The organism is Arthrobacter sp. SAFR-044 (genome assembly GCF_051965175.1).
In the GTDB taxonomy this organism is placed as follows: domain Bacteria; phylum Actinomycetota; class Actinomycetes; order Actinomycetales; family Micrococcaceae; genus Arthrobacter.
Genome location: NZ_JBQCMK010000006.1, coordinates 1 through 225,708, shown reverse-complemented (window position 1 = coordinate 225,708; position 225,708 = coordinate 1). Strand labels below are relative to the sequence as shown.

The following is a 225,708-nucleotide window of genomic DNA, read 5'->3' as shown; positions in this document are numbered from 1 at the left end:
CCACCCGCGCCTCGGCCTGGGCTTCGGTGAAGCGGCCCCGGACCTTGCTGATCCCGGCATGGCGGACGCTGAAGCCGATCTCGCTGTGGGACATGTCCAGGGTCCAGGTTCCCGGCGTGAGTTCCTTGGGAAGGGTCATGGTCATTCTCCTTACTCGTAGGGTCGCAGGCTCAGCCGCCCGCTACAGGCGCAAGGCTGCGGATGCCCCTAAATATTCCCCCTGGAACCCACCTGGAGAACAGGGCCGTATGAACCGGAAAGGAACTTCCGGCGTATACATAAGCGTGGCTCTACGACTATTGACCGCCCTGGCACTGTTCATCGACGCCGGCGTCCACCTGTTCCTGGCCCCGGGCTACCAGAACGCGCAGCCGGGCACTGTCAGCCAGGGCACCCTGTTCCTGCTCGAAGCCGCCGCCGCGCTGGTGGCCGGCATCTACGTCCTGGTCCGCGGCAGCAGGGCTGCCTATGCCGTGGCCCTGGTGGTGGCCCTCAGCGCCTTCGCCGCCGTCGTGCTTTACAGGTATGTGGACATCCCGGCCATTGGACCCATCCCTGCCATGTACGACCCCGTCTGGTTCTTCTCGAAAACCCTCAGCGCTGTGGCCGAGGGAGCCGGGGCCGTGCTGGCGCTCGCCGGCCTGGTGCGTGCCGGCCGCAGGAGAACGTACGACGACGGCGCCAGGCTTCCGGCCCGGCGTCACCTGCCGTGACCATCACCCCGGCCGTTGTTAGCATGCGAAGGGAGGTGGCACATGGGCGCAGCTGAACGGGCGGTGCCGGACGCGTACGGCGCCGTTTCCGCCTACGTGGTGTCGGCCCTCTGGCTGACGTCCCTGTCCCCCTCCGCGCCGGTTCTTCAACTGGCAGGCCTCTGCGCCGGCACCCTCGTGGCCATGGCCGCCGCCGGCTCCGTCCTGCGGCGGATCCCCCGGTTCTCAACACCTGCCGACCGGGTGACCCTGCTGCGCGCCATCCTCGTGGCCCTGTGTGCGGTGCTGGCGGTTCCGCAACTGTTCACGGGCCGCCGCACGGACCTGCTCCTGCCCGTCCTGGGCGGCGCGGCGTTCCTCCTGGACGGGCTGGACGGCGTGGTGGCGCGGCGCACCGGAAGCTCGTCGGCGGCCGGGGCACGGTTCGATTCGGCCACCGACGCCGCCCTGGTGCTGGTGCTGTCCGTCGCGGCCGCTCCCGTGGCGGGCCCCTGGACGCTGGGCATCGGATCCCTGTACTACGCCTTCGTGGCCGCAGGTATCTTCCGGCCGCACCTTCGCGTGGCGCTGCCGCCCAGGGTGTCACGCAAGGCCATCGGGGCGTTCCAGCCATTCGCGCTGCTGGCCGCGCTCCTCCCCGCCGTCCCGGCGGTTGCCGCCGCTTCCCTGCCGGCACTGGCCCTTGCCTTGCTCACGGTGTCCTTTACGCGGGATGTGGTCCAACTGGAGCACCTGCACCGCGCCCGGCACCAGGACGTGGCGGCCCAGGTGGCCTAGGAAATCCCTGGGCCGGCCGGGCCTACAGCAGGGATGCGAGGGCCAGGCCACCGGCGGCGGCACCCAGCGCGGCCACTGCGGTGCCGACGGCGTTGAGGACAGCCAGGCCCGTGCGGCGGGACTGGACCAGGCGGACCGTTTCGAAGCTTGCGGTGCTGAAGGTGGTGTAGCCGCCAAGGAACCCTGTGCCGGCGATGGCCTGCAGCTCGGGTGGTGCCGCATGCACGATGACGGCGCCGGCCACCAGGCCCAGCAGGAACGATCCCGTGACGTTGATGGCAATGGTGCCTACGGGCAGCGCTGTACGGATTTTGGCACGTACCAGGCCGTCGACGATGAAGCGCGTGGCGGCTCCGAGCCCGCCGGCGAGCCCCAGCAGGACGATGGTCAGGGGGCTCACGGTTTTCCCTCCTTCTGCGGGCCGGGCTGCGGGCCGGGCTTCCCCGGCCGGGAGCTGGTGCGGGCATGGTGGCCCGCCGCCAGCCGGATGCCTGCCACGGTTGCTGCAGCGCCGGCCACCACGGAGGCTGCCACATAGATGAAGGCGTCGGCGCTGCGGCCGGCATTGAACAGGGTGGTGGCTTCCACGGCCAGGGTGCTGTAGGTGGTGAAGGCGCCCAGGAAACCGGTGCCCACCAGCAGCCGGACCAGTCGCCTCCGTCCCGTGTCAGGACCCCGGCGGACCAGGGCTTCAAGCAGGGCGCCGAGCAGGAACGCCCCCGTCAGGTTGATCACCAGGGTGGGTACCGGCCAGCCGCCCGGTGCGGGCAGGATGCTGCCCAGCCCGTAGCGGGCCAGGGCGCCGAAGGTGCCGCCGGCGATGACCACCAGCACGAACCCGGGGTGCAGGTGGACCGGGCGGGGGACGCGCGCCTCCCCCAGCGTTCCCTGGTCCGTGTCATCGGGTGCTTCAGTCCCGGGGACCGGTTGCTCCATCAGTGTCCCGCCTTCGGCTGGTGCCGGGGGTGCGGGGCCAGCGGGACAACCAGGACGGGCCGGTGCTGGCGGTGGGTGAGGTGGACTGCTACAGATCCCACGAGCAGTTCCTCCAGCCTGGCCCCGAGTCCGCGTTCCCGTGTGCCCACCACAATGACGGACGCGTCAGTGGTTTCCGCCAGGCGTCCCAGCGCCCTGGCCGGGTCTCCGGCCAGGGTCACGAAGGACCAGTCGATGTTGGTCCCGTCCAACGCTTCACGGAGGTGTGCGGCCAGGGAGGCGTTGATCCCTTCGATGTCATCATCGATCCCGTCCGGATCGATGGGGCGGGCCTCCACCCGGCCGTCCGGCTCTTCGGCGAGGTAGGTGGTGACGTCCACGTACGCACAGACCAGCTTCACGCCCAGGCTGTAGGCAAGCTCCGCTGCACGGTGGGCGACGGCCAGCGGCTGGCCGGGCACCACTCCCATGAGCACCGGCCCGCTGATTTTCCGCGGGGCATACGGAACGCTGCCGGCGGAGGGGTTTGGTTTCTGGGGCTCAGTCATGTGCTCTCCTGTTGGGCGCGGGCAGGAAGACTGGGCCGGGTGCGGGCACGGGTCACCTGCCTTCTCATCAGCAAAGGCAGGAACCATCAGCCAGGCGGCGGTTCGAAGACCACGCACCTGCGCAGGCCTTCCGGCGGGATCCATCACCGTGAACAGAGACTACAGGTTTTCCCGCGGCGTCCGCCACCACGGCGGCGGGCAGGAGCTATTCCCCCGAGCCTTTGGAACCCGGCTTTAGTCGCTTCTTCCAGGCCGATCGCCGGCCAGGTGCTCCAGGATGGCCGTGGCGACGTCGTCCGGTGAATCTTCGGTGGGGATGTGCTTGCCGTCCACCTCCACCAGATCGGCATTCGGGATCTCTTCCACGTAGCGGCGGGCGAAGGCGATCTTCTGGAAATCGTCGTCCCGGCCCCACACCAGGCGGGTGGGGATGGCTGCTTCCTTGAGGGCCGGCACCAGGTCCAGGGTGTACCGGGGATCAGCAGCCGCTGCCATGGCCATCCATGAACGCGCCCGGGCCGGGGACTGCCACGGCGAGAGGTACTCCGCGAGTTCCTCCTCGCTCAAGGTCCGGATGGCACAGGCCTGCGTGGATTTGCGCCGGGCACCGAGGAGATCCTCCTCGCTGGTGTTGTCCCGCACCTTGGGGTCCCGGAAACGCTCGACGGCGGGCACCGGCCAGGAGTCGAACATGACGGCATTCATCAACACCATCTTCCGCACCCTCCCGCTGGTGGCGGCGAGCTGTTGGGCCACGCCGCCACCGATGTCATGCGCCGCCAGATCAAACTTGTCCACGCCCAGGGCATCCGCAGCCTTGAGCACAACCTGCGCCAGGGCAGGGACGGAGGCCTGCCCAACGTCCAGCTCTCCCCCGCTTCGGCCGAAGCCCGGAAAGTCCAGGGCATAGCAGCGGTGGTATTCGCCCAGTGCCGGCAGGATGGGCTGCCACACCCGGCTCCAGAACGTGCCGTGGAGCAGGATCAGCGGCGGGGCGGCTTCATCCCCCGCCACAAGGTAGGACAGCGGGACACCGTCCACCTCAAGAGTGCGGCGTTCGACGGACTGGGCCATCAGTGGTCTCCGTTTCATCTTCGGGGGGCGTTCCGGTAGCCCGTTTCGCTTATACGGCGAGGACCGCCGGCAGTCCGGTCAGGGCCGGGATGACGATGTCCGGCGCCTGGAAGTAGGAGGGGTAGCGGGCGCCGGTGCGGTTGATCCACGCGGTCCGCAGCCCGGCTTTGGCTGCCCCATGGATGTCCCATGGGTGCACGGCCACCAGCAGCATCCCGGAAGGATCTACTCCCGCCGACGCAGCCGCATACTCATACGCGGCCTTGGCCGGCTTCCAGGCAGGGGCGTCCTCCACGGACAGGAGCAGCTCGAATTTGTCCCGAATGCCGGCGGCAACCAGGAGCCTGTCCGTGTTGGCCGACGCGCCGTTGGTCAGGGTAACCAGCCGGTGCCCGGCTGCGGCCAGGGCGCTGACGCCACCAGGGACGTCGGGGTGAAGGGAAAGGTTCTGCATGGCCGTCATGATCCGTTCGACGGCGGCGTCCAGGTCCCCGGAGATCCCTTCGGCTGCCAGCAGGGTGCGGAGGGCTTCGGCGCCGATGGCCGCGAACGCTTTGTTGTCACCGCTGGCCGTAAGGGCGAACCCGTCCCGCAGCAGGGTGGCGAACCAGAGCTTTGCCAGCTCCCGCGGCGCCCCGGTCTGCGCGAATGCTTCGGCGAGCGGGGCCATGTCTGACAGGGTCTCGTTGACGTCGAAAACAATGACCAGCGGTTGGGTGGGCATGGGCTTCCTTCCTGTTCCGGAGGCGGACTTGGTGCGCTACTTCGCGGGGTATTGGCTGGAGCGCAGCAGCCGTGCCAGGTGCACGGCATTGCGGGCCAGCCCTGCGTTGGTGGAGGCCACCGGATCCGGCACCTGGTCAAGGTCCTTGAAGTCCACGGTCTGCATGGCCTCGCCCACCCAGTAGGTGCCGCCCTGCGCCGGAAGGCTGAAACCGACGTCGTTCAGGCCCTGCATCATGTCAGCGATCGTCTTGTGCGCCCCGTCCTCGTTGCCCACCACGGCCACCGTGGCCACTTTTCCATACATGACGGGCCGGCCGTCGTCGTCCGTTTCGGACAAATCGGCGTCCAGGCGCTCCATGACCTGCTGGGCAACGCTGCAGGGGTGGCCCATCCAGATGGGGGTGGACAGGATCAGGATGTCCGCCGCCAGGATCCGCTCGCGTATGGTTGGCCACTGGTCGCCGTTGCCCATGTCCACCTGCACGCCGCGCTTAACGTCATAGTCCACGATCCGTAGGGAATCCGTGGTGACGCCCTGGCCTTCCAACTCGTCCAGGATCTGCTGGGCCATCAGCTCGCTGCTGGAGGGCTCCGGGGAGGGGGTCAGGGTGCAAATGAGGGCAAGAGCGGACAGTTCGGACATCGGCGGAAGCTCCCTTGATTTTCTCGGCGAAAATAGTCAGTCTACTTAGTAGTAGATCACAGAGGGTGCTGGCTGCACTACGGAAACTGCGGTGCCGCGAACCGCGCGCTCGAGGAAGGAGACTGCGACGAGGCCTGGGACGATTGATGGAAATGTCGTTCGCGTGCCTGCAGCACCGCGGGCCGTTTTGACTTGGTTTCTCCTGGCCGTCCTGCTGGTGGCCGCAGCCTCCTACTCGCAGGGCAGCAGGTACACCCTGGTGGCAGGGCAGGACTCGGTCCAGGCCGCGGCCCACTCCTCAGCCCAGACCGCAGCAGCCGCCCACCCACAGGATGATTCGCAGCAGCATCATGCCTGCTGCCAGCGCTACCCGGCGTCGCGCAGCGAACCGGCGCCGCTGAAGACGGCAGTGCCGGACCCGCCGGCTGTGGCGCTCCCCGCGGGTACGCATCCCCTCCTTGCCAGCGGGCCTCCGGACACCCAACCCAGGCGCCAAGCCCTCAGACTGGACCAACTCTCCATCAGCCGGACGTAAAGGGATCTTTTTCCCAAGCAATGACCATTACGACCGGAAATGAGAGACAACAATGACCCACATCCAGTCCATGCTGGACACCTACCCCAAAGACCTCGGCAACCTGGACAAGGGCAAGCTCGCCGAATGCATCAAGGCCTGCTTCGAATGTGCCCAGACCTGCACAGCCTGCGCCGACGCCTGCCTCGGTGAGGACATGGTGGCGGAACTGACGAAGTGCATCCGCACAAACCTGGACTGTGCTGACATCTGCGCAGCCACCGGCAATATCCTCTCCCGCCACACCGGCTACGACGCCAACATCACCAGGGCCATGCTCGAAGCCTGCCGGGCCGCATGCAAGGCCTGCGGTGACGAATGCAGTGAGCACTCTTCCATGCATGAACACTGCCGCGTCTGCGCCGAGTCCTGCCGCCGGTGTGAGCAGGCCTGCTCCGACCTCCTCGCATCCCTGGGCTGAGGCGCTCCGGCAGCGACCCCGCAACGCTGGAACCAGCCCAGCGCGGAGCCCGCTGACAGCGCGGCTCCGCGCTGGGGTTTCCGCGCGTGCTGGAAAAGCGCGCTGATGGAACGGTTCTGCCAATCATTCATTAAGGACCGTTCCTAAGTCTTGAAAGGAAGTTCACGTGAGTTCAGAAAATTATCCAAACCGGAAGAATCACACGCATCAACACCAGCATGAAGCCCAGGACGGAACCGGCCATCAGCGGGACGGGGCCAACGGCGGCCACGGGTCATCCCGGATGTACTGGAAATTTGCCATCATCCTGCTGGTGAGCGTCGCCCTGATGTGGGTGCTGTCCATGTCGATGGTCCGCTCGATCGACCACTTCTATTTCAACCTGAGCAACTTTTGGATGGCATTGCTGATGGTGTCGGCCATGGCGATGGTCATGCTGGTGGGCATGTGGTCGATGTTCAAGAACCGGAAGGCGAACATCGCCATGCTTGCCGGCTTTGCGGTGCTGTTCGTGGCGGTGTTCGCCCTGGGAAGGACGGAGACGTTCGTGGGGAATGAGCAGTTCCTGAAATCCATGATCCCGCATCACTCCCGCGCGCTCCTTGTCTGCCAGGAGTCGAATATCACCGACCCGGAGATCGTCAAGCTGTGCGATTCGATTGTGAAGTCCCAACAGGAGGAGATTACCCAGATGAAGGCCATTCTCGACCGCTACTAGCCCGGCTGGCGGCACGCTTTTGCTGCTAAGTGAGCCAATCGGCGGCCGACGTCGATTGGCGCATTGGGGTAGCCGCGCAGGAAAGCAGTCAGGGTTCCGCTGTAGGCCAGGAGTACCTCGTCGGCCAGCTCTTGAGCCCGCGGGCCGGCGAGGGGGCGTGAGAAATGCAGGAGCCGGGTGGCGAGCAGGTCGGTATCCGCGGCGAGGACGGCGCTGATCTCTTCTGCGGCTGCGGGAAGCTCGGTGGCGGCAGCAAGGAAGGCGCACCAGCGTGAAGGGTGGCCCTTGTCGCGCCGGTAGGAGGCAAGGGCGTCAAACACTGCCAATAGCCGCGCCATATCGTTATCGGCCGCCACGATGTGCTGGTCCCAGACTCCCTGCCAGTCCGCCAGCCTGACTCTCAAGGCTTCAGCGATCAGTGCATCCTTGCTGCCGAAATGCGTGTACAGGGTGGCGGCAGAGACCTCCGCCTGCTGCAGCAGTGCATCGACGGGAGTAGCCCGGATGCCCTGGTCGAACAGAACTTGATCGGCCGCCTTGAGCAAGCGTGCGCGGGCTGGAAGTCGCGGGCCTGTGGTCACAACACCACTGTAACTGCCCCTATTTCAGAACGATAGTTCTACTGTACTGTAACGACCGTTCTGGTTTTGGCGTTTGAGGAGGATACCGTGCGGGCGATGGTGGTCAGCGGAATGGCATTGATAGCGGCGACCTATGGGCTGGCGCGCTTCGGTTACGGGCTTTTCCTGCCCCGGTTCAGCGAGACCTTTCAGATGGGCTCAGCCACAGCCGGGTTCATCCAGGCCGGGAGCTTCCTCTCTTTCTGCCTGGCGGCAGTTCTTGCTTTACACCTTGCTGCCCGTCCAAGGCTCGTCGTCATGTGCGCGGGGATTACCGCTGCCCTCGGATCGATGGGCGTTGCACTTGCGCCTAATGTCGACTTCCTCGGGATGAGTGTTGTCCTGGCCGGCGCCGGCGCCGGGTTCGCCACCCCGGGCCTGGTCACGTTCATCGAGCGCAACATCGCCCCGGCCCGCCAGGAAAGCGCGCAGACGATAGTTAATGCCGGCACCGGAGCGGGCATAGTCGTCGCGGGCATCCTCATGCTCCTCACGACTGGCCAATGGCGTCTGGGCTGGGTGGCAATCGCTGCCCTGGTCACTGTCGCAGCCATTGCGACCCTCCGTGCTGACCGGGGTACTGACCGGGCGGTCGGCCGCGACCGCCCGGTTGGCCCTCCATCTCAGGTGCGGGTCCGCGGCCTGATGCCACTGGCCTGGCCCATCGCCGCTGCAGTCCTGGCCGGCGCATCCAGTGCCGCGATCTGGACTTTCGGCCGCACCGTCATGGCCGTGTCCCGCCCGGCCGACGAGACATACTCCATCCTTGCGTGGATGGTCCTGGGCGCCTTCGGGGTACTGGGCATGGCTGCTGGAAAGATCGTGCAGGTCTGGAGCCCGCGGACGGGCTGGAACCTGACCTCGTTGGCCATGGCAGGGTCGACCGTCGCACTGGGCGTGGCACCGGGCAGTCCCTTCACCGCGTATACCTCCGTGGCGCTGTTCGCCGCCAGCTACACCGCCCTGTGCGGGGTTCTGATCATCTGGGCCATCCGATTGGTTCCCGACTGCGCTGCCGAAGGCACTGCCGCACTGTTCATTGCCCTCGCCATCGGTCAGGCGCTTGGCTCGGCAACACTTGGAGTCCTGTTTGACCACGCCTCACCGGCCCTGGCCTTCACCGTGGCCGGAATCCTCGGAATCCTGGCAGTACTGCCGGCAACGAAATGCCGGCCTGACACATCCTCCCGCGCGGCACTACGGCAGCGGACACCATGACGCGAACCCTTAGCGGCCTGCCAACAAGGTCACCGGCAGGCCGCCCCTTCTGGGATCACTCTCAACTCAAACCTGTAGCTGGAACCCTTGTTTACACGGACATCCCTACTTGGTCGTTCCGCCCAGCTCGGCCAGGGCCTTGCGAAGGCGCGTGCCGGCGTCGTCCGCAACTTCCTTAACGGAAGGGGCGCTGCTGAGCTGCACCATAGTCTGCGGGTCGATGGCTTCCACGGTAGTGGAGTCCGCGGAGCTGTTCCGGCGCACCACCACATTGCAGGGCAGCAAGGCACCCATTTCGGGTTCGGCAGCCAGGGCACGGCTGGCAAGGGCGGGGTTGCAGGCACCAAGGATGACGTAATCCCCGACGGCGTCCGCGGCCTCGGCGCCAAGCTTGGCTTCGAAGGTGGACCGGACATTGATTTCGGTCAGGATCCCGAACCCCTGCGCGGCAAGGGCTTCACGGGTTCGCTCCACCGCCTCCGCCCAGGGAAGGGAAACAGTGGTGGCCAGGGTGTAGGTCATGATGCTCCTTGAAGTTGCCGGGCGGTCCGTTGTGTTTGGGGGCAGCTGTGGCCGATCAGGCCAGGGAGAGGAAAAGCTTCTCCAGGTCCTTCCGGTCCATGGTTTCGTCCTTCTGGACGATGCACTGCTCAAGCCCGGTGGCGATGATGGCGAAGCCGGCCCGGTCAAGGGCCTTGGACACGGCCGCCAGCTGCGTGACGACATCCTTGCAGTCCCGGCCTTCCTCGAGCATCCGGGTCACGGCGGCGAGCTGGCCCTGAGCGCGCTTGAGGCGGTTGATCACGGGCGTCAGTTCGGTTGGGTTCAGTTCCATAAGGGGGTCTCCGTCGATGGGGGGCTTGGTCTCAACTATATACCCCCATGGGTGTTTTGACTACCCCCGGGGGTATCTGCAATACTCGGTGGGGTATCCACCCGCCCCCTTCCGAGAGGCCACCCATGACATCCCCTTCCAAAGCAACAGCCGTTACCGCACTCGCCCCTGAGGCCCTCCAGTCCTGGATCAAGGAACACCAGGACCTCGTGGTGATCGACGTGCGTTCTGCCGCTGAATTCGAAACCATGCACATCCGCGGCTCCTACAACGTGCCGCTCCCGCTCCTCTCCGAGCACACCGACGAGCTCGCCGCCCGGCTGGGCTCCCGCGTTGTCCTGGTCTGCCAGTCAGGCGTCCGCGCCGAGCAGGCCCGCCAGCGCATGGCCACCGTGGGCCTGGACACCGCCTACGTGCTCACCGGCGGGGTTCCCGGCTTTGCCGCCGCCGGCGGCGACGTGGTCAAGGGCAAGGACCGCTGGGACCTGGAGCGCCAGGTCCGCCTGGCCGCCGGCTCCCTGGTAGTGCTGGGCCTGGCCGGGGGCAAGTTCGTCTCCCCCAAGGTCCGCATGCTGGCGGGTGCCATCGGCACCGGGCTGACGTTCTCGGCCGCGACCAACACCTGCGCCATGGGCAAGGCCCTTTCCGCCATGCCGTGGAACAAGGCCGCCAAGGAGCCCACCCGCGAAAGCGCCATCCTGCAGCTTCCCGTGCAGTCGGCTGAAGAGGGCGCGGCCGCATGATCCCGGCCCTGGGTCTGGGGCTCGTCGTCGGCGTCGTACTGGGCGTGGTGGGCGGCGGCGGGTCCATCATCGCTGTTCCCGCCCTGGTGTACGGCGTGGGCATGAGCCCCGCCCAGGCCATCCCCACCTCACTGCTGGTGGTGGGAATCTCCTCGCTGGCAGCCCTGGTCCCCAGGATCCGCGGGGGCCTCAACTGGCCGGTGATCGCCCTGGTTGGGGGTGCCGGCATCCCGGCAGCCTGGGCGGGGGCGGCCGTGGGCAAGCTGCTGGACCCGAACATCCTGATGCTGGCTTTCGCCGTGATCATGGTGGCCGCGGGCATCCGGATGCTCAGCAAGCCCCGCGAAACCGAAGGCTCCTGCAGCACCGGGCCGAACCGGGCATTCCGGTCCTGCGCGCCGAAGGCCGTGGGAGTGGGCCTGCTGGTCGGGTTCCTCACCGGGTTGCTGGGCGTGGGCGGCGGCTTCCTCATCACCCCCGCGCTGACCATCTTCCTGGGCCTGCGCATGAAGCAGGCCGTGGGAACGTCCCTGGCCATCATCGTGGTCAACTCGGCCGCCGGGTTCAGCGCCCACGCCGCCGGCTACACCATCGACTGGGCCACCACCCTGGCGTTCGCCCTCCCGGCGATCGTGGGATCGGTGGTTGCCGCCCGGTTTGCCCGCCGGCTGCATGACAAGCACATCCGCATCTCATTCGCGGTACTCATCTTCGCCGTCGCGGCATGGGTCACCGCCGGCACGGTCACCGCCTGACCCACCCACAGAGGAGAACACCATGGGACTGATTGATTCCCTCAAGAAGGCCTTCAGCAAGCCCTACAAGACCATATCCGTGGCCCAGGCCAAGGAACTCTTGGGTTCCGGCGCCACGCTCGTCGACGTCAGGTCCGCCCAGGAGTGGCGGACAGGCCGGGCACCCCAAGCCAAGCACGTCCCCCTGGACCGGCTGCAGGCCAGCACGGCGGGCATCCAAAAGACCCGTCCGGTGATTGCCGTCTGCGCCTCCGGCGTACGCTCCGCCTCCGCAGCCCGGCTCCTCGCCGCCAAGGGGTACGACGCCTACTCGGTGCGCGGCGGCATGGCCGCCTGGCGCCAGGCCGGCGAACCCGTCCGCTAGAACCACCACCATCAGCTCCAGCCACAAACCACTTCGAAGGAGAACCACCATGGCTGAAATCACCATCACCGAAACCGAACAGCGCCGCTCCACCGCGCGCATCCTGGACGTCCGGGAGGAGTTCGAAGTCGCCGAGGGCATGATCCCGGGCGCCCTGCACATTCCCATGGGCCAGCTCCAGAGCCGCCTGGGCGAGCTTGACCCGGCCGTGCCCGTGATCGCCGTATGCCGCAGCGGCAACCGCAGCGCCGCCGTCGCCGATGCCCTCAACGGCGTCGGTTACAAGGCGGACACCATGGCCGGCGGCATGACCGCCTGGACCCGCGCCGGACTTCCCACCACCTAATACTGCCGCAGGGCAATCCCCCACAGCCCCACCCGCCCGAAAGGACACGACAGATCATGGCAACCATCGACATCACCCAGCAATCCTTCGCCCAGACCTTGGAGGACAACGACATCGTCTTCGTTGACTTCTGGGCAGCCTGGTGCGGTCCCTGCCGCATGTTCGCCCCTACCTACGGCGCCGCCGCCGAACGCCACCCGGACATCACCTTTGCCAAGGTGGACACCGAAGCCGAACAGGCCCTCGCCGCCGCAGCGAACATCACCTCCATCCCCACCCTGATGGCATTCAAGGACAAGACCCTGGTCTTCTCCCAGCCAGGCGCCCTCAACGCCACCGGCCTGGAGGAAGTCATCCAGGAGGTTAAGAACCTGGACATGGACAAGCTCCGCGCCGAGGCCGGCCACCAGCACGCCTGACTCCCTGCGTCCCAAGCACTCCCATATCGCTCATTGCGATATACCCCCCGGGGTATCTATAATAGATTCAAACAACCTCCCATCCCCTTTCAACTGAAGGAGCGCACCAGATGCTTATCGAGCGCATTTACGACGAAGACCTCGCCCAGGCCAGCTACCTGATCGGCTGCCAGGCCAAGGGTGAGGCAATCGTGGTGGACGGCCGCCGCGACATCGCCGTCTACCAGGACCTGGCTGCCAGGAACGGCATGAAGATCGTGGCGGTCACCGAGACCCACATCCACGCCGACTACCTCTCCGGCACACGGGAGCTGGCTGCCGCCACCGGCGCCAAGATCTACGTCTCCGGCGAAGGCGGACCCGACTGGCAGTACGGGTTCGACGGCGAACGGCTGTACGACGGCGACACCATCACCCTGGGCAACATCAGCATCAAGGCGGTGCACACGCCGGGCCACACACCCGAGCACCTGTCCTTCCTGGTGACGGACGGCGCGTTCAGCGACAAGCCCGGCTACCTGCTCTCCGGTGACTTTGTATTCTCCGGCGATCTGGGCCGCCCGGACCTGCTGGACGAAGCAGCCGGCGGCGTGGACACCCGCTTCGAGGGCGCCAAGCAGCTCTTCGCCAGCCTGCGCGACAAGTTCGTCACCCTCCCGGACTACGTCCAGGTCCACCCCGCCCACGGCGCGGGCAGCGCCTGCGGCAAGGCCCTGGGCGCCATCCCGTCCTCCACGGTGGGCTACGAACGCCTCTACGCCTGGTGGGGCCCCTACCTGGCCGCCAATGACGAGCAGGGCTTCATCGACGAACTCCTCGATGGCCAGCCCGACGCCCACGCCTACTTCGGCCGGATGAAGCGCGAAAACCGTGTGGGCCCCGACGTGATGGGCGAACGGACCCCACTGCCCGAGCTGTCCGCAGGGATCGTTGCCGCCGGCCTGGCCGAAGACACCCTGACGTTCATCGACACCCGCTCCAACGGTGAGGTCCACCAGGGCACCGTGGTCCGGTCCCTGAATGTTCCGGCCGGCAAGTCCGTGGCAAGCTACGGCGCCTGGGTGGTCAACCCGGAGACGGACAAGAACCCGCTGGTGCTCCTTGCCAAGGACCAGGAACAGGCCCAGGACATGTGGGACCACCTGGTCCGCGTGGGCATCGACAACGTGGCCGGCTACCTCACCAGCATCGAGGGCCTGCCCACCTTCACCCCCAAGCTGATCCAGCCTGAGGAACTCGACGGTTTCGACGCCGCCATGGTCCTGGACGTCCGCAACAAGACCGAATACAAGGCCGGGCACGTTCCCGGCTCGTACCAGCTCAGCGGCGGCCGCGTCATGTGGCACCTCGACGAGCTGCCCGCCGGCGGCACCATCGTGAGCTACTGCCAGTCAGGGGTCAGGAACTCAGTAGCCGCCAGCGCCCTGCGCCGTGCCGGGTACGACGTCGTCGAACTTGACGGCAGCTACGCAGCCTGGAACGCCTGGCAGAACAGCGTCCCCGCGGCCTAAACCACCCAAGACCGCCCGGGCAGGACCCCCCTCCCGCCCGGGCTTCCGGCCCGGGCGTGCCCCCACACGCCCGGGCCACCTTTATGTCCCCCCACCGATATCCAGCATCAGGAACGGAGCAGCACATGCCGGGCACAACGCTTCCCCACGCCGCCGGTTCAGCAGGTCCCAGGCTGGGCCTGCGGCAGAACCTGGCGCAGTTCATGCTGCTGGTTGCCATCAACGCCCTGGTGGGCGGCACCCTGGGCCAGGAACGCACCGTCCTGCCCCTGCTGGCCTCCCAGGAATTCCACCTGGACCAGTACACCAGCGCCCTGACGTACATCCTGGCCTTTGGCCTGTCCAAGGCCGCGATGAACTACTTCGCCGGCACGCTCTCCGACAGGTACGGGCGCAAGCCGGTCCTCATTGCCGGCTGGCTGGCAGCGGTTCCGGTGCCGCTCATGCTCATCTTCGGTCCGTCCTGGGCCTGGATCGTGGCGGCCAACGTGCTGCTGGGCATCAGCCAGGGGCTCACCTGGTCCACCGCCGTCATCATGAAAATGGACCTGGCGGGCCCCAGGCAGCTGGGCCTGGCCATGGGCTTCAACGAGGCTGCCGGGTACCTGGGGGTGGCCGCCACCGCCCTGGCCACCGGCTACCTGGCCACCTCATTCGGACTCCGTCCTGCCCCGTTCCTGCTCGGAGCCGCGTACATCGCCCTGGGCCTGGGCCTGACAGTCCTGGCCGTACGGGAAACCCACCACCACGCCAAGACAGAGGCCACCCAGCATGCCGGCACCCGCACCAGCGCCCATGCCGGCCTCACCACGGGCCAGGTCTTCACGCTCACCAGCTTCAAGGACCGCTCCCTCTCGGCAGCCAGCCAGGCCGGCCTGGTCAACAACCTCAACGACGGCCTTGCCTGGGGCCTCTTCCCCATCCTGTTCGCCGGTGCCGGGCTGAGCCTTGCCCAGATCGGGATCCTGGCCGCCGCCTACCCCGCAGCATGGGGCGCTGCGCAGCTGGTCACCGGCGCCGCCTCCGACCGGTGGGGCCGCAAATGGTTCATCACTGCCGGCATGCTGGTACAGGCCGTGGCCCTGGGCATCGTGGCATCCGCCCACAGCTTCGGGCCCTGGCTCGCCGCCGCCGTCGTCCTGGGCCTCGGCACCGCCTTGGTCTACCCCACCCTGCTGGCCGCCATCGGCGACGTGGCGCACCCGGCCTGGCGGGCCCGCTCCGTGGGGGTGTACCGGTTGTGGCGCGACGGCGGATTCGCCGTGGGTGCCCTTCTCTCCGGTGTCCTGGCCGACCTTTACGGCATCCCCGCCGCGGTTGCCGCCGTCGCGGTAATTACCGCCGCCTCCGGCGTGGTGGTTGCCGTCCGGATGCGCGGCAACGACCATGCGGTGGGATAGCGCCCGTCAGCCGGCCGGGGAAACGAACTGCCGGATTTCCGCTGCCATCCGTTTGGACTGCGTCCAGTGCAGGTAATGCCCGCCCTCAAGGGTCAGGACCTGGTGCCGGGTGACGTTCTTGAGGAGGTTCCCGGCAGCGGCGGCTTTGGTGGCTGCCCTCCCGTCCTTTTCATCCGCAATGAACGCCAGGACCGGCAGGTCGGCGGGATAAGTGACTCCCCGGAGGGCTGCCGCGTTGTTGCCGATCCGGGCGGTTTCATCGGCCACCGCGGAGTTGCCGACGTTCCACAGCATCATGGTGCGCATCCGCGTCAGCTCCTCGCCGGAATAGGCATTGCCGTCCGGATCAAAGAAGCCCGGTGCCACCGCGGCCACGTCGCGGATCAGTCCGGTGGCGGCCACCAGCTTCACCCAGTTGACGCCGGGCTGCGGCTCCTCCACCGGGTGGTCCCCCGGCTTCGGGATAGTCGCATCGATGCCCACCACCGCTGAAACTTCCGGGCGGTACCGGTTGGCGTAGTCCAGCAGGTAGAAGCCGGCGATGGAGTGGCCGGCCAGGACGTAGGGCTGCCGGACCTGGAGCTTTGACAGCACCTCGTGAAGCTCGTTGCTGATGTGCTCGTTGGTCCGGGCGCTGGCCTCCATGTCGCTGTAGCCATAGCCGAACCCCTCCACCACGATCACGTCGAAATCGCTGAGTTCGTGGATCAAGGGGGCGAAGTCCAGGCCGGGTGCGGCGGTTCCCAGGCCGCTGAGCAGGATAATCGGCGGGCCCTGGTGCGCGTTGCTGGTCCGCACCACGTTCACCGAGCCTCCGGACACCGGAACCCGCTCCCCGTAGGCCGGGGTGGTGGCCTTCTCCTGCGCCTCCAGGGCCGCGTTGGCCACCGCCGAGACCAGGACCAGCCCCAGGACGACCAGCGCCGCGAACCCCAGCCGGCGGAGCCAGCGCCGCGGCTTCTTCCGCGGTTTCATCCGTGCCCGGCGACATAGGTGACCAGCCCATCCACAGTGGCCACCGCCGGGTAATCCGCCTCCGGGATGTCCACCCCCGTGGATTCCGCGATGACCTCCACCAGGCGGAGGAAATCCAGCGAGTCCAGTTCCAGGTCCTGGCGCAGGCGGGCGCCGCCTTCCAGGTCGTCAGGCTCGACGTCGGGCGCTACCTTGCCGATGGCAGCCTCCACTGCCTGGCGCGCGTCCTGTTGGTTCACGGCTCCTCCTCGCTCATATGTTCTACGGCCGCGGGCTTCACAGTTCCCCGGGCTTCTGCAGCAGCTCGTCGATGCGGGCCAGGAACCGGCCGCCGCGCAGCCCGTCGCTCACCCGGTGGTCCGCGGACAGCGTGGCGATGGCCGCATGCCGGATACCGAGCATCCCGTTGTGCGCCCACGGCTGTTCCAGGACCTTGCCGAAGCCCACCATGGCCACCTGCGGCGGATAGATCACGCCGTACACGCTTTCGACGCCGAGATCACCCAGGTTGGTCACCGTGATGGTGGGGTCGGCCATCTCCGCGCGCTGCAGCCGGCCTGCCCGGGCCCGGCCCACCAGGTCGCGCAGCTGGTCCATGAGCTCATCGAGCGTCAGGGTGTCGGCGTCGTGCAGGGCCGGGGCCACCAGGCCGCCGTGCCGCAGGGCCACCGCCACGCCCAGGTGCACGGCCGCGCTGGCTTGAAAGGCGCCCTTGGTGAAGAAGCCGTTCATGTCCGGCACCTCCTTGGCCGCGAGCGCAGTGGCCTTCAGCAGCAGGGCTGACGGCACCAGCCGCGAGGAGACCGGCCGCTGCTGGTTCGCCGCCTGCATCCAGGCCATCGCGGCCGCCAAATCCAGGGTGGTGGAGAGGTAATAGTGCGGGATCTCCTTCTTGGACCGCGACATCAGCGCGCCGATGGCCTGCCGCAGGGTTTCGGCCTTGCCGGTGTCCTTCCTGCCCCGCGGCGGGGACACCTCCGGTTCCGGAGCTTGAACGGGCGACGGCGGCGCTTCCGCCGGCTTGTCCGCTTGGAGCTCCCGGGGTGCCCGTTCCCTGGGCGGCACCGCGGCGAGCACGTCCTCCTCGGTCACCGCACCGGCCGGCCCTGTTCCGGTGATGGCCTGCAGCTCGACGCCGAGCTCCGCTGCCAGCCGCCGGGCCAGCGGCGAGGACCGCACCCGGTGCGACGCGCGCTCCCCCGGTTCCGCCGGCACTTCCCCAACCGCTGCCGGAGCAGCCCCGGCCTCGGTGCCGGGCCCTGCCACGGCGCGTTCGACGTCGGCCCTGGTCACCTCCCCGCCGGGACCGCTCCCGCGGATGCGTCCGACGTCGACCCCCAAGGCGTGCGCGAGGTGCCGCACCGGCGGCGCGGCTTTTCCGGCCTCCTCCACGTCCCCTGCCGGGCTTCCCGGGTGAGCGGGCGTTGGTTCTTTTGGTGCCAAAGGCGAGCGGGCGTCGGGGGAAAACGTGTTGGAAGTGAGCGGGGGTGAGGGCTGGAGTTCTGCCGGGGTGGCCGTGATCCGGGCGATGGGGGTGCCCACGTCAACGGTGTCGCCGATGTCCACCAGGAACTCGGCCACCACGCCTTCCTGGAACGACTCGATGTCCATGACGGTCTTGTCCGTGTCCACAGCCGCCACCAGATCGCCCTTATGGACGTAGTCCCCGGGCTTGACCAGCCACTCCACCACCTTGCCGTGCTCCATGTCCGCGCCCAGGGACGGCATCCGGAGCTCAGCCACCGGCGCCCACGGCCCTTCGCGCGGCGGCCATCACCCGCTCCACCGACGGCAGCGCCGCCTGCTCCAGGTGCTTGGCGTACGGGACGGGCACCTCCAGGCTGCACACCCGCTCCACGGGGGCGTCCAGGTCGAAGAACGCCTGCTCACAGATCCGGGCCGCGATCTCGGCCGAGATGCTGCCGCTGCGCCAGCCCTCGTCCACCACCACGGCCCGGTGCGTTTTGGCCACGCTGTCCATGACGGTGTGCGCATCCAGCGGGCGGAGGGTTCGGAGGTCGATGACGTCTGCGTCGATGCCTTCCCCGCCCAGCTGCTCCGCGGCCTCCAGCACCAGGGGCAGGGTGCCGCCGTAGGTGATGAGCGTCAGGGCGCCCCCTTCGCGCAGGACCGCTGCCCTGTCGATGTCCACGGCGCCGGCATCGTCGTCGAGCTCCCCCGCCACGTTGTAAAGGGAGCCGTGCTCGAAGATCAACACCGGGTCCGGATCCTGCAGCGCGGTCCACAGCATGCCGCGGGCGTCGGCCAGGGTGGCCGGGGCCAGGATGCGCAGCCCCGGAATGTGCGCGTACCAGCCTTCCAGGCTGTGCGAGTGCTGGGCACCGAGCTGGCGGCCGGCGCCGGTGGTCATCCGGATGACGATGGGAACGTTGAACTGGCCGCCGGACATGTGCAGCAGGGTGGCGGCGTTGTTGATGATCTGGTCCAGGGCCAGCAGGCTGAAGTTGACGGTCATGATTTCCACCACGGGCCGCATCCCGCCCAGCGCCGCGCCGATCCCTGCACCCACAAAACCGGATTCGGAGAGCGGCGTATCCCGGATGCGGTCCGGCCCGAATTCCTCCAGCAGGCCCAGGCTCACGGCGAAGCTGCCGCCGTACCGGCCCACGTCCTCGCCCATGAGGAACACCCGTTCGTCGCGCTGCATGGCATCACGGAGGGCCGCGCGCATGGCCTCCCGGTAGGTGGTTTTCATCCTGCAGTCCCGCCTTTCCCTGCTGTGCCGTTCCACTCCGATGCACCGCCGTCGCCGGCGCTGCCGTCATCCGGCCGGTCGCTGTAGACAAACCGGCTGAGCTCGGACACCGGCTCCGGCGTCCCGTTCTCGGCGAATCCGACGGCGGTGCTGATCTCCGCGTCCACGTCCGCCCGCAGCGCGTCCCAGTCCTTCTCCGGCAGCTGGCCCGCCGCCTGCATGGCGGCCTGCAGCAGGCTGATGGGGTCCCGTTCCATCCACTGGGCCACCTCTGATTTCTCCCGGTACAGCTCCGGATCGAACATGGAGTGGGCCCGGAACCGGTACGTGCGCAGCTCCAGGAAATGCGGGCCGCCCCCGGACCGCACCGCGTCCACCGCGCGCCGGGCGGCTTCCTCCACAGCGAGCACGTCCATGCCGTCCACCGCCCAGGCGGAGATTTCGTAGCCGGCGGCCTTGAGGGCGATGTCCGTCTGGGATTCGGAGCGGCCCAGCGCCGTGCCCATGGCGTAGAGGTTGTTCTCGCAGCAGAACAGCACCGGCAGCTGCCACAGAGCAGCCAAATTCATGCTTTCGTGGAACTCGCCCTCGGCCACGGCGCCTTCGCCGAAGAAGCAGACGGTCACCCGCTGGCGGCCGGCCATCCGGTCCGCGAGCGCCAGCCCGACGGCGAGCGGCAGCCCGCCGGCCACGATCGCGTTTCCGCCATAGAAGCGGGTGACGGCGTCGAAAAGGTGCATGGAACCACCGCGGCCGCGGCAGCAGCCCTCGGCGTGGCCGTACATTTCGGCGAGGATGGCGCCGGCCGAGACGCCGCGCAGGAGGGCGTGCCCATGTTCACGGTAAGTGGCCACCACGGCGTCGTCCGGTGCCAGGGCTTCCATGACCCCTGCGGCCACGGCCTCCTCACCGATGTAGACGTGCAGGAAGCCTCGGATCTTGGCGGCACTGTAAAGCTCAATGCATTTTTCCTCGAGCCGGCGCACCCGCAGCATTTGCCGCAGCAGGTGCACGCCGTGCTCCGCGTCCGGGATCCCTTGGCTCCTGAGCGTGGTCATGGCTGGTCCTTGCGGGTACTGATGGCCGTTCCTGCCGGGGACTCCAGGGTAGAGGTGTCACCTTCGGGAAGCCCCAGCTCGCGCGATTTCAGGAGCCGGCGGAGGATCTTGCCGCTGCGGGTCTTGGGCAGCGTGGTGGTGAAGTCCAGCAGCCTCGGTGCCACGGCCGCGCCCAGCCGTTTCCGCGCAAAACCGATGATGTCCAGCTGCAGCTCCTCCGTTGGCTCGTAGCCGGCCTTGAGTTCCACGAAGGCCTTGACCACCTCTCCGGCCACGGGGTCCGGCACCCCGATCACGCCGGCCTCGGCCACGGCCGGATGCTCCATGAGGCAGCTTTCCACCTCGAACGGGCCGATCAGGTGGCCGGAGGACTTGATCACGTCGTCGCCGCGGCCCACGAACCAGAAGTAGCCGTCGCCGTCGCGCTTTGCCAGGTCGCCGGTGAGGTACCAGCCGCCGGCGAAGCAGCGCTGGTAGCGCTCCTCCTCGTTGAGGTAGCCGCGGAACATGGATGGCCAGCCGGGCCGCAGGGCAAGCTCGCCCATGGTGTCCGGTCCGGTGACCAGAACCGCCTCGCCGTCTTTGACGATGGGCTTGCCGTCGGCGTCGCGGGCCACCAGTGCCGCCTCAATGCCGGGAAGCGGCCGGCCCATGGAGCCGGGCCGGATGTCCATGGCGGGATAGTTGGCGATCATGATCCCGCCGGTCTCGGTCTGCCACCAGTTGTCATGCACCGGCAGGCCCAGCACGTCCTGGCCCCACACCACCGCCTCCGGGTTCAGCGGCTCGCCCACACTTGCGATGAAGCGCAGCGCGGAGAGGTCATGCCCGGCAGCCCGTTCGGCGCCTGCCTTCATGAGCATCCGCAATGCCGTGGGCGCCGTGTACCAGACCGTGACGTGCTGCTCCGCGAGGATCCGGTACCAGCGGTCGGCGTCCAGTTCCTCCTCATCCACGATGGCAGTGACCCCGTGGACCAGCGGGGCGATGATGCCGTAGGAGGTGCCGGTCACCCAGCCCGGATCGGCGGTGCACCAGTAAACGTCGTCCGGGTGCAGGTCCAGCGCGAAGCGGCCGGTGGCGTAATGGGCCGCGACAGCGTCGTGGACGTGGATGGCACCCTTGGGTATGCCCGTGGTGCCGCTGGTGAAATGCAGCAGGGCCATGTCCCCGGGCTGGGTGGCGGCGATCTCCTCGATTGGGTCGGCCTGGGCCAGGAGGGCGGCCAGGTCCAGGGTTCCCTGTTCAGGGCTTCCCTGTTCCCCGCTGCCGTCCGGGTCCACCAGCAGGACGTGGCGGAGGTCGGGAAGGGAGTCCCGCACGGGCGCCACCTTTTTGCGGTACAGCGCCTTGGTGGTTACCAGCACCCGGCCGGCGCCGAGGTGCAGCCGCTGCCGCACCGGTTCCGGGCCGAAGGCGGAAAAGAGCGGGCAAAAGACGCTGCCGTTCTTGAAGGTGCCCAGCACCGCGGTGTACAACTCAGGGCTGCGGCCCAGGAGCGAAAAGACGCGCTCGCCGCGCCCCACCCCAAGGCTCTTGAGCACTGCCGCGAATTTGCTGGACCCTTCCGCAAGGCCGCCGTAGCTGAGGGACCGGGTGCCGCCGTCGGCCTTTACGAAACGCAGGGCCTCCTTGCCGCCGCGGCCTTCCGCCACGTGCCGGTCCACGGCCTCGTACGCGATGTTCAGGCCCCGGCCGCCGGGCAGTCCGGCCAGCGCCTGCCGTGCCTGGTCCCAGCTGAAGTCCCGCCGGGCGGCGTCGTAATCGAGCAGGTTGGGCTGGACCCGGAAGGCGGTTACGTCCTTGGTGATGGCAGGCCAGCGTGTGGAACGCTCAACTGCGGCGGTCACGGTGCTCCTCTGGTCCATCATGTTCCTTTGGTTAGGGCTAGAACCCCGTTGGCTCGGTCTCGAGCTCCGGTTCGCCGGGCTGGTATTCGTGGTGCAGCGGCCGCAGCGCCTCGGTCCGCGGATGCCAGAACAGGGCGTCGTAGCGGTCCCCCATCCGCGTGGGCACGTAGTTGCCCCTCTCCCGGTGCGGGTTGTACACCACGCCGATGGCCCGGTGTCCGCGCCAGGACCCCAGCCACGGCCCGGACCGGTCAGCTCCGAACACCAGCACCGACGGCTCCCCCAGCGCCTCGTTGAGGAGGTCCTCGTGGCTCCCGTGCACTGCCGCCGGAACCTCCATCACCCATTCCGGGGAGCCCCATGATTCGGCGGCGGTCACGGACCCGGCGAAGGACGCGAACCCGGCCAGTACCACCTCATTGGGGTGGCGCTGGCGCACCAGCTGCCCGATGTTGACCATGCCGTCGTGGGACATGTCCGTGGCGCGCGCATCGCCCACGTGGGTGTTGTGCGCCCAGACCAGCCCCTTGGACCCGGGCCCGTGGTGGCGCGAGATGCGGTCGATGGTGTCGCTCATGTGATGGTCGCGGATGTTCCAGGACTGCTGGTCGCCGCGGACCATGGTCCGGTAGTAACGCTCGGCGTTCGTTGCCACAATGGCGTTCTGGATGGCGTCAAAAGCGGCCGGATCGTCCTGCATCCGGCCCAGGGCCTGCCGCCGGACCTCCGCCAGCAGGGTCACCACGTCCGCTTCGCAGGACTGCGGGACCAGGCGGTTGCTCAGGGCATACCGCTGCGGGTCCTCGCGGAACGGGATGAAGCAGTGCCAGGCCTGGAGTGCAGCCGGGAGTGCCTCACTGGCGTTGGCCTCCAGCCAGGCGAAGATTTCCCGCAGCGAGTCCCACAGCGAGTAGACGTCCAGGCCGTAGAAGCCCGTCCGTTGGTGCTCCGGGAGCCGCATGTTCCATTCACGGAGCCAGGTGAGGAATTCGGCCACTTCGTAGTTGGCCCACATCCACGTGGGCCAGCGTTCAAAGCCGGCCAGCAGCCGGCGCGCGTCCATGTCCTGGCCGGACTCGCCCCTGACCCAGCGGTTGATGCGCCAGCAGTCAGGCCAGTCACCCTCCACGCCGATCCAGGTGAAGCCGTATTCTTCGATCAGCCGGCGGCTGAGCAGTGCCCGCCAGTGGTAGTACTCCTGGGTGCCGTGGGATGCCTCGCCCAGGCACACGAAACGGGCCGGGGCAGCGAGGCGGACCAGCGGTTCGAGGTGGTCGGCGGTGGCCAGGGGGTGGGCCAGGCTGCGGATCTGGGCTGCTTCCGCCGCGCGTTCCGCCCCGCGTTCCTCCCAGCGGCCGGTGCCGGTGTTGCCTGCGGCGGTGTTCATTCCCTGGCCTCCGGCGCGTGCCGCCCTACCGGCGAGGGCAGGAGGTAGTGCCGGAACCAGTCCGCGGCCAGGGTGGCCGCCATGGCAAGGGTGCCGGGTTCTTCGAAGAGGTGGGTGGCACCGGGGACGACCTCCAGCCGGGTGGGGGCCTGCATGCGCGCCATGGCCTGCCGGTTGAGGGCCAGCACCTGGGTGTCGGCGCCGCCAACAATCAGGAGGGTGGGGGCTTTCACGGCGGCGAGCCGGGAGCCCGCCAGGTCCGGCCGGCCGCCACGGGAAACGACGGCGGCCACCTGGGCACCGGGCGCGGCGGCCGCCCACAGTGCAGCCCCCGCGCCGGTGCTGGCACCGAAGTAGCCGATCCTGCCGGCCGAACCGTCATGCCGTGCCTCCAGCCAATGCGTCGCGGAGGAAAGGCGGCGGCCCAACAGGCGGATGTCGAATACGTTGGCCCGGTTGACCTCCTCTTCGGGTGTCAGCAGGTCAAGGAGCAGCGTGCCCAGGCCGGCACCGTGCAGCACCGAGGCGACGAACCGGTTGCGGGGGCTGTGCCTGCTGCTGCCGCTGCCGTGGGCGAAAAGGACCGTGCCGTCGCAGCGGCCCGGCAGGTAGAGGCTGCCGCGCAGGACCACCTTTCCGTCCGGGATTTCGACGTCGTCCTCCAGGCTGCCGTCTCCCCCGTACCCGTCGCCTTGGTGCGGCAGGGCGGCAGCGGCGTCCAGCAGCTGCACCACTTCGCCATCCTCGGTGGGCGAGAAGTCGCGGTAGTAGTAGCCCACGGCCTGGAAGTCCTGGGGCGAAAGCAGGCAGACGACGTCGTCCGGTTCCTTAAGCTCCACAATGGCTCGGGAGGGGGCAACGGGGACGGCAAGGATGACTTTCGCTGCGCCGAGTTGCCGGGCCACCTGGCAGGCTACCCGGGCGGTGGAACCGGTGGCGATGCCGTCGTCAACAATGACCACGGTGCGCCCGGTAAGGTCGACGCGCCGGCGTCCCTGGCGGAACCGCGCCACCCTGCTTTCAAGCAGGGCGCGTTCCTGCCGCTCCACCCGCTGCAGGTCTTCCTGAGACACCCGGGCCATGGAGATGGTGCGCGGATCCAGGACGCGGACATTGCCCTCCCCGATGGCTCCCATGGCCACCTCGGGTTGGAACGGAACCCCCAGTTTGCGCACCACCACCACGTCCAGCGGCGCTTCAAGGGCCTTGGCCACCTCGAACGCAACAGGAACGCCGCCCCGGGGCAGGCCCAGCACCACGACGTCCCGGCCGCGCAGGCCGGCCAGCCGCTTGCCCAGCCGCCGCCCGGCGTCGGACCTGTCATGAAACGCAACCATCGCCGTCACCCGTTATGTGTGATTTCTTCCCCTGGCAGGGCTGCCGCCGCGGGGTTCCATGTCATCCGGAGGACGAAGTGGGCGTCGGAACTGCTCTTGGCAATCACCGCCCCTGCGTCCCCCGCGAGCTTTACGCCGAACTCAACCTGGATCTGTTCGGGGGTGAGTTCCGCCATGGCCTCCAGTGCTGCGCGGGCGGCGGGGCGGACGCTGGCAAGTGCATCTTCCAGGCGCCGGCCCGTGTCCAGGATGCCCTGTTCGTTGCGGGCGGGATGGTCCACGCCGTAGCTGTTGTCCGCAGCCTCAACGAGCACGGTTCCGGATCCCACTTCGTAGCGCAGCACTTCAGTCATGGCGGATTCCTCCTGCTAATGCGAGACGCGGTAGGTGTGATGGAGGTCGGTGCTGGGCTTAATGGCCACCGCTGTTACCACCAGTGCCACCGCCCCTGCGATCCACGACGTCCAGGCTGCGCCCGTAGCGCCCGTGTATGTCCCGAGCCATGGCGAGAGGACCAGTCCTGCGGCGAGGATGGCCTGCACGTATTCCATGGCCGGAGTTCCCGGCATTGCCAGGTTGATGATGCCGCTGACCACCAGGAGCCCGCCGAAGACGAGCATCAGGGTGGTGGACATGTTTTGCTGCCGCGTGAACAGGACCGCCACCGCGGTGAAGAGTCCGGCGGCGGCTGCTACATAATCCTGCCACCGATACCACTTTTTCACTGAACTTTCCTTTCTGTTCAGGGCCGGATGCGTTGTGCGTTTCCAGCCCGCGGGCCTCAGCTTCCCGCGATTTAAGTCAACGCCTGCCGGACACCCCCTTCTAGGGCAGAAAGACCTGTGGCGTGGGCGGCCGGCAGGTGAATGGCGCGGGCCGGACAGGGGCACGGATTCACTGCCAACTCACAGGCATTGCCCTTTCGAAACGCGGTTTCGGTGTGCAAGAGTGTCCGCAACGCTGGGGCGCCAAAACCTCCCGGCCGGACTGCCCGGCAGCCCGGCCGGCAGGCACCTACGATCAAGGAGACCGGGCGTGCAACCAGCATCAACTCCCCGAAAAAGGGCCCGGTGGTGGCGGGCCCCCGGCCTGCTCCTGGGACCGGTCCTTGTGGTATCCGTCGTGGCAGGATGCCAGGCCGCCAACCCCGCGCCCGCTCCTGTGGACACTCCCACGACGGCACCGGCGCAGGGCCCAACGCCCCCGGCAGGCATCAGGGCCACGGCGAGCCCCACCCCCGCCGCCCCGGGCGCAACACCGGAGGCAGCCCGGCCAAAGGGCAGCCCCGGGCATGTCTTTGTCATCAACCTCGAAAACAAAGGCTACGACTCGGTGTGGGGTGGCAACTCCCCCGCCCCGTACCTGTCCGGCACGCTCCGGAAGCAGGGGGTGCTGCTGAACAACTACTACGGAATAGCCCACAACTCGCTGCCCAACTACCTGGCCCAAATCTCCGGACAGCCGGCCAACGACAGTACAAGGCAGGACTGCCGCACCTACACTGCGTTCCACGCCACCGGCACCGGGCCGGACAACACATTGCAGGGCAACGGCTGTGTCTACCCGCAGGGCACCCAGACGTTGGCCGGGCAGCTGACCGCGCAGGGCAAAACGTGGAAGGGCTACATGGAGGACATGCAGCAGCCCTGTGAGCACCCGGCCATCGGCGAAGCGGACGACCACATCAGGGCCACCCGGGATGAGATGTACTCCACGCACCACAATCCGTTTGTCTACTTCCGCTCCATCATTTCGTCCCCGGGCTGCGCCAGGAACGTAGTCAACTACTCTGCCCTTGGGGATGACCTGAAGTCCGTGGACACCACCCCGAACCTTGCCTACATCACCCCGAACCTGTGCCACGACGGGCATGACGATTCCTGCGCGGACGGTACCGCTGGAGGCCTGGGAGCGGTGGACGACTGGCTCAAGGACCAAGTCCCGGCCATCCTCTCCTCCCCCGCCTACAAGCAGGACGGCATGCTGGTGATCACCTTCGATGAGGCCGAGGGAGATTCGGCCGGTCCCTCCAAGGGAGACTCGGGGAGCCCTGCCGGGGGCGCGGCCGGGGGGCGGGTGGGAGCGCTGGTCCTCTCCCCGTTCGCCACTGCGGGCGGCTCCTCGGAACGGCCCTACAACCACTACAGCCTGCTGGCCACCATCGAGGACATCTTCGGCCTTCCCCGGCTGGGACTGGCCGGGGACCGGGGCGTGAAGACCTTCGGCGACGACGTCATGCAGCAGGCATCCTAGGGTGAGGGTTCCAAGGATGGGGCGGCGGCCAACCGTCCTGGCCGTGAGCGTGGCGGTGGCTTTGGTGATTCTCGCCGTCGCAATTCCTGCCGCCCTGCGCCCCGGGACCTCGCCTGACCCGGGCGCCGGCATTTCCAAGATCAAGCACGTGGTGATCATCACCCAGGAGAACAGGTCCTTCGACAGTTACTTCGGCACCTATCCGGGGGCCGACGGGATTCCCATGAAGGACGGCAAACCCGCCGTGTGCGTTCCGGATCCTGCCAAGGGCGGCTGCGTGGCGCCTTTTTACAGCACCGCGGACGTTAACGCCGGCGGCCCGCACAGCCCTGATGACGCCGCCGCCGACATCAACGGCGGGGCGATGGACGGGTTCGTGGCGCAGGCGGAAAAAGGCATCGCCCACTGCGGGCCAACTGCCACTGACTGCACGTTCACGTCGAAGGCCACCGATGTGATGGGCTACCACGACCGGAAGCAGCTGCCGACCTACTGGGACTACGCTGACAACTTCGTGCTCCAGGACCACATGTTCTCGTCCGCCGCGGCCGGAAGCCTCCAGGCCCACCTCTACATGGTCTCGGAGTGGTCCGCCAAGTGCACCAAGGCCGGGGACCCGTCCTCCTGTGTCAACGCGCTGGAAAGCCTCGACCCGGAGCCGGAGAAGGCGGACTTCGACAAAAGCCTCATCGGCAAATGCCAGGCAAACGCGGATCTGCAACCTTGCCGGGACGCCCTCCAGGCCGCTGGCATCAGTTCCGACCTGGCCGTCCAGACTGAGCAGATTGCCTCCGCCGACTGCAAATCCACCGATTCCTTCACCGCCTGCAAGGCCGGCGCCAACGCGGCCGACATCCCGGACGCCCTGAAGGAGAAACTGGCCCAGGCTGCCAGGACCCTCAGGCGGCCGGACTATGCCTGGACCGACCTGACGTACCTGCTCCACAAACATTCCGTCCCGTGGGCGTACTACGTGTTCAGCGGCACCGAACCTGACTGCCGCAACGACGCCGCCACCTGCCAGCCCGTCAAGCAGGACGCCGAAACCCCGGGCCGCTGGAACCCGCTGCCGTACTTCGACACCGTCACCGAGGACGGCGAGCAAGGAAACATCAAACCGCTGGATGGCTTCTACGACGACGCCCGGCAGGGCAGGCTTCCGGCCGTCACCTGGGTGGCCCCCACCGATGAGGTCAGCGAACATCCCCCGGCCAGGGTCAGGACAGGCCAGCAGTATGTGGCCGGGCTGATCAACGCCATCATGAGCGGGCCCGACTGGAACAGCACGGCCATCTTCCTCAACTGGGACGACTGGGGCGGGTTCTACGACCACGTCCCCCCGCCGGTGGTGGACAAGAACGGATACGGCCTTCGTGTCCCGGCCCTGGTCATCAGCCCGTACGCCAGGAAGGGATTCATCGACCACCAGGTCCTCAGCCAGGATGCCTATCTGAAGTTCATCGAGGACGATTTCCTGGGCGGTGAGCGGATCGACCCCGCCACCGACGGCCGGCCGGACAACCGGCCCGGCGTCCGCGAGGACAACCCGCTCCTGGGCGACCTGGCCAGTGCCTTCGATTTCAGCCAGGCGCCGCGGCCGCCCCTCATCATGCGCAACGCGACCACCTACTGACAGTGCCTCCTCCGCCCGGCGTCCGGTCCGGAACCGCTGGCCCTGCTACGTCGTGGCCCCCTCTGCCGGATTGGAATCGGGCGGCGCAGCCTCCCGCCGACGCGCTTCCTCCGGCATGGCCTCGGCCTGCAGCACGGCCGGGCGCTCTGCCGGAACGGGTGCGGCCGCGGCGCCGGCGGCTGCCGGCGTGATGTTCTGGTTGACATGGAAGAAGTTGTCGGGGTCGTACTTAGCCTTGAGTTCGGCCAGCCGTGCATAGTTCGACCCGAGGGTGTCCTCAATCCTGGACTGGTCGTCTGCGTCCTGGAAGTTAAGGTAGCCGCCGGGCTCCGAGAATTCGTGGAGGGCGTTCCAGTATTCCCGGACCCAGGCGATGTTCCTGTCGTTCTCGGCCGGCTCGGGCCACTGGGCTGCGATAACCGGCGCAAAATTCACGTCACGGTAGGCGAAGGCGGTGGCCTCCGGGGCAACACGTTGCACGGCGCCGTCGATCGGATAGAAGTGGTTTGCGGAGTGAACGCTTGGTATGCCGGGTGCGTAGGCGACGGCGGTGCGGAGCGCATCATCGCTGAGCGTGCGGAGGAAGTCAGCCTTCCAATAGCCCTGCAGTCCGGGGACGCCGCTGAGCCCGTCGAACATGATGTTGAGTGCGGGGTAGGGCATCGGTGCAAAGAAACTGCCCAGCACCTGCCCGGCGTCCAGCATTGGCTGCCATTGCGCAGGTCCGGCGTCAAGATCGCCGGTCCACATGCCCGCGACTACAGCCACCGGTTTTCCATGCCATTCCTCGGGCAGGAACGGCACCGGAGGACCCAGGTGGAATCCCAGGAAGGCGCCCATTTCTTCGGGTTCGGCGGCAATCCATTCGCGGTAGGCGGCGCCAACCTGGACTCCGGTTGCGGCATCGAAGAACATGATCCCCACATGGACCATGTCCACGGGGTGCAGGCGGAATTCCATGGACGTGACCACGCCGAAGTTGCCGCTGCCGCCACGGAGCGCCCAGAAAAGGTCGACGTTTTCCGCTTCGCTGGCAGTGACAAAGGTTCCGTCGGCGAGGACGACATCGGCAGAAACGAGGTTGTCGCAGGACAACCCGTACTTACGGGAGAGGTATCCGATGCCACCGCCGAGGGTAAGGCCGGCGACGCCGGTTGAGCCAATGATGCCGCCTGTGCTGGCCAGCCCGAATGCGTGCGTGGCGTGGTTGTAGTCTGCCCACGTTGCACCGGGCTCCACCCGGGCCACCCTTGCCACCGGGTCCACCCGCACTCCCCGGCGGGCTGAGAAATCAAGGACCAGTCCGCCGTCGACCGTCCCGAAACCCGGCGCGCTGTGCCCGCCTCCGCGCACGGCAACCTCAATATCAAGGCCACGGGCGAAGCGTACGGCCGCCAGAACGTCCGCCACCTGGGACACCCGAAGGACTGCTGCGGGACGACGGTTGATCATCCCGTTGTACACGAGGCGCGCGGCCTCGTACTCGGCGTCGTCCTCTTCGATAACCTGCCCGCGGACCTGTTCGCGGAGCACGTCGAAACGATCGCTACCCATCACAACTCCAGTTATTTTGTTCGAAGACCAGGGGCAGCCGGCTCCATACAAGGCCCAGCGGGGACCAGCATGATGATTCTTTCGGTATACGCCGGGGGGTGAAGGGGGTCAAGGGCCAGCCCGTGTCACTTACGAGGCGGAGACGGTGCAGTTGGCCGCGTCCTCCACTACCCGCTCCAGGTCCCCGGTGCGGTGCAGCACCTCCATCTGCCGCACGGCGCCGGTGCCGCCGGCCAGCAGCCTGTCCATCAGTTCCTCCACCCGCTGCAGGTCACCCATATCCTCCAGCGCCCCCCGGACGTGGTGCAGCAGCGAATTCACGACGGCGAGCGCGGGCGCCGGGCGGTGCGTTTGGGGATCCAGCAGCTCACCGCGGAGGCCCCACCGGCTTGCTTTCCAGCCCGCCAGCCTGAGCAGGGCTGACGGGACGGACACTGGTTCGATCCCCTCCCGCCATTCCCTGGCGGCGGTTTCCACCAGGCCCCGGGCGATTCCCGCCAGCAGCACGGTGTTTTCCGGGCGCAGGCAGACGTCGGCCACACGGATTTCCACCGTGGGGTAGTGCCGGGAGAGGCGGGCGTCGAAGTAGATCATGCCCTCGTCCATGGCCACGCCCGTACTCACCATGTCATGCACCAACTGGTGGTAGGAGTCCGGGGTGCCCAGGAGTTCCAACGGCCCGGCGGACGGCCAGCGGTTCCACACTTGGGAGCGGTAGCTCGCGTAGCCGCTGTCCTCCCCGTGCCAGAAGGGGGAGTTGGCACTCAGCGCGACGAGCACCGGCAGCCAGTTCCGCATCCGGTCCAGCACGGCCACGGCTTCCTCCGGCGACTCCACCGAGACGTGGATGTGGCAGCCGCAGGTGAGCTGTTCCCTGGCAGTCAGCCCGTACTCCTGCATCATTGCCCGGAACCTCCGGAGCTGCACGGGATGGGGATCCGCAGGAAGGGGCGAGGTTCCCAGCGCGGCCACCCTGACGCCTACGTCCTCGGCTGCCTGGTGGGCGATGGCCCGTCCGGCCACGATGTCCTGCTGGAGTTTTGCCAGGGTGGCGTGCGGCGGGCTGACCACCTCGATCATTTCCTGCTGGAACTCTGCTGTCAGGACGGGCCCGGCTGCGGCCTCCAGCGGACGGACGTAAAGGTCCAGGAGGGCTCCTGCCAGCGGCACGGCTTCCCCGGTTCCTGGATCCACCAGGAGCAGCTCCTCCTCGATGCCGAACGTCCGCCTGCCCGGACCCGCGCCGCCGGTGCCGTCATTGCCGTAGGTGTCCATCGTCGTCGTCCCCTATCCCTTGCATCGTTGCAAGTTCCTTCCAGCCGCAGGCAAGTGCGATCCATCCTGTTGCCCTCTATTCGTCGGCGGAAGGAAACAATAATAAGCATCCTTATTAACGGGTGGGAAGAGTGCCCCCGGGCGGCGTCCGGGGCAAGCCCGTTGTACTTCAGCCCTACCCGCAGGTAGATTTGGACTGTGACGGGCGCCATACCCGTCCTCCCCGGCCCTTCTGCAAAGGCCAAGGGAGCAGCTGCTGTAGCCCAACGGCAGCGCATTATGCAAGAGCGAAAGAGCCAAGCATGTCGGCCTCGCATTTCCAACAGTTCCTTAATGAAGCAACCACGTCCGAGCCCTCCGGCGATTCTCCCCTGGGCCCTGATTGCCTTTACGGTCTTTATGTCAGTTGGGCGGCCCTGCACGGCCTGGCTCCCAAACCCGACCAGGCGTTCCGTGCCGGGATGCTGCGCTGCGGCGTGGATGTCCGGGACTCCAAGCTCCGGATGGCCGGTCCCGCCGCGGCCGACTACATCCTCAGCAGCTACCCCGCCGTCGCCTGATGGGCGGGCATTCCGGGAGCCGACGCCGGGACACGTGCGACGTATTGGTCCACGATGGCCACTACGTCCACTGCGGGCAGGTGATGACGGCGAGCGGAGCCGAAATGCGGAGCATCCACGGCACCTATGGCCAGGTGCCGGAGATCCTCGGCGTGTACCTGGCCACCAGGGTGCTGCGCTGCGCGTGCGGTTTCCAAATCGAGATACCAGACCAGGAGAGCCCTGCCCCCTGCTGAGCCCTGTCGCGGCCCTCCGCTGTTAGGGGATGCAAACCTTTGTGGCACAGGGGGCCGCGCAGTGCTTTACTGCCAGCATGTCTGAAACCCTTAAGCTCAACCGCAACGAGCCCCACGACAGCAGCGTGGCAGCCCGCCTGAACTGGCTGCGCGCCGGCGTACTGGGCGCGAACGACGGCATCGTCTCCGTCGCGGCAACCGTGGTGGGCGTGGCGGGCGTGACCAACGACCTCGCTCCCATCCTGGTGGCAGGCACCGCAGCGGTGGTGGGCGGGGCCGTGTCCATGGCACTGGGGGAATACGTCTCTGTCAGCAGCCAGAGTGACAGCCAGCGCGCGCTGATCGAAAAGGAACGCCAGGAGCTCCGGGACGATCCCGAGGGCGAACTTGACGAACTTGCCCACATCTACCAGGCGAAGGGGCTCAGCGAAACTACGGCCCGGACTGTTGCCGAAGAGTTGACGGCGAAGGATGCATTGAAGGCGCACCTGTCCGCCGAACTGAACATCGACGAAGAAGAAGTGGTCAGCCCCTGGCACGCCGCCTTTGCCTCCGCCATCGCCTTCACCGTGGGCGCCATCCTGCCCATGCTGGCCATCATCTTCCCGCCCGAGGAAGCCCGCATCCCGGTCACCTTCGTTGCCGTCATCCTGGCGCTCGCGTTGACCGGCACCATCAGTGCCAAAGTCGGCGGAAGCTCCAAGCGGAAGGCAACAATCCGGCTGGTGGTGGGCGGTGCCCTGGCCATGGCCTTCACCTTCGCGGTGGGAAGCCTGCTGGGCACCACCGGCATCGCCTAGCAGCCCTGTATTCGGCCCACCCTCTATTGTTCAGGAGCGTCCACTTGGTGCAAATCGGCGGCCTGCCGGCCCACATTCTGTTGATTCACGGCGTGGTGGTCCTGGCCCCGCTGTCCGGGGTTTTGGCGGCGGTTTTCGCGCTTATCCGCCGCAGCAGGCGCTACTTGGCCTGGCCCTTGGGAATCCTGGCACTGCTGCTGGTCCCGCTGACCGTGGTCACGGCGGAAGCAGGGGAACAACTGGAGAAGGCAAAGCCGGCATCACAACTCATTGAGGACCATGCACATCAGGGAAGCTTCCTCCGGTACGTTACGCTCCTGTTCCTGATCGTGGTGGCAGCACAGATCGGCGCCGCCTTCCCGTCAATCCTGACCCGCCGGCCCGCGTTCCGCGGCCTGGCCCCGCTTCTGGAATCCCGCTGGCTGCTGCCTGCCACCTCGGTGCTGGGCGTCCTCGCAGGACTGATCCTGCTCTACCAAAGCATCGCCACCGGCCACTCCGGAGCCGCATCGGTCTGGGCCGCCACCCGGTAGCCGCCGCCGCTGGTTCCTGCATCGGCCCGGACGCCGTAAAACCTCTTCCCATCGACATCCTCCGCGCGTAGGGTGGGGCACACAACCGCTGGTCCCCGGGCCAGTGGTGGGCTCATACAGTCGGGCTTCTGGAGCATGCCGGAGGGACCACAGGTGGGTAAAAGACCATTGCGAAACCACAGCTGGCGGCGCTTCGCAGCGCTGGCCGCAGGCGTTCTTACCCTGCCCGCGCTGACGTCCTGCTCCGACCTGGTGTCCCGCGGTTTCCTTCCCGGAGCCCGTGACACCACCAACAATACGGAGCTGATCACGGACCTGTGGGTCAACTCCTGGATCGCTGCGCTGGTGGTTGGCATCATCACCTGGGGGCTGATGATCTGGGTCATCGTGGCCTACCGGCGCAGGAAGAACACCGTGGGGTTCCCGCCGCAATTGAGCTACAACCTCCCCCTTGAAGTCTTCTACCTGGCCATCCCGCTGATCGTCATCGGCGTCCTGTTCGTCTTCACGGACCGGGAACAGCGGGCCATCGACGAGCGCTACCCCAACCCGGACGTGGTGATCGATGTCTTCGGCAAGCAGTGGTCCTGGGATTTCAACTACGTCAAGGAGCAGGTCCACGAGGACGCCGGACAGCAGGCCCACCTGACCGGTGACTGGGGCGCCCCGGACCGGCTGCCCACCCTCTACCTGCCCGTGGGAAAGAAGGTGGAACTGCATCTGCAGTCCCGCGATGTGCAGCATTCCTTCTGGGTGGTGGATTTCCTGCAGAAGCGCGACCTCTACCCGGGCCACGAACAGTACAACCCCTACATCAGCATCACCCCCAACCGCACCGGCGAGTACATGGGCAAGTGCGCCGAGCTCTGCGGCGAATACCACTCCGAAATGCTCTTCAAGGTCAGGGTGGTGACCCAGCAGGAGTATGACAGCCACATCGCCGACCTCAAGGCAAAGGGCAACACCGGCAACCTGGGTACCGACTTCGACAGGTCGCCGATATCAGCTCCTGCACCCCAGGTCCTGGAACCAGCACAGTAAAGGACGGCACGGTCATGACCACCACAGGCCAGAGAATGGGCGGAACCGCGGCCACCGCGGCACCGGCAGTGGTCCGGCGCCCCAAGGGAAGCATCGTCGTCAACTGGATCACCTCCACCGACCACAAGACCATCGGCTACATGTACCTGATCTCATCCTTCGTCTTCTTCTGCGCGGGCGGGGTCATGGCGCTGCTGATCCGTGCCGAACTCTTCGAGCCCGGAATGCAGATCCTGCAGACCAAGGAACAGTACAACCAGCTGTTCACCATGCACGGCACCATCATGCTGCTGATGTTCGCCACCCCATTGTTCGCCGGGTTCGCCAACGTGATCATGCCGCTGCAGATCGGCGCGCCGGACGTGGCGTTCCCCCGCCTGAACGCGCTCGCGTTCTGGTTCTTCCTCTTCGGCTCCACCATCGCGGTGTCAGGCTTCATCACCCCGCAGGGCGCCGCGTCCTTTGGCTGGTTCGCCTACGCACCTTTGTCCAACACCACGTTCACCCCGGGCATCGGCGGTGACCTGTGGGTCTTCGGCCTTGCGCTGTCCGGCTTCGGCACCATCCTGGGGTCGGTCAACTTCATCACCACCATCATCTGCATGCGGGCCCCGGGCCTCACCATGTGGCGGATGCCCATCTTTACCTGGAACACGCTGGTCACGGGCATCCTGGTCCTGATGGCGTTCCCGCCGCTGGCAGCCGCCCTGTTCGCACTGGGTGCGGACCGGAAGTTCGGTGCGCACATCTTCGATCCCTCCAACGGCGGTGCCATCCTGTGGCAGCACCTGTTCTGGTTCTTCGGGCACCCGGAGGTGTACATCATTGCGCTGCCGTTCTTCGGCATCGTTTCGGAGATCTTCCCGGTGTTCAGCCGCAAGCCGCTGTTCGGCTACAAGGGCATCGTGTACGCCACCATTGCCATCGCGGCCCTTTCGGTAACGGTGTGGGCCCACCACATGTACGTCACAGGCGCGGTGTTCCTGCCGTTCTTCGCGTTCATGACCATGCTGATCGCGGTGCCAACCGGCGTGAAGTTCTTCAACTGGATCGGCACCATGTGGGGCGGGTCGCTGACCTTCGAGACCCCCATGCTCTGGAGCATGGGGTTCCTGGCCACATTCCTCTTCGGCGGCCTCACCGGCATCATCCTGGCTTCGCCGCCCATGGACTTCCACGTTTCGGACACCTACTTCGTGGTGGCACACTTCCACTACGTGGTGTTCGGCACCGTGGTGTTTGCCATGTTCGCCGGGTTCTACTTCTGGTGGCCCAAGTTCACCGGCACCATGCTCAACGAGCGCCTCGGCAAGATCCACTTCTGGATGCTCTTCTTGGGCTTCCATGCCACGTTCCTGATCCAGCACTGGCTGGGTGTCCTGGGCATGCCCCGCCGGTACGCGGACTACATGCCGGAGGACAACTTCACCTTCATGAACCAGTTCTCCACCTTCGGCTCTTACCTGCTGGGCGCGTCCCTCATCCCGTTCTTCTGGAACGTGTACATCACCTGGCGGGCAGGGAAAAAGGTAACGGTGGATGATCCGTGGGGCTTCGGGGCTTCACTGGAGTGGGCCACGTCCTGCCCGCCGCCGCGGCACAACTTCACCTCGCTTCCCCGCATCCGGTCCGAACGCCCAGCCCTGGACCTGCACCATCCCGAGCTGAGCGTGCGGCTCCACCCCTCAGAGGATGCACCAGCGGAAAGCGTTCTGGGGGCTGCCGATATCGGCGAGCACGACCTCCACGACCCCAACCCGAATAAGTAGCGGGGCTGCTTTTCGAGCCGCACCGCACTTTTCGAGACGCAGAAACCCTGGCGCTACGTAAATTCGGGCAGCGCCAGCGTTTTGTGCAGCGCCAATATTTCTGCGCAGCAGACGAGGTCTTAGGGCAGCGCCCGCTTCGGGCTGGTTGCAGCACGCCGGTACAGCAGCCAGCCTGCAATGGCCAGCACTACGCTCAGGCCCAGGAACCCGAGGTCCCAGGCAAGCGGGCCGCCCAAGTCGTCGCGCACATGGTGGATCCCCAGGAGTTGGTGGTCCACCAGGCCTTCCACCACGTTGAAGGTGCCCCAACCAGCCAGGACCAGCCCCACCTGGAAGGCCAACTCGGGGACAGCGCGCCGTTCCGGCGCGCTCTGATCGTGAGAAGTGCGGAGGCCGCGACCAAGGCCCACATGGCGCCGTGAAATACGCCGTCGGCCAGCGTGTTCAGCTCCAGCCCCTGAACGGTCTTGGGATCGCCGGACGGAGTGTGGGTGAGTATGTGGTGCCACTGCAGGAGTTGATGCAGGACGATGCCGTCCACGAATCCGCCCAGCCCCATCCCCAGCAGGAACGCGGGCCCGACGGCGGCACGGGAGTTGGCAGCGCCGGTGACGGCAGTCCCGCTGCTTTCGCTGGACATCCTTTTCCCTTCGGCCGTTGTACCTTTCCCCATGCTCCTACCCGGCGTCGTCCGTCCCAAGCGCCCGAACCCACCCTTGACCTCATTCCCCGCGGATGGAAGCCTGTGAGGATCGCGGTGGGCCTCAAGCCACGGGGTTTTGTTCCTGCCAGGGGCACACCCACTGCCGGCCAACCACAGAGGCGGCACGAATGCGAGCCATGGTGTACCGCGGTCCTTACAAGATCCGGGTCGAAGAAAAAGACATTCCCAAGATCGAGCATCCCAACGACGCAATCATCCGGGTGACCACCGGGGCGATCTGCGGATCGGACCTGCATCTCTACCACGGCATGATGCCCGACACCCGGGTGGGCACCACGTTCGGCCACGAATTCGTGGGAGTGGTGCACCTGGTGGGCTCCTCGGTGCAGAACCTGATTCCCGGCGACCGCGTGATGGTTCCGTTCAACGTCTACTGCGGCTCCTGCTGGTTCTGTTCCCGCGGCCTCTACTCCAACTGCCACAACGTCAACCCGAACGCGACGGCGGTGGGCGGCATTTACGGCTACTCCCACACCTGCGGCGGGTACGACGGCGGCCAGGCGGAGTTCGTGCGGGTTCCGTTTGCGGACGTGGGGCCCAGCAGGATTCCGGACTGGATGGATGAAGAGGACGCCGTGCTGCTCACCGATGCCCTCCCCACCGGGTATTTTGGCGCGCAACTGGGCGACATCGTGGAAGGCGACACCGTGGTGGTGTTCGGCGCCGGGCCGGTGGGCCTGTTCGCTGCCAAGTCGGCGTGGCTGATGGGCGCGGGCCGCGTGATCGTCATCGACCACCTGGACTACCGGTTGGAGAAGGCCCGCAGCTTCGCCCACGCCGAGACGTTCAACTTCGCGGAGTACGACGACATCGTGGTGCACCTGAAGAAGGAAACCGACTACCTGGGCGCCGACGTCGTCATTGACGCCGTGGGGGCCGAGGCGGACGGAAACTTCCTGCAGCACGTCACGGCGTCGAAGCTGAAGCTCCAGGGCGGCTCGCCCGTGGCGCTGAACTGGGCCATCGACGCGGTCCGCAAGGGTGGAACGGTGTCCGTGGTGGGCGCCTACGGACCCGTCTTCAGCGCCGTCAAGTTTGGCGATGCCGTGAACAAGGGGCTCACGCTGCGAATGAACCAGTGCCCGGTGAAACGGCAGTGGCCGCGCCTGTTCGAGCACATCCGGAACGGGTACCTGAAGCCCAGCGACCTGGTGACGCACCGGATCCCGCTGGAGCACATTGCCGAGGGATACCACCTGTTCTCGGCCAAGCTGGACAACATCGTCAAGCCCCTCATCATCTCCACCACTGCCTGAAAGGGAGCGCAGCATGACTGAACCGGCAACCCCGTACACGGCAGGCAAGCCAGCCACCCCCGATGCGTCCGTGGCACTCCGCGCCCGGATCCCGGGCTGGGGCGTGGACCTTGACCCGAAGGACCGCCCGTCGTTTCCCAGGGAACAGCCCGGCATCGCTACCGGAGCACACTGGAAATTTCCGGACCGGCAGCCCGAGGAACAGCCCCGGGAACGGTCAATCGAGCACGCCATGCTGACACCCGTCTTTGGCACCTCGGTCCCCCTGAGGGGTGCCTCCGGTGTAATCCGGCGGTATGCCTACGGGCGGTTCAGCGAAGGCCGGGCCGCGCACTGGCTGCTGCTGATTGCCGCGGACCGGGTGGATGCCTGGGAGAACCACCTGAAGTCCCTGGCCTCGCTGCGTCCCGACAATCCCATTACCGAAACCGGGATCGGCAGCGAATTTTCCGGCAACGGATTCACGTCCCGGACCGGGAACCGGGTGGACGTCAACCACTCCTGGATGGACCCGGTCATCGTTGCCGGGCCGTGGGTTCTGGCGGGGCTGGCAGGTGCGGCAGTGTTCCGGGCCGTCCGCCGCCGCGTCTGAGGGTTCAGTAATTACGTCACGCCACAGTGCCGTAATTGATGTGAACCTCGTCACTTAAAGCGCTTTCCGGCTTGGAGCTTAGGTATGCCTACCCTACAGTTTCCTGACATAGGCAACATTTGTGTTGCCGAATAGGACTTAGGTTCAAGCAGACTTTTTTCCCCACCGAAAGCAGCCTCAATGAAGATCCGCAACAGCGCGCTGGCCGGCATCGCACTCGCCGCCACCGCAGCCCTTGGCCTGACCGCCTGCGGCGGCGGCACCCCTGCCGGCGGCACCTCCCCGTCCGCCTCCAACGGCGCCGCCTCCGGCGAGATCACGGTCTACAACGCCCAGCACGAAAGCCTCACCAAGGAATGGGTGGACGCCTTCACCGCGGAAACCGGCATCAAGGTGACGCTCCGCCAGGGCGACGACACGGAAATGTCCAACCAGATCATCCAGGAAGGCCAGGCCTCCCCGGCGGACGTGTTCCTGACCGAGAACTCCCCCGCGATGACGCAGGTTGAGAACGCCGGCCTGTTCGCGGACGTCGACAAGGACACCCTGGCCCAGGTCCCCGCCGAGTTCTCTCCGTCCACCGGGAAGTGGACAGGCATCGCAGCCCGCTCCACCGTGCTGGTGTACAACAAGACCAAGCTCACCGAAGACCAGCTCCCCAAGTCCATGCTGGACCTGGCCAGCCCGGAGTGGAAGGGCCGCTGGGCTGCCTCGCCCACCGGCGCCGACTTCCAGGCGATCGTCTCAGCCCTGCTGGAACTCAAGGGCGAGTCCGCCACCGAGGACTGGCTGAAGGCCATGAAGGACAACTCCAAGGCCTACAAGGGCAACAGCACGGCCATGAAGGCTGTCAACGCCGGTGAAGTGGATGCCGCCCTCATCTACCACTACTACTACTACGGCGACCAGGCCAAGACCGGCGAGAACTCCAACAACGTCACGCCGTACTACTTCAAGAACCAGGACCCGGGTGCGTTCCTGTCCGTCTCCGGCGGCGGCGTGCTCAAGTCCTCCAAGAATGCTGCCGCTGCGCAGGCGTTCCTGAAATTCATCACGGGCAAGAAGGGGCAGGAAGTCCTGAAGAACGGTACGTCCTTCGAGTACGCCATCGGCTCCGATGTGCCCGCCAACGACAAGCTGGTTCCCATCAAGGACCTGCAGGCTCCCAAGGTGGACGCCGCCAAGCTCAACTCCCAGAAGGTCAGCGATCTGATGACCCAGGCCGGACTACTCTAATTCCGTGACCTCCGATCTATCGGCTCCGCCAAAGGCGGGCACGACGACGGCGGGCCGGGGCAGCAGCCCCCGCCCGCCTTTCGGCGTTTCCGCGGTGTCCGTCCTGGCGGTGCTGATCGCCCTCTTCTCCCTCGTCCCCCTGGGGTACGTGGCCTACATGACGGTGGCAACCGGGTGGGATACCGCCGTCGGGCTCATCCTGCGGCCCCGCGTGGGCGAACTGCTGCTGAACACCCTGTTCCTGATGGCCGGCACCATCCCGCTGTGCCTGCTGCTTGGCGTGGCAGGAGCCTGGCTGGTGGAACGGACCAACCTGCGCGGCCACCGCGTCTGGGCCGTGCTGCTGGCCGCCCCGCTGGCCGTCCCCGCGTTCGTGAACAGCTACGCCTGGGTGTCCGCCATCCCGTCGCTGGGCGGCCTGGGCTCCGGGATCCTGATCTCCACCCTGTCCTACTTCCCGCTGGTGTACATCCCGGCGGCCGCCACCCTCAGCCGGCTGGACCCGGCCATCGAGCAGTCCGCAGCCGCGTTGGGGCTGGGCGCCTGGCGGGCCTTCTTCCGGGTGGTGCTTCCCCAGCTGCGGATCGCACTTACGGGCGGCGGGCTGCTGGTGGGGCTGCACCTGCTCGCCGAATACGGCGCGTTCGCCATGATCCGTTTCGATACCTTCACCACCGCGATCATGACCCAGTACCGGTCCACGTTCAACGGGGCCGCCGGGAACATGCTGGCCAGCGTGCTGGTGTTCTTCTGCCTGCTCCTGCTGCTGGCGGAGGTCCGCAGCCGCGGCACCGCCCGGTACGCCAGGATCGGATCGGGAGTCCAGGCCAAGGCGCTCCGTCTCCCGCTGCACGCCTACCAGGTCCCGGGCCAGGTCTTCCTGCTGTCCCTGACGGCGCTGGCGTTCGGCCTCCCCCTGTACTACGTGCTCAAGTGGATCGTGGCCGGCGGCGCCGGGGTGTGGACCGCCGCCGAGTTCCTTCCCGCGCTCCTGGCCACCTTCGGGTACGGGCTGGCCGGTGCCGCCGCAACCATCGTGGTCGCCTTCCCCATGGCATACCTGGCGGTCCGGAAGCCCGGCTGGTTCAGCAAGTCCCTGGAACTGTCCAACTACGTCACCAGCTCCATGCCCGGCATTGTGGTGGCCCTGGCGTTCGTCACCGTCAGCATCCGGCTTGTGCCCGGGGTCTACCAGACGGCCGGGGTGCTGGTGGCGGCCTACGTGCTCCTGTTCCTCCCGCGCGCGCTGGTAAACCTTCGGGCCGGGCTGGCGCAGGCCCCCAAGGAACTCGATGAGGCGGCCCAGGCGCTGGGCAAGCCCCCGTTGCTCGCCTTCATCAGCGTCACCCTGCGGCTCACTGCCCCCGCCGCCGCCGGCGGCGCGGCCCTGGTATTCCTGGCCATTGCCAACGAGCTGACCGCCACCTTGCTCCTGTCCCCCAACGGCACCAAGACGCTGGCCACCGAGTTCTGGAGCAAGAGCAGCGAGATCGATTACGCCGGCGCCGCGCCTTACGCCCTGCTGATGATCCTGCTTTCCGCCCCCATGACGTATCTCCTCTTCCAACAGTCCAAGAAAGTAGCCGGACAGTGACAGCACCATCAACCCGCAGGCTGCCCGAGCCCCGGGTGGCAGCTTCGGTGGCAGCAACCACCAACAGCCACCTGCAGATCACGGACGTCACCAAGAACTTCGGATCCCAGGCGGTCCTGAGGGGCGTCAACCTGTCAGTGGCCAAGGGCGGGACCACCGCGATCGTGGGGCCGTCCGGTTCCGGCAAGACCACCCTCCTGCGCTTGATCGCAGGCTTCGAGCACCCGGACACCGGGACCATCTCACTCAACGGCACCACCGTGGCCGGCGACGGCGCGTGGCTTCCGGCTCACAAGCGGCAGATCGGGTATGTGGCGCAGGACGGTGCCCTGTTCCCGCACCTGAATGTCGGCCAGAACATTGCCTTCGGCCTGAATCCGGCCAGGCTCGACGGCGGGCGCCGCGCCGTGAACGCCCGCGTCGCGGAGCTGCTGGAAATGGTGTCGCTTGATCCGTCCATGGCCAAGCGCCGGCCGCACCAGCTTTCGGGCGGCCAGCAGCAGCGGGTTGCCCTGGCCCGGGCGCTTGCCCGCGAACCGGAGCTGATGCTCCTGGACGAGCCGTTCTCCGCCCTGGATGCGGGCCTGCGCGTTGCCACCCGCCGCGCCGTGGCCAAGGTCCTGGCCGAGGCCGGCGTCACCACCATCCTGGTCACCCACGACCAGGCCGAGGCCCTCTCCTTCGCGGATCAGGTGGCGGTGATGCGCGGCGGCAAGCTGGCCCAGATCGGCAACCCCTTTGTGGTCTACACCCGGCCCGCGGACCGTGCCACCGCCGAGTTCCTGGGCGACGCCGTCATCCTGGACGCGTGGCTGGAAGGTACGCTGGCCACCTGCTCGCTGGGCGCGATCCCCGTGCGCCGGCCCCCGGCGCAGGGACGCGTGCAGCTGATGCTGCGGCCGGAGCAGATCCGCATCGCCGAGGATGGCCCCATCCGCGGCGTGGTGGTGGACACTGACTACTTCGGCCCTGAAACCACCGTGCGGCTGAAGCTGAACGTGCCGAAGGAAGTGGCGGAACACACGGACCACCGCTATCCGGGCGGCGGGGAAGTCATCACCATCCGGCACTGGAACGCCTCGATCGCACGGCCGGGAATGGAGCTGTGCCTGCGGGTGGTGGGCGAAGCCGTCGCGTTCCCCATGGACGAGTAAGCCTCTTCAGCCACAGGCGTCACAGAAAAAACATGGGGCCGAAACACTGCCGCAACCTCTCCACGGCAAGCTGTGCTTACGGGGATACAACAGCAGGAGGCAGCCCATCATGGAGGCACAAGGAATACGCACCGCCCAGCTCCGCATCGGCGACCAGATCGAGGCGTGGCACCGGGGCAGGCTCTTCCACAAAGGCCGGGTGACCGACGTCGTCCCGGCCCTTGAACTCTTCTGGATCCTGGACGCCCGGACCGGCGCGCGCAAGCTGCTGGACCCGGAGGCCCTGGAGATCCGCCATGTGGACCCGGCCCCGGCCAAACTAGAGGTTTCAGCCAAACCCCAGCCTCCGGCCCAGCCCCTCGCGAGCGCCTGAACCCCTCGCGAGCGCCTGAACCCCTCGCGGGCGCCTGAACCTTTGAGTGGGGTCAGGTGCGCTCCTGGTAGACGTCCGGGACGCCGTCGTGGTCCGAATCAACTTTCTCGAGCTCCTCGGCAAGCCGGTACTGCCGGTTCCGGGTGCGGAGCACGGCCGTTGCCAGCAGCGCGGCAAGCAGTGATGCGGCCAGGATACCCACCTTGGCGTGGTCGTCATGCAGGCTGCCGTGGCCGAAGCTGAGCTCCGCCACCAGCAGGGAGACTGTGAATCCGATGCCCGCCAGCAAGGCGACACCGAAGACGTCGATCCATTTGAAGGAGCTGTCCAGGCTTGCCCTGGTGGCTTTGGTCAGGATCCAGGTGGTGGCCAGGATGCCGATTGGCTTGCCCAGGACCAGGCCCAGGATGATGCCCAGCGCCACCGGGTCGGACAGCGCTGACCCCAGCCCGTCCCACCCGCCAACGGCCACACCGGCGGAGAAGAACGCGAAGATGGGCACCGCAACGCCGGCGGAAATCGGCCGGAACCGGTGCTCAAAAATCTCAGCCAGTCCGGGGCCCGCCTCGGGTCCGCCCGAGGCCTGCGAACGGATCACCGGAACGGCGAAGCCCAGCAGCACCCCGGCCACGGTGGCGTGGATGCCGGAGGCGTGCACCAGCGCCCAGGTCATGGCCCCCAGCGGCAGCAGCACCAGCCAGGCGGCGGCAGCATGGAGGCCGAAGAACCGGCGGAACCACTGTGCCAGGAAGGTGTAGACGGCCAGCGGGATGAGCGCCAGGAGCAGCGGTACCACCTGGATATCGCTGGAGTAGAAGAACGCGATGATGGTGATGGCGATCAGGTCATCCACCACGGCCAGCGTCAGCAGGAAGATCCGCAGGGCGCTGGGCAGGTGGGAGCCGATGATTGCCAGGACGGCAACAGCGAACGCGATGTCGGTTGCGGTGGGAATGGCCCAGCCCCGGAGTGTCTCCGGGCTGGCAAGGTTGACAACGGCGTAAATCACCGCCGGGACCGCCACGCCGCCCACGGCGGCCGCGACGGGAACGATGGACTTGCTGATCTGCCGGAGGTCTCCGGCCACGAATTCGCGCTTGAGTTCCAGGCCCACCAGGAAGAAGAAGATGGCCAGCAGCCCGTCGGCGGCCCAGGCTCCCAGGCTGAGCTCAAGATGCCACGGTTCGTAGCCCACCTTGAAGTCGCGGAGGGCAAAATAGCTGTCCGACGCCGGGGAGTTGGCCCAGATGATCGCGACCACCGCAGCGGCAACCAGGAGGGCACCGCCCACCGTCTCTTTGCGGAGGATCTCGCCGATCCGCAGCGCCTCGGAGTAACTGCCGCGCGAAAAAACGGTTGAGCCCAGGAACTTGTTCCGGCGTGGGGTGGGCGGCGTGGAGTTCATGCAGGCGTCCTTAAATCAGGGTTCGACAAAGCCATGCCGACCAGACTTCCCGGCGCACCTCCGTCCATCCTACGGGTAACAGGCGTCAGCCCGCGCGGCGGCCTCCGGCATGGTCGGGGCGCCCGCGCACCTGGATGGCCCGCACGGCCCGGTCAAGGTAGGTGCGTGCCTCCGGGGAATTGGCAAGCTGCACCAGCTCGGCCGCCACCACGACGAGTTTGACGTTTCTGTGGCTGCTGGTGCTCACCAACATCTGGAAGGCATCATCGGAGCCAAGCTTCAGCTGCCCCATGAGGATCCCCCGGGCCTGGTCAATCACCGTGCGGGTTGCCGTTGCGCCGGCCACAGCCTCGCGCGCTGTTCGTTCGGTTTCGAGCTGCAGGGTCCGGCTGAGGTCCACCATCACGCCTTCGAGCGCCACCACCGCTCCGTCCGGGCCCAGGACCGCCTCGCCGGAGGACAGCACCCGCCGGGTCTTGCCCTGTGCATCGACCAGCCGGTGGTACATGCAGAAGAACCCGCCCGTAGTGGAAACCTGCGCCACGATCTCCTCGCACCGTTCCCGGTCATCGGGATGCTTGTGGGCGAAGACCAGCTCCATGGTGGGGACGACTTCGCCGCGACGGTAACCGTGCAGCCGGTACATCCCGTCCGACCACTGGAAGGTTGGACCTGCCGATTCGATAGCCACCCTGAAGGTGCCGGCGTCGCTTTCGCTGTCCCCGAGGGCACTCGAATACGTGTACAGGTCGCTGAGCTCCGTCACAGGTCCACCTCCCGCGCATAGGCCAGCCCCCAGCGGGCGGGCTCTGTCCTCGCTCTTTCCAGTATGGTCGCCCCCCGCAGCAGAAGGTAGTGCGGGAGGCCCTATGGAAGTCCCGGGAGAAATACCCTATGGCGCTTGACTTTGTATACCCCCTGGGGGTATATTGACCATGTTGTCAGTGAAGTGGTATGTCCCGGCTGGTGCACAACACCGGCCTTCACAGCCGTTCAACCCCAGCGCCCCTTGAATACCTCAACGGATCGGAACTGACATGAACAACGCAAACCGTCCCCAGCTCCCCCTCGCCTCCCCAGGCTGCAGCTGCTGCGCACCTGCCAGTGCGGCCGAGCCTGCCCTCACCCTTCCCGCACCTGCCAAGCAGGACTCCCCGGCCGCCGTCGTCCGTTCCGGCGCCGGCGCCTCCGCCCGGCGGACCTTTGCCGTGGAGGGCATGACGTGCGGGCACTGCGTCCGGACCGTCGAAACGGCCGTATCCACCCTGGGCCGGCGTCACGTCGGCACGTGTCGACCTGGTGCCCGGCGGCCGCTCCCGGCTTGCGGTGACCGGCTCGGCCCCTGAGGCCCAGATCCGCCAGGCCCTGGCTGCCGCCGGCTACCCCCTGGCCTGAAATGGACCGCGCCTCTACCGCGCGGACTCCGATTTACCGCTTGGCCGCCCCGGCGGCGACTGCTTCCAAGGAGGAGCAATGCAGGACCATCACAACACGCACCACCAACACGGCACGCACGATCCAGGCACCCCCGGCCACCACCAGCCATCCAGCGGGACGCTGACCCAGCCGCCGGCGCACGGTGCAGGGCACGCACAGCACGGCACCCACGGCGACGACGACCACACCATCCACACCCATGGCCAGCACGCAGGGCACAGCACCGCCATGTTCAAGAACAGGTTCTGGCTGACCCTTGCCCTCGCTGTTCCCGTGGTCTATTTCAGCCCCATGATGGCCCACCTCCTGGGCTACATGCCGCCGGAGTTCCCCGGTTCCGCCTGGATTCCGCCGGTCCTCGGCACGGTCATCTTTCTCTACGGCGGGCAGCCGTTCCTCAAAGGCGGCCTGCAGGAGCTGAAGGACCGTACGCCGGGAATGATGCTGCTGATCGGTATGGCCATCACCGTGGCCTTTGCCGCGTCCTGGGTCACCAGCCTGGGGATCGGCGGTTTTGACCTTGACTTCTGGTGGGAACTGGCGCTGCTGGTGGCCATCATGCTGCTGGGCCACTGGATTGAGATGCGCGCCCTCGGGTCTGCGCAGGGTGCCCTTGACGCCCTCGCCGCGCTGCTGCCGGACGAGGCCGAACGCATCACGGACAACGGCACCGAAACCGTTCCTGTGTCCGAGCTCAACCCCGGGGACCTGGTCCTGGTCCGGCCCGGCGCCCGCATGCCGGCCGACGGCAGCGTGGTGGACGGGCAGGCCGAATTCGACGAATCCATGATCACCGGCGAATCCAAGACCGTGGCCCGCGGCGCCGGGGACGCAGTGGTGGCAGGAACGGTCGCCACGGACAGCAGTGTCCGGGTCCGGGTCACGGCCGTTGGGGACCAGACCGCCCTGGCCGGGATCCAGCGGCTGGTGGAGGAAGCGCAGGCCTCGTCCTCCCGCGCCCAGGCCCTGGCGGACCGTGCCGCGGCGTTCCTCTTCTACTTCGCCGCCGGCGCCGGCGTCCTGACCTTCATCGCCTGGACGCTGCTGGGTAGCGTTCCGGACGCCGTCACCCGGACCGTCACCGTGCTGGTCATTGCCTGCCCGCACGCCCTGGGCCTCGCGATCCCCTTGGTCATAGCCATTTCCACCGAACAGGCTGCCCGTGCCGGGGTGCTGATCAAGAACCGGATGGCCCTGGAACGGATGCGGACCATCGACGTGGTCCTGTTCGACAAGACCGGCACACTGACCACCGGCGAGCCGGAACTGAAGGACGTTGCCGTGGCTGACGGCGCGGATCCCGACGCGGTGCTGGCCCTTGCCGCCGCCGTCGAATCGGACAGTGAACATCCCGTCGCACGCGCCATCGTGCGGGCCGCCAAGGCACGCAACCTGGCACTGCCCGCTGCTACCGGCTTCACCTCGTTGACGGGCCGCGGTGTCCGGGCCGGCGTGGATGGCCGTACCGTGCACGTGGGCGGGCCGGCGCTCCTGCGCGAGCTCGGCGCCGTCGAACCTGCCTCTTTGGCCGCCGGCACCAAGGCGTGGATGGACCGCGGCGCCGCCGTGCTCCACGTGGTCGACGACGGCAGGGTCCTGGGTGCCGTGAGCATGGAGGATGCGGTGCGGCCGGAGTCGCGGCAGGCCGTGTCAGCCCTGCAGCGGCGCGGCGTCAAGGTGGCCATGGTTACCGGCGACGCCCACCAGGTGGCGCAGGCAGTGGCCGCGGACCTTGGCATCGATGAGGTATTCGCCGAGGTCCTGCCAGCAGACAAGGACAAGAAAGTCGCTGAGCTGCAGGGTCGCGGCATGAAGGTGGCCATGGTGGGCGACGGCGTCAACGACTCCCCTGCCCTGGCACGGGCCGAGGTTGGCATCGCCATCGGCGCCGGAACCGATGTCGCCGTGGAATCCGCCGGCGTGGTGCTGGCCGGAAACGATCCCCGGGCCGTGCTGTCCATGGTGGACCTGTCCCGCGCCAGCTACCGGAAAATGTGGCAGAACCTGGTGTGGGCCACCGGCTACAACATCCTGTCCGTGCCGTTGGCTGCCGGCGTCCTCGCGTTTGCCGGGGTGGTCCTGTCCCCCGCTGCCGGGGCGGTGCTGATGTCCGCCTCTACCGTGGTGGTGGCGCTGAACGCCCAGCTCCTCCGGCGCCTGAAACTGAACCCGTCAGAGGTACGTTGAGTGCTGGAGACCAAATGGAAGGAGGGACCGGCATGACCACCCGCGCCGTGGCGTCCCTCCTCCGCTGGGCGTGGCTGCTCGCCGCTGCCCTGGGTGTCATCACGGGGTTGCTGGGCATGCACGTACTGACCCCAGGGCACGCTTCCCACGGCGCGGTTTCGCCAGCCGGTCACGCGACTGCCGGTCACGCGGCTGCCCTTCACGCGACTGCCGGGCACACCGCCGTCGCGCAATCTCCCGTTGGTGGCCAGGCCGGTCACGTTGACCACGCGCCGGCCGCTTCCGCCCTGGACATCCCAGGCATTGCCGCCGCCTGCGGCGATTCCTGCCCGGGGGCACAGGAATCGGGGGCGCCCTGCATTCCGTCAGCCCCCAGCGGCCCGGTCACCATTTCCCCGCCCCACGCAACCCTGACCGTCCTGCCGCTGCAGCCGGCAGCCGCCAAGGCCCGCGCCGGCTACGGCTACCTGCCGCCCAGCCCCACACCCTGCGACCTGTCCATCAGCCGGACGTAAACCGGACTGCGCCACCCATAACGGCCCAGTTCCCTACGTCCCTGAAGGACAACCCATGAACACCACTTTCAAGAACCTTTCCATTGCTGCTGCCTTGGCCGCTTCGCTCGGACTCGCCGGCTGCGCCGCGGATACCGGCTCCGGCTCCGGCATGCCCATGGACCACGGCAGCTCCGGCGCCATGTCAAGCAACATGCCCAGCGCCAGCAACATGCCGAACATGAGGCCGGGGGCCAGCGCGGACCACAACCAGGCGGACGTCATGTTTGCGCAGATGATGGTCCCGCATCACGCCCAGGCGGTGGAGATGAGCGGAATCATCCTGGCCAAGACGGACATGCCTGCGGAGGTGACCGCACTTGCCACCAAGATCAAGGCGGCGCAGGCCCCGGAGATCGAGCAGATGACCGGCTGGCTCACGGGCTGGAACGTGCCCACCATGATGAGCGACGACTCCGGGCATGGCATGGCCGGCATGGTGGACGACCAGGGCATTGACAAGCTCAAGTCCGCCACCGGGACCGAGGCCGCCAAGCTGTTCCTGGAGCAGATGATCGGCCATCACGAGGGCGCCATCGACATGGCACAGCAGGAGATCAGCGCCGGAAAGTTCCCGGACGCTGTCAAGCTGGGCCATGACATCGTGGACGCCCAGCAGTCCGAGATCACCCAGATGAAGCAGCTGCTGGCCACGATGTAGCCGGCATGCGGCGGGACCAGCGATGACGCCCGGCGCGGCGGCGGCACCCAGGTTTGGGACGCCGCCGCGCCGCTGCGTGTTAAGTTGAAAGGCACGGGCCCGAGCGGGTCCGGCACCCGCTGGGAAAGAGAACATCTCCTTGGACACTTCCGCACCAGTACGAATCCTGACTGTCTGCACCGGGAACATCTGCCGGTCACCCGTGGCGGAGCGACTGCTGCAGGCAGGGCTGGACCAGGTGGTGCCGGGCGGTTTCCAGGTGTCCAGCGCCGGAACCCGCGCCTTGGTGGGAGAGCCGATGCAGCCCATTTCCGCGGACATCGTGCGGACCTTTGGCGGCGCCCCGGACGGGTTCGCGGCCCGGCAGCTCACGCCGAAGATCCTGCGCGGCGTGGACCTGGTGCTCACCATGACCTCCGGGCACCGCGGGGAAGTCCTCCAGCTTGATGCCTCCCTGCTCAAGCGGACATTCACCATCCGCGAGTTCGCGCGGATGCTCGACGTCCTCGACCAGCGGGCGCCTAGTGGAGACAGCCAACGGGCGCCTGCTGCGGGCAGCCAGCCTGCCGCCGTCGTACCTTCTGTAGGTGCCGGGACCGGCGCGTCCCACGTCGACGCCCTCCTCGCTGCCAACGCCGCCGTCTGGCGGTCCTTGCCGGCGCGGGCCGCCGGGGTGCGGCACCTCTCGCTGCCGTCGGACGCTTCGGACAACGACATCGTGGACCCGTACCGCCGTGCAGCCGAGGTGTACCGGGAGATGGAGGACCAGCTGGCCCCCGCGATCATCTCCATCCTGCGCCATGCCCGGCTCAACGCCCCCAAGGACTAGCCGCTGCACCGTTACCGCAGCTCCACGCCAGCGGCAGCCGACATTGCGGCGGACATTCCCGCGGACACCCCAGGTGACAGTTTGGATACTCCTGTAGCCAACTGGGGCCTGCGGGACGGACACTAATCCCACCAGTCACAATGAGGTGGAGGCGTCATGAGCATCCCAGGCGGTTCTGATCCAACCGGGCCCGCCGGCGCCGGAAACTCCGGTTCCCGGCAACCGGGCCCAACCAGTTCCCACCGGCCTGCCTGGATGCTTGCCTTGGGCCGCCGCCGCTGGATCGCCGCGCTGCTCGCGCTGGTGCTGGTGGTGGCTGCCGGCATCGCGGTCTTCAGCCTGAACCGGGCGGGCCGGCAAGCACAGCCTGCAGCCTCCCAGACCCAGTCGCCCAGCGCCACGCCAACGCCCACCCCTTCACCGTCAGAAACTCCCCCGCCGGCCCCTGCTGCACCGCCGCCGCCTGCTCCCATCCCGGACCTGCCCGCGGCCCCCATGAACATCCTGGTCATCGGCAGCGACATCCGTGACACCCCCGCCCGGGACGCCGCAGCCCACACGGCGGCCACCGGCGAAGCCGCTGACCAGCGGGCTGACACCCTCATGGTGGTACACGTTCCCGCCGATCGCAGGAACCTCTACTTAATCTCCATCAACCGCGACAACTGGGTGGACATCCCCGGCTACGGGGCTGCCAAGATCAACGCCGCCCTGCAGTATGGCGGGATCGACATGGAGACCGCCACGGTGCAGCAACTGCTGGGGATCACGATTGACCACACCCTGATGCTGGACTTCGGCGGGTTCAAGATCCTGGTGGACGGCCTGGGCGGCATCGACGTCAACGTGCCCATCCCCTTCCAGTCCACGATCGAAACCCAGCACGTCTTCAGCGCCGGCGTGAACCACCTGGATGGCCAGGCTGCCTTGGAGTTCTCGCGTGAGCGCTACGCCTTCTCGGACGGCGACTTCCAGCGCGTGCGCGACCAGCAAATCATGCTCCGCGCCATCCTGGCCCGGCTCACGGCCGGGGGTGCCCTGAATGACGTGAACGCAGTGCGCTCGCTGGTGGATTTCGCGTCCTGCTGCCTCACGGTGGACCGGGGCTTCGATCCCGTCCAGGCCGCGATGCTGGCCTACAGCCTGCGCAACCTCGATGTGAACGCGATCGGCACCATGACGCTCCCGACGGCGGGCTCCGGCTTCGTTGCGGGGCAGTCCGTGCTGTTTCCCGACTACGGAGGCATCGCCGCGGTGGGCGCGGCCTTGCGGGAGGGCCGGATCGCCGACTTCGCGAAGCCATAGGGCCGGGCCGCCAGGTCCGCCTGCTGTTCAGCCGCGCCTCACCCCGGGTTCACTCCGCCGCCAGAATCTGTGTGCCCGCCCGGGAAACCCTGAGGACATGACTGAGACTTCCCAGGCCGGGGTTGCCCGCCGCACCATCATCAAGAGTTCCGTCCTCGCCGCCGCGCTGGCCTCCGTCCCCGCCGCGAACGCCACGGCAGCCAGCCAGTCGCCCGCCGGCGTCGCACTGGTCCGCAACCGGCTCACCCTGCCCAGCGGCGTCGCCACCGGCGACGTCACCTCGGATTCCGCCGTCCTCTGGTCGCGTGCCTCGGGCGCCGGGCGGATGACGGCTGCGCTGCGCGCCGTGGACGACGCCGGCCAGGTGCTCAGCGGGCGCGGCGCCTTCGAGCGGGTCCTCCGCGGGCCCCGCGCCACCCCGGCCTCCGATTTCACCGCCAAGATCCACGCAGGGAACCTGCCGTCCAACACCCGGTTCGCGCTGGAAATCAGCTTCGAGGACGACGGCGGAGCGGTCAGCGAGACGGTCCGCGGCAGCTTTCGCACGGCGCCCGACATGGGGACGGCCAACGGCAAGGGCCGCACCGGTGGGACGGGCAACGGAGGCGACGTCCCGGCGTCGTCCGCGCAAAGCTTTGTGTGGACGGGCGACACGGCCGGCCAGGGGTGGGGCATCAATGAGGAGATCGGCGGCATGCGCGGCTACCGGGCCATGCACCAGACCCGTCCCGACTTCTTCATCCACTCCGGCGACACCATCTACGCCGACGGCCCCATTGCCGAAACTGTGGTGGAGAAGGACGGGCAGGTGTGGCGGAACCTGGTCACCGAAGAGGTGTCCAAGGTGGCCGAGACGCTCACCGAATTCCGCGGCCGGCACCGCTACAACTCCATGGACGTCAACATGCGGGCCCTGTTCGCGGACGTTCCGGTGATTGCGCAGTGGGACGACCACGAGACACACAACAACTGGTACCCCGGCCAGATCCTGGATGACTCCCGCTACACCGTGCGGGACGTCAACGCCCTCGCCGCCCGTGGCCGGCAGGCCTGGCAGGAGAACATGCCCATCGCGGACAGCTCGGCCATCTGGCGCCCGGGAACATTCGACGACGCCGGCACCTACCAGCCGGCCCGCATCTACCGGAAGATCTCCCGCGGCCCGCAGCTGGACATCTTCTGCCTGGACATGCGCACCTACAAGTCCCCCAACACCGACGGCAAGGAACCCTACGCCACCGCCATCCTGGGCCAGGAGCAGGTGGACTGGCTGATCCACGAAGTGTCCCGGTCCAGGGCCACGTGGAAGGTGATTGCCGCCGATCTTCCGCTGGGGATCATAGTGCCGGACGGCCCGGTGAACCAGGAGAGCGTGTCCAACCGCGACGCCGGTGCCCCCTTGGGCCGTGAGCTGGAGATCGCCGGGGTGCTCAGCGCGATCAAACGCAACGGCGTCAAGAACACCGTCTGGCTCACCGCCGACGTCCACTACTGCGCCGCCCACCACTACTCCCCCGAGCGGGCAGCCTTCACCGATTTCGATCCGTTCTGGGAGTTCGTGGCCGGACCCATCGCGGCGGGATCCTTCGGCCCGAACGCGATGGACGGCACCTTCGGTCCCGAGGTGGTGTTCTCCAAGGCCGGACGCTTCGCCGGCGAGTCCCCGCGCGACGGCGAAAACCAGTTCTTCGGGCACGTGCAGCTGGATCGGGACAACAGCTTCACCGCCAGCCTCCGCAACGCCAACGGCGCCACCGTGTTCTCGAAGGTCCTGACCCCCGCGCGGTAGGCCTTCGGTTATTTTCCGCCGCCCCGTGGGTACGCCTTGGGTAATGTTCCTGCATTTGGCGCGGCGAGCGGATGGGGTGGTGTTGTGAAGGATGAGCGGGCGAAGGGTGCTGCGGCGGACGACGACGGCCTGACGGAGGCGGTCCAGGAAGCCGGGGCGGTAGAGCTGGTGTTGATCCGGCACGGCGAGAGCGAAGGCAACGTTGCGGCCACCGAGGCGCGCGAAGCCGGGGTGGAGGTCATCCAGGTTCCCGCCCGGGACGCAGACGTGGACCTGTCCGGAACGGGCCGGGACCAGGCCAAAGCCCTGGGTACTGCCTTGGGCCGGATCACCGAGGAATTGCGCCCGGATGCGGTCGTCTCCTCCCCCTACGCGCGTGCCCGGCAAACGGCTGAGATCGCGGTGGAAACGGCAGGCTGGCCGGTCGAGGTGCGCATCGACGAGCGGCTCCGGGACCGCGAACTTGGCATCCTGGACCGCCTCACCCGGCTGGGCGTGGAGAACCGCTACCCGGAGGAATCCGAGCGCCGTGACTGGCTGGGCAAGCTGTACTACCGGCCGCCGGGAGGGGAATCGTGGGCGGACGTGGCGCTGCGGCTGCGGTCGGTGCTGGCGGAACTGAACAACCTGGGCACCGGCCACCGGGTAATGCTGGTCTGCCATGATGCCGTGATCATGCTGTTCCGGTACGTGCTGGAAGGGCTTAATGAGAAGGAACTGCTGGACCTTGCGGCCAGGGAAGCCATTCTCAATGCCTCGGTGACGCGGTTCGTCCGCCCGTCCGGGGTGGGCCCCTGGACGTTGGAAAGCTTCAACGTTGCCGACCACCTCGCGGAGCAGGGCGTCGCCGTCACGGAGCACGCGGGAGACACCAGTGTCCGGCCGCGGTGAATCCTCCGGCCCCACCCTGGTAGCGCCGTCGCTCCTGCGCGATTGGCCGCTGCCGGCCCCGGGCGAGGATAAATATTCACGCGGGTCGGTGCTGGTGGTCGGCGGAGCCCGGGCCACTCCGGGCGCTGCACTGCTGGCCGGCGTTTCAGCACTGCGGGCCGGCGCGGGAAAGCTCACGCTGGCGGTGGCCGGGTCCGTGGCCGTGCAGCTGGGGGTGGCCCTGCCCGAATGCGGCGCAATCGGCCTGCCGGAGACTCCCGGGGGCTCCGTCAAGCCCGAGCTCGACAGCATTTCCTCCTACCTGGACCGGGCAGACACCGTCCTGGTGGGCCCGGGGCTGGATGACGAGGACCTCGCCCGGGAACTGCTCCAGGCCATGCTCAACCGCGAGGCGGGCCGCGACGGTGCCTCCGATGCTGACGGCGCTGGAGGTCCCGCCGTCGTCCTCGATGCCTACGCGCTGGGCGCCCTGGTGCATGTGGAGGACCAACTGGGCCCCTGGCGCGGCCGGCTGATCCTCACACCAAACCCGACGGAAGCGGCGATCCTCCTGGGACGGGATGTGGCGGACCTCGAAAAAGACCTCCCCGAGATCTCCGCAAGGTTCGACGCCGTGGTCAGCTGCCAGGGGCTCATCACGCAGCCGCCGGGCCTGAATCCCGACGAGCCGGAACTGTGGAAAATCACCACCGGGTACGGCGGCCTGGGCACCTCCGGCAGCGGCGACGTGCTGGCGGGAGCGATTGCCGGACTCCGCGCCCGTGGAACCACCGGCGCCCAGGCGGCCTGCTGGGGGACCCACCTGCATGCAGCGGCGGCGGACCGGCTGGCCAGCAGGCTGGGGCCGCTGGGATTCCTGGCCCGCGAACTTGCCGACGAACTGCCCGCGCTGATGCTGGAACTCAGCGTCTGACGCACGGCCCCGGCGGCGGAGCCGAGGCCCGGCATCGCGCCGCACACGTGGATGGCCCCCGGCCGAAGCCGGGGGCCACCGTGGCGGGAGGTTAAGGCCTACGCTGCCGGTGCGCTGTCTGGCGCTGTGGCGTGCACAGAATGGCGATTCGCCCCAAAAAGGCAGTCAACAGATGTGCCCGCCTCCCGGTCCTGTGGTGAAACTAGGCAGCGATTTCCTGCTTTGCCCCCTTCGTTTCAATCTCGATCTTGCGCGGCTTGGCCTTTTCGGCAACCGGGATCCGCAGCGTCAGGACGCCTGCGTCGTAGCTGGCCTTGACATGATCGGTGTCCAGCGTGTCGCCAAGGATCAGCTGGCGGCTGAAGACGCCGCGCGGCCGTTCGGAGGCGATCAGTTCGGTGTCCTTGCCTGCCGGGTCCGGGCGTTCGGCCCGCACCGTCAGGACATTCCGTTCAACATCCAGGTCCACCGAGTCCACTGCGACGCCGGGCAAATCGAAGGCCACGACGAATTCCTGGTCCTCACGCCATGCATCCATCGGCATCGCCGCCGGGCGTGCAGCCGTGCCGAGGACCTGCTGGGCCAGCCTGTCCAGCTCGCGGAACGGATCGGTTCGCATCAACATGGCTTCCCTCCTCGTAAGAGATGGTCCAACACAGTTTCCATATCAGCCGATCTGTAGTGGCTGATATAGATTTTTTAGCACCCGAGAAGTAGGTCTGCAAGGGTTTCAGGAACGATTTTTGAAGGATTTTCAGCCGCGGGAACGACGCCGTCCAGGACAGGCGAAAGGGACCTCCTACCCGTGCCGGGGCACGCGGCGGGAGGTCCCCTTATGGCTGTTGGAGCCGCTCAGTCCCGGGTGGGATCCGGGCGGAGCGGCGCCGGGCCGGGATCCGGGACGGGCAGCGGGCCCGGGGGCGCCGGTGCGGGGAACGGATTCGGGGACGGCGGGCCGGGTGGACGCGGCTGGGTGGGGTCCGGGGACGTGGGCTCCGGGCCGGGGTCCGGCGGAAACGGCTCAGGTTCGTGCACTGGCGGGATGGTCATCAACTTCCCCTCTCACGCTGGGCGGATCACACTGGGCAGGTCACGCACCGGGCGGACGTGCCTTGGACTGACCAGACTACGCTTGCCGTCCGCCCGCAACCACCCTCCCCCGCTGCTCCATCAGCTTTGGTTCCGTGACGCCGCCTTGTGAGCCACAAGTGATGGCATCACGACGTCGGGGCTTGCAGGGGTAGGCAGCGTTCAGTCCCGGGCGGCACCGACCAGCCGCAGCCAGCCGCGCAACTGGGCGGGGTCTGCCTCCCCGCAGCGGAATCCCACGTACCCGTCGGGGCGGACCGCGACCACACCACGGCCGGGGTGGCTGGTGAGCCGGTGCAGGTGGAGCAACGGGACCCTTCCAGCGCCTGCCGGGGCGGGGACGGCACCCAAGGCGCCGGAGCCGGCGTCGCGCTCCAGCAGGAGGTGTACCCCCGGGGCGGCGGTCAGTTCGTGAAGGCGGACCGGCCGCCCGTCGACCGAAGCGGGCGCGTCCGGCAGCCGCTCCCCGGGCCTGGGCCACCGGCCGGACCGGGGCGTGCCGTCACGGGAAATGGCGCTGTTCCGGTAATGCACGAAGGGCTGGGCAAGCAGCCTGATGCCCTTGGATGTGAGCCACCGCTGCCGGAGCAGCAGTGGCATGGCCGGGGCCAATACGGGCAGGATGCCGCGGGCCAGGCGGGCGGCGGGATGCGGCGAAGCTTCCCCGAAGAAGATGACGTGCGTCAGTGCCAGCACCCGCCGGGCGGCAAGCCGCCGCTCCTGTCCGTAGGTCTCCAGCAGTTCCGGCAGCGGCCTGCCTGCCGTCGAGGCGAACCCGAGCTTCCAGCCCAGGTTGAGGGCGTCAAGTATCCCGTTGTTCATGCCCTGGCCGCCGGCCGGAGAATGGGCATGGGCGGCGTCGCCGGCCAGGAAAATGGGATCGTTGCCGAACGTCCCGGCAATCCGGTGCTGCAGCGGAACCTGCGCCGACCAGCGCACCTCCCGGACGGCGGCGCCGAGCCCTGATTCCCCCACCAGGCGCGCCACCTCATCCTCCGGAACGGGCGGCCCCAACTGGCCGAAGCGGGCGTCCGGTGGCGGGACTGCCGGCCGGGTGGCCAGCATTCTCCATGTAGCGCCTTCGCCCAGCGCGAAGAGGAAGACCAGCCCCGCCTGCCCCACCGCAACGTGCAGCAGACCGGGGTCCAGGGGCCCGTCCAGTTCCAGGTCGGCCATCACCGCTTCCACCCCATACGGGCCACCGCGCCACGGTGCACCGATGAGGTTCCTGACCGTACTCGACTGTCCGTCACAGCCGACAAGGAACCGGCTGCGGTGCGCTTGATGGCCACCGTAAACGGCCTGGAGCTCAGCGTAAACCGGCCCGTCCGGAAGCTCCTGCGCCCCGCCACCTTCCGTTCCGAGGCCGCGGAACTCGACGCCCCAGTCCACGGGCACACCCCTGGCCTGCAGCGCATGCCAGAGCACATCCTCGACGTCGGCCTGCCGGACCAGGGTCAGGTGCGGAAAAGCGGTGTCAGGAAGATCCGCGTGCCCCAGCCGTGCCTCCACGATGCGGCGGCCCAGGTGGATGCGTGCTTCCGGCGTGGTGTCGGCCCGGTCCAGCAGCTCGTCGGTCACCCCCAGCGGGCGCAGGCCCTCCAGGGCCCGGGCATGCAGCATCATGGCCCGGGACGGGCGGACCCGGTGTTCGCGCCGGTCCACCACCCGGACGGTGGCGTCATGCGCGTGGGCCTGGAGGGCGGTGGCGAGCCCGGCGGGACCTGCGCCCACCACTAAAACGTCCGTGTCCGCCGTCGGACTTTCCCCGACTGCCATGCCAGCGCTGACCTCACGCCTTGGGAAGCACCCGCCACCAGGCGTGGTCCGCTTGGTCCGTGGCCTTCATCCGGCCGGGGTCGGCCAGCACCTCGTCGCGGCGCAGCCCGGGAAGCACTTTGTAGCTGATGGAACCGGGAACGCTCACCAGTTCCAGGACCCGCCAGAGGGCCGCGGCATACTTGCGGGCCCGCTCCGCGCCGTCCCATTCATACAGCCCGCGGTAGGCGCCGAAGGTGTCGTGGGCGCACCAGAGCTTGGAGACGAACCCCGGGAACCCCACGAACAGCGGGGTGTTCAGCAGGCTTTCTGCTTCAAAAAAGCGGTGCGCCTTGCCCCGGGTCCACCTGAGGGTGAAGGCCACCACCAGGATGCAGGGCTCGCTGGGGCTGCGGTCGACGGCGGTCTCCCGGTAGACCCGTGAGGTGCTTCCGTCGGCGAAGTGCAGCATCCGGCCCACGTTTTCCCTGGGCAGGTGTACCTGCCTACGGGCCAGCATGAGGCAGGACGTTCCCACGCCCCTGGCCACCGCCAGCCATGCTTTGGCCCGGGGAGCCGGTCCGGATTCGGGGGTCATGGCTTCTCCTTTCCTTGCAGCGTATTCCAGCCTGCGGGGGCCGCGCGCAGGATCCCAGAGTCTTTCGCCCTCCTTTCCGGCCGCCGCCTCTCCCCCGTCAGCGAACGGCCTGCTGACTCACGGTGGTGGTCTATATATTGAATCCATGACCTCCATTTCCCTGCAGGACTCCACCGGCACCGCGGTCCCGGCGCCTCCGGTTGCCAAGAAGATTCCCACCGAGCGCACCCACCACGGGGAGACGTTCGTGGACAACTACGAATGGCTGCGGGACAAGGAGTCGCCGGAGGTGGTGGAGCACCTGCGGGCCGAAAACGCCTACCAGGAAGCCGTCACCGTCAACCAGGAACCGCTCCGCGAGGCCATCTTCCAGGAGATCAAGGGCCGCACCCAGGAAACCGACCTTTCCGTGCCGCACCGCAAGGACGGCTGGTGGTATTTCAGCCGCTCGGCGGAGGGCAAGGAATACGGCATCCACTGCCGGGTGAAGGCGCAGGACACCGGGGACAAGGTGGCCGACTGGACTCCGCCGGCCGTGGAGGCAGGGGTGGGGATTCCCGGTGAAGAGGTCCTCCTGGACGGCAACGTGGAGGCGGAAGGCAAGCCGTTCTTTTCAGTGGGCGGCACCGCTGTCACCGTGGACGGCAATCTGTACGCCTATGCCGTGGACAACTCCGGCGACGAACGGTTCACGCTGCGGATCAAGGACCTGCGCACCGGTGAGCTCCTGCCGGATGTCATCGAGAACATCTTTTACGGGGTTGCTTTCTCCCCGGACGGTACCCGCCTGTTCTACACCGTGGTGGACGAGTCCTGGCGCCCCTACCAGGTGAAGGCGCACGTCCTGGGAAGGCCTGTGGCCGACGACGTGGTGGTGTACCAGGAGGACGACGCCGCCATGTGGCTGGGCTTCGAGCTCTCCGCGGACCGGCGCTACCTGGTGCTGGGGATCGGATGCTCGGAGTACAGCGAAACCAGGCTGCTGCGTTTCGACGACCCCGAACAGGCCGTCACCACCGTGATCTCCAGAAACGAACGCATCCTCTACGAGGCAGAACCCTTCCTGCTCGACGGGCAGGAGCGCATCCTGCTCACGCACAACCGGGGCGCCATCAACTCCATGGTCTCCCTGGCTGACCCGGCCGAGCTGGATAGGCCGCTGGCCGAACAGACCTGGCAGACCGTCGTCGAACATTCCGGCGATGTCCGCGTCAACGGTGCCGGCGTCACCGCCACTCACCTGATCGTGTCCATCCGCAAGGACACCATCGAACGCGTCCAGGTGATGGGGCTGGCCGGGCTGGGCACGCCTGCCCAGCAGGAGCCCGTGGAACCGGCGTTCGATGAGGAGCTCTACACCGCAGGCGTGGGCGGCTCGGACTATGAGGCACCCGTGATCCGGCTGGGTTACACGTCCTACTTCACGCCGTCGCGTATTTATGACTTCGTCCTGCCAACCCCGGAGCAGCCCGCGGGCGAGCTGCTGCTGCGCAAGGAAAGCCCCGTCCTTGGCGGCTACGACGGCAGCGACTACGTTGCCACGCGTGAATGGGCGACGGCGGCGGACGGCACCCGCATCCCGCTGTCCGTCCTGCGGCACAAGAGCGTCAAGCAGGATTCGACGGCGGCGGGCCTGGTGTACGGGTACGGCTCCTACGAGATGAGCATGGATCCCGGCTTCGGCATCGCGCGGCTGTCGCTGCTGGACCGCGGCGTGGTGTTCGTGATCGCGCATATCCGCGGCGGCGGGGAGCTGGGCCGGCACTGGTACGAGGACGGCAAGAAGCTCACCAAGAAAAACACCTTCACCGACTTTGTGGATGCCACCGACTGGCTGGCGAACTCCGGCTGGGTGGACCCGGCACGGATCGCGGCCCTGGGCGGTTCGGCGGGCGGGCTGCTGATGGGTGCCGTGGCGAACATGGCACCGGAGAAGTACGCGGCCATCGTGGCGCAGGTGCCGTTCGTGGATCCGCTCACCAGCATCCTGGACCCTGACCTGCCGCTGTCTGCGCTGGAGTGGGAGGAATGGGGCAACCCCATTACCGATCCGCAGGCCTACGCCTACATGAAGTCCTACTCGCCCTACGAGAACGTGCGGGAGGTGGCCTACCCCAGGATCGCCGCCGTCACATCCTTCAACGACACCCGCGTCCTCTACGTGGAGCCTGCCAAGTGGGTGCAGGAGCTGCGGAACAAGACCACGGGATCCCAGCCCATTGTCATGAAGATCGAGATGGACGGCGGCCACGGCGGGGCGTCCGGCCGGTACGTGCAGTGGCGCGAACGGGCCTGGGACTACGCGTTCATCGCCGACGCCCTGGGCGCCACCGAACTCCTTCCCGGCGCGGGCGTGAAGTAACCCATCGATTGCTCCGTAAATGTCGTTTTGGGCTCGCTAAACGACAGGTACGGAGCAATCGATGCGCATCGCCATATCCGGAAAAAGCTAACCATGCTTACCATTGGGGGGCACTTGTTTTCCGCAGGGACACCAGAGGAGCAGGCATGTCATTGGGCAAGGGAACGCACGTGGAGTGGAACACTTCACAGGGCAAGACGCACGGCAGGATTGTCGAAAAGAAAACCAGCGACTTCGAGCTCGACGGCAACACGCACCGCGCCAGCGGGGATGAGCCGCAGTACGTGGTGGAATCGGACAAGACCGGCGCCCGGGCAGCGCACAAGGCGTCCGCGCTGACCGAGAAGAAGTAGCGCCGTGGCTGCCCAGCATGAGGTTGTAATCATCGGTGGCGGCAATGCCGGGATCTCCCTGGCGGCCCGGCTGCAGCGCTACGGCGTCAAGGACGTGGCCGTGATCGAGCCCAGGGACCACCACCTCTACCAGCCGCTGTTCTCGCATATTGCCGGCGGCCGGGCGCCGGCCCAGGAGGCTGTGCGGAGCCAGGAATCCGTGATGCCCCAGGGCGTCACCTGGATCCGGGATGCCGCGGTGGGCGTGGACGCGATGGCCAACACCGTCACCCTGGGATCCGGAGCGCAGGTGGCTTACGGCCAGCTGGTGGTGTGCCCGGGGCTGCAGTATGACTGGAACGCGGTACCGGGACTCGCCGAGGCCGTGCATTCACCGTACGGCGCATCGCATTACGAGTTCGAGCTGGCCCCCAAAGCCTGGGCGCTGCTCAGCGCCATGACGTCGGGGACCGCAATTTTCAGCATGCCGGCAGGGCCCATCAAGTGCGGCGGCGCAGCCCAGAAACCGATGTACCTGGCCTGCGACTACTGGCGGGAACAGGGGGTCTTGGACAAGATCCGGGTGGTCATGGTCCAGCCCTACCCCACCGTGTTCGGGGTGCCGGAAGTGGACCGGGAACTGGACCGCAAGATCGCCGAGTACGGCATCGAACTGCGGACCAACAGCGAGCTGGTGGCGGTGAGCCCTGCCGGCCGCCGCGCCACCATCCGCGACCACGCCGCGCACACCACGGAGGACCTGACGTACGACGTCCTCAATGCCGTCCCCCCGCAGTCGGCCCCGGACTGGCTGAAGGCCACGGACCTGCCGGCTAACGGTGACGCCGGCGGCTTCGTGGAGGTGGACCGGCAGACGCTGCGGCATCTCCGGTACCCCAATGTGTGGTCCCTGGGAGACGCCGCGGGTACCACCAATTCCAAGTCGGGCGGATCCCTGCGCAAGCAGACCAAGGTGGTGGCGAAGAACATTGTGGCAGCCCGGAAAGGAAAGCCGCTGCGCGCCAAGTATGACGGCTACTCGGTATGCCCGTTCACCGTGTCGCGGAACACCGTGGTCTTCGCCGAGTTCGATGACAGGTACCGGCCCATGCCCAGCATTCCGCGCGTTCCCACTTGGAACGAAAGCAGGCTGTCCTGGGTGGTGGACCGGGACCTGTTCCCCAAGGTCTACTGGAACCTGATCCTCAAGGGCCGGGCGTAGAGCCCCTCCACCCCATCCATTGCTGACTAGTTGTCGTTTCGGAGGCTCAAAAGGACAATTACGGAGCAGCCGATGAGGCGACGACGGCGGCGGTCGCCTCCGCGATGGCGCGCTCCTCGTCCGTGGGAACCACCAGGACGGGGATCGCGGAGGACTGAGTGGAAATGACGCGCGGTTCCTTTGACCGCTGGGCGTTCAGGCCGGCGTCGAGCTCTATGCCCAGCGCGCCCAGCCGGTCCGCCACCTGCGCCCGGAACTGCTGTGAGTTCTCGCCGATGCCGGCGGTGAACACCAACGCTTTGGCCCCGCCCACCGCCACGTGGTAGCCGCCGATGTACTTGGCCAGCCGGTAGGACGCCACGGCGAGCGCCATCGAGGCGCGTTCATCGCCGGACTCGGAGGCCTCCACCACGGAGCGCATGTCGTTGTTGCCGGCCAGGCCCTTCAGCCCGGATTCCCGGTTGAGCATGGTGTCGATGTCCTCCGGCGTCCAGCCCGCGCGGCCAAGGAACACCAGGATGGAGGGGTCCAGGTCGCCGGAGCGGGTGCCCATCACCAGGCCCTCGAGCGGGGTGAAACCCATGGAGGTGTCCACCGAGTGTCCGCCGCGGATAGCCGTCACCGAGGCGCCGTTGCCCAGGTGGGCGATGACGCCGTCGAACTCTTCGACGGGAAGGTCCAGCAGCGCCGCCGACCGGCGCGCGACATACTCGTGCGACGTGCCGTGGAAGCCGTAACGGCGGATGCCGTGGTTGGTGTAGAGCTCGTCCGGGACGGCGTACCGCCAGGCGTGCTCGGGCAGGGTGCGGTGGAAGGCGGTGTCAAAGACGGCCACCTGCGGCATCTTGGGCCACTTCTTAGTGATGGCCCGGATGCCCAGGACGTTGGCGGGGTTGTGCAGCGGCGCCAGCGGGTTGAGGCGTTCGATGGCACGCGTGATCTCGTTGTCCACCAGCACGGGCTCAGCGAACCGCTCGCCGCCGTGGACCACCCGGTGCCCCACGGCGCCCAGTTCCCGGTCCCCCAGTTCCTCGTGAATCGCTGCGTCAACCTGCTCCAGGGCCTCGGCATGGTCCCGCGGGCCTTCGACCTCACCGTCGCCGCCCCCGCCGTTGCCCATGCCGATCTTCTCGATCAGTCCCTCGGTGAGCACCGTGCCGGCGGCCACGTCCCGGACCTGGTACTTCAGCGACGACGAACCGGAGTTGATGACGAGCACGAGCATGCGGGGCCTCCTCAGCCTGGCGTCTGCAGTTCAACCCCCACTATAGGTTGCCCGCTATATGTGGCAGCCCTCCCCGTGCCGTTCCTTGCGGATCAGCGAAGCCTGTGCATAGAGTCGGCGGACAAGGCTGGACCACGCCGAGAGGACAATTCCATGACGAACGAGCCCAATTCGATCGACGAGAACGACCCCACCAACACGGGATCCAGCAGCACCGCCCCGCTGAACGCGCAACCCGACTCGGGCAGCAAGGATGACCCCACGGGGGTGGAGGGCGCCAACCCGGCCCTGGACGACACCGGCAACCTCAAGGCGGCCGAGACCGGGGAGGCGCCTGAGGCTCCTCAAGACCGGGAAGGCCTGGACCTCACGCCGCAGGGCCTTTCGGACGAGCCGGCCAAACAGGAAGACCCGGAGAGCCTGGCCAAGCCGGACAACAGCTGACGGATCCACACGCAAAAGGACGACGCCGGCACTCACCAAAGTGCCGGCGTCGTACTTTGTAGGTGGTCTCCTAGGAGGCGGGTGCCTCCGCGGGGGCGTGTGCGGCGACCTGGGCCTGCGCTGGATTCTGCGCTTGCGCCTGGATGGCCGTGATGGCCACCGTGTTCACGATGTCCTCCACCGTGCAGCCGCGGGAGAGATCATTCACGGGCTTCCGCAGCCCCTGCAGGACCGGCCCCACGGCCACGGCACCGGAGCTCTGCTGCACAGCCTTGTAGGTGTTGTTGCCGGTGTTCAGGTCCGGGAAGATGAACACGGTGGCCTGCCCCGCGACGGTGGAACCGGGCATCTTGGATGCGGCGATCGAGGCATCCACGGCGGCGTCGTACTGGATGGGGCCCTCCACGGCGAGGTCCGGGCGGCGCTGGCGCACCAGTTCGGTGGCCTGCCGCACCTCGTCCACCGCTTCGCCAAAGCCTGAGCCGCCGGTGGAGTAGGAGAGCATCGCCACCCGCGGCTCCACCCCAAACTGCGCCGCGGTCTCGGCCGAGGCCAGGGCGATGTCCGCCAGCTGCTCCACGTTGGGATCCGGGTTCACGGCGCAGTCGCCGTAGACCAGCACCCGGTCCGGCATCAGCATCAGGAACACCGAGGACACGATCTTCACGCCCTCACGGGTTTTCACGAACTCCAGGGCCGGCCGGATGGTGTGGGCGGTGGTGTGGGCGGCGCCGGACACCATGCCGTCCACCACGCCCAGCTGGACCATCATGGTGCCGAAGTAGCTTCCGTCCTGCATGATCTCCAGCGCCTTGGGCAGGTCCACGCCCTTGTGCGCCCGCAGTTCGGCATACTTCTCGGCGAATTTGAGCCGCAGGTCGGAAGTGGCGGGGTCGATGACATTGATGCCGGACAGGTCGATGCCGTTGGCCGCAGCCAGCTCACGGACGTCGGATTCCGGGCCCAGGAGCGTCAGGTCGCACACATCGCGGCGGTGCAGGATTTCGGCGGCCCGCAGGATCCGGACGTCAGTCCCCTCCGGGAGCACCACGTGGCGGCGCTGCGCCCGGGCCCGCTCGATGAGGTCGTGCAGGAACCGCAGCGGCGTCATCCGCTCGGCCCGCGGCAGGTGCAGCCGCTCCACCAGTTCGGCCTCATCCACCCGCCGGGACCAGAGGCCCAGGGCGGAGGCCACCTTGCGCCGGTGGCCCGACCAGATCTCGCTGCGCACCTCGGACACCCGGCGGGCGGTCTGGTACGTGTCCTCGTCCGCGGCAAACACAGGGAACGGCGCCTGCGCCAGGAGCGGGTAGATGTTGGCGTCCGGGGCCAGGCCACCGGTGAGGATGAGCGCCGAAGCCACGGGAAATTCGGGCGAGAAGGAGGAGGCCAGGCAGGCCACCATCACGTCGGCCCGGTCCCCCGGCACGATCACCAGGGCGCCCTCGTCCAGCACGTTCAGGAAGTTGCCCACGTTCATGGCGGCCACCTTGATGTCCCTGACGTCGCGTTCCATGTCCGGCGTTCCCGCGATCTGGCGAACGCCCAGCGCCGCTGCCACCTCACCGGTGGTGGGACGGGCGATCTCTTCCAGCTCAGGCAGGATATACACCGGTCGGCCGGACGCCCCGGGCTTCAGGGCAGCCGCGATGGCGTCCAGCTCCCCGGCGCTGGCCCTGTTCACCATGATGGCCAGCAGGGCGCACCGTTCGGCGGCGAGCTCCTTGCGGGCAACCTCGACGGCGGCGGCGGTCTCAGCGACGGTCCGCCCCTTGGCCCCCACCACCGCCACCACAGGTGTGGCGAGGTTGTTGGCCAGCCGGGCGTTGAGGTCGAACTCGACGGCGGAGTCCTGGCCCACCAGGTCGGTGCCTTCCACGATCACCACGTCGCAGTGGCGCGCGATGTCAGCGAAGATCTCCACGCACCGGGCATCGATTTCCGCCCGGTTTCCTTCCGCGAGCAGGGTGCGGACCTCGTCGTAGGTCAGGCCGCCGCGGCAACGATCGTCATCCAGGGCGAACCGGGCCTTCATCAGGGCCACCATCGGGTCATTGGCGGCCGAGGGCCCGTGGACCACCGGCTTGAAGAAGCCAATCCTGTCCGCATGCCGGTGCAGGGTATCCGCCAGGCCGAGCGCCACCAGGGACTTGCCCGAGCCGGGGGTGGTTGCGCTGACGTAGATGCCTTTGGCCATGGTCCGCCCTTTGCTGTTCTTGCTGGTGCCGGTCCCCCCATCCTTGCACTTCTGTCCCGCGAGATGGCACTTCAGGGCAATGTCGGGGACGGGGACTGCCGCCAAGTGCCATCTCGCGGAGGGGCGCGGGAAGGCACGCGCGGAGCCGCCTCCTCTTGACACCGGACCCCCTCATGGGATTACCTAATGAACATTCGGTAAATAAAGCTGGAGGCAATGACGCATGGCTGAAACGACAGTTTCCGGGGCCACCCACCCCATCCTGGAAAACGACTACGCCTCCGAATGGATGGGAATCGAGGTCCTGGCCCTCAGCGACGGCCACGCCACCATCCGGATGACGCTCCGGCAGGAAATGCTCAACGGCTTCGGCATGGCCCACGGCGGAATGATCTTCGCCTTCGGCGACACTGCTTTCGCCCTGGCGTGCAACCCCATCCACCCTGCACCCGGCGAGGAAAGCACCATCACCGTCGCCTCCGGCGTCGACATCAACTTCCTCAAGCCCGCCTTCCGGGGCCAGGTACTCACGGCAGTGGCGGACCGCCGCTCCAGTGCCGGCCGCAGCGGCCTGTACGACATCCAGATTTTCGCCGCGGATGCCGGTACCCCGGCTTCCGAAAAACAGCCCAATTCCCCGGGCGAGCTCATCGCCGAGTTCCGCGGACGCAGCCGCACCATCCCCAAGAAGTAGGAAAACCATGACCCTGCATGCCCCCGAAACCCCCGCCGCTGCCGTTTCCACCCAGGAGTCCGCAGGCGCCGGCACCGACGCCGTCCTGGACCGCGAGGAAACCATCTCGCGCGACGAGCTCGAAGCCCTCCAGCTCAGCCGCCTGCAGCACACGGTCCAGTACGCCTACGACCGGGTCCCCCTGTACAAGCGCAAGTTCGACGAGGCCGGCATCCATCCCAACGACCTGCGTGAACTCGAGGACCTGGGCAACTTCCCCTTCACCACCAAGGACGACCTGCGCGAGGAATACCCGTTCGGCATGTTCGCGGTGCCGCAGAGCGAAGTAGCCCGGATCCACGCCAGCTCGGGCACCACGGGCCGGCCCACCGTCGTCGGCTACACCAAGCAGGACCTCGCCGACTGGGCCAAGCTCGTGGCCCGCAGCTTCCGCGCCTCCGGCATCCGCCCCGGCATGAAGGTCCACAACGCCTACGGCTACGGCCTGTTCACCGGCGGCCTCGGCGCGCACGCCGGCGCAGAAGCCTTGGGCTGCACCGTCATCCCCATGTCCGGCGGCCAGACCGAACGCCAGATCCAGCTGATCCAGGACTTCAAGCCAGACGCCATCCTGGCCACCCCCACCTACCTGCTCACCATCGCCGACGCCATGGCGCACATGGGCATCGACCCCGCCTCCACCTCGCTGAAGTTCGCCGTCCTCGGCGCCGAGCCGTGGACCCAGGAGATGCGCCACGAACTCGAAGTGATGATGAACATCAAGGCATGCGACATCTACGGCCTGTCCGAGGTCATGGGCCCGGGCGTCGCCGGTGAGGCCGTGGAAACCCAGGACGGCAGCCACATCTGGGAGGACCACTTCCGCCCCGAAATCATCGACCCCTTCAACCCGGCCCCCGGCAAGGAAAACGTCCTGCGGGACGGCGAGCACGGCGAACTGGTCTTCACCTCGCTCACCAAGGAAGCGCTGCCGATCATCCGCTACCGCACCAAGGACCTCACCCGCCTGCTGCCCGGCTCGGCACGTCCGGCACACCGCCGGATGGGCCGCATCACCGGCCGCAGCGACGACATGATCATCCTGCGGGGCGTGAACCTGTTCCCGTCCCAGATCGAGGAAATCGCCCTCCGGATCCCCGAACTCAGCCCGCATTTCCAGCTCGAACTGACCCGCCCGGAAGGCCAGCGGATGGACCAGCTGACCGTGCGCATCGAGCGCCGGGACACGGTCACCGTTGAGCAGAGCACGACGGCGGCACGCACCTTGAAGGAGCAGATCAAGATCCACGTGGGTTCTTCGTGCACCGTGAACGTGGTGGACCCGGGCTCGCTGGAGCGCTCCAACGGCAAGCTGCGCCGCATCTACGACATGCGGCCGAAGGCGTAGCGAAAGATGTTGCCGGGCATAGCCGACGCCGGCCGGGTTGCCGCCCGGCCGGCCCGGAGCTCCCGGACCGACCGACCGTTCGTGAGAAACTAGCCACTATGCCCAGCACCACTGAAACATCCAGCCCCGCCGGCGCAGCAGCCAACGGAACAGCTAAGCGCGGCCGCCCCGGCTACGACCAGCAGTCCGTGCTGCGCATCGCCGTCGACGTCTTCAACCGCCACGGCTACGACGCCACATCCATGGGGATCCTGGCGGACAACCTGGGCATCTCCAAGTCCGCCATCTACCACCACGTGCCGTCCAAAGGCGACCTGCTCAAGCTTGCCCTTGATCACGCGCTGGGCGGCCTTGAGGCCATCCTGGAGCAGCCGGAGGCCACCTCCGGGGCCGCCGATGCCCGGCTGGAGTTCGTCCTCCGGCAAACGGTGGCGGTGCTGGTGGACCGCTTGCCTTTCGTCACCCTGCTGCTGCGGCTGCGGGGCAATACGGAGATTGAGCGGGACGCGCTGGAACGCCGCCGGACCTTCGACCATAAGGTAGCCGCGCTGATTTCCGCCGCCCGCGATGAAGGCTCGCTCCGCCAGGACATCGATCCCCGCACCGTCACGAGGCTCCTGTTCGGCATGATCAACTCGATCGTGGAATGGTACAAGCCTGGCGGTTCCCTGTCCCCGAAACGGCTGGCCGACGACGTCATCACCATGGCGTTCGACGGCCTCCACGCGGACGTGTAGGCCCGGATGCACCGGTCCGCAGCCAACTAATAAGGGTGCTTGGTATTTTGCGGGCTCCCCGGCTACGGTGGTAGAAAGCCATCGTCCGCAGGGAGGTCCTGAATGAGCCAGGCCATCGGTCCACGGTGTTCATGCCGCCTCCGGACAGTTCTGACGGGCGGCCTCGTTGCCGCAGCCCTGGCACTCAGCGGCTGCACGGGTACGCCAAGTCCCCCAGCCTCCAGCAGCGCCTCCCCTGGCGAGGCATCGCCGTCGGCTGCTGCCTCCGGAGCTCCCGGCTCAGCAGCGCCAAGCGCCGGCGGTGGCTCCGATTCCGGAACCGCAGCCGGCAACCTGCCGCAACTCGTGGAGAACCTTTCACCTTCCGTGGTCACCATCTTCACCGAGGGCGGCCTGGGCAGCGGCGTGGTGTACTCCGCGGACGGCCTGATCCTCACCAATGAGCATGTGATCCGCGGCGCCACTACCGTGGAGGTGGGGTTCGCGGACGGGCAGCGCGTCGAAGGGACTGTCAAGGCAAGCGATCCCGTGACCGACCTCGCGCTGGTCCAGGCCAAGCGCACGGGCCTGCCCAAGCCCACCTACCAAAGCACCCTGCCCAAGGTAGGCGAGGGCGCGCTGGTCCTGGGCTCCCCGCTCGGATTCGAGAACACGGCCACCGCGGGCATCATTTCCGGGCTGCACCGCTCCATCCCGGGCTCCGCTTCTAACAGCCTCTCGCTGGTGGACCTTATCCAGACGGACGCCCCCATCAGCCCCGGCAACTCCGGCGGCGCCGTGATCAACATGCGCGGCGAGGTAATCGGGATCAGCGAGGCGTACATCCCGCCGTCAGCCGGCGCGGTCTCCCTTGGCTTCGCCATCCCCGCCGCCACCGCCGTGGACGTGGCGGAGGAACTGTTGGCCAACGGCACCGCCAAGCACGCCTACCTGGGCCTTACCCCGGGCGAACTGACGGCCCAGATCGCCGCCCAACTGGGCATCGAGGCAGGATCCGGAGTCGTGGTCCTCGCCGCAGACGCTGACGGTCCGGCGGGGAAGGCAGGAATCCGCCCCGGCGACGTCCTGGCGTCCATGGAGGGGGTGGAGCTCACCACGCCGGAGAAGCTCCTGGCGGAACTGCGCAAGCGCAACCCCGGCGACACCGTAGGCTTCAAGGTCAAGCGGGGCGACCAGACCCTGGATATCAAGGTGGACCTCACCGACCGCCCCGCCGCCACAACCACCCGATAGGAAGGAAGAAACATGAGTCACCCCAAGGAAGAACCGGACGCAGGATTCATCGTTCCGGATCCGTCAAAGCTCCGTGAGGACATTCCCGGCGACGCCGGCGACGAGGCCAACGTGATCCGCTTCAGCGAGGAGCAGGCCCTGATCGAGGAACAGTCGCACGGCATCCGCCCCGACACCTACAGCGTCCCGCGAGGCGGGCCCACCATGGATGAGGCCCGCGGCAACATGGACCTCTCCGACCGCAGCGAAGACGGCCGCGGAACCGGCCCCGAGGATGACAGCAGCGACGACGCCCTGCACGGCGGCGCCGAAAGCTGACTCTCCTTGAACTGAGGCAGCAGGGATACCCCGATCCGACCGGGGTACCCCTGCTGCTTTAGTTTGTGCTCACGTGGTTTGCACCCACCGCGCCTAGACCTGGTACTCGAGCGCGCCGCCCAGGTTTTGGTGGATGCACAGGATGTTGTGCTCGGTGTCCATGAACCATGCGCACTTTTCCGATTCCGTGGTGCAGATATGGTTCTCTGTCTTCAGGGTGGGCAGGTCGTAGTCCTGGAACATGACGCCCCTTGCCTCCATGTCACGGACTGCCGCCTCTATATCCGCGACCTCAAAACTCAGCGCGGTATGGTCCGAGTGCCTGCCGTCCGAGACCGGCATCAGCTGCAGCATGGGACCGCCGTCGGCGCCCAGCAATTCGCTTCCGTCATCGGTCATTCCGCGGTGCGGCAGTCCGAGTTTTTCGGTGTAGAAGCTGCGGGCGCGGGCCGCATCGTCGACCGGAAGGATGGTTGTGGCTGTGTTCATTTTCAGGGTCATTGGGGCCACCTCCTACGGGCAGAATCTTACGCCCGGCAGCAGTAAAAAGAACCGGTCCAAACGCCCCATCACTTCCCGCCTCCCAAACCCAAACGCCCCATCACTTCCCGCCCACCAAACCCAAACACCCGATCACTTTCCTCAAAGAAGTGATGGGGCGTTTGGGAAGAACCGGCGGTAAGTGATGGGGCGTTGGTGGTTACTTTTCGACCAGGGTGAGGACGTCGTACGTTGCCACGATTTCGTCGTTCTGGTTGGTGAGCACGGCGTCCCAGGCCACCTCACCGTATTCGTCGGTTTCACGCGGGGTGATCTTCTTGGCGGTGAGGGTCACCCGGATGGAATCGCCGGCGGCAACCGGGGTGAGGAAGCGTGCGTTCTCCAGGCCGTAGTTGGCCAGGACTGGGCCCGGCGCAGGCTCCACGAAGAGTCCGGCAGCCCAGCTCAGCAGCAGGTAGCCGTGCGCCACGATGCCCGGGAAGAACGGGTTGGCTTCGGCTGCTTCCTGGTTGGTGTGGGCGTAGAACGTGTCCCCGGTGGAGTGGGCGAACGCGCTGATGTCCTCCAGGGTGACCTGCCGCAGGTCGGAACGGACGGCGTCGCCGATCCGCAGGGTGGACAGGTGCTTCCGGAACGGATGCGCGCCCTCGGTCTCCACGGTGAAGTTGCGGTCAGCCCCGGTGTGCCACACACCGGTGACCGCGGTCAGCATGTTCGGGGAGCCCTGGATGGCGGTCCGCTGCATGTGGTGCAGCACGGACCGGATCCCGCCCAGTTCCTCGCCGCCGCCCGCGCGTCCGGGGCCGCCGTGGACCAGGTGGGGAACGGGTGAGCCGTGGCCGGTGGAGGACCGGGCGTCCTCGCGGTTCAGCATCAAGACGCGGCCGTGGTGGGCCGCGATGCCGGTGACCAGTTCGCGGGCCGCCTCGGGATCGTTGGTGCACACTGAGGCCACCAGCGAACCTCCGCCGCGGGCGGCCAGGCGGACGGCGTCGGCCAGGTCCTTGTAGCCGATAACGGAGGATACCGGCCCGAACGCCTCCAGCGAGTGGATGGCTTCCGCTTCCGGGTTGTCCCAGTTCAGGACGACGGGAGCCATGAAGGCCCCACCGTCCACTACCCCGGTGGTTCCGTCGGCGGAGGTGACCGACGGCGATTCGAGCGTTCCGTACGCTAGCTCACCGCCGGCGTCGAGCATTGACTGGACGGCTGCGCGGACGTCCTCCAGCTGTTCCACCGACGCAAGGGCGCCCATGGTGACGCCTTCGCCGCGGGGGTCGCCCAGGACCACGCGCTCGGCGATGCGCTTGCCGATGGCTGCCGACACGGCAGGCACCAGTTCCTGCGGCACGATGGCGCGCCGGATGGCGGTGCATTTCTGGCCTGCCTTGACAGTCATCTCGGTGACCACGGACTTGACGAAGGCGTCGAATTCCGGGGTCCCCTCCACGGCGTCGGGGCCAAGGATGGCAGCGTTCAGGGAGTCGGTCTCAGACGTGAACCGGACGCCGCCCTCCACCACGTTCGGGTGGGACTTCAAGGACTTGGCCGTGGAGGCGGACCCGGTGAACGCCACCAGGTCGCGGTAATCGAGTACATCCAGGAGCCCGCGGACGGAACCGGAGATGAGCTGCAGCGAACCCTTGGGCAGGATGTTGGACTCAACGATGGCCTTGACCACGGCGGCGGCAACATAGCCAGTGGGGGTGGCCGGCTTGACGATGGTGGGGACGCCGGCCAAGAAGGCGGGGGCGAACTTCTCGAGCATGCCCCAGACGGGGAAGTTGAAGGCGTTGATCTGCACGGCAACGCCGGGGATGCGGGTGTAGATGTGTTCGCCCGCGAAGGAGCCGTCCTTGGACAGCACCTCCATGGGGCCGTCCACCACCACCTGGGAGTTGGGCAGCTCACGCCGGCCCTTGGAGCCGAAGGTGAACAGGACGCCGATGCCGCCGTCGATGTCCACCATGGAATCGATCTTGGTGGCGCCGGTCTGGAATGAGAAGTTGTAGAAGTGCTCGCGGCGCGCGTTCAGGTACTGCGCCAGCTCCTTGAGCTTGAGGGCGCGCTGGTGGAACGTCAGCCGGCCCAGCTCAGCCTGGCCGGTGGTGCGGCCGTACTCCACGACGGCGGCAAGATCCAGGCCTTCCGTGCTCACCTTGGCCAGGATCTCCCCCGTGCTCGCATCCCGGACGGGGACCGCGGAAGCCGAGGAGCCGGCGTCGGGCGTCCACCATGCGTCCATGACGAAGCTGGGCACTGTCTCCACGGTGTCGACCGTGGCCTGGGGAGCTGTGGCTGTGGTGGTCATCGTTGACGGTCCTTCCAACAAGGGGGCAGGCAAACAAGGCGGCCATTACTGACCGTCCGTTCGGTAATATATTCACCATACATGAAGTGCCGTGCTGCACACTAGAAGGCCAGGACCGAATTGGCCACCCAAAGGAGAACGCATGAACGCCCCGTCACCCCAGGACGCTTCCGCCAGCCAGCACGAGCTCTGGAAAATCACCCTCGGGGAGCTGGACGAGAAGATGGGCGTGAAAATCTTGGAGGAGTCCGTGGAGCGCGTGGTGGCCACCATGCCCGTGGAGGGCAACCGGCAGTCGTTCGGGCTGCTGCACGGCGGCGCCTCACTGGCTGTGGGTGAGGCGGTGGGGTCCTGGGCGGCCGTCATCCACGCGAGCACCATGGGCAAGACGGCGGTGGGCGTTGACGTTTCCGCCACGCACCACCGCTCCGCGCGCGAGGGCCAGGTGACCATCACGGCCACCCCCATCCACCTGGGCGGCACGCTGGCCACGCACGAGGTGCTGATCACCAACGAGGCAGGCCAGCGGCTGTGCACCCTGCGCATCACCAACCTGCTGATGAAGCGGAAGAACTAACGAAAAAAATTCCCGGGCGGTGCATCCATGGGCGGCACTGCAGAGGTAATAAGCATGTCAGCATCACCAGCCCGGATACCGGGCATCCCCCAAGGAGTTCGACATGCGCAAAATAGCCTACGCCGCTGGAGCACTTTCCCTTGCTGCTTCACTGGCCTTCGCCGCTCCCGCCCAGGCCGGCAACTGGCACCACGATGACGACCCCGCCCTGCTGTCCGTCCTGCACGGCGTTCCCGGCCTGACCGTGGATGTATGGGTGAATGGCGAGCTCACCCTTGATGACTTCACGCCCGGGACCCTGGCCGGACCACTGGAACTGGCCGCCGGCGATTACCAGATCGCCATCACCGCATCGGACGCCACCAGCGCCGAAAACCCGGTGATCGGCCCGGTCGACGTGCAGCTCGACGAGGGACGCAACTACACGGCAGTGGCGCACCTTGACGCGGACGGAGCCCCTACCGCGTCCCTTTTCACGAACGACACCAAGGCTCCCGGAAATGACACGAAGGGCAAGCTCACGGTCCGGCACGTCGCCGCAGCGCCCGCGGTGGACGTACTGGCCGGCGGAACCGCCGTAATTGAAGGCCTCAGCAACCCGGACGAGGCAACCCTGAAGCTGAAGGCCGGCACGGTTTCAGCTTCGGTGGCAGCGGCAGGGACCACCGACCCCGTGATTGGCCCGGCTGATATCACCGTCGAAGGTGGCAAGAACACCATCGTCTATGCCTGGGGAAGCCTGGCCGACGGCACGCTGGACGTGGCGGTCCAGGTGGTTGACGGCAAGGAGAGGTGCGGGGGCCGCCGCTGAGGCAGGTGCTGCGCATCATCCTCGCGGCGTCGCCACGGGCCGGGTCCCCTAACGGCGACCCGGCGCGTGGCGGCTACCGTGAAGCCCGCCGCTTCCGCCTGCGGACAAGCACCGTCAGCACAATCCCGACAGCAAGGGCGCCCGCGGCGGCAGCAGCCGCGGGAAGCAACCCGGCTGACCCGGTGTACGCCAGGCCGCCACTGGCGGGATCACCGCTTCCACCCGTGTTGGCAAGGTCCGCAGGAGGAGCGGCGGTAGCCGGGCTGGTTGCCGGCGGAGGTACGACGGCGGGAGTTTCCGCAGGCTGGGCAGGCGGCGGATCCGCGGGGGCTGGGTCAGTCAGGGCAGGATCAGTCAGGGCAGGCCCGCTCGGCGCGGGCGTCAATGGTGCCGGGCTTGCCGGCGGCTCAGTGGGTGCCGGGCTTGCCGGCGGGGCGGGCGGTGCCGCTGCCGACGCATACTCAAAGCTGTTGGCACCGGACCGGCTGAACCCGTTTACCGTTTCTGCGGTGAAGCGGAGCGTTTCCGTGCCCTGCGGAGCCGTAAAGCTCCATTTGCCGGCCGAGTCCACGGGCACCTCGAACGGGTCCTTTCCCTGGAGCGTGACCCGGACCGTGGATCCGGCGGCAACGGCAGATGCGGGAGCCGCGGGAACCTGGCCGCTGATGACCTGGCCCGGCTGGTAGGCGGCTCCGGACGCGGGTGCCGTGATGGCAGGCTTGTTCAGGAAAAGTTCCAGCTGATAGCCGTGAAGTACCTTCAGGGAGTCCTGGAGCGTAGCAGCCACGGCAATGTTTACCGCCCCGCCCGATTCGCCGGCGGAATGGATGCCCACCGCGAAGTTGCCACTGATCCACGGGCCACCTGAGTCACCGCCCGCGGACTGGACATCGTAGGAGAGGAACCCGTTGAACGCGCGGATGTCATTGTGCCCGGGATCGGCAGGGTCATCGACGTACGTGGGGCCGCCCACCAGGAAGATCCCCACGGCACTGACGTGGCCGCAAGACCACCCCGTCCTCCACCCCGAGCGGCAGACGGGCATCCCGGGCACCGGGGCAGCCGTTCCGATGATCTTGACGTCCGGGCCGGGCTGTAACGGGTTCCCGTGGGTACTGGTGGCCGGTAGAGGGTCCAGGTCCTGCCCGATCGCCCCGATGACGGCTATGTCGGTGCCCACATTCCCGGGATCGGTGACTGCTGTGTAGTCGGGACCGGTGGGGGTTGTTGGATCGAGCACCGGAGAGTTACCTGGACCGCCGAACTGGCTGAACTGGAAGGTTCCCAGCCGCCCGGAAGGCACTCCCCCGAGCAGCAGGTCAACGGTTGTGGCAGTACCGTCTTCCGCGCAGTGTCCGGCAGTCAGGACAGCGGGCAGCCCCGCCGGGTCAAAGGCGGAAAAGCCGGTCGAACAGGTATACCCCTGGTCCGACCTGTAGCCAACCCCGCCCGGCACGTCTGCTTCCGGCTTAAGGGGGGCAGCGCCGTCGAGCACGACGTTCGCGTACTTCGCGACGAATTCCGATGGCGAAATCTTGCCGGGACTTGCGGCGCCGCTTTGGTGTGCGGTGCCTGCCGCTGCAGCTCCTTCAGATGCTGACTGTGCCGCGGCGACTCCGCCTGTGCGGATCACGAATTGTCCAGCCTCGGAGACCACAGCCTGCAGGTCTGCTGTTCCGACGTCCCGCAAGTACGCCTGGAAGAGTTGGGCGGCGCTCACTGCGACTTGCCGGCCCGGGGCTGGCTCAGCTGTTGGAGCGACCTTGGATTGGGGTGGGGCGGACGGCGCATCGGGTGCCGGCGCTGGGACTGAGGCCTCGAGTGCCGGGGGTGCAACGAGCACGAATGTGCCGCCGCCGGTCTTGTTCAGTTCGTCCACCCGGGCCTGCAGGGCAGAACCTGTGCCCCGCACCTGGATCTTTCCGTTTCCAATGCTGAGTCCTTCGTAGCCCGGGAGCACCTGGAGGGAGTCCAGGGCCTGCATGGCCTGCCGCCCCAGTTCGCCCGCCGCGTTGAATTCCGCCAGCGTCATGCCCAGGTCACGGAGCACGGCTTCGGCGAGCCCTTCGACGGAAGGAGCCGGCGAAGGATAAGGATCTGCCAACCTGCTGCCTGGCTCGGGGCCCCCGGCGAAGGCCGCGGTGGGCACAGCACCAACGCCCAACGCAAGAACGATGCCAGCCATCACTCCCGCGGCAAGTAATTGGTTCCCTGGTGCTGCCGTTCCGCTCATAGCCGTCTCTCTGCCGGTCCACGCAACGGAGGCAGTAGTCCCTCACGTCACATACGTCACACTGGTCCCAGTGTAGGCGCATGCGTTCCGGAGAGGGCCAGCACAGCATCCAGTTCGGCTGTTTGCAGCCCGTTGGCCAGGAGATAGCCACGCGTGTCGAGGGCCCGGACAAATGCGACTACCGCGAGGCCTCGCTGCTCCAGCAGGGGCTCGAGCTCCGGCTCGGTCAGGTAGCGTTCCCGGCTGTGCGGCGGCCCATGGGTGCGGTAGCGCTCGTTGATCCCGCGGGCTGCCCGCCGGTAGCCCTCGGCGATGGCCTCATCGGAGTCACCCGCCAGGTCCTGGACCATGGCAGCCACCAGTCCGCTGCGGTCCCGCCCGGCGGCGCAGTGCAGCACCACATCCCCCTTGGCCGCGGCAAGGGCAATGGCCCGGAAGACGCCCACCAGTCTCTCCGGGAAAAGCCGCGCATTATCGGCATAGTGTGCAGGATCGTTCAGGTAGGGACCTGTGACGGCGGTAAACCGCGCATCCCCCGGTTCCTCCGTGGGTGCCTGCACCACATCGATGTCCGCCCGGGCTGCGGCAGGCACATCAGGATCGCTGTCGCGGCGCCGGCCCTCGCCTGGGTTGCGGAGATCAACGACGGTGCGGACGCCGTCGTCGAACGCCTGCTTCCACCCTGCTTCGGTCAGCCACTCGCGCCGCCCCATCCGGTAGATTCCGCCGGAGACGTGCCATGCGTTGACAGCGCCATCCCACTCCACGGACTTGCCCTGCTTGCTCATCCGCACAGCTAACCACACACCTGCGAGCCCGGGTCACATAACGGAGAAACGTTGCCGAAGGAAGGGCTGCCCGGCCCAAGTCCTCCGCCGGGTTGCCGCGTAGCCTTACTCTCTGCTGCCCTCAATCCGGGGGCAGCACGTCATTTCAGGGGACAAAAAGATGAAGAATTCAGTACGACGGCGGCAGTCGGGTCTCGCAGCAGGGCTCGCCGCCTTGGCAATCACCGCTGGTTTAACGGCCGCCCTGCGCAGGCCGCGGACAAGATCAAATACATAGCCCTCGGAGATTCCTATGCCGCCGGCCAAGGGGCAGGGGCGTATCAGGATGCTTGCTACCGCAGCGACAACAGCTATTCCGAACTCGCCGCCGAGGACAAGGCCGTCAAACTGGTAGTCAATGCTGCCTGCAGCGGCAAGACCACATGGGACGTCGTGAACACCCAACTGCGCCAGCTGAATAAGAGTACGGAACTGGTGACCATCACGGCAGGCGGCAACAACATCGGCTTCGGGGACATCATCAACTATTGCGGAGTCGTCCTGGCGCAGCTCCCACCGGCTCCGAAATGTGGCGGCGCCCTCGAGCAATCGGAATACAGCTTCAGAGCGGCCAGCTGAAAAGCGATCTGGTTACGATGATCCAGAGCGTGCGGGCCGCAGCGCCAAACGCCAAGATTGTGGTGACCGGCTATCCCTACCTCCTGGACCCAATCCCGGCAGGGATGACCGACCCGGCTGCGCAGTTCATCTACACGGCCACCAACTTGGCGGACCGGCTGGACGACACGATCGACGCCGCGGCGAAGGAGGCCGATGCCGCCGCTGCCGGGGACCCCAAAGTGCAATACGTCGATGTGCGGACCGTCTTCCTCGGCCACGGCGCCTTGTCGCCACAGCCGTGGATCAACCTTGGCACCGCGCCTGATGGCTTCCACCCAAACGCTGCGGGCTACCAGGCCTACTTCAAGGCACTCAGCGGATCGGGCGTTTACTCCGTTCCGTAACCCCGCCGGTCCAGCCGGTACTCAAGCCCGGCGCGGACTGCCAGCCACTCGTGCTCCAGGATGGAGAACACCGCGGTGTCCCGCAGGTTCCCGTCGCTGGTCCGTGAATGGCTGCGGAGCACCCCGTCCTGCTTGGCTCCCAGCCGTGCGATGGCCTCCCGCGACTGGTGGTTCAGCCAGTGCGTGCGGAACTCCACGGCTGGGCAGCCCAGCACCTCGAAGGCATGCCGGAGCAGCAGGAGCTTGGAGTCGGGGTTGGTCCCTGTCCCCTGCACGGAGGCCGCGTTCCACGTGGAGCCGATTTCCACGCGGGGCGTGGCGGCATCGATGTTCATGTACGTGGTCATACCGATGATGCGGCCCGGGCGGCCCGTGCCGGGATCAATCAGCCGGGTGGTGAAGGGCAGCATCGACCCCTGCTCCTGCAGGGCGAGCCGGCGCCTGATCTCGGCCGCCATGGCGTCGGGCGCGGGCACGGACGTGTACCAGAGCTTCCACAGCTCGCCGTCCCTAGCCGCGTCCAGCAGCCCGTCGTGGTGCTCTTCCGCGAGCGGCTCCAGGATTACATAGCGGCCGGTCAGGGTAAGGGGTTCAAGGAAAGTCACTGCACCAGCCTAGGCCCGCCGGCAGGGCGGGTTACGCTGGGGCAAGCACCACGACGTCGAGCGAGGGAGTTATTGTGTCAGGACCCAACCCGGATCCCGAGGACGACAAGATCACCGGCCTGGAGCCCGGCGGCGGAGTTCCCCCGGGTGAAACCCCGCCGGGAGAAGCCTCCACCGCAGGCCCGCAAGGCCACGAAGAGCACGGCACCAGGAAAGGCACCCAGTTCCTGTGGATCGGCATCATTGGCGTCGTGGTCCTGCTGTGCCTCCTGTACTTCATCGGCTACATCGTGGGCATTTTCGACTAGCCCCCATTCCCGAAGGCGGACAGCCTAGCTGGGCCAGTCGAAGAAGCCCTTCCCGGTTTTGCGTCCGAGTTCCCCCCGCGCCACCTTGTCCCTAAGGATCTGCGGCGGCGCGAACCGCTCGCCGAGGGTGGAATGGAGGTACTCGGCGATGCCCAGGCGGACGTCGAGGCCCACGATGTCAGTGGTTTTGAGTGGTCCGGTGGGGTGTTTGTAGCCCAGGACCATGGCGTTGTCGATGTCCTCGGCGGACGCCACTCCTTCCTCCACCATCCGCATGGCCTCCAGTGCGATGGCCACGCCCAGGCGTGAGGACGCGAACCCCGGGGCATCGTTGACGACGACGGCGGTCTTCCCGAGTGCCTCCACCCAGGATTTGGCGGCGGCAGCAAGTTCGGGAGACGTGCGCTCCCCCAGCACCACCTCGATGAGCGTGGATGCAGGCACGGGGTTGAAGAAGTGCAGGCCCACGAAGTTTTCCGGGCGCTTCAGTTCACGGGCGAGTCCGCTGACGGACAGCGAGGAGGTGTTGGATGCGATGTAGGCGTCCTGCCCCAGCCGTTCCTCGATGCCCCTCAATGCCGTGACTTTGAGGTCCCAGTCTTCAGGGACCGCTTCCACCACCAACTGCCGGTCCGCAAAGGCGTCGTAGTCGGTGCTGACGGTCAGGCGGGTCACCAGTTCCTCGAAGTTGGCATCCACCGCCCCGCGTTCGATGCTCTTCAACGCGGCCGACTCCACCCGTTCCTGGGCAGCTTCGGCGGAGACGTCGTCGCGCTCCACCACCAGCACATTGGCGCCCTTGATCAGGAAGGCGTGGGCGATGCCGGCGCCCATGCGGCCGCCGCCCAGCACCCCCACGAGAGGGGGAAGGTTGGCGGGAACTTTCGGGTTGCTCATGGTCTACTTTCCGTCGGCGGGGTGTGCGGAGGCGGTGTTTGCCTTCTTCGCTGCATTGCGGTCCAGGAACGCCTGCATCCGGTCGAATTTGGCTTGCGACTCGAAGAGGATGCCCTGCGCCAGCTGGTCGATCAGCGGGTGCGCTTCTGCGGGGGCGTGGAAAACGGATTTGGTGATGCGGACGGCCAGCGGGTCCTGCCGCCCGATCCTGTTGGCCAGGCTGTGGGCGGCGTCCAGGAGCTCGGCGGGATCGTGGATTTCGGTGATGAGGTTGGCCGCTTTGGCTTCGTCTGCGCCAAGGACCAGCCCGGCCAGCAGGATCTGCTTGGCCAGCGGCTCGCCCACCAGTTCCCTGAGCCGCCAGCTGGCGCCGGCTGCGGCCAGGATTCCCAGCCCCGTTTCCGGGTTGCCGATCCGCACGTTGGGGGTGCCGATGCGGAAGTCCGCGGCGTAGGCGAGTTCGGCGCCGCCGCCCAGGCAGTAGCCGTCCAGTGCGGCGATGACCGGCATGGGCAGCTTGGCGATCCGGACGAAGATGGTGGAGTTGATGCCCTGCAGGGCATCGTCACGGCGGCGTTCGCGCAGCTGGGCAATGTCGGCACCGGAGGCGAAGACCCCGTCCACGCCGGCGATGATCAGCACCTTGGGGTTTTGTTCCAGTGCCGCGCAGACAGTGTGGAGTTCGTCCACCATCTGCTGGTCGATCGCGTTCTTCACCTGGGGCCGGTTGAGCAGCACCACCACCCGGTCCTCACGCTCCTCCACGAGGAGCGCGGAGAAGTTCTCTGCCGTGAGGTCCACCGTGGCGGTCATCAGATTTTCTCCAGCAGCATCGCGGTGCCCTGCCCAACGCCCACGCACATGGTGGCCAGGCCGATCTTTGCGTCTTCGCGTTCCATCCGCCCCAGCAGGGTGATGGCGAGCCGTGACCCGCTGGAACCGAGCGGGTGCCCCAAAGCGATGGCGCCGCCGTCGCGGTTCACGATCTCCGGCTCGAGTCCAAGCCGGCGGATGCAGGCCAGTGACTGCGTGGCAAAGGCTTCATTAAGTTCGACGGCGGACAGGTCACCGACGCTCAGGCCGCTCCGCTTGAGCACCTTCTGCGTGGCGGGGACCGGGCCGATGCCCATGATCTCGGGCTCGCAGCCGGCAGAAGCGCCGTCAATGATGCGGGCACGGGGCGTCAGGCCCAGCCGCTCAATGGCTGCTTCCGAGGCAATGATGATGGCCGACGCGCCATCATTCAGGGACGAGGAGTTCCCGGCCGTCACCACGGAACCGCCGTGCGCCACCGGCTTCAGCCGGGCGAGAACGTCCATGCTGGTACCGGCCCGCGGGCCCTCGTCCGTGTCCACCACGGTCTCTGACTTGCGGGTCTTGACCGTGACGGGGACGATCTCGTCCTTGAACCGGCCCGCCTCGATCGCGTCCAGGGCCAGCTGATGGGAACGGACGGCGAACGCGTCAGCGTCTTCGCGGGTGATGCCGTCCACACGGGCCACTTCCTCCGCCGTCTCCGGCATGGAGTACGTCATCTTCCCGTCCCGGGACAGGCCGCCGTGCTGGAAGTGCGGGTTAGTGAAACGCCAGCCGATGGAGGTGTCGAAGATCTGGCCCGGCTTGGCGAACGCGGCGGTGGGCTTTTCCTGCACCCAGGGTGCGCGGCTCATGGACTCCACGCCGCCGGCGATCACGATGTCCGCGGCTCCGGCCTTGATCATGTGGCTGGCCTGGATGATGGCGCTGAGTCCCGACGCGCAGAGCCGGTTGACCGTAATTCCCGGAATGTGCAGCGGCAGCCCGGCCAGCAGGGTGGCCATCCGGGCCACGTTCCGGTTTTCCTCGCCCGCGCCGTTCGCGTTGCCCAGGATCACCTCGTCGATGCTTTCAGGATCCAGGCCGGCACGTTCCACGGCCTCGCGGACCACCAGGGCGGCGAGATCATCCGGCCGCACGGAGGACAAGGCACCTCCGTACCTGCCCACGGGCGTTCGGACGCCGCCAACAAGGAAAGCCTGCGGACCTGCAGTTGCAGCCATGGAAACACCCTTCACGCGATAAACAGCACTGTCATCGGCGGCCGGCACAGCGGAATCTTCCACTTACCGACCGTTCGTTCTGTAAATGGTACACGGCAAGGCTCTTGGTGCGCATCCGGTTACAGGACCTTCACTCCCAGGTGCGCGGCGATCAGCGGCGCCAGGAGGCCTAGCTGGTACTCATCAATGACAAGTCCGGACATGCTGCCCAGGCCGCTGATCCTGCGGAACTGCGTGCCCCGGATGTCGAAGTCCTTCAACCTGGCTCCTGCCACGTCCAGCGATCCAACAGTGCAGTCTTCCAGCCGCACGCGGGTTGCGCCGGCACCCCCGAGGTCCAGTTCGTTGATGATGCAGCCGCTGATCAGCACGTCATTGAGCTTGGCGCCGCGGAGGTTGAGGAAGTCCAGCTTGCCGCCGTCGATCCTGACTGACTGCCAGCCGCTTTCATACAATTCCGCGGAGCCCAGGCGCGGGTTGCGGAGCTCCACGTCGCGCCAGGTACTGCGGGCGCCCTGGAAGACCGGCGCGTAGGCCTCCGCCAGGATGCAGTCGCGAAACGAGGCACCGCGGAGCTGGGCCTCGTTGAAAGATGCGGCATCGAACCGGCACTCGGCGAATACAGCTTCCCCCAGGTCAAGACCGTCCAGGGTGGTGCGGTTGAACCGTACGTTCTCGTACCGGCCCCCGCGGCCCAACGACGGGTCCGGCAGGTCTTCAAGGTCCGGCAGCTCAACCGCGGAGAGCCGGGGTGCAGCGACCTTGGCCGGCGCCGTGCCACGTGCTTTATCCATAGCCCCGAGCCTAGCGCCGGCCCCCGACAAGGAACACCACACAGGAGGGCTTGAAACAGTAAGCAAGCTTTGTTTATTGTGAAAGGGCACGGTTGATCGACGGAAACGAGAGGAGGCCGGAACCATGGGCCTCGGAGACAAGATCAGTAACGCGGCAGAGGACCTCGGCGGCAAGGCCAAGGAAGCTGCAGGCAACGCGACCGACAACGACCGCCTGAAGGCAGAAGGCCAGGCCGACCAGGTCAAGGCAGACGCCAAGAAGGTGGGCGAAAGCGTGAAGGACGAGTTCAAGCGCGACTAGTCCTTGCTGGTGCAGCCGCAGCGAACGGCGTGCTGCAACAGCCCCAAACGGCGGCGGATCCATCGGATCCGCCGCCGTTTCGCTGTCCACCCACCATCGACTGCTGAGTACCTGCCGTTTTGAGGCGTCAGAACGACAAGTACGGAGCAATCGATGGGGGAAATCTCACCAGCCGCTGCGGGTCGGCGTGTGCCCCTTCCGGGAATCTTCGGGCATGGTCATCTCGGCACGGACACCCAGCAGCCGGACAGCTTGCCCAGGTTCGATCTTCGAGGCCAGGTCAAGCACCTGTGCCAGCACCACCTCGGGATCGGATGTCTCGGGGATCTTCCGAGCGTAGGTCCTGGTGGTGAACGGGGCGTACCGCACCTTCAGCGTCAGGCCGATCACGGGCCTGCCTTCGGAAGCGACGTCCTCCATGACGTGCGCCGCCAACTCCCGGACGGCATCCTCAATCGGTGCCCTATCCGTCAGATCCCGCTGGAAGGTAGTCTCGCGGCTGTGCCCTCGCGCCACCCATGGGGTGTCGTCAACCACCCGGGAGCCGTCTCCCCGCCCCAACTGCGCGTACCAGGGCCCCATTTTTGGACCGAATTCGGGAACCAGGTCCCCAGGGTTGGCCGCTGCCAGGTCAGCAACGGTCGTGATACCGAGGGTGGAGAGACGGCGGGACACTGCCTGTCCCACGCCCCAGAGATCGATGGTGGGCCGCTCCCCCATAACCTCGAGCCAATTCCCTTGCGTGAGCCGAAAGACGCCGGCGGGTTTGCCGAACGTTGTCGCGACCTTGGCACGGACCAGGGTGTCCCCGATGCCGACGCTGCAGTGCAGCTGGGTTTCCGCCAGGACTTCCTCCTGCAGCCGGCGGGCGAAGGCTTCGGGATCGGCCGTCTCAAGGCCGACGAATGCCTCGTCCCAGCCGAGCACCTGGACGGTGGTTCCCGGCTGGGCGCGCAGGACCGCCATCACCTTTTCGGATGCTTCCAGGTAGGCCTCGTGGTCCACCGGCAGGATGACCGCATCGGGCACTTTCCGCGCCGCAATGCGCAGCGGCATTCCGGAGCCCACGCCGTAGGCCCGCGCCTCGTAGGACGCGGTGGACACGACTGCACGCTCGGTGGGGTCGCCACGGCCGCCCACGATCACCGGCCTGCCCGCAAGCTCGGGACGGCGCAGCACTTCGACGGCGGCGATGAACTGGTCCAGGTCCACATGCAGCACCCACGGTTCGTTCACAGGCCCAGTCTGCCCCGGCAGCGCCGCGCGCACCACCCGGCCTCCCGCCGTCGAATACCCCGGGGCACAAACGCGCGACATCCCGGAGGCTGCCGGTTAGCCTTGGGCCATGACGAACGTAGACCTCAGCGCTGCGAGCACCGCTGCCGGCGGATCCCCTTCCCTGCACGGCTATCTTGCCGTGCCCGAAGGGCAGGGGCCTTTTCCCGGCATCGTGATGATCCACGAGGCTTTCGGCCTGGATGACCAGACCCGGCGCCACGCGGACCGGCTGGCCCGCGCGGGGTACCTCACCCTGGCGCTGGATCTATACAGCGACGGCGGCCCGCGGCGTTGCCTGGTGGCAACCATGCGTGCCATGGCCGCCCGCACGGGGCGGCCCTTCGTTGACATCGCCACGGCCCGCACCTGGCTGGCGGAGTCTGAACTGGGCAACGGCAAAACCGGGGTGATCGGCTTCTGCATGGGCGGCGGATTCGCGCTGCTGGTGGCACGGGACGGATTCGATGCCGCCTCCGTCAACTACGGCCGGCTCCCAGGGAAGCAGCAGCAGGACCTGGAAGACGCACTCCGCGGTGCCTGCCCTATCGTGGCCAACTTCGGCGGTGCGGACAAGTCCCTGAAGGGAGCCGCGGCCCGGCTCGAATCAGCCCTCGACCACTTGGGCATCGAGCACAGCGTCAAGGAATTTCCCCGCGCCGGCCACGCCTTCCTCAATGATGCAGAGCTGGGACCGGTTCTCCTCAGGCCGCTGATGCGGGTCATGGGCGTGGGGCCGGACCCGGCGTCCGCCCCCGAGGCCTGGCAGCGCATCGAGGACCACTTCGCCAGGTATCTGAAGGACTGACAGGTACTTGAAGGACTGACCCATCCCCGGAAACGCCGACGGCGGGCCGCCCACTCAAGGGGCGGCCCGCCGTCGGACGTTCGTCGAGGAACCTAGCTGAAGAGCTCGCTCTTGGGCTGGTTGTTCTTGACCCTTTGCCAGCCCAGCCAGAGGACCACGGCAAAGAACGGAATGGTGGCCAGCGTCCAGAGGCCCAGGTAGAACACTTCACCGTCCTTGCTGGTCATGGTGTCGAAGCCGATCAGCACGGTGATGATGAGCAGGGCGATGAGGCCGGCCCAGCTGGTCCAGGGCGAACCCGGCATCGGCAGGCTGGAGACGTTGCCCTTCTTCTTCCGCAGCGCGATCTGGCTGGCGAAAATGGAGCCCCAGGTGAAGATCACGCCTATGGAGGCGGTGTTCAGGGCGAGGTCGAACGCGTGCGAGCCGCCAAGCCAGATGTTGAGGAGGATGCCCACCAGGTAGACGCCGCCGATGGCCAGGATCGCTGCGTACGGCACATGGCGCGTGGACATGCGGGTGAGCCACTGCGGAGCGTGTCCATTGTTGGCCATGGTGCGGAAGATGCGCCCAATGGAGTAGAGGCCCGAATTGCAGGAGGACAGGGCGGCGGTGATCACGATCATGTTCATGACGTCGCCCATCCAGCCCAGGCCCATCTGGCCGAAGACGGTGACGAACGGGGAGGTGCCGGCCTTGTACTGGTCCGAGGGCAGCAGCATGGCGAGCAGGGTCACGGAACCGACGTAGAACACCACGATGCGGACCACGACGGCGCGGATCGCCTTGGGCACTTCGCGTTCCGGGTCCTGCATTTCACCGGCCGTGATGCCCACCAGTTCGATGGCGTTGTAGGCAAAGATCACGGCGTTCAGGACCAGGATCATCACCAGGGCGCCCTTGGGGAACATACCGCCGTCTGCTGCGAAGAGGTTGTTGACGGAGGCGTGGCCGCCGCCCACCCTGGCGTTGGTGACCACCATGAAGGTACCGACGGCCAGGAAGATAAGGATCGCGGCCACCTTCAGGCAGGAGGCCCAGAATTCGAACTCACCGAACGCCTTGACGCTGAACAGGTTCACGGCCACCAGCAGCACCAGCGCTGCGATGGCGGACAGTTCCACGGGAACGTTGGGGAAGAAGAACTGGAAGTACAGGCCGATCGCGATGAGCTCGGCGATGCCGGTCATGGCCCAGTTAATGAAGTACATCCACCCGGACAGGAAGGCGCCCTTCTTGCCGAACATCTCGCCGGCGTAGCTGACGAACGAGCCGGAGGTCTGGCGGTACATGATGAGCTCGCCCAGGGCCCGCATCAGGAGGTAGGCAATGACGCCGGCAATGGCGTAGGAAAAGATCAGGGCCGGACCGGTGGAGGCGAGGCGGCCGCCTGCCCCCATGAAGAGGCCGACGCCGATTGCGCCGCCCATGGCGATCATGGTGACGTGGCGGCGGCCCAGGGTCTTGCTGTAGCCCTCGGCGCTGAGGGAGGGGTCGACGGCGGGGGATGGCGCCGTGCTGTTCTTTAGGTCTGTGGGGGTACTTTGAGGCACAACTGTTCCTTGTGGGTTGGGGGTTGGCCGCATCCGGTCTTCGTATGATCAAGCTCACAAAATTCGGCCTTTAGGCCTGGCAACCACAGATGTGAGGGTGGATCGGTCGAACTGCCGAAGCTTCACGCGACCTGACCATCTTACAAGACGGTCCGGAGTGGTACGTGACCCGCACTACATCCCAGCGCCCGGCGATAGGCTTGGGGGCATGGCAACAGCCCACCGCTTACCGCCCGCTCCGCAGCCCCAGCTGTATCGTTTCTCCCCGATGGACCTGGCCACGCTGTGCCTCTATGTTGCGATTGCCGGGCTGTTCGCTGTGGCTGGGGATATGCTGGCCCCGCTGCTGCGGCAGGTGGCCCCGTCCCCGGCAGCAGCTTCCTATGCCGTGAACCTGCTGTTCTATGCCTCGGTGGGAATACTGGCGTTCCTGGCCGCCCGCAAAGTGGTGGTCCGGGACCTCAAAGTCCTGGCAGCGCGGCCCTGGTTCACCCTGCTGATGGTGCCGGCAGCGGTCATTGCCATGATGATCCTCACCGCGGTGGTGGTGGCGGCGAACGGGCAGGTGGAAACCTCGCAGAACCAGGCCGGGCTGCAGGCGCTGATGCAGCAGGTCCCCGCTTGGCTCATGGTGCCGCTGCTGGTGGTGGTGGGTCCGTTCGTGGAGGAGTACATCTTCCGGCACCTGCTCATCGGCAAGATGTCCAGGCGCGTGAACATCTGGATCTGCTGCGCCCTGTCCGTGGTGCTGTTCGCCGCGCTGCACATCGTGGGACAGGAAGCGGTCACCCTTACCGCGCTGCTCCCCTACCTGGCTATGGGCGCCACCTTGGTGTTCGTCTACATGTGGACCGGGAAGAACGTCATGTTCTCCTACTTCGTGCACGCCGCGAAGAACCTGTTGGCCGTCATCCTCGTCTACGCCATCCCGCCGGAGCTCTTCGGCCAGATGCAGAACGTCCAGGCCTGAGTCCCCGCACCGGACCTTCCGCAATTCCCTTGCCGCCTTTACCGTGGACGGATGGGACTGAACATCCAGATCGTTGTCGATTCCGCCAGCCCGCATGAACTCGCCGACTGGTGGGCCGAAACCCTGCAGTGGGCGGTGGAACCCCAGGACGCGGGCTTCATCCGCTCCATGATCGAGCAGGGGTACGCCACCGAGGGCCAGACCATGACCCACCGGGGCAACCTGGTGTGGAAGGACGGTGCCGCCATCAGGCCACCGGAAGAGATAGAGTCCAAGGCCCCCGAGCGGCGCATCCTGTTCCAGACCGCGCCCGAAGGCAAAACGGTGAAGAACCGGGTGCACTGGGACGTCCGGCTGGACGGCCGGGACAAGGACGAGGTCCGCAGCGAACTCGAGGCCCGGGGCGCCTCCTTCCTCTGGTCCGCGCGGCAGGGCCCGCATTCCTGGCACACCATGGCGGACCCCGAGGGCAACGAGTTCTGCATCAGCTGACGCCGATTACTAGACTTGGACGGTGAGCAACCAGATCCCCGCCCCGGTGTCCGATGTCTTCGATCCCACGCGCTGGCGGGTGGTCTCCGGCTTCGAGGACTTCCAGGACATCACCTACCACCGGCAGGTGGAGCGGGATTCCGACGGCGGCTGGGTACGTGACCTGCCCACCGTCCGGATTGCATTCAACCGCCCGGAGGTCCGCAATGCGTTCCGGCCGGGCACCGTGGATGAGCTCTACCGGGCCATGGACCACGCCCGGATGACCCCCGACGTCGCCACCGTCCTGCTGACCGGCAACGGCCCCTCCCCTAAGGACGGCGGCCACTCCTTCTGTTCCGGCGGCGACCAGCGGATCCGTGGCCGGGACGGCTACAGATATGCCGACGGCGAGACCCAGGAAACCATCGACCCCGCCCGGGCCGGCAGGCTGCACATCCTGGAAGTCCAGCGGCTCATGCGCACCATGCCCAAGGTGGTCATCGCCGTCGTTAACGGCTGGGCAGCGGGCGGCGGGCATTCCCTGCACGTGGTCTCAGACCTCACCATCGCCTCGCGGCAGCACGGAAAGTTCAAGCAGACGGACGCCACGGTGGGAAGCTTCGACGCCGGCTACGGCTCGGCGCTCCTGGCCCGGCAGGTGGGCCAGAAGACCGCCCGCGAGATTTTCTTCCTGGCCCGCGAATATTCCGCTGAAGACATGGTCCGCATGGGTGCGGTGAACGAGGCCGTTGCCCACGAACGCCTGGAGGAGGTGGCGCTCGAGTACGCCGCGGACATCGCCCGGCAGTCCCCGCAGGCCATCCGCATGCTGAAGTTCGCGTTCAACCTGGCCGACGACGGCCTGGCCGGCCAGCAGGTGTTCGCGGGCGAAGCCACCCGGCTGGCCTATATGACGGACGAGGCTGTGGAGGGCAAGGAGGCCTTCCTGCAAAAACGCGACCCCGACTGGTCACGCTTCCCGCACTACTTCTAAGGCAGGACGGCCATGAACAGCGAAGCCTCACCCAGCACGGCCCACGGCGGCCCGCTCAACATCGAACCGGCCCTGAAAGCCCTTGCGGCCGCCCTCCACGGCGAGGGCCCCGCCGTCGAACTGTCCATTGGGACGGACGGCCAACTGGTGGTGGGCCACGTGGAGACCCCGGGCTGCGACGACGCCGTCGCCGTGGTCCGCACCTCCGGTTCCAGCGGCACGCCCAAGGCAACCCTGCTGACCGTGGAGTCCCTGGCAGCATCCTCGATGGCCACCGCGCTGCGGCTCAAGGGCGAGGGCCAGTGGCTGCTGGCGCTGCCCGTGCAGTTCGTGGCCGGCATCCAGGTGCTGGTCCGCTCGCTGTTCGCGGGTACGCGGCCCTGGGTCATGGACATGTCCGGGGGCTTCACCCCGGAGGCCTTCACCGCTGCGGCACTGGAACTGACGGACAAGATCCGCTTCACCTCCCTGGTTCCCACCCAGCTCCAGCGGCTCCTGGTTGATCCTTCCCCGGACACGCTCGCCGTGCTCCGCCGCTTCAACGCCGTCCTGCTGGGCGGCGCCCCTGCGTCCCCGGCACTGCTGGCCGCCGCCCGCGACGCCGGAGTACGGGTGGTCACCACGTACGGTTCCGCGGAGACGTCCGGCGGGTGCGTGTACGACGGCTACCCCCTGGAAGGCGTCTCGGCGCGGGTGGCGGAGGACGGCCGGATCCTGCTGGGCGGGGACACCGTGGCTGCCGGGTACATTGAGGCCCCGGACGAGGAGACCGGAACATTCTTCGAGGAGGACGGGGTTCGCTGGTACCGCACCAGCGACCTCGGCACGATTGACGACGACGGCCGGCTCACCGTGCTGGGCCGGGCGGACGACGTCATCATCACCGGCGGCGTCAAGGTCTCGGCCGGCCACGTGCAGGAGCAGCTGGAAAAGTCCGACGCCGTCGCAGCGGCTTTCGTGGCCGGCGTCCCTTCAGCGGAATGGGGCCAGGCCGTGGCGGCCTACGTGGCGCTGGCACCGGAAGGTGCCGCGGGCAAAGGTGCCGCCGGTGACGGCGGCCAAGGGCAGGAAGCCGGGGACCCCGCCGTCGTACTTCAACAGCACTGGCAGCGGCAACTGGGGGCGCTGGCCCCCAAAACCGTCCTCACCGCACCGGCCCTTCGGATGCTTCCCAACGGAAAACCGGACCGGCTCGCCATGACCTCCGAACTCAGCACCCTGCATGGGGGAAAGTAGAGTGGACCTGCACCACCGCGGCGGGTGCGCACGTTCCATCCAGCCGTCTCATCGAAACAACACGAGGTACTAACCGTGGCAACAGCCGCCCAATGGATCCAAGGCGCCCGACTCCGGACGCTGCCGGCAGCGATCGCGCCGGTGCTGATCGGCACCGCCGCCGCCTATGAGATGGACTCGTTCCTCCTGCCCAACGCCATCCTCGCGGCGCTGGTGGCGCTCCTGCTCCAGGTAGGCGTGAACTTCGCCAACGACTACTCGGACGGCATCCGCGGGACCGACGATGACCGGGTGGGCCCGCTGCGGCTGGTGGGCTCCGGTGCCGCCAAGCCCGAACACGTCAAGTGGGCCGCCTTCGGCACCTTCGCACTGGCCATGGTGTTCGGCCTGGTCCTGGTGTTACTCACCCAGGCATGGTGGCTGATCCTGGTGGGCCTGGGCTGCGTCCTGGCCGCGTGGGGCTACACGGGCGGCAAGAACCCCTATGGCTACATGGGCCTGGGCGACCTGTTCGTGTTCGTCTTCTTCGGCCTGGTTGCCACCCTGGGTACCACGTACACCCAGGCAGGGCATATCAGCCTGTCCGCGGTCATCGGCGCCATCGGCACCGGGCTCATCGCCACCGCGCTGCTCATGGCCAACAACGTCCGGGACATTCCCACCGACATGCAGGCCGGCAAGAAAACCCTGGCCGTGCGCCTTGGGGACAAGCACGCGCGCGAAAGCTACGTCCTGATGCTGGCCGTGGCCATCCTGCTGGTAGTGATCCTGGCGCCGGGCCGGCCGTGGATCCTGATCGTGCTGCTGCTCATCCCGGCCTGCCTGATGCCGGCCTGGCTGATGATCAACGGCCGCAAGCGCAAGAGCCTGATCCCGGTGCTGAAGCAGACCGGCCTGATCAACCTGGGCTACAGCGTGCTGTTCGCACTGGGGCTGATCCTCAGCCACGGGTTCTAGCTGTTCTTGCTGCCCTTGGCGTTGTTGATGGTGATGTCCGGGTTGGCGTCCAGCAGAGCGTCCTCGGCGTTGGCGTCCTGGACCTCACCGGCGGAGCGCAGCGGCTTGGCCTTTCCGGAGAAGCGGTGCTGCAGGGCTGCGGAAGCGGCGTCACGCTGCTTCTGGAAGAACAGGTAGCTGATGGCAAAGGCAATGAGCGCGGAGCAGATCACCGACATCAGCACCCCGACCTGAAGGAGTGCGAACAGGACAAACAGGGGCACGAAGATTGCCAGGCGGATCAGGGAATATTTCAAAAAGGCCACTATTCAAGTTTAGCCGCCTGGGCCAGCGGCCCCTGCGCCTCCTGACGATAGACTTAATGGCATGCTCTTCCGTGTGGCATTGGCCGTGGCAGTCCTCGTCATCTTTGTGTATGGCCTGGTGGACGTGATCCGCACTGAGGGCCGCCTGACCCGGGGCATTTCGAAACCCGCCTGGATCATCGTCCAGATCGTCCTCCCGGTCCTCGGCGCCGTCCTGTGGCTGCTGATCGGCCGGCCGCGTGGGACCGCACAGCCGCGGCCCTCCTACCCGCACCCCACCGCTCCGGATGATGACCCGGATTTCCTCCGCAACCTGGAGTCGCGGCGCCGCAACCAGGCCGAGGCCGAGCGCCTCAAGAAACTCCGTGACGAACTGGAGTCCAAGGCGAAGGAAGACGGCGGGAAGGGCCAGCGCGGTACGGACGAACACGATGCCGACGGGCTGAAATAGGCCTATGGCGTCCCCATCCGGAGGAGAAGAGCGGCGCCTGTCCGCTCCCCCACCGAGGCCCGGCCTGTCCTATTCCGCACCACCACCCATCCCGGTCACGACTCCGGTGCCCCGGACCGTCCGCACCGCCCGCTCACTCTGGCTCTTCAGCTTCGTCGCCGGGCTGGCAGTCCTGCTGGGGTCCTTCGTAGCCCGCGACTCCAACCTGCAGCGGCTTCGCGGGGTGGTGGCGGACATGGCAGCGGGCAGCGATGCCGGGTCCGTGGGAACCGCAGCGAACGTGGTGTTCTGGGGCAGCATCGGTGCCCTGCTGCTGGTGACCGTGCTTGAGGCGGCTGTCCTGGCCGCGGTGTGGGGCCGCCGGACCTGGGCCCGGTGGGCGCTGGTGCCGCTGCTGGCCACCCACGTGCCGGTCATGCTCCTGGCGTCCGCGTTCCTGGTTCCCAGCGGCGCCGCGGGCAGCTACGTCGTGATGTTGTGGGGCGCAGAACTTCTCCTGGCCTTCGCCGGGCTCGTGCTCCTGTTCCTGCCCTCCGCCGGAGCCTGGCTGAAGCGGGAGCGCCGCCGGGGCTGACTGCCGCCACACTTACTATGCCGACTGCGGCTGCCGGGCCCTGCCGGTGCATTCGGCCAGCACGCCCTCGCAGCTGCGGATCACCACTCTGCAGGCTTCCACAGCGGACCTTGCAGTCAGCGGGCTTTCAGCAACGGTACGCCAGCGGGCCAGCACCTGGCGGGCCTGGGCCGCCAATACCTCCGGACCCGAGCCGGCCGGCACCCCCAGCCGCTGGGATGCCGCGGCGCCCTGCCCGCCGATGAGCCGTTCAGCTTCCGCTGCCAGTTTCGGAGCCAGTTCCACCCCCGTGGTCCGCAGTGCCGCCAGCAGCCGGAGCTCACGGAATTCGTGCGCGTTGGCCTGCAGCCGCTCCAGGGACGCTGCCAAAAGCCCGGTCCCCTGCCGCGGCCGGCTGGCCAGGAGGTTGTCCACGGCTGCGAGCGCCGTCCTGGCCTTCAGTGCCTCTGCCCTCGCTTGGAACTGGCACTCCAGCAGCTCCAGCAGTGGGTCCAGACCGCTGCGCCTGGCAAGTTCATGGGCCAGGGGAGTTGGCTCCCCGAACCCGTTGCGGACCAGCACCATGGCCAGCCGGATGCCGAAGAGACCATACCGCTCGAGTAATGATGCCCGTGCTTCTTCCGTCAGTCCCTCCGGTTCCGCGGCGCGGCGGAACCTGTCGGCCGAAAGCATCATCCGTTCCCGCGCGGGCCGGTCCAGGCTGGCCAGCAGCTGGAGGGCTTCGAAGTCCGCCTGCCGCAGGGTACGGGCGCTTTGGGCCAGGAGCCCTGCCACCGGGACGACGCCCAGTGCCAGCTTCCGCAGGTTGGGGTCCCGGCTGTACCGTTCCGCGATGGTGGCGGCGGACAGCAGGGAGTCGATGCGCCCGGCTCCCACCTCATCGGCCCGGGACAGGACCGCGATGGCGTTGACGGTTCCCGAGCGTCCGGCCTCGGTATCGCGGAAGGACTCCAGGAACCGGACGTCGGATGCGTGCAGGTGGCGCATGAGGTAGATGACGGCATCAGCTTCCGACGGCGATTCCTCCGGGGTCAGGAACCGGACGGACCGTGCGGACACCTCCTGCGAAAGGGACGCGATGCCGGGGGTGTCGATCAGCGTCATGGCCTGCAGCGCCGGTGACGGCCATTCGACGTCGAGCCGTTCCACGTCGTCCGCCCGCACGCCGTCCAGGACGAAGACCAGGCGCCCGTCCACACGCTTCAGCGGAAGGTTCCGGGGCTCGCCTTCCGTGGGGTGGAGGGTAATGCGGGGAGTGCGTCCGTGCCGGTACCAGGTGACAATGCGCGTGCATTCACCGGTGTCCGTGGGCGCGATTTCCTCGCCGATGATGGCGTTGAGGAGGGTGGATTTCCCTGCTTTCACCATGCCGGCCACGGCAATCCTCAGGGGCTCAGCCAAGCGCTGTGCGTAACCCTGCAGCGCCTGGACGGCCTGCGGGTCATCCGCATAGACCTCCAGCGCTTCGCGGATCAGCGCAGCGGCTCCGGCTGTGGTGGATGCCGTCATCACACCCCTGCCGCAGTGCGGGTCCCGGCGGCGGCAGCCTCTGCGGATACCGCTTCCGCGGCCCGGTGCAGCGCGTCCACCTTCCTGAGCTCGGCTTTGATGTCCCGGATGCGTCCTTCCTTCTCCTGGGCATACGAGTTGGCTGCCTTCTGGGCTGCTGCCACGGAATCGGACAGCGAGCGGTGGTATTCATCGGCGATCTCGGTGAAGTGGTCCCGGATGGTGCGCTGCACCAGGCGCAGCCTGTCCTTCAACTGCTTTCCCACCTGGAACGTCACATCGTCCAGCTGCCGCCTGACCAGGGCCTTCGCCTCGCCCTGCCGGCGCTTCAGCCGCGTTTCCTTGTCCTCCCGGTAGGCCTTGCGCCCCAGCAGCAGCCCGGCGCCAACCGAGAGCGGATTGATCAGGGCCATCCCGAAAATTCCCGTCAGGAGGCCGAACATCAGGACGCCGCCATAGGATCCACGCATGCCGATGAGGACTTTTTGGATCGGGTTCACGCGGCCGGAATCCAGTTCCGGCATCTGGTCCACCGGGTCCAGGGCGTCACCGGAGTCGGAGACGTGCAGGACGGGCAGCGACACCTCGTCGGCGGCGAAGTGTTCGGCAACCTGCGCTGCCAGCCATTGCGACCGCTCGCTGGTCCAGACGAAAGTGTCCGACACCGCCGCGGCAACGCACTCCTCGAGCCACTGGGAAAACTGCGTCCAGACAGGACCGGGATCGCCCTGGTCGATGGCGGTCTCGGCTTCCTTCTGGATCCGGCGTAGGCGGTCGCGGAGGTCGTATTCCATATCGGCGATGAGGTCGTTGATGCCGTCGCTAAGCGTCAGCTGCCAGCGGGCGGACCGCTTCCGCAGCTCGTCCGCCTCCGTCTTGGCCTGTTCCAGGGCTGCGAGCATCTGCGGCGTGCCACCCGGGTTCTCCAACGCCTCAAGCTCGGACTGCAGGGACAGACGCAGGTTTTCGGTGACGGAGAGCAGGTCCTGGCTGACGGAGCGCCGCTGGATGCGCTGCGCCTTGCCCACCACTTCGTTGCGCAGGTGCGCCACCAGGTCCGGGAAGCCGGACTCGGTGTTGAGCTCGGTGTCCTGGAGCCGTGCGGCCTCAAGGCGGAGGTCCGCGGACAATGGGAACAGCGGGATGTCCGGGGCCACCGTGACCAGGTGGGCCCTGTCGAGCTCTTCAACGCGCCGCCAGTCCGGGTAGAGGTCGGTCTTGGAGAGGACCGCGGCAACGCTGGGGGTGATGCGCATGGCCTGGCGCAGGAACCGCAGTTCCGGTTCCGTGTATTCCTGGGAGGCGTCCGAGACCAGCAGCATGGCATCCGCGGTAGGGAGGGCGGTCAGGGTGGTCAGGGTGTGGGTGGAGCCCATCCCGCCCACGCCAGGAGAGTCGATGATGGTCAGTCCCCCGCTAAGGATCCGCCGGGGCAGGCAGACTTCCGCAGCCGCGAATTTCCGGCTGTTTCCCGGGTTGCCCTGCTCGGAGACAAGGGCCGGCAGGTCTGACAGCTCTACGGGCCTGCGCTCGATGCTGCCGTCCCCGCCGTCGACCGCAGCGTTTCCGCCGGCGTTCGCGGCGGCGTTCCCGGCGGGACTGTCCGTCGCGGGGACCAATACAGCCGCCGAGGCAGGCTCCCCGTAGCGGACGATGGTGGGCAGCGATGTGGCGATATCGTCATCAACCGGGCACACCGGCGCGTTCACCAGGGCATTGATGAGCTTGCTCTTCCCCTGCTTGAACTCCCCCACCACGATGACCCTGATGCTGGGGTCCTGGAGGCGGACCATGGCCTGGTGCAGCCTTTTGCGCAGGTCCGCCCGGTCCCCGGCGCCCACCAGTTCCAGGCCCTGCTCGACGAGCTTTACCAGCTGTCCCGCCGTCATGGGCCCCGCCAGCCTTGCCGGTCCCGCATCTGCCACAGCATCTCCCCCTGCCCCAGTGCCTGAATGATCTTTTCCCGTGCCCTGTTCCATTGCCGGAAGTCCTGCACCCGGCGATACCGGAAGAGCCCGGCAGGAGGTGGCTGCCTCCTGCCCGGCGGTTCGCCCTCCCGGGAACAGCGTGTTACAGGACGGTGGAGTCGTCAACCACCGAACCGTCGATGGTGGTGTGGTTATCCAGGTCCACATCCGTGTGCGTGGAGTTGTCCTCCGTGAAATCGAGCTGGTTGTCCGCCACCACCAGGTTGTCCTCAACAATGCTTGTGGCTGAGTTGTCCTGAAAGGAGTCGTCCACGTGGACATCCACCGCGGTAGTGGTGGAGCTGTCCTGGTTGAAGGAGTCGTCCACCTCCATGGAGTTGTGGGTCGAGTTGTCCGAATTGTCGTTGAAAGAGTCCCGGACGTCGAGGTCCACGTCGGTGCTGATGGAGTGGTCCGAAAGATCCGTGTGGTCGGAATGGTCGGAGTTGTCGTTGAAGGAATCGTCCACGTCCAGGCCGACGTCGGTGTTGAAGGAGTCGGAGATCGCCGTTTCCTCGTTGCCAATGCTGACATCACCGCCGGCATGGATGGAGCTGTCCGTGGAGTTATCGGTGGAGTGGTCGGTGTTGTAGGAGTCCCTGATGTTGTTGGAGTCCCTGACAGCGGCGTCATGGCCGGCGGCAACGGCACGGTCGCCGGCCGCCACGGCGGCGTCATTGTCGAACCATTGCTCCACGTCCCCGTGCGCCCAGATGTTCTGGTTGACGGACTGGTCCGTGATGGTGTCGCGATCATCCAGCAGGGTGGTGTTGGTGGTGTAGGAGAAGCGGTTCACCACGTGGTGGAGCTGTTGTACCGCGTGCGCGTGGTCGTCATGGTCGTAGGCGCCGCTTTCCTCCCCTGCAGCCGCTCCTCCTGCATGGATGGCTGATGCGCTTCCGGCGTGGCCGCCCAGCGTGGTGGCCTGCCCGGCCCACACACTGTTGCCGCCGGTGGTGTGCTCCCGGGCGAAGGATGTGGCATTGACGGTGATCGGAGCGTAGTCGAGGACAACCGGCATGGCGGCGTCAACGTCAGCCGAGCACACGTTGGCCAGGCCGTGTTCCTCCAGCGCCCGCTCCGGATCATCCAGGAACTCCTGGACCGCTTCCCGGTTGCCGAAGAGTTGCATGAGGAACTGAACAAGGTCGTTCGCGAGTGTTGGCATATGCTTGGTCCTCACATCTTGTTTGAGTCGTGGATCATCCGGTGCACGTATCCGAGTGCTTCAAACCTAGGTTCGCCGCCGGGTACAGGGCAACGGGCGCCTTCCCCCTACCCGCAGGTGCTGTTCCGGGGCACTGGCATCCCGATGCCTAGGGGATTTAGGGGTTATTCCTGCTGCGGATTCAGCTGCTGGGAATGCTCCACCCCCAGGGCCAGGCGCAGACGGGCCAGCAGGTCGGAACGGTTTTCCGCTCCCAGCCGCCGCCGGATCCTGGCAATGTGGTGCTCTGCGGTCCTGGGCGAGATGTAGATGGCCTCGCCGATCTCCCGGTAGGTCTTGCCCTCAAGCACCAGCCTGGCCACTTCCTTTTCGCGCTCGCTCAAGCCGGAGGCGTCCGGCTGGTTCCCTTTGCCGGCGTCGGCACCGCTTCCTGCCTGTGCCTCCGCCGCCCCGGATGTTCCGGCGGCACTGCTTTGAGGATGGAGGTCCCGTGCACAGGCCAGCAGCCGCATCATGTCCCGCCGCTCATCAGCGCGCGCGGCAGCGTGCCCGGCGAGCCGTGCGCCCTCCCAGGGCATGCCCACTGCACCGAGCAGCCGGGCCGCACCCTCCACATCGGCGGTTCGGAACCGGCCAGCCAGTACCGAGACCCAGGCTTTGCCCGCCGTGGCGAGGACTGCGGCAAGCTGGCTGTGGGCAGAGGCCCGTGCCAGTGCCGTTGCGTGTGGGGCAAGATCGGCGGGACTCTCATTCAGCAACGCAGCCTGGACGCCGGACCAGTGCAGGGGGACGGCCCACAGGGCTGGACTTCCCAGGCGGCCCAGCAGCTTCCAGGCGTCTTCCAGGTACTGCGCCACACGGCGCGTCTCCCGCAGCCGGGCCGCGGCAATCAGCAGTTCCCCCCACGGCAGCAGGTTGTAGAGGTCCACCGAGGTGTGGAGCATGGCTTCACGTGCCCGTTCCCATGCCCTGAGCAGCTCCGGCACGTCGCCGTTCCGGCGGGCAATCCCCACTTCGAGGGCCGCGCACATGAACTCGTCGCGCGGGACCAGCGGCCAATGATTTGCTTTGGCCGCCTCCGTGGCCGCCAGGCGGGCGTCCTCGAGTTTGTCCTGCATCATCGCTGCCCAGGCTTGGAGCAGCAGGAGCCTGGGCTGGGCCGCATCGCCGCCCTGCCCGGCTGCGGCTGCCGCCCTGCAGACGGTTTCCGCCAGGTGCGGCTCGCCGCTGTGCAGTGCCAGCAGTGCTGCCAGTGCGGCCGGCGTCTCCGGCAGCGGCAGGGCTGTGCCGGCAGCGTTCAGCATGTCTGATGCGTGGATCAGGATGGAGATGCCCTGCTGCGGCTTATCCCCCAGCGAGGCAAGGATTCCCTGGCCGGTCTGGACCAGGGCAGCCGCAAGCAGCGTGGGCGAGGCTGCAGGAGCATCGGGCTGGAAAAACGACTCCGCAGCAGCCCGGTCACCGGCGCCAATCATGGCGACGGCGGCAAGCGGGGCGGAGGGGCCCACCCGTCCCGGACCAAGCCAGCTGTAGACGTCCCCTCCCCGGGCCAGCATTCCCCGCTGCGCCCAGACAGAGGCGGCAACATCGGCTCCGCGGCGCACATCCGGCGGATCCTGGCTCACCAGGAGTGCATCGATGATCCTGGCCGCGGCATCGAGGTCCCCGTCACCGGCTGCGGCCTGGGCACGCCTTGCCGCCGTGGCCAGCGGGTCGGCACCGGCCAGGAGGGCTTCCTCGTAGAGTTGCGACGCAAGCCTGGGGTCATTCTCCAGTACGGCGTCCGCCGCTTGCTCCAGTTCCGCGGCCACCCGGGGATCAGCGAGGCCGCCCCGGGCCAGCTCGCGGGCGAGGTTGCCCAGCGGTTGTCCCGCAGACGAGAAGACGGTCACGAGCTCACGCTGGAGCGCCTGGACCTTGGCCGTGGGCGCGGCGCTCAGGAGCGCGTGCTGGGCAGTCCCTACCACTGTGCCGTCCGGCCTCAGCAGTCCCGCAGCCTCCGCGCGGTCCACCAGGGAGTCAAGGTCCTCCACGGTTCCACTGATGAACTTGTTCTGGAGGCCGGCCGGAAGCGGTCCCGGCAGGGCGAAGCCCACCGAGAGTGCCAGCAGCAGTTCCCGGACAGCAGCGTTTGCACCCTTCAATTGCTTGGCCATCAGCTCTGCGGCGTGGGGCGGATTACCCTGATGGTCCGGTGTGGTGTGCAGGGGTATGGGGCGCTCCGCCCGCTGAAGGTGTCCGTCCATGTCAGGCCCCCGGAGAGGTGGTCAGGGCCGTTGCCACCGCAGTCTCAGGCGAAGTTGCGGCGGCCTCCTCCGGTGAGGGTGAAGGTGCAACAGTCGGTGTGGGCATGAGGTCAGCTGTGGGGGAAACGAGCTGACCATCCGTGGGGGCCGGGGCAGAGGTCGTGGGCAGTATGGTGGGGGTCGCTCCCCCGGTAGCGGGGGACGACGTGCCGGGGTCGGCGGGAGGGGTGCCGGAATCACGCGTCGGGGAAACAGTCGTGCCGGGCGAGGACGTGCTGGGCGACGTGGCTGTCGGGGAGCTGGTGTCCGGAGCCGTGGCCGTCGGCGGGCTGGAACCCGGGGAGGCGGTGCCGGTGGGGGCAGGGTCCGCGGGGGCGGGTTGCGTAGCACTCGGCGGCGTCGCGGGGCCAAGGGTGGCGGAGTCGGGAACAATGCCCGTCCCGGGCGTGCTCCCGCCCGATTCGGAGGGCGGATCCGCAGCAGGGGCGCCACCGGCTGCGGCAGGTCCGCCCGCAGCCGGCCCGCCCGGTGCGGGTGCGGCTTCGCTGCTGGTGGGTGAGGCAGACACATCGAGTCCGGGCTCTTGCCCAATCGGCTTTTTAGAACTGGCCTCGACGCCCGCGAGCGGCTGGGGCGCGCCAAGGGCGGCTGCTCCCCCTCCGCCCGGCGCTTCCGCCCCGGCCGCCCCAGCGGCGGCGGTGGAACCGCCCTCGGTACTCGCTCCAGCCTGCGGTACGAAAATGGCGGTCAGGCTTCCGAAGCCGTCGGGACTCTGGGCCGCAGTGGCCGTGAGGACCGTCAGGAGGGCTGCCGCGGCGGCGACAGCCGTGACGCGGACGGTGGGTTTCGGGGCGTGCGCCCCCCGTCCGCCAAGCCTTGCACCGCGGACGGGGCCTGGTCCCGCTGATGCTGCCGCCGCCGTCGTATATTTACGCGACCAACTGGGCAGCGCCGGCCCGGCCGGAGCGGGAGGCACTTCGGAGGGCACGACGGCGGGGGGCGGCTCTCCGGCGGCCGGTTCAGTTTCTGCCGCTTCAGCCTCTGCCAAGGCGGCCGCGGTGTGGGCAAGAAGCGCCGCCATAGCTGCCCCCAGGCAAATGGAGGACTTCGGGTCCGCGTCCACTGCAATGGGCCGGTCCAGCTCCTCCGACACCACCTGTGCCACCAGTGGAATCCGGGATGATCCTCCGATCAGCAGCACCGTGGACAGGTCTGCCGGCTCCAGGTGGAGCTGGGCCAGGGAGTGCTCCAGCGCGTCCACCGTTTCCCGCACGGGCTCTTCGATCAAGGCCTCGAACTCGGAACGGACCAGGCGGACCTGTTGCTGGACGCCGGGAAGGAGGACCGGAATGCTTGCCTCGCTGTCCACCGACAGGGCTTCCTTGGCCTCCACGCATTCGCGCCGGAGCCGGGTGAGGGACCCAAGGACCGCTGGATCGGTGGGGTCGAGCTCTGCCAGGGCAGTGCCGGTGTGCCCGGCAACATAGCTGAACACCGCGGCGTCAAAGTCGGCGCCGCCCAGGTCTTCGATGCCCTCCGGACGGCCCAGCAGTTCGAAGCGGCTGCTCCCGGATTTCCTCAGGACGGCGGTGTCAAAGGTGCCGCCGCCGAGGTCGTATACGGCGATGGTGCTGCCTTCCTCCACCCGCACCTGGGACGCGTAGTGCAGTGCAGCGGCCTCCGGTTCGGGAAGGAGGGTGACGTTTTCCAGGCCGTGCGCAGCGAGGGCGTCGCGGATCACGGACAGGCGGTGGTTGCCCCACGCGGCGGGGTGGGTCAGGAAGACGGCCGACGCCGGGCCCCCCTCGCGTTCGGCAGCCCGGTCTGCAACCCAGCGGGCCATGGTGGCGAAGACGTCCTCCGGCTGCAGCGCCAGGGTGCCAAGGATGATGGGGACGTCATCACCGATCCGGCGTTTGAATTCCCGCACCACGCGTTCCGGCGAGTCCAGTCCGCGGCGTTCGGCAGCTTCGCCCACCAGCACAGTGCCTTCCTCCGGGAAGTACACCACGGAGGGAACGGATGTTCCCCGCGCGCCCAGGGGCAGGCACTCAGGCACAGCGGAAGGACCTTGGTGAAAGCGAACAACGGCGGCTGCCGTGAAGCTGGTCCCGACGTCTACGGCGAGAGCGTAGCTCATGGTTACCTCGGAAGGCTGGTGGTCCACATGCAAGCTTCATCACAGTGAACCTCACCAACGTAGCATTTCCGGGGGACCCTGGGACAGCCCTGTTGCTACATCGAATGGTTATTTGGCGATCAGTTGCCGCGATGCGGTTGGATTTCGGGTCCGCGGCCCGGGAACGGCGCTTTTAGAGGCCGGAGTAGGAGTGGAGCCCGTTGAAGAACTGGTTCACGATGGTGAAGTTGAAGATCACGCAAAGGTAGCCCACGATCGACAGCCACGCCGCGCGTGTTCCGGTCCAGCCGCGGGTGGCGCGTGCGTGGAGGTATCCGGCATAGACAACCCAGATCACGAAGGTCCAGACCTCTTTGGTGTCCCAGCCCCAGAACCGGCCCCAGGCCTTTTCCGCCCAGATCGCGCCGAACATCAGGGTGAAGGTCCAGCCGATGAACGCAATGGCGTTGATGCGGTAGGACAGGTTCTCCAGGCTCAGCGCCGACGGCACCAGGCGCATGAAGCCGAGCTTGTCGGCCCCGCCGGCAGCAACGGTCCTCTGCCGGTGGGACTGCACCAGCTGCAGGGCGGACATCGCGAACGTCAAGGTGAACAATGCCGAGGAAAGGACGGCAATGGAAACGTGGATAACCAGCCAGTAGCTCTGCAGGGCCGGGACCAGGTGGCCCACGGGGGTCCAGAAGGCCACCGAGGCAGCCACCAGCATGATGATCACCAGGCCCACCACGAAGGTGCCCAGGAAGCGCAGGTCGCGGCGGATCAGGGAAAGCAGGAAGACGGCCGCCACCAGGAACGCACCCGTGGTGAGGAATTCGTACATGTTGCCCCAGGGCACCCGCCCGGCGCCCAAAGCCCTGGTGACCACGCCGGCGCCGTGGATGAGGACGGCAAGGGTGGTCAGGGCCACGGCGACCCGGGCCGGAACCCGGCGCTCGTTGGCGTACTTCATGTCGCCGTCGGCCGTTGCCACGCCGCCGGTTCCTGCCCCGCCGGCCCTGCCAGCGGACGACGACGGGCGCTCGGCACGGTCGGCGGGTCCGCTCAGCCGGCCCCCGGCAGAGCCCGCGGCAACGCCGGCTGCTACGGGAACCTTGGTGGCCGTCCCGGCCTGGGCGGCCTTGAGATCGACGGCGCGAAGGGCCTTGCTGCTTTTAGCCAGGTCCCAGGCGAAGGCAATGAAGGCCACTGTGTAGGTGCCCGCCGCCAGCAGCATGAAGAGTTCGCTGTACTGGCCCATGGTTTCGTTGATTCCAAATGGCATTACTGGTCCTTTTCGGGCCCGGTGGGGCCTGCTGGGGTGGTGACGGAGCCTGTGGCGTTTTCGGCGGAGCCCTCGGCTTTACCGGCGGAGCCTGCGACATTATCGCTTGTCCGGCTGGGAGTTTGCTGGGACGGGGCAGCATTTTCGGAAGCGGCGTCTTCGGGCGCCGCGTCGTCAGGCAGCTTCCACTCTGCGGCGAAGAGTTTCCGCAGCGCCGCCGCCTCGCCGGCCAGGCGGTGGTCTTCGCCGCGGGCAAGGAGGCCGTACTCCACCATGGTGCGGCCGTCAATCGCGGTGCCCGTGCGGACCCAGACGCGCCGACGGTTCACATAGAGCGAGAGGATCAGGCCGGCCACGGCCAGCAAGGCGAAGATCAGGGCGTACAGCTGCCCGGGGTTGTGGTGGATGTCCACGCCGATGTACCGCTTCACCCCGTCAAAGCTGATGCTGCCCTTGCCGTCCGGCAGCGTGTAGGTGGAGCCGGGTGCCAGCGTGATGCCGCCGGCTGCCAGGTTCCTGGCGTTCAGCGGAGTCAGGTTCTTGACGTCGAGTTCGAAGACATTCTGGGGTGCACCCTTGTTCAAGCCCAAGTCGCCGTAATAGGAGTTCAAGGTCAGCTGCGGGTTGAACAGCTCAGGGTCGGCGCTGAAGGAGACGTTCTTGTCCGTCACGAACGCAGTGGGGAGGAAGAAGCCCACGAAGCCCAGCTGGTCCGGCTGGGCGTCCGGAACCTTGATCACCACGGAGGAGTAGTAGTTGTCGCCCTGCAGCTTGGCCACCACCGGGCCCTGCATTGCCACGTTGCCCGCCCCGTCGCGGATGGTCACCACCGGCGCGTAGCCGTTGCCGGTGAGGTAGATGCTGGTGCCGCCCAGGCTTACGGGATCGTTGACCTTCAGGATCTCCTGCTTGGGCGGAGCATCCGGGTTTTCCTTGGTGGTCACGGTGGCGGCGAAGTCGATGGGCTGGCCGAACTTGCCCCTGGATTCGCGGTCGAACGTGATGTTGAACTTGTCCAGCTGCAGCGAGTAGGGCTGGAGCTGGGTGGACTGGAAGTTGGTGCCCGGGTTGAACTGGTCGTAGCCCACCAGGGTGTTCACGAACGTGTCGCCTTCCACCAGGATGCGCTGGCCGCTGTACCCGAACAGGCCACCGGCGGCCACGGATACCAGCACGCCGATGAGCGAGGTGTGGAAGACCAGGTTGCCCACTTCCTTCATGAAGCCGCGTTCGGCACCCAGGGACGGAAGGGCGCCGTCGGCATCCCTGACCTCCACCCGGTAGCCGCGCTTGCGCAGCAGCCCAGCCGCACCGTTGATGGCTTCCGACGCCGGGATGGCGGCTCCGGCGGGGATCACCAGGGTGCCGTATTCCGGCAGCCGGGACAGGCGCTGGGGGGTCCGCGGCGGCTGGGAGCGCATGGCCTTGTAATGGGCGATGGCGCGCGGCACCACGCAGCCGATCAGGGAGATGAAGAGCAAAAGGTAGATGGCCGAGAACCACGCCGAGGAGTAGACGTCGTAGAGCTGCAGGGAGTCCAACAGCTTGCCGTAATCCGGGTGGTCCTTGATGTACTGGGTCACCACTGCCGGGTTGGCGGGCCGCTGCGGGAAGAGCGATCCGGGGACGGCGGCGACGGCGAGGAGCAGCAGCAGGAACAGCGCGGTGCGCATGCTGGTCAGCTGGGTCCAGGCCCACCGCAGCATGCCCCTGGGCCCCAGGGCCGGAAGGGCGGCCTGGGCTTTCGCCTCTGCGACAGGGGCGGATTGCTTCTTCTTTACGTTCACACGCTCGCTCATCAGATCGGCAACTTCACGTCGGTTTGGAACCAGTACTGCAGCCCGGTCACCCAGGCACCCCACACCCCGGTGGCCATCAGGATCCCGAGCACCACCAGGATCCCGCCGCCGGTGCGCTGGATTGCCACGCGGTGTTTGCGGAAGAACGCCATGACGCCCATCCCCCGGCGCAGGGCCAGCGCGATCAGCAGGAACGGGATACCCAGTCCCAGGCTGTACACAAAGGCAAGGAAGGCCCCCTTGGCGGCAGAGGATCCGCCGGAGAGGCTCAGCAGCTGCACGGCCGAGTAGGTGGGACCGATGCACGGGGCCCAGCCCAGGCCGAAGGTCAGGCCCAGCAGCGGAGCACCCCACAGCCCGGCCGGCGGCTTGGCATGGATCTTCGCATCGCGCTGCAGCCAGCTGAAGCCGCCCATGAAGACGACGCCCATGATAATGACCAGGACCCCCAGGAGCTGGGTGATCCAGGCGTTCTGGCTGCCCGTGATCAGGGTCCCCAGCTGGCCGAACGCGCCGCCCAGCAGGACGAAGATCACGGAGAACCCCAGGACGAACAGCCCGATGCCTGCCAGCATCCGGCCGCGTTTCTGCTTCTGCAGGTCCACGCCGCTCAGGCCTGTCACGTAGCCGAGGTAGCCGGGCACCAGGGGAAGGACACAGGGCGAAAGGAAGGACACCAGTCCGGCAAGCAGTGCCACCGGAATGGCCAGCAGGAGCGAGCCGCTGAGGATGGCTTCGGCGAAGGGGCTGTTCACGGTCCCGGGCCGTCCCTATTCCGCCACGGTGGCGGTGATGAGGGCCTTCAGGGTGCCCTTCTCGATTTCGCCAAGAACGCGGGAGGCCACGCGCCCTTGCTTGTCCAGCACCAGGGTGGTGGGCACGGCGCCCGGCGGCACCAGGCCGGACACGGACAGCAGGACGCCGCCGTCCTTGTCGTCAAAGCTGGGGTAGGTCAGGTTGAAGGTCTTCTCGAAAGCCTCGGCCGTGGGCTTCTCGTCCCGTAGGTTGACGCCGAAGAACTGCACGCCCTGGTCCTTGAACTCCTGGTGCAGCTCTTCAAGGAGCGGCGCTTCCACGCGGCACGGGGCGCAGGCGGCGAACCAGAAGTTCAGCACGCTGACTTTGCCCTGGAAGTCGGCCGCGGTTACTGCGGCGCCGTTGAAGAGTGCACCCTGGATCTGCACGGCTTCCTTGCGGTCCCCGACGGCGAACTCGGTCACGGACCCATCGCCGGCAACGTAATTCTTGTTGTCGCCCGCCTTGGCCTGCTTGGCCAGCGCGTCCTCCTGGGCGCAGCCGGAGAGGCCCAGGGTCAGCGCAGTCAGGGCCATGCCGCCTGCTGCGAGCATGCTGCGGCGCGAAGGAAGATTGTTGTTGCTCACTGCTAGGCTCCAGGGGTGCTGGCGGCACCGGGAAGAAGGGACGCCGCCGGCTCGCTGTACTCGACCCGCAAAAGCGAGCCGTCGTCGTCGAACACCAGGGACGTAACGGACGTGAGGGTGCACTCGCGCTTCCGCGGGTCATGCCACAGCGGCCGGCCCTCCGCGCTCAGCCGTGCCGCCCAGATTGGGAGCTGGTGGCTGACCAGAATGGCCTCCGGGCCTGTGGCGCCGAAGTCGCCGGCGGCCAGTTCGATTGCCCGCAAGCGGGCGTCCTGCACGGCGGCCGCCACCCGCGCTGCCTGCTGCTTGTACGGTTCGCCCCATGACGGACGGAGCGGGTTGACCAGGTGCGGCCAGTGCCTTGGCCGGCGGAGTTCGGCTTTGGTGACCTTCATGCCCTCGAAGTAGTTTTCCGCTTCGATGATGCGCCCGTCGGTGTGGATCTGCAGGTGCAGCGCTTCCGACGTCGGCCGTGCAGTTTCCTGCGCACGGTCCAGCGGAGAGGCGGCCAGGTAGGTGATCCGGGCGCCGCGCCCGGCGCGCTCGCGAAAGTGTTCGGCAAGCACCCGGGCCATCTCCTGCCCGAGTTCGGAGAGGTGGAATTCCGGGAGCCGTCCATAGAGAACGCCGTCGGGATTGTGGACCTCGCCGTGGCGGAGCAGATGGACAGTGGCTTGGGGCATGTTTACCAGTTTCTCAAAGATGGCGTGCGATCCGAAATCTTCCGTGCGCGCTTTCTACAAAGAGTAGAACCCAAGTTTCTGAAGAAATGTTCCGAAAGCGGGAACAAAACATGCAAACGCATGTTTATACTGGATGCACCAAGTTAGTTGAGACTTCAACCGATGAAGGTTCAACCGCACGATCACAGCAGCAGCATTCACACCAAGGAGCAACATCATGGCACTTCCCGCAGACGTCACCACCGGCACCTGGACCCTGGACAACTCCCACAGCGAGATCGGCTTCACCGTCCGCCACGCGGGCATCAGCAAGGTCCGTGGCCAGTTCAAGGAAGCCGAGGCCACCCTGGACCTTGCCGAAAACGTGGCCGACTCCAAGGTCAACGCCACCATCAAGACCGCCAGCTTCGACTCCGGCGACGTTAACCGCGACGGCCACGTCCGCGGCGAAGACTTCTTCGACGTCGAGCAGTTCCCGGAAATCTCCTTCGTTTCCAACGCGATCGTCGCCAAGGGCGACGCCTACGAGCTCCAGGGCGACCTCACCATCAAGGGCGTCACCCGTCCCGTCGCCCTCGAGACCGAGCTCCACGGTGTGGCCGTCGATCCGTTCGGCAACACCCGCGCCGGCCTCACCGCCGAAACCACCATCAGCCGCAAGGACTTCGGCCTGACCTGGAACGCCGTCCTCGAGGCCGGCGGCGTGCTGGTCAGCGACAAGGTTGCCATCAACCTGGAACTGGCCTTCATCGCCCCCGCAGCATAAGTCTCCCCGTTCACGGACACCCCGGTACCAGGCCAGTCCGGCCTTGTACCGGGGTGCCGTGTTTAACAAAGGGCTCCCAACGCTCGGGTTTACCTCCCGGCCGCGGGCGTTGATCCCGCCTGAATCACCCGCAAGGCAGTCCGCCGGGGGTACGGTGGTCTTAAGCCATGCTGGGGGGAAGGCTGAGGACCGATTCCCGGCAGCCCTACCCGGATCCCGACCTGCAGAAGGAACGCCAATGAGTACTCCTCCCGTCCCGCCTCCCGCGCCCCAAGACCCCCACTCCGGCAATGGCCAGCCAGGCAGTGAGCAGTCCGGCAGCCAGCAGCCTGGACCGCAGCAGCCCCGCTACGGCCAGAACGCGCCGCAATATGGCCAGAACGCTCCCCAGTACGGTCAGAACCAGCCCCAGTACGGATCCCAGCCGCCCGCAGCGCCACAGTACGGGCAGAACGCTCCGCAGTACGGTTCCCAGTATGGCCAGAATGCACCGCAGGCCCCGGGCTACAGCCAGAACCCACCCCAGTACGGCCAGTCGCCTTATGGCCAGTCCCCTTACGCCCAGTACCCTTCAGAGCAGCCGCAGCCGGCCGGCAGCAACGGCATCCCCCAGTTGGTGAACATCTCCTTCTGGCTGCTGATCGCCTCCGCCGTAATTTTTGTCATCGCCATGCTCACCGGCCTTACCCAGCTGGATGACCCCCAGTTCCGGCAGGCCTTTGAACAGCAGGTCCAGGCCAGCGGGGCGGGGGTCACCTACGACGACATCAAGAGCGTCATCGCCGGCACGTTGGTGGTTTTCGCCATCATCGGCGCCGCCCTCTACCTGCTGGTGGCCTTCTTCATCCGCAAGGGCAAGAACTGGGCCCGCATCCTCGGAACGGTGTTTGCAGCGCTGTCCGTACTCGGCCTGTTCGGAGTTCCCACGTTCGGAACGCTGGGTACCGTCCTTGGGATCGCCGCCATCGTCCTGCTCTACCTCCCCGCCGCTGCCCCGTACTTCCGGAAGCAGCAGCCCTTCACCAACCCGTATTCCGGCGGCTTCGGCAACCCTTACGGCCGGTAACCTCCAGCTGTCCAGCGCATCGGCGGCCCGGGATGTCCAGCATCCCGGGCCGCCGCTTTTAATGCTGGCCTCTAGGCTGTCTGACCCGGCGTCTGCGCGCGCTGGGCGTGATAGGCCAGGATTTGCAGTTCCGTGGCCATGTCCACCTTACGGAGGTTGACCCCCTCCGGAACCTGCAGCATCACGGGGGCGAAGCTGAGCACGCTGTGCACGCCCGCCGCCACCACCCGGTCGCAGACACCCTGGGCCACCGCGGCCGGCAGCGCCAGCACCACCATGTTGGCCCCGGTGCGGTGCAGGACTGTTTCAAGGTCGGCCACGTCGCTCACCCGCAGCCATCCCACCTCACTGCCCACTACCATCTGGTCAGCGTCGAAGATGGCGACCACGTCGAAGCCCCGCGATTCGAAACCGCCGTAGCGTGCCAGCGCCTTGCCCAGGTTTCCGGCTCCCACAATGGCCACTTTCCAGTCATGCGTCAGTCCCAGGGCTGCCGCGATGTGGCGGCTGAGGTACTGGACCTCGTAGCCCACGCCCCTGGTGCCGTAGGACCCCACATGGGACAGGTCCTTGCGCAGCGTGGAAGAACTGACGCCGGAGGCTTCCGCCAGGGATTCGGAGGAGACGCGCTCAACTCCTTCGGACAGCATGGTGTTCAGGGCACGGAGGTACAGCGTCAGCCGGGCCACGGCGGCAGGAGGAATCTGCTTTGCCGGTGCGCCCGTGGCATCCGGAAGGCCCGGGACAGGCTGGGACGTTGAATCCAAGGACGTCACTCACATCCCCCTAATTGGCCATGGCGCGCTGCAGGACGCGTTCCAGCCGGGCCTCGTCGATCTTCCAGAAGTCGCGCTGCACCCCGTCCACCAGGACCACCGGGATTTCCTCGGCGTAGCGCTCCCGCAATTCCGGCTGGTTGTCCACCCGCTCTTCGCTCCAGGTAAGCCCCAGCGAGGCAGTGACCCGGCCGACGGCGTCGCGCGCCTCCTCGCAAAGGTGGCAGTCAGCTTTGGTGACCAGGACGACGCGGGGGGTAGCCATGGCTTAACGGTATCGCCGTTCGCGCCGTCCGGGTGACGCCGACGGCGGCCCGGGGGTGGATTGACTAGACTCAAGTCCATGCCCGAGGAGAAATACGTCGCCGTCGTCACGCGGCCGGTTGCTGCGCCGCAGCCCGGTGAAGCGGCGTTTTTCGACGTGGATAATACGCTGATGCGCGGGGCCAGCCTCTTCCACGTAGCCCGGAAGATGCACCAGCGGGGGGCTTTCACCTTGGCCCAGGCCGCCGGGTTCGCGTGGAAGCAGTTCAAGTTCGTGACGCGCGGGGAAAACATCGACGACGTCCATGCGGTGCGCGATTCGGCCCTGACGCTGGCCGCCGGAATCACCGTTGACGACATCAAGGCCCTCGGCGAGGAAGTCTATGACGAGATGATCGCGTCACGGATCTGGCCTGGCGCCAAGGCGCTGGCGGAGCAGCACCTCCGGGTGGGCCGCCGCGTATGGCTGGTGACGGCCACGCCCATCGAAGTGGCAACGGTGATCTCCACCCGGCTGGGCTTGACCGGAGCCCTGGGCACGGTGGGCGAAGTGTCGGACGGCATGTACACCGGGCGCCTGGTTGGCGACATCCTGCACGGCTCGGCCAAAGCCGTGGCCGTCCAGGCCATCGCGGACCAAGAGGATCTGGACCTCAAGCGCTGCTGGGCATACAGCGATTCCTACAATGACGTCCCGCTGCTGTCACTGGTGGGACACCCTGTGGCCATCAACCCGGACGCCAAGCTCCGCCGCCACGCCCGTGACCGGAACTGGCCTGTCTATGATTTCCGGTCCGGCCGCCGCGCTGCCACGCTGGGCCTCAAGGCGGCAACCTTCGGCGGTGCTGTGTATGGCCTCTGGAAAGGCTTCGCCCGCATCCGCGGCCCCCGCATCTAGATGGCAGTAGATGCCGTTTTGAGCGCCCAAAACGACATCTACTGCCAGCCAGTTGGGTGCCGGGTAACAGAAAAGCCCGCCGCCTGGGTAGGCGACGGGCATTTCCACGCTGTTCGAAGTATCTCTACTTCTTGTTGCGGCGCTGGTGACGAGTCTTGCGAAGCAGCTTGCGGTGCTTCTTCTTGGCCATACGCTTGCGACGCTTCTTGATAACTGAACCCACGAAAGTTCCTTACAAACTAGATGCAGTACCTGCCTGATGGGGAATGTCCGTGGACAAAGCTACGAACTGAACAACTGACAGATTCTTACAATGACGTAAAACGTTCCTTAACAGGGTACCGCCTATCGGAGGCGGCTCAGGACAGGCGGTCTCAGGCGGTCTCGGTGTGGCCGTCCACAACGGCGCCCTTAAGGTACTGCTCAACGGCGTTTTCCGGGACCCGGTAGGAGCGGCCGAACCGCACCGCCGGCATTTCGCCGGAGTGGACCAGCCGGTAAACAGTCATTTTGGAGACGCGCATGACCTCGGCTACTTCAGCCACGGTCAGGAACTTCGCGTTGGAGAAGTTCTGTTCTGCCGACATTTCCCTATTTTCCTTTGCTGACGGATGGACAACAGTGACCCCAGGTACGTGCCAATGCGGTGTTCCGATGCTGAGCCATCCACCAACCACCTAAGTAGATACTCTAGATGTTCATGTGGCAGATGTGAAAGTAGTGCCTCCCCTATTTCACCCCCTAATTCGACTGCCGCCGCTTCCGTGCCGATGCCGCCAGCTGTTCCAGGACCGATGCGGAAACGTCCCAGTCCATGCAGGCGTCGGTGACGCTTTGGCCGTACACCAGCTCCGCCCGGCCCGCGGCGTGCTCGGCAACGTCCAAGTTCTGGGCGCCGCCCACCAGGAAGCTCTCAAGCATGACACCGGCAACGGCCCGCGCCGCGGCGCCGCCGTCCTCAAGCTGCGCACCGATTTCCAGTGCAACTTCTGCCTGGCGGTGGTGGCTCTTGCCGCTGTTGGCGTGGCTGGCGTCAACGATCAGGCGGGGGTTGAGCCCCTTGCCCGCGAGTTCGGTGGAGGCCCGTTCGACGTCAGCCGCTGAGTAGTTGGGCCCCTTGCGGCCGCCGCGGAGAATGACGTGCGTGTCCGGGTTTCCTGCCGTTGCCACCAGCGCGGCCCGGCCCTCGCCGTCGATCCCCAGGAACGCCTGGGCCGCAGCGGCGGCACCGCAGGCGTCGATGGCAACCTGCAGGCCGCCGTCGGTCCCGTTCTTGAAGCCGATGGGCATGGAGAGCCCGGAGGCCAGCTGCCGGTGGATCTGGCTCTCCGTGGTGCGTGCGCCGATGGCGCCCCAGGAGATCACGTCGGCCATGTACTGGGGGCTGATCGGTTCCAGGAATTCAGTGGCCGTGGGCAGGCCCAGCGCGGTGACCTGCTGCAGGAATTGCCTGGCAGCGCGGAGGCCGGTGACCATGTCGTGGCTGCCGTCCAGCCGGGGATCGTTGATCAGGCCCTTCCAGCCCACCGTGGTGCGCGGCTTCTCGAAGTAAGTCCGCATGACGATCAGCAGGTCTGCCTTGTGCTTCTCCGCCTGGCTCACCAGGCGGCGCGCGTATTCCAGCCCTGCCTTGGGGTCGTGGATGGAGCAGGGGCCCACGATGACCAGCAGGCGGTCATCCACGCCGTCCATGATGGCGCGTACTTCGTCCCGTCCGCGTTCGACGACGGCGGCCTCCCGCGCGCCCAGCGGCAGTTTGGTGAGAAGGTCCGAAGGGGTGGGCAGCGGAGTGAACTCGCTCACGCGCAGGTTGGACGTGGACTTGGTGGCGCTGGCCGGGGCTGCTGCTGTTGCGGTGCTCATGTTCGGGGTCCTGTTCCAGATGGGAAGCGGGCCCGGATTTCAGAACCCGCCGGAGAAACGGCGAAGGGCAGAGAATGATCTCTGCCCTGTTGGCTCTGAAGGAAGTTGGATGCGTGTCAGTTAGACGCGGGCTCCTCCAGAGCCAACGAAAAATACGCATACCAACGGTTAGTCATGGAAGAGACCATAAGCCCCGGCTGGCCCAGCCGCCAAATTACGCGCGTCACATTGGACCGTACATCGGAGGCGTAGTTGCGGAGCCCGGAAAGCGGAAGGTCGAAGATGGAATCGTTGTCCTGTCCTGTTTTCGGTTGGCCGGCAGCCTCGCCGTGGAGTTCCTCTATTTCTACTGCATGGATTCCTGACGCACGCTGATAAGTGGTTCGTAGCGGCAAAGGCTTGTTCCGGCCGCGACGATTCCACGCAATTCCGCCAGTCCTCCGGCGGCGGCCCCGGCGGCACGGGCCTGGACCAGCACGTTGCCCAAGGCAGTGGCTTCCACCGGACCCGCGACGACGGGCCGTCCGGTGGCATTGGCAGTGAGCTGGCACAGCAGGCTGTTCTGCGAGCCGCCGCCCACCACGTGCACTACGTCCACTTTGCGGCCGGCGAGGCGTTCCGCAGCAGTGATGGTCCTCGCGTAGCCGGCTGCGAGACTGTCCATGATGCAGCGGGCGATGGCCGCGGGATCATTGGGCAGGACCTCCCCGGTCCGCCGCACCGCCGCCCGGATGCGGTCGGGCATGTTGTCCGGGGCGATGAAGTACGGGTCATCGGCGTTGATTTGCGGGCCGCCTGCGGGAAGGGCAGCGGCGGCTGCGAGGAGCGCGCCAAGGTCCGGCTGGAAGCCTTCGCCGGCCCAGGTCCGCTGGCACTCGCTCAGCAGCCACAATCCACCCACATTGCGCAGATAGCGGATGGTGCCGTCCACACCGCGTTCATTGGTGAAGTTGGCTTCCCGGCTGGCCTCGGCCAGGACCGGATGCTTCAGTTCCAGCCCCACCAGTGACCACGTGCCGGACGAGATGTAGGCGAAGGCGTCTTCCGCGGCAGGAACAGCTGCGACGGCGGAGGCAGTGTCGTGCGAGCCGACCGCCACCACCTGGGTGTCCTGAGGCAGTCCAAGGGCCGCAGCGATCCCCGGCAGGAGCTGCCCGTAGGCTTCGCCGGGCTGGATCAGCGGCGGGAACAGGTCCTTCCGCAGCCCCAGTGCCGTGAAGAATTCGGCGGCCCACTCCCCCGCCACGGCGTCAAACAGCCCCGTAGTGGAGGCGTTGGTGGCCTCGGTCCGGCGCACTCCGGTGAGCAGGAAGGCGATCAGGTCCGGGATGAGCAGCGCCTGCAACCCGTCCAGGTCCTTCTCGGTGGCCAGCTGGTAGATGGTGTTGAACTGCAGGAACTGCAGTCCGGTGGTCTGGTACAGGCGTGCGGGGTCCACTTTGGCGTGGACAGGTGCGACGGCGGCCCGGCTGCGGTCGTCCCGGTAGCTGAACGGCTGGGCAACCAAATTTCCCGCGACGTCCACCAGCCCGTAGTCCACGGCCCACGTGTCGATGCCAATGCTGGCAATCGTTTCGCCCTGCACGGCGGCGGCTTTCGCTGCGGCGGCCAAGCCCTTGAGCACCTCCGCGAACAACGCGTCGAAGTCCCAGCGGAGGCCGCCGTCGAGCTCCACCACACCATTGGGGAAGCGGTGGACAGTCGCCAGCGAAACCCCTTCAGGGGAGACCCGTCCCAGCATCACCCGGCCCGAGGAGGCGCCGATGTCGACGGCGGCAAACACGCCAGAGGCAGGATGCGCGTCGGCCCCGCCTGACACGCTACTCATCGCAGGAAGGCTGCTGCGACGCCGGCGTCCACGGGGATGTGCAGGCCGGTGGTGTGGGACAGTTCGTTGCCGGTGAGGACGGCGGCGGCGTTGGCCACGTGCTCGGGCAGGACTTCGCGTTTGAGCAGGGTGCGCTGGGCGTAGTACTCGCCCAGTTTTTCCTCGTCCACGCCGTAGACCGCGGCGCGCTTGGCGCCCCAGCCGCCGGCGAAGATGCCGGAGCCGCGGACCACGCCGTCGGGGTTGATGCCGTTGACGCGGATGCCGTACTCGCCCAGTTCGGCCGCGAGCAGCCGGACCTGGTGGGCCTGGTCTGCCTTGGTGGCGGAGTAGGCGATGTTGTTGGGGCCGGCGAACACAGAGTTTTTGGAGGAGATGTAGATGATGTCCCCGCCCATGCCCTGGGCGATCATCACCTTGGCGGCGGCCTTGGCCACGAGAAACGAGCCCTTGGCCATGACGTTGTGCTGCAGGTCCCAGTCCTTCTCGGTGGTTTCCAGCAGCGGCTTGGAGATGGACAGGCCGGCGTTGTTGACCACCAGGTCCACACCCCCGAATGCAAGGACCGCGGCGTCGATCGCGGCCGAGACCTGTGCCTCGTCGGTGACGTCCGCCTGGACACCGATGGCGACGTCGGAGCCGCCGAGTTCTTCGGCGACCTTCTGCGCGTTCTCCACGTTCAGGTCGGCAATGACGACGCAGGCGCCTTCCGCGGCGAGGCGGGTGGCGATGGCTTTGCCGATGCCGGACGCGGCACCGGTCACCAGCGCGATGCGGGTGGCGTGGGACTTGGGCTTGGGCATCCGGGCCAGCTTGGCTTCCTCCAGGGCCCAGTATTCGATCCGGAACTTCTCGGATTCCTCGATCGGGGCGTAGGTGGAGATCGCCTCCGCGCCGCGCATGACGTTGATCGCGTTGAGGTAGAACTCCCCGGCCACCCGGGCGGTCTGCTTGTTCGCCCCGAAGGAGAACATGCCCACGCCGGGGACCAGAACGATCGCCGGGTCCGCGCCGCGCAGCGCCGGGGAGCCAACGTCCGCGTGCCGGTCGTAGTAGGCCTGGTAGTCCTCGCGGTAGTCGGCGTGCAGCTCGTGCAGCCGGGCGATGGAGTCCTCGATGGAGGCGTCCGCGGGCAGGTCCAGGATCAGTGGCTTGACCTTGGTGCGCAGGAAGTGGTCCGGGCAGGAGGTGCCGAGCGCGCCCAGCCGCGGGTGTTCGGCGGCTTCGAGGAAGTCCAGGACGACGGCGTCATCGCTGAAGTGCCCCAGGACCGGCTTGTCCGTGGAGGCCAGGCCGCGGATCACCGGTGCCAGGGCTGCGGCTTTGGCGTGCCGCTCGGCCTCGGGCAGGGCAGCGTAGCCGGGCAGCTTGGGCCCGAAGGGCTCGGCCTTGCCGTTGTCCTTGATGTACTTTTCGGCCTGGTCGATGATCCACAGCGAGTTGGTTTCGGCTTCTTCGCTGGTGGCGCCCCAGGCGGTGATGCCGTGGCCGCCCAGGATGGTGCCGACCGCTTGCGGGTTGGCGTCCTTGATCGCGGCGATGTCCAGGCCCAGCTGGAACCCGGGACGGCGCCAGGGCACCCAGACCACCTTGTTGCCGAAAATCTTTTCGGTCAGCGCCTCGCCGTCAGCGGCGGTGGCGATGGCGATGCCGGAGTCCGGGTGCAGGTGGTCCACGTGTGCGGCGTCCACCAGGCCGTGCATGGCCGTATCGATCGATGGGGCTGCGCCGCCCTTGCCGTGCAGGCAGTAATCGAAGGCGGCCACCATCTCGTCCTCCCGCTCGACGCCGGGGTAGACGTTTTTAAGCGCGGTCAGCCGGTCCAGGCGCAGCACCGCAAGGTTCTGCTCCTTCAGGGTGCCCAGGTCCCCGCCGGAACCCTTGACCCACAGCAGTTCCACGTCCTGGCCCGTGACCGGGTCCTTCTCGGTGCCCTTGGCCGAGGTATTGCCGCCGGCGAAATTGGTGTTCCGCTTATCCGCGCCCAGGCGGTTCGAACGCGAAATCAGGTCTTCAACAGTCTTATTGCTCATGGCTGGTTATGCGCCCCATCCGGCTTGCTGGCCGCCTGCGCGGTCCTCGTTGATCTGTTTCTGGTAGCCGCTGGCCTTGTAGGCTGCCATCGGGTCCGCGGGCAGGCCGCGGGATTCACGCCACTCGGCCAGCATGGGCCGGACGTCGGTGTAGAAGGCATCATTGAAGATGCCGTTGGCGGCCAGGACATCGCCCGCACACTGTGCCTCGTTCAGCGCTTCGGTGTCCACCAACAGGGCACGCAGGGTCATTTCCTGGACGTTGAGCACGGAGCGGATCTGGCCCGGGATCTTCTCTTCCAGGTTGTGGCACTGGTCCAGCATGAGCGCCACACCGGAGTCCTTGCCGTAGCCACCGCCCCGGATCACCTCGTGCATGATGCGGAAGAGCTGGAACGGATCCGCGGCACCCACGATCAGGTCGTCGTCGGCATAGAAGCGGGAGTTGAAGTCGAAGGACCCCAGCTTGCCCAGGCGCAGCAGCTGCATCACGATGAACTCGATATTGGTGCCCGGGGCATGGTGCCCGGTGTCCAGGCAGACGAACGCCTTCTCCCCCAGGGCCAGGGTCTGGGCGTAGGAGGTGCCCCAGTCCGGCACGTCGGTGTGGTAGAAAGCCGGCTCGAAGAACTTGTACTCCAGCACCAGGCGCTGCTCGTCGCCCAAGGCTGCGTAAATCTCCTGCAGGCTTTCCGCGAGCCTGTCCTGGCGGCCACGGATGTCATCCTGGCCCGGGTAGTTGGTGCCGTCCGCCAGCCAGATCTTCAGGTCCTGCGAGCCCGTAGCGTGCATGATCCCGATGCAGTCCAGGTGGTGGTCGATAGCCCGCCGGCGGACAGCCTCGTTGGAAGAGGTCAATGAGCCGAACTTGTACTCATCGTCCTGGAAGGTATTGGAGTTAATGGTGCCCAGCCCCACACCGAGTCCCGCCGCGTACTCCTTCAAAGCGGCGTAATCATCCACCTTGTCCCACGGGATATGCAGCGCCACTGTCGGGGCCAGGCCGGTCAGCTCATGGACCTTGGCGGCGTCCGCCAGCTTCTCCTGCACGGTCCGCGGCGTGCCCGGCGTGCCGAACACCTTGAAGCGCGTGCCTGAATTTCCATAGGCCCACGAAGGGACCTCAATGGCAAGCTCCCCGAGCCTGCCCAGCGCCGTTGCTACGTCGTTCATGATGGTTCTTTCCGGTGTTGAGCGTCTGTCTGATGCGATTGGTTGATGCCCCGCTGCTGGAGCAACTGGCTGTCGAGATTGAAGACTTCCTCCAGCACCTGGAACCCTTCGTCGGGTGCCTGGCCGGAATCTTCAAAGAGGCGGGCCATCTCGGCCTGCCAACGGGCATTAACATCCGTCAGGGCCATGCGGGCACGGACGGCGTCAAAGTCGTCGCACTCCACGTACCCCACCAGGAGCCCGTCTTCTGCCAGGAAGAGGGAGTAGTTATGCCAGCCGGCCTCCTTGAGTGCGTGCAGCATTTCCGGCCACACCGCGGCGTGCCGGCGTCGATATTCGTCGAGCAGCGCTGGCTGGACGGAAGAACGGAAACACACCCTCATCTGGATGTCCCTTCCAACTTCAAAAAGTTTTGAATCGTTTCATTGGTACGATTCAAAGTACTCTTGGATTTGAGCAGGTGTCAAGCAATGGCAGAAACTTTTGATTTCCGGCGCGGAAGCTCCCGCGGCGGGCATGTCGGCACGGAGAATCGATGAACCGCACAGCCAGTATCAAGGACGTGGCCAACCACGCGGGCGTGGCCGTGGGGACGGTTTCCAATGTCCTTAACTACCCTGACCGGGTGTCGGATCGGACCAAGGAACGGGTCCTGCGCGCCATCGACCATCTGGGCTTTGTGCGCAACGATGCCGCCCGCCAACTCCGGGTGGGCCACAGCCGCACCATCGGGCTCATCGTCCTTGACGTCGGCAACCCGTTCTTCACCTCAGTGGTCCGGGCGGCAGAGGACGCGGCAGCACTGCAGGGAAGCGCCGTCCTGCTGGGCGACAGCGGCCACAACGCCAGCCGGGAGGCGAACTACATCGACCTCTTCCAGGAGCAGCGCGTGCAGGGCCTGCTGATCTCGCCGGTGGGCGATGTGACGGACAGGCTGGACCTCCTCCGTGAGCGCGGCGTGCCCACAGTGCTGGTGGATCGGCTGGCTGACGAATCAAAGTTCAGCTCAGTTGCCGTTGACGATGACGCCGGCGGCTACCTCGCAGCCCGGCACCTGCTGGACACTGGCCGCCGTCGGCTGGCTTTCGTTGGCGGCCCCGCGTCCATCCGGCAGGTGGCGGACCGCCTCCAGGGGGCCCAGCGGGCCGTAAAGGAGGAGCCAGCGGCCACGCTCGAGGTGCTGGACACGGAGGGCCAAACCGTCCTGGCGGGCCGGAGCGTGGGTGACATGCTGGTGCGGCGCGGCCGGGCCGACCTGCCCGAGGGGATTTTCTGTGCCAACGACCTCCTGGCCCTGGGGGTCATGCAGTCGCTGACCATGACCCACACGTTCCGCATCCCCGAGGACGTGGCGCTGATCGGCTATGACGACATCGACTTTGCAGTCTCCGCGGTGGTTCCCCTGTCTTCCGTCCGCCAGCCCACCCAACTGCTGGGCCGGACAGCCATCGAATTGCTCTCCGAAGAGGTGGAGTCCCAGAACCCCGCCCACCGGTCCGTGGTCTTCACGCCGGAACTGGTTGTCCGGCAGAGCACGGCTGCGTCCGACGCCGGCTGATCAGCCGGCGCGCATTACTTGCCCGTCTCCTGCAGCCACTTCATGGACTCGGTCCGGGAGGTGAAGAACCGCGTTGGGCAGGGCGGGACATGGACACCCAGGAAGAAATTCGCGAGGATCCGGTCTACCGGACTTGTCCCAAGCAGCGCTATCCGGCTTGCCGCGCACGGGACCGAGAACACCGAGCGGGCCGGCATGCTGACGTTCTCAGTGGTGGCCATGTCCACCAGCATCGGGTAGGTGCCGTCCCCCGCGATCCGGTTCACGGCAGCCATCGCGGCCTGCGCGTCCTCCATTTCGATGCGCACCTTCGGCTCCCAGATGAGGTGGATGACGCCGTCAGTGCGTAATTCCACGGTGCCCTTGCCGCCGTCGACCAATACAGGCTCCATACCACGCCTCCCTCCAGTGGGCAGTTCCTGACCTTCCCCATCTTGCCTCACCTCGCACCGTCCAGGCGCTTACGCCCCCAGCCAGTCCCGCGGCCAGCTTGACTCATCAGCATACTTACTAATACGTTGGTCGACGTGCCCGTGGCCGGGATCACGGTCCAACGCCACGCGTCGCGGCCCGCCAGGGCTGCATCAGAAATGAACTGCATTTGAAATAAACAGTTCCGCCGGGGTTCTCCATGGGGGCGGAGCCTCGGGGATTCATTGCACCGCAACCCGGTGCTGAAAGGATTTACCGAAAATGCGCACAAAGGTCTCAGCTTCAGTAACCGCCATCGCCCTCTCCGGCGCCATGCTCTTCGGCATGGCAGGCCCGGCGACCGCCGCGGCACCCGCGGCTCCTTCCGCCACTTCCCAGTCATCACAGGTAGCCAACGTCTCTGGAACAATCAACCAGACCATCGACGGCGTGGGCACCTTCGTCGGCTCGTTTACGCCGTCCGGCTTCAGCGCCGAAAACGGCCAGTTGACCGTCACGGGCCTGGTGCAGGGTACATTCACCAACCTGGCCGGTGTGGCCACCCCCGTGAGCCAGACGGTAACCACCACCGCCGCTGCGGCACCCTCCACCGCGGCAGCCGCAGCCTCGGGCGGCTCCTGCGACGTCCTCAACCTGGTCCTCGGACCGCTGCATCTTGACCTTCTGGGCCTCAATGTCGACCTGAACCAGGTTGTCCTGGACATCACCTCCCAGACCGGCGCGGGCAACCTTGTGGGCAACCTGCTCTGCGCGGTGACCGGGCTCCTGGACGGCGGCACGGGCCTGAACGGCCTGGCGAACCTGCTCAACCAACTCCTGGGACTCTAGTACGCGGTAGTTCACTAGAGCACTTACTGCAACGCAAAGATGGGCAGTCCCCCAGGGGCTGCCCATCTTTGCGTTGCCGCTAAGACCGCTGCGGCTTGGAGCTTCCCAGAGCGGATGCGGGCCAGAATTGAATCGTTACACAGCTAGACGGGAACGGCCTTGATCGCGCAGAATGAAGGTGGAAAGCGCTTGCCTGACTATGTGCTCGCGTAAGATCCCGGTGCCCGCCACGCTGGCGCCAAATGGCAGAAGGAGAACCATGGAAACGGCAACGGAAGCCGCCGGCAGCACCTCGGCCACAGCCCCAGCAACCGCACCGGCACCAAGAATTGCGCTGGTGGGAGTGCACGGCTTTGGCACCCACCATCTGCGGAACCTCGAACGGCTGCAGGCGGCAGGAAGTGTTGAACTGGTTGGCGTGGCGGACCCGCAGCCGCCGGCACCGGGCGCCGTCCCGCCGTCGGCCGCTGTTTACCCAGGGCTCGAGGAGCTCCTTACTGCCACCCGGGACCTGGACCTGATCATCGTGGCCACGCCCATCCAGACGCACGCCCCGCTGGCCTTGGCTGCCCTGGCCACTGACGCGGAGCTGTACCTTGAGAAGCCTCCCGTCGCCTCGCTGGCAGACTTCAACCGGTTGTGCTCGGCGGCCGCGGAGTCGGGCCGCGGGGTCCAGATCGGATTCCAGAGCCTCGGCTCGCAGGCGCTTGAAGCCATCGGGGAACTGCTCGCCGCCGGGACCATCGGAACACTGGAGGGCATCTCCGCCACCGGCCGGTGGGTCCGCGACAAGGCCTACTACCAGCGCTCCCGCTGGGCAGGGAAACGGAGCATGAACGGCGTCGATGTGGTGGACGGCGTGGCCACCAACCCGTTGGCGCACGCCGTCGCGACTGCCCTTCGGATCGCCGGTGCGCGCACCACCGGGGATGTGGCTTCCGTGGAGACGGAGCTGTACCGGGCCAATGACATCGAATCGGATGACACCTCCGTGATCCGGATCCGCACCGCAGCGGGCCTGCCCATTACCTGCGCCCTGACCATCTGCGCGTCCGAGTCCGTTGAGCCGTACGTCACCCTCCAGGGCTCGGCAGGCACCGCGGTGTTCCACTACACCGAGGACCGGCTCACCGTGGAGACGGCGGCCGGGCGTACGGAGGAAACCTACGGCCGGGACGACCTGACGGAGAACCTCGTGGCCCACCGGGCTCACGGCGTTCCGCTGACCAGCAGCCTGGAGGACAGCGGAGCCTTCATGCTGGTGCTGGAAGCCATCCGGACCGCGCCGCTTCCCGCCCCGATCGATCCCGCTTACCTCCGCTGGGAAGGCGAAGGAGACGCGGCACACGCCGTGGTGGTGGGCATCGAGGAAGCCTTGGAGCAGGCGGGCCGGGAGCACGCCACGTTCAGCGGGCTGGGGCTGCCCTGGGCTGCCGCTGCGCCGGTGGTCTTCGACATCCCGGCGTCCTGATAGCGCTTCAAGACCCGGCGGCAGAACCAGCCCGAACCTGGACCTTCAGTCCCGGGCAGCGACCGCCCGGTGCCGTGCGTGCCGCCACAGGAGCAGGCCCACCACGGCCGCGGAGAGCATGCCAAGGCCGCCGGTGACCACCAGCCCCGTCCGGACGCCGAACTCTTCGGTCAGCCAGCCCGCCAGCAGGCCGCCGCAAGCGTGGCCGCCAAGCAGGAGCGGAAGGTACAACGCCATCACCCGGCCGCGGATGGCAGGCCCGGCTTCGAGCTGGACGGCTGTGGCGGCGCTGGTCAGGAACAACAGCGTCATCATGCCCACCACCACCAGCATCGCCACGAAGAGCACCATGGTGGGCATCAGTGCGGCAACCAGCTGGGACAGGCCAAAGAGGCCGGCTGCGGCCACAATGCCCCTGCGGCCCATGTTCCCGATCCGGGCCGCCAGGAGGGCGCCGGCCAGGGCACCGCCGGCGCTGACGGTATTGAACAAGCCAAAACCGGTTGCGCCGTTGTGCCACACTTCCTGGGCGAAGGCCGCAAGGACCACCGGCCCGTTCATGCCAAAGGCGCCCAGCAGGCCGGCCAGCAGGATGAGGAGCAGCAGGCACGGGCGTTCGCGGACGTAGCGGAAGCCGGCAAGCACCTGCCCGCGGCCGCGCTCGGCGGGTGTGCCCGGATGCAGTTCGTGCAGCCGGATGCCGGCGATCAGACCCAGCACCATCACACCGATCAGTGCGTTTGAGGCGAAGGCGGCGGCCGGTCCCGCCTGTGCGATCAGTACGCCGCCCAGCGCCGGTCCGGCCATGGCGCCCAGCTGGGCGAGGGCGTTGTTCAGTCCGATGGCGGGACGCAGGGCGGCGTCGCCCACCACTTCGTTGACGAAGACCTGGCGGGTGGGCTGGTCCACAGCCGCGGTGATGCCCAGCGCCATGCAGCTGGCGTACACAACCCAGACGGTGATGGTGCCGCTGGCAGCCCAGGCCGCCAGCCCCAGGCCCAGCAGCACAATGACTGACTGGCACACCATCATGATCCTGCGCTTGGGGAAGATGTCCACCACCAGTCCGGCGAGCGGGCCCACCACGAGCATGGGCAGGAATTGGAGGGCGACGGCGGCGCCCACCGCGGCGGGGCTTCCCGTCAGCTGCAGCACCAGCCAGTCCTGCGCCAGGCGCTGCATCCACACGCCCAGGCTGCCGGCCAGCTGCATGGCAAGGAAGATCCGGTAATTGTGTTGTTTCAGGGGGTGGTACCAGCGTGGCTCGCTGATGCGGGGGCGGGCCGGCGGCGCCGAGCGGGCGCGGCGGGAAGGCACCGTCAGCGCCGGGAGTTGCTGGACCGCAGTTTGACGGCGGCCGCGGCCAGGATCAGGGTGCCGGGAACCACTACGAAGAGTGCGGCCAACATCCAGACGAACACCACGGCGCAGAACAGGGCGGCAGCCAGCAGCAGCGAGCCGGTCCAGTCACGCAGGGAGATGTCCTTGCCGGTTAGGAGGGCCTGGCGCCAGGCGGCCGTGCCGGTGGCAGCGGAAGCCCGGACGCCGGACCAGGCGGAGGCGGTGCGCAGCAGCAGGATGGCCGCGCCGGCGGCGAGGACCAGCGTGGCCGGAAGGACCACGCCACTGCCCGGCAGCTGCCCCACCCACGCGAGCAAAAGGTTCAGGACAATCACGACGGCGGCTGCCGCCGTCGTCATTCCAAGCTTCCAGCTGCCGGGCAGGGCAGCCCTGAACAGGCCCCACAGGCCGCGGACGGAATCGTCCCGGCCATTCAGGTGCCGCTCCAGGTGCGCGATCCCGGCCGCGTAGGCGGCCGGGATGGTGACCAGCGGGATGGACAGCACCAGCACCAGCACCCCCGCCAGGACGGTTTCGGAGAACAGGGCGAACCGGTTCACCGGGATGGGCTGGTGGCCTGCTGCGGATGTGGTGCTGTCCATAACGCTCATTTTCCTTTTCCTAACCCTTCAGTCCCTGGGTGGAGACGCCTTCGACGATGTACCGCTGGAAGATCAGGAAGAAGATCAGCACGGGGAGCAGGGCCAGCACCGACATGGCGATCATGGCGCCGTAGTCGGAGGACTGGGTCTGGTCCACGAAGAGCCGCAGGGCCAGCGGCAGCGGGTATTTGTCAGGGGTGTTCAGGTACAGCAGCGGCCCCAGGAAGTCGTTCCAGCTCCAGATGAAGGAGAAGATCGAGGTGGAGATTAGGGCCGGTTTCATCAGCGGCAGCATGATGGACCCGAAGATCCGCGCGTGCCCGGCGCCGTCGATCCTGGCTGCCTCATCCAGCTCTGCGGGCAGGCCGCGCATGAACTGGACCATCAGGAAGACGAAGAACGCGTCCCCGGCCAGGAACTTGCCGATCAGCAGCGGTACATAGGTATCCACCAGGCCCAGCTGCTGGAAGATGATGTACTGCGGAATGATCACCACGTGGAAGGGCAGCAGCAGCGTGGCGATCATCATGCCGAAGAACACGCTGCGGCCCGGAAAGTTGATCCGGGCGAACGCGTACGCCGAGACACTGGCGGACAGGATGGTCCCGACGACGGCGCCGAGGGCCAGGATGAGCGAGTTGGTGAAGAACTGCAGGGTGGACACCCCGCCGATGCCGTCCATCGCCGTGACGAAGTTGTCGAAATTGAAGTTGTTTGACCACAGCGACGTGTTCTGGCCGCCGATCTCCGAGTTGGGCTTGAAGGACGAGGCAATCATCCACAGGCCGGGGTAGAGCACGATGGCGGTAAGGACGAGGGCAACGAGGTGGAAGATGACGCTCTTGGCGCGTTTGGCTCCAACCGACTCTGACTTGGGGTTGTAGGCCGGCGCGGCGGCCTCCGGTGTGGACTGCGTGGGCGTTGCCATGGTTGTCATTTCGAATCACCGCTGTAGTGGACCCAGGACTTGGACGTGCGGAAGAAGATCAGGGTGATGATGCCCACCACGATCACCAACAGCCATGCCATGGCCGAGGCGTAGCCCATCCGGAAGTCGCTGAAGCCCCGCAGGTAGAGGTAGAGGGTGTAGAAGAGGGTGGAGCCGGCGGGGCCGCCTTCACCGTTGGAAATGATGTACGCCGACGCGAAGATCTGGAATGCGTGGATGGTTTCCATCAGCAGGTTGAAGAAGATCACCGGCGACAGCATGGGCCAGGTGATGTTGAAAAACTTCCGCACGGGTCCGGCGCCGTCCATCGACGCAGCCTCATACAGTTCACCGGGGATCTGCTTGAGCCCGGCCAGGAAGATCACCATCGGGGCTCCGAACTGCCACACCGTGAGGAGGATGAACATCGGCATGGTCATTGAGGGGTTGCCCACCCAGCCGCCCAGGTTGATCCCGAAGAAGGACAGGCCCTGGTCCACTGGACCGGAGTCCCCGAACATGGCTTTCCAGACAATGGCGATGGAGACTGATGCGCCGATCAAGGACGGAGCGTAGAAGGCGGACCGGTAAAAGCCTTGGCCTCGGCGCTTGCTGTTCAGCAGCATCGCTACCGCCAGCGCCGCCGCGAGCTTCAAGGGGGTACCAAAGACCACGTATCCCACTGTCACGCCCACGGACTGCAGGAAGCGCTCGTCCTGGAACAGGGTGGTGTAGTTGTCCAGGCCGATCCACTTGGGCGGCTCAAACAGGTTGTAGTTGGTGAAGGACAGGTACAGCGAGGAGATCATCGGCCCCACAGTGAGGGCAATGAATCCCAGCAGCCAGGGCAGCAGGAAGGTGTAGCCGGCGCGGGCGTCCGCGCCCCGCTGCCGTGTCTTGCGCGGCAGCGGGGCGGCGGACGACGCCGGAGGCCTGCTCAGGGTTGGGCTTTGAGTCACGAGTTCATTCCGTCAGTCGTGGAACCTGGGTGGGAGGGCATGGCGCCGGATCAGGCGTTCTGCTTGATGAGGTCTTCGGCTTCCTTGAACCACGCATCCGCGGCACCGTCGATGGTGAGCTTGCCGTAGTTCAGGTCGGATGCGATGCGCTTGAAGGAGGCTTCAAGCGTGCCGAAGCCAACGATGGGCGGCTCGGGTGCATCCTTGAGGTACTTCTCGATGGACTTCTCGTAGTCGACCACCAGCTTGTCGGTTCCTTCGAAAGTGGTGCCGTCGCGCTGGGTCTTTGAGGCGGGAACGCCGCGGGAGGTCTTGAAGATCTGGCCCACCTCGGGGTCGTTGACCATGAAATCGATAAAGCGGGCGGCCGCATCCTTGAACTTGGTCTTGGCGCTGGCAACCATCAGCATGGAGGGCTTAAGGAACAGCCCCAGGTTGTCCGGGTCGTCGGACGGGACTGGAACCAGCTTGAGTTCCTTCGCGCCGCTGTCTCCAAGGTATCCGGCCATGAAGTTGTCCCAGGTCACTTCAGTGGCCGTGGCGTTGGAGCCGAACGGCGACTTCGGTGCCAGCTGCGTTACGCGGTCCTCAGGGATAATGGCACCCGTCCCGCGCAGCTCGGCGGGGAGGTCCCACCACTTCTTGAGGTCATCCTTGGTGAAGCCGAGCTTGCCGTCGGAGGTAAACGCCTCGATTTTGTTCTGGCGCAGCCAGATGTTGAACATCCACCACACACCGGTGTAATCGGTACCGCCGTAAAGGGCGCCGTTGCTCTTAGCACCCACCTGGGACAGGAAGTCGTTGAATTCCTTATAGGTCCAGCTGCCGTCCGGCTCGGCGATGCCCAGGGAGGCGAGCTTGGCGGGATCGTAGTAGACGGCGAAGGCGTTGGTGCTGGTGGGGATGCCGTAGGTCTTGCCCTTGATCTGGCCGGAGGGCAAGAGGGACTTCTCAAAGGCGTCAGTGTTGATCTTGACCGTGCCCAGGTCCAGGAGCTGGTTGCGCTGGCCGTAGTCGCGCAGGTAGGAAAGGTCCCACTGCATGACGTCGGGAAGTCCGCCGCCTGCGGCCTCGGTGGCCCGCTTTTGCCAGTAACCCGCGAAGTCGGTGAAGTTGCCGTTGACCTTGATGTCGGGGTTCTTCGATTCAAAGAGGGCAATGGCCTTGCGCGTCCGCTCGGCCCGGTCGTCGTTGCCCCACCACGTGTAGTTGATGGTGACAGGCTTCTCGGCGCTTCCGGTCTGGCCGGAAGAGCTGGATCCGGACCCGCACGCCGAAAGTGCAGCGGCAGATGCGGTACCGATGGCCACGGTTGTGAGGAAATGCCTTCTGTTGATCACGGGAGCCTCCTTGCTCGATGTGTGTCGCCCTTTTCTCTTTCTACAACGTGAGTAGTGAGCTGGCTTACACGGCTTCTGAAACGATACAATAGCGGCATTCCCGTCATTGGGCAAGCGTTTTCCAGACGTCTGTCCAATACCCCGTTCCAACTCCCGAGCAGACAAAGGAGCCACATGGCACAGCAGGAAACCACCGCCCCTCCGAGCATTTGGAACAAGGTTGAGGGCCTCGCCTTCGGCGGTGACTACAACCCTGAGCAGTGGCCGGTGAGCGTCCGGCTGGAGGACCTGGATCTCATGCAGGAGGCGGGCGTGAACTTCCTCAGCGTGGGGATCTTCTCGTGGGCACTGCTTGAACCCGCCGAGGGGCAGTACGATTTCGGGTGGCTGGATGAGGTGATGGACAACCTCGCAGGGATCGGCGTGAAGGTAGCCCTGGCCACCGCCACCGCCGCTCCCCCGGCTTGGCTGGTCCGCAAGCACCCGGAAATCCTGCCGGTCACGGCTGACGGAACCGTGCTGGGGCCGGGCTCGCGGCGGCACTACACGCCGTCGTCGTCCGTTTACCGCCGCTACGCCGCGGGGATCACGCGGGCCCTCGCCGAACGGTACGGGGACCACCCGGCCCTGGCGCTGTGGCACGTGGACAACGAGCTGGGCTGCCACGTCTCGGAGTTCCATGGCGAGGAAGACGCCGCCGCTTTCCGCACGTGGCTTGAGCGGCGGTACGGGACCATCGGCGCGCTCAACGCCGCCTGGGGCACGGCGTTCTGGTCCCAGAACTACGGCTCCTTCGCTGAGATCCTGCCGCCTTCTGTTGCGCCGTCCACGCTGAACCCGGGCCAGCAACTGGACTTCCAGCGGTTCAGTTCCTGGGCGCTGATGGATTATTACCGCGAGCTCGTGGCAATCCTGCGCGAGCTGACCCCGGATATCCCCTGCACCACCAACCTGATGGCCTCAAGTGCCACCAAGGCCATGGACTACTTCGACTGGGCCAAGGACCTGGACGTCATCGCCAACGACCACTATCTGGTGGCCGCAGACCCCGAACGCCATGTCGAACTCGCGTTCAGCGCGGACCTCACCCGTGGCATTGCGGGCGGCGACCCATGGATCCTGATGGAACATTCGACGTCGGCCGTCAACTGGCAGCCCCGCAACCAGCCCAAGATGCCCGGCGAGATGCTGCGCAATTCCTTAGCGCACGTGGCCCGTGGAGCTGATGCAGTGATGTTCTTCCAATGGCGCCAGAGCTTCGCCGGCTCGGAGAAGTTCCATTCCGCCATGGTTCCGCACGGCGGCCGGGACACGCGCGTGTGGCGCGAGGTTGTGGAACTCGGCGAGGCGTTGAAGAGGCTGGAGCCGGTCCGCGGCTCACGGGTGCGGTCCCGGGCCGCCATTGTCTTTGACTACGAGGCGTGGTGGGCCGGCGAAATCGACTCGAAGCCCAGCATCGATGTGAAGTACCTGGACCTGCTGCGGGCGTTCCATCGCGACCTGTTCCTCCGCGGGATCTCCGTGGACGTAGTCCATCCCTCCGCGTCATTGGAGGGATACGACCTGGTGCTGGTGTGCACGCTGTACGCGGTGTCGGACGGAAATGCAGCCAACATCGCTGCCGCGGCTGCTGCCGGCGCCACCGTGCTGGTGGGCTACTTCAGCGGGATCGTTGACATGCAGGACCACGTGCGGCTGGGCGGCTATCCCGGCGCATTCCGCGACCTGTTGGGGGCGCGCGTGGAGGAGTTCCACCCCCTGCTTGCCGGGTCGCAACTCAAGCTGAGCGACGGGACGGTCTCCTCGGTGTGGAGCGAGCATGTCCACCTGGAGGGCGCCGAAGCCGTCCAGGCCTTTACCGAATACCCGCTGGAAGGTGTTCCGTCCCTTACCCGCCGTGCCGTAGGTTCCGGGGCGGCCTGGTACCTGGCGACCTTCCCCGACCCGGATGGCATTGGTGCTCTCCTGGACAAGCTGGTGGCCGAGTCGGGGGTCTCCCCCGCTGCCGCCGCCGATGCCGGGGTGGAGCTGGTCCGCAGGACGTCGGCCGACGGGCAGAGCTTCCTGTTCGCCATCAACCACACTCGTTCGGATGCCTCAGTTTCCGCCACGGGCACCGATCTGTTGACAGGTGAGCCATTTGGCGGCTCTGTTCCCGCGGGCGGCGTGGCGGTGGTTGCTGAGGGCTAGGCTCTGCTGCGCCAAACGTACGACGGCGGCACGCTCCCTTTGGGTGCCGCCCTTTCCGTTTATGGCAGGGCTCCTGCGGACGCAGGTCGTGTTTTCCACATGGGGCTTTTGGGTGGCTGGCGTTGTCGGACCCTGGTGGAAGACTTTGGTTATGGAAGCGGTTGTGGAATCGGTGGGAGTACAACGGGCGGTGGGACGCGTCGGATTGTCCGCTGTTGGTGCCGCTCTTTACCCGCCCGCCGCACCTTCCCTTGGTGATGTCCTGGGCCTGCTCTCCCGCGTCCCGTTCCCTGCCGATGGTGCGGGGATGATCGATCAGATTCGTGGCCTGGAGGACCTGAAATCACTCGCGGGTGCCCGGCAGGCCGAAATATCCGTGGCTTTTGATCTGTCCCAGCGGCGGGAGCAGGCGGCCGCCGGAGTGCCGGCCGAGGAACAGGGCTCTGGAGTCGCGGCGCAGATCGCGTTGGCCCGGCGGGAGTCACCAGCCCGGGGTTCCCGGCTGCTGGGCCTGGCCAAAACATTGACCGGAATGGCCCACACGTTCGCGGCGTTCCGCAGTGGGTTGTTGAATGAGTGGCGGGCCACCCTGATCGTGAAGGACACCATCTGCCTGACGGTCGAGGACCGGGCCGGGGTGGATGAGGAACTCGCCGCCGACACCGGTGCGCTGGAGGGCATGGGAGACAAGGCCATCATCGCCGCGGTCCGGGCGGCGGCGTACCGGCGGGACCCCGCCTCGGTCGCGAAACGGGCGGCACGGGCGGTCACGGAACGGACCGTGAGCCTGCGCCCGGCCCCGGACACGATGGCCTACCTGACCGCGCTGCTGCCCCTCGCCCAGGGCGTGGCCGCGTACGCCGCTCTCAGTACAGACGCTGACACCGCCCGCTCGAACGGTGATGACCAGTCGCGGGGGCAGTTGATGGCGGACGCCCTGGTCGAACGCGTCACGGGCACCCCCGGCGGCATCACCGGGGTGGAGATCCAGCTCGTCATGACCGACCGCACCCTCCTGCAGGCCGACGCCGAACCGGCACGGCTGCCCGGCTACGGCATTATTCCCGCAGGAGTCGCCAGGGAACTCGCCCTTGCCGGCACCGAAGCACGCGCCGGAACGGCAACACGTGACTCGGGGTCGAATCCCGAGCTCGACCTCTGGGTCCGCCGGCTCTACACCGCCCCTGGCAGCGGGAACCTGGTGGCAATGGACTCCAAAGCCCGGCTCTTCCCGGCAGGACTCAAACGCTTCCTCCAGGTCCGGGACGATACCTGCCGGACCCCGTACTGTGACGCCCCCATCCGGCACCACGACCACGTGACGTCCTGGCACAACGGCGGACCCACGACGGCCAGTAACGGGCAGGGTTTGTGCGAAGCCTGCAACCACACCAAAGAAACACCCAGATGGACAGCGGAACCCGTCCCCGGTCCGCGGCACACGGTGGCGAACACCACCCCAACCGGTCACACTTACCACTCCACCACTCCCAGGCACTCGACTGGCCGATCCACCAATGGCCCGACCTGCGAGCCCTCCTCTTTCATCCAGCGGGGATTGTGTAGCACAAACCAAAGATCAGGAAGTCCCACCGCCGCCGGCCGGGCGGACTGGCGGCGCAGAGGGGCCGCAGGAAGGTGTACAGGCCCTGCCCACTCATGCCGTCCACACTTTGGGGAGGGTCGCACCGTCCCGCGCCACCGGGCCCCGGCAGCTCCCCCAAGACTCGAGGCCCAGCAAGACAGGCGTTCCGTACTGCTCGCCCTGCTGACGCCGGAGTTCACGCGGTGCCTGATACCGGAGTCAACAGAGCGCCAAACAGCCCCACCCCGGGAAGAACCATTGGTTACTTTCCGGGGCAGGGCTGCGACCCGCCGTCGAACGTCTGGATTGGGAGGCGTCCCTGCAGACTGTCCGGAGCCGTGTTGGCGGTGGACTTACTTGGTGATGGCCGACTTCATCTCATCCGTTGCTTTTTTGCCGGCATCTTCCGGGGACAAGCGCTCGAAGAGAACTTCGGAGGTGTAGCGCTTGATGATTTCCTGGATGGCGCCGGCACCCTTCGGCGGCGGGGCAGGGGCCTCGCCGAGCTCATCCTTGATCTGGTCGATGAAGTTGACCACCTTGACGTCGGCCGGCGTGAGTTTCGGCTGGATGGCTGCCCGGACGTCGGAGTTCGGGTAGACGCCGCGGTCTGCCAGCAGTGCCTCGCCCGCTTTGACGTTGTTGGTGAGGAAGTTGATGAACTTGGCGGTTTCCTGCGGGTGCTTGGTGCGTGATGATGCTGACCAGAACTGCGAGGCCTTGTACCAGAGCTCGGTGTCAGCGGACGACCCGGTCTTGGTGGGGAACCGCAGGATCTTCAGGTCCCCGCCGCTGGCCTTTTCCAGGGCCGGCGCCTGGTTGGACCACCAGAAGGCCATGCCGTTCTTGCCTGTTGCCAGTCCACTCTGGTCGAGCGGAGCAGCCTCGGCTTCCACCACCTCGGATGCCGACGGCACCGCCTTGTCCTTGCTGAGCTTCTTCAGGAAAGCCCACCATTCCGCGATGTCACCAGACTCGAAGCCCAGCTTGCCATCGGACGTATACAGCGATTTGCCGTTCTGCCGGAGCCAGACCCCCAGGGACGCCTCGTCGGTTCCGTAAGCCGCAGCGCCGTAGGTTCCCTTCGGGGACTTGGCGGTAATCTCGGCGGCGATGCGGCCAAAGTCGTCCCACGTCCACTTGGTGTCATCCGGAAGCGGAACGCCCGCAGCCTGGAAGACGGCCGGGTTGGCCAGGATGGTGGCGGCGTTGATTCCTGCGGCGATACCTGTCAGGCCTTTCTCTCCCTTGCCGGCGTTGAGCGCTGCTTCATCCAGCTTGGAGGTGTCGATGTCGTACTTGGAGAGGTCCAGGAGGGCGCCGCGGCTGGAGTACTCCGTAATGTACTTTTCATCCATCTGAATGATGTCGGGGGCGTCATTGGCCGCCACCTGCGTGGCCAGCTTGTCCCAGTAGCCGCTCCAGTCCCCAAACTCCGGTCTAATCTTGATCTTGGGGTTTTCGGCTTCGAACTGCTTGATGGCCTCCTGCGTGAGCTGGGCGCGCTTGTCGCCGCCCCACCAGGAGAAGCGGAGCTCGACGGTGCCGTCCGCATTCTGCGGCGCGGCTCCTCCCCCGCATGCACTGAGCGCCATGACGGCGGCAACGGCGGCGGCAACTGCACCGGCCTTGCGGGTCCGGCCACTGCGGGTTCTAGGGTTGGGGCCTGAGGTGGGTGCCCCTGCATGCTGCTTGGCAGCAGAAACAGGTCGGGGAAAAAGCGGCACTGTGTACTCCGATCTTCGTTGATCCAGGTGCGGGTGGGTGGTCTCTGGTAATTGCTTGAGGGGAATGTCAGGGCGGGAAACCCGCCGGGTCCAAATGAAACCTATGAAAGCGCTTTCCGGTACCTAGGCTACAAGCCTAAAACTTGTAATACAAGATGCTTGGCCGTGGCAGTAAGTGGACGCGTCTGCCCATAACAGCCTGGGACCCGCCGCCGGGGCGGACCCCTGAGGGGCATTGCCTGGGGGTTACTTGATACCTGTGGTGGCGATGCCCTTGATGAGGAACCGCTGGCCGAAGAGGAACACCAGGAAGACCGGCAGGAGCGAAACGATGGACATGGCGAACAACGATCCCCAACTGGTGGCCGACTGTGAATCCACGAAGGCCCGCAGCGCCACCGGAACGGTGAACATGTCCGGATCGGTGAGGTAGATCAGGGCCCCGAAAAAGTCGTTCCAGGTCCAGATGAAGGTGAAGATGGTGGTGGTGGCCAGCGCCGGCACCATCAGCGGCAGGATGACCCGCAGGAAGATGCGCGGATGGCCGGCACCGTCAATCCGCGCAGCTTCATCGAGTTCGCGCGGGATGCCGCGGATGAACTGCACCATCAGGAAGACGAAGAACGCGTCCGTGGCCAGCAGCTTGGGCACCAGCAGCGGCCAGAAGGTATTCACCCAGCCGATCTGCGAAAACAGGATGTACTGCGGAACAATCACCACGTGGAACGGCAGCATGATGGTCAGCAGCATGATGCCGAAGAACAGCTTCTTCCCGGTGAACTGGAGCCGGGCGAAGGCGTAGGCGGCCATGGAACAGGAAACAAGGTTCCCCAGGATGGAGCCAATCACCACGATGGCCGAGTTCAGCATGTAGTGGCCAAAGGGGTGGGTCAGGGCGGACCAGCCGGACGTATAGTTGCCCATCTCCAGGCTGTTGAGCCAGAGGCCCGGCTCCCGGAAGATCATCTCGTTGGGCCGCAGCGAGGACACCACCATCCACAGAAGCGGATAGATCATCAGCGCCCCGGCCAGGATCAGGATGCCGTGCTTCATCAGCGATTTGCCGCGCTGGGCCCGGCTGAAGGCCAGTGTCCCACGCGATTCACGGACCCGCCGCTTGCGGTTGTTAGGCTTGCCGGCGCCCGCGGTCTTTTTGTCCGCGGGGGGCAGCGTCTCCAGGTTAGTCGTCATAGAAAACCCAATACTTAGAAGCGATGAAGTTGATGGCGGTAAAGACGCCAATGATGAGCAGCAGCACCCACGCCATGGCGGACGCGTAGCCCATATCGAACTGGCCGAAGCCCTTTTGGTACAGGTACAAGGTGAAGAACATGGTGGAGTCCGAGGGCCCGCCGTTGCCGCCCGAGACGATGAACGCCTGGGTGAATGACTGGAAGGAACCGATGATCTGGAGCACCAGGTTGAAGAAGATGATCGGGCTCAACATCGGCATGGTGATCCGCCAGAACTGCTGGAGCGTGCTGGCGCCATCCACCTTGGCTGCCTCGTAGTACATGGTGGGGATCTGCCGCAGGCCGGCCAGGAAGATGATCATGGGTGCGCCGAACGTCCAGACGTGCAGCAGGATGATCGACCCCAAAGCGGTGCTCGGATCCGAGATCCAGCCCGGACCCTGGATTCCGAACATGGCCAGGACCTGGTTGACCAGGCCCGTGGTGCCGAAGATCTGCTTCCACAGGATGGCAACAGCAACGGAACCGCCCAGGAGGGACGGCAAGTAGAACACCGATCGGTAGAACGGGAGGCCGCGGAGCCCCTTGTCCAGCACCAGCGCAATAAGCAGCGCAACGGCGAGCTGCAGAGGCACACCGACGAAGACATAAGTGAAAGTGACCCGCAGCGAGTTGTGCAGCCGGGCGTCACTGAGCATCCGGGTGAAGTTGTCCAGCCCCGTCCATTCGGGCGGCTGGAGCAGGTTGTAGTCCGTAAAGGACAGGTAGAGGGACATCAGCATGGGGCCGATGGTGATGGCCACCAGGCCCACCAGCCACGGCAGCAGGAAGATATAGGCGGCCTTATTGTCCCGCCTGTTGGCCTTCTTTTCCTCGGCGGTGGCTTTGCCCTTCCGCCGGGTGATGGAGCTGAGCTCGCTGATGGCGCTCACAGGAACTGCTCCGTCCGGGACGCCAGGCGCACGGCATCCGGCACCTTGGCCGGACGCGGTGTCCTGGGGATGTGTTTTGCGGCCATGTGGTCTCCTTTGGTCATCGTGGCCTCCACGTTGCTGTCATCGCCGGGCGATGGGGATCCGGCACCTGCGGCGGCCGGGCTGATGCCTGGAAAGGCTTCAGGACTCCGGCCGCCGCGCTGCCATCAAAAAAGCGGCTCCGTACCAAAGTAAACGGTTTCTTGACGGCTGTATAGCCCTTTGCTAGTTTTTCAGAAAACGCTTTCTGTTACTTCTCCCGTGGCGCACGGGGAACCGGCAGGGAGGTACTCTTCGGAAAGATCTCCCCACCGAAAGGAGGCAGGCAGCATGACGTCTGCACCGCGCCCCAGCGCCATCCCAGGCCACGATGACTGGCCTGCCTACATCCGCGAGCATCCCCGCCACCGAGCCTCAACGGCCGCGGCACAGGAGCTCTCCGACGCCCTGGGCGTACCGGGCGCTGGCGGGCTGCCAGAGGTGAAGGTGCACTGGGAGGAAACGTACGACGGCGCCACCACCTCCCAGCTCAGCTGGCAGTTGGGCTTCGGGCCGCGGACTACAGCGTGGCTGGTCCGGCCGGCTGGACATTCCGGTTCCCTGCCGGGCGTCCTGGCACTGCACTGCCATGGCGGCAACAAGTTCGGCGGCGCGGACCGGCTGGTGGAGCTCCCGGAGGGCCACCCGTCAGCAACCGCTGCCCGCACCGGCCTTTATGACGGCCGCGCCCTGGCCACGGATATTGCCCGCCGCGGTTTCGCGGTGCTGGCCCACGACACCTTCGCCTGGGGCAGCCGTAAATTCGACCTCTCAACGCCCCCGTGGCGGACCGCCTCCGCGGCAGCGGCAAGGCAGTCGCAGTGGCGGGAGGACGGCGTCGTGCCTTCCGACGCGGATGAGTACAACGCGGCCGCCGGCTTCCACGAGGATACGGTTGCCAAAGCCGCAGGCCTGCTCGGCACCAGCCTCGCCGGCACGGTGGCGTACGACGACCTCGCCGCCCTGGACATCCTGGCCTCCCTGCCCGGCGTGGAGCAGGAGAACCTGGGGTGCATCGGGTTCTCGGGCGGGGGCGGCCGGTCCCTGGTCCTCGCCGCCCTCAGCCCGCGGATCCGGGCTGCGGTGGTCACCTGCATGATGACCACCTTCGAGTCACTCTTCCCGGCCTACCTGGACGCGCACTCCTGGCTGCTGCAGACTCCGGGGCTGTGGAAGCTCGGCGACTGGCCGGATCTTACCGGCAGGTCAGCGGCTGCCCGGTTTCTGGTGCAGTACGCCCTCGCGGATGAACTTTTTCCAGAGGACGGGATGCGCCAGGCACACCGTCGGCTGGAAGCCTTGCATGCCGGCACGGACATGTACACCGGCAGCTTCTGGCCCGGCGGCCATGTCTTCACTGCGGGCATGCAGGCCGAGGCGACTGATTTCCTGGCCAAGACGCTGGCCTACTGACCACCCTTCCATCAGCTCCCCAAGGACGCCCGTGACAACACAGTCTTCACCGGAATTCGCGCACCACCAGGGCGCGCCCACTGCAATCCCGCGGATCGCCCTGGTGGGTGTGCACGGCTTCGGCGAACACCACCTCGCCAATTTGGCAAGGCTCGAAAAGGCCGGAGCCCTGGAACTGGTGGCCGTCGCCGATCCCAACCCGCCCGAAGCCGGCACGCTGGCCCGGTCGGTGGCGGTGTTCCCGGACCTGGAAGGCCTGCTGGCCGCACAGCCGGGGGTCGACGTCGTCATTCTTGCCACGCCCATCCAAACCCATGCCCCACTGGCGATCGCCGCCCTGGAAGCCGGGATGGACGTTTACGTCGAAAAGCCGCCGATGGCGTCCCTGGCCCAGTTCCGCCAAGTCCTTGCAGCGGCGGAGGAGAACGGACGGCTGGTCCAGGTGGGCTTCCAGAGCCTGGGATCGCATGCCCTGCCCGCCATCAGGGACGCGGTGAACGGCGGGGACGTCGGCACCGTCCTGGGTGTCAGCGCCACCGGCCAGTGGCTGCGGACCAAGGCCTATTTCAAGCGTTCCCGCTGGGCCGGAAAGCGCAGCCTGGACGGCACGGATGTGGTGGACGGCGTGGCCACCAATGCGCTGGCCCATGCCGTTGCCACCGCATTGCATGTGGCCGGTGCCCACTCCCTGGCGGATGTCGCCTCCGTGGAAACGGACCTGTACCGCGCGCACGAGACCGAAAGCGACGACACCTCGGTGCTTCGGATCCGCACCGCCAAGGGATCCGCCCTGCTGTGCGCCCTCACGCTCTGCGCCCCCGAACAACTGGACCCCACCGTCACCGTCCACGGAACCCTGGGCGACATCACCCTCTCCTACACAAAAGACGAGGTCCTTATCTCCACGCCTGGCGGCGAGCGCCGCGAAACGTACGGCCGGACCGACCTCCTGGAAAACCTGCTGGACGCCCGTGCCACGGGGGCACCGCTGCTGTCCGCACTGGCAGACACCGGGGCGTTCACCGCCGTGCTGGAAGCCATCCGCACCTCCCCGGCACCGACACCGATCGACCCGCAGTACGTCTCCTGGGAGGGCCAAGGCGACGACGCGCACCCCGTGGTCCAGGGCATCAGTGACCTCATGGAGCGCGCCGTCAAAGCGCAGGCCACATTCGCAGAGCTCGGTGTCCCTTGGGCGCGGTGCCTCCCGCCCGTCCACACGCTGGCCCTGGACGGCCAGCCGGTGGCGGACTACCAGGACGGCAGCCACATCCGCGCAGTCTCCTCCCCGCGGCCCTACCTGCATCCCGTCAGGACGCTGGGCGGCACGGTGGTGACGGACCACCAGCCGCTGGACCACGTGTGGCACCTGGGCGTTGGCGTGGCGCTGCAGGACGTGGACGGGGTGAACTTCTGGGGCGGCCGCACCTATACCCGGGAAGCTGGGGCATACGTCTGGCGCCCCGACCACGGCAGCATCGCCAGCACGGGCACCGCGCTGGAACAGCCTGACGCCGGCAGCGGGCACGAGGGCCGTCTGCAGCAGACCCTGAGCTGGAACGGACCCAACGGCTCCCCCGTCCTCCTAGAGGAACGCACCTGGGCATGGTCCGGCGTCGCGCCTTCCATCTGGCAGCTGTCCCTGGACTTCGCGCTGTCCCCGTCCGGGGACAAGCCGGTGAGCCTGGGCAGCCCCGGCTCCAACGGCCGGTTCGAAGGCGGCTACGGCGGCTTCTTCTGGCGCCTGCCCCACTGTGCGGACGCCGCCGTATGGACGCCGGCCGGCACCGGCGAGGCGGAGACGCACGGCAGCGTTGCGCGCTGGCTTGCATGGTCGGGACAGTTCGACGGCGGCCCGGCCACCTTGGTGTTCGTCGCTCCAGGGGACTGCACCGACCCATGGTTCGTCCGGGTGGACGGCTACCCGGGCATCGGCCAGTCACTGGCATGGGACGCCCCCGTCATCGCCCGCCCGGGAAGTCCGGTACGGCGGCACATCACCGTTTTCGTGGCTGACGGAATCCTGGCCACACCCGAGATCGAAGCACTCATCAACCAACAGGGGGACCCGTCATGACGCAAACATCAACCACCGCCGCCCCACCGCAGGGGGGACGCCTGGCGCCCGGGTCGCCGGCCGACCGGGCCATTAAGCGCCAACGTGTGCTGGACATCCTGGCTGCAGCCGGGCGGGATTCACTGCTCCTCACCACCAACACGGCCCTGACCTGGTACCTGGACGGCAGCCGGGTCCACATCAGCCTGGCCGGTGATCCCATCGCCGCCCTGCTGGTGGACCGCTACGGCGACCACCTGGTGACGTTCAATAACGAAGCCGGCCGCATTGCTGCGGAGGAACTGCCTCCCGGGGTCAACCTCCACAGTGTGCCCTGGTACGGCAACCTGGCCCAGGCCGCGGCCGCCGCCGGCAATAGCTCCCAGCCGCCGCTGGCGGAAAGCGACGTCACAGCGGAGCTGCGCGCGGCCCGGCAGCAGCTCCTCCCGGCCGAGGGTGCGCGGTACTCGCTGCTTGGCGCGGAGTTGGCCGGCATGATGACGGATGTCCTGTCCGCAGCCCGCCGGGACACCACAGAGTTTGAATTGGTTTCTGCACTGGCTGCCCGCGTAGTGGCCGCCGGCGCCGAACCGCTGGTTCTCCTCTGCAACGGCAGCTCCCGCAGTGCCTTCCGGCACCCCCTGGCAACCCACTCCCCCTTGGGACGCCGCGCCATGGCCGTGGTGTGCGCCCGCCGGGACGGCCTGGTTGCCAACATCACCCGCTGGATAAGGTTCGACGCCGGCACCCCCGAGGAGCGCGACGCCGAGGCCCGCATCGCCGCAGTGGAGGCGGACATTTTCGACGCCACGGTTCCGGGGGCGTCGCTGGATCGGATCTTTGCCGAGATCCAGGCCGCCTACGTGCGGCACGGTTTTGGGGCGGACCAGTGGGAGCAGCACCACCAGGGCGGACCGGCCGGTTACGCCGGCCGGGATCCCCGGGTGACGTCTACTGTGACCGACACGGTGGTGCTGGACCAGGCCTTCACGTGGAACCCGTCGGGGCCGGGCGTCAAGATCGAGGACACAGTGCAGCTCACGGAGACCGGGCTTCGCGTCCTTACCGTGGACCCGCGCTGGCCGGTGGCCACCGTGAACGGGCTGGCCCGGCCGGTGACGCTGCAGCTCTAGGCCCAACGCCCGCTCTCATTTGGGGCTTAAAACCGAAACGCCCGCTCACTCGGGGCCGTCAGTGCGGCCGCAAGTGAGCGGGCGATCCAGTTTAATTGGGCAAAAGTGAGCGGGCGTTTCAGGGGAGCCGGAGTTCCCCGTCAACCCGCCGCGGGATTCCCAGCGGGTTGTCCTCGCGCAGCGCGGGGTGCAGCACCGATTCCGGGGCGTCCTGGTAGGCCACGGGGCGCTGGAACCTGCGGACCGCCGTCGCCCCCACCGAGGTGAACAGCGATGTGGTGGCCGGGTACGGGCCGCCATGCTGCTGCGCCCAGTTGACGGCCACACCTGTGGGCCAGCCTTCGAACAGGACACGTCCGGCCAGCCCGGACAGTTGATCCACCAGGCCGGTGATGTCCTCGCCCGGTTCGCTGTGGAGCGTGGCCGTGAGGCTGCCCGGGACCTTGGCCAGGACGGCAGCCAGTTCGTCCTGGTCCGCATACTCGATCAGGATGGTGGTGGGCCCGAAGCATTCCTCGAGCAGCTGCTCCGGCCGCCCCAGGACCTTTGCCACGCTGGTGGAAAAGACCACCGGGGCAGCGCCGTTGGCCACTGCGTCCTGGTCGACGCTGCCGCCCACCACGTCCACGCCGTCCACTGCAGCGAAGCTGCGCAGGCCGTCCGGGTACGCCTCCGCGATGCGGGTGGTCAGCATGCCCAGGGCGGGCTTGTCCTTGCTGGCAGCAGCCACCTCCGCAGCGAAGTCCGTCCCGGCCGGGATGAACACCAGGCCCGGCTTGGTGCAGAACTGCCCGGCGCCCAGGGTGAAGGAGCCTGCCAGCCCGGCAGCGAGTTCCGCGGGGCGGGCCTTCAGTGCTGCCGCGGTGATGACCACAGGGTTGAGGCTGCCCAGTTCCCCGTAGAACGGAATGGGATCGGGGCGGGAGGTGGCAAGGTCGAACAGGGCACGCCCGCCGGGGATGGAGCCGGTGAAGCCCACGGCCTTGATGGCGGGGTCCTGGACCAGGGCGGTGCCCACTTCGCGGCCCTTGACCAGGGCGAACAGGCCTTCCGGCGCACCCGCGGCACGGAGCGCCTCCGCCATGATTTCCGCGGTCCGTTCGGAGAGCCGCACGTGGCCGGAGTGGGCCTTGACGATCACCGAGCAGCCTACGGCCAGGGCCGAAGCCGTGTCACCGCCGGCCACCGAGAAGGCGAACGGAAAGTTGGAGGCGGAGAAGACTGCCACCGGGCCGATGGGCCTGAGGATCCGGCGGAGGTCCGGCCTGGGCGGAGTTGCCGCCGGGTCTGCGTGGTCGATGATGGCTTCCAGGTAGGAGCCTTCGGTGATCACGCGGGCGAACAGGCGCAGCTGGCCGGTGGTGCGGGCCACCTCGCCCGTCAGGCGCGGCGCCCCAAGGCTGGTTTCGGTGTCAGCAATGTCCACCAGTTCGGCGGCGTCGGCGTCCAGGGCGTCCGCCACGGCGTTGAGCCAGCCCGCACGTTCGGCGTCGGAGGCAGCCGCGGAGATTTTCGCTGCCGCCGTGGCGGCAGCAGTGAGCTCGGTCAGGGAAAGCGTTGCAGTTGTCACGTCAGGTACCTCGTTATCCAGTGAAAGTCGTGTTGGGATGCATCGTTACAGCTCGTCCTTGAAGCGGAAGCCCAGCCCGGCAGGGTCCATGAGGGTCACCCTGCTGTTGTGGAACCGCACCGGCGATGGCCCGGCAAGGATGCCCAGTTGTTCGAAGGACGCCTCTTCGACGTCTTCCACCAGGGTGGGCTCCGCCAGGGTCAGGGCCAGCTGGCCGGACAGTTCCGGCAGCAGGTGCGGCATGACTTTGATGCTGTGGGTCCGTGCCAGCTCCACGATCCGCCGGAAGGGGGTGATGCCTCCCACCCGGATGATGTTGGGCTGGATGATGTCCACCGCCTCCGCCTCGATGAAATCACGGAACCGGTAGATGGTGTGCAGGTTTTCGCCCAGGGCTATGGGCACGGGGGAATGCTTTCGGAGCCTGCGGTAGGCCCAGAGGTCGTCCGCACGGATGGGTTCCTCCAGCCACTCCAGCCCGAATTCGGCGAGTACATCCAGTGCGCGAAGGGTGGCGGGCAGGTCCCACCGCTGGTTCGCGTCGATCATGAGCCGGCGGTCAGGGCCCAGGACCGACCGGACAGCGGCAACACGTTCATAGTCCTCGCGGAGGTCCGGTTTGCCCACCTTGATCTTCACTGCCTGGTGGCCTGCGGCGACCCAACGGTCAACCTGCGCCACCAGTTCCTCAAGCGTGTAGTGCAGGTTCACCCCGGACCCGTAGACCTCGGCCGAGTCCTGCCGCTGGCCCAGGAGGCCGGTGACGGACGTCCCCGCCCGCCGTGCCTGCAGGTCCCAGAGTGCCAGGTCAACGCCTGCCATCGCGATGGTGGTGAGTCCCCCGCCGCCGGCTTCGTGCAGCCGCTTCCACAGCGGGTCCCAAACAATTTCCGGGTTGGCCGGAAGCCCGGTAACGAACGGTGCGATGTCGTAGTCAAGCAGCGCCTGGACCGCCTGGGGGCCGATGGTGGGCGTCCAGGAAAAACCGTGCCCCGCGCCGCCGTCATCCGTGTGGATCTCGGTGGCGATCACGTGGTTCTCGGGCGCCTCCACACCCCAGCTCCGCCGCAGCGGAACCGTCAGGAGACGGGTGGACAGGCCGGTAATGCGGGGAACGGTGCGGACCGTCTCCGCGGCCGGTGCGCTCATCAGCGGCCAGCCAGCTCGTAGCCCTTGGCGAGGATGGCCTTGAGCTCCACCAGCTGTTCCTCCGTGGGATCAACCAGCGGCGGACGCACCGAACCGACGGGCAGCCCAGCGAGCCTCAAGCCGGCCTTGATCAGGGAGACCCCGAACCCGGGGGTCTGGTCGCGCAGGCGGACCAGGGGCGCGTAGAAGCCTTCGAGCAGGGCGTTGCGGCGGTCCTCATCGCCGGACACGTAGGCGTCGTAATAGGCCTTGGCGATCTCCGGTGCCATGGCGAACGCTGCCGACGAGTAGAGCGGGATGCCCAGTCCGCGGTAGGCGCCCTGGGTCAGTTCGGCGGTCAGCAGGCCGTTGAAGAAGGCGAAGTCCGTCCGGCCGGCAGCCTTCACCGCCGTGACGATTTCCTGGGCCAGGCCAACATCGCCCAGGCCGTCCTTGAACCCGATGACCTTGGGATTGGCGGCCAGCTTGGCCATGGAGGCGGCCGTGAACCTGGCGTTGCCGCGGTGGTACACGATGACCGGCAGGCTGCTGGCGTTGGCCACCGCCTCGATGTAGGCCACGAGCCCGTCGGTTGGTCCGGTGACCAGGTACGGCGGGAGCACCAGGAGGGCGTCGGCGCCGGCTTCCTCTGCGGCGCGGGCGGCGGCGAGCGCGTGGCCCAGCGGTCCTCCGGCACCGGCCACCACCGGGACCTGTCCGGCAACAACCTCGACGGCGGCCGCCACCACGGTGCGGACCTCCTCGATGCTGAGGGCATGGAATTCGCCGGTGCCGCAGGCGGGGAAGACTCCGCCCGGTCCAAAGGGAAGCCGGGAGCTGATGTGTTCCTTGAGCAGATCCACGTCCACGGCACCTTCGGCGGTGAACGGGGTCACGGGAAAGAACAGTACGCCGTCGAATTTCATGATGTCTCCTTGCCTCGGGTGCCGGCGGTTACCAGCGCGGAGGCCTCGTCGTTGAGGGTTGACTTGAGTTCTGTGCGCCAGCTGCGCTTGGGCTGCCACCCCAGGAGCTCCTGGGCTTTAGCTATGGAAAAAGCGGGGCTGGTGCCGGTGAGGCCGGAGCTGAGCGCCTCGCTGCCCGGAAGGAGTGCCGGCATCAGCTCCGCCAGGGGCTTAGTTGCAAGGGCGTCTGCCGCTCCCACGAAGAAGGTTTCCCCGTTGGGAATGTCTTCCATCTTTTCGAGCAGCAGGTCCAGGAAGTCCGCCACGTCCCGCGCATCGACGTAGTTGAACAGCGCCGGGGCCGAGAGGGCCGGGTCCGCCAGGCGTTCGGCGAGGGTGTGGCCCTGCTGCGTGGGCGCGCCTTCCCATTCCTCCGGCGAGATGACGAAGCAGGGGCGGAACGCGGCGTACCGGATCTTCTCCCCCTGCGCGGCGGCGAACATCTGCATGGTCTGCTCCGCGATGAGTTTGGACAGCGCGTAGGCGTTCCAGGGCTTCGGCGGGGTCCGTTCATCGAGCGGGAACGACGGCGGCAGCCACCCGGCCGGGCAGCCGTATCCAAGGACAGTGGGGCTGCTGGCCGTGACGATTTTGGACACCCCCAGCTCCGTCGCTGCGCTGATGACGGCAAAGGCGAGCCGGGTGTTCGTGGCGAAAATGACGTCCTCGGGCGCACTGAACGGCACCGCGATCGCCGCAAGGTGGATGACGGCGTCGGGCGCTGCGTCCCGGAGAAGGCGCAGCGCCTCTCCCGGGGCCAGGAGGTCGGCGGTTTCCTGAACGACGCCGGCAGGCAGCAGTTCTGCGGGCACGGCCTCGCGGTCCACGGAGATCACCTCGTGGCCCGCCCCGGCCAGCCCCGCAACTACGCTGCGGCCCAGGCGGCCGGCACCGCCGGTAACGAATATCCTGCTCATGGCTTTCCCTTACTCCCGCGGCGAAGGTCGGCCCCCAGGTCCAGGTCTTCAACCCGGACGGGCAGGGACGTTTCAAGGGAGCGGTTGCCGGCGATGCCCACTGACACCGAACGCAACCCGTCCAGGTAGCCGGAGGGACGGCCCAGCGGGTCCTCGCCCGGGCCGTTGAAGAGGTCGGAAAGCAGGAGTTCGTCACCGCCGCCGTGGCCGCCCTCGCCGTTGATGATGGGGACTTCGTAGGCGGCCTCCCAGTGGCGCTGGACCACCAGGCGTTCGCCGTTGCGGCGGACCGCGTCGTCCTCCTCGACGGGGGTGGCGCTGGGGTCCACCACGGTCTTCTGGTCAGTGCTGTGCAGGACGGCGGCACGCTCCACCACTTCAAGTTCTGCCCGGCCTTCGGTGCCGTTGACCGCCACCCGGTAGCCCTCCCAGGGACTGTGGGCGTTCAGGGAGTAGCTCAGGCGCGGTCCGCCCTGGTACTCCACCACCAGCGCGAGGTTGTCCTCGATGGTGATCCCGCCACTGAAAACGTCCTGGTCACGGCGGTAGCCGTCGTAGTGCTCGTTGTCCAGGAACAGGGCTTTGAGCCGCTCGTCCTCCCTCAGGTCGAGTGCAAAGGGATCCCTTTCGACGGCAGGGGCACCGGCGTCGGGCGTTCCCCGGTCAGGCCGCGGGCCCAGACCGCGCTCCGCAGCGTTCGTGTCGCCGTAAAACTTCAGGCCGCCGGAAGCGAAGACCCGCTCCGGAACATCGTCGATCCACCAGTTGACCAGGTCGAAGTGGTGGGAGGCCTTGTGGATCAGCAGCCCGCCGGAGTTCTTTTTCTCGCGGTGCCAGCGGCGGAAGTAGTCAGCGCCGTGGACGGTGTCCAGGACCCAGCTGAAATCGATGGAGGTGACCTTGCCGATCACGCCGCTCTGGATGATTTCCTTGAGGGCGCTGTTGCGCGGCGAGTAGCGGTAGTTGAACGTGACCACAACATTCCGGCCGGTCTCATGGACAGCCTGGACGATGCGGCGGCAGCTCCCGGCGTCAATGGTCAGGGGCTTTTCAACGACGACGTCAGCGCCCGCGCGGAGCCCCTCCACGATGTAGTCGGCGTGGGTGTAGTCCGGCGTGGTCACGATGATCCGGTCGATGTTGTTGGCCTGGACGAAGCCGGTGAGCTGGGCGGGGTCGAACGACGCAACCGGGCCGGGGGCGCCCAGTTCCTGGATGAGCTTCTGGTAGAACCCCACACGTCCGGGGTTCACATCCGAGAAGGCAACCAGCTCGGCGGTGTCCGCATGCTTGCCGTAAATGGCGCGGATGTACATTTCGGAGCGGCCGCCGGTGCCGATCAGGGCAATGCGGGCCTTCCCGCCCTTCCGGGCGGCAGTGCCTCCAGCGGTGGCGGTCTCGGCGCCGGCGGCAGTGCCGGGCTGAGAAGCAGCTGCGGCCGACGTGGTCTCGGCTGTGTTGACCATGGGGTCCCTTTCGAAAAAGCTCATATCCCGCGGAGGGCGGCGGTGTTCAGGCGGCGGCGCGTTGCTGCACCGGGCAGAGGAGCGAGAAAGCGTTTTCTCACTCCCCTATAAGAGTTGTACCAACCTGTCGGCGCATCCGTCAACCACTTCCAGGAAAGGAAGAAAGCGGTTTCCTGCGAGGCATCACGACTCCCCTTCACCCAACACGGGAAAATGACCCGGAAGAAGGTAGAAATCGCTTTCCCACTGCCGTATATGCTGTCTTTCACAGCACCCGCCGGGAGGCCGGCGTGCCGCGAACACCAACATTTAGCCTGCGGCGCCGGCCAACGGCGCAAAAGAAGGGTTCTCCATGGCCAGAAAATCGGCAAGCGGCCGGATCGGCATCGCGGACGTCGCCGTCAAGGCGGGAGTTTCCCATGCCACGGTTTCCCGCGTCATGAACGGGAACTTCACCGTGGACCCGGACATCGCAGCCAGGGTTCGTGCGGCCGCTGCGGAACTGAAGTACCAGCCCAACCCCGTGGGCCGCAGCCTGGCGCTGGGCAAGACGGACACCATCGGCATCGTGGTGCCGGACCTTGCGAACCCCACGTTCCAGGCGATCCTCCGCGGCCTGAGCCGGGCCGCGGCGCAGGACGGTTACCGGGTGCTCATTGCGGACTCGTTCGAGGTGTCCAGCGAGGAATCCATCCTGGCAGGCGAAGCGCGACGGCGCTGCGACGGACTGGTCCTGTGCGCCCCGCGCATGACGGACGCGGAGCTCGAGGAGATTGCACCCTCACTCCACCCCCTGGTGCTGATCAACCGCACCACCACAGCGCCCGATGTACCCAGCCTGGTAGTGGACTACGGCCAAGGTGTCCAGGACATCGCCGAACACCTGGTGGAACTAGGCCACACCCGCCTGGCCTTCCTGGCGGGCCCGCCCCGCAGCGCCTCCAACGAGATGCGGCTCAAGGGCCTGGAGAAGTTCAAGGCCGCCCACCCCGAAGTGGACGTCACCATGCTGGAGGGCGGCTCTGACTTCGATACCGGGCATGAAGCCGTGGATGCGGTGCTTGCCAGCGGGGCCACGGGGATCCTGGCGTTCAACGACCTGGTGGCCATGGGCCTGATGAGCGGCCTCCACGAGCGCGGCATGGACGTTCCCGGCGACATCTCCGTCACCGGCTTCGATGACATCCCCTTCGCCAGGTATACGACGCCGGCACTCACCACCGGCGCGGTGCCCATCACCGAACTGGGCGAGCAGGCCTGGCACCAGCTCCGGGCCCTGATCCGGAAGGAAGGGACCGAAACCCCGGGCAGCCGCTACCAGCCGCGCCTTGAAATCCGGGCCAGCACCGGCCCTGCCAAGGCGCCGCGCACCACCGTCCACGGCTGATACCCCCTACGCGGACGGCGGCTTCAGGAGCACATCGATGAACTCGCGCAGCCCATCGGCCACATCCACGCCCTTGTCATAAAGCCATTGCAGCTGCAGGCCGTCGGAAACCGCCACCACCAGGCGGGCCAGGTCCCCCGCCGGCAGGTCGGAGCGTGCCTGCCCGGCCGACTGGCGGCGCTCGATGTCAGCTGCCAGCACGTCAACCACCTCGCCGTAACGCTCCTTGAAGTAGCCGTGCGAGTCATGTCCCGGGTCGTTGGCGGTGGCTGACGCCACGGCGTAAAGGGTGGTGAGCCCCGGTTCACTCCGGTTCCGCTCCGCAGAACGCACCATCAACGCCAGCCCTGCTTCTTCGGCGCCCATTGCCGCCAGGCTGCGGCGGTCCCGCTCAGCCAGGACTGCGGTCAGCAGTTCCTGCTTGCCCCGGAAGTAGTGGAAAAGGGTGGCTTCCCTCACCCCCACGAGCTCTGCCACGCGCTTCAGGGCGGTGCCTTCAAAGCCTTCAGTAGCGAAGACGTCCGTGGCCGTCTGGATGATCTGTTCGCGGCGCTCGGCTCCTTTGGCGTATTGGCCGCGCGGCTTTGATGAGGGCATCAGCCCAGTGTATTTCACCGCCTTTGGAGAAAACCTAGTCACACTCGGTTTTTACCGGTACCATCTTTTTGCAGGACCCAACGGAGGGTCACTTTTTGTCAGGAGGCACCGTGGCCGTCAAGACCATCACCGAGGATTCCGCAGGGCTGCCTGCCGGCGGAACCTCAGCAACCACCGTTTCAACCGCTACTGCGGGAGCGCCCACCCGCACACCCCGGGCCTACGTCATCGGCATGCCCATCGCCAGTGCCGGACTCTGGATGGCCGTCCTGGCCCCGGCCCTGGTGGTGCTGGCCATCAAGGTTTCAGAAATCACCACCCCCGAGACACGCGCCGGCGCGCTTAGCCTGGTGGCAGGCGTCGGAGCACTCATCGCGCTCCTGGCCAACCCCTTCTTCGGCCGGCTCAGCGACCGCACAACATCGCGCTTCGGAATGCGCAAGCCGTGGATCGTGGGCGGTTCCCTGGTAGGCCTGGCATCCCTCGTCCTGCTGGGCTCCGCCACCAACGTGACCGGCGTGCTGGTTGCCTGGGTCATCGCCCAGCTCAGCTTCAACGCAGCGCTGGCGGCACTGGTGGCCACCCTCCCGGACCAGACGGCCCCCGCCGAGCGAGGCCGCCTGTCCGGCCTGATCGGGATGACCCTGCCGGTGGGCCTGGTGGCCGCCGCGTACTTTGCCCAGCTGTTCGACAACGCCTTCCAGATGGCGGTGGTCCCCGGAGTCGTAGGAACTGCCGTCACCCTCGCCTTCGCGTTCACCTTCAAGGACCGCGTGCTGACGGAAAAGCCCGCCCCGCTCAACCTGAAGGAGATTGCGGGTTCGTTCTACTTCAACCCCCGCACGTACCCCGGCCTGGGTTGGGCCTGGTTCACCAAGTTCCTCGTTTACATCGGCTACTGTGCAGGATTGCTTTACCTGCCCTATTTCTTTGCCGACCACCTCCACGTTGCCGAAACCGCAGTACCGGGCCTCGTCTTCCAGGCAACCCTGGTGAGCTCCGCAGGCACCGTGGTCACCAGCATCGCCGGCGGTTGGATCAGCGACCGGATCGGCAAGCGCAAGGCCATGGTCATTGCTTCCGCGGCCATCATGATGGCCGGCCTGATCGTCATTGCCACCAGCAGCACCACGGACCAGGTCCTGGTGGGACAGGCCCTGGCCGGCCTGGGTCTTGGCTGCTTCGGGGCAGTCGACGTTGCCCTCATCACCGACCTGCTGCCGGGAACCAACAGTGAGAACGCCAAGACCTTCGGCGTTTTCAACATCGCCCAGGCGCTTCCCCAGTCCCTGGTACCCGCCATCGCCTTCCCCGTCATCACCTTCGGCGGCTACCCGGCCCTCTTCATCGGCGGAGCCGTCGTCGGCATCATCGGCGCCGTCCTCGTCACCCGCATCAAAGGAGTCAAGTAAATGAATCCCACCCTCTCCCCCGCCGTCACGGCTCCCGCCGCCGGTACGCCGGATGCCGAGGCCCGCATCCGGGAATTGGCCAAAAGCCTCTCCCTCGAAGAGCAGATCCAGCTGCTGACCGGCGCGGATGTCTGGGCAACGCATGCCCTGCCCGCTATCGGCCTGTCCCGGGTTGTCATGTCCGACGGTCCCTCCGGCGTCCGCGGTGAAGACTTCGACGAGCGCCACGACTCCGTTTCCCTGCCGTCGTCGTCCGCCCTGTCCGCCACGTGGAGCGTGGAAACCGCGCACCGCTACGGCCAGGTCCTGGGCCAGGAGGCCCGGCGCAAGGGAGTCCACGCGGTCCTGGGCCCCACCATCAACCTGCACCGGTCACCGCTGGGCGGCCGCCACTTCGAGTGCATGAGCGAAGACCCCCGCCTGACCGCCACCATGGCCGCAGGCTACGTCGCCGGAGTCCAGTCGATGGGAGTGGGCGCCACCCCCAAGCACTACCTTGCCAACGAAGCCGAAACCGAACGCTTCACCTCGGACTCGGTGGTGGACGAGCGCCCGCTGCGCGAGCTGTACCTGGCAGCGTTCGAGGACGCCGTCACCGAGGCCCGCGCCTGGCTGGTAATGAGCTCGTACAACTCCATCAACGGCACCACCGCCAGCGAAAACGACCTGCTGAAGACGCCGCTGTCCACGGAATGGGGCTTTGACGGCGTGGTTGTCTCGGACTGGACCGGGGTCCGCTCCATCGACGCCGCAAACGCCAACCAGGACCTGGAAATGCCCGGGCCGGTAGGCCACTGGGGCCCCAAGCTGCTGGCGGCGGTCAATGACGGCCGGGTCAGCAGGTCCGCCATCCTCGAAAAAGTCATCCGCATCCTCCGGCTTGCTGCCCGCGTCGGTTCCCTGAACGGCGTCTCCCCCTCCGTGACGGAACTCCCGGCACCGCTCAATGCCGCCGCCGTCGCCCGCGAAGTGGCAGTCCGCGGCGCCGTCCTGGTCCGCAACCGGGACGGCCTCCTGCCGCTGGATCGCCCGGCCCTGGCCAGCGTCGCCGTCAGCGGCCACAACGCTGAGGAAGCCCGCACCCAGGGCGGCGGCAGCGCCACCGTCATGCCCAAGCAGAACGTCTCCCCCCTCGAAGGCCTGCGCGAAGCACTGCCGGGCGTCAGCGTGAGCTACGCCCGCGGCGCGAAAGTGGCGGAAGGCCTGCAGGCATTCCCCCGCACCTCGCTGCACAACCCGGTCTCCGGTGTGCCCGGCCTGCGGGTGACGTTCCTGGCCGAGGACGGGACGGAAATTTCGGGCGAGGACCGCCTGGCCTCACACCTGATCTGGTTCGGCGTGGGCATCCCCGAGGGCGCAGCTGCCATCCGGATGGAAACGGACTGGACCGCCCCGACGGCGGGCATCCACCATCTGGGCATCGGCACCGTGGGCCGGATCCGGCTGGCCCTGAACGGTGAGGAGGTGTTCAACGGCGAGATCGAGGACGACACCGACGTGCTCGGCGCGGCATTGTTCGACCCGCCCAAGACTGTCCACCCGGTCACCACTGCCGCTGGCGGCACGGTGCGCATCGAGGCCGTATACGAGCTGCCCAAGCAGCAGGCCATCCCCTTTACGGCCATCCTCCTGGGCGAGGAAACGGTGGTGGAGGACCCCCAGGCAGAGATCGACGCGGCGGTGGAGGCCGCCCGGTCCGCCGACGTGGCGGTGGTGGTGGTGGGTACCAGCGCCGCCATCGAGTCCGAAGGCTTCGACCGCAAGGACCTGGACCTCCCGGGCCGGCAAAACGAGCTGGTGGAAGCGGTGGCGGCGGTGAACCCGCGCACCGTGGTGGTGGTGAACTCCGGTTCGCCGGTCCTGATGCCGTGGCTGGACAAGGTGGGGGCCGTGCTGCTCGGCTGGTTTGGCGGCCAGGAATTCGGCCGCGCCATCGCCGACATCCTGCTGGGCGCCGAAGAGCCCGGCGGCCGCCTTCCCACCACCTGGCCTGCGGCCCTGGCGGACGTCCCGGTCCTGGACACCACCCCGGTGGACGGCAAGGTGGTGTACTCCGAGGGCATCCACATCGGCTACCGTGCCTGGCTCAAGCAGCAGGCAGCGGGCGGTGCCGCACCGGCCCTTCCCTTCGGCTACGGCCTGGGCTACACCACGTTCGAGTTCGGCGCAGCCTACGCACGGGAATCGGTCCCGGCCGGCTCCGACGTTGTAGTCCACGTCCCCGTCCGCAACACCGGCAGCCGCTCCGGCCGTGACGTAGTCCAGGTGTACCTGGACCGGCCCGAATCCACCGTGGAACGGCCCGTCCGCTGGCTCGCCGGCTTCGCCGGAACCCACCTGGCGCCCGGCGGAACGGAGAGCGTGGAGGTCCGGATTCCCGCCCGTTCCTTCGCGCATTACGACGGCGGCTGGCAGTTTGAGCGCGGCACCTTCCGGATCCTCGTGGGCCGGCACGCCGAGGACGACTTCCAGGAACTGGCCATCGAAGTCCGCTAGCCGATCAGGCCGGGCTGGGCAGGGTGATCCCTGCCCAGCCCGGCTTCTTTGTAGAACCCTTCGATATGGGCAGCCACCAACTGGGCCGCCCGGCCGCCGTCGCCCTTCCTGATCGCCGCCAGGATGGCGTGGTGCTCGGCGTGCAGACGCGAGGCGGTAGCGTTCCAGTCCGGCAGGTTGCCCGTCAGTTCGGCGGCGTAGCCCTGGATGGATTCGCGCAGCGATCCCATCATGGCGCTGACCACTGCGTTGCCTGCGGCGTTGGCCAGGGCCAGGTGGAACCGCACATCGAGGGCCAGGAAATCGCGCGCGGGCAGTCCTTCAGGTGTATCCATCGCGGAAAGGAGCGTGGCCGCCTCCGCAAGCTCGGGCGCGTCCCGGCGGGCCTTTGCAGCCGCCCAGGACTCCAGCAGGACACGGGTCTCCACGATGTCCGCCACCGGCAGGTGCTGGGTGGCCACATGCAGCCGAAGGGCTGAGCCGAGGGCGGCGGCGGGATCCGAGATCACCACCGTCCCTGCGTCGGGACCGGAGCCTACGCCTGAACGGACTACACCCATGGCTTCGAGGATCCGGATGGCCTCGCGCACGGAGGTCCGCGAGACCTGGAGCTGTTCCGCCAGAGTGCGCTCCGCCGGGAGCCGGCCGCCGACAGCCAGGTCGCCGGCTGAGAGCCGGTCCTCGATCCAGTGCAGGACCAGCTGGTGAGTACGCATGACAAAATAGTAGTTGATGTGGTTGGACCACATGACCTAGAGTGTGGTTGGACCATAGGAGGAGCCATGACCCACACCATCCAGCCCAACAATCCGGAGGCCACCCCGGCCCCGGAGACCACGGACATTCCCGCAGCGCCGGCATCTGGCCAGGCCCCGTCGTCGTCCGCCCTGCCTGCTGCCCTGAAACGGCGCATTCCCAAGTACTCGGACCTCGCGCCGCTGATGCAGTTCAAGAAGCCGGAATTCAGCAAGGCTGCCCGGCTGCAGCGGGCAAGCACCATCTGGGAGTTGCGCGACATCGCGAAACGCCGCACCCCCAAGGCCCCCTTCGACTACACGGACGGCGCCGCAGAAGAGGAAATCACCCTCCGCCGCGCACGCCAGGCATTCCTGGACATCGAGTTCCGGCCCGGCATCCTGCGGAACGTCTCCAGCATCGACCTCAGCACCGACATCCTGGGCAAGCCGTCGCGGCTCCCCGTCGGAATCGCCCCCACCGGCTTCACCCGCATGATGCAGTCCGAGGGCGAGTACGCCGGATCGCAGGCCGCCGAAGCCGCCGGCATCCCCTACACCCTGTCCACCATGGGCACCGCCTCCATCGAGGACGTGGCCACCGCTGCCCCCAACGGGCGCAACTGGTTCCAGCTGTACCTGTGGACGGACCGGGACCGCTCACTGGAGCTGATCGAGCGCGCCGCCAAAGCGGGCAACGACACCCTCATGGTCACCGTGGACACCGCCGTGGCCGGGGCCCGCCTCCGCGACGTCCGCAACGGCATGACCATCCCGCCGGCGCTGACGCTCAAGACCGTGCTGGATGCCTCCTACCGGCCCGCCTGGTGGTTCAACTTCCTCACCCACGAGCCGCTGACCTTCGCCTCGCTGTCCCGCTACACGGGGACTGTGGCAGACCTGATCAACTCCATGTTCGACCCCACCCTCACCTTCGGGGACCTGGACTGGCTGCGTGAAACCTGGAAGGGCAAGCTGGTGGTCAAGGGCATCCAGACCGTCGAGGATGCCCGCCGCGTTGTGGACCACGGCGCCGACGGTGTGGTCCTGTCCAACCACGGCGGCCGCCAGCTGGACCGGGCTCCCATCCCGTTCCACCTGCTCCCCGAGGTCAAGCAGGCTTTCACCGGTGACAACACCGACGCAGCCATCATGCTGGACACCGGCATCATGAGCGGCGCGGACATTGTGGCGGCACTGGCCCTGGGCGCCGACTTCACGCTGATCGGCCGCGCCTACCTTTACGGCCTGATGGCGGGCGGACGCGCGGGCGTGGACCGTGCCCTGCAGATCCTTGAGAAGGACATGGCCCGCACCATGGCGCTCCTGGGTGTCAGCCGGATTTCCGAGCTCACCCCGGACCACGTGCGGCTGCTGGCTAAGTAAGCCCTGCTCCTTCCGGCCAAACCCTATTTCTTGCGCCCAAATTTAGGCAGGTTGGGGAGGTTGGCCAGCAGGTCGGCTGCTTTGGTGGCGGCGCGGCCAACGGTGCGTCCGATTTGCTGCGGAACGGTGTCGTCGCTCAGCGGGGCGGCAGTGCCGCCTGGAATGACGACGGCGGGGCTCAGCTCGGCGCCTTCCCGCACCAGGAGGGGCGCCGGGACGTCCTCCCGGGGCGCCTGCGCCGCAGCAGGCTCCGCCCCCCGCGGGGCCGGCGGCAGCGACACGGCGGCAGCGGCGACGCCTTCCTGCAGGTGGGCAGGGGCTGCCGGGGCGGGGACTGCCTGACCGGCGGCTGGCTGTTCCGCCGTCGACTGATCCAGGCCGGCCGGTGCGGCTGCGGCGTTGGCGCCAGGGCCGACGTCGAACGTCTCCAGCCAGCTGGCGATGCCCTCCAAAGGGCCCCGGTTCAACGCGTAGAAGCGCTTCTGGCCCTGGGCGCGCATGCTGACCAGCTGTGCCTCACGGAGGACTTTCAGGTGCTTGGAAATGGTGGGCTGGCTCGCCGCCAGTTCCTCCACCAATTCCCCCACGGCTTTGTCGCCTGCCCGAAGGGCCACCAGGATGTCCCGCCGGGTGGATTCCGCTATGACGGCAAATACGTCGTCTGTCACCATGCCTCCCACCCTAGCGACATATACGTCTAAAGGCATCAACTATTTCGGCGGCACGGGTTTCCGGCCGGACTAGTCGAACCAGGGGTCCAGCCCGTGCAGCGGAAACAGCGCCTTCCGGGTGGCCATGACGGTGCGGTCAACGGCGTCGTTGGGGTCGAAACCCACCTCCCAGGAGCGCCACCACAGCTCCACGTCGTCCCCCATGAAGGCGGGCGCCTCGGTGCCGAACTTCTCCAAGACGTACTGCCGCCAGTCCGCCGGCACGGGCGTCCGCAGCGGCACGGGCCGGCCCGCTGCGATGGCCACCAGATGGCTCCACGCCCGCGGCACCACGTCCAGCACGTTGTAACCCCCGCCGCCGGTGGCGATCCAGCGTCCGCCGCAGTAGCGCTCTGCCAGATGCCCGACGGCGTTCGCGGCCTCGCGCTGTCCGTCCACACTGAGGTTGAGGTGCGTGAGGGGGTCGCTGCGGTGCGAATCGCAGCCGTGCTGGCTCACGATGACGTCCGGTTCGAATGCCCCCACGAGTTGCGGCACCACGGCGTAGAAAGCGCGCAGCCAGCCGGCGTCGGATGTGCCTGCGGGCAAGGCGACATTCACCGCAGTCCCTTCCGCTGCGGGGCCACCGATCTCGTTCGCGAAGCCGGTCCCGGGAAAAAGGGTCAGCCCCGTCTCATGCAGCGAGAGCGTGAGGACCCGGGGATCGTCCCAGAAGATGTTCTGGGTGCCGTCCCCGTGGTGGGCATCGACGTCGATGTAGGCCACCTTGGGCACGCCGCCGTCGAGCAGCTTTTGCACGGCGAGGGCGGCGTCGTTGTAGATGCAGAATCCGCTGGCGCGCTCCCGGGCGGCGTGGTGCATGCCGCCGCCAAAATTCACCGCGTGCACGGCCGAGCCATCCAGCAGGTGCTGGGCCGCCAGCAGCGAGCCGCCGGCCAGGCGGGCGGCGGCCTCATGCATGCCGGCGAACGCCGGATCGTCCTCGGTTCCCAGCCCGCGCGCTTCATCCGGCCGGGAGGGGTCCGCACTGACCCGGCGGACTGCTGCAACATAATCAGCCGAGTGGACTGACTCCAGCTCCGCGTCGGACGCCACCTCGGGCGCTGCCAGCTCAACGTGGTCCAGGTCGAAGAGCCCCAGGCTGCGGGACAGGCGCGCCGTCAGGTCCATCCGTTCCGGCGCCATGGGGTGGCCCGGACCGAAGTTGTAAGCTGTCATGTCAGGACTCCACGCCACCATCGTTGGCGGCGCGGGCTGGCTGAGTCCGGGCAGGTATGTCATCAATCACAGGCTACCCGAGCCCGCACTGCCCCCGGCCCGGCCATGACGCAGGCTTTAGTGGTTTACTACTGAGGGAAGCCGTTTCAACCGAGGAAAAGCCACACATGACGCAAAGCCAGTCGCGGCCCCGGACCCCGGCCCCCTGGCACCCCCCGGCGCAGGAGCGGGAGGGCCTCTGGATCTTCACGCGGCTGCGCGACTTCATTGACGATATTGCCAACACCTCCCCCGCACGGCTGGCACTGACGGCGTTCGCCGCTGTCTGCACGGTGTTTACTTTCCTGCTGTCCCTGCCGGTCGCCTCGGCGGATGGAACTCCCACCCCTGTCCACCAAGCACTGTTCACGGCCGTTTCGGCAGTGTGCGTCACGGGACTCACGGTGGTGTCGACGGCGGTCCACTGGTCCTTCTTCGGCCAGCTGGTAATCCTGGTGGGCATCTTCATCGGCGGCTTGGGCACCTTGACCCTCGCCTCGCTGCTGGCGCTCATGGTGAGCAAGCGGCTGGGCGTGCGCGGCAAGATCATCGCCGCGGAGTCCATGAACAACGCCGGCCGCCTGGGCGAAGTGGGCACGCTGCTGCGGATCGTCATCACTACGTCAGTGGTCATCGAAGGCATTCTGGCGCTGACATTGATCCCCCGCTTCCTCACCTTGGGCGAACCGTTCTGGCAGTCTGTCTGGCACGGTGTCTTCTACGCCATTTCATCGTTCAACAACGCCGGCTTCACGCCGCACTCCGACGGCATCGTGCCCTACGAGACGGACCTGTGGATCCTCATTCCCCTGATGGTGGGCGTCTTCCTGGGCAGCCTGGGCTTTCCCGTGGTGATGGTGCTGCAGCAGAACGGGCTGAACTGGAAGAAATGGAACCTCCACACCAAGCTCACCATCCAGGTGTCCCTCATCCTGCTCGCCGCGGGCACCTTCCTGTGGGCCCTGATGGAGTGGGACAACGCCCGGACCATCGGACCGATGGGCCTGGGTGACAAGATCACCCATTCCCTGTTTGCCTCCGTCATGACGCGTTCGGGTGGCTTCAACCTGGTGGACCAGAATCACATGGAATCCACCACCAAGCTGCTGACCGACGCGCTGATGTTCGCCGGGGGCGGGTCGGCGTCGACGGCGGGCGGCATCAAGGTGACCACCATCGCCGTGATGTTCCTGGCCATTGTTGCCGAGGCCCGCGGCGACGCCGACGTGAAGGTGTACGGCCGGACCATTCCGCAGGGAACCATGCGGGTGGCCATCTCGGTGATCGTTGCCGGCGCCACCCTGGTTTCCGTCTCCGCCTTCCTGCTCCTGCAGTTCAGCGGCGCGTCACTGGACCGGGTACTGTTCGAGACGATTTCGGCCTTTGCCACGGTTGGCCTGAGCACCGGCCTCAGCGCCGAGGTGCCGCCCGAGGGCGTTTACGTCCTCACGGCCCTCATGTTCGCCGGCCGCGTGGGCACCGTAACCCTCGCCGCTGCGCTGGCCCTGCGCCAGCGCAGCCAGTTGTACCACTACCCCGAAGAGAGGCCGATCATTGGCTAGTTCCACAGACGCCCCCCGGCGCCCCGCCCACAACGCCCCGGTACTGGTGATCGGGCTGGGCCGCTTCGGATCATCCACCGCGGAGCAGCTGGTCAAGCAGGGCCGGGAAGTGCTCGCCATCGAACGGGACCGGAACCTGGTGCAGAAATGGGCACCCCTGCTGACCCACGTAGTGGAGGCTGACGCCACCAACATCGACGCTCTCCGCCAGCTCGGCGCGCAGGAGTTCAGCTCTGCCGTCGTGGGGGTGGGCACCTCCATTGAGTCATCGGTGCTGATCACCGTGAACCTGGTGGACCTGGGCATCGAGCACCTCTGGGTCAAGGCCATCACGCCTTCCCACGGCAAGATCCTCACCCGGATCGGCGCGAACCACGTCATTTACCCCGAGGCCGACGCCGGTGTCCGCGCTGCCCACCTGGTCTCCGGACGCATGCTGGACTTCATCGAGTTCGACGACGACTTTGCCATCGTCAAAATGTACCCGCCGCGCGAAACGGTGGGCTTCACCCTGGATGAGTCAAAGGTCCGGTCAAAGTACGGCGTGACGATCGTGGGCGTGAAGTCCCCGGGTGAGGACTTCACCTACGCCCGCCCGGAGACCAAAGTGTCCTCACGGGACATGCTGATCGTCTCCGGCCACGTGGACCTGCTGGAGAGGTTCGCCGCCCGGCCGTAGTCCCCTCGAAGCGTTAGCCGAGCTGCCTGGTGATCTCCGCCGCCCGGTCCGCTGCCGCCTTGGCGCCCGCGGCGATGATGGCCGGGATGCCCTGTTCGTCAAAGGTGGCGATGGCGCGTTCCGTGGTGCCGTTGGGGCTGGTGACGGCCTTGCGGAGCGCTGCAGGATCGGCTCCGGGCTCGGCCAGCATGAGCCCGGCCCCGGCCACGGTTTCGCGGGCCAGCAGCAGCGACAGCTCCCGGTCCAGGCCCAGTTCCTCCCCTGCCGACGCCATGGCCTCGGCAAGGTAGAACGCGTAGGCGGGGCCGGAGCCGCTGATGGCCGAGAGGGCGTCCACCTGCTCCTCGGGGACCTCAACGACGGTCCCGGCGCCCTGCAGCATGTCCTTGACCATCTGGAGCTGTTCCGGGGTGCAGTGCGTGCCGGGCGAGACGGAAACGACACCGCGGCCCAGCTTTGCGGGGGTGTTGGGCATGGTCCGGATCACCGGCTGCCCTGCAGGGAGTGCGGCCTCCAGTTGCGCGATGGACACGGCGGCAGCCACGCTGACCACCACCGTGCCAGGCGAAAGGGCAGGGCTGATTTCCCGGGCCAGATCCGTGATGCCCACCGGCTTGACGCCAAGGATGACCACAGCGGACCCCTTGGCGGCCTGCTTGTTGTTGTCAGGCTCTTCCTCACCGGCAATGGCGGTGATCCCGTGGTACCGCTCGGCCAGTTCCGCGGCGCGTTCAGCGCGGCGGACCGTGGCCACAACATCCCCGGGATCCTTCCCCGCCTCCAGCAGGCCGCCAAGAATGGCTTCGTTCATGGATCCACAGCCAAGGAATGCGATTCGGTTGCTCATGCCTCCATCATTGCAGTTGGGAGGCATTCACAGGCAACTCCCATCTTCAGCGCAGCCCGCACACAACTTAGGGTCCTAACGTAGTTATTACCTCATTGAGGGTGCGAGTGATGCGGCAGGCATGGGGATGCCTGCCAGGGCACCGGTGGCACGGCAGCAGGTTTTCCCCCATTTTCCTGTTGCCGGCCCCGGTGCTTCCGCTTTTAACCGCCCGACTGGCTGACTAGCCGGCTGCAGACCAGGCAGCATGCCCATGGCTAGACTGTTGCGTCGACTGTCCGGGAGGCGGCCACATGGGGCGCGGGCTCCAGGGGTCCGGCGAACACCAACTGGTCCAGGCGGCGCAGGATCAGTCCTTCACGCAGCGCCCATGGGCAAATCCGCAGCTTCTTGAACTTGAACATTTCCAACGCAGCTTCGGCCACCAAAGCGCCGGCAAGGAGCTGGTGGGCCCGCGCCTCGGAGACGCCGGGCAGGTGCAGCCGGTCTTCGGAACTCATGGCCGAGATCCGCTGGGTCCAGATGCCCAGGTCCGAGGCGTGCAGCTCCCGCTTGACGTACGGGCCTTCGGCGCTGGGAGCGGCTCCGGCGATCCGGGCCAGGGAACGGAAGGTCTTGGAGGTGCCGGCCACCACGTTTGCCCGGCCCAGGCCGTCGAATTCGCGGACCGCAGGCTTGAGCGTGGCCCTGATGTAGCGCCGGAGTTCCTTGACGCTCTTGGCCGACGGCGGGTCTTCGGGAAGCCAGTCCCTGGTGAGCCTGCTGGCACCCAGCGGCACCGAGGTGGCGACTTCCGGAAGCTCGTCCTGGCCGAAGGCCATTTCAAAGGAGCCGCCGCCGATGTCCAGGTTCAGGATGGGACCGGCTCCCCAGCCGTGCCAGCGCCGTACCGCAAAAAACGTCATGGACGCTTCTTCACTGCCCGTGAGTTCCTGCAGGGTCACGGTGGTTTCGTGCTTGACCCGGGCCAGGACGGCGGGACCGTTGGTGGCCTCACGGATGGCTGACGTACAGAAGGCCAGCAGGTCCTCCGCTTTGTGCCGGGCCGCGAACTCCCAGGCTTCCAGCACGAACTCGGTCAGCTCATGCTGTCCCTCGTCGCTGATGCTGCCGTCCGGTTCGAGGTACTGCACCAGGGACAGCGGCCGCTTATGGGAAGCGAAAGGGACCGGCTGGGCGCCCGGGTGGGCATCCACCAGGAGCAAATGGACAGTATTGGACCCGATATCAAGGACGCCTAGACGCATGGGGACATTATTGCTCGTCAGCGCGCTTGAAGTCGCGCTTGATGTTGGCAACGCCTTCCGGGTTGATCTCGAAACCGTAGGCTGCACCGGGGTTGATCACCATGCCCAGCTCCTCGCCGATGTTGGCGATGATGGCAGCGCCCTGCGTGCCCAGCACGTTGGGAGCGGCTTCCAGGTACTGCTGGTCCACCCTGCTGGGGTGCGAGAAAACGGCAAGGACGGGGTCGCCGTCGGCGTTGGCAAGGACCAGGGGCTCCACCTGGGAGTCGATGCCCTCCACGGCGTCCGAGCTGATGATGTAGACCTCGCTGTTGAGGAACGACAGGATGACGTCCACGGGGTTCGCCTCAGGCTGTCCGCCGGTGGCGAGCTTCTCCTCAAGGTCGTTGAGCGGGGAAAGGTCCGTGTGCGCGGGCTGTTCAGTCATACACCTAGCCGATCACGATACGGTGGCCGGCGCAAACGTGCCGGCCACACGGCTACTTCTTGGCCGTTGCCTTCTTCTTGGCAGGCGCCTTGCGGGTGGCGGTCCGCTTGACGGGGCCCTTGGCGCGCTTCTCGGCCAGCAACTCCACAGCCTGTTCCCGCGTGAGTTCCTCCAGGGAGGTGGCGCGGGGAACTGTGATGTTGGTGATGCCGTCCGTGATGTAGGGGCCAAACCGACCCTCCTTCACCACGATGTTCTTCTCGGACACCGGGTCCGGGCCGAACTCCGCCAGCGGCGGCACCGCGGCACGGGCGCCGCGCTGCTTGGGCTGCGAGTAGATCTCCAGGGCCTGCTCCAGGGTGATGGTGAAGATTTCCTCTTCCGAGCCGATGGAGCGGGAGTCGGTCCCCTTCTTCAGGTAGGGCCCGAACCGGCCGTTCTGGACCGTGATCAGGTTGCCCTCCGCGTCCTCCCCCAGCGCCCGGGGCAGGCTCATGAGCTGTAGCGCCTCATCCAGGGTCACGGACTCAACCGTCATGGACTTGAAAAGCGAACCCGTGCGCGGCTTGGCCTTGACCGGCTTCTTGGGCGGCTTGGGCTTGCCGTTCTTGTAGTACTCCACCGGCTGGTTGGCCAGTTCCTCGTCGGTCATCTCCGGGATGATCTCGGTGACGTAGGCGCCGTACCGGCCGTTCTTGGCCACCACTGTGTGTCCCGTGTGCGGATCGCTGCCGAGCACGCGTTCCTCAGGCGCAGCCGTCTCCATCAGTTCGATGGCCTTGGCCGCCGTCAGCTCGTCCGGCGCTAGGTCCTCGGGCACGTTGGCGCGCGCCGATTCCACGATTTCGCCCGTCTTCGGGTCCACCACGGCGGCAGAACTTTCCAGGTACGGACCGAACTTGCCCACCCGGAGGGTGATCTCGTCGGTGATGGGGATCGAGTTGATTTCCCGGGCGTCGATCTCGCCCAGGTTGTTGACGATGCTCAGCAGGCCGGGATCGGAATCCTCGCCGAAGTAGAAGTGCCGCAGCCAGGAGGCACCGGCTTCCTGGCCGTTGGCGATCTTGTCCAGGTCGCCTTCCATGTCGGCGGTGAACTCGTAATCCACGTAATCGGAGAAATGCTGCTCCAGGAGCCGGATCACCGAGAAGGCAATCCAGCTGGGCACCAGGGCCGAACCCTGCTTCCGGACGTAGCCTCGGTCCTGGATGGTGGAGGCGTAGGTGGACGGGCGGCCGATCCCCTTCTTCTCCAGTTCCGCTGTCAGTGACGCTTCCGTGTACCGGGGCGGCGGGGAGGTCTCGTGGCCCACGGCCTGGATGTCCGCGGCCGTGAGGGAGTCGTCCTTGGCCACGTTGGGCAGGCGGCGTCCTTCGTCGGAGTCGTCGTCGCCCCGGGTCTCGTCCTTGCCTTCCTCGTAAGCGGCAAGGAAGCCGGGGAACGTGATAACGGTGCCGGAGGCGGAGAACTCGGCGTCCCGCCCGTCGGCGGCCACGGCACCCAGCCGGATGGTCGCCGTCGAGCCCTTGGCATCAGCCATCTGGGAGGCGACGGTCCGCTTCCAAATCAGCTCGTAGAGCCGGAATTCGTCGCCGGAGAGCTGCTTTGCCACCTGGGCGGGGGTGCGGAACGAGTCACCGGCGGGACGGATGGCCTCGTGCGCTTCCTGCGCGTTGGCCGCCTTGTTGGAGTAGACCCGCGGAGATCCCGGGATGTACTCCGGGCCGTACAGCTCGGAAGCCTGCCGCCGGGCAGCGGTGACGGCTTCGTCGCTCAGCGCGGACGAGTCCGTACGCATATAGGTGATGTAGCCGTTTTCGTAGAGGCGCTGCGCCACCTGCATGGTGCTCTTCGAGGAGAACCGCAGCTTGCGCCCCGCCTCCTGCTGCAGCGTGGAGGTGGTGAAGGGCGCGGCCGGGCGGCGGGTGTACGGCTTGGTATCGACAGAGCGGACCCGGAAGTCAGCCTTCTGCAGCCCTGCTGCCAGCGAGGTTGCCAGCTCCTCGTTAAGGTGTGCAACGTTCTTGGAGGTGAGCACGCCGTCGTCGTTGAAGTCACGGCCGCTGGCCACCTTGGCACCGTCCACGGCGGCAAGCTTGGCCTTGAACGAGCCTGATTCGGCGCCGAACTGGCCGGTCAAGTCCCAGTAGGAGGCAGCCTTGAAGGCCATGCGTTCGCGTTCGCGGTCCACCACCATGCGGGTGACCACTGACTGCACGCGCCCGGCGGACAGCCCGCGGGCCACCTTGCGCCACAGCACGGGTGAGATTTCGTAGCCGTAGAGGCGGTCCAGGACACGGCGGGTTTCCTGGGCGTCCACCAGGTCCTGGTCCACGTCGCGCAGGTTGCCCATCGCGCGCTGGATGGCTTCCTTGGTGATTTCGCCGAACGTCATCCGGTACACCGGAACCTTGGGCTTGAGCACTTCCAGCAGGTGCCACGCGATGGCCTCGCCCTCGCGGTCCCCATCGGTTGCGAGATAGAGTTCGTCGGCGTCCTTGAGCGCAGCTTTGAGCTCAGTAACCTTTTTCTTCTTGTCCGGGGACACCACGTAGTAGGGCTTGAAGTCGTGTTCGATGTCGACGGCGAACTTGCCGACGGAGGTTTTCTTCAGCTCGGCAGGGAGTTCGGACGGCTGCGGCAGGTCGCGGATGTGACCAATGGAGGCCTCTACGATGAAGCCCTCGCCGAGGTACTTGGCGATGGTCTTGCTCTTGGCCGGAGACTCCACAATCACGAGTTTCTTGCCGGTTTTGGCCTTGCTTGGCACGGTGCTCCTACAGAAAAAGGTTGCTGGGGCAGATGAGCCCATGTTCGCCTAGTTCACCATATTTTGGGGAATCGTGCGCATTCATGTGGAAAAGACGGGGCTCTGTTGAGGGCTTGAGGGGGCTTGCGGCCGGGCGGGAATTCAGGCCGGGACGAGGAAGCCGTCACGGACCAGGTTGGCCACGTCGGCGAGCAACGCACCCTGGAAGGTCCCGGCGTCGAACCCCTCGCCACCGCCCAGGAGGGCCTCCAAAGCCCCGGCGATCTGCCCGGCGGTGAGGTCGCCGTCGCATGCGGACACAAAGCCGGCCAGCTCGGTGCTCATGAGGTTGGTGCGCCGCAGCCCGGCACCTTGACGGAGCAGTATCACGCCCGGGTGCTCGGCGCCGGGACGCTGGTGGCGCTCCTCTGTGACGTCGTCAGCCACGAGCAGGTGCGTGCCGGCAAGGTCATGGGCAGCGAGCCAGTCGCTGCGTTCGACGGCGGCGCCCAGGTGGGGGCCGATGGGCTGTTCGATGGGGTAGGTGATTTCCTCGAAGCGGCTGATGGCGGCAGGGCGGCCGTCGGCGGGGCGGCGCAGCCAGACCATGCCGAAGCCGATGCCGTCGACATTCCTTGAGGCGAAGTCCGCAAGGTAGGCCGCATACGCCTCCTGGTAATGCTGCCGGTCCCGGGACTCGGAGGCATCCCGCAGCCAGGTTTCGGCGTATTGTTCCGGGCTGACCTGTTCGCGCTGGATGAACCAGGCTTCCGTGCCGGGCAGCACCCACGACTTCGGCCGCTCATCCCAGCTGCTGCCGTTGGCGACTTCCCAGTTGCCGAGCATCTGTGCCCATCCGCCAGGCCCCAGAATGGTGGGCAGGTCCGCCACCAGGGAGGCCACGATCCCGTCGCCCGGCAGCCCGCCGTCGCGGTAGGTGAACTGGTCCGCCGCGTCCTCGCCGGTACTGCGCGGAGTGATGACGAACGGCGGGTTGGACACCACCAGGCCGAATTCCTCCCCGGCCACCGGCTCCAGGAGTGAACCCAGGCGCAGGCTCACCCTGTCTTCGAGGCGGTCCGGGTCGACGGAGAGCGCCTCGGCGTTGAGCAGGATGTTGAACCGTGCATAGGCCAGCGCACGCTCCGAAATGTCGGTGGCGGTCACGTGCTGGCAGTGGTGCAGCAGGTGGAAGGCCTGGATGCCGCAGCCGGTCCCCAGGTCCAGGGCGCGCTCGGTGTGGCGGCGGATGGTGGTCTGCACCAGGGTGGTGGATGCCTGCCCGATGCCCAGGACGTGGTCGTGCCGGAGTACCCCCGCCTGCTGGTGGGCGGCGAGGTCGCTGGCCACCCACAGCTCCGCGCCGCCGCTGCCGTCGTCGTTCTTATCCCAGCCGTACGGCCGCAGGTCGGCCTTCGCTGTGAGCAGTCCGGAGCCGGGGACGGGCTGCACCAGCCCCAGGTCCAGGAGCCCCTGCGCGCCGGTACCGGGCAGGGCGGCGTCGAGCGTTCGGCGTTCCTGCGGCTCGGCGAGGAGCCACAGGCGGACGGCGGCGGCAAGCGGCACCTCCCGGTCGTCAGCCTGCACTGCATGCTCAACGGCGAGCAGCGCGGGGATGATCTGGTCCCGGTTCAGCGCGGCCGAGGCCGCCGGCCCCAGCAGCCGTGCCACACCGTCGAGCGTGTAGTCCAGCCCGCGCAGGTCTGCGGCGAGGGCGGACAGCAGTGCGGGGAGGTCGCTGCGGGGAGCGTCGGGGGTGTTTCCGGCGGTGAATTCATAAGGGGATCCAGGCATCGCCCAAGTTTAGTCCGGGGTGGCTGCGGGGTACGGTGGTCCCATGCCTTCCCGACTCACCCTCTTTCCGCGCGCCCGCACGGCAACCGCCGCAGTCCGCCGTTCGCTGCCCGGGACAGTGGTTGCCGCGGTCCTCTGCCTGGCCGTGGCGGGGTGTTCGCCGACGAACTCTGTGGAGAACGCGGATGTTCCCAAGTGGCGGGCCACAGCGCTGCCATCATCACCGGCGGGTGTCGTGCTCCAGGATTCGGGAAAGATCCTCAACCGGGACCGCATCGTGCAGGAAGCCGCCAGGGTGCCCGCCGGCAGCTATGTACTCACGGCGGTTTGCGAAGGGACCGGCAAGGCCTTCTTCGCTGTGTCCCTGGACGGCAAAGCCATTGCAGAAGCCGGGGCCGCGTGCAACGGCCGGCAGGAGACCACCAAAATCAACCTGCCCGCCGCGGGCCGGGTGGAAATCAGCAGCTCGAGCGTGGACGCTCCGCTGCTCTACGCCTACCAGCTGGCACCGGCGCACTAAGCACTGTCCGGGCTCTGGCCCGCGGACCGCTGCGGGCTTAAAGTCGGACTATGCCCAGCGTGCGGGGGACCCCCGCGCCCCTTTCCGAAGGGACAGCACGGGCGCCCCGGGCACCGAAGCCCGTGGCCGCCGTCGCCCTTGGACTGGTGCTTGCGGCAGGTGCGCTGGCCGGTTGTGAGTATACGTACGACGACGGCCGGGCCGGCAACGCGCAGGGCACCGCGACCGTTGCCCCGGCGCCGGCCTTTACCCGCGACCCGCTGCAACAGGATCCGGTCAGCGAAGCGGAGCTGGGTGACTGGGTGTCCCGGGCCCTTCCAGGCACCACCGGCCCCGTGGTCCAGGCCGACGCGGGGCTCCTGGCTGCCGGGGAGGACCGGACCTTTTCATCGCCGGAGCTGGAAACCGGAACCTACATTTTGTCCATCGCCTGCCGCAGCCAGCGCCGGGTGACCTTCACGGTCCGCACCGAGACCCTCACCCTGGTTGACCTGGGCCTGCGCTGCGGCATCAACCGCGAGAACGTCATTTACCTGTCAACGGACAGCGTCCTCACGGTCCGGGTGGAGGCCAGGACTGCCGCGAACTACGCGTTCCGCGTCCACCGGCTCTGACGCCGGCTGCCCGGCCGTTCCCAGCTGAGCGGCCCGGTTGCCTGAACCCGCTGGTGGCTCAGGCCGCCGCGCAGCCTTCCGGGCAGCGGAGTGTCTCCGGGCTGGCGGCGCATACGGCGCAGTACAGCGTGAGGGTGCGGCAGCTCGGGTTGGAGCAGTTCTCGAATTTACTGGTGGGCGCCGAGCAGCGGGCGCACTGGCCAATGGTCTTGGCGTCCTCGCTGAACTCCAGGTGCATGCGCTTGTCAAAGACGTACAGCGAGCCCTCCCAGAGCCCCTGGTCCTTGAAGGCTTCGCCATACCGTACGATCCCTCCGTCCAGCTGGTACACCTCTTTGAAGCCGCGGTTCACCATCAGGCTGGAGAGCACCTCACAGCGGATGCCTCCGGTGCAGTAGGTCACCACGGGTTTGTCCTTGAGGGAGTCGTACTTGCCGGACTCCAGCTCCTTGATGAAGTCATGGGTGGTGGCGACATTGGGCACCACGGCGTCCTTGAACCGGCCGATCTGCGCTTCGAAGGCGTTCCGGCCGTCGAAGAAGACCACGTCCTCGCCGTCCTGCTTCCTGGCCTCGACGAGCTCGTGGAGCTGGTCCGGCTTGAGGTGCTGTCCGCCGCCCACCACGCCGTCGGCGTCAACCTTGAGCTCACCGGGCGCGCCGAAGGACACAATCTCGTCCCGCACCTTAACGCTGAGCCGCGGGAAGTCCTCCGCGCCGCCGTCGGACCATTTGACGTCAATGCCCCGGAACCCGGAGTACTCGCGGGTGGTCTTGACGTACTGTTTGACGGCGCCGATTTCGCCGCCCACCGTGGCGTTGATTCCGTCCTTGGAAATGATGATGCGCCCGGTCAGGCCAAGCTTTTCGCACAGGGCACGCTGCCAGAGGCGGACGGCGTCCGGGTCAGTAATGGGGGTAAAGCCGTAAAAGAGCACAATCTTGTTCAAAGCCACGCATTTAAGGGTACCGGCTGCGCTGCCGGACCGGTCCTGGCGGCTGCAGGTCCTGGCCCCGGCGCTGATCACAATTGCATAAGCACTTCCGCACCCTCTGTTGCTTGTGATCAGGCTGGAATATTGTTCATGCCATGAGCCCGCAAACCATGGTGGAAGACATTACTGGCCTGCTTGAAGTGTGGGTTGCCGGCTGGGCCGGGTGTCGCGGCTACCGGACTTCCACGGAAGGCCGATTTCCCGCTGCCCTCCGCGCTGACACCAGCGGGGAATGGGAAGTCTTCGCGTCCGAACCCACGGATGACGAGTTCGCCGCCCTCGCGGCCAGGACGGCGGAATCCCCCGCCCGGGTACTGACCATCCTCACCAACGACCCCGCCCGCTATGCCGCCCTGGTAGCCCGGCGGGGCCTGAACGTCACCTCTGATTCGCAGACGATGATGATCGTGGACATGGAGACGCAGGACGCCGAGGACCCCTGGCTTTCCGACGACGACCTCAGCCTGTCCACCTTCGAGCAGGCTGGCGTCCATTACGCGGAGGTCCGCTCAGGAGACACACTCGCGGCCAGTGGCAGGGTGTTCGTGGTGGGTGATACCGCCGTGTTCGACAAGATCATCACCGAGCCGGCGTTCCAGCGCAGGGGCCTGGGCAGCTTCATCATGCGGGCGCTGGCGGCCCAGGCCTTCGGGCATGATGTCCGCGCCGGCCTGCTGCTGGCGTCCCTGGACGGGCAGAAGCTCTACTCGCATCTGGGCTGGACCACGGTGGCCCGGGTCCTGATGCTGTCAGCGTCCCATGACGGGGCGGACCTCTCACTGAGCTGAACCTGCTGCTCCGGAACCGCCGTACGGTTTTCCCTTGGGCGAACCGCGGGCATGCGGTCCTGCAGCGGATGAAAGAATGGTGGGGTGAACCCCCATGACTCCCTGATTCCTTTGCTGGGCCGCGGCCCGGATCCGGAACAGCTGCGTCATGTCCGCACCATTCCGGCGCGGGAGGCAGTCCACGCGCCCTGGCCGGAGTGGATGCACCCGGACATTGCTGCGGCGTACGGGACGCTGGGCATCCGCGAGCCATACCGTCACCAGGTTGACGCGGCCAATGCAGCACACGCTGGGGAGCATGTTGTGGTGGCCACCGGCACTGCGTCCGGGAAGTCGCTGGCGTACCAGCTGCCCTCGCTGGATGCGATCCACCGGTCCGAACTGCGCGTGCTCGCGGACCCGGGCAGGATTCACGACGACGGCGCCGTCACCCTTTACCTCTCCCCCACCAAGGCGCTGGCGGCCGACCAGCTGAATGCCATCCGCGCCCTGAAGCTGCCCACGGTCCGGGCGGAAACCTACGACGGCGACACCGATCCCTCCGCCCGCCGGTGGATCCGGGACCACGCCAACTTCATCCTGGCCAACCCGGACATGCTGCACTTCGGCATCCTTCCCAACCATGCGTGGTGGGCAGCTTTCTTCCGCCGGCTTCGCTACGTCATCGTTGATGAGGCGCACAGCTACCGGGGCGTGTTCGGTTCACACGTGGCCAACCTGATGCGGCGTCTCCGCCGGATCTGCGCCTACTACGGTGCGGGAACCACGTTCCCCGAGCCAGTGTTCATCGCTGCCTCCGCCACCGCATCCGAGCCCGATGTCTCCTTCTCCCGCCTCATCGGTGCGCCCGTCAAGGCAGTGTCCCGCGACTGCTCCCCCCACGGGGCCACCACCGTGGCACTGTGGGAACCGGCGCTGACCGACGTGAGGGGCGAGAACGGAGCCAAGGAGCGGCGCACGGCCGTTGCCGAAACCTCTGACCTGCTGGCCAACCTGGTATCAGCACGGGTCCGCACCATCGCCTTCATCAAGTCCCGCCGCGGCGCGGAGACCATCTCCGCCATTACCAAGCGCCTCCTTGACGAGGTGGATCCGAGCCTCCCGCAACGGGTGGCCGCGTACCGTTCGGGGTACCTTCCGGAGGAACGCCGGGCGGTGGAGAAAGCCTTGCGTTCGGGCCAGCTGCTGGGCGTTTCCAGCACGTCTGCGTTGGAGCTGGGAATCGACATCTCCGGCCTGGATGCAGTGCTGGTGGCAGGCTGGCCCGGCACCCGGGCATCACTGTTCCAGCAGATCGGCAGGGCCGGCCGGGCGGGCCAGGATGCCATTGCGGCGTTTGTGGCCAGCGACGATCCGCTGGACACGTTCCTGGTGAACCATCCCGAAGCCATCTTCGACGTGTCGGTGGAGGCTACGGTCTTTGACCCCTCCAACCCCTATGTGCTGGGACCGCACCTGTGCGCAGCGGCCGCTGAACTTCCCCTGGGACCTGCCGAGCTGGACCTTTTTGGGCCGACCGCTGAAATGCTCCTGGATCGGCTGGTGGCGCAAGGCTACCTCCGCCGGCGCCCCGCCGGCTGGTTCTGGACCCACTCGCAGAGCGCGGCGGCAATGGTCAACCTGAGGGCAGACGGCGGCGGACCCGTCAGCATCGTCGACGCAGAGACCGGTTCCCTCCTGGGAACCATGGATTCGCCTCAAACGCACTACCAAGCCCACACCGGAGCGGTGTACGTCCATCAGGGCGACACCTACGTGGTGGAGGACCTGAACGAAGACGACCACTGCGTCATGGTCCGCCGGGCCAACCCCGACTACTACACCACAGCACGGGATGTAACCCAGATCGAAGTCCTGGACACCCTGCGGACCATGCAGTGGGGCGATGTGACCGTGCACTTCGGCGACGTGAAGGTGACCACGCAGGTTGTCTCCTTCCAGCGCAAGGCCCTGATTTCCAATGAGGTCCTGGGCGAGGAGCCGCTGGAACTGGGTGCACGGGAGCTCTTCACCAAGGCGGTGTGGTTCGTGGTGGACAACCGCTCGTTGACTGGGGCGGGCCTCATCGAAGCGCAGTTCCCGGGCGCCCTGCATGCCGCGGAGCACGCCGCGATAGGACTCCTGCCGCTGGTGGCATCCAGCGACCGGTGGGACATCGGCGGCGTGTCCACTGCCCTGCACGCCGACACCGGGGTGCCCACCATCTTTGTGTATGACGGGCACCCTGGCGGAGCCGGCTTTGCCGAGCGGGGATTCGACAAAGCCATGGTCTGGCTGGCAGCAACCCGCGATGCCATCAAGGCCTGCGAGTGCGAGGCCGGCTGCCCGTCCTGCGTGCAGTCCCCCAAATGCGGCAACAAGAACAATCCGCTGGACAAGGCCGCCGCCGTGACCCTGCTTGACGTGCTGCTCAAGGACGCCACGGAAGCCACGCCGGTGGATCTGGAAGCCAGGAGCTGATACCCGCCACGGGCCTTGTCCCTGGGCGGCCCCGTCCTATGGACCCGTCCTATGGCCCTGATCTGTATGGCCCTGCCCCTCTTTGGCGCGCCGTCCCCCTTGCGACAGTGTGCGCATGTGCTCGTGTCCTGTCCCGGCGGCGCTGCCCCTATGGCGGCGGACCCGCCCGGGCACGTCCGGTCGCGGCGCCCAGCAGCGGGCGCTCGCCGAGCTCGGTGCGTACCTCGATCGTCTGCCCCGAACCCTCGGAGCAACTGAGGACCGTGGCGGCGTGGCGGGCCGCCACTTCCGCGGCGACCGTGCAGGGCTCCCCCGTGGTGATGCCGCGAAGGGCATCCGCCCCGGCAAGGGCTGCCAGGTCGGCTGCCGCTGCCGCCCTGCTTGCGAGCACGGCTGACTGGGCCAGCAGCAACATGACGGCCATCGCCATCATGACCACCAGGGACAGCCCTGCGGCAAGGACCGTCCCCGACCCCCGTTCGTGGCCATCCGCACCGCGTTGCCTGCACTGCCCGTGAGCAGGGCCAGCCCGCGTTGCCGTGCGCTGCCATCGCCCGGCGGCAGGGCGACCGGGCCCTGTGTTGGGGCATCTGGTCCAGATCATGGGGTGTCGCAGCCCGTCGCGATCCATCATCTGGCGCCCCCGGCGCCGGCCTGACCTGCGGCGCCGCCTGCAGCAGCAGTCCCCGGAGTCTCGCTGCGCGTGGAGGCGCGGGCGGTGAGGGTCCACGGAATGGAGGAGCCCAGGGGACCAGCCACCCGGTCGGTCACGGTGACGCTGAACCATTCGCCGTCGGCGGCAACTGATGCAACTGCCGAGCTGCCGGCGAGCGTCCTGACGGTCCGTTCAACCGCCGCGGGGTTGTCGCCCCGGGCCAGGGCCCTGGCGCCGGCCCGGGCTCCTTCTTCGATCCGCAGTTGCGTCGTGCCTGCAGCGGCTCCGGCAAGCAGCATGGCCAGTAGTGCCAGCACTGCCGGGAGCGCCACCGCGAACTCGGCCGTTACGGTGCCCCGGGCCTTCGCGGTTTCATCCAAGGGTTGCCCTCCTCCGTTGCTCCAAGCCACACGGCCGGTCACCGATTCCAGGGGCTTCCGTGACGGCAGCACTCCTGCCGAATGCGTCACGGCAGCGCCAATGCGGTGCGGATGAGGTTCAGCAGGAAGCCTCGCACTTCGTCGCTGCGGAGAATGAACACCAGCAGCCCGGCAAATCCCACCGCGGCCAGGGTGGCAATGGCGTATTCGGCCGTCGCCATGCCGGCTTCCGAGCCCACGAGCCTTGCAGTGCGCCGGGTCTTGCGCGTGGCGCCCGCACCGGGGTACAGCTCCACCACGTTGCCGGGCGGCGGGAAGGATGCCGCTGGAAAGGATGCACGTGAAACTGGTGCCTTCGGCATGAGTGCAGTGGATGCGGCCGTGGTCGAATCGAAGTCAACGGCGTAAGCGTATGGCGCCGCGCCGGTGTTGCGAAGGCTGCCGGTTGGTCCCGCGAACATCGGACTGGAGGCAGTCCGCATCGGCCTGGAAAAGGGGGCTGTGGACATTCCGGCGGAGGGGTTGCGGCGGTAGTGGTTGATGGGCATTGTGTTTCCTTTCCGTTGGTGCCGGTGGTTTTGCCGGCTCTCTTGACTCTTCCCGGCCGAACTGTTGCCGGTAAGGGAGGTGGGGCGCTAAGTGGAAAAGCTCTGCAGATCCAGCGCTGTGGAGGAGTGGACGGGCCAGCAGCGGCGGGGACGGGAAGACAGGGCCAGCAGCGGCGGGGACGGGAAGACAGGGCGAGGAGTCGTGGGGACGGAAGCGGCAGGGTGGCTATGCGCCGTTCGGCACCAAGGCCAAGAGCACCGGGACCACGCCGAGGCAGATGAAGGCCGGAAGTGAGCACAGGCCCAGCGGAACCACCAGCTTCACGCCTAAGGAAGCGGCGCGCTTCTCCGCCGCCCGAAAGCGTTCCCGGCGAAGCCTTGCAGCCTGGGCATACAGGATCGCGGATGATGGTGCCCCCGTGAGCGCGGCGAAGCCCAGGGCGTCCCGCAGCTCCAGGATTTCGGGGAGCCGCACGGCGGAGCTGCGCCATGCTGTTTCCCAGTCAGCGCCGATGGCCAGCGCGGAGACCACAGGCCGCAGGGAGTCCCGGTACTGTGGCGCAGCGGAAGCAGCCACCAGGTCGAGGGCCCTGCCAATTCCGGCTCCGGCGTCCAGCATCGCCGCCACAAGTTCGAGCATCATGGCCGTATCCTTCAGGCCGCTGCCGCAACGCGCTGCCGACCCCTTGGCGGCCGCCTGCTGTGCTCTTGCAGCGGATGGGCACACCCGGCGAAGCCGTTTTCGCAACCTCCCGTGGCCGGGACAGGCAAGCCATGCACCGGCCGCGAGCAGCGTGAACAATGCCAGGCCGGGGGCCCAAACCGGGTTCATTGCGCTCCTGCCCCTGCAGCTGACGCCACCAACCGGGCAGACCAGGCCCTTCCCGCCGCGGTAAGGACCACGCCGCCCAACAACGCGGCCAGTCCAAGGGGTGTCCCCAGCAGGGTGGCCAGGGGATCCACACCCAGGGCAGCGCCGAGTCCCAGACCCATCAAGGGAAGCCAGGTCAGGAGCCGGACGGTGGCTTTGGGCCCTGCGAGAGCCGTCTGCCGGGCCGCGTCGGCGTCATCCTCTGCTTCCAGTTGGGCAGCGAACCGGGTCAGCACGTCAGCGAGCGGGCACCCGCTGGCTTCGGCGATGTCGAAGCAGGCGGCAAGCTCCAACCAGGTCCTGGCCTCCCTGTCGCGGGGCGGAAAGGCCGTGGAAACGGCACGGCGGACGGTTTCCGCAACGGGAGCCCCGGTAGCGGCGGCCGCACGCGCGGTTGCCAGGACCGCAGCTGATCCCTTTGACAGCATGGCCCCGGACAGCGGGGCGGCTTCCTGATGTTGCCGCCCGTTATCACCTTTGCCGTACACCATCCACAACTCGTCCCACAGCCGTGCGGGCGTCCGGCCACCCCGGAGCAGTGCCGCCATCTGCTGCACCACCAGGGTCAGGCCTGGTCCCCGCGCTATTGCCGCCCTTGCGGTGCCCTTCCTGTTCCACGGCAGGACAAGGCCCCTCCGGGGAGCCGCCGCTTTCGTCCTGTTGCCGGTTGCGGCGCGCAACCTGGAAGCAGCGTCCAGGGGCGGCTTGAGAAGCAGCAGCACAGCGCTGCACAGGAGCACGGGGAAGAGGAGCGTCACGGGATCTCCTCGGGGTTCATCCCCAGCCGGGCCGTGAGCGCCGGCCACGCGGAACCCGGGACACCTGATTCCCCAATGGCCGGCAGCACGGTCAGTCCTTCCGGCCCATTGGCGATGAGTCCAATGCCCAGGACTTCCCTGCCTTTGGGTGTCCTGCCGACGTGGATGACAGCATCAAGGGCGCTGGCGGCCTGAAGCCGCACGGCCTCCGGACCGAGCCCTGCGAGCGCGCCGAGGGCGTTGAGCCTGGCCGGAACTGCGGCCGCCGTATTGGCGTGGATGGTTCCGCCGCCACCGCTGTGCCCGGTATTCATCGCGGTGAGGAGCTCGCGGACTTCAGCACCCCTGCACTCCCCCACCACCAGCCTGTCCGGGCGCATGCGCAGCGCTTGGCGAACCAGCTCCCCCAAGTCCACGGCACCGCCGCCTTCAAGGTTTCCGTGGCGTGATTCGAGGGCAACCACATGCGGGTGGACAGGATTGAGTTCGGAGGCGTCCTCGATCAGGACCAGCCGTTCTTGCGCGGAGCACAGGCCCAGCAGGGTGGACAACAGCGTGGTCTTCCCTGAACCCGTAGCACCGCTGACCAGGAAGCTCAACCTCTTGTCCACGATCCGTTCGAGCACCGTTTGCACCCGCTGGCCGAACATGCCGCCCGTACGCAGCTCTGCCATGCTGAAGACCTGCTCCCTGCGGATCCGGACGCTCAACAGCGTCCCGGACGTGGACACCGGCGGCAACACGGCGTGGACACGGTAGCCGCCGGCAAGCCTGACATCAACACAGGGCGACCCGTCATCCAGGCGGCGCCCTCCTGCGGCCACGAGCCTGCATGCCAGCGCCCGCAGCTGGGATTCGCCATCGAACACGACAGGTACGCGCTCGATGCCCCGGCCGCGGTCCACCCACACGGAATCCGGAGCGTTGACGAAGATGTCTGTTACCGCTGGATCCCTGGTGAGCTCCTGCAGGGGGCCCAATCCACTGAGCTCGGCGCTGATCCGCTCCACTGCGGCAAGCGCTCCGGCGGTGCCCAACAGCTTGCCGGTGGCCTGTACGGCCGCGGCAACGCGCGAAGGTGTTACTGTTCCTGCCTCCGCCATCATCGATTCACGGACAGACTCCAGCAGCCCGGAATCAACGGTCCGGCCAGTACCGGCGCCGCTGACCCGCGCCTGGCGGCCAGCCTTGTTCGCCTCCAGGATCCGTGCACTGCGCCGTGCGCCAACGCCTCCGGACCCACCTGCGCCGCCCGTTTCCCGGGCTGGAGACGAAGGGGCAATGGGCGGCCGCCTCATGCGACGTCCCCCGCCTGCAGGTCCTCTCCAAGCCAATCGAGCACCGTGGCGCCGAAATACCGGATGGTCCGCCGCTTCCCAAGGTCCAGCAGGCGGCCTGACTCCATGGCCCCCGGGACGGCCCGCAGGTGGGGGATGCGGCCCTGTACCGGCAGCCCTACGGCGTCAGCAATCAGGGAACCGTCCAGCGCAGCACCGGGCCGCCCCCGCACCAGCAGGGCAGCCTCCACCGGCGGAAGCTCCTGCAGCAGCCGCACGGCCGCCACCGCCGCTTTCAGCTGCGCCGGCACCACCACCATGATCCGGTCGCAGTCCCACGCCACAGTGTGAAGCGACTCCGCACCCCTTCCCACATCCACAACGACCAGCTCAAAACCACGGCGGGCAGCGTCCAGCACACCCGCTGCCGTTGCAGCAGGGACAGGAACCGGCTGCTCCCGGGTGGCAGGCCAGGACAGGAAGGAAAACCCTCCGGCGACGGGCAGGGAGTCGGAGAGCTGCAGGGGGTCAATGCTGCCCCTTGCCTCCGCGAGGTCCGGCCAGCGCAGCCCGGGGTTGTCCTCCGCGGCGAGCGCAAGCTCCAGGCCGCCGCCCCAGGGGTCGCCGTCCACCAGCAGGACGCGCGCCCCCAGGCCTGCCGCTGCCTGGGCTGTCCAAATGGCGGCGGTGGTGGCCCCCGCCCCGCCGCAACCTCCCGTGATGCCAAGGACCAGCCCGCCGGGACCCGGCGAGCGCGACCGGCTCAGATGATCCGCCAGCCAGGCAGCGGCATCGGGCAGCACGGCAACGCGTTCAGCACCCAGGGCGGCGGCAAGGTGCCAGAGGCTGTCGCCCTCTCCGTCGAGGCCCACCATGACCGCCGGCATGCGGCGCCGCGGTGGAAGCTCCCTCACATCGCTGCCCACCAGCACGGCCGATGCAGCATCCCAGTAACGTCCCGCCTCCACCGCATCCGGAACCACGCGGAGCTGGGCACCAGCGGCTGCCACTATGCGCTCCACTTCCGCGCGCAGGACGCCGGACGAGGTAACCAGCAGCACCTCGCCGGAGCCGTCCGGCCTCCCACCATGCGGCGGTGAAGCACCCAAAGCTGGACCGCCCGCCACAAGTCCATCGTGCACAGATTGACCCGGGGCTGAACTCCCCGGCAGGGAACCGGCCGGCAGCCAGGCCGCACCGTACCCCGCCTCGCTGCCCGACGACAGGTTGTCCGCCACCGAAGTGCGGGATGGTGCGTCCCGGTTCGGTTTCCGCCGGGAGGAACCTGTGGCCTGCCCCGGCCCGGGTTGCGGTGCTTTCAGCTGGTGCCTGCTCATGGAGCCACTCTGCCGCGGCCGCGAAAGACAGATAAGGGGGCGAACCCCGTATGTGGACAACCGGAGCCACCGCTCCCGGCAAGGCACAATGGGAGCATGTACCTGCTGCTCGCCGCCCACCCCCGCGGTGTGGCACTGCAGGAACTGACACAGGCAGGCCACCCCCAACCGGCCAACCCCGAGCCCCGGCTGGTGGCACCCAACGAGCTCTCCGCCGTCGTCCGTGAACTGGAAGCCCGGCGCCCCGGCGGACAGCCGCCGCGCTGGATCTGGCACCGGACGCAGGACTGGTACCCCGCCCTGCTCGCAGCAGGCGTGGAGGTGGAGCGCTGCTACGACGTCACGCTCTGCGGCAACATCCTGGCCTTTTCGCAGTTCAGCGCCCACACCGACTACGCCAGGAATACAGACAGGGTCCCGGTGGAGGACCCGGTGCTTCCGCCGAAGTCATTGCTGCCGCCCCGTCCCCCTGCGGACCAAGGCGCGCTGTTCGACGACCCAGGTGCCGGGCCGGCGCCCGGCTGGGCCCTCGAGGAACTCCGCGCCGAGTACGCTGCCCAGCAGGGCGCCCTCGCCGGCGTAGAAATCGTGGAGAACCTCCGGAACCGCCTGCAGCTGCTGCTGGCGGCGGAGTCGGCGTCTGCCATGGTTGCTGCCGAAATGCAGCACGCCGGCGTCCCCTGGCGGGAGGACCTGCACGAACAGATCCTGGTTGACCAGCTGGGTCCGCGCCCGCCCGCCGGCCAGCGCCCGCAAAGACTGGAGGCATTGGCCGCGGAACTGCGCACGCTGCTCAATTCCCCGGGCCTCAACCCGGACTCGCCGCAGGACCTGATGCGCGCCCTGCACCGGAACGGCATCGAGGTGAAGAGCACCCGGAAATGGGAGCTCAGGGAATCCAGCCACCCCGTCATCGAGCCGTTGCTGGAATACAAGAAGCTCTCCCGCCTCCACACGGCCAACGGCTGGTCCTGGCTGGATGCCTGGGTGGACGGCGGCAGGTTCCGGCCCGAGTATGTGGTGGGCGGGGTTGTTTCGGGGCGCTGGGCGTCCCGCGGCGGCGGCGCGCTGCAGATCCCGCGCCAGGTCCGCGGCGCGGTGCACGCAGACCCCGGCCACAAACTGATCGTCGCGGATGCCTCCCAGCTGGAGCCGCGTGTCCTGGTGGCCCTCGCCCAGGACTCCTCCATGGCGGAGGCCGCCCGGGACCAGGACCTGTATGCCGGGATCGCCGCCAAGGGCTTCGGCGGAGACCGGGCCAAAGCGAAGATGGCCCTGCTGGGCGCCATGTACGGGGCCACCTCCGGTGAGGCAGGGCGCCTGATGCCGCAGCTGGCGCGCACCTATCCGCGTGCCGTCGACTTTGTGGAGCGGGCGGCGCGGGCAGGCGAAGCCGGCGGGACGGTGACCACCCGGTTGGGCCGCAGCAGCCCACCGCCATCGGAGCGGTGGTTCCTGAGCCAGCGCTCCACCACGGCTGAAGAGCAGCGGCGGGCAGAGTCCATTGCCCGGTCCCGTGGGCGTTTCACCCGGAATTTTGTGGTCCAGGGCTCTGCGGCGGACTGGGCGGCATGCTGGCTGGCGGAATTACGACGGCGGCTGCGCATCTTGCGGACGCCCGGCACCGGCGGCAGCGGCCGGGCTGTCGGGGCTGAGTTGGTCTTCTTCCTGCACGACGAGGTGATGGTGCATGCGCCCTCTGACGGTGTGGACGCCTGCATCTCAGCGATCGAAGAATCAGCCCGTGCCGCGAAGGAGTTGTTGTTCGGACGGATCCCGGTGGAGTTCCCGGTCAGCCTCGCCGTCGTCGACTCCTACAACCTGGCGAAATAGCTTTCCTGAAGGGCGCCAAGTACCTGCAAACGAGACGCAAGGTAACCTACCCGGCAGTAGCTCGACGGGTAGGGTGGCGCAGGTTACAGTCGGAACCGGTGGCTGAAACAGACCGGTCCACACGCTGATGCAACGACGCATACCAGGGAGGTCCCCGTCCATGGCGGGAAGATTTGAAATACACCGCACAGGCGACGAGTCGTACCGGCTGCGCCTCACCGACGCCGAGGGCAACACCGTTGCCGTTTCGCCAACCTTCAGGTCCCTGACCATGCTCCGCGACGGCATCAAGGCCATGCGGGAGAACGCCGCCACCGCCATTGTGGTGGACTTGCGGCAGCAGGCCTGAAGCCTGGACTACTGAAGGCCTGGCCTCCTGAAGGTCAGGCCCCGATCGGATGCAGCCGGTTCCGGTCCCACGGAACCGACCAGCCCAGCTGGTCGAAGAGGCCACTGAGCACAATGCCCGTGAAACCCCACACCACCACGCCGTTCACCGTGAACGCGGGGCTGTCGAAGGTCCGCCCTGCCCGGTGGACGGTGGCCATCACCCTGTTGTCCGGGTCAAGCAGGTCCCGCACCGGGACGCGGAACACCTGGGCGGATTCGCCGTAGTCCACCACCCGGACCGGTGAGGGCGCCTGCCACCACCCGAGAACAGGCGTCACCAGGAAGTTGCTGTGCGCCAGGCCCAACTCCTGGAGTGTCCCCAGCACCTCGACCCCGCCTGCATCCAGTCCGGTCTCCTCTTCGGCTTCCCGGAGCGCAGCCGCTATGGGGGTTTCGTTCCTGTCGATGCCGCCGCCGGGAAACGCCACCTGGCCGGGGTGGGACCCCAGAGTGTGGGCGCGTTCCAGCAGCAGGACGTCAAGGTCTGCCGGCGCGAGTGGCTTGCCGGACGCCGCGGGGACGTCGTCGAGGACCCCGAAGAGCATCAGGACTGCAGCCCTGCGGGCGCGTGCCGCGTCCACCGTCAGGGCTGCCCAGCGCGGATCAGGAGGCCCGGCCGTTCCGGTTTGAGCCCGCCGGACCAGCCGGGCAAGGTCTTCGCGTGCGCTCAAGGGGTCCTCTTTTGGGAAGCCATCCGGATCTCCGCGGCCCGGTGCTGTTCTGCGAGGTACTGCTCCAGCAGCTCCTCGCTGCCGGGAGCGAGTTCGTATTTGAGAAGCTTGGCAGCCTTGACGGGATCGGTCTCGCCCAGCCCGTAACTTGGGCACCAGTTGGCCACGGGGCAGGCCCCGCAGGCGGGCTTCCGGGCGTGGCAGACGCGGCGGCCATGGAAGATGACCCGATGGGACAGCATGGTCCAGTCCCTGCGCTCGAACAGTTCGGCCACGTCCTGTTCGATCTGCACGGGGTCCTCCGACTGGGTCCACCCAAACCGCTTCGCGAGGCGGGCGAAGTGCGTGTCCACGGAGATGCCCGGGACGCCGAAAGCGTTGGCCAGCACCACGTTGGCCGTCTTGCGCCCCACACCGGGCAACGTGACCAGTTCCTTCATCCGGCCGGGAACCTCGCCGTCAAACTCGTCCACCAGCCGCGTGCACAGCGCCTGGACGTTCTTCGCCTTGGCACGGAAGAATCCGGTGGGCTTGAGGATGGCCTCGAGCTCGGTGGGGTCCGCCTCGGCCAGGGCCCGTGCATTCGGCCACCGCGCGAACAGCACTTTGGTGACCTGGTTGACCGTGACGTCGGTGGTTTGGGCCGACAGGACGGTGGCCACGAGCAGTTCGAACGGGTTGCGGAAGTCCAGTTCCGCATGGGCGTACGGGTATTTCTCGGCCAGGGCCTTGTGGATGCGCCGCGCCCTCCGCTTAAGCGCCAGGACGGATTCGGACGAGACCACGGGCATCCCTGCGGCCTGGCCGGTCTTGGTGCGGGCCCCGGCCACCGGCGTCAGCCGCGCTCGATGTTGCTGAGGTCGCGCAGCACGCCCAGCCGCCCGTCAGTGTGCTGGACCAGGAATTCGTGGCCGCGGTCCTCGAGTGCCAGTACCCAGCCGCCGGGTTCAATCACGAAGGCGGGCGCACCGGTCCGGGGGTCGAAGGCGGTGCGGTGCTGGGCAACGGCAAACCAGAAGGCCTCGTGGATCGGCTGCCCGTCCATCTCGTCATGGCGGTTCGCCGGGTCCACGGTGGCCCCGATGGGCTGTTCGGCACGGACCTGCTGATGGACGGCGGTGGCAGCGGGCGGCTCCCATGCCGCCTGGGGCGCATTGGCTGTGGGGACGTCCCCGTACTGGGTCTCCTCAACAGCCGGGGCAGGAGCAGGGCGGACGACGTCGGCTGCCTGGGTGGGCGGGCCGGCGTCCACCGCGGGGGTGCGGTCCGAAGCTTCGGGGGCGGTTGACACAGGCGCAGACGTGGCCGGCCCGGCAGTCCTGGCGGCTGCGGCGCCGGCTCCAGCAGCGCCGGCTCCCGACGTGGGAACTGCGGCACCGGCGGTTCCTGAGGTCGAGGCCCCGGCGGTGGCAACGGGGACAGCAGCGGTGGCGGGAGCCTGCGTGGAACGGACCGGTTCAGGGCTGGGACTGGGGCTGGCAGTCCCCGGCTGGACGGCGGAGGAGCCGGCACCGGCACCGCCGAATACACCCGCGCCCTTGAAGCCACCCTTAGACTGGTTCGGGCCGGACTCCGGCTTTGGCGCTTTGGGGGCCCGCGGCTTCCGCGCAGGAACCGCGGCTTCGCGTGCCACGACATGCGCCGGGACCTCGGGCCGGTCCTTGAAGTCACCGGACAGGTACGGCAGGAAACGGCCCAGCACTGTGGCAGCGAACAGGACCAGCGAGCCGATCAGGCCCACCAGCAGGCTGGTCACGTATCCACCCGCCACCGACAGGAAGAAGAAGGCCAGGGCGAAGGAGGCCACCACGGAGGCGAACTGGTCGATCGAGAGCGAACCAACCCGGATCTTCGTGGCAGGGGCCAGGCGGCGGGCGGCGAACAGCGCGCCTGCGATCAACGGCAGGATGATGCCCAGTCCAAGGAAGAACAGGTTGTTCAGGTTCCACAGGTTGTACCGGGAACCGAAAAGGGGCAGCAAGGACGCAACGAACAGGATCACGGTGCCGGCGAAGACGGCCAGGTCCCGCACGGTAAAGGGGCCAAGGACCGCCTGGTTGGCGTTCGGGTCGATCTTTCCCGAGCCAGCCTTCTGCCCTGCCACCTGTCCGTTGGCGGTGTTACCGGCGGGCGACGGGTTCCCCGGTCCCCCGGCGGCGGATCCGGAGCCTTCGCGGCCCGCCTCGGTGTCCGGGCCCGTTCGCTGGCCGAAGCTCTGCTGGTTCATTCTGCTCTCCTTAGCGTGGCGGCACCGGGCCCGGTCCGGACCCGAAAACTGTGCCGTCTTGACATGCGGTCCGGGCCCGGCAAGCCGCTGTTTGTGCCTGGCCGGGGCGGTCCGAAGTGAAGTCACAATTCCATCTCAGCCTAGTCAACAGCCTGGCTGATCACTAGCTGGAGCAAGCCTTCGGGGCGCCGGGATGAGTAATGCGGACACCATTCACCGCTTAAAAAATGCCGCTCATGGCCGCGTCTGTGACGGGGAGCACAGAGGATACGCGGCAAGCATTAGGCTAGGTTGCGGAACAGCTCTTTGCGGTATGTCCGCGCCGGCTGGAGCCCAGTGCCGTGCGAACGGTGGGCCCCGCGGTGGCGGCATCCCGCGCGGCAAAGATCGATGAATGATGAGGTTCACATGTCCCAGGACACTCCCAGCTCCACGGCCACCGTTCCTTCCGCTTCCGCCCAGCCGGCAGGTCAGCAAGGCCACCAGGGCGATGCCTTTGCGAACCTGCTTCATGAGACCAGGGCCTTCCCGCCCTCCCCGGAGTTCGCTGCCAACGCCGTCGTCACCGCCGCCGAGTACGGGGAAGCGGACGCCGACCGGCCGGCTTTTTGGGCCAAGAAGGCCAGGGAACTGCTGACCTGGTCCAAGGACTTCACGCAGGCCCTTGACTGGTCCGATCCGCCCTTCGCGAAGTGGTTTGTGGGCGGTGAGCTCAATGCCGCGTACAACGCCCTGGACCGGCACGTCGAGGCCGGCAACGGAGACCGCGTGGCCATCTACTTTGAGGGCGAACCCGGTGATACCCGGACGTACACGTATGCGCAGCTGACCGAAGAGGTGAAAAAGGCTGCCAACGCCTTCGAGTCCCTGGGTGTGGCCAAGGGCGACCGCGTGGCCGTGTACCTTCCCATGATCCCGGAAGCGGTCATCACCCTGCTGGCCTGCGCCCGGATCGGGGCGGTCCACTCCGTGGTGTTCGGCGGATTCTCCGCCGAAGCCCTCCGATCCCGGATCGACGACGCCGAGGCCAAGCTCGTGGTCACCGCGGACGGCACTTACCGCCGCGGCAAGCCGAGCCCGCTCAAGGCCGCCGTCGACGACGCGTTGTCCCACGAGGGAGATGCGGGCGGCCACACGGTGCAGAACGTGGTAGTGGTCAAGCGCAACGGCCAGGACGTCGACTGGAAGGAAGGCCGCGACCACTGGTGGGCCGACACCGTCGGCACCGCCTCGTCAGAGCACACCGCGCCGGGCCACGATTCGGAACACCCGCTGTACATCCTGTACACCTCAGGCACCACCGGGAAGCCCAAGGGGATCCTGCACACCACCGGCGGGTACCTCACCCAGACGGCCTACACCCACAAGGCAGTCTTCGACCTCCGCCCGGAAACGGACGTGTACTGGTGCACGGCCGACGTCGGCTGGGTCACCGGCCACTCCTACGTCGCCTACGCCCCGCTCATCAACGGCGCCACCCAGGTCATGTACGAAGGCACGCCGGACTCCCCGCACCAGGGCCGCTGGTGGGAGATCGTGGAGAAGTACAAGGTCTCCATCCTCTACACCGCGCCCACCGCCATCCGCACCTTCATGAAGTGGGGTTCGGACATCCCGGCGAAGTACGACCTCTCGTCGCTCCGCGTGCTGGGTTCGGTCGGGGAACCGATCAACCCCGAAGCCTGGATGTGGTACCGCAAGGTCATCGGCGGCGACAAGGCACCCATCGTTGACACCTGGTGGCAGACCGAAACCGGTGCCCAGATGATCGCCCCGCTCCCCGGGGTTACCGCCACCAAGCCCGGCTCCGCCCAGGTGCCGCTGCCCGGCATCGCCGTGGACGTCGTCGACGAGATGGGCGAATCAGTCCCTAACGGCCACGGCGGCTTCCTGGTCATCCGGGAGCCCTGGCCAGCCATGCTGCGGGGCATCTGGGGTGACCCGGAACGCTTCAAGGACACGTACTGGTCCCGCTTCGAGAACATGTACTTCGCCGGCGACGGCGCCAAGAGGGACGAAGACGGCGACATCTGGCTGCTGGGCCGGGTGGATGACGTCATGAACGTTTCCGGGCACCGACTCTCCACCACCGAGATCGAATCCGCACTGGTGAGCCACCCCTCAGTAGCGGAGGCCGCCGTCGTGGGCGCCACGGACGAGACCACCGGCCAGGCCGTCGTCGCGTTCGTCATCCTGCGCGGCGACGCCGCGAACAACGGCGATGCCACCGTCCAGGAACTGCGCAACCACGTGGGCAAGGAAATCGGCCCCATCGCCAAGCCCAAGAACATCCTGGTGGTGCCGGAGCTGCCCAAGACCCGCTCCGGCAAGATCATGCGCCGCCTCCTCAAAGACGTCGCGGAAGGCCGCGATCCGGGCGACGCCACCACCCTTTCGGACCCGGCCATCATGCAGCAGATCGCCGCGTCACTCCGGAAGTAGGCATGGTTTGACGACGGCGCCGCCCGGCCGGGTGGCGCCGTCGCCGTATGCTGGGAGCAAACCCCGCAACCCTCGATGAAGGAATCCGTTCACATGCTTGCAGCTGCTCGACACCAGGCCATCGTGGATGCCGTCCAGCGCGAGCGCGTGGTGCGGGTTTCGGACCTGGCCGCGCAGCTGGGCGTGTCGCTGATGACTGTGCGGCGGGACATTGAGCAGCTTGAAGAGGGCGGGAAGCTGGAACGCATCCATGGGGGCGCGAAACTTCCGGGGGACGCCAGCACCCACGAGCCCGGTTTCGAGCTGAAGTCCACGCAGCTGACGGCGGAGAAGCGTGCCATCGCGGTGGCCGCCGCGGGGCTGGTGCAGGAAGGCATGGCGGTCGGCTTGAGTGCAGGCACCACCACGTGGGCGCTGGCGAGGGAACTGACAGCCGGTCCGCGCATCACCGTGGTGACCAATTCGATGCGGATTGCCGATCTCTTCCACCCCGGCGGGTCCACCGTGATCCTGATAGGTGGCGAACGCACGCCGTCGGACGCCCTGGTCGGGCCCATCGCCACCGGAGCCCTCAGGCAACTGCATCTCGACGTCCTGTTCCTGGGCGTCCACGGCATGGACGCGGACGCCGGGTTCACCACTCCCAACCTGCTCGAAGCCGAAACCGACCGCGCGTTCGTGGCCGCCGCCCGCAAAACCGTGGTCCTTGCCGACCACACCAAGTGGGGCATGCTGGGCATCAGCTCCATCGCAGCACTCGATGACGTGGATGAGGTCATCAGCGATGCCGGGCTCAGCGCCGAGGCCCAGCGCGTCCTTGGCGAACGGGCCAAACTCCGCGTGGTGCCCGCGTAAGCGCGGTTACGCTGATCCGCGCCACATGATGGTGGTCTCGAGGACACGGGGCGTACCCGGCAGTCCCTGAAGCTGCGCCAGGACGAGTTCAGCGGCGGTGCTCCCCAAAAGGTCGGCCGGCTGGCGAACGGTGGACAGCTGTGGCCTGCAGCGAAGGGCCCAACTGCTGTCGTCGAACCCTACGATTCCTACGTCCTCCGGGACCCGCCGCCCGGCCTCCTGCAATGCCGTCATGGCTCCAGCCGCCACGGCATCCGATGCCGCGAAAACTCCGTCCAGGTGGGGAGCGCGCCGCAGCAGCTCCTGCATTCCCTCCAAGCCGGCAGCATAGGTGTACAACGGATATTCCACCACCAGGTTCGGGTCAAAGCGGCCGCCCATTGCCTTTTGGAATCCGGCAAGCCGGTCCTTTCCCGAGTCGCGGTCCAAGGCACTGGCGATCATCCCCACCTGTTTCCGCCCCGTTCCCAGCAGCCTGTTGGTGATGCTCCGGGCAGCCTCAACGTTGTCAATGGCGGCGTACGGCAGCGCCGGGGTTCCTTCGGGGTGGCCGACAAATGCCGCGGGCAATCCGATGTCCGCTATGGCCGCCGCAATGGGATCAGAGGCGCGCGCCGAGATGATGACTGCGCCGTCAACCAGGCCGCCCCGCAGGTAATCCGCCACCCTGCGGCTGTCGCGGTCCGAATCGATGATCAGCGAAACCAGTTGGTAATCAGCCTTGGACAGCACCTCGTTGGCGCCCAGCAGGATGGAGCCAATGTTGGGGTCTTCGAACAATAGCGAGTGGGGTTCGTGGATGATCAGCCCGATGGCCCGGGATTCCTGGGTGACCAGGTTGCGGGCAGCGTTGTTGCGGACGTATCCCACCCGGGCGATGGCTTCTTCCACGGCCTGCTTGGCCTCGTCGGAGACATATTTTTCCCCGTTCATGACGCGTGAAACGGTCCCCCGGGAAAGCCCGGCGGCGTCCGCGACATCGTTGATGGTGGCGCGGCGGGCACGGGTGCGTGTCAGCGACATATTTGTACTGTAGCGGAGTCTGGACGGGGGACGTCCTCCCGCAGACATTGACACGGCCCCAAGTGCCCCCGTACTCTGGGAACGTTCCCAGATGACCTGCATCACTATTTGTCGACTGGGTCTGGGAACGTTCACAGAGATCGTTGAGACAACAGCGTCCAAGAGTAGGGGCTTCCCCGTCTTGCACGTTTGCAGCAAGCCGAAGGAGCAGGGTTGAGCCCCATCACAACGTCAGTTGCCGAGCTTTCCGGGAACGGACAGCTCGTTTACGGCTGCGATTACAACCCGGAGCAGTGGGATCCCGCCGTCTGGCAGGAAGATGTCCGGCTCATGAAGGAGGCGGGGGTCAACCTCGTTGCGGTAAACATCTTTGGCTGGGCCGAATTGGAGCCCTCCCCCGGGACCTACTCCTTTGAAGGTCTTGACCAGGTCTTGGATTTGCTGCACGCCAATGGCATCGGGGCCAACCTCGGCACCGGCACCTCATCCACCCCTGCGTGGCTGACCACCCTGCATCCGGAAATCCTCCCGGAGTCCGCAACGGGGGTCCGGGCATGGCCCGGTGGACGGCAGGCGTGGTGCCCCAGTTCCCCGCGCTACCGGGAGTATGCCCTCCGGCTCGTGGACGAAGTTGTACGGCGCTACGGCTCGCACCCGGCAGTACGGCTGTGGCATGTTTCGAATGAACTCGGCTGCCACAACGCCCTCTGCTACTGCGACGTGTCCGCCGCCGCTTTCCGCACCTGGCTTGCCGCGCGTTACGGCACCCTCGATGCGCTTAACAGCGCCTGGGGCACCACGTTCTGGTCCCAGCGCTACTCGGCCTGGGAGCAAATCCTGCCCCCGCGAAGCACGGTCTCCACCAACAACCCCACCCAGCTGCTGGACTTCCAACGCTTCAGCTCCGACGAACTGCTTGGCTACTACCAATCAGAGGCGGACGTGCTGAGGAAGCACAGCAGCATCCCGGTCACCACCAATTTCATGGTCGCTGCCCACATCCGCAACCAGGACTACTGGGCATGGGCGCCGCACATGGACGTCATCGCCAACGACCACTACCTCGACCACCGGCTCGAGGACCCCACGGTGGAGCTGGCCTTCGCTGCCGACGCCACCCGCGGACTGGCCCAGGGCCGACCCTGGTTATTGATGGAACATTCCACCTCGGCCGTGAACTGGCAGCCCCGCAACATCGCCAAGGCCCCCGGCCAGATGCTCCGCAACTCCCTCACGCATATGGCCCGCGGCGCGGACGGACTCTGCTTCTTCCAATGGCGGGCCTCTGTCCAGGGCAGCGAGAAATTCCACTCGGCAATGCTCCCCCACGCCGGAACGGACTCGCGGATCTGGCGGGAAGTCAAAGAGCTCGGCCACATCCTCGAAAGGCTCGCCGGGGTGGCCGGGACCACGGTGAAGGCCGAAGCTGCAATGGTTTTCAGCTGGGAAGCGTGGTGGGCCTACGACCAGGAGTCGCACCCTTCGTCGGACGTACGGTACCTGGACCAGGTGCACTCCCTTTACAAAGCGCTCTGGGAAAACGGCATCACGGTGGACATCGTGGCCCCCGGCTCCGATCTCTCCCGCTACAAGCTGGCATTGGTCCCCGGCCTTTACCTCGTCCGGGAACAGGAATCCGCGGCCCTGGCAGACTTTGTCAGCAACGGAGGCCACGCCGTTGTCACCTACTTCAGCGGCATTGTCGACGAAAACGACAGAGTACTGACCGGGGGCTACCCGGGCGCGTTCCGGGACCTCCTCGGCGTCCGCTCGGAGGAATTCCTGCCCATGCCGCCCGGCCGGCTCCTGACGCTGGATAACGGAGCCACGGCATCCCTGTGGGCCGAGGCGTTGCGCCTGGAGGGTGCAGAGGCGAAGGCATCCTTCACTGAAGGCCACCTGGCCGGAACCCCGGCAGTTACCCGCAACCGGCACGGCTCCGGGGACGCCTGGTACATCGGCACAGTGCTCGATCCCCAAGCCCTCCGCGACGTTGTGGCCGGAGCCGCCGCCGAAGCCGGTGTCGCTGTGCAGGCAACCGCGGCAGGCCTGGAAGTCATTGCCAGGTCAGACGCGGAGCACACGTACACCTTCCTTATCAACCACTCGGACGATGAGCACAAATACCCTGCACACGGCTACGAACTGATCGCGGGGGAAGAAGTCTCCACCGCCGTCGTCATTCCTGCCGGCACCGTACGGGTCGTCCGCAGCTACAGCTCAGCACCCCCAACCACTGGCCGCATCACCGGCCTTAAGGATGATGAAAGTGACTAGACACCAAACTGCTCCGGCAATGGCCACGGGGGCACCGCCAGCCCGGAAACCCAAGACTTCGGCCGCCCAGCGCCGCGCCGTCCTCCTGTTCGTTGCGCCGTTCGGCCTGCTCTTCCTGGCGTTCTATGCGGTGCCGATCGTCTTCGCCGTGGTGCAATCCCTCCTCACGGTGGAGCGTAAGGGCACCTTCGGACCTCCCCAACAGGTCTTCGGCGGTTTCGTCCAGTACCAGCAGGTGTTCCAGAACACCGAATTCTGGGAATCCGTGGGCCGCGTCCTGCTCTTCGGGGTGGTCCAGGTGCCCGTCATGCTGGGTCTTGCCCTCCTGTTTGCCCTGCTGCTTGATTCACCGCTGCTGAAGGGCAAGAAGTTCTTCCGGCTGGCGTTTTTCGCTCCCTACGCAGTACCGGGCGTTATCGCCGCGATCATGTGGGGCTTCCTCTACTCACCATCGCTTTCCCCCTTCGGCGCCGTTACGTCACAGGTGAACTTCCTCTCGGCAGACCTGGTCCTCTGGGCCATCGCAAACATCGTGACCTGGGTCTACGTCGGCTACAACATGCTGATCATTTACTCGTCACTGCTGGCCATCCCCACGGAAATCTACGAGGCAGCAAAACTGGACGGCGCCAGCAACCTGCAGATCGCCTGGCGGATCAAGATACCGCTCGTGGTTCCGGCCATCATCCTCACGGGAGTGTTTTCCATCATCGGAACCCTCCAGCTCCTTGCCGAGCCGCAGACCCTTCGCAGTTTCAGTTCAGCCATCAGCAGCACGTTCACTCCCAACCTGGCCGTCTACACAACAGCGTCGGTGCCGAACTACAGCCTGGCAGCAGCGTTCTCCGTGGTGCTGGCGCTGGCCACATTCGTTCTTTCCTTCGTCTTCCTCAAGGCGACCCAGCGGAAGGTTTCCCAGTGAGCGCAGCAACAGCCGTGACCACGTCCAAGAAGACGGCCCCCGTATCCGGCAGCCCCCGGGGCCCGCGGCACAGCATCATGTCCCGCGGCGCGGCGATGCTCATCATGGGTGTCTTCACGCTCTACTTCCTGACGCCCATCTGGTGGCTGCTGGTTTCCTCCTCCAAAAACGGAGGGGACGTCACCGGCACGGCGCCGCTGTGGTTCACAGCGGACTCGATCCCCACGTTCTTTGCAAACCTTGGCAACCTGTTCACCTACAGCGACGGGGTCTTTGGCCGGTGGCTTCTGAACAGTGCGCTCTACGCCGGGCTCGGCGCCCTGCTGGGCACCGTCATCGCCGCCATGTGCGGCTATGCACTGGCGAAGTACGAGTTCCGCGGCCGGGAAGCAATCTTCAATGTCGTGCTGAGCGGCGTGCTGGTTCCCGCCACGGCCCTTGCCCTTCCCCTGTTCCTGATCTTCAGCCAGGTGAAACTCACCAACACCCTCTGGGCCGTCTTCCTGCCCAGCCTCGTCAGCCCCTTCGGCGTCTACCTCGCGCGGATTTATGCCGCTGCAAGCGTCCCCACGGAACTGCTGGAGGCGGCGCGCCTGGATGGTTCCTCGGAAGCCAGGACGTTCTTCACCGTTTCCACCCGGCTGATGGCTCCCGCCCTGGTGACCATTTTCCTGTTCCAGTTCGTGGCCATCTGGAACAACTTCTTCCTGCCCCTGATCATGCTGCGGGACCAGGCCCTGTTCCCGGTCACGCTGGGACTCTACGCGTGGAACAGCCAAATCAGCCAGATTCCGGAACTGCGGGTCCTGGTCATCGTCGGCGCCCTGGTGTCGATCCTTCCGCTTATCGCGACGTTCCTGGCGCTGCAGCGCTTCTGGAGCAGCGGCCTTGGCGCCGGAAGCGTCAAATAACCTCTGCAGTTCCCCCCATTACACGTCCCGCGGCGCCCCGCCCCGGTACACCCACCCCACCAATAAGGAATAGAAATGCGCGTGCGTTACGGAAAAGCCACTGCCGCCTTTGCCATAGTCTCGGCGCTGTCCCTTGCGGGCTGCTCAAGCGGCGAAAGCACCTCCGCGTCCCAGGACACGTCCTGCAAGCCCTCCTCCGGGCCGGTTGAATTGTCGTTCACCACCTGGGTACCCGGCATGGACAAGGTGGTGGACCTCTGGAACAAGGACCACCCCGACATCAAGGTGAAGGTCCAGACGGGCCCCAACGGCAACTCGGGCACGTACCAAAACTTCTTCAACCAACTCCAGGCCGGCAACGCCCCTGACCTGGGCCAAATCGAATACGACGCCTTGCCGAACTTCCGGGTCCAGGACGGGCTGGAGAACATTGCGGCCTGTGAGGGGGTAACCGGCGCGAAGGACAAGTTCGTCGACTGGACCTGGGGCCAGGTCACGTTCGGTGAAGACAAGGCCGTGTACGCAATTCCGCAGGACAGCGGCCCGATGGCAATGTTCTACCGGGCCGACCTGTTCAAGGAGGCGGGCATCAAGGTCCCCACCACCTGGGACGAATACGCTGCGGCTGCGGAGCAGATCAAGGCCCGCGGCTCCTACATCACCAACTTCCCGCGCAGCGACGTCAACTGGTTCGCCGGCAATGTCTGGCAGGCGGGAGGACAGTGGTTCTCGAACGCCAACGACAAGTGGGAGGTCAATTTGACCGGCAAGGAGTCCGAGAAGGTGGCCAACTACTGGCAGAAGCTGCTGGAAAAGGGCGAAGTATCCACCCTGCCATCCTTCTCCGATGAGTGGAATGCCTCCTTCAACAAGGGCCAGCAGTGGACCTGGGTTTCTGCTGTCTGGGGCGCCTCGACCCTGCAGAGCGGAGCGCCTGATACGGCCGGGAAGTGGGCGGTTGCCCCCATGCCGCAGTGGGAAGCCGGCGGAAAGGCCGCAGGCAACTGGGGAGGTTCCTCCACGGCAGTCCTGAAGGGCTCAAAGCACCCCTACGAGGCTTCCAAGTTCGCACTGTGGTTGAACACCGATCCTGAAGCGCTGGCGCTGGCCAACAAGCTCGGCGGCCTTTACCCTGCGGCGAAATCGGCCAAGGACCTGGACTCCTTCTCCGGCGGCGTGGACTACTTCGGCGGCCAGAAGATCTACGACGTCTTCGCCGACGCATCCGCAAACGTGAACCCGAACTTCACCTGGGGGCCCACCATGACCAAGACCTACACCGACGTTTCAGACGGTTTCGGCAAGGCAACGGGCGGCAACGGTACGCTTCTGGATGCCCTCAAGAACGGTCAGAAGAAGACCATCGAAGCTCTGAAGTCGCAGTCCATCCCCGTCAAGGAGTAACTGCAGGACTCTCCATGGGGGAAGTGCTCCCCCACCAAGAAAGACACCATCCCCGCGGCCGGCGGGGATGGTGTCTTTTTGGTTTAAGGGCAGCCGCAGGACTGGCGGACGTGAAGCTTGGTGGGGAAGATGGCGTGTTTCGGTTTTCCCCCGCGCCGGGCTTCCACCAGGGCGTTCACGGCCGCCTCCGCCATTGCCGCCACGGGCTGCTCCACCGTGGTCAGGGGTGGCCAGGAGTATTCGGCTTCAATCGATCCATCGAAGGACACCACGGCGATATCCCCCGGGACTGCCAAGCCTGCCTCATGGACAGCCCGCAGCAGACCCACTGCCTGCGTGTCCGACGTCGCAAAAATGGCTGTTGGCCTGTTAATCGAGGCGACCAGGCGCTGGCCTGCGGAATAGCCGCCGGGCCAGGTGAATCCGCTGTACACGACAGGTCCTTCCTGCAGCCCCGCCGCCTGCAACGCCTGGCGCCAGCCCACCTCACGGCCATCCATGCTGCCGGAAACGTTGGTGCCCATGGCCAGCCCAATGTTGGTGTGACCATGGCTGATGAGGTGCTCAACAGCGATCCGGGCCCCCGCAGCCAGGTCAACCCCAATGCTGTTGAAACCCGGGGCGTCTCGTTCCTGGTTCAGCAGTACCGCAGGGATGTCCGCCGTTTCAAGCGCTTCGAGGTCCGGTTCAAAAAGGACACTGGCCAGCAGCACTCCATCCACCTGGCGGGCGGCAAGGTTGCGGATGTTGCGCCGCTCCTTGGCCAGGTTCCCGTCTGAATTGCTGAGGACCAGGGCGTACCCCAGGTCCGCCGCCGCATCCTCGACAGCATGGGCGAGCAGGGAGAAGAAAGGGTTTGTATTGTCCGGGATGATGAGCCCCAGGGTCTCGCTTGAACCCAGCTTGAGTGCCCGGGCGGCCGCATTGGGCCGGTATCCGAGCACACGGATGGCGTCCTGGACTTTTGCCTCGGTGGCGGGCGCCACCTTCTTGGGGCCGCCGTTGACCACGTAGCTGACGACGGCGGTGCTGACGCCGGCATAGCGCGCCACGTCCTTGCGCGTCACGGGACCCCCGCGGGGAGCCTTTATTGCCGGAGATGTCATGGTGTCCATGCTAACTACGAGTCGGCGGGGGCATCGCCGAAGTCGCGGATGTGCAGCCGGGCGCCGTTTTGCCGGGCCGATTCGTGGGCCACAATCCCGGGAAGGGTGAAACGTGCCGCCACCCAGGCGTTCACCGGGGGCAGAGTCCGGTTGTTCACCGCGGTGACGAAGTCGTCCACCAGGAAATGGTGGCTGCCTTCGTGTCCGTTGGGCGCTCCCTGGAACTCCGCAGGCAGCCGCCCTGCGTCGTGCTCGTGCACCGGGGAGAGTCCCGACACGAAGGCGTCCCGGAGTTCCGGGGCGACGTTGGCCAGGGACGGATCGTCCAGGGACATGCTGGGCCGGGTTTCCATTTGTTCGGAGATGTCGTGGACGTTCTGTTTGTCCTGCCATACCGTGACCTTGGCGAGCTGTTCGAAGCTGGCCTCGGTGCCGAAGAAACGGAACCGGGATTCGCGGATGTGGGAGGGGTAACCCACCCGGCGCATCTCGTTGGTGCGCATCACTCCGCCGTCATTCAGTTCGAAGAGTGCCGTGGCGTTGGAGAAGTCGTTGCCGAACATGCTGACGTCCTTGTCGAACACGCCGTCGTTCCGCTGGTCCCTGACCCCGACGCAGCTGACGCTGACGGCGTGCGCCGGGACCGCGCCGAGCACACCGCCGATGGCATGGGTGGGGTAAAGCATGGGCGGGTAGCTCGCCGTCTCCTTCCAGTGCTCGCCGCCGCTGTACTGGTAGGCATCGTAGAAACCCAGGTCCATGTCGTGGACGTAGTCACCCTCCGAGTAGAAGATCCGCCCGAACTTGCCGGCGGCGTGCTGCTGGCGTGCGTAGACGGTGGCGGGGTTGTAGTAGCTGGTCTCCCCCATCATGTAGACGTTCCCGGTCTCGCGGACGGCAACGATGATGCGCTCGATTTCCTCTTCTGAGATGGCCATGGGCACTGCCGAATAGACGTGCTTGCCAGCGCGCAGCGCCCTTTCCACCAGCGGACCGTGGGTCCAGCGCTGGGTGAAGATGGCCACGGCGTCGACGTCGGAGGCAAGCAGGTGGTCAAAGTCCGCTTTCTGCCCTGCCAGGTGGTACCGCTCAACAGCTTCGGCGGCCCGGTCGGTGCGCTCGTCCACCACGTAAACGGAATCTACGCCGGGATGCAGGTTAAAGAGGTGGGCGAACTGGGAGCCGAACTGGCCTGCGCCCACGATGCCAATGGAGAACGTCATTGTTTGCCTTCCGATTGAGGTTTCTCCGAGTGTTTCACCTGTATCTACTCGAGTCAACATCCAGCAAATGGCGTAAAACACTCGACCTTGAAACACTTAGAAAGGGTATTGCGGGCTGGAATCTACTCGTGTAGATTACTTCCAGCTTGTTACTTCCATCACACTCAGGAAAGGGTCGACGATGACCACCCTTACCAGGAACGCCAGCCCGGGAGCCCGTGCGGCGCACCGGCCACTGAAGCGCCGGGGACAAAGCGACCTGAAGATCGCACTGTTCTTCATCGCCCCCGCAATGATCGGATTTATCGTCTTTTACCTGGTGCCCACCCTTCGCGGCATCTACCTCAGCTTCACCGAGTACAGCATCCTCGGCGACCCCCAATGGATCGGCACGGCCAACTATGAGGCCATCGCCAAGGATCCGCTGTTCTGGAATGCCCTGGCCGTCACCTCGCAGTACGTCCTGATCAACATCGTCCTGCAGACCGCGCTGGCCCTGGGCCTGGCCCTCCTGATGCACCGGGTGGCCAAGTCAACGCTCATCCGGGGGGCCCTGCTCCTCCCCTACCTGATGGCCAACGTGATCGCCGCGCTGCTCTGGTTCTGGCTGCTGGACTACCAGATCGGCATCGTGAACTACTTCATCGATGCCCTGGGCATGCCCAAGGTCGCCTTCTTCGGCAGCGAGGAATGGGCCATCCCCACGCAGGCCCTGATCAACACGTGGCGGCACATGGGCTACACCGCGCTGCTGATCTTCGCCGGCCTGCAGGCCATCCCCCACCATGTCTACGAGGTTGCCAACCTGGACGGCGCCTCGCCGTGGCAGACGTTCCGGAAGATCACCCTGCCCCTGCTGCGCCCGGTCCTGGCCCTGGTCCTGATCGTCACCATCATCGGTTCCTTCCAGGTCTTCGACACCGTCGCCGTCACCACCCAGGGCGGCCCGGTCAACGCCAGCCGCGTACTGCAGTTCTACATCTACCAAAAGGCCTTCACGGAATCGGACTTCGGTTACGGCTCTGCCCTGGCCGTCATCCTCTTCGTCATCCTCGCCCTGGTGGCCTTCATCCAGATGAAGTTCCTCAAGGGCAATGAATCGGACCTGGACTAAGGACGACCCATGACCACCGCCAAACTCTCCACTCCCGCCCTGCCGGCCACCCGGCGTCGTCCGTTCAACTGGCGCCGTGCCGGCGCCTGGGCCCTCGTCGCCGTCGCCGTCGCCGTGTCCGTCCTCCCGTTCTACTGGGTCCTGCGGACTGCCCTGTCAACCAACGGGGCACTGGCGTCCAACGCCACCAACCTGCTTCCCGCAGACTTCAACCTGGGCGCCTTCCAGCGCGTCTTCGGTCTGCAGTCGCCGGAGGAAGCGGTGGCCCAGGGCGGCTCCGGCGCCCAGATCGACTTCTGGAGCTACCTCCGCAACTCCGTACTCTTCGCCTCCATCACCACCACGGGGGCCGTATTCTTCAGCGCCATGGCGGCCTATGCCTTCGCCCGGCTTCGCTGGCGGGGACGGAACGCGGTGTTCAGCCTGTTCCTGGCCACCATGATGGTGCCGCCCATCTTCACGGCCCTGCCCAACTTCCTGCTCATCAAGAACCTGGGCCTGCTGAACACCATGGTGGGCCTGGTGCTGCCCTATATCTTCATGACCCCCTTCGCCATCTTCTTCCTCCGCCAGTTCTTCCTGAACATGTCCCGCGAAGTCGAAGAAGCGGCAATGCTCGACGGCGCCAAGCACCTCAGGATCTTCTTCCAGATCATCCTGCCCAACGCCGCAGCCCCGCTCGCCACACTGGCCCTGCTCACCTTCATCGGCCAGTGGAATGAATACTTCTGGCCCCTGCTGGTAGGCCAGGACGAGTCCGTCCGCGTCCTCACCGTGGGCCTGGGCGTCTTCAAGTCCCAGTCGCCCCAGGGCGCACCGGACTGGTCCGGCCTGATGGCGGCCACCCTGGTTTCGGCCCTTCCGGTCCTGATCCTGTTCGCCGCCTTCGGCAAGAAAATCGTCAACTCCATCGGCTTCTCCGGCATCAAGTAACTCCCTCTCCGCAACACCCGCAACTCCTCTCCTCCACGCGCCATGGCGGCGCGCCCGGAAGTACACCCTGAAAGGACCCCCATGAACAAGAAGAAAGCACTCGGTTCCCTTGCTGCAGCCGCGGCCGCCGTCCTGGCACTCTCCGCCTGCGGAAGCGGTGGCTCCGCCGAGGCCGGCAAGGGCGAAATCAACTACTGGCTCTGGGACGCCAACCAGCTCCCGGCCTACAAGCAGTGCGCCGACGACTTCCACAAGGCCAACCCGGACATCACCGTCAAGGTCACCCAGCGCGGCTGGGACGACTACTGGGGCACCCTTACCAACGGCTTCGTCGCAGGCACCGCGCCGGACGTCTTCACCGACCACTTGGCCAAGTACCCCGAGTTCGTCAAGAACAAGCAGATCCTCGCCCTGGATGACGCCGCCAAGAAGGACAACATCGACACGGGAATCTACAACTCCGGCCTGGCAGACCTCTGGGTGGGCGAGGACGGCAAGCGCTACGGACTCCCCAAGGACTGGGACACGATCGGCCTCTTCTACAACACCAAACTGGCCGCAGACGCCGGCGTCACCCCGGAACAGATGGCCACCCTGACCTGGAACCCCCAGGACGGCGGCACGTACGAAAAGACCATCGCCCACCTGACCGTGGACAAGAACGGCAAGCGCGGCGACGAGCCCGGCTTCGACAAGAACAACGTTGCAGTCTACGGCCTCGGACTTAACGGATCCGGCTCCGGCCAGGGGCAGACCGAGTGGAGCTACCTCACGGGAACCACCGGGTGGACGCACACGGACAAGAACCCCTGGGGCAAGCACTTCAACTATGACGACCCCAAGTTCCAGCAGAGCATTGACTGGTTCGCCGGGCTGGTGGAGAAGGGCTACATGCCCAAGCTCGAAACCACCGTGGGCGCCAGCATGGCGGACACCTTCGCCGCCGGCAAGTCGGTGATCAACGCCAACGGGTCCTGGATGATCGGACAGTACACCGGCTACAAGGACATCAAGGTCGGCATCGCCCCCACGCCTACGGGCGTGAACGGCAAGCGCTCAAGCATGTACAACGGGCTGGCGGACTCCATCTACGCCGGAACCAAGAAGCCTGAGGCCGCCACCAAGTGGGTCGAATACCTGGGCTCCACCGCGTGCCAGGACGTCGTGGCCGCCAAGGCCGTCGTCTTCCCCGCCATCAAGTCCTCCGCCGACAAGGCCGTGGAAGCCTTCAAGGCCAAGGGCGTGGACGTGACCCCGTTCAGCCAGCAGGTCAAGGACGGCACCACCTTCCTCTTCCCCATCGCTGACAAGGCGGCCAAGGTTGACGGCATCATGAAGCCGGCCATGGACGCGGTGGTCTCCGGCAAGGCCCCGGCGAGCTCCCTCACGGCCGCCAACGACCAGGTCAACGCCCTGTTCAAGTAGCCCCCCGCACGTGGCTGCGTATGTGGTCGCAGCCACCCGGCCGGATGCCGCCCCCTCCTCGCGGCGGCGGCATCCGGCCATCATCCTTTACCAACCGCGCACAGCACCATCACGAAGAGAGACTTTCCTATGGACCCCCTGTACCTCCGTTCCGCCGGCACCAGCCTGCTGGTCAGCTTCGACAGCGGGGAGGCCGAAGTCATCCACTGGGGCGCCGACCTCGGAGCAGATGTGCCGGACCTCGCCATCCTGGCCGCCCCTGTGGGACACTCCTCCATTGACGCCCGCGTTCCCGCCGGACTCCTCCCCTCGGCCGCTTCCGCCTGGCGGGGCCGGCCGGCCCTGCGCGGCCATCGCATCACCGCCGACGGCGCCGGCTTCGATTTCTCGTCCCGCCTCCGAATCACGTCCGTGACCGCCGAGGGTGCCACGGCCACCATCGTGCAGGCCGACGGCGACGCGGGCCTGAGTGTCTCATCGCATCTGGCGCTGCACCCCGGCGGCCTGCTGGAACTGCGCCATACCGTCACCAATGACGGCACCACGGCTTTCCAGGTCGACGAACTGGCCACTGTCCTGCCCGTGGCGCCGGACGCCGTCGAACTCCTGGACCTGACCGGGCGTTGGTGCCGGGAACGCCACCCGCAGCGGCACCGGATCCAGCAGGGCACCTGGGTGCGGACCGGCCGGCACGGCCGCACCGGCCACGATTCCTCACTGCTGTTCGCCGCCGGCACCCAGGGCTTCGGCAACCGGCACGGCAAAGTCTGGGCGACGCACCTGGCCTGGAGCGGCAACCACGAACAGTTCGCTGACACTATCGGTGACGGCCGGACCATGATCGGCGGCTCGGAGCTACTGGGCCCAGCGGAGGTCACCCTGGAACCGGGTGGCAGCTACACCACGCCGGCACTCTTTGCCGCCTACTCGGACCGCGGCCTGGACGGCATCACCGAGGCGTTCTACAGCTGGTTCCGCTCCCGCCCGCACCACGTCCTGCCCGCCGCGTCCGCCGGCCTGCCTGCCGGCAAACCGCGTCCGGTGGTCCTGAACACGTGGGAGGCTGTGTACTTCGACCACAACCTGGACACGCTGATCGAACTGGCGGAGTCCGCGGCCGACCTTGGGGTGGAGCGCTTCGTGCTCGACGACGGCTGGTTCCGCAGCCGCCGCGATGACCACGCCGGGCTGGGCGACTGGTATGTCGACGAGACCGTCTGGCCGGACGGCCTCACCCCGCTGATCCAGGCTGTCACCTCGCGCGGCATGGAGTTCGGTCTCTGGGTGGAACCGGAAATGGTGAACCTTGACTCTGACGTCGCCCGCGCGCACCCTGACTGGATTGTCGGCCCGTCCGCCGCGGCGCACAAGGACGGCGGCCGGCTGCCCCTGGAGTGGCGCAACCAGCACGTCATCGACCTGGTGAATCCCGAGGCGTGGCAGTACGTCTTTGACCGGATTGATGCGCTCCTGGCCGCCAACAACATCAGCTACCTGAAGTGGGACCAGAACCGCGACCTGGCCGAGCACGGCCACGCCGGCCGGGCTTCGGTGCACGCGCAGACCCTGGCCGCGTACCGCTTGTTTGACGAGCTCAAGAAGGCACACCCCGGTGTGGAAATCGAAAGCTGCTCCTCCGGGGGGGCACGGGTTGACCTTGGCATCCTGGAACGGACGGACCGCGTCTGGGCTTCCGACTGCAACGACGCGCTGGAACGGCAGACCATCCAGCGCTGGACCGGTGCCGTGGTTCCGCCCGAACTGGTGGGCAGCCACATCGGGCCCACGACCTCGCACACCACGGCCCGCACCCACGACCTGTCCTTCCGCGCCATCACCGCGCTGTTCGGGCACTTCGGCATGGAGTGGGACATCCGGGGCGTCGAGGGCAAGGACCGCGAGGAACTTCGGCGCATCGTGGGCCTGTACAAGGAGCACCGGGACCTGATCCACAGCGGCCGCCGGGTCCACGCCGACCCCGCGGACGAGTCACTGCTGCTGCACGGCGTGGTGGCAGCTGAACCTGCCGGGGACGGCATTGAAGTGCAGAAAGGAACGACGGCGGCGCTGTTCGCCCTGGTCAGCACGCGCACCTCGGCCGCAGAGGCCCCCGGCAGGATCGGCATCCCGGGGCTCGACGCCGGGCGCTCCTACCGGGTGGAGGCGGTCTTCCCCACTGTGGACGACGCCGACTACGCCCACACGTTCACGCAGGTCCAGCCGCCTGCATGGCTGGCCGAAGGCGCGGCGGCCAACGGCAAGTTCCTGGCAGAAGTAGGGCTGCCCATGCCCATCCTCAACCCGGAGCACGCAGTCCTGCTGAAGGTCACCGCCCTCTAATCCATTGCTGGGTACTTGTCGTTTTCGAGCTTCACAACGACAAGTACTCAGCAATCGATGGGGTGTGCCAACGTAAGAATGCGCGGCGGGCAGGGCCAACCGATAGATTTGCAGGCATGACTGAAGCCTCCTCCACTGTCGAAGCCGGCCGCGGCACCATCCTTGTGATCAATGGCCCCAACCTGAACCTGCTGGGTACACGGGAGCCGGAAAAGTACGGCACCTCCACCCTTGCCGACGTGGAACAGCTGGTTGCGGCCGCCGGGAAGAACCATGGCTTCGCCGTGAAGTGCGTCCAGTCCAACCATGAAGGCGTCCTGCTGGACGCCATCCACGCAGCGCGGGGCGCGGCAGTGGGAATCGTCCTGAACGCCGGCGCCTTCACGCACACCTCCGTGGCACTTCGCGACGCCCTTGCCGCAGTGCAGCTGCCCGCCGTCGAAGTCCACATCACCAACGTGCACCAGCGGGAGGAATTCCGGCACCACTCCTACCTGTCGCCGGTCTGCGCGGCAGTGATCGTGGGCGCCGGCGTGTTCGGCTACAAGCTCGCCATCGACTACCTGGCCGAGGTCCTGTAGCAGACTACTTCTGGATGCACTGCCCCGAGGAAACGGGCGAGGACAGCGACGGCGCCTGCTCCACGACAGGATCCAAGTCATTCATGGTGATGGCAAACCCCACCTCGGCATCCGAGGTTGCCTTGGCGAAGATCACCCCCGCCACCTGGCCTCCGGTGGTCAGCAACGGGCCACCGGAATTTCCCGGCTGGACGTCCCCGGCAAACCGGTAGATGTCCTCCGGCGAGGGATTGTTGCCGTAGATGTCAGGGACCAGGACGGTGGCAATGTCCTGGACGGTGGCGGGCTTGGACTGGAACGGCCCGCCATGGGGGTACCCGGCGAACGCAGCCTGGCTGCCGCCGGGCAGGTCCCGGCTCAGCTGCAGCGGCTGCGACGGCAGGTTGTCCACAGCCAGGACCGCGAGGTCGCGCCGGGTGTCGAAGTAGACCACCCGTCCGGGCATCGCGCCGCCGTCGGGCATTTCCACGACGGGCTGCGACACGCCCGCAACCACGTGCGCGTTGGTTACCACGCGGTCTTCCGAGACGACGAAGCCGCTGCCGGTCTGGTTCTGGCCGCACTCATAGGCCGTCCCGGCGATCCGCAGGACGGACTGGGCAGCCCTGTTGAGCGCGGGGGTGTTAGTGCTGGTGTTGGGCACCTGGACTGCCTGGCCCTGGTCCAGCCCTTCGAGCAGGGTGGGGATGCCGTTGCCGATCACCGTGGACCGCAGCTCCGCCATGGTGGCCTTGACCGGCGTAGGAGTGAGCCCGTCGATGAAGCGGATTACCTTGGATTCGGCCAGCTGCTGGGACACCACGGGCACGCCGAGGGAGCTGACGCTGAATGCCAGCATGGACATCACCAGGGCGGAGACCACCAGGTTCAGCGCCCCGCCTACCAGCCGGTCCACCGCACGCAGCGGCCGGATCCGCACCACGCCGCGGAGTTGGCGCCCCACCGTGGTTCCCAGGCCATGGCCCAGTGCCATCAGGACGACGGCGGCAGCGATGATGGCGGTGAGCCTCCACCCGGAGTCCTCAACGAAGGTGCTGACGAGGGGGACGGCGAAGAAAGCCGCGATGGCGCCGGCAGCAAAGCCTGCAAGGCCACCGACCGTGACCAGGAACCCGTTGCGGAGGCCGTAGACCAGGTACGACAGCAGCGCCAGGATCAGGACAATGTCCAGGACAGTCAGGCCGACCACAAAGGCTCCTTATTTACAGTTGAACCCCCATTCTAGTGGCGGGCGCTGACAATCTTCTGTGGGGTGCAGGGGCCTCCCGCGGACCGGCCGCGGGCGGCCTGCAGGTGTTTCCCGTGCCAAGTTCGTCACAGAACCTTGAAAATTCTGAAACAATGGCAAAAGCGCCCACAGCCGATACTTTTACTCAGGAGATTTCATGGACATCGAGGTACTGCGCCGAGCACCCCTTTTCGCCACGCTCGACGACGACGCATTCCGGCTGCTGACGGACGAGCTCACCGAGGTGGACCTGTCCCGTGGCGCATCAGTGTTCCGCGAAGGTGACCAGGGTGACCAGCTGTACTTCATCGTCTCCGGCAAGGTGAAGCTGGGCCGCACGTCCCCGGACGGCCGCGAGTCGCTCCTGGCCATCCTCGGCCCGGGTGAGCTCTTCGGTGAGATGGCCCTGTTCGACCCCAGCCCCCGCACGGCCACCGCCACCGCGGTGTCCGAAACCCGGCTGGCCGGGCTCAAGAACGAGAGCCTGAACGCCCTGCTGCGCACCCGCCCCGAGGTTTCAGCCCAGCTGCTGCAGGCCCTGGCCCGCCGCCTGCGCCGCACCAACGACTCCCTTTCGGACCTCGTCTTCTCCGACGTCCCGGGCCGCGTTGCCAAGGCCCTGCTGGACCTTGCGGACCGCTTCGGACGCCCCGCCACGGACGGCGTCCTGGTGGCGCACGAGCTCACGCAGGAAGAACTGGCACAGCTGGTGGGCGCCTCCCGCGAAACCGTCAACAAAGCCTTGGCCGAGTTTGTCCAGCGTGGCTGGCTCCGGCTCGAAGCCCGCGCCGTGGTCATCCTGGACATGCAGCGCCTGCGCCAGCGCTCCCGCTAGGACCAAATAAAAAAGGCCGCCCCGAGGGGCGGCCTTTTTTGTTTGCCTGGACTTGAGGTCAGCTCTTCACCACGTCCAGTTCGACGACAGCCCACGACAACGCAGGAAGGCTGAGCCGCAGTTCGGAGCCGTTCGCCTTCGCGCCCTCCAGTGGCTTCAGGCCCACGCGGTCCGGATTCTGCTGGTTGTTGATGGTGAAGCGGTCGCCGCCGTCAGGGATTTCCAGTACTTCCGCCCTGACAACCCGCTGCGCGTCGAAGCCCCGCAGGCTGACCTCCACGTCCGCCGCCTCCTCGAGCCCGCGGTTGGCAAGGAACAGGGCCACCCGGCCCGTCTCCTCGTTCCAGGTGGCGCTGACATCCACCAGGTCCGTGTCGCCAAACCGGGCGTTGGCGTACTTGTCCGAGTCGACGGACAACCGCAGGATCTGGCCCTTCGCCAGTTCTGCCATCCGGGAGAAGGGGTGGAAAATGGTTTGCCGCCAGGCCGGGCCGTTCTCCTCGCTGAAGATCGGGGCGATGACGTTGACCAGCTGGGCCTGGTTGGCGATCTTGACCCGGTCGCCGTGCCGGAGCAGCGAGTTGAGCAATGTACCAACCACGACGGCGTCTGTCACGTTGTACTTGTCCTCGATAACCCGGGGGTGCTCCCGCCAGCCGGCCTTGGAAACGTTGTGCGGCTGGTCCTCCGTGTCCAGGCCCCGCTGGTACCAGACGTTCCATTCGTCGAAGGACAGGTTGACGTGCTTCTTGTGCTTGCCCTTGGCCCGGACGGCGTCGGCGGTGGCGATGACCGATTCGATGAAGTAGTCGGTGTCCACGGCGCTGGCCAGGAAGCTGCCGACGTCGCCGTCATGCTCCTGGTAGTAGGCGTGCAGTGAAACATAGTCCACTTCGTCGTAGGCGTGGGTCAGGACGGTCTGTTCCCAGGCCCCGAAGGTGGGCATCCTCGAGTTGGAGCTTCCGCAGGCCACCAGCTCGATGTCCGGGTCGACGAACCGCATGGCCTTGGCCGCCTCCTGGGCCAACCGGCCGTACTCTTCCGCGGTCTTGTGGCCGATTTGCCAGGGGCCGTCCATTTCATTGCCAAGGCACCACAACTTGATGTTGAAGGGGTCCTTGTGGCCGTTCTTGGCGCGCAGGTCCGAAAGGCGGGTGCCGCCGGGATGGTTGGCGTACTCCACGATGGCACGGGCGGCATCCACTCCCCTGGTGCCCAGGTTGATGGCTTCCATGATTTCGGTACCGGCCTGGCGGGACCAGTCAACGAATTCGTGGAGGCCAAAGGCGTTGGTTTCCAGGGTGTGCCAGGCACCGTCCAGCCGGCGGGGCCGGTCTTCGCGGGGGCCTATGCCGTCTTCCCAGTCGTAGCCGGAGACAAAGTTGCCGCCGGGGTAGCGGACCACGGTGGCGCCCAGCTCCTTGACGAGCTTAAGGACGTCCTGGCGGAAGCCGTTTTCATCCGCCTCCGGGTGGCCCGGTTCATAGATGCCGGTGTAGACGCAGCGGCCCATGTGTTCCACGAAGGAGCCAAAAAGGCGTCGGGGCACTTCGCCGATGGTGAAGTCGCGGTCGAGGGTGATTCTGGCGCGGGACATAAAAGCGATCTCCTTGGTTTGTACGTCAGGCAGGTGATGGAAAGTAGGGGTGGGCGTCAGGTGCCGGCGAGTCCCGTCGTCGCAACGCCCTTGATGATCTGGCGCTGGAAGAACAGGAACAGCACGATCAGGGGCAGGGCCGCGAGCAATGCTGACGCCATGTTCTGCGCGTACTGGATGCCGTAGGCGCTCTTGATGGTCTGCAGTCCCACGGGGAGGGTCAGGACGGAGCCGTCGTTGGTGGCGATAAAGGGCCACAGGAAGTTGTTCCAGGCGCCAATGAACACGAAGATCGCCACGGCGGCAAGGATGGGGCGGGACAGGGGCAGGACCACCTGGAGGAAGATCCGCATCCGGCTGGCACCGTCCATGACCGCGGCCTCTTCGAGTTCACGGGGGATCTGGTCGAAGAACTTCTTGAGCACGAACACCATGGCCGGGTGGATGACCTGCGGCAGGATGATGGCCCACGAGGTATCGATCAGGTGCAGTGCCACCATTTGGTAGAACAGCGGAATGATCAGGACCGGCGGCGGAACGATGATGGACGCGATGATCACCGTCATTAGGACCTTCTTGCCCCGGAAGTCGATGCGGGACAGCGCGTAGGCCACCAGTGCGGAAATGACCAGCGTGATCACGGTGATGGCCGCCGAGGTGTACAGGGAGTTCCAGGTCCACAGCGGAATGTTGCCGTCCTGGAACACCTTGACGAACGCATCAGCGGTAAAGCCCGACGGCGGGATCCAGCTGATCTTGGGAGCGGCGGCATCCGTCTCGCTCTTGAAAGCGGTGACGGTTGCCCAGGCAAAGGGCACCATCCAGAGGACGGCCAAGAGGGCGGCGACCACCAGGACCGCCATCCGGCCCGGGCTCATCCTGCGGCCGTTCCTTCCCCCGGCAGTGGTCGTGGCAGTGGAGGAAACAGGGCGGGCGAGGGTCTCAGTTGCCATAGCTATGCACTCCTGCGGCGGGTGATGAGGAACTGGATGACCGAAACAGCCACGATCAGTCCGAAGAAGATGTAGGAAATGGCTGCGGAGTAGCCAAGCCGGTATCCGGTGAAGCCGGTCTCGAAGATGTACTGCACCACGGGCCGGGTGGCGCCACCGGGGCCGCCGGCTGTCATTTGGTAGACCTGGTCGAAGATCTTCAGCGACGCCAGGATCTGGAGGAGCACGATCATCACGGTGGTGGGGGCCAGTTGCGGCAGGGTGATCGAGAAGAACTGCCGCCACGCGCCGGCGCCGTCCAGCGACGCCGCCTCATAGTGCTGCGCGGGGATGTTCTGCATCGCCGCCAGGTAGAGGAGGAAGTTGAAACCCACCGTCCACCACAGTGTTGCGATGACGATTGCCCACATCGCCACCCCGGGATCGTTCAGCCATGCCACTTTCGGCAGCCCGATCCTGGCCAGGGAGTCGTTGATCAGGCCCAGCTGGGGGTTGTACATCCACGTGAAGAACAGGGAGACAACTGTGGAGGCCAGTAGGTACGGGGCAAAGTAGGAAAGCCGCCACAGCCATTGCGCGGGCAGTCCCACGTTGACCAAGGCGGCCATGACCAGGGCCATTACCACCAGCGGGACAGTGCTGATGACGGTGAAGTAGAGGGTGTTGCCCAGTGAACGCCACATGTCGGAGTCCGCGAGGGCCTCGGAGTAGTTTGCCAGCCCAATAAGGCTGTCGTTGGCGCCGGTAAGTGACTTGCCGGTCAGGCTCATGTACAGCCCGTAAAGGAGGGGCCAGACGAGGAAGATCAGGAAGAAGGCCAGGAACGGGGCCGCAAAAGCCCAGCCGCTGACGTTGTCCCGGCTTCCCTGGGAACGGGACCGGGCGGACCCGGCCCCCGCCTGGTTGGACATTCTTTGGCGGGACAACCCGGGCAGCGAACCCGCCTGCCCCTCGCTGTCGTGTGATGTTGCTACGGAACTCATTTGGACTCCTGTGTCGCTTGGCGGTTCAAACCGGGTTGGGACGGGAAAGCAGGGTGTTGGTGCGCCGCACGAAGGCATCCCAGCCGTCAGTTGCCTTGTCGCGGCCGAGGAGCACGTTTTGCACGGTCTCCGCAAAGTAGGTTTGCCAGTCGGAGCCGGATCCGCTGAACCAGGCCTCAGGGTCGTAGGCGATGATGTCCGCAGCGTTGGCGTAATGGATCTGGGGCGTAAGTTCCCGGTAGGCCTGGGACTGCACCACCGGCTGATAGGCGGGGATGTGTCCTGCCTCGGCCCAGGACAGCGAACCTTTGAGGATGTCACTCACGAATTTGTAGACGTCGCGGCGCTTGGCTTCGTCGACATTCAGCTGCCGGGGAAGCACGAAGGAATGCGAGTCAGCGTAGGCGGCCGGCGTCCCGTACAGCGTGGGAATGGTGGCGGCGTCAACGGGCAGGTTTGCCTTCTTGAAGGTGGGGAGCTCCCAAACCCCGCTGAAGAGCATGCCCGATCCGCCGCGGGCGAACTCTGCGATTCCGGTGCTGATATCGCCGCTCTGCGCCGCGATGGTGTCATCGAAGAGCGATGTCATGAACTCCAGGGACTCAACCGCGGCCTCGTTGTCGGCAACCATCGGCTTGCCGGGAGTCAGCTCCATGGTTGCCCCGTGCTGCCGGTAAAGGGTGTAGAAGAGACGCCACATCTGGGAGCCGCTGCCAAGGTATCCGAAGGACAAACCATGCGCCTGCGTCACCTTCTGCATTTCCCGCGCGATGCTGATGAATTCCTGCGGCGACTTTGCCTCCTGCAACTGCCCGTTGCTGCCAAGCAGTCCTGCCTTCCCCGCCACGTCCCGGTTGTAGAACATGACAAAGGGGTGCGAATCCAGGGCGATGGAAAAGACTTTGCCGTTGTTCTGGCTCTTGTCCCAGATCCTTGGCGCGAAGCTCTGGTCTGTGACACCGAATTCTGACAGCAGGTCCAGGTCCCATGGATCGATCAGGCCGCCCGGCGCATAGCCCGGCACCCGGCTGGCATGCATGATGGCCAGCTGCGGGGGACGGCCACCGGCCGATGCCATGGCCAGTTTGGTGTAGTAGGGCGGCCCCCAGGCCAGCACGGTCGGATGCACCTTGAAACCGGGGTTGGCATCGTTCACCCTGCTGATCATGTTCTGCATCTTGATGCCGTCACCGCCGGACAGGAGATGCCAGAACTGGATATCCCGGGGTGCCCCGGCCGAGGCATTTCCGCCGCACCCGGACAAGGTTGCTGCGGCGAACACGCTTCCCAACGCCGCGGCTCCCGACAATAGCCCGCGCCTCGACAGCTGCCTGCCTTCGAAAAAATCAAACTGCTTCACCCGTCACTCCTTTGGATGGGTCCGCTGAAAGTCATTCCGTTGCCACAACCGTTGCTGCCGGTAGTCCCTCATCGCAGTCCCGCAGGCCCGGTGTGACGCACGCCTCACATTACATCGATGTAATGGCTACCGCAACGAAAAATTGTTAGCGTTCCCAAAAGTGGGCCTCCGGTCTCGGTTCACGGCAGGAGGCTGGCCCCCCGGACAGTGCCTAGGCGGACGTGCTTTCCCGCTCCACGACCTCGTAATCGACGGCCACCACCCGCTGGGGGCCCCCGCGGTCCTGCATGCGTTCGGTGAGGAGGCGCAGCGCCTCACTGGCCACGCGGCGCTTGTCGAAGGAAACGGTTGTCAGTGCGGGCACAGCGTATTTCGCGTCCGCGATGTCGTCGAACCCGGCAACGGCAACGTCGTCGGGGACGCGAACGCCGCGCTTCCACAGCACACTCAGGGCCCCGATGGCCATGGAATCGGTGAAACAAAAAAGCGCTTCAGGCACCGGGTGCGCCTCAAGATAAGCGGAAAGTGCGCGGGCTGCAGTATCGGGGCTCCACTTTTCGCAGGGGATGATCAACGAGTCATCCCAAGGAATGCCGAGTACATCGAGTGCGGCCTGGTACCCACGGGTGCGAAGGACGGCGGCGGCCGATCCCCTGCCCTCGGCGGCTCCCAGGACCGCGATACGCCGCCTGCCCGTCCTGCCGAGGGCCAGTGTCATGTCCCGGGCGGCGGCGACACTGTCCACCCACACCCGGTCGGCCAATTTTTGGGACACTTCCCCAAGCAGGACCACAGGAGGGAGGGAGACGCCCACTTTGACGGCGCTCTCGTCCAGCACCACCGGGTTAAGGATGAGCCCGTCGATCAGATTGGACCGCGCGCGGGACATCAATTCGTACTCGCGGGTGGGATCGGACCCCGTCTCCTCGATCTGCACGCTCCAGCCTTGTTCATGGGCTACTTCCACCACGCTGTGGGCGATTTCGGCGGAGTACGGCGTGGCCAGGTCCGGCAATGCCAGGGCGATGACGCCCGACCTGCCGTTGCGCAATCCCCGGGCTGAGAGGTTGGGAACGTAATCCAGCTCCGCCATGGCCTGTTCCACCTTGAACCTGGTGGGGCCGCTGACCGGGACAATTCCGTTCATGACGTTGGAAACCGTCTTTGGCGAAACCCCCGCGAGGCGCGCTACGTCCTTGACCGTTGCGCGCAAAGGCGCCCCCTTGCTCCCGGTGTGGCTTTGGTGACGAGTTTATACTTCGGCCCGGCGAAGCATCAGCGTTCGCGCTGGTGGTCGCCCGCCACGGTCTTGGCGGCCTCGACTTCAAGCATCAGCCTGCCGTCTTCTTCGACCAGGGTTGGCTGGTACACGTGCGGCTTCCGCTTGTAGCTCAGGTAGGCAATGCAGCCGTTGGCGGTAGCCATCTTCTCTAGCATGATCTCGGAGCCCGGGACCAGCAGCTCGCCCAGGGGACGGCCCACCGTGTTCTCCTGGCCTGCCTCGTCACCGAGCTTGCTGGTGTCCCGCTCCTGGACCACCTGCGCGGCGTTGACCCACCTGCCCCAGACGCCTTTGCCCTCAAGCAGCGACGGTTCCTGGCCAAGCGGCTGGGTGGCCGCAAAGTAACGCGTGTCGAACCGGCGGTGCGCAAAGTCGGGGCTGCGCCAGTTGACCAGGGACTTGAGCAGGTCGGTGCGCAGGGAGAGCCCGCGCTTGCCCAGGACCTGGGCAAGGGTCTTCTCCTGTTCCGCAACGGCCACGCGTGCACGCATCCATTCAGAGGTGGAGGTGGCTTCCACGGTGCTGGACATGTCCGCACCAGCCAGCAGGATGCCTGTTTCTTCGAAGAGTTCCCGGACGGCGCCCACGACGTGGCGCCGCGCCAGCCCGACGTCGTCGATTCCCATTTGCTCAGCCCAATGCTGCGGCGACGGACCCAGCCAGCCCATGGGCTCGTCGTCGGCCGGGTCAAGCGACCCGCCGGGAAAGGCGAGGACCCCCAGCGGCGAGGAGCCGGGCCGGTAACCCAGCCACGTCTCCAGGCCGGTGGGGGAATCACGCAGGAGGACCACGGATGATGCATAGCGCGCGGCCCTGGGGGTCCGTTCGCCGTGTTCGAGCCAGCTTTGTGCTGCCCCTTCAAGATCCTGGGGCAGTGCAAACAGGCGTCGTGCGAGGTGAGGCAAGGGAAGTGTCCGGTCTTAGCTGAATTCGGCGATCAGTTCGACCTCTACGGGAGAGTCGAGCGGAAGAACGGCAACGCCGACGGCGGAACGTGCGTGCTGCCCGGCGTCACCGAGGACCCGGCCCAGCAGTTCCGAGGCGCCGTTGACGACGGCGGGCTGGCCCGTGAAGGACGGGTCCGAAGCGACGAATCCCACAACTTTGACGATGCGGGTGATGCGGTCCAGGTCCCCGATAACACTCTTGACGGCGGCCAGGGCGTTGACAGCGCAGACGGCCGCGTAGCGCTGGGCATCCTCGGGGGAAACGGTCGGTTCGTCGGCGAACCCTTCCGTGCCGGCGGATACCTTGCCCGTAGCTTCGAGTTTGCCGTTAATAAACGGCAGCTGGCCCGAGGTATAGACGTGGCTGCCGGAGATGACGGCTGGAACGTAGGCGGCCACCGGGGCGGCGACCTCAGGGAGGGTGAGGCCGAGTTCCGCGAGGCGCTGTTCGACGGCGGATACTGGCGCCGTTGCGGCGCTGGACTGGGCTTCTGCGGGGGTGCTCATGCTACTGCTTCTCCCTCTTGAGGTAGGCGACAAGGCCGTTGCCGTCAGGTCCGGGGACTACCTGGACAAGCTCCCAGCCGTCGTCTCCCCACTGGTCCAGGATCTGCTTTGTGGCGTGGATGATGAGCGGAATCGTCGCGTACTCCCATTTGGTCATGAGAGAAAGCGTAGCCCTTGCCGGTAAAGTGGAAAACATGGCGACTCGCAAGAACCCCTTATTCGACACTGCCACCACACTGGGTAAGATCCTTCTTTTCCTTGGTGTGAGCGCGATTTGCGGTGTCCTCGTGGCGGGCCTGCTGGTCCCTGCCGCGGCCGTTTCCGGCAGTGCGGCAAGCGGTTCGATCGATTTCTTCGATTCCCTTCCGGCGGAGCTGAAGGTTGATCCGCCCAGCCAGACCACCAGGATTCTGGCTGCGGACGGCAGCGAGATCGCCAGTGTGTACACGGAGAACCGCACCAAGGTTCCGCTGGACCAGATTTCGCCGAACATGAAGAACGCCATCATCGCGGTGGAGGACAGCAGGTTCTACGAGCACGGCGGCGTGGACACCACCGGCATCCTGCGCGCGCTGGTGGCCACCGCCCGAGGCAACAAGCAGGGCGCGTCCACCATTACGCAGCAGTACGTCAACAACGTCCTCAATGCCAACCTCGCCGCTGCCGGCGAAGAGGACCAGATCAAGCTCAATGGCGTCAACAAGGGTGTGGGCGACAAGCTTCGCGAGATGAAGCTCTCCATCGCGCTGGAGAAGGAGTTCACCAAGGACCAGATCCTTGAGGGCTACCTGAACATCGTGTTCTTCAACCGTGACGCGTACGGCATTGAGGCCGCATCCCATTACTTCTTCAGCACCAGCGCCAAGGACCTGACCCTGCCGCAGGCGGCGCTCCTGGCCGGCCTGGTGAACAGCCCCTCCGCCTTCGACCCCATCACCAACCCGGAGAAGTCCAAGCAGCGCCGTGACCTGGTGCTGGGCCTGATGAAGGACCAGAACAAGATCACGGCCGCAGAGTATGAGGCCGCCGTGGCCACGCCGGTGGAGCCCAAGGTGACCCAGCCCAAGCAGGGCTGCGCCTATGCCGCCTCCGCCCCGTACTTCTGTGACTACATCCTGCACCTGCTGGAGAACAACACGGCCTACGGCGCGGACGTCAAGGAACGCCAGCGCCTGATCTACGGCGGCGGCCTGACCATCACCACCACCCTGGACCCCAAAGCCCAGGCCACGGCCCAGGAACAGGTCAACGCAGCCGCGGGGGCCAACCCCGATAAGTGGGGCTCCTCAATGGTGTCCGTGCAGCCGGGATCCGGCAAGATCATCTCGATGGCCCAGAACACCACGTTCCTGCCCGGCCAGGGCTTTGATTCCCAGTTGAACTTCAACGTGGACAAGCTGGACAAGGACGGCAACGACCTCAACGGCATCGGCGGCTTCCAGCCGGGGTCCACCATGAAGCCGTTCACCTTCGCCGAGTGGCTCAACGAAGGCAAGACCATGAACACGGTGGTCAATGCAGCCCAGCGCGTCTACCCGCTCAACTACCCGTGGAAGAACACCTGCGGCAAGGTCAACGGCGCGTACAACACAGCGCAGAAGTCCCTGGGCGCGGCGGACGACCTCCAAAACGCGGAGCCCCAGTGGTACAAGCCGCTGACGGTCCTCGAGGGCCTCTACAACTCCATCAACACCGTGACGTTTGCTTCGGCAGCCCAGCTGGACTTCTGCGGCATCCAAAAGATCGTCGACGCGGTAGGCCTGCACAGCGGACTGCCCTCCGCGGACGGCAGCGAGGCGCACCCCAAGGTGGACATGATGACGCTGGGCAACCTGCTGGGTTCCACCCAGACGTCGCCGCTGACCATGGCCAGTGCATTTGCCACCTTCGCCAACGACGGCAAGTACTGCGAACCCATCGCCATTACCGCGGTGGTCGACGCCACGGGCAAACAGCTCCCGGCCCAGTCCAGCAGCTGCCGCGATGCGATCAAGCCCGAGGTTGCCCGCGGCGTGAACTACGCGCTTCAGGAAGTGCTTAACCGGGGTTCGGGGTCGCTGATCCAGCCCCGGATCTCCACCCGTACCAGCTTCCCCATTGGGGCCAAGACCGGTACGTCCAACAACAACGGTTCCACCTGGGTTGTCGGCCACACCACGGGCCTGGCCACCGCTGCCTGGTTCGGTGACCCCTTGGGCGGCCAGACCCGCGCCGGCCAGAACATCACCGTCAACGGGAAGTTCTACCAGGGCATTGACGGCTACATGATTGCAGGACCCATGTTCTCCACCTACATGGCCAAGATCGCACCGGCGTACGGGACCAACCCCTTCCCCGCGCCACCGAGCAACATGATCAGCGGCACCACCACTACCTCGCCTGGAAGGACCACCACACCGCAGGCAACCCAGGCCCCGGCCCCCGCCCCGCAGGCAACGCAGGCTCCCGCCACCCAGGCGCCGGCGCCTGCCCCCAGCAACAACGGAAACGGCAATGGCAATGGAAAGGGCTAAGCGCGCATGAGTATCGATAGCCTGGCAAGCCGCGCCCGTTCGATCGGGCGCGGCTTTGCCGTCACTGCCGGTGCCGGGGCCGCGGCCGGAATGGCCGCCTTCGGGTACGGCCTGTGGGAGAAGAACCAGTTCGTCCTCCGCGAGGAAACCCTGGCTATCCTCCCGCCGGGCAGGGACCCTTTCCGGATTCTGCACCTCAGCGACATCCACTTCGTGCCCGGGCAAAAGAAAAAGGCTGACTGGCTTGGGTCACTGGCGGACCTCCGGCCGGACCTGGTAGTGAACACCGGAGATAACCTCAGCCACGTCAAAGCGGTGGACCCGCTGCTGGATGCCTTGAAGCCGCTGCTGCGGTTGCCCGGCGTCTTCGTCCCGGGTTCCAATGACTACTTCGCGCCCAGCCCCAAGAATCCCGCGTCCTACTTGTTGGGACCGTCCAAGGTGAAGCCCAAGCCGGTTGCCCTGGATTGGCCCCGGCTGCGTTCGGGTTTCGGCATGAGCGGCTGGGTGGACCTCACCAACCGCCACCAGTCAGTGGTGCTCAACGGCATGCGCTTCGACTTCTCCGGTGTGGATGATCCGCACCTGAACCGGGAACGGTACGCCGGCTGGCCCCGGGGAACGGTCAACCAGGACTCAAACGACCACCTCCGGATCGCCGTCATCCATGCGCCGTATCAGCGGGTGCTGGACCACTTCACCGACAACGGCGCGGACCTCCTGCTCGCCGGCCATACGCACGGCGGACAGCTGTGCATCCCGGGGTACGGTGCGATTATCGCGAACTGCGATATTCCCACCTGGCGCGCCAAGGGCCTGAACGACTGGTCAAGCAATGGAAGTACGACGCCGGTCAACGTCTCCGGCGGCATCGGCACCTCCCGCTTCGCCCCGGTGAGGATCGCCTGCAAGCCGGAAGCCGTGCTGCTGACGCTGACCTCCCGCAACTGACCATCGCATTACAAACTTGAATAACTGGGCAAGCACCCGGCAGACGCCCACAGCTCTGTGAGTCGCCTCACTCCATGGCATAGGGTTGTTGCTAGAGGAAACTACATTCGTTTTAGAGCTTGAGAAGCGGGCATGGCCAAGCAGACTCCCTTTTTCCGTTCCATCAGCCGCCTTTATCCGCACGTCCGGCCCATCATCCCCAGGCTCTTACTGGGCCTTCTTTCTGCGCTCCTGGCCAGCATGGTGGCACTGACCATCCCCCAGGTGCTGCGGGTCCTGGTCAACACGGCCCTGCAGCCGGGGGCCACGGCGGAGGCGGTCTGGGCCTCCGCGGGAATCATCCTGGTCCTGGGCGTCGCCGAGGCGGGACTGGTGGCGCTTCGGCGACAGTTCGTCATCAACCCTGCCACCACCGTGGAAACCCGGATGCGGGTTTCGCTCTATGACCACCTCCAGGAACTCACAGTCTCATTCCATGACCGCTGGGGCTCCGGGCAGCTGCTGTCCCGGGCCATGACGGACCTGAACTTCCTGCGGCGGTGGATGGCCTTCGGTGCCATCATGCTGGTGGTCACCACCCTTACCGTGGTCATCGGCATCGTGGCCATGTTCATGATGAGCTGGCAGTTGGCCTTGATCTTCCTTGCCGCGGCCGTTCCCATCACCATCAACAGCTTCCGGTTCCGCACCCGGTTCAGCAAGGTTGCACGGCGCAGCCAGGACCAGGCCGGCGACCTTGCCACCACCGTGGAGGAATCCGTCCACGGCATCCGCGTGCTCAAGGCGTTCGGCCGCAGCCGGGAAGCCCTTGAGAATTTCAACGAGCAGGCGGAGGAACTGCGCCAGACGGAGATCGAGAAGGCGCGCCACCAGGCTGCGTTCACCATGGTGGTCACCCTGCTTCCCGAGCTCGCGCTGGGCGCCGGACTGGTGGTGGGTGTCATGCTGTGCGCCAGCGGCGAACTGAGCATCGGCGCCCTGGTGGCGTTCTTCGCCACCGCGGCAGTGATCGCCTCCCCCGTGGAATTCTCCGGAATGCTGCTGGCCATGGCACTCACTGCCAAGACCGCCGTCGACCGCCACTACGAAGTGATGGACACCCGGAACACCATCACCAGCCCTGCCGAACCCCGGCGGCCAAATGAACTGACCGGTGCGCTCCACTTCGAGAAGGCAACCTTCGCCTTCGAGGACGCTCCGGACAAGCCAATCCTCAACGACATCAACCTGGCTGTCCGGCCCGGGGAAACCATGGCCCTGGTAGGCATCACCGGCAGCGGCAAAAGTGCGTTGATCCAACTGGTGCCGCGCCTGTACGACGTCACCAGCGGTGGCATCAGCATCGATGGCGTCGACATCAGGGACTTCGACGTGGAGGAACTGCGCAGGATCGTGGGAGTGGCCTTCGAGGACACCACGCTCTTCTCAAACTCCGTGCGGGACAACGTCCTGCTCGGCGCCCCGGTCCGCTCCGAGGAGGCGTTGGACGAGGCCCTGGACGTAGCCCAGGCGCACTTCGCCTACTCGCTGCCCCAGGGCGTGGACACGTTGATCGGCGAGGAAGGCCTGAGCCTGTCCGGCGGCCAGCGGCAACGCATTGCCTTGGCGCGTGCCATCGCCGCCCGCCCGCGCGTCCTGGTCCTGGACGATCCCCTCTCCGCACTGGACGTCCACACGGAGGAACTGGTCGAGGCCCGGCTGCGGGAGGTGCTGAAGGACACCACCACCCTCATCGTGGCCCACCGGCCGTCCACCGTGGCCCTCGCTGACCGGGTCGCGCTGCTGGAACACGGGCGCATTGCCGCCGTCGGAACGCACACCGAACTGCTGGCCCGCAACCAGCACTACCGCTATGTAATCGCCAGCCTGGACCGGGAGCCGCGGGACCTGGACTCCGAACTGTCGGCGCTTGAGGACCAGTCCGAGGAAGTGACCCGATGAGCACCGCAGCGTTCGGCACAGCCAACGAAGACAACGCCCACCTGAGCAAGGCGGAGAGCCGGGCGGTACGACGGCGCTCGCTCGCCTTGCTGGCGTCGCTGATCCGTCCGGTGCGGGGACGGTTCTGGCTGACAATTGCCATGGTGGTGCTCTCCCAGGCTGCGCGCGTGGCGGGCCCCGCCCTGATCGCGTTCGGCATCGACCATGCCCTCCCCGCCCTCCAGGCCGGCGACAACCTACCGCTGGTGTTCACCGGCGTCGCCTACCTGCTGGCAGCCATTGCGACGGCGGGACTCACCGCTCTCTACGTCACCTCTACGGCGCGGCTCAGCCAGGCCATGCTGCTGGATCTCCGCGTCCGCGTTTTTCGGCATACCCAGCGGCTCAGCCTGGAGTTCCACGAGAAGTACACGTCCGGCCGGATTATCGCGCGGCAGACCTCTGACCTGGAGGCGCTGCGTGAGCTCCTCGACTCGGGCGTCAGTTCCCTGGCCTCCGGCATGCTGTTCATGGCCTTCACCGCCGCCACCATCTTCGCCCTGGACTGGCGGAGCGGGCTGCTGGTGCTGACCGCGGGGGTGCCCATGTTCTTCCTGGCCCGCTGGTACCAGAAGCACTCGCAGATCGCCTTCCGCGAATCACGCGTGGTCTCTGCCCGGCTGATTGTGCATTTCGTGGAAACCATGACCGGCATCCGCGCGGTGAAGGCCTTCCGCAAGGAGAAGGAGAACTCGGGGCGCTACGGAAAGCTGGCGGAGGACTACCGGTTGGTTACCGTCCGCTCCATCAACCTCAATGGCATCTTCCAGCCGGGCCTGGTGCTGATCGGCAACGTCTGCGTGGCCATCGTCCTGCTCTTCGGCGGGTTCCGCGTGCTGGGCGGCGACCTCGCAGTAGGCGTCCTCCTGGCCCTCATTCTGTCCACCAAGCGGTTCTTCCAGCCGGTGGACCAGATGGCCATGTTCTACAACTCGTTCCAGAGTGCCCAGGCAGCCCTGGAGAAGGTCTCCGGACTCCTCGAAGAGGTGCCCACGGTCCGGCCGCCAAGGAACCCGGTTGCCCTGCCGAGCGCCACCGGGCGTATCGACTTTAACGACGTCGAGTTCCGCTACGGCGATGGCCCCGAGGTGGTGCCCACCCTGGACCTGCACATCCCGGCCGGCCAGACCGTGGCGCTGGTGGGCCAAACGGGAGCCGGGAAATCGACCCTTGCCAAGCTCATCGCCCGGTTCTATGACGTCACCTCCGGCACGCTCACCCTGGATGGTGTCGATCTCCGGGACCTTGCCACTTCCGATCTCCGCCGGAACATCGTCATGGTCACGCAGGAAGCCTTCCTGTTCAGCGGCTCTGTGGCGGACAACATCGCCCTGGGCCGGCCCGAGGCGTCACGTGCTGAAATCGAAGAAGCTGCCAAGGCTGTGGGCGCGCACGAGTTCATCCTGGAACTTCCCGAGGGGTACGACACCGACGTCAACAAACGAGGCGGCAGGGTCTCCTCCGGGCAGCGCCAGCTGATCAGCTTTGCCAGGGCTTTCCTGGCCCGCCCGGCGGTGCTGATCCTGGACGAAGCCACTTCCTCGCTGGACATCCCGTCCGAACGCCTGGTGCAGGCGGGGCTGGCCAGGCTGCTGGCCGGGACGGAAGCGGCGCGGAGGACGGCGCTGATCATCGCCCACAGACTCTCCACAGTGGAGACGGCAGACCGGGTCCTGGTGGTCCACGACGGACGGATCGTGGAGGACGGCACGCCCGAAGAACTGATTGGCGGCGGCGGCCGGTTCGCTGACCTGCACGGGGCGTGGAAGGATTCGCTGGTCTGAGGTCCGGGAGACCGGTTGCCGTCCAGGATTTCGCATCGGGACGCTGGATCGGCTATCCTTGTAAAGTTGCTTTTGCAGCGGATCGGGATGTAGCGCAGCTTGGTAGCGCGCTTCGTTCGGGACGAAGAGGTCGCAGGTTCAAATCCTGTCATCCCGACCATAACGAAAAGAGGGTCTCCTTGCGGCGGCCCTCTTTTTGCGTCTCGATCTGGTTACAGCAACGGCGCACCACCAGGGCTCCCACTTAAAAGTAACGGCCCCGGAGCTGTTGCTCCAGGGCCGTCTTCGCCTCCTGTTGCGAGGAAGCTGTTTATCCGGGATCAGGCCAGTTGCCCACGTAGGTAGTGAGGGTAGTATCGGCTTTCTTGTCCTTCTTCACCTTTGCGGAGGCGGGGTCAGGCCAGTTGCCAACAGCTACCGACACGCCCGAATTGTCGGCGACGGAACCTGAAGCCAGTACGGCCGGAGCCGCCGCAGAAAAAGCCAGGGCCCCAGCCAAGGCGGCCGCGGTTGCGATTTTCTTGAACATATAAGTTCCTCTATACGAGTCGGATTCGTTACAAAGCCAGCACTGTCCTTGTTGACACACATTGTAAAATATTTTCCACAGGGGCTGTCAAGCATTCGATGGCCCAAGTGTCCAGAAGGAGGAAACGCGTGGGCAACGGGTTCGGAGAAAAGCTCCGCGCGGAGCGCCTTGAGCGTGGACTGACGCAGGCCGAACTGGGCAAAGACCTGTATTCACCCAGCTATATCTCCCTGCTTGAGACCGGCCGCAGGGAGCCGACAGCCGAGGTCATTGAAGAATTGGCCCGCCGGTTGGAATTGGCACCGAAAGCTCTTGAAGCATGGAGCCAGCCTATTTCCGTCAGCGATGCAGAATACGTGCTGGCTGGCCTGTATGCGCGCCAGGCCTGGGACTTGCGTGACTATCCATTGGCCGCAAGCCACGCTGCCACAGCTGCCAAGATTGCCCTGGAAGGCCGGAACACCAGTGCATGGTGGAACATGACCTATATGCAGGCCGAGTGCCTGATCAAACAGGGAAACTGGCGCGAAGCCCAGAAAATCATGGAGCACTTGCTGGAGCACCCCATGGCCAGAGAATCGGCCGGATTAGCCGTTCGGGCACATCAGATGCTGGCCGGTATCTATCAGGGCCAGGGTCAGCTAAGCCTGGCTGTCGATCAGGGAATCCAGGCTGTTGACCTTTCCAGGCAGCTCCCTAAGGGGTCCACACTAATCATTAACGCCCACCATGCTCTGATCGGTGCCCTGGCCGAAAGCGGCCGGTTGGACGAGGCCTGGACGTATTGCCAGGCCATGATCGACCACGTCGACGAGCTCTCGATGACCCAACTCGCGGGCGAGGTTGCCTGGGTGGTGGGAAACGTGGCTTTCATGCGGCATGACTACGCCGAGGGCGTGCGGCATCACGAGCGGGCGGCCCGTCTGCTTTCGCCCGCTAACGACATAGGACTGTGGGCGCGGTTCAACAAGGCGTCTGCCGCGGTCCGACTTTCCTCGGGAATCGTTGAGCCAGAGACACTATCGGCGATTGAGCGAGCCGAGCTGGCGTTGTCGATCGTTGGCGGAAATAAGTCGGATCAGTTGGAGGTCGCCTTTATCCGCGCCCGGTGGCTCTACCTGACCGGAGATATCGTGGCCGCCGTCGAAAAACTTCGTGAAATCCATGCTGAGCGAGCAGAGCTTGCCAAGCACACTGCGGGAGAAGTTTCCCTTCTCTTGGGCAAGTCGCTCAAAGCCTCGGGGGAACCGGACGAAGCGCTCGTGCATCTGGAGGAGGCACAGAAGGCCTTCGCGACTGCCGGTGCCCAGGACCGGGTGCAACAGGCGTTGGATGCCATCCTCGAAATCAAACTTGCGCAGAAGCGCGCGGCCGCTGCTTCCAAAGCCAGCTGACCACGGGCCCACAAACCAGAAAGCGAGTTAAGCAGAGCCAGGCAAGACCGGGAACGGCGGGCTTGCCTGGCTCTTGCCAGATCTTAAGAAAAAGTCTTTCCGGTGATCTTCTCGTACGCCTCGACGTACCGGCTGCGGGTACGCTCCACCACGTCCGCCGGAAGCGCGGGCGGCGGGGTGTCGGATGACTTGTCCCAGCCGGACTCGGCGGAGGTCAGCCAGTCGCGCACGTACTGCTTGTCGTAGGACGGCTGGGCCTGGCCCGGCTTGTAGGTGGCTGCGTCCCAGAACCGCGAGGAATCGGGGGTCAGCACCTCGTCGCCCAGCGTGATGGACCCGGAGACGGCGTCGTACCCGAACTCCACCTTGGTGTCCGCCAGGATGATGCCGCGCTCCCGGGCGATCTTTTCCGCCGTCGTATAGATCTTGAGGGTCAGCTCGCTCAGGCGGGCAGCGATGTCGTCCCCCACCAGGGCCACGACGGCGTCGTAGGTGATGTTCTCGTCGTGCTCGCCGATCAGGGCCTTGGCCGACGGCGTGAAGATGGCATGCTCCAGGCGCGATCCGTCCACCAGCCCTTCCGGCAACCGGATATTGCAGACCGTGCCGGAGGCTTTGTATTCCTGCAGGCCCGACCCGGTGAGGTAGCCGCGGGCAATGCACTCCACCGGAAACATGTCCAGCTTTTTACAGATCATGGCCCGGCCCTCAACCTCAGCCGGGACCCCGTCCTCCAGGGTGGAGCCGAGCACGTGGTGTTCGACGCCCAACTGGTCAAACCACCAGAGGCTCAGTTGGGTGAGGATGCGCCCCTTGTCCGGGATTTCGCTGGACAGCACGTGGTCGTAGGCGCTGATGCGGTCGCTGGCCACCACCAGCACGCAGTCCTGGCCAAGCCGCTGCAGGATGGACTCATCCGCGGGTTCGTAGAGGTCGCGGACCTTGCCGGAATAGATGTGCTTCCAGCCGGGCAGGTCCAGGGTATCGGTGGCGTAGCCGCGGTTCTCCGGGGTTTCAGTCATGTCAGGCCTTTGCTTTCACGATGGGCATCGAGCCCGTGGCGCCGTACGGAACCTTGATTTCGCCGCGGGCGGCCTTGCGGGCGATGTCGGTGCGGAACTGCGAGCCTTCCAACTGGACCAGCTCCACGCCGTCGTACGCCTTTTCGCGGGCCTCCACCAGGTCGCTGCCCAGGGCGACGACGGCCAGGACGCGGCCGCCGGCGGAAATTACTTTGCCGTCCGCATCCAGGGCGGTTCCGGCGTGGATGACGTGCACGCCGTCAAGGGCTTCCACCTTTTTGAGCCCGCGGATCCGGTCGCCGGTGCGGGGCTTGTCCGGGTAGTTTTCGGCGGCGATGACGACGGCGACCGCGGCTTCCTTGGCCCACCGCAGCTCTTCTGCCTTGTCCAGTTCGCCCTTGGCCGCTGCCATCAGCAGAGCGCCGAGGGGGGTCTTGAGCCGGGCAAGGACCGCTTGCGTTTCGGGGTCGCCGAAGCGGACGTTGAATTCGATGACCCGGGTCCCGCGTGACGTGAGGGCCAGGCCGACGAACAGGACGCCGACAAAGGGCGTTCCGCGGCGGGCCATCTCGTTGACGGTGGGCTGGGCTACCCTTTCGAGGACCTCCTGCACCAGGCCCTCCGGCGCCCACTCCAGCGGGGTGTAGGCACCCATGCCGCCGGTGTTGGGCCCCTCATCGTTGTCGAAGATGCGCTTGAAGTCCTGGGCGGGCGAGAGCGCCACGGTGTTCTGGCCGTCGCAGAGGACAAAGAGGGAAACCTCGGGACCGTCCAGGAACTCTTCGATCACAACCGAACCGCCCGCGGTGAAGCAGGACTGCGCATGGGCCAGGGCTTCCTCCCGGTTCCTGGTGACCACTACGCCCTTGCCGGCAGCGAGGCCGTCATCCTTCACCACGTACGGCGCGCCGAAGGTGTCCAGTGCGGACGCCGCTTCCTCGGCGTTGGTGGCCACCATGGCCATCGCGGTGGGAACACCGGCTTCGGCCATGACTTCCTTGGCGAAGGCCTTTGAAGCCTCCAGCTGGGCGGCGGCCTTGCTGGGTCCGAAGACGGGGATACCGGCTTCGCGGACGGCGTCGGAGACACCTGCGGCCAGCGGAGCCTCGGGGCCTACCACCACCAGGTCCACGGCGAGCCGGGTGGCCAGCTCCGCAACCGCCTCCGGATCGTTGCCGTTGATGTCGTACGTGGGGACCAGCTTGCTGATGCCGGCATTGCCGGGCGCCGCGTGGACTTCGGACACGTTGGGGTCGGCAAGCAGGGAGCGGACAATGGCGTGTTCGCGGCCTCCGGGGCCAATGACGAGTACCTTCACAGTGTCCAAGGGTACTTTGTGCACCCTTTTTGCTCCTAAGCTGTGTCCTTCCCCGTCCGCCCGGTCAATCCGCGCTGCCGCCCGCTCCGAACCACCACCATGACAAAGCTTCGAAACCGGATGACGGGCCCCGCCCCCATGGCCGCACTGGCAGGCGTGGTGGCAGCCGCCGTCGTTCTTGCCGTTGCGGAGCTGATTGGCGCATTCTTTACCGCCAGGGCAACCCCGCTGTTTGCCCTGGGGTCCACCTTCATCGACTTCACGCCGCCCGGGCTGAAGGACTTCGCGATCGCCACCTTCGGCACCAACGACAAGGCCGCCTTGTTCGTGGGCATGGGCCTGACCATTGCAGTGCTTGCCTGCATTCTCGGCGTGCTGGCCTACCGGAAGTGGGCGCTGGGGGTTTTGGGGGTCCTGTTCATGGGGGCCGTGATCGTGGCCTGCGTGGTGACCCGCTCCGGCGTCAGCGACGCGGACGCCATCCCGTCCGTGCTGGGGACGGTTGCCGGACTGGTGGTCCTTCGCCGGCTCATGGTGCCGCTGTGGGGGCTGAAGGCCTGGCCGGAAGCACCGGCGGACCAAGCGGACGACGACGACGCCCGGCAGCAGGGTGCAGGCACCAACCGCCGGCGCTTCTTTGCTGCTGCCGGGGTTACCGCCGTGGCCGCCGGCATCGCCGCCACCGGCGGGCGGCTCCTGGGCGCCGCCCGAAGCAACGTCACCAGGGCGCGTGAAGCGCTCTCGCTGCCGTCGCCGGCAAGGGCGGCGTCCCCCGTACCGGCCGGGGTCCAGTCCCCGGTACCGGGCGTCACCCCGTGGCTGACACCCAACAACGACTTCTACCGCATCGATACGGCCCTGAGCGTTCCCGAAATCAACATTGATGACTGGCAGCTGCGCGTCCACGGCCTCGTGGAGCAGGAGGTCACGCTGACTTTCCAGGACCTGCTGGACGCGCAACTGATCGAATCCCACGTGACCCTCACCTGCGTTTCCAACCCCGTGGGCGGCAACCTGGCAGGCAACGCCAAATGGCTGGGCCTTCCCATCCGCGAGGTCTTAGCCCGGGCCAGGCCCAAGGACGGTGCCGATATGGTGCTGTCCAAGTCCATCGACGGCTTCAGCGCCTCCACTCCCCTGGAGGTCCTGCAGGATTACAGGGATGCCATGCTGGCCATCGGCATGAACGGCGAACCGCTGCCGCTGGAGCACGGCTATCCGGTGCGGATGGTGGTTCCAGGCCTTTACGGCTTTGTCTCCGCCACCAAATGGGTGGTGGACCTGGAGGTCACCCGTTTCGCGGACAACAAGGCCTATTGGACCGGGCGCGGCTGGTCAGAGCGTGGTCCCATCAAGACCATGGCACGCGTGGACGTGCCCAAGTCCTTCGCCAAAGTGCCGGCCGGCAAAGTCGCCGTGGGTGGTACCGCCTGGGCCCAGACCCGCGGCATCACCAAGGTGGAAATCCAGGTCGACAACGGCGACTGGGGGGAAGCCACCCTTTCCGCAGAAGCCTCCACCATCACCTGGCGCCAGTGGTCCTATGAGTGGGACGCCACGCCCGGTCCGCACTACATCAAGGTCCGGGCCACGGACGGGACCGGCCAGGTCCAGACGGACAAGCGCGCGGATCCCGTGCCTGACGGCGCCTCTGGGTGGCAGTCGGTGATGGTCACCGTGCAGTAGATGCCCAGCCGCCTGCCGCCGCCCTGCCCGGGAATCTGCGGAACGGGCCCATAGACTGGCATCATGCCGCACAATCCGCACGCAACCTTTACCGTGGACTCCGCCGTCGAACTGGCCGTGATCGAACGCAGCGGCTTTGTGGAGTCGCGGCACATCGGTTCTGCCGTCCTTCTGTCCGCCGACGGTTCGGTAGTCACTGAGCTTGGCGACATCAATACGCCCATCTATGCCCGGTCCACCCTGAAGCCGTTCCAGGCGCTGGCGTCCATGCAGTCCGGGGTTCCGCTGCGCGGCGCCCAGGTGGCCATTGCGTGCGGAAGCCACACCGGCTCCCTGGACCATATGGACGTGGTGGCGGGCATGCTCAAAGCGGCCGGCGTCCGTGAAGACCAGCTGCAGTGCCCCGAAGCCTGGCCGCAGGACGAAACGGCCCGGAACTGGCTGGTGCGCTCCGAAAAGGGGAAGTCGCGGCTGGCCTACAACTGTTCCGGAAAGCACGCCGCGTTCCTTTGGGCCTGCACGGAGAACGGGTGGGACACGCACAGTTACCTGGAGCCCAACCACCCGCTGCAGCAGCGGGTGCGCAGCGTCATTGAGGAATACACCGGTGAGAAGATCGCCCATCTGGGAATCGATGGCTGCGGTGCCCCCGTGGCAGCTGTTTCGCTCAAGGGCCTGGCCCGGGCCTACTCCCAGCTGGCCAAAGCACCCGGTGACCAGAGCTACAGCGCCAGGGCGGCCACCATCGCCACTTCGATGCTCGATTACCCGTGGGCCGTGCAGGGCCGCGGCGAGGCCAACACCCTGGTGATGGACGAGCTGGAGATTATCGCCAAGATCGGGGCCGAGGGCGTCCTGGCCATGGCCACGCCCCAAGGGGTTTCCGTCGCCGTCAAGGTCCTGGACGGGAACATCCGGGCAACATCGCTGGTGGCCCTGACCCTGCTTGCCGCAGCAGGCGCCGTCGAGATCCCTGGCGTTGCCAGCGCCCTGGAGAAAGTGGTGGAACCCGTGCTGGGTGGCGGCCATCCGGTGGGCAAGATCCGGCTGGGGCCTGCGGTTTCCGCGCTCCTGGACTGACCCTCCCCAACCGATGCAGAAGGAAGACTGAAAGCATGGCCGTAGCCCGTCGTCGTATTGACGTCCAGGAAGGCAAAGCAGCGCTGAACGCGTGGCTGGAAGCCGCCCGGCCGCCGTCGGACGCTCCCCTGCCGCGGACCGTCTTGGCAACTGCCGTACGGTACTCCCTGGAGGAGCTGACGGCGCGGGCGCCGGGTAATTCGGTTGAAGTGCGGGTGCCGCCGTTTGGCGTCACCCAGTGCGTGGAGGGCCCGCGGCATACGCGCGGCACCCCGCCCAACGTCATTGAGTGCGACGCCGCCACCTGGCTTGCGATGGTCACGGGCCAGTTGGACTGGGCGGACGCCGTGGGCGCGGGCAAGGTAGCAGCGTCCGGCCTGCGCGCGGACCTGTCGGCACTGCTGCCGTTCTAGCGCCCGGGCGGGCCGCCGATCTACCCGCGGCCGATGAAGGGCATTCCGGCCGCCGTGACGACCACGGAACCCACGCTTGCCGAGGCCGGCATGTTGGCCATCAGCAGCACTGCGCGCGCCGCGTCCGCCACGGGGAACATCGGTTCCACCTTGCGGCTGCCGTCCGCCTGCAACGCCCCGGAACCGACGCCGATGGTGTCCATGATCTCCGTGGCCGTGTTGCCGATGTCGATCTGTCCGCACGTGATGCCGTAGCCGCGCCCGTCCAGTTCAATGCTCTTGGTCAGCCCGGTCATCGCGTGCTTGGTGACCGTGTACGCCACGGTCCGTGGCCGCGGTGAGTGCGCGGAGATGGAGCCGTTGTTGATGATCCGCCCGCCCTGTGGCTCCTGCGCCTTCATGGTCCGGACGGCTGCGGCAGCACACAGCATGGATCCGGTGAGGTTCACCGCCAGCGTCGCGTTCCAGTCCGCCAGGCTGATTTCGTCAACACCGGCCGCCGGACCAAAGACGCCGGCGTTGTTGAACAGCACATCCACCCGCCCCCACTGTTGGCGGGCTGCCTCGAAAAGCCGCTCGACGTCGTCGGGCCGGGTGACGTCGCAGGGGACCACGAGCGCGTCCGGATGACCTTTGGCGGTCTCCTTCAGCTGCTCCTCCCTGCGGCCGGCCAGTGCCACCCGGTAGCCGTCCGCCAGCATCTGCCGGGCCACCTCCCTCCCGATGCCGGAACCGGCTCCTGTGACGACGGCGACTTTTCGGATCTGATCAGGGGTACTCACGGTGTTCTCCTCGCTTGGCCAGTCATAATTGCATCGTACGTCCGCGCCTCTCTAATCTCGAATGGCAAAAGTGTTTTCTCACCATCCGAAAACATCGCCTACGCATTCAAAGATGAAAAGAGGCTGCCATGGCTGCAGGAGAAGATACCTCCCATATCCTCAGCGGGTTGACTAACCAGCTGCCTGATCGTGATCCGGAAGAGACTGCCGAGTGGGTTGAGTC

General features: G+C 66.7%; 212 protein-coding genes, 1 tRNA gene, 2 pseudogenes and 1 riboswitch (1 of these 216 only partly in view). Of the genes and pseudogenes, 103 read left to right on the top strand and 112 right to left on the bottom strand.

Translation table 11 applies throughout. The features are described from left to right. On the bottom strand, positions 1-139 hold the start of the coding sequence (locus ACTHQS_RS11680; protein ID WP_440168911.1) for a YceI family protein. The gene continues 407 nt to the left of window position 1, outside the view; the window shows 139 of its 546 coding nt (coding positions 1-139); its start codon is at positions 137-139; its stop codon lies beyond the left edge, outside the window. A gap of 145 nt (positions 140-284) precedes the next feature. Here ACTHQS_RS11680 and ACTHQS_RS11675 point away from each other — a divergent pair, with 145 nt between their 5' ends. Together ACTHQS_RS11675 and ACTHQS_RS11670 are read left to right on the top strand one after the other, a co-directional pair. Beyond that, positions 285-713 carry a hypothetical protein gene (locus ACTHQS_RS11675; RefSeq protein ID WP_440168908.1) on the top strand — a complete coding sequence of 143 codons (429 nt, stop codon included), beginning with the start codon at positions 285-287 and terminating at the stop codon, positions 711-713. 42 nt (positions 714-755) lie between these two features. Beyond that, on the top strand, positions 756-1,490 hold the full coding sequence (locus ACTHQS_RS11670) for a CDP-alcohol phosphatidyltransferase family protein (RefSeq protein WP_440168904.1): 735 nt from the start codon (positions 756-758) through the stop codon (positions 1,488-1,490). A gap of 22 nt (positions 1,491-1,512) precedes the next feature. Here ACTHQS_RS11670 and crcB read toward each other — a convergent pair whose 3' ends face one another. The 6 genes from crcB to ACTHQS_RS11640 all read right to left on the bottom strand — a co-directional run bounded on the left by crcB (position 1,513) and on the right by ACTHQS_RS11640 (position 5,417). Then, complete coding sequence (gene crcB, locus ACTHQS_RS11665) at positions 1,513-1,890, bottom strand: fluoride efflux transporter CrcB (RefSeq protein ID WP_440168902.1); 378 nt, start codon at positions 1,888-1,890, stop codon at positions 1,513-1,515. Continuing rightward, complete coding sequence (locus tag ACTHQS_RS11660) at positions 1,887-2,426, bottom strand: fluoride efflux transporter FluC (protein ID WP_440168899.1); 540 nt, start codon at positions 2,424-2,426, stop codon at positions 1,887-1,889. The genes crcB and ACTHQS_RS11660 overlap by 4 nt, the downstream gene beginning before the upstream one ends. Beyond that, complete coding sequence (locus tag ACTHQS_RS11655) at positions 2,426-2,974, bottom strand: universal stress protein (protein WP_440168897.1); 549 nt, start codon at positions 2,972-2,974, stop codon at positions 2,426-2,428. Before ACTHQS_RS11655 ends, ACTHQS_RS11660 begins: the two co-directional genes overlap by 1 nt. Before the next feature lie 70 nt (positions 2,975-3,044). Beyond that, positions 3,045-3,131: riboswitch (Fluoride riboswitch) on the bottom strand. Positions 3,132-3,208: 77 nt separating this feature from the next. Continuing rightward, a complete protein-coding gene (locus ACTHQS_RS11650) occupies positions 3,209-4,048 on the bottom strand; it encodes an alpha/beta fold hydrolase (protein WP_440168894.1) in 840 nt (279 codons plus the stop codon). Between the two features lie 49 nt (positions 4,049-4,097). Continuing rightward, a complete protein-coding gene (locus ACTHQS_RS11645; RefSeq protein WP_440168891.1) occupies positions 4,098-4,772 on the bottom strand; it encodes a haloacid dehalogenase type II in 675 nt (224 codons plus the stop codon). A 36-nt stretch (positions 4,773-4,808) separates the two neighbouring features. Further along, positions 4,809-5,417 carry a flavodoxin family protein gene (locus ACTHQS_RS11640; protein WP_440168889.1) on the bottom strand — a complete coding sequence of 203 codons (609 nt, stop codon included), beginning with the start codon at positions 5,415-5,417 and terminating at the stop codon, positions 4,809-4,811. Positions 5,418-5,580: 163 nt separating this feature from the next. Between ACTHQS_RS11640 and ACTHQS_RS11635 the strand changes: the two genes are divergently transcribed. From ACTHQS_RS11635 to ACTHQS_RS11625, 3 genes are all read left to right on the top strand, one after another. After that, positions 5,581-5,952, top strand: coding sequence for a hypothetical protein (locus ACTHQS_RS11635; RefSeq protein WP_440168887.1), 372 nt, complete (start codon positions 5,581-5,583; stop codon positions 5,950-5,952). 52 nt (positions 5,953-6,004) lie between these two features. After that, positions 6,005-6,412: a four-helix bundle copper-binding protein gene (locus tag ACTHQS_RS11630; RefSeq protein WP_440168885.1), complete on the top strand. Its 408-nt coding sequence runs from the start codon at positions 6,005-6,007 to the stop codon at positions 6,410-6,412. 166 nt (positions 6,413-6,578) lie between these two features. Continuing rightward, positions 6,579-7,130 carry a DUF305 domain-containing protein gene (locus ACTHQS_RS11625; RefSeq protein WP_440168883.1) on the top strand — a complete coding sequence of 184 codons (552 nt, stop codon included), beginning with the start codon at positions 6,579-6,581 and terminating at the stop codon, positions 7,128-7,130. Here ACTHQS_RS11625 and ACTHQS_RS11620 read toward each other — a convergent pair. After that, positions 7,127-7,711 (bottom strand): TetR/AcrR family transcriptional regulator, encoded by a 585-nt coding sequence (locus ACTHQS_RS11620; RefSeq protein WP_440168880.1) that lies wholly within the window; start codon positions 7,709-7,711, stop codon positions 7,127-7,129. The genes ACTHQS_RS11625 and ACTHQS_RS11620 overlap by 4 nt on opposite strands. Before the next feature lie 66 nt (positions 7,712-7,777). On the opposite strand from ACTHQS_RS11620, the gene ACTHQS_RS11615 reads away from it, so the two are divergent. Then, complete coding sequence (locus tag ACTHQS_RS11615; RefSeq protein ID WP_440168878.1) at positions 7,778-8,968, top strand: MFS transporter; 1,191 nt, start codon at positions 7,778-7,780, stop codon at positions 8,966-8,968. 105 nt (positions 8,969-9,073) lie between these two features. Here the strand turns inward: ACTHQS_RS11615 and ACTHQS_RS11610 are convergent, their stop codons facing one another. Both ACTHQS_RS11610 and ACTHQS_RS11605 read right to left on the bottom strand, forming a co-directional pair. Then, the gene (locus ACTHQS_RS11610) at positions 9,074-9,490 is read right to left on the bottom strand and encodes a DUF302 domain-containing protein (RefSeq protein ID WP_440168876.1); all 417 of its coding nucleotides are present in this window, start codon (positions 9,488-9,490) and stop codon (positions 9,074-9,076) included. A 55-nt stretch (positions 9,491-9,545) separates the two neighbouring features. After that, positions 9,546-9,803 (bottom strand): metal-sensitive transcriptional regulator, encoded by a 258-nt coding sequence (locus ACTHQS_RS11605; RefSeq protein WP_043452296.1) that lies wholly within the window; start codon positions 9,801-9,803, stop codon positions 9,546-9,548. Between the two features lie 125 nt (positions 9,804-9,928). On the opposite strand from ACTHQS_RS11605, the gene ACTHQS_RS11600 reads away from it, so the two are divergent. The 7 genes from ACTHQS_RS11600 to ACTHQS_RS11570 all read left to right on the top strand — a co-directional run bounded on the left by ACTHQS_RS11600 (position 9,929) and on the right by ACTHQS_RS11570 (position 15,341). Then, positions 9,929-10,546 carry a rhodanese-like domain-containing protein gene (locus ACTHQS_RS11600; protein ID WP_440168874.1) on the top strand — a complete coding sequence of 206 codons (618 nt, stop codon included), beginning with the start codon at positions 9,929-9,931 and terminating at the stop codon, positions 10,544-10,546. Continuing rightward, a complete protein-coding gene (locus ACTHQS_RS11595; protein ID WP_440168872.1) occupies positions 10,543-11,301 on the top strand; it encodes a sulfite exporter TauE/SafE family protein in 759 nt (252 codons plus the stop codon). The genes ACTHQS_RS11600 and ACTHQS_RS11595 overlap by 4 nt, the downstream gene beginning before the upstream one ends. 22 nt (positions 11,302-11,323) lie before the next feature. Continuing rightward, positions 11,324-11,665 carry a rhodanese-like domain-containing protein gene (locus ACTHQS_RS11590; protein ID WP_440168870.1) on the top strand — a complete coding sequence of 114 codons (342 nt, stop codon included), beginning with the start codon at positions 11,324-11,326 and terminating at the stop codon, positions 11,663-11,665. Positions 11,666-11,714: 49 nt separating this feature from the next. Further along, a complete protein-coding gene (locus tag ACTHQS_RS11585) occupies positions 11,715-12,011 on the top strand; it encodes a rhodanese-like domain-containing protein (RefSeq protein ID WP_440168868.1) in 297 nt (98 codons plus the stop codon). A 56-nt stretch (positions 12,012-12,067) separates the two neighbouring features. Continuing rightward, positions 12,068-12,430 carry a thioredoxin gene (trxA, locus tag ACTHQS_RS11580; RefSeq protein WP_440168866.1) on the top strand — a complete coding sequence of 121 codons (363 nt, stop codon included), beginning with the start codon at positions 12,068-12,070 and terminating at the stop codon, positions 12,428-12,430. A gap of 110 nt (positions 12,431-12,540) precedes the next feature. Beyond that, positions 12,541-13,941 (top strand): MBL fold metallo-hydrolase, encoded by a 1,401-nt coding sequence (locus ACTHQS_RS11575; protein ID WP_440168864.1) that lies wholly within the window; start codon positions 12,541-12,543, stop codon positions 13,939-13,941. Positions 13,942-14,066: 125 nt separating this feature from the next. Beyond that, the gene (locus ACTHQS_RS11570) at positions 14,067-15,341 is read left to right on the top strand and encodes an MFS transporter (protein WP_440168862.1); all 1,275 of its coding nucleotides are present in this window, start codon (positions 14,067-14,069) and stop codon (positions 15,339-15,341) included. Positions 15,342-15,347: 6 nt separating this feature from the next. Here ACTHQS_RS11570 and ACTHQS_RS11565 read toward each other — a convergent pair whose 3' ends face one another. The 10 genes from ACTHQS_RS11565 to ACTHQS_RS11520 are packed head-to-tail and all read right to left on the bottom strand — an operon-like array spanning position 15,348 to position 25,389. Continuing rightward, on the bottom strand, positions 15,348-16,316 hold the full coding sequence (locus ACTHQS_RS11565; RefSeq protein ID WP_440168859.1) for an alpha/beta fold hydrolase: 969 nt from the start codon (positions 16,314-16,316) through the stop codon (positions 15,348-15,350). Beyond that, positions 16,313-16,555 (bottom strand): acyl carrier protein, encoded by a 243-nt coding sequence (locus ACTHQS_RS11560; RefSeq protein ID WP_440168857.1) that lies wholly within the window; start codon positions 16,553-16,555, stop codon positions 16,313-16,315. Before ACTHQS_RS11560 ends, ACTHQS_RS11565 begins: the two co-directional genes overlap by 4 nt. A gap of 37 nt (positions 16,556-16,592) precedes the next feature. Continuing rightward, positions 16,593-18,059: a dihydrolipoamide acetyltransferase family protein gene (locus ACTHQS_RS11555; RefSeq protein WP_440168854.1), complete on the bottom strand. Its 1,467-nt coding sequence runs from the start codon at positions 18,057-18,059 to the stop codon at positions 16,593-16,595. Continuing rightward, complete coding sequence (locus tag ACTHQS_RS11550; RefSeq protein WP_440168852.1) at positions 18,052-19,032, bottom strand: alpha-ketoacid dehydrogenase subunit beta; 981 nt, start codon at positions 19,030-19,032, stop codon at positions 18,052-18,054. The genes ACTHQS_RS11555 and ACTHQS_RS11550 overlap by 8 nt, the downstream gene beginning before the upstream one ends. Beyond that, positions 19,029-20,090, bottom strand: a complete 1,062-nt coding sequence (gene pdhA, locus ACTHQS_RS11545; protein WP_440168849.1) for a pyruvate dehydrogenase (acetyl-transferring) E1 component subunit alpha — start codon at positions 20,088-20,090, stop codon at positions 19,029-19,031. The genes ACTHQS_RS11550 and pdhA overlap by 4 nt, the downstream gene beginning before the upstream one ends. Then, a complete protein-coding gene (gene acsA, locus ACTHQS_RS11540; RefSeq protein WP_440168846.1) occupies positions 20,087-21,958 on the bottom strand; it encodes an acetate--CoA ligase in 1,872 nt (623 codons plus the stop codon). Before acsA ends, pdhA begins: the two co-directional genes overlap by 4 nt. A 19-nt stretch (positions 21,959-21,977) precedes the next feature. Continuing rightward, positions 21,978-23,327 carry an erythromycin esterase family protein gene (locus ACTHQS_RS11535; RefSeq protein WP_440168843.1) on the bottom strand — a complete coding sequence of 450 codons (1,350 nt, stop codon included), beginning with the start codon at positions 23,325-23,327 and terminating at the stop codon, positions 21,978-21,980. After that, on the bottom strand, positions 23,324-24,664 hold the full coding sequence (locus ACTHQS_RS11530; protein ID WP_440169099.1) for a phosphoribosyltransferase family protein: 1,341 nt from the start codon (positions 24,662-24,664) through the stop codon (positions 23,324-23,326). The genes ACTHQS_RS11535 and ACTHQS_RS11530 overlap by 4 nt, the downstream gene beginning before the upstream one ends. A 5-nt stretch (positions 24,665-24,669) precedes the next feature. Next, positions 24,670-25,017 carry a CU044_2847 family protein gene (locus ACTHQS_RS11525; protein WP_440168841.1) on the bottom strand — a complete coding sequence of 116 codons (348 nt, stop codon included), beginning with the start codon at positions 25,015-25,017 and terminating at the stop codon, positions 24,670-24,672. A gap of 15 nt (positions 25,018-25,032) precedes the next feature. Further along, entirely contained in the window at positions 25,033-25,389 is a 357-nt protein-coding gene (locus tag ACTHQS_RS11520) for an SPW repeat domain-containing protein (protein ID WP_440168839.1), read from the bottom strand. Positions 25,390-25,699: 310 nt separating this feature from the next. Between ACTHQS_RS11520 and ACTHQS_RS11515 the strand changes: the two genes are divergently transcribed. Continuing rightward, the gene (locus tag ACTHQS_RS11515; protein ID WP_440168836.1) at positions 25,700-26,917 is read left to right on the top strand and encodes an alkaline phosphatase family protein; all 1,218 of its coding nucleotides are present in this window, start codon (positions 25,700-25,702) and stop codon (positions 26,915-26,917) included. 16 nt (positions 26,918-26,933) lie between these two features. Then, positions 26,934-28,550: an alkaline phosphatase family protein gene (locus ACTHQS_RS11510; protein ID WP_440168833.1), complete on the top strand. Its 1,617-nt coding sequence runs from the start codon at positions 26,934-26,936 to the stop codon at positions 28,548-28,550. 45 nt (positions 28,551-28,595) lie between these two features. On the opposite strand, the gene ACTHQS_RS11505 is transcribed toward ACTHQS_RS11510, so the two are convergent. Together ACTHQS_RS11505 and ACTHQS_RS11500 are read right to left on the bottom strand one after the other, a co-directional pair. Beyond that, positions 28,596-30,104, bottom strand: a complete 1,509-nt coding sequence (locus tag ACTHQS_RS11505; RefSeq protein WP_440168830.1) for an FAD-binding oxidoreductase — start codon at positions 30,102-30,104, stop codon at positions 28,596-28,598. 129 nt (positions 30,105-30,233) lie between these two features. Continuing rightward, complete coding sequence (locus tag ACTHQS_RS11500) at positions 30,234-31,379, bottom strand: carboxylate-amine ligase (RefSeq protein ID WP_440168827.1); 1,146 nt, start codon at positions 31,377-31,379, stop codon at positions 30,234-30,236. A gap of 302 nt (positions 31,380-31,681) precedes the next feature. Between ACTHQS_RS11500 and ACTHQS_RS11495 the strand changes: the two genes are divergently transcribed. From ACTHQS_RS11495 to ctaD, 6 genes are all read left to right on the top strand, one after another. Beyond that, positions 31,682-31,939, top strand: coding sequence for a hypothetical protein (locus tag ACTHQS_RS11495; protein WP_440168825.1), 258 nt, complete (start codon positions 31,682-31,684; stop codon positions 31,937-31,939). Between the two features lie 104 nt (positions 31,940-32,043). Then, positions 32,044-32,175 carry a hypothetical protein gene (locus ACTHQS_RS11490; protein WP_440168823.1) on the top strand — a complete coding sequence of 44 codons (132 nt, stop codon included), beginning with the start codon at positions 32,044-32,046 and terminating at the stop codon, positions 32,173-32,175. Positions 32,176-32,252: 77 nt separating this feature from the next. Continuing rightward, a complete protein-coding gene (locus tag ACTHQS_RS11485; protein WP_440168821.1) occupies positions 32,253-32,975 on the top strand; it encodes a VIT1/CCC1 transporter family protein in 723 nt (240 codons plus the stop codon). A gap of 47 nt (positions 32,976-33,022) precedes the next feature. Beyond that, positions 33,023-33,508: a hypothetical protein gene (locus ACTHQS_RS11480; protein WP_440169096.1), complete on the top strand. Its 486-nt coding sequence runs from the start codon at positions 33,023-33,025 to the stop codon at positions 33,506-33,508. Positions 33,509-33,676: 168 nt separating this feature from the next. Beyond that, positions 33,677-34,549, top strand: coding sequence for an aa3-type cytochrome oxidase subunit II (gene ctaC, locus ACTHQS_RS11475; RefSeq protein WP_440168819.1), 873 nt, complete (start codon positions 33,677-33,679; stop codon positions 34,547-34,549). Positions 34,550-34,563: 14 nt separating this feature from the next. Continuing rightward, on the top strand, positions 34,564-36,318 hold the full coding sequence (gene ctaD / locus ACTHQS_RS11470) for an aa3-type cytochrome oxidase subunit I (protein ID WP_440168816.1): 1,755 nt from the start codon (positions 34,564-34,566) through the stop codon (positions 36,316-36,318). Positions 36,319-36,437: 119 nt separating this feature from the next. Here ctaD and ACTHQS_RS11465 read toward each other — a convergent pair. Further along, positions 36,438-36,877: pseudogene (locus ACTHQS_RS11465) on the bottom strand (DUF2243 domain-containing protein). Positions 36,878-37,149: 272 nt separating this feature from the next. Here ACTHQS_RS11465 and ACTHQS_RS11460 point away from each other — a divergent pair. The 6 genes from ACTHQS_RS11460 to ACTHQS_RS11435 all read left to right on the top strand — a co-directional run bounded on the left by ACTHQS_RS11460 (position 37,150) and on the right by ACTHQS_RS11435 (position 43,247). Beyond that, positions 37,150-38,298 (top strand): zinc-dependent alcohol dehydrogenase, encoded by a 1,149-nt coding sequence (locus ACTHQS_RS11460; protein WP_440168813.1) that lies wholly within the window; start codon positions 37,150-37,152, stop codon positions 38,296-38,298. A 13-nt stretch (positions 38,299-38,311) separates the two neighbouring features. After that, entirely contained in the window at positions 38,312-38,890 is a 579-nt protein-coding gene (locus ACTHQS_RS11455; RefSeq protein WP_440168810.1) for a hypothetical protein, read from the top strand. A 180-nt stretch (positions 38,891-39,070) separates the two neighbouring features. Further along, positions 39,071-40,126 carry an iron ABC transporter substrate-binding protein gene (locus ACTHQS_RS11450; RefSeq protein ID WP_440168807.1) on the top strand — a complete coding sequence of 352 codons (1,056 nt, stop codon included), beginning with the start codon at positions 39,071-39,073 and terminating at the stop codon, positions 40,124-40,126. Positions 40,127-40,130: 4 nt separating this feature from the next. Beyond that, entirely contained in the window at positions 40,131-41,720 is a 1,590-nt protein-coding gene (locus ACTHQS_RS11445) for an ABC transporter permease (protein ID WP_440168805.1), read from the top strand. Then, complete coding sequence (locus ACTHQS_RS11440; RefSeq protein WP_440168803.1) at positions 41,717-42,874, top strand: ABC transporter ATP-binding protein; 1,158 nt, start codon at positions 41,717-41,719, stop codon at positions 42,872-42,874. Before ACTHQS_RS11445 ends, ACTHQS_RS11440 begins: the two co-directional genes overlap by 4 nt. A gap of 109 nt (positions 42,875-42,983) precedes the next feature. Then, positions 42,984-43,247 carry a hypothetical protein gene (locus ACTHQS_RS11435; RefSeq protein WP_440168800.1) on the top strand — a complete coding sequence of 88 codons (264 nt, stop codon included), beginning with the start codon at positions 42,984-42,986 and terminating at the stop codon, positions 43,245-43,247. Positions 43,248-43,299: 52 nt separating this feature from the next. Here the strand turns inward: ACTHQS_RS11435 and nhaA are convergent, their stop codons facing one another. Both nhaA and ACTHQS_RS11425 read right to left on the bottom strand, forming a co-directional pair. Further along, positions 43,300-44,652, bottom strand: a complete 1,353-nt coding sequence (gene nhaA / locus ACTHQS_RS11430) for a Na+/H+ antiporter NhaA (protein ID WP_440168797.1) — start codon at positions 44,650-44,652, stop codon at positions 43,300-43,302. Positions 44,653-44,737: 85 nt separating this feature from the next. Next, the gene (locus ACTHQS_RS11425) at positions 44,738-45,418 is read right to left on the bottom strand and encodes a PAS and ANTAR domain-containing protein (RefSeq protein WP_440168794.1); all 681 of its coding nucleotides are present in this window, start codon (positions 45,416-45,418) and stop codon (positions 44,738-44,740) included. Positions 45,419-45,689: 271 nt separating this feature from the next. On the opposite strand from ACTHQS_RS11425, the gene ACTHQS_RS11420 reads away from it, so the two are divergent. The 9 genes from ACTHQS_RS11420 (at position 45,690) to ACTHQS_RS11380 (ending at position 55,218) form a co-directional block, all read left to right on the top strand. Next, positions 45,690-45,998, top strand: a complete 309-nt coding sequence (locus tag ACTHQS_RS11420; protein WP_440168792.1) for a cation transporter — start codon at positions 45,690-45,692, stop codon at positions 45,996-45,998. Positions 45,999-46,125: 127 nt separating this feature from the next. Beyond that, positions 46,126-48,276: a heavy metal translocating P-type ATPase gene (locus ACTHQS_RS11415; RefSeq protein ID WP_440168790.1), complete on the top strand. Its 2,151-nt coding sequence runs from the start codon at positions 46,126-46,128 to the stop codon at positions 48,274-48,276. Positions 48,277-48,308: 32 nt separating this feature from the next. After that, positions 48,309-48,791, top strand: a complete 483-nt coding sequence (locus ACTHQS_RS11410) for a hypothetical protein (RefSeq protein ID WP_440168788.1) — start codon at positions 48,309-48,311, stop codon at positions 48,789-48,791. Between the two features lie 55 nt (positions 48,792-48,846). Further along, complete coding sequence (locus tag ACTHQS_RS11405; RefSeq protein WP_440168785.1) at positions 48,847-49,491, top strand: DUF305 domain-containing protein; 645 nt, start codon at positions 48,847-48,849, stop codon at positions 49,489-49,491. Between the two features lie 139 nt (positions 49,492-49,630). Then, a complete protein-coding gene (locus ACTHQS_RS11400) occupies positions 49,631-50,320 on the top strand; it encodes an arsenate reductase/protein-tyrosine-phosphatase family protein (protein WP_440168782.1) in 690 nt (229 codons plus the stop codon). 156 nt (positions 50,321-50,476) lie between these two features. Then, positions 50,477-51,625 (top strand): LCP family protein, encoded by a 1,149-nt coding sequence (locus ACTHQS_RS11395; protein WP_440168780.1) that lies wholly within the window; start codon positions 50,477-50,479, stop codon positions 51,623-51,625. A 97-nt stretch (positions 51,626-51,722) separates the two neighbouring features. Continuing rightward, positions 51,723-53,414 (top strand): alkaline phosphatase D family protein, encoded by a 1,692-nt coding sequence (locus tag ACTHQS_RS11390; RefSeq protein ID WP_440168778.1) that lies wholly within the window; start codon positions 51,723-51,725, stop codon positions 53,412-53,414. Positions 53,415-53,498: 84 nt separating this feature from the next. Continuing rightward, the gene (locus ACTHQS_RS11385) at positions 53,499-54,305 is read left to right on the top strand and encodes a histidine phosphatase family protein (protein ID WP_440168776.1); all 807 of its coding nucleotides are present in this window, start codon (positions 53,499-53,501) and stop codon (positions 54,303-54,305) included. Beyond that, complete coding sequence (locus ACTHQS_RS11380; RefSeq protein ID WP_440168773.1) at positions 54,289-55,218, top strand: NAD(P)H-hydrate dehydratase; 930 nt, start codon at positions 54,289-54,291, stop codon at positions 55,216-55,218. The genes ACTHQS_RS11385 and ACTHQS_RS11380 overlap by 17 nt, the downstream gene beginning before the upstream one ends. A 202-nt stretch (positions 55,219-55,420) precedes the next feature. On the opposite strand, the gene ACTHQS_RS11375 is transcribed toward ACTHQS_RS11380, so the two are convergent. The 4 genes from ACTHQS_RS11375 to ACTHQS_RS11360 all read right to left on the bottom strand — a co-directional run bounded on the left by ACTHQS_RS11375 (position 55,421) and on the right by ACTHQS_RS11360 (position 58,663). Continuing rightward, a complete protein-coding gene (locus tag ACTHQS_RS11375) occupies positions 55,421-55,843 on the bottom strand; it encodes an Hsp20/alpha crystallin family protein (RefSeq protein WP_440168771.1) in 423 nt (140 codons plus the stop codon). Positions 55,844-56,070: 227 nt separating this feature from the next. Beyond that, a complete protein-coding gene (locus tag ACTHQS_RS11370; RefSeq protein ID WP_440168769.1) occupies positions 56,071-56,268 on the bottom strand; it encodes a hypothetical protein in 198 nt (65 codons plus the stop codon). 201 nt (positions 56,269-56,469) lie between these two features. After that, positions 56,470-58,086 carry an FAD-dependent monooxygenase gene (locus ACTHQS_RS11365; RefSeq protein WP_440168767.1) on the bottom strand — a complete coding sequence of 539 codons (1,617 nt, stop codon included), beginning with the start codon at positions 58,084-58,086 and terminating at the stop codon, positions 56,470-56,472. 13 nt (positions 58,087-58,099) lie between these two features. Further along, positions 58,100-58,663 carry a hypothetical protein gene (locus ACTHQS_RS11360; protein ID WP_440168764.1) on the bottom strand — a complete coding sequence of 188 codons (564 nt, stop codon included), beginning with the start codon at positions 58,661-58,663 and terminating at the stop codon, positions 58,100-58,102. Positions 58,664-58,808: 145 nt separating this feature from the next. Here ACTHQS_RS11360 and ACTHQS_RS11355 point away from each other — a divergent pair, with 145 nt between their 5' ends. From ACTHQS_RS11355 to ACTHQS_RS11345, 3 genes are all read left to right on the top strand, one after another. Continuing rightward, entirely contained in the window at positions 58,809-61,025 is a 2,217-nt protein-coding gene (locus tag ACTHQS_RS11355; RefSeq protein ID WP_440168762.1) for a S9 family peptidase, read from the top strand. A 146-nt stretch (positions 61,026-61,171) separates the two neighbouring features. After that, on the top strand, positions 61,172-61,378 hold the full coding sequence (locus ACTHQS_RS11350) for a DUF2945 domain-containing protein (protein ID WP_440168760.1): 207 nt from the start codon (positions 61,172-61,174) through the stop codon (positions 61,376-61,378). Positions 61,379-61,382: 4 nt separating this feature from the next. Next, on the top strand, positions 61,383-62,579 hold the full coding sequence (locus tag ACTHQS_RS11345; protein ID WP_440168758.1) for an NAD(P)/FAD-dependent oxidoreductase: 1,197 nt from the start codon (positions 61,383-61,385) through the stop codon (positions 62,577-62,579). A gap of 58 nt (positions 62,580-62,637) precedes the next feature. On the opposite strand, the gene ACTHQS_RS11340 is transcribed toward ACTHQS_RS11345, so the two are convergent. Further along, entirely contained in the window at positions 62,638-63,804 is a 1,167-nt protein-coding gene (locus ACTHQS_RS11340; protein ID WP_440168755.1) for an acetate kinase, read from the bottom strand. Between the two features lie 153 nt (positions 63,805-63,957). Between ACTHQS_RS11340 and ACTHQS_RS11335 the strand changes: the two genes are divergently transcribed. Next, on the top strand, positions 63,958-64,248 hold the full coding sequence (locus tag ACTHQS_RS11335; protein ID WP_440168752.1) for a hypothetical protein: 291 nt from the start codon (positions 63,958-63,960) through the stop codon (positions 64,246-64,248). A 70-nt stretch (positions 64,249-64,318) separates the two neighbouring features. Here ACTHQS_RS11335 and pta read toward each other — a convergent pair whose 3' ends face one another. Beyond that, positions 64,319-66,445 (bottom strand): phosphate acetyltransferase, encoded by a 2,127-nt coding sequence (gene pta / locus ACTHQS_RS11330; protein WP_440168750.1) that lies wholly within the window; start codon positions 66,443-66,445, stop codon positions 64,319-64,321. 223 nt (positions 66,446-66,668) lie between these two features. On the opposite strand from pta, the gene ACTHQS_RS11325 reads away from it, so the two are divergent. From ACTHQS_RS11325 to ACTHQS_RS11305, 5 genes are all read left to right on the top strand, one after another. Then, on the top strand, positions 66,669-67,139 hold the full coding sequence (locus tag ACTHQS_RS11325) for a hotdog fold thioesterase (RefSeq protein ID WP_440168748.1): 471 nt from the start codon (positions 66,669-66,671) through the stop codon (positions 67,137-67,139). Between the two features lie 7 nt (positions 67,140-67,146). Further along, complete coding sequence (gene paaK, locus ACTHQS_RS11320) at positions 67,147-68,526, top strand: phenylacetate--CoA ligase PaaK (RefSeq protein WP_440168745.1); 1,380 nt, start codon at positions 67,147-67,149, stop codon at positions 68,524-68,526. A gap of 98 nt (positions 68,527-68,624) precedes the next feature. After that, entirely contained in the window at positions 68,625-69,263 is a 639-nt protein-coding gene (locus ACTHQS_RS11315) for a TetR/AcrR family transcriptional regulator (protein WP_440168743.1), read from the top strand. Positions 69,264-69,365: 102 nt separating this feature from the next. Beyond that, on the top strand, positions 69,366-70,496 hold the full coding sequence (locus ACTHQS_RS11310) for a S1C family serine protease (RefSeq protein ID WP_440168740.1): 1,131 nt from the start codon (positions 69,366-69,368) through the stop codon (positions 70,494-70,496). A gap of 12 nt (positions 70,497-70,508) precedes the next feature. Then, a complete protein-coding gene (locus ACTHQS_RS11305; protein WP_440168737.1) occupies positions 70,509-70,814 on the top strand; it encodes a hypothetical protein in 306 nt (101 codons plus the stop codon). Between the two features lie 93 nt (positions 70,815-70,907). Here the strand turns inward: ACTHQS_RS11305 and ACTHQS_RS11300 are convergent, their stop codons facing one another. Beyond that, positions 70,908-71,303 (bottom strand): VOC family protein, encoded by a 396-nt coding sequence (locus tag ACTHQS_RS11300; RefSeq protein WP_440168734.1) that lies wholly within the window; start codon positions 71,301-71,303, stop codon positions 70,908-70,910. Positions 71,304-71,514: 211 nt separating this feature from the next. Then, the gene (paaZ, locus tag ACTHQS_RS11295; RefSeq protein ID WP_440168732.1) at positions 71,515-73,626 is read right to left on the bottom strand and encodes a phenylacetic acid degradation bifunctional protein PaaZ; all 2,112 of its coding nucleotides are present in this window, start codon (positions 73,624-73,626) and stop codon (positions 71,515-71,517) included. Between the two features lie 142 nt (positions 73,627-73,768). On the opposite strand from paaZ, the gene ACTHQS_RS11290 reads away from it, so the two are divergent. Beyond that, positions 73,769-74,203, top strand: coding sequence for a PaaI family thioesterase (locus tag ACTHQS_RS11290; RefSeq protein ID WP_440168730.1), 435 nt, complete (start codon positions 73,769-73,771; stop codon positions 74,201-74,203). Positions 74,204-74,306: 103 nt separating this feature from the next. Next, complete coding sequence (locus ACTHQS_RS11285; protein WP_440168728.1) at positions 74,307-75,014, top strand: DUF4397 domain-containing protein; 708 nt, start codon at positions 74,307-74,309, stop codon at positions 75,012-75,014. Between the two features lie 73 nt (positions 75,015-75,087). On the opposite strand, the gene ACTHQS_RS11280 is transcribed toward ACTHQS_RS11285, so the two are convergent. Both ACTHQS_RS11280 and ACTHQS_RS11275 read right to left on the bottom strand, forming a co-directional pair. Next, entirely contained in the window at positions 75,088-77,199 is a 2,112-nt protein-coding gene (locus ACTHQS_RS11280) for a S1 family peptidase (RefSeq protein WP_440168726.1), read from the bottom strand. 104 nt (positions 77,200-77,303) lie between these two features. Beyond that, positions 77,304-78,035: a tyrosine-protein phosphatase gene (locus tag ACTHQS_RS11275; RefSeq protein WP_440168723.1), complete on the bottom strand. Its 732-nt coding sequence runs from the start codon at positions 78,033-78,035 to the stop codon at positions 77,304-77,306. A 51-nt stretch (positions 78,036-78,086) separates the two neighbouring features. Between ACTHQS_RS11275 and ACTHQS_RS11270 the strand changes: the two genes are divergently transcribed. Both ACTHQS_RS11270 and ACTHQS_RS11265 read left to right on the top strand, forming a co-directional pair. After that, positions 78,087-78,653: a GDSL-type esterase/lipase family protein gene (locus tag ACTHQS_RS11270; RefSeq protein WP_440168720.1), complete on the top strand. Its 567-nt coding sequence runs from the start codon at positions 78,087-78,089 to the stop codon at positions 78,651-78,653. Further along, complete coding sequence (locus tag ACTHQS_RS11265; RefSeq protein ID WP_440168718.1) at positions 78,602-79,039, top strand: GDSL-type esterase/lipase family protein; 438 nt, start codon at positions 78,602-78,604, stop codon at positions 79,037-79,039. Before ACTHQS_RS11270 ends, ACTHQS_RS11265 begins: the two co-directional genes overlap by 52 nt. Here ACTHQS_RS11265 and ACTHQS_RS11260 read toward each other — a convergent pair. Beyond that, a complete protein-coding gene (locus tag ACTHQS_RS11260; protein WP_440168715.1) occupies positions 79,024-79,644 on the bottom strand; it encodes a GNAT family N-acetyltransferase in 621 nt (206 codons plus the stop codon). The two genes, ACTHQS_RS11265 and ACTHQS_RS11260, sit on opposite strands and share 16 nt — an antisense overlap. 74 nt (positions 79,645-79,718) lie before the next feature. Between ACTHQS_RS11260 and ACTHQS_RS11255 the strand changes: the two genes are divergently transcribed. Next, positions 79,719-79,952, top strand: a complete 234-nt coding sequence (locus tag ACTHQS_RS11255; RefSeq protein WP_440168712.1) for a DUF6480 family protein — start codon at positions 79,719-79,721, stop codon at positions 79,950-79,952. 24 nt (positions 79,953-79,976) lie between these two features. Here the strand turns inward: ACTHQS_RS11255 and ACTHQS_RS11250 are convergent, their stop codons facing one another. The 4 genes from ACTHQS_RS11250 to ACTHQS_RS11235 all read right to left on the bottom strand — a co-directional run bounded on the left by ACTHQS_RS11250 (position 79,977) and on the right by ACTHQS_RS11235 (position 83,682). Continuing rightward, a complete protein-coding gene (locus ACTHQS_RS11250; RefSeq protein ID WP_440168710.1) occupies positions 79,977-80,849 on the bottom strand; it encodes a 3-hydroxyacyl-CoA dehydrogenase family protein in 873 nt (290 codons plus the stop codon). A gap of 3 nt (positions 80,850-80,852) precedes the next feature. Then, the gene (locus tag ACTHQS_RS11245) at positions 80,853-81,662 is read right to left on the bottom strand and encodes an enoyl-CoA hydratase/isomerase family protein (protein WP_440168707.1); all 810 of its coding nucleotides are present in this window, start codon (positions 81,660-81,662) and stop codon (positions 80,853-80,855) included. Further along, on the bottom strand, positions 81,662-82,888 hold the full coding sequence (locus ACTHQS_RS11240) for a thiolase family protein (protein ID WP_440168705.1): 1,227 nt from the start codon (positions 82,886-82,888) through the stop codon (positions 81,662-81,664). Before ACTHQS_RS11240 ends, ACTHQS_RS11245 begins: the two co-directional genes overlap by 1 nt. Before the next feature lie 119 nt (positions 82,889-83,007). Then, positions 83,008-83,682 carry a pentapeptide repeat-containing protein gene (locus tag ACTHQS_RS11235; protein ID WP_440168703.1) on the bottom strand — a complete coding sequence of 225 codons (675 nt, stop codon included), beginning with the start codon at positions 83,680-83,682 and terminating at the stop codon, positions 83,008-83,010. A gap of 124 nt (positions 83,683-83,806) precedes the next feature. Here ACTHQS_RS11235 and ACTHQS_RS11230 point away from each other — a divergent pair, with 124 nt between their 5' ends. After that, a complete protein-coding gene (locus ACTHQS_RS11230) occupies positions 83,807-83,983 on the top strand; it encodes a CsbD family protein (RefSeq protein WP_043452369.1) in 177 nt (58 codons plus the stop codon). A gap of 165 nt (positions 83,984-84,148) precedes the next feature. Here ACTHQS_RS11230 and ACTHQS_RS11225 read toward each other — a convergent pair whose 3' ends face one another. Then, positions 84,149-85,219, bottom strand: a complete 1,071-nt coding sequence (locus tag ACTHQS_RS11225) for a DNA polymerase IV (protein WP_440168700.1) — start codon at positions 85,217-85,219, stop codon at positions 84,149-84,151. A gap of 109 nt (positions 85,220-85,328) precedes the next feature. On the opposite strand from ACTHQS_RS11225, the gene ACTHQS_RS11220 reads away from it, so the two are divergent. After that, entirely contained in the window at positions 85,329-86,066 is a 738-nt protein-coding gene (locus tag ACTHQS_RS11220; protein ID WP_440168697.1) for a dienelactone hydrolase family protein, read from the top strand. A 92-nt stretch (positions 86,067-86,158) separates the two neighbouring features. Here the strand turns inward: ACTHQS_RS11220 and ACTHQS_RS11215 are convergent, their stop codons facing one another. Next, on the bottom strand, positions 86,159-87,619 hold the full coding sequence (locus ACTHQS_RS11215) for an amino acid permease (RefSeq protein ID WP_440168694.1): 1,461 nt from the start codon (positions 87,617-87,619) through the stop codon (positions 86,159-86,161). Between the two features lie 208 nt (positions 87,620-87,827). Between ACTHQS_RS11215 and ACTHQS_RS11210 the strand changes: the two genes are divergently transcribed. The 5 genes from ACTHQS_RS11210 to ACTHQS_RS11190 all read left to right on the top strand — a co-directional run bounded on the left by ACTHQS_RS11210 (position 87,828) and on the right by ACTHQS_RS11190 (position 92,250). Beyond that, positions 87,828-88,589 carry a lysostaphin resistance A-like protein gene (locus tag ACTHQS_RS11210; RefSeq protein ID WP_440168692.1) on the top strand — a complete coding sequence of 254 codons (762 nt, stop codon included), beginning with the start codon at positions 87,828-87,830 and terminating at the stop codon, positions 88,587-88,589. A 51-nt stretch (positions 88,590-88,640) separates the two neighbouring features. Next, a complete protein-coding gene (locus tag ACTHQS_RS11205) occupies positions 88,641-89,081 on the top strand; it encodes a VOC family protein (RefSeq protein ID WP_440168690.1) in 441 nt (146 codons plus the stop codon). Positions 89,082-89,103: 22 nt separating this feature from the next. Further along, positions 89,104-90,057, top strand: a complete 954-nt coding sequence (locus ACTHQS_RS11200) for a 1,4-dihydroxy-2-naphthoyl-CoA synthase (protein ID WP_440168688.1) — start codon at positions 89,104-89,106, stop codon at positions 90,055-90,057. A gap of 12 nt (positions 90,058-90,069) precedes the next feature. Further along, positions 90,070-91,293 (top strand): AMP-binding protein, encoded by a 1,224-nt coding sequence (locus tag ACTHQS_RS11195; RefSeq protein WP_440168686.1) that lies wholly within the window; start codon positions 90,070-90,072, stop codon positions 91,291-91,293. A gap of 75 nt (positions 91,294-91,368) precedes the next feature. Then, positions 91,369-92,250, top strand: coding sequence for a 1,4-dihydroxy-2-naphthoate polyprenyltransferase (locus tag ACTHQS_RS11190; protein ID WP_440168684.1), 882 nt, complete (start codon positions 91,369-91,371; stop codon positions 92,248-92,250). On the opposite strand, the gene ACTHQS_RS11185 is transcribed toward ACTHQS_RS11190, so the two are convergent. Next, positions 92,247-92,555 (bottom strand): DUF4229 domain-containing protein, encoded by a 309-nt coding sequence (locus ACTHQS_RS11185; RefSeq protein ID WP_440168682.1) that lies wholly within the window; start codon positions 92,553-92,555, stop codon positions 92,247-92,249. The two genes, ACTHQS_RS11190 and ACTHQS_RS11185, sit on opposite strands and share 4 nt — an antisense overlap. A gap of 61 nt (positions 92,556-92,616) precedes the next feature. Here ACTHQS_RS11185 and ACTHQS_RS11180 point away from each other — a divergent pair, with 61 nt between their 5' ends. Further along, positions 92,617-93,006 carry a PLD nuclease N-terminal domain-containing protein gene (locus ACTHQS_RS11180; protein WP_440168680.1) on the top strand — a complete coding sequence of 130 codons (390 nt, stop codon included), beginning with the start codon at positions 92,617-92,619 and terminating at the stop codon, positions 93,004-93,006. A gap of 4 nt (positions 93,007-93,010) precedes the next feature. Then, positions 93,011-93,580: a hypothetical protein gene (locus ACTHQS_RS11175; RefSeq protein ID WP_440168678.1), complete on the top strand. Its 570-nt coding sequence runs from the start codon at positions 93,011-93,013 to the stop codon at positions 93,578-93,580. A gap of 15 nt (positions 93,581-93,595) precedes the next feature. Here the strand turns inward: ACTHQS_RS11175 and ACTHQS_RS11170 are convergent, their stop codons facing one another. The 10 genes from ACTHQS_RS11170 to ACTHQS_RS11125 form a co-directional block, all read right to left on the bottom strand. Further along, positions 93,596-95,089 (bottom strand): dynamin family protein, encoded by a 1,494-nt coding sequence (locus tag ACTHQS_RS11170; RefSeq protein WP_440168676.1) that lies wholly within the window; start codon positions 95,087-95,089, stop codon positions 93,596-93,598. Beyond that, on the bottom strand, positions 95,089-96,978 hold the full coding sequence (locus ACTHQS_RS11165; RefSeq protein WP_440168674.1) for a dynamin family protein: 1,890 nt from the start codon (positions 96,976-96,978) through the stop codon (positions 95,089-95,091). The genes ACTHQS_RS11170 and ACTHQS_RS11165 overlap by 1 nt, the downstream gene beginning before the upstream one ends. Positions 96,979-97,159: 181 nt before the next feature. Then, positions 97,160-98,224 (bottom strand): IniB N-terminal domain-containing protein, encoded by a 1,065-nt coding sequence (locus ACTHQS_RS11160; protein WP_440168672.1) that lies wholly within the window; start codon positions 98,222-98,224, stop codon positions 97,160-97,162. 164 nt (positions 98,225-98,388) lie between these two features. Next, complete coding sequence (locus ACTHQS_RS11155) at positions 98,389-100,470, bottom strand: LuxR C-terminal-related transcriptional regulator (RefSeq protein ID WP_440168670.1); 2,082 nt, start codon at positions 100,468-100,470, stop codon at positions 98,389-98,391. Between the two features lies 1 nt (position 100,471). Continuing rightward, entirely contained in the window at positions 100,472-102,610 is a 2,139-nt protein-coding gene (locus ACTHQS_RS11150; protein WP_440169093.1) for an Hsp70 family protein, read from the bottom strand. Between the two features lie 172 nt (positions 102,611-102,782). Beyond that, positions 102,783-103,871, bottom strand: a complete 1,089-nt coding sequence (gene ccsB / locus ACTHQS_RS11145; protein WP_440168668.1) for a c-type cytochrome biogenesis protein CcsB — start codon at positions 103,869-103,871, stop codon at positions 102,783-102,785. Further along, entirely contained in the window at positions 103,871-105,670 is a 1,800-nt protein-coding gene (resB, locus tag ACTHQS_RS11140; protein ID WP_440168666.1) for a cytochrome c biogenesis protein ResB, read from the bottom strand. Before resB ends, ccsB begins: the two co-directional genes overlap by 1 nt. Continuing rightward, positions 105,670-106,425, bottom strand: a complete 756-nt coding sequence (locus ACTHQS_RS11135; protein ID WP_440168665.1) for a cytochrome c biogenesis CcdA family protein — start codon at positions 106,423-106,425, stop codon at positions 105,670-105,672. Before ACTHQS_RS11135 ends, resB begins: the two co-directional genes overlap by 1 nt. Before the next feature lie 15 nt (positions 106,426-106,440). After that, positions 106,441-107,019, bottom strand: a complete 579-nt coding sequence (locus ACTHQS_RS11130) for a TlpA family protein disulfide reductase (RefSeq protein WP_440169090.1) — start codon at positions 107,017-107,019, stop codon at positions 106,441-106,443. A 35-nt stretch (positions 107,020-107,054) separates the two neighbouring features. Further along, a complete protein-coding gene (locus tag ACTHQS_RS11125) occupies positions 107,055-107,735 on the bottom strand; it encodes a histidine phosphatase family protein (protein ID WP_440168663.1) in 681 nt (226 codons plus the stop codon). Between the two features lie 217 nt (positions 107,736-107,952). On the opposite strand from ACTHQS_RS11125, the gene ACTHQS_RS11120 reads away from it, so the two are divergent. Continuing rightward, the gene (locus tag ACTHQS_RS11120) at positions 107,953-108,501 is read left to right on the top strand and encodes a YceI family protein (protein ID WP_440168661.1); all 549 of its coding nucleotides are present in this window, start codon (positions 107,953-107,955) and stop codon (positions 108,499-108,501) included. A 238-nt stretch (positions 108,502-108,739) separates the two neighbouring features. Further along, the gene (locus ACTHQS_RS11115) at positions 108,740-109,567 is read left to right on the top strand and encodes a hypothetical protein (protein WP_440168659.1); all 828 of its coding nucleotides are present in this window, start codon (positions 108,740-108,742) and stop codon (positions 109,565-109,567) included. Between the two features lie 71 nt (positions 109,568-109,638). Here the strand turns inward: ACTHQS_RS11115 and ACTHQS_RS11110 are convergent, their stop codons facing one another. Continuing rightward, the gene (locus tag ACTHQS_RS11110; protein ID WP_440168657.1) at positions 109,639-110,343 is read right to left on the bottom strand and encodes a redox-sensing transcriptional repressor Rex; all 705 of its coding nucleotides are present in this window, start codon (positions 110,341-110,343) and stop codon (positions 109,639-109,641) included. 10 nt (positions 110,344-110,353) lie between these two features. Continuing rightward, positions 110,354-110,608, bottom strand: a complete 255-nt coding sequence (locus tag ACTHQS_RS11105) for a glutaredoxin family protein (RefSeq protein ID WP_440168655.1) — start codon at positions 110,606-110,608, stop codon at positions 110,354-110,356. A gap of 78 nt (positions 110,609-110,686) precedes the next feature. Here ACTHQS_RS11105 and ACTHQS_RS11100 point away from each other — a divergent pair, with 78 nt between their 5' ends. Continuing rightward, complete coding sequence (locus ACTHQS_RS11100; protein WP_440168653.1) at positions 110,687-111,505, top strand: HAD family hydrolase; 819 nt, start codon at positions 110,687-110,689, stop codon at positions 111,503-111,505. A gap of 124 nt (positions 111,506-111,629) precedes the next feature. Here ACTHQS_RS11100 and ACTHQS_RS11095 read toward each other — a convergent pair whose 3' ends face one another. The 7 genes from ACTHQS_RS11095 to ACTHQS_RS11065 form a co-directional block, all read right to left on the bottom strand. Further along, entirely contained in the window at positions 111,630-111,728 is a 99-nt protein-coding gene (locus tag ACTHQS_RS11095; RefSeq protein WP_003792170.1) for a 30S ribosomal protein bS22, read from the bottom strand. Positions 111,729-111,879: 151 nt separating this feature from the next. After that, the gene (locus tag ACTHQS_RS11090; protein ID WP_043452394.1) at positions 111,880-112,092 is read right to left on the bottom strand and encodes a helix-turn-helix domain-containing protein; all 213 of its coding nucleotides are present in this window, start codon (positions 112,090-112,092) and stop codon (positions 111,880-111,882) included. A gap of 154 nt (positions 112,093-112,246) precedes the next feature. After that, a complete protein-coding gene (locus tag ACTHQS_RS11085) occupies positions 112,247-113,368 on the bottom strand; it encodes a 3-deoxy-7-phosphoheptulonate synthase (protein WP_440168651.1) in 1,122 nt (373 codons plus the stop codon). A 346-nt stretch (positions 113,369-113,714) separates the two neighbouring features. After that, positions 113,715-115,196: a rhamnulokinase gene (locus ACTHQS_RS11080; protein ID WP_440168649.1), complete on the bottom strand. Its 1,482-nt coding sequence runs from the start codon at positions 115,194-115,196 to the stop codon at positions 113,715-113,717. Then, entirely contained in the window at positions 115,193-117,229 is a 2,037-nt protein-coding gene (locus ACTHQS_RS11075) for a bifunctional aldolase/short-chain dehydrogenase (protein WP_440168647.1), read from the bottom strand. Before ACTHQS_RS11075 ends, ACTHQS_RS11080 begins: the two co-directional genes overlap by 4 nt. A gap of 6 nt (positions 117,230-117,235) precedes the next feature. Then, positions 117,236-118,402: an L-rhamnose isomerase gene (gene rhaI, locus ACTHQS_RS11070; RefSeq protein WP_440168645.1), complete on the bottom strand. Its 1,167-nt coding sequence runs from the start codon at positions 118,400-118,402 to the stop codon at positions 117,236-117,238. Next, complete coding sequence (locus tag ACTHQS_RS11065) at positions 118,399-118,785, bottom strand: L-rhamnose mutarotase (protein ID WP_440168643.1); 387 nt, start codon at positions 118,783-118,785, stop codon at positions 118,399-118,401. The genes rhaI and ACTHQS_RS11065 overlap by 4 nt, the downstream gene beginning before the upstream one ends. A gap of 152 nt (positions 118,786-118,937) precedes the next feature. On the opposite strand from ACTHQS_RS11065, the gene ACTHQS_RS11060 reads away from it, so the two are divergent. Beyond that, positions 118,938-119,960 carry a LacI family DNA-binding transcriptional regulator gene (locus tag ACTHQS_RS11060; RefSeq protein ID WP_440168641.1) on the top strand — a complete coding sequence of 341 codons (1,023 nt, stop codon included), beginning with the start codon at positions 118,938-118,940 and terminating at the stop codon, positions 119,958-119,960. 14 nt (positions 119,961-119,974) lie between these two features. Here the strand turns inward: ACTHQS_RS11060 and ACTHQS_RS11055 are convergent, their stop codons facing one another. After that, on the bottom strand, positions 119,975-120,352 hold the full coding sequence (locus ACTHQS_RS11055; protein ID WP_440168639.1) for a DUF7793 family protein: 378 nt from the start codon (positions 120,350-120,352) through the stop codon (positions 119,975-119,977). 301 nt (positions 120,353-120,653) lie between these two features. Here ACTHQS_RS11055 and ACTHQS_RS11050 point away from each other — a divergent pair, with 301 nt between their 5' ends. Together ACTHQS_RS11050 and ACTHQS_RS11045 are read left to right on the top strand one after the other, a co-directional pair. Beyond that, a complete protein-coding gene (locus ACTHQS_RS11050; RefSeq protein WP_440168637.1) occupies positions 120,654-121,220 on the top strand; it encodes an ABC transporter substrate-binding protein in 567 nt (188 codons plus the stop codon). 259 nt (positions 121,221-121,479) lie between these two features. Continuing rightward, on the top strand, positions 121,480-122,691 hold the full coding sequence (locus ACTHQS_RS11045; protein ID WP_440168635.1) for a Gfo/Idh/MocA family protein: 1,212 nt from the start codon (positions 121,480-121,482) through the stop codon (positions 122,689-122,691). Positions 122,692-122,736: 45 nt separating this feature from the next. On the opposite strand, the gene ACTHQS_RS11040 is transcribed toward ACTHQS_RS11045, so the two are convergent. The 5 genes from ACTHQS_RS11040 to ACTHQS_RS11020 are packed head-to-tail and all read right to left on the bottom strand — an operon-like array spanning position 122,737 to position 127,861. Continuing rightward, positions 122,737-124,008 carry an MFS transporter gene (locus tag ACTHQS_RS11040; RefSeq protein WP_440168633.1) on the bottom strand — a complete coding sequence of 424 codons (1,272 nt, stop codon included), beginning with the start codon at positions 124,006-124,008 and terminating at the stop codon, positions 122,737-122,739. Positions 124,009-124,010: 2 nt separating this feature from the next. Further along, complete coding sequence (locus ACTHQS_RS11035; protein WP_440168631.1) at positions 124,011-124,643, bottom strand: Poxvirus protein I5; 633 nt, start codon at positions 124,641-124,643, stop codon at positions 124,011-124,013. Positions 124,644-124,653: 10 nt separating this feature from the next. Further along, entirely contained in the window at positions 124,654-125,571 is a 918-nt protein-coding gene (locus ACTHQS_RS11030) for a carbohydrate ABC transporter permease (RefSeq protein ID WP_440168629.1), read from the bottom strand. Continuing rightward, positions 125,568-126,521 carry a carbohydrate ABC transporter permease gene (locus ACTHQS_RS11025; protein WP_440168627.1) on the bottom strand — a complete coding sequence of 318 codons (954 nt, stop codon included), beginning with the start codon at positions 126,519-126,521 and terminating at the stop codon, positions 125,568-125,570. Before ACTHQS_RS11025 ends, ACTHQS_RS11030 begins: the two co-directional genes overlap by 4 nt. A gap of 50 nt (positions 126,522-126,571) precedes the next feature. Beyond that, a complete protein-coding gene (locus tag ACTHQS_RS11020) occupies positions 126,572-127,861 on the bottom strand; it encodes an ABC transporter substrate-binding protein (RefSeq protein WP_440168625.1) in 1,290 nt (429 codons plus the stop codon). A 174-nt stretch (positions 127,862-128,035) separates the two neighbouring features. Here ACTHQS_RS11020 and ACTHQS_RS11015 point away from each other — a divergent pair, with 174 nt between their 5' ends. Further along, positions 128,036-130,051, top strand: coding sequence for a beta-galactosidase (locus tag ACTHQS_RS11015; protein ID WP_440168623.1), 2,016 nt, complete (start codon positions 128,036-128,038; stop codon positions 130,049-130,051). 307 nt (positions 130,052-130,358) lie between these two features. Next, positions 130,359-131,543, top strand: a pseudogene (locus ACTHQS_RS11010) (HNH endonuclease); the annotation flags it as partial. A 446-nt stretch (positions 131,544-131,989) separates the two neighbouring features. Here ACTHQS_RS11010 and ACTHQS_RS11005 read toward each other — a convergent pair. From ACTHQS_RS11005 to ACTHQS_RS10995, 3 genes are all read right to left on the bottom strand, one after another. Continuing rightward, positions 131,990-133,363: an ABC transporter substrate-binding protein gene (locus ACTHQS_RS11005; RefSeq protein WP_440168621.1), complete on the bottom strand. Its 1,374-nt coding sequence runs from the start codon at positions 133,361-133,363 to the stop codon at positions 131,990-131,992. Between the two features lie 246 nt (positions 133,364-133,609). Beyond that, positions 133,610-134,554, bottom strand: coding sequence for a carbohydrate ABC transporter permease (locus tag ACTHQS_RS11000; protein ID WP_440168619.1), 945 nt, complete (start codon positions 134,552-134,554; stop codon positions 133,610-133,612). After that, positions 134,544-135,488 (bottom strand): carbohydrate ABC transporter permease, encoded by a 945-nt coding sequence (locus ACTHQS_RS10995; protein ID WP_440168617.1) that lies wholly within the window; start codon positions 135,486-135,488, stop codon positions 134,544-134,546. The genes ACTHQS_RS11000 and ACTHQS_RS10995 overlap by 11 nt, the downstream gene beginning before the upstream one ends. Positions 135,489-135,860: 372 nt before the next feature. Here ACTHQS_RS10995 and ACTHQS_RS10990 point away from each other — a divergent pair, with 372 nt between their 5' ends. Genes ACTHQS_RS10990 through ACTHQS_RS10980 form a run of 3 tightly spaced genes read left to right on the top strand, consistent with a single transcriptional unit; the run spans position 135,861 to position 140,171 of the window. After that, positions 135,861-136,982, top strand: a complete 1,122-nt coding sequence (locus ACTHQS_RS10990; RefSeq protein WP_440168615.1) for an acetylxylan esterase — start codon at positions 135,861-135,863, stop codon at positions 136,980-136,982. A 31-nt stretch (positions 136,983-137,013) separates the two neighbouring features. Further along, on the top strand, positions 137,014-139,059 hold the full coding sequence (locus ACTHQS_RS10985; RefSeq protein ID WP_440168613.1) for a DUF6807 family protein: 2,046 nt from the start codon (positions 137,014-137,016) through the stop codon (positions 139,057-139,059). Continuing rightward, positions 139,056-140,171 (top strand): M24 family metallopeptidase, encoded by a 1,116-nt coding sequence (locus tag ACTHQS_RS10980; RefSeq protein WP_440168611.1) that lies wholly within the window; start codon positions 139,056-139,058, stop codon positions 140,169-140,171. Before ACTHQS_RS10985 ends, ACTHQS_RS10980 begins: the two co-directional genes overlap by 4 nt. 118 nt (positions 140,172-140,289) lie before the next feature. Here the strand turns inward: ACTHQS_RS10980 and ACTHQS_RS10975 are convergent, their stop codons facing one another. From ACTHQS_RS10975 to ACTHQS_RS10955, 5 genes are read right to left on the bottom strand one after another with little or no spacing between them, the layout of a single operon-like run. Beyond that, positions 140,290-141,741: an aldehyde dehydrogenase (NADP(+)) gene (locus ACTHQS_RS10975; protein WP_440168609.1), complete on the bottom strand. Its 1,452-nt coding sequence runs from the start codon at positions 141,739-141,741 to the stop codon at positions 140,290-140,292. Positions 141,742-141,786: 45 nt separating this feature from the next. Beyond that, positions 141,787-142,890 carry a mandelate racemase/muconate lactonizing enzyme family protein gene (locus ACTHQS_RS10970; RefSeq protein ID WP_440168607.1) on the bottom strand — a complete coding sequence of 368 codons (1,104 nt, stop codon included), beginning with the start codon at positions 142,888-142,890 and terminating at the stop codon, positions 141,787-141,789. Next, positions 142,890-143,795: a 5-dehydro-4-deoxyglucarate dehydratase gene (locus ACTHQS_RS10965; RefSeq protein ID WP_440168605.1), complete on the bottom strand. Its 906-nt coding sequence runs from the start codon at positions 143,793-143,795 to the stop codon at positions 142,890-142,892. The genes ACTHQS_RS10970 and ACTHQS_RS10965 overlap by 1 nt, the downstream gene beginning before the upstream one ends. Continuing rightward, positions 143,792-144,751 (bottom strand): NAD-dependent epimerase/dehydratase family protein, encoded by a 960-nt coding sequence (locus ACTHQS_RS10960; protein ID WP_440168603.1) that lies wholly within the window; start codon positions 144,749-144,751, stop codon positions 143,792-143,794. Before ACTHQS_RS10960 ends, ACTHQS_RS10965 begins: the two co-directional genes overlap by 4 nt. Beyond that, positions 144,748-146,217, bottom strand: coding sequence for a Gfo/Idh/MocA family protein (locus ACTHQS_RS10955; protein ID WP_440168601.1), 1,470 nt, complete (start codon positions 146,215-146,217; stop codon positions 144,748-144,750). Before ACTHQS_RS10955 ends, ACTHQS_RS10960 begins: the two co-directional genes overlap by 4 nt. Before the next feature lie 352 nt (positions 146,218-146,569). Between ACTHQS_RS10955 and ACTHQS_RS10950 the strand changes: the two genes are divergently transcribed. Then, entirely contained in the window at positions 146,570-147,604 is a 1,035-nt protein-coding gene (locus ACTHQS_RS10950; protein ID WP_440168599.1) for a LacI family DNA-binding transcriptional regulator, read from the top strand. 6 nt (positions 147,605-147,610) lie between these two features. Here the strand turns inward: ACTHQS_RS10950 and ACTHQS_RS10945 are convergent, their stop codons facing one another. Then, on the bottom strand, positions 147,611-148,201 hold the full coding sequence (locus ACTHQS_RS10945; protein ID WP_440168597.1) for a TetR/AcrR family transcriptional regulator: 591 nt from the start codon (positions 148,199-148,201) through the stop codon (positions 147,611-147,613). Between the two features lie 110 nt (positions 148,202-148,311). Between ACTHQS_RS10945 and ACTHQS_RS10940 the strand changes: the two genes are divergently transcribed. Together ACTHQS_RS10940 and ACTHQS_RS10935 are read left to right on the top strand one after the other, a co-directional pair. Continuing rightward, positions 148,312-149,613: an MFS transporter gene (locus ACTHQS_RS10940; protein WP_440168595.1), complete on the top strand. Its 1,302-nt coding sequence runs from the start codon at positions 148,312-148,314 to the stop codon at positions 149,611-149,613. After that, complete coding sequence (locus ACTHQS_RS10935) at positions 149,614-152,109, top strand: beta-glucosidase family protein (RefSeq protein WP_440168593.1); 2,496 nt, start codon at positions 149,614-149,616, stop codon at positions 152,107-152,109. On the opposite strand, the gene ACTHQS_RS10930 is transcribed toward ACTHQS_RS10935, so the two are convergent. Continuing rightward, positions 152,106-152,825 (bottom strand): FadR/GntR family transcriptional regulator, encoded by a 720-nt coding sequence (locus tag ACTHQS_RS10930; protein WP_440168591.1) that lies wholly within the window; start codon positions 152,823-152,825, stop codon positions 152,106-152,108. The two genes, ACTHQS_RS10935 and ACTHQS_RS10930, sit on opposite strands and share 4 nt — an antisense overlap. Positions 152,826-152,891: 66 nt before the next feature. Between ACTHQS_RS10930 and ACTHQS_RS10925 the strand changes: the two genes are divergently transcribed. After that, positions 152,892-154,229 (top strand): alpha-hydroxy acid oxidase, encoded by a 1,338-nt coding sequence (locus ACTHQS_RS10925; protein WP_440168589.1) that lies wholly within the window; start codon positions 152,892-152,894, stop codon positions 154,227-154,229. 23 nt (positions 154,230-154,252) lie between these two features. Here ACTHQS_RS10925 and ACTHQS_RS10920 read toward each other — a convergent pair whose 3' ends face one another. Continuing rightward, a complete protein-coding gene (locus ACTHQS_RS10920) occupies positions 154,253-154,900 on the bottom strand; it encodes an ArsR/SmtB family transcription factor (RefSeq protein ID WP_440168587.1) in 648 nt (215 codons plus the stop codon). Positions 154,901-154,969: 69 nt separating this feature from the next. After that, a complete protein-coding gene (locus tag ACTHQS_RS10915; RefSeq protein ID WP_440168585.1) occupies positions 154,970-156,181 on the bottom strand; it encodes an acetoin utilization protein AcuC in 1,212 nt (403 codons plus the stop codon). Between the two features lie 104 nt (positions 156,182-156,285). Here ACTHQS_RS10915 and ACTHQS_RS10910 point away from each other — a divergent pair, with 104 nt between their 5' ends. Then, positions 156,286-157,719, top strand: coding sequence for a TrkH family potassium uptake protein (locus ACTHQS_RS10910; protein WP_440168583.1), 1,434 nt, complete (start codon positions 156,286-156,288; stop codon positions 157,717-157,719). Further along, positions 157,712-158,398, top strand: coding sequence for a potassium channel family protein (locus ACTHQS_RS10905; protein WP_026265713.1), 687 nt, complete (start codon positions 157,712-157,714; stop codon positions 158,396-158,398). Before ACTHQS_RS10910 ends, ACTHQS_RS10905 begins: the two co-directional genes overlap by 8 nt. Positions 158,399-158,411: 13 nt before the next feature. Here the strand turns inward: ACTHQS_RS10905 and proC are convergent, their stop codons facing one another. The 5 genes from proC to ACTHQS_RS10880 form a co-directional block, all read right to left on the bottom strand. After that, positions 158,412-159,245: a pyrroline-5-carboxylate reductase gene (gene proC / locus ACTHQS_RS10900; RefSeq protein WP_440168580.1), complete on the bottom strand. Its 834-nt coding sequence runs from the start codon at positions 159,243-159,245 to the stop codon at positions 158,412-158,414. Between the two features lie 257 nt (positions 159,246-159,502). After that, complete coding sequence (locus ACTHQS_RS10895) at positions 159,503-160,492, bottom strand: Ppx/GppA phosphatase family protein (RefSeq protein WP_440168578.1); 990 nt, start codon at positions 160,490-160,492, stop codon at positions 159,503-159,505. Positions 160,493-160,499: 7 nt separating this feature from the next. Continuing rightward, positions 160,500-160,919, bottom strand: coding sequence for an SseB family protein (locus ACTHQS_RS10890; protein ID WP_440168576.1), 420 nt, complete (start codon positions 160,917-160,919; stop codon positions 160,500-160,502). A 52-nt stretch (positions 160,920-160,971) separates the two neighbouring features. Next, a complete protein-coding gene (gene topA, locus ACTHQS_RS10885; RefSeq protein ID WP_440168574.1) occupies positions 160,972-163,689 on the bottom strand; it encodes a type I DNA topoisomerase in 2,718 nt (905 codons plus the stop codon). A 141-nt stretch (positions 163,690-163,830) separates the two neighbouring features. Next, the gene (locus tag ACTHQS_RS10880; RefSeq protein WP_440168572.1) at positions 163,831-165,462 is read right to left on the bottom strand and encodes a DUF7059 domain-containing protein; all 1,632 of its coding nucleotides are present in this window, start codon (positions 165,460-165,462) and stop codon (positions 163,831-163,833) included. A 43-nt stretch (positions 165,463-165,505) separates the two neighbouring features. Between ACTHQS_RS10880 and ACTHQS_RS10875 the strand changes: the two genes are divergently transcribed. Both ACTHQS_RS10875 and ACTHQS_RS10870 read left to right on the top strand, forming a co-directional pair. After that, the gene (locus ACTHQS_RS10875) at positions 165,506-165,982 is read left to right on the top strand and encodes a hypothetical protein (protein WP_440168570.1); all 477 of its coding nucleotides are present in this window, start codon (positions 165,506-165,508) and stop codon (positions 165,980-165,982) included. Positions 165,983-166,032: 50 nt separating this feature from the next. Further along, positions 166,033-166,596: a hypothetical protein gene (locus ACTHQS_RS10870; RefSeq protein ID WP_440168568.1), complete on the top strand. Its 564-nt coding sequence runs from the start codon at positions 166,033-166,035 to the stop codon at positions 166,594-166,596. A gap of 58 nt (positions 166,597-166,654) precedes the next feature. Here the strand turns inward: ACTHQS_RS10870 and trhO are convergent, their stop codons facing one another. Continuing rightward, positions 166,655-167,551, bottom strand: a complete 897-nt coding sequence (gene trhO / locus ACTHQS_RS10865; protein ID WP_440168566.1) for an oxygen-dependent tRNA uridine(34) hydroxylase TrhO — start codon at positions 167,549-167,551, stop codon at positions 166,655-166,657. Between the two features lie 134 nt (positions 167,552-167,685). Between trhO and ACTHQS_RS10860 the strand changes: the two genes are divergently transcribed. After that, a complete protein-coding gene (locus ACTHQS_RS10860; protein WP_440168564.1) occupies positions 167,686-168,378 on the top strand; it encodes a GNAT family N-acetyltransferase in 693 nt (230 codons plus the stop codon). An 84-nt stretch (positions 168,379-168,462) separates the two neighbouring features. After that, positions 168,463-170,838, top strand: a complete 2,376-nt coding sequence (locus ACTHQS_RS10855) for a DEAD/DEAH box helicase (RefSeq protein WP_440168562.1) — start codon at positions 168,463-168,465, stop codon at positions 170,836-170,838. A 148-nt stretch (positions 170,839-170,986) separates the two neighbouring features. Here the strand turns inward: ACTHQS_RS10855 and ACTHQS_RS10850 are convergent, their stop codons facing one another. From ACTHQS_RS10850 to ssd, 7 genes are all read right to left on the bottom strand, one after another. Further along, positions 170,987-171,442 (bottom strand): Rv3654c family TadE-like protein, encoded by a 456-nt coding sequence (locus ACTHQS_RS10850; RefSeq protein ID WP_440168560.1) that lies wholly within the window; start codon positions 171,440-171,442, stop codon positions 170,987-170,989. A 26-nt stretch (positions 171,443-171,468) separates the two neighbouring features. After that, positions 171,469-171,873 carry a TadE family type IV pilus minor pilin gene (locus ACTHQS_RS10845; protein WP_440168558.1) on the bottom strand — a complete coding sequence of 135 codons (405 nt, stop codon included), beginning with the start codon at positions 171,871-171,873 and terminating at the stop codon, positions 171,469-171,471. 86 nt (positions 171,874-171,959) lie between these two features. After that, positions 171,960-172,421 (bottom strand): DUF4244 domain-containing protein, encoded by a 462-nt coding sequence (locus ACTHQS_RS10840; protein ID WP_440168556.1) that lies wholly within the window; start codon positions 172,419-172,421, stop codon positions 171,960-171,962. A 226-nt stretch (positions 172,422-172,647) separates the two neighbouring features. Continuing rightward, positions 172,648-173,253 carry a type II secretion system F family protein gene (locus tag ACTHQS_RS10835; RefSeq protein WP_440168554.1) on the bottom strand — a complete coding sequence of 202 codons (606 nt, stop codon included), beginning with the start codon at positions 173,251-173,253 and terminating at the stop codon, positions 172,648-172,650. Beyond that, positions 173,250-174,050: a type II secretion system F family protein gene (locus tag ACTHQS_RS10830; RefSeq protein WP_440168552.1), complete on the bottom strand. Its 801-nt coding sequence runs from the start codon at positions 174,048-174,050 to the stop codon at positions 173,250-173,252. The genes ACTHQS_RS10835 and ACTHQS_RS10830 overlap by 4 nt, the downstream gene beginning before the upstream one ends. Beyond that, entirely contained in the window at positions 174,047-175,348 is a 1,302-nt protein-coding gene (locus ACTHQS_RS10825) for a TadA family conjugal transfer-associated ATPase (protein WP_440168550.1), read from the bottom strand. The genes ACTHQS_RS10830 and ACTHQS_RS10825 overlap by 4 nt, the downstream gene beginning before the upstream one ends. After that, positions 175,345-176,664, bottom strand: a complete 1,320-nt coding sequence (gene ssd / locus ACTHQS_RS10820; RefSeq protein WP_440168548.1) for a septum site-determining protein Ssd — start codon at positions 176,662-176,664, stop codon at positions 175,345-175,347. Before ssd ends, ACTHQS_RS10825 begins: the two co-directional genes overlap by 4 nt. Positions 176,665-176,760: 96 nt before the next feature. On the opposite strand from ssd, the gene ACTHQS_RS10815 reads away from it, so the two are divergent. Both ACTHQS_RS10815 and ACTHQS_RS10810 read left to right on the top strand, forming a co-directional pair. Continuing rightward, on the top strand, positions 176,761-178,497 hold the full coding sequence (locus tag ACTHQS_RS10815) for a bifunctional 3'-5' exonuclease/DNA polymerase (RefSeq protein WP_440168546.1): 1,737 nt from the start codon (positions 176,761-176,763) through the stop codon (positions 178,495-178,497). Positions 178,498-178,657: 160 nt separating this feature from the next. Continuing rightward, the gene (locus ACTHQS_RS10810; protein ID WP_440168544.1) at positions 178,658-178,846 is read left to right on the top strand and encodes a YegP family protein; all 189 of its coding nucleotides are present in this window, start codon (positions 178,658-178,660) and stop codon (positions 178,844-178,846) included. 34 nt (positions 178,847-178,880) lie between these two features. On the opposite strand, the gene ACTHQS_RS10805 is transcribed toward ACTHQS_RS10810, so the two are convergent. From ACTHQS_RS10805 to ACTHQS_RS10795, 3 genes are read right to left on the bottom strand one after another with little or no spacing between them, the layout of a single operon-like run. Next, positions 178,881-179,558 carry an NUDIX hydrolase gene (locus ACTHQS_RS10805; protein WP_440168542.1) on the bottom strand — a complete coding sequence of 226 codons (678 nt, stop codon included), beginning with the start codon at positions 179,556-179,558 and terminating at the stop codon, positions 178,881-178,883. Next, a complete protein-coding gene (gene nth, locus ACTHQS_RS10800) occupies positions 179,555-180,349 on the bottom strand; it encodes an endonuclease III (RefSeq protein ID WP_440169087.1) in 795 nt (264 codons plus the stop codon). The genes ACTHQS_RS10805 and nth overlap by 4 nt, the downstream gene beginning before the upstream one ends. 44 nt (positions 180,350-180,393) lie before the next feature. Further along, a complete protein-coding gene (locus ACTHQS_RS10795) occupies positions 180,394-181,785 on the bottom strand; it encodes a hypothetical protein (RefSeq protein ID WP_440168540.1) in 1,392 nt (463 codons plus the stop codon). A 408-nt stretch (positions 181,786-182,193) separates the two neighbouring features. On the opposite strand from ACTHQS_RS10795, the gene acs reads away from it, so the two are divergent. Continuing rightward, the gene (acs, locus tag ACTHQS_RS10790) at positions 182,194-184,227 is read left to right on the top strand and encodes an acetate--CoA ligase (RefSeq protein WP_440168538.1); all 2,034 of its coding nucleotides are present in this window, start codon (positions 182,194-182,196) and stop codon (positions 184,225-184,227) included. Between the two features lie 93 nt (positions 184,228-184,320). Continuing rightward, on the top strand, positions 184,321-185,082 hold the full coding sequence (locus ACTHQS_RS10785) for a DeoR/GlpR family DNA-binding transcription regulator (RefSeq protein ID WP_440168536.1): 762 nt from the start codon (positions 184,321-184,323) through the stop codon (positions 185,080-185,082). 6 nt (positions 185,083-185,088) lie between these two features. Here ACTHQS_RS10785 and ACTHQS_RS10780 read toward each other — a convergent pair whose 3' ends face one another. Further along, positions 185,089-186,105, bottom strand: a complete 1,017-nt coding sequence (locus ACTHQS_RS10780) for a LacI family DNA-binding transcriptional regulator (protein ID WP_440168534.1) — start codon at positions 186,103-186,105, stop codon at positions 185,089-185,091. A gap of 213 nt (positions 186,106-186,318) precedes the next feature. On the opposite strand from ACTHQS_RS10780, the gene ACTHQS_RS10775 reads away from it, so the two are divergent. The 4 genes from ACTHQS_RS10775 to ACTHQS_RS10760 all read left to right on the top strand — a co-directional run bounded on the left by ACTHQS_RS10775 (position 186,319) and on the right by ACTHQS_RS10760 (position 191,619). After that, entirely contained in the window at positions 186,319-188,382 is a 2,064-nt protein-coding gene (locus tag ACTHQS_RS10775; protein ID WP_440168532.1) for a beta-galactosidase, read from the top strand. Next, positions 188,369-189,304 (top strand): carbohydrate ABC transporter permease, encoded by a 936-nt coding sequence (locus ACTHQS_RS10770; RefSeq protein ID WP_440168530.1) that lies wholly within the window; start codon positions 188,369-188,371, stop codon positions 189,302-189,304. Before ACTHQS_RS10775 ends, ACTHQS_RS10770 begins: the two co-directional genes overlap by 14 nt. A 77-nt stretch (positions 189,305-189,381) precedes the next feature. After that, positions 189,382-190,215 (top strand): carbohydrate ABC transporter permease, encoded by an 834-nt coding sequence (locus ACTHQS_RS10765; RefSeq protein ID WP_440169085.1) that lies wholly within the window; start codon positions 189,382-189,384, stop codon positions 190,213-190,215. Positions 190,216-190,290: 75 nt separating this feature from the next. Beyond that, the gene (locus ACTHQS_RS10760; RefSeq protein ID WP_440168528.1) at positions 190,291-191,619 is read left to right on the top strand and encodes an ABC transporter substrate-binding protein; all 1,329 of its coding nucleotides are present in this window, start codon (positions 190,291-190,293) and stop codon (positions 191,617-191,619) included. An 83-nt stretch (positions 191,620-191,702) separates the two neighbouring features. Here the strand turns inward: ACTHQS_RS10760 and ACTHQS_RS10755 are convergent, their stop codons facing one another. Both ACTHQS_RS10755 and ACTHQS_RS10750 read right to left on the bottom strand, forming a co-directional pair. Next, positions 191,703-192,725 (bottom strand): LacI family DNA-binding transcriptional regulator, encoded by a 1,023-nt coding sequence (locus ACTHQS_RS10755; protein ID WP_440168526.1) that lies wholly within the window; start codon positions 192,723-192,725, stop codon positions 191,703-191,705. Positions 192,726-192,739: 14 nt separating this feature from the next. Continuing rightward, complete coding sequence (locus ACTHQS_RS10750) at positions 192,740-193,948, bottom strand: Gfo/Idh/MocA family protein (RefSeq protein ID WP_440168524.1); 1,209 nt, start codon at positions 193,946-193,948, stop codon at positions 192,740-192,742. A gap of 181 nt (positions 193,949-194,129) precedes the next feature. Between ACTHQS_RS10750 and ACTHQS_RS10745 the strand changes: the two genes are divergently transcribed. The 5 genes from ACTHQS_RS10745 to aroQ all read left to right on the top strand — a co-directional run bounded on the left by ACTHQS_RS10745 (position 194,130) and on the right by aroQ (position 200,341). Continuing rightward, positions 194,130-195,062, top strand: coding sequence for a carbohydrate ABC transporter permease (locus ACTHQS_RS10745; protein ID WP_440168522.1), 933 nt, complete (start codon positions 194,130-194,132; stop codon positions 195,060-195,062). A gap of 9 nt (positions 195,063-195,071) precedes the next feature. Next, positions 195,072-195,995 carry a carbohydrate ABC transporter permease gene (locus ACTHQS_RS10740; RefSeq protein WP_440168520.1) on the top strand — a complete coding sequence of 308 codons (924 nt, stop codon included), beginning with the start codon at positions 195,072-195,074 and terminating at the stop codon, positions 195,993-195,995. A gap of 81 nt (positions 195,996-196,076) precedes the next feature. Beyond that, complete coding sequence (locus ACTHQS_RS10735; RefSeq protein ID WP_440168518.1) at positions 196,077-197,420, top strand: ABC transporter substrate-binding protein; 1,344 nt, start codon at positions 196,077-196,079, stop codon at positions 197,418-197,420. 129 nt (positions 197,421-197,549) lie between these two features. Further along, positions 197,550-199,760: an alpha-galactosidase gene (locus ACTHQS_RS10730; RefSeq protein ID WP_440168516.1), complete on the top strand. Its 2,211-nt coding sequence runs from the start codon at positions 197,550-197,552 to the stop codon at positions 199,758-199,760. A gap of 116 nt (positions 199,761-199,876) precedes the next feature. Further along, positions 199,877-200,341 (top strand): type II 3-dehydroquinate dehydratase, encoded by a 465-nt coding sequence (gene aroQ / locus ACTHQS_RS10725; RefSeq protein WP_440168514.1) that lies wholly within the window; start codon positions 199,877-199,879, stop codon positions 200,339-200,341. Positions 200,342-200,345: 4 nt separating this feature from the next. Here the strand turns inward: aroQ and ACTHQS_RS10720 are convergent, their stop codons facing one another. Beyond that, positions 200,346-201,530 (bottom strand): MarP family serine protease, encoded by a 1,185-nt coding sequence (locus tag ACTHQS_RS10720; RefSeq protein ID WP_440168512.1) that lies wholly within the window; start codon positions 201,528-201,530, stop codon positions 200,346-200,348. 196 nt (positions 201,531-201,726) lie between these two features. Here ACTHQS_RS10720 and ACTHQS_RS10715 point away from each other — a divergent pair, with 196 nt between their 5' ends. Next, positions 201,727-202,404 carry a Crp/Fnr family transcriptional regulator gene (locus ACTHQS_RS10715; RefSeq protein WP_011775987.1) on the top strand — a complete coding sequence of 226 codons (678 nt, stop codon included), beginning with the start codon at positions 201,727-201,729 and terminating at the stop codon, positions 202,402-202,404. 58 nt (positions 202,405-202,462) lie between these two features. Here the strand turns inward: ACTHQS_RS10715 and arfA are convergent, their stop codons facing one another. From arfA to ACTHQS_RS10675, 8 genes are all read right to left on the bottom strand, one after another. Next, the gene (arfA, locus tag ACTHQS_RS10710; protein ID WP_440168509.1) at positions 202,463-204,001 is read right to left on the bottom strand and encodes an arabinosylfuranosidase ArfA; all 1,539 of its coding nucleotides are present in this window, start codon (positions 203,999-204,001) and stop codon (positions 202,463-202,465) included. A 56-nt stretch (positions 204,002-204,057) separates the two neighbouring features. After that, complete coding sequence (locus tag ACTHQS_RS10705) at positions 204,058-204,954, bottom strand: carbohydrate ABC transporter permease (RefSeq protein WP_440168507.1); 897 nt, start codon at positions 204,952-204,954, stop codon at positions 204,058-204,060. A 2-nt stretch (positions 204,955-204,956) separates the two neighbouring features. After that, entirely contained in the window at positions 204,957-205,865 is a 909-nt protein-coding gene (locus tag ACTHQS_RS10700; protein WP_440169083.1) for a carbohydrate ABC transporter permease, read from the bottom strand. A gap of 97 nt (positions 205,866-205,962) precedes the next feature. Then, positions 205,963-207,297: an extracellular solute-binding protein gene (locus ACTHQS_RS10695; RefSeq protein WP_440168505.1), complete on the bottom strand. Its 1,335-nt coding sequence runs from the start codon at positions 207,295-207,297 to the stop codon at positions 205,963-205,965. Between the two features lie 211 nt (positions 207,298-207,508). Next, positions 207,509-208,510 carry a LacI family DNA-binding transcriptional regulator gene (locus tag ACTHQS_RS10690; protein ID WP_440168503.1) on the bottom strand — a complete coding sequence of 334 codons (1,002 nt, stop codon included), beginning with the start codon at positions 208,508-208,510 and terminating at the stop codon, positions 207,509-207,511. Between the two features lie 62 nt (positions 208,511-208,572). Beyond that, the gene (locus tag ACTHQS_RS10685) at positions 208,573-209,484 is read right to left on the bottom strand and encodes an NUDIX hydrolase (protein WP_440168501.1); all 912 of its coding nucleotides are present in this window, start codon (positions 209,482-209,484) and stop codon (positions 208,573-208,575) included. A 15-nt stretch (positions 209,485-209,499) separates the two neighbouring features. Continuing rightward, the gene (locus ACTHQS_RS10680) at positions 209,500-210,033 is read right to left on the bottom strand and encodes a RidA family protein (protein WP_440168499.1); all 534 of its coding nucleotides are present in this window, start codon (positions 210,031-210,033) and stop codon (positions 209,500-209,502) included. Between the two features lies 1 nt (position 210,034). Further along, positions 210,035-210,190: a DUF4177 domain-containing protein gene (locus tag ACTHQS_RS10675; protein ID WP_003797879.1), complete on the bottom strand. Its 156-nt coding sequence runs from the start codon at positions 210,188-210,190 to the stop codon at positions 210,035-210,037. 37 nt (positions 210,191-210,227) lie between these two features. On the opposite strand from ACTHQS_RS10675, the gene ACTHQS_RS10670 reads away from it, so the two are divergent. The 5 genes from ACTHQS_RS10670 (at position 210,228) to ACTHQS_RS10650 (ending at position 217,421) form a co-directional block, all read left to right on the top strand. Beyond that, on the top strand, positions 210,228-212,546 hold the full coding sequence (locus ACTHQS_RS10670) for a transglycosylase domain-containing protein (protein ID WP_440168496.1): 2,319 nt from the start codon (positions 210,228-210,230) through the stop codon (positions 212,544-212,546). A gap of 6 nt (positions 212,547-212,552) precedes the next feature. Continuing rightward, positions 212,553-213,497: a metallophosphoesterase gene (locus tag ACTHQS_RS10665; protein ID WP_440168494.1), complete on the top strand. Its 945-nt coding sequence runs from the start codon at positions 212,553-212,555 to the stop codon at positions 213,495-213,497. A 132-nt stretch (positions 213,498-213,629) separates the two neighbouring features. Then, complete coding sequence (locus tag ACTHQS_RS10660; RefSeq protein ID WP_440168492.1) at positions 213,630-215,438, top strand: ABC transporter ATP-binding protein; 1,809 nt, start codon at positions 213,630-213,632, stop codon at positions 215,436-215,438. After that, a complete protein-coding gene (locus ACTHQS_RS10655; protein ID WP_440168490.1) occupies positions 215,435-217,261 on the top strand; it encodes an ABC transporter ATP-binding protein in 1,827 nt (608 codons plus the stop codon). The genes ACTHQS_RS10660 and ACTHQS_RS10655 overlap by 4 nt, the downstream gene beginning before the upstream one ends. Before the next feature lie 83 nt (positions 217,262-217,344). Beyond that, positions 217,345-217,421 (top strand) — tRNA-Pro (locus tag ACTHQS_RS10650). A gap of 150 nt (positions 217,422-217,571) precedes the next feature. Here the strand turns inward: ACTHQS_RS10650 and ACTHQS_RS10645 are convergent. Further along, positions 217,572-217,790: a hypothetical protein gene (locus ACTHQS_RS10645; RefSeq protein ID WP_440168488.1), complete on the bottom strand. Its 219-nt coding sequence runs from the start codon at positions 217,788-217,790 to the stop codon at positions 217,572-217,574. Positions 217,791-217,918: 128 nt separating this feature from the next. On the opposite strand from ACTHQS_RS10645, the gene ACTHQS_RS10640 reads away from it, so the two are divergent. Further along, a complete protein-coding gene (locus ACTHQS_RS10640; protein ID WP_440168486.1) occupies positions 217,919-219,184 on the top strand; it encodes a helix-turn-helix domain-containing protein in 1,266 nt (421 codons plus the stop codon). Positions 219,185-219,267: 83 nt separating this feature from the next. Here ACTHQS_RS10640 and ACTHQS_RS10635 read toward each other — a convergent pair whose 3' ends face one another. After that, entirely contained in the window at positions 219,268-220,206 is a 939-nt protein-coding gene (locus ACTHQS_RS10635) for a phosphoribosylaminoimidazolesuccinocarboxamide synthase (protein WP_440168484.1), read from the bottom strand. A gap of 1 nt (position 220,207) precedes the next feature. After that, positions 220,208-221,524 (bottom strand): phosphoribosylamine--glycine ligase, encoded by a 1,317-nt coding sequence (gene purD, locus ACTHQS_RS10630; protein WP_440169082.1) that lies wholly within the window; start codon positions 221,522-221,524, stop codon positions 220,208-220,210. 99 nt (positions 221,525-221,623) lie between these two features. On the opposite strand from purD, the gene ACTHQS_RS10625 reads away from it, so the two are divergent. From ACTHQS_RS10625 to ACTHQS_RS10615, 3 genes are all read left to right on the top strand, one after another. After that, positions 221,624-223,210: a molybdopterin-dependent oxidoreductase gene (locus tag ACTHQS_RS10625; RefSeq protein ID WP_440168482.1), complete on the top strand. Its 1,587-nt coding sequence runs from the start codon at positions 221,624-221,626 to the stop codon at positions 223,208-223,210. Positions 223,211-223,273: 63 nt separating this feature from the next. After that, complete coding sequence (locus ACTHQS_RS10620) at positions 223,274-224,290, top strand: asparaginase (RefSeq protein ID WP_440168480.1); 1,017 nt, start codon at positions 223,274-223,276, stop codon at positions 224,288-224,290. Between the two features lie 35 nt (positions 224,291-224,325). Further along, on the top strand, positions 224,326-224,703 hold the full coding sequence (locus ACTHQS_RS10615) for a sterol carrier family protein (RefSeq protein WP_440168478.1): 378 nt from the start codon (positions 224,326-224,328) through the stop codon (positions 224,701-224,703). Between the two features lie 20 nt (positions 224,704-224,723). Here ACTHQS_RS10615 and ACTHQS_RS10610 read toward each other — a convergent pair whose 3' ends face one another. Then, positions 224,724-225,485, bottom strand: coding sequence for an SDR family oxidoreductase (locus ACTHQS_RS10610; RefSeq protein ID WP_440168476.1), 762 nt, complete (start codon positions 225,483-225,485; stop codon positions 224,724-224,726). Positions 225,486-225,708 lie beyond the last annotated feature (223 nt).

Bases quoted from the DNA above. Each gene is read 5' to 3' on its own strand.
- ACTHQS_RS11360 (WP_440168764.1), bottom strand. From the start codon at position 58,663: ATGACCCCCGAATCCGGACCGGCTCCCCGGGCCAAAGCATGGCTGGCG.
- ACTHQS_RS11210 (WP_440168692.1), top strand. From the start codon at position 87,828: ATGGCAACAGCCCACCGCTTACCGCCCGCTCCGCAGCCCCAGCTGTAT.
- proC (WP_440168580.1), bottom strand. From the start codon at position 159,245: ATGAGCAACCGAATCGCATTCCTTGGCTGTGGATCCATGAACGAAGCC.
- ACTHQS_RS11490 (WP_440168823.1), top strand. From the start codon at position 32,044: ATGCGGAGCATCCACGGCACCTATGGCCAGGTGCCGGAGATCCTCGGC.
- ACTHQS_RS11170 (WP_440168676.1), bottom strand. From the start codon at position 95,089: ATGACGGCATCCACCACAGCCGGAGCCGCTGCGCTGATCCGCGAAGCG.
- ACTHQS_RS11600 (WP_440168874.1), top strand. From the start codon at position 9,929: ATGACATCCCCTTCCAAAGCAACAGCCGTTACCGCACTCGCCCCTGAG.
- ACTHQS_RS11115 (WP_440168659.1), top strand. From the start codon at position 108,740: ATGAGTACTCCTCCCGTCCCGCCTCCCGCGCCCCAAGACCCCCACTCC.
- ACTHQS_RS10625 (WP_440168482.1), top strand. From the start codon at position 221,624: ATGACAAAGCTTCGAAACCGGATGACGGGCCCCGCCCCCATGGCCGCA.
- ACTHQS_RS11065 (WP_440168643.1), bottom strand. From the start codon at position 118,785: ATGAGGGTGTGTTTCCGTTCTTCCGTCCAGCCAGCGCTGCTCGACGAA.
- ACTHQS_RS10670 (WP_440168496.1), top strand. From the start codon at position 210,228: ATGGCGACTCGCAAGAACCCCTTATTCGACACTGCCACCACACTGGGT.
- acs (WP_440168538.1), top strand. From the start codon at position 182,194: ATGTCCCAGGACACTCCCAGCTCCACGGCCACCGTTCCTTCCGCTTCC.
- ACTHQS_RS10955 (WP_440168601.1), bottom strand. From the start codon at position 146,217: ATGGTCAACACAGCCGAGACCACGTCGGCCGCAGCTGCTTCTCAGCCC.
- ACTHQS_RS11060 (WP_440168641.1), top strand. From the start codon at position 118,938: ATGAACCGCACAGCCAGTATCAAGGACGTGGCCAACCACGCGGGCGTG.
- ACTHQS_RS11285 (WP_440168728.1), top strand. From the start codon at position 74,307: ATGCGCAAAATAGCCTACGCCGCTGGAGCACTTTCCCTTGCTGCTTCA.
- ACTHQS_RS11055 (WP_440168639.1), bottom strand. From the start codon at position 120,352: ATGGAGCCTGTATTGGTCGACGGCGGCAAGGGCACCGTGGAATTACGC.
- ACTHQS_RS10680 (WP_440168499.1), bottom strand. From the start codon at position 210,033: ATGAGCACCCCCGCAGAAGCCCAGTCCAGCGCCGCAACGGCGCCAGTA.
- ACTHQS_RS11370 (WP_440168769.1), bottom strand. From the start codon at position 56,268: ATGACCATCCCGCCAGTGCACGAACCTGAGCCGTTTCCGCCGGACCCC.
- ACTHQS_RS11650 (WP_440168894.1), bottom strand. From the start codon at position 4,048: ATGGCCCAGTCCGTCGAACGCCGCACTCTTGAGGTGGACGGTGTCCCG.
- ACTHQS_RS11460 (WP_440168813.1), top strand. From the start codon at position 37,150: ATGCGAGCCATGGTGTACCGCGGTCCTTACAAGATCCGGGTCGAAGAA.
- ACTHQS_RS11085 (WP_440168651.1), bottom strand. From the start codon at position 113,368: ATGAGCACCGCAACAGCAGCAGCCCCGGCCAGCGCCACCAAGTCCACG.
- ACTHQS_RS10750 (WP_440168524.1), bottom strand. From the start codon at position 193,948: ATGACGTTCTCCATTGGCATCGTGGGCGCAGGCCAGTTCGGCTCCCAG.
- ACTHQS_RS11100 (WP_440168653.1), top strand. From the start codon at position 110,687: ATGCCCGAGGAGAAATACGTCGCCGTCGTCACGCGGCCGGTTGCTGCG.
- ACTHQS_RS11175 (WP_440168678.1), top strand. From the start codon at position 93,011: ATGGCGTCCCCATCCGGAGGAGAAGAGCGGCGCCTGTCCGCTCCCCCA.
- ACTHQS_RS11660 (WP_440168899.1), bottom strand. From the start codon at position 2,426: ATGGAGCAACCGGTCCCCGGGACTGAAGCACCCGATGACACGGACCAG.
- ACTHQS_RS11505 (WP_440168830.1), bottom strand. From the start codon at position 30,104: ATGGGTAGCGATCGTTTCGACGTGCTCCGCGAACAGGTCCGCGGGCAG.
- ACTHQS_RS10965 (WP_440168605.1), bottom strand. From the start codon at position 143,795: ATGAAATTCGACGGCGTACTGTTCTTTCCCGTGACCCCGTTCACCGCC.
- ACTHQS_RS10730 (WP_440168516.1), top strand. From the start codon at position 197,550: ATGGACCCCCTGTACCTCCGTTCCGCCGGCACCAGCCTGCTGGTCAGC.
- ACTHQS_RS11590 (WP_440168870.1), top strand. From the start codon at position 11,324: ATGGGACTGATTGATTCCCTCAAGAAGGCCTTCAGCAAGCCCTACAAG.
- ACTHQS_RS10935 (WP_440168593.1), top strand. From the start codon at position 149,614: ATGAATCCCACCCTCTCCCCCGCCGTCACGGCTCCCGCCGCCGGTACG.
- ACTHQS_RS10970 (WP_440168607.1), bottom strand. From the start codon at position 142,890: ATGAGCGCACCGGCCGCGGAGACGGTCCGCACCGTTCCCCGCATTACC.
- ACTHQS_RS10700 (WP_440169083.1), bottom strand. From the start codon at position 205,865: ATGTCCAACCAGGCGGGGGCCGGGTCCGCCCGGTCCCGTTCCCAGGGA.
- ACTHQS_RS11550 (WP_440168852.1), bottom strand. From the start codon at position 19,032: ATGAAAACCACCTACCGGGAGGCCATGCGCGCGGCCCTCCGTGATGCC.
- ACTHQS_RS11640 (WP_440168889.1), bottom strand. From the start codon at position 5,417: ATGTCCGAACTGTCCGCTCTTGCCCTCATTTGCACCCTGACCCCCTCC.
- ACTHQS_RS11195 (WP_440168686.1), top strand. From the start codon at position 90,070: ATGAACAGCGAAGCCTCACCCAGCACGGCCCACGGCGGCCCGCTCAAC.
- ACTHQS_RS11180 (WP_440168680.1), top strand. From the start codon at position 92,617: ATGCTCTTCCGTGTGGCATTGGCCGTGGCAGTCCTCGTCATCTTTGTG.
- ACTHQS_RS11395 (WP_440168780.1), top strand. From the start codon at position 50,477: ATGAGCATCCCAGGCGGTTCTGATCCAACCGGGCCCGCCGGCGCCGGA.
- ACTHQS_RS11535 (WP_440168843.1), bottom strand. From the start codon at position 23,327: ATGAACACCGCCGCAGGCAACACCGGCACCGGCCGCTGGGAGGAACGC.
- ACTHQS_RS10795 (WP_440168540.1), bottom strand. From the start codon at position 181,785: ATGAACCAGCAGAGCTTCGGCCAGCGAACGGGCCCGGACACCGAGGCG.
- ACTHQS_RS10840 (WP_440168556.1), bottom strand. From the start codon at position 172,421: ATGCCCATCAACCACTACCGCCGCAACCCCTCCGCCGGAATGTCCACA.
- ACTHQS_RS11340 (WP_440168755.1), bottom strand. From the start codon at position 63,804: ATGCTCGTGCTCGTCATCAACTCCGGTTCGTCGTCGCTGAAGTACCAG.
- ACTHQS_RS10810 (WP_440168544.1), top strand. From the start codon at position 178,658: ATGGCGGGAAGATTTGAAATACACCGCACAGGCGACGAGTCGTACCGG.
- ccsB (WP_440168668.1), bottom strand. From the start codon at position 103,871: ATGCCATTTGGAATCAACGAAACCATGGGCCAGTACAGCGAACTCTTC.
- ACTHQS_RS11045 (WP_440168635.1), top strand. From the start codon at position 121,480: ATGGAAACGGCAACGGAAGCCGCCGGCAGCACCTCGGCCACAGCCCCA.
- ACTHQS_RS11335 (WP_440168752.1), top strand. From the start codon at position 63,958: ATGACGAACGAGCCCAATTCGATCGACGAGAACGACCCCACCAACACG.
- ACTHQS_RS11240 (WP_440168705.1), bottom strand. From the start codon at position 82,888: ATGGCTGCAACTGCAGGTCCGCAGGCTTTCCTTGTTGGCGGCGTCCGA.
- ACTHQS_RS10850 (WP_440168560.1), bottom strand. From the start codon at position 171,442: ATGATCTGGACCAGATGCCCCAACACAGGGCCCGGTCGCCCTGCCGCC.
- ACTHQS_RS10990 (WP_440168615.1), top strand. From the start codon at position 135,861: ATGACGTCTGCACCGCGCCCCAGCGCCATCCCAGGCCACGATGACTGG.
- acsA (WP_440168846.1), bottom strand. From the start codon at position 21,958: ATGGACCAGAGGAGCACCGTGACCGCCGCAGTTGAGCGTTCCACACGC.
- ACTHQS_RS10930 (WP_440168591.1), bottom strand. From the start codon at position 152,825: ATGCGTACTCACCAGCTGGTCCTGCACTGGATCGAGGACCGGCTCTCA.
- ACTHQS_RS11305 (WP_440168737.1), top strand. From the start codon at position 70,509: ATGAGTCACCCCAAGGAAGAACCGGACGCAGGATTCATCGTTCCGGAT.
- ACTHQS_RS11265 (WP_440168718.1), top strand. From the start codon at position 78,602: ATGTGGCGGCGCCCTCGAGCAATCGGAATACAGCTTCAGAGCGGCCAG.
- ACTHQS_RS11570 (WP_440168862.1), top strand. From the start codon at position 14,067: ATGCCGGGCACAACGCTTCCCCACGCCGCCGGTTCAGCAGGTCCCAGG.
- ACTHQS_RS11485 (WP_440168821.1), top strand. From the start codon at position 32,253: ATGTCTGAAACCCTTAAGCTCAACCGCAACGAGCCCCACGACAGCAGC.
- ACTHQS_RS11245 (WP_440168707.1), bottom strand. From the start codon at position 81,662: ATGACCGCCACGGTGGACCTCACGGCAGAGAACTTCTCCGCGCTCCTC.
- ACTHQS_RS10875 (WP_440168570.1), top strand. From the start codon at position 165,506: ATGCCTTCCCGACTCACCCTCTTTCCGCGCGCCCGCACGGCAACCGCC.
- ACTHQS_RS11125 (WP_440168663.1), bottom strand. From the start codon at position 107,735: ATGCCCCAAGCCACTGTCCATCTGCTCCGCCACGGCGAGGTCCACAAT.
- ACTHQS_RS11275 (WP_440168723.1), bottom strand. From the start codon at position 78,035: ATGAGCAAGCAGGGCAAGTCCGTGGAGTGGGATGGCGCTGTCAACGCA.
- ACTHQS_RS10825 (WP_440168550.1), bottom strand. From the start codon at position 175,348: ATGAGGCGGCCGCCCATTGCCCCTTCGTCTCCAGCCCGGGAAACGGGC.
- ACTHQS_RS10615 (WP_440168478.1), top strand. From the start codon at position 224,326: ATGGCCGTAGCCCGTCGTCGTATTGACGTCCAGGAAGGCAAAGCAGCG.
- ACTHQS_RS11235 (WP_440168703.1), bottom strand. From the start codon at position 83,682: ATGGATAAAGCACGTGGCACGGCGCCGGCCAAGGTCGCTGCACCCCGG.
- ACTHQS_RS11250 (WP_440168710.1), bottom strand. From the start codon at position 80,849: ATGAGCAACCCGAAAGTTCCCGCCAACCTTCCCCCTCTCGTGGGGGTG.
- ACTHQS_RS10920 (WP_440168587.1), bottom strand. From the start codon at position 154,900: ATGGTGACAGACGACGTATTTGCCGTCATAGCGGAATCCACCCGGCGG.
- ACTHQS_RS10660 (WP_440168492.1), top strand. From the start codon at position 213,630: ATGGCCAAGCAGACTCCCTTTTTCCGTTCCATCAGCCGCCTTTATCCG.
- ACTHQS_RS10745 (WP_440168522.1), top strand. From the start codon at position 194,130: ATGACCACCCTTACCAGGAACGCCAGCCCGGGAGCCCGTGCGGCGCAC.
- ACTHQS_RS11150 (WP_440169093.1), bottom strand. From the start codon at position 102,610: ATGAGCTACGCTCTCGCCGTAGACGTCGGGACCAGCTTCACGGCAGCC.
- ACTHQS_RS11130 (WP_440169090.1), bottom strand. From the start codon at position 107,019: ATGCTCGCAGCAGGCGGCATGGCCCTGACTGCGCTGACCCTGGGCCTC.
- ACTHQS_RS10715 (WP_011775987.1), top strand. From the start codon at position 201,727: ATGGACATCGAGGTACTGCGCCGAGCACCCCTTTTCGCCACGCTCGAC.
- ACTHQS_RS10620 (WP_440168480.1), top strand. From the start codon at position 223,274: ATGCCGCACAATCCGCACGCAACCTTTACCGTGGACTCCGCCGTCGAA.
- ACTHQS_RS10665 (WP_440168494.1), top strand. From the start codon at position 212,553: ATGAGTATCGATAGCCTGGCAAGCCGCGCCCGTTCGATCGGGCGCGGC.
- ssd (WP_440168548.1), bottom strand. From the start codon at position 176,664: ATGAGCAGGCACCAGCTGAAAGCACCGCAACCCGGGCCGGGGCAGGCC.
- ACTHQS_RS11405 (WP_440168785.1), top strand. From the start codon at position 48,847: ATGAACACCACTTTCAAGAACCTTTCCATTGCTGCTGCCTTGGCCGCT.
- ACTHQS_RS11375 (WP_440168771.1), bottom strand. From the start codon at position 55,843: ATGTTGATGCGAACCGATCCGTTCCGCGAGCTGGACAGGCTGGCCCAG.
- ACTHQS_RS10960 (WP_440168603.1), bottom strand. From the start codon at position 144,751: ATGAGCAGGATATTCGTTACCGGCGGTGCCGGCCGCCTGGGCCGCAGC.
- ACTHQS_RS11350 (WP_440168760.1), top strand. From the start codon at position 61,172: ATGTCATTGGGCAAGGGAACGCACGTGGAGTGGAACACTTCACAGGGC.
- ACTHQS_RS10895 (WP_440168578.1), bottom strand. From the start codon at position 160,492: ATGCGTCTAGGCGTCCTTGATATCGGGTCCAATACTGTCCATTTGCTC.
- ACTHQS_RS11035 (WP_440168631.1), bottom strand. From the start codon at position 124,643: ATGAGCGTTATGGACAGCACCACATCCGCAGCAGGCCACCAGCCCATC.
- ACTHQS_RS10740 (WP_440168520.1), top strand. From the start codon at position 195,072: ATGACCACCGCCAAACTCTCCACTCCCGCCCTGCCGGCCACCCGGCGT.
- rhaI (WP_440168645.1), bottom strand. From the start codon at position 118,402: ATGAACGACGTAGCAACGGCGCTGGGCAGGCTCGGGGAGCTTGCCATT.
- ACTHQS_RS11655 (WP_440168897.1), bottom strand. From the start codon at position 2,974: ATGACTGAGCCCCAGAAACCAAACCCCTCCGCCGGCAGCGTTCCGTAT.
- ACTHQS_RS11030 (WP_440168629.1), bottom strand. From the start codon at position 125,571: ATGACAACCATGGCAACGCCCACGCAGTCCACACCGGAGGCCGCCGCG.
- ACTHQS_RS11415 (WP_440168790.1), top strand. From the start codon at position 46,126: ATGCAGGACCATCACAACACGCACCACCAACACGGCACGCACGATCCA.
- ACTHQS_RS11575 (WP_440168864.1), top strand. From the start codon at position 12,541: ATGCTTATCGAGCGCATTTACGACGAAGACCTCGCCCAGGCCAGCTAC.
- ACTHQS_RS11015 (WP_440168623.1), top strand. From the start codon at position 128,036: ATGGCACAGCAGGAAACCACCGCCCCTCCGAGCATTTGGAACAAGGTT.
- ACTHQS_RS11080 (WP_440168649.1), bottom strand. From the start codon at position 115,196: ATGAGTAGCGTGTCAGGCGGGGCCGACGCGCATCCTGCCTCTGGCGTG.
- ACTHQS_RS11050 (WP_440168637.1), top strand. From the start codon at position 120,654: ATGCGCACAAAGGTCTCAGCTTCAGTAACCGCCATCGCCCTCTCCGGC.
- ACTHQS_RS10815 (WP_440168546.1), top strand. From the start codon at position 176,761: ATGTACCTGCTGCTCGCCGCCCACCCCCGCGGTGTGGCACTGCAGGAA.
- ACTHQS_RS11300 (WP_440168734.1), bottom strand. From the start codon at position 71,303: ATGAACACAGCCACAACCATCCTTCCGGTCGACGATGCGGCCCGCGCC.
- ACTHQS_RS11595 (WP_440168872.1), top strand. From the start codon at position 10,543: ATGATCCCGGCCCTGGGTCTGGGGCTCGTCGTCGGCGTCGTACTGGGC.
- ACTHQS_RS10860 (WP_440168564.1), top strand. From the start codon at position 167,686: ATGAGCCCGCAAACCATGGTGGAAGACATTACTGGCCTGCTTGAAGTG.
- aroQ (WP_440168514.1), top strand. From the start codon at position 199,877: ATGACTGAAGCCTCCTCCACTGTCGAAGCCGGCCGCGGCACCATCCTT.
- paaZ (WP_440168732.1), bottom strand. From the start codon at position 73,626: ATGACCACCACAGCCACAGCTCCCCAGGCCACGGTCGACACCGTGGAG.
- ACTHQS_RS10760 (WP_440168528.1), top strand. From the start codon at position 190,291: ATGCGCGTGCGTTACGGAAAAGCCACTGCCGCCTTTGCCATAGTCTCG.
- ACTHQS_RS11420 (WP_440168792.1), top strand. From the start codon at position 45,690: ATGAACAACGCAAACCGTCCCCAGCTCCCCCTCGCCTCCCCAGGCTGC.
- ACTHQS_RS11220 (WP_440168697.1), top strand. From the start codon at position 85,329: ATGACGAACGTAGACCTCAGCGCTGCGAGCACCGCTGCCGGCGGATCC.
- ACTHQS_RS11160 (WP_440168672.1), bottom strand. From the start codon at position 98,224: ATGCCAACACTCGCGAACGACCTTGTTCAGTTCCTCATGCAACTCTTC.
- ACTHQS_RS11450 (WP_440168807.1), top strand. From the start codon at position 39,071: ATGAAGATCCGCAACAGCGCGCTGGCCGGCATCGCACTCGCCGCCACC.
- ACTHQS_RS11205 (WP_440168690.1), top strand. From the start codon at position 88,641: ATGGGACTGAACATCCAGATCGTTGTCGATTCCGCCAGCCCGCATGAA.
- ACTHQS_RS10705 (WP_440168507.1), bottom strand. From the start codon at position 204,954: ATGGCAACTGAGACCCTCGCCCGCCCTGTTTCCTCCACTGCCACGACC.
- ACTHQS_RS11155 (WP_440168670.1), bottom strand. From the start codon at position 100,470: ATGGACGGACACCTTCAGCGGGCGGAGCGCCCCATACCCCTGCACACC.
- ACTHQS_RS11390 (WP_440168778.1), top strand. From the start codon at position 51,723: ATGACTGAGACTTCCCAGGCCGGGGTTGCCCGCCGCACCATCATCAAG.
- ACTHQS_RS11530 (WP_440169099.1), bottom strand. From the start codon at position 24,664: ATGGTTGCGTTTCATGACAGGTCCGACGCCGGGCGGCGGCTGGGCAAG.
- ACTHQS_RS10770 (WP_440168530.1), top strand. From the start codon at position 188,369: ATGAAAGTGACTAGACACCAAACTGCTCCGGCAATGGCCACGGGGGCA.
- ACTHQS_RS11645 (WP_440168891.1), bottom strand. From the start codon at position 4,772: ATGCCCACCCAACCGCTGGTCATTGTTTTCGACGTCAACGAGACCCTG.
- ACTHQS_RS10780 (WP_440168534.1), bottom strand. From the start codon at position 186,105: ATGTCGCTGACACGCACCCGTGCCCGCCGCGCCACCATCAACGATGTC.
- ACTHQS_RS11610 (WP_440168876.1), bottom strand. From the start codon at position 9,490: ATGACCTACACCCTGGCCACCACTGTTTCCCTTCCCTGGGCGGAGGCG.
- ACTHQS_RS10675 (WP_003797879.1), bottom strand. From the start codon at position 210,190: ATGACCAAATGGGAGTACGCGACGATTCCGCTCATCATCCACGCCACA.
- ACTHQS_RS10765 (WP_440169085.1), top strand. From the start codon at position 189,382: ATGTCCCGCGGCGCGGCGATGCTCATCATGGGTGTCTTCACGCTCTAC.
- ACTHQS_RS10925 (WP_440168589.1), top strand. From the start codon at position 152,892: ATGACCCACACCATCCAGCCCAACAATCCGGAGGCCACCCCGGCCCCG.
- ACTHQS_RS10950 (WP_440168599.1), top strand. From the start codon at position 146,570: ATGGCCAGAAAATCGGCAAGCGGCCGGATCGGCATCGCGGACGTCGCC.
- ACTHQS_RS11310 (WP_440168740.1), top strand. From the start codon at position 69,366: ATGAGCCAGGCCATCGGTCCACGGTGTTCATGCCGCCTCCGGACAGTT.
- arfA (WP_440168509.1), bottom strand. From the start codon at position 204,001: ATGTCCCGCGCCAGAATCACCCTCGACCGCGACTTCACCATCGGCGAA.
- ACTHQS_RS10980 (WP_440168611.1), top strand. From the start codon at position 139,056: ATGACGCAAACATCAACCACCGCCGCCCCACCGCAGGGGGGACGCCTG.
- ACTHQS_RS10945 (WP_440168597.1), bottom strand. From the start codon at position 148,201: ATGCCCTCATCAAAGCCGCGCGGCCAATACGCCAAAGGAGCCGAGCGC.
- ACTHQS_RS11165 (WP_440168674.1), bottom strand. From the start codon at position 96,978: ATGACGGCGGGACAGCTGGTAAAGCTCGTCGAGCAGGGCCTGGAACTG.
- pdhA (WP_440168849.1), bottom strand. From the start codon at position 20,090: ATGACCACGCTCAGGAGCCAAGGGATCCCGGACGCGGAGCACGGCGTG.
- ACTHQS_RS11230 (WP_043452369.1), top strand. From the start codon at position 83,807: ATGGGCCTCGGAGACAAGATCAGTAACGCGGCAGAGGACCTCGGCGGC.
- ACTHQS_RS11000 (WP_440168619.1), bottom strand. From the start codon at position 134,554: ATGACGACTAACCTGGAGACGCTGCCCCCCGCGGACAAAAAGACCGCG.
- ACTHQS_RS10785 (WP_440168536.1), top strand. From the start codon at position 184,321: ATGCTTGCAGCTGCTCGACACCAGGCCATCGTGGATGCCGTCCAGCGC.
- ACTHQS_RS10870 (WP_440168568.1), top strand. From the start codon at position 166,033: ATGCCCAGCGTGCGGGGGACCCCCGCGCCCCTTTCCGAAGGGACAGCA.
- ACTHQS_RS11435 (WP_440168800.1), top strand. From the start codon at position 42,984: ATGGAGGCACAAGGAATACGCACCGCCCAGCTCCGCATCGGCGACCAG.
- ACTHQS_RS11565 (WP_440168859.1), bottom strand. From the start codon at position 16,316: ATGAAACCGCGGAAGAAGCCGCGGCGCTGGCTCCGCCGGCTGGGGTTC.
- ACTHQS_RS11670 (WP_440168904.1), top strand. From the start codon at position 756: ATGGGCGCAGCTGAACGGGCGGTGCCGGACGCGTACGGCGCCGTTTCC.
- paaK (WP_440168745.1), top strand. From the start codon at position 67,147: ATGACCCTGCATGCCCCCGAAACCCCCGCCGCTGCCGTTTCCACCCAG.
- nhaA (WP_440168797.1), bottom strand. From the start codon at position 44,652: ATGAACTCCACGCCGCCCACCCCACGCCGGAACAAGTTCCTGGGCTCA.
- ACTHQS_RS10890 (WP_440168576.1), bottom strand. From the start codon at position 160,919: ATGACTGAACAGCCCGCGCACACGGACCTTTCCCCGCTCAACGACCTT.
- ACTHQS_RS10755 (WP_440168526.1), bottom strand. From the start codon at position 192,725: ATGACATCTCCGGCAATAAAGGCTCCCCGCGGGGGTCCCGTGACGCGC.
- ACTHQS_RS11525 (WP_440168841.1), bottom strand. From the start codon at position 25,017: ATGACTGAAGTGCTGCGCTACGAAGTGGGATCCGGAACCGTGCTCGTT.
- ACTHQS_RS11630 (WP_440168885.1), top strand. From the start codon at position 6,005: ATGACCCACATCCAGTCCATGCTGGACACCTACCCCAAAGACCTCGGC.
- ACTHQS_RS11315 (WP_440168743.1), top strand. From the start codon at position 68,625: ATGCCCAGCACCACTGAAACATCCAGCCCCGCCGGCGCAGCAGCCAAC.
- ACTHQS_RS11105 (WP_440168655.1), bottom strand. From the start codon at position 110,608: ATGGCTACCCCCCGCGTCGTCCTGGTCACCAAAGCTGACTGCCACCTT.
- ctaD (WP_440168816.1), top strand. From the start codon at position 34,564: ATGACCACCACAGGCCAGAGAATGGGCGGAACCGCGGCCACCGCGGCA.
- ACTHQS_RS11090 (WP_043452394.1), bottom strand. From the start codon at position 112,092: ATGTCGGCAGAACAGAACTTCTCCAACGCGAAGTTCCTGACCGTGGCT.
- ACTHQS_RS10655 (WP_440168490.1), top strand. From the start codon at position 215,435: ATGAGCACCGCAGCGTTCGGCACAGCCAACGAAGACAACGCCCACCTG.
- pta (WP_440168750.1), bottom strand. From the start codon at position 66,445: ATGGCCAAAGGCATCTACGTCAGCGCAACCACCCCCGGCTCGGGCAAG.
- ACTHQS_RS10635 (WP_440168484.1), bottom strand. From the start codon at position 220,206: ATGACTGAAACCCCGGAGAACCGCGGCTACGCCACCGATACCCTGGAC.
- ACTHQS_RS10835 (WP_440168554.1), bottom strand. From the start codon at position 173,253: ATGAACCCGGTTTGGGCCCCCGGCCTGGCATTGTTCACGCTGCTCGCG.
- ACTHQS_RS11120 (WP_440168661.1), top strand. From the start codon at position 107,953: ATGGCACTTCCCGCAGACGTCACCACCGGCACCTGGACCCTGGACAAC.
- nth (WP_440169087.1), bottom strand. From the start codon at position 180,349: ATGCCCGTGGTCTCGTCCGAATCCGTCCTGGCGCTTAAGCGGAGGGCG.
- ACTHQS_RS10910 (WP_440168583.1), top strand. From the start codon at position 156,286: ATGACGCAAAGCCAGTCGCGGCCCCGGACCCCGGCCCCCTGGCACCCC.
- resB (WP_440168666.1), bottom strand. From the start codon at position 105,670: ATGAGCGAGCGTGTGAACGTAAAGAAGAAGCAATCCGCCCCTGTCGCA.
- trxA (WP_440168866.1), top strand. From the start codon at position 12,068: ATGGCAACCATCGACATCACCCAGCAATCCTTCGCCCAGACCTTGGAG.
- ACTHQS_RS11280 (WP_440168726.1), bottom strand. From the start codon at position 77,199: ATGGCTGGCATCGTTCTTGCGTTGGGCGTTGGTGCTGTGCCCACCGCG.
- ACTHQS_RS11325 (WP_440168748.1), top strand. From the start codon at position 66,669: ATGGCTGAAACGACAGTTTCCGGGGCCACCCACCCCATCCTGGAAAAC.
- ACTHQS_RS10915 (WP_440168585.1), bottom strand. From the start codon at position 156,181: ATGACATACCTGCCCGGACTCAGCCAGCCCGCGCCGCCAACGATGGTG.
- ACTHQS_RS11510 (WP_440168833.1), top strand. From the start codon at position 26,934: ATGGGGCGGCGGCCAACCGTCCTGGCCGTGAGCGTGGCGGTGGCTTTG.
- ACTHQS_RS10735 (WP_440168518.1), top strand. From the start codon at position 196,077: ATGAACAAGAAGAAAGCACTCGGTTCCCTTGCTGCAGCCGCGGCCGCC.
- ACTHQS_RS11500 (WP_440168827.1), bottom strand. From the start codon at position 31,379: ATGGACACCTACGGCAATGACGGCACCGGCGGCGCGGGTCCGGGCAGG.
- ACTHQS_RS10880 (WP_440168572.1), bottom strand. From the start codon at position 165,462: ATGCCTGGATCCCCTTATGAATTCACCGCCGGAAACACCCCCGACGCT.
- ACTHQS_RS11365 (WP_440168767.1), bottom strand. From the start codon at position 58,086: ATGGCAGTCGGGGAAAGTCCGACGGCGGACACGGACGTTTTAGTGGTG.
- ACTHQS_RS11075 (WP_440168647.1), bottom strand. From the start codon at position 117,229: ATGAGCAATAAGACTGTTGAAGACCTGATTTCGCGTTCGAACCGCCTG.
- ACTHQS_RS11355 (WP_440168762.1), top strand. From the start codon at position 58,809: ATGACCTCCATTTCCCTGCAGGACTCCACCGGCACCGCGGTCCCGGCG.
- ACTHQS_RS11605 (WP_043452296.1), bottom strand. From the start codon at position 9,803: ATGGAACTGAACCCAACCGAACTGACGCCCGTGATCAACCGCCTCAAG.
- ACTHQS_RS11455 (WP_440168810.1), top strand. From the start codon at position 38,312: ATGACTGAACCGGCAACCCCGTACACGGCAGGCAAGCCAGCCACCCCC.
- ACTHQS_RS11585 (WP_440168868.1), top strand. From the start codon at position 11,715: ATGGCTGAAATCACCATCACCGAAACCGAACAGCGCCGCTCCACCGCG.
- ACTHQS_RS11290 (WP_440168730.1), top strand. From the start codon at position 73,769: ATGAACGCCCCGTCACCCCAGGACGCTTCCGCCAGCCAGCACGAGCTC.
- ACTHQS_RS11410 (WP_440168788.1), top strand. From the start codon at position 48,309: ATGACCACCCGCGCCGTGGCGTCCCTCCTCCGCTGGGCGTGGCTGCTC.
- ACTHQS_RS10645 (WP_440168488.1), bottom strand. From the start codon at position 217,790: ATGTTCAAGAAAATCGCAACCGCGGCCGCCTTGGCTGGGGCCCTGGCT.
- ACTHQS_RS11495 (WP_440168825.1), top strand. From the start codon at position 31,682: ATGTCGGCCTCGCATTTCCAACAGTTCCTTAATGAAGCAACCACGTCC.